The organism is Streptomyces sp. NPDC026062, assembly GCF_055568375.1.
The window spans coordinates 1-229856 of record NZ_JBVHOQ010000010.1 but is presented as its reverse complement, the minus strand read 5'-3'; the positions used below and the strand labels follow the sequence as shown (position 1 = coordinate 229856).

The 229856-nt window shown below is 70.9% G+C and carries 195 protein-coding genes, 1 tRNA gene and 4 pseudogenes; 114 read left to right on the top strand and 86 right to left on the bottom strand.

The genetic code is table 11. The features are described from left to right. Both ACZ4LX_RS12255 and ACZ4LX_RS12250 read right to left on the bottom strand, forming a co-directional pair. On the bottom strand, positions 1-433 hold a 433-nt coding region (locus ACZ4LX_RS12255), incomplete at its 3' end, for a helix-turn-helix domain-containing protein (protein ID WP_467721159.1). A gap of 47 nt (positions 434-480) precedes the next feature. Next, positions 481-729 (bottom strand): hypothetical protein, encoded by a 249-nt coding sequence (locus ACZ4LX_RS12250; RefSeq protein ID WP_467642600.1) that lies wholly within the window; start codon positions 727-729, stop codon positions 481-483. A 324-nt stretch (positions 730-1053) separates the two neighbouring features. Here ACZ4LX_RS12250 and ACZ4LX_RS12245 point away from each other — a divergent pair. The 3 genes and pseudogenes from ACZ4LX_RS12245 to ACZ4LX_RS12235 all read left to right on the top strand — a co-directional run. Beyond that, positions 1054-1335, top strand: a pseudogene (locus ACZ4LX_RS12245) (SAM-dependent methyltransferase); the annotation flags it as partial. A gap of 462 nt (positions 1336-1797) precedes the next feature. After that, on the top strand, positions 1798-2286 hold the full coding sequence (locus tag ACZ4LX_RS12240) for a SigE family RNA polymerase sigma factor (RefSeq protein WP_467643009.1): 489 nt from the start codon (positions 1798-1800) through the stop codon (positions 2284-2286). Next, positions 2283-3053, top strand: coding sequence for a hypothetical protein (locus ACZ4LX_RS12235; RefSeq protein ID WP_467642602.1), 771 nt, complete (start codon positions 2283-2285; stop codon positions 3051-3053). Before ACZ4LX_RS12240 ends, ACZ4LX_RS12235 begins: the two co-directional genes overlap by 4 nt. 72 nt (positions 3054-3125) lie before the next feature. Here ACZ4LX_RS12235 and ACZ4LX_RS12230 read toward each other — a convergent pair whose 3' ends face one another. From ACZ4LX_RS12230 to ACZ4LX_RS12220, 3 genes are read right to left on the bottom strand one after another with little or no spacing between them, the layout of a single operon-like run. After that, a complete protein-coding gene (locus ACZ4LX_RS12230; RefSeq protein ID WP_467642604.1) occupies positions 3126-3887 on the bottom strand; it encodes an amino acid ABC transporter ATP-binding protein in 762 nt (253 codons plus the stop codon). Continuing rightward, positions 3884-4834: an amino acid ABC transporter permease gene (locus ACZ4LX_RS12225; RefSeq protein WP_467642606.1), complete on the bottom strand. Its 951-nt coding sequence runs from the start codon at positions 4832-4834 to the stop codon at positions 3884-3886. The genes ACZ4LX_RS12230 and ACZ4LX_RS12225 overlap by 4 nt, the downstream gene beginning before the upstream one ends. 28 nt (positions 4835-4862) lie before the next feature. Beyond that, on the bottom strand, positions 4863-5822 hold the full coding sequence (locus ACZ4LX_RS12220) for an ABC transporter substrate-binding protein (protein WP_467642608.1): 960 nt from the start codon (positions 5820-5822) through the stop codon (positions 4863-4865). Between the two features lie 522 nt (positions 5823-6344). On the opposite strand from ACZ4LX_RS12220, the gene ACZ4LX_RS12215 reads away from it, so the two are divergent. The 4 genes from ACZ4LX_RS12215 to ACZ4LX_RS12200 all read left to right on the top strand — a co-directional run bounded on the left by ACZ4LX_RS12215 (position 6345) and on the right by ACZ4LX_RS12200 (position 9528). Further along, positions 6345-7568 (top strand): NAD(P)-dependent malic enzyme, encoded by a 1224-nt coding sequence (locus ACZ4LX_RS12215; protein WP_467642610.1) that lies wholly within the window; start codon positions 6345-6347, stop codon positions 7566-7568. 169 nt (positions 7569-7737) lie between these two features. Continuing rightward, complete coding sequence (locus ACZ4LX_RS12210; RefSeq protein ID WP_467642612.1) at positions 7738-8706, top strand: zinc-binding dehydrogenase; 969 nt, start codon at positions 7738-7740, stop codon at positions 8704-8706. 37 nt (positions 8707-8743) lie between these two features. Beyond that, the gene (locus ACZ4LX_RS12205) at positions 8744-8953 is read left to right on the top strand and encodes a sigma factor-like helix-turn-helix DNA-binding protein (protein ID WP_467642614.1); all 210 of its coding nucleotides are present in this window, start codon (positions 8744-8746) and stop codon (positions 8951-8953) included. Next, positions 8953-9528: a Clp protease N-terminal domain-containing protein gene (locus ACZ4LX_RS12200; protein ID WP_467642616.1), complete on the top strand. Its 576-nt coding sequence runs from the start codon at positions 8953-8955 to the stop codon at positions 9526-9528. Before ACZ4LX_RS12205 ends, ACZ4LX_RS12200 begins: the two co-directional genes overlap by 1 nt. Before the next feature lie 106 nt (positions 9529-9634). Here the strand turns inward: ACZ4LX_RS12200 and ACZ4LX_RS12195 are convergent, their stop codons facing one another. Both ACZ4LX_RS12195 and ACZ4LX_RS12190 read right to left on the bottom strand, forming a co-directional pair. Then, positions 9635-10687, bottom strand: a complete 1053-nt coding sequence (locus tag ACZ4LX_RS12195; RefSeq protein ID WP_467642618.1) for a helix-turn-helix transcriptional regulator — start codon at positions 10685-10687, stop codon at positions 9635-9637. Position 10688: 1 nt separating this feature from the next. Beyond that, positions 10689-11546: a DUF4097 family beta strand repeat-containing protein gene (locus ACZ4LX_RS12190; RefSeq protein WP_467642620.1), complete on the bottom strand. Its 858-nt coding sequence runs from the start codon at positions 11544-11546 to the stop codon at positions 10689-10691. A 195-nt stretch (positions 11547-11741) separates the two neighbouring features. Between ACZ4LX_RS12190 and ACZ4LX_RS12185 the strand changes: the two genes are divergently transcribed. Further along, positions 11742-12632, top strand: coding sequence for a hypothetical protein (locus ACZ4LX_RS12185; protein WP_467642622.1), 891 nt, complete (start codon positions 11742-11744; stop codon positions 12630-12632). Positions 12633-12715: 83 nt separating this feature from the next. Here ACZ4LX_RS12185 and ACZ4LX_RS12180 read toward each other — a convergent pair whose 3' ends face one another. Continuing rightward, the gene (locus tag ACZ4LX_RS12180) at positions 12716-12901 is read right to left on the bottom strand and encodes a DUF6104 family protein (RefSeq protein ID WP_046907272.1); all 186 of its coding nucleotides are present in this window, start codon (positions 12899-12901) and stop codon (positions 12716-12718) included. A 239-nt stretch (positions 12902-13140) separates the two neighbouring features. Here ACZ4LX_RS12180 and ACZ4LX_RS12175 point away from each other — a divergent pair, with 239 nt between their 5' ends. The 8 genes from ACZ4LX_RS12175 to fxsT all read left to right on the top strand — a co-directional run bounded on the left by ACZ4LX_RS12175 (position 13141) and on the right by fxsT (position 26667). Continuing rightward, entirely contained in the window at positions 13141-13701 is a 561-nt protein-coding gene (locus ACZ4LX_RS12175; protein WP_467642624.1) for a CU044_2847 family protein, read from the top strand. A 56-nt stretch (positions 13702-13757) separates the two neighbouring features. Beyond that, positions 13758-15758 (top strand): VMAP-C domain-containing protein, encoded by a 2001-nt coding sequence (locus ACZ4LX_RS12170; RefSeq protein WP_467642626.1) that lies wholly within the window; start codon positions 13758-13760, stop codon positions 15756-15758. A 126-nt stretch (positions 15759-15884) separates the two neighbouring features. Beyond that, positions 15885-16907, top strand: a complete 1023-nt coding sequence (locus ACZ4LX_RS12165; protein ID WP_467642628.1) for an AAA family ATPase — start codon at positions 15885-15887, stop codon at positions 16905-16907. Between the two features lie 7 nt (positions 16908-16914). Beyond that, positions 16915-20373 carry an SAV_2336 N-terminal domain-related protein gene (locus tag ACZ4LX_RS12160; protein ID WP_467642630.1) on the top strand — a complete coding sequence of 1153 codons (3459 nt, stop codon included), beginning with the start codon at positions 16915-16917 and terminating at the stop codon, positions 20371-20373. Positions 20374-20559: 186 nt separating this feature from the next. Then, complete coding sequence (fxsA, locus tag ACZ4LX_RS12155; protein ID WP_467642632.1) at positions 20560-20775, top strand: FxSxx-COOH cyclophane-containing RiPP peptide; 216 nt, start codon at positions 20560-20562, stop codon at positions 20773-20775. A 276-nt stretch (positions 20776-21051) separates the two neighbouring features. Next, the gene (locus ACZ4LX_RS12150) at positions 21052-22209 is read left to right on the top strand and encodes an FxsB family cyclophane-forming radical SAM/SPASM peptide maturase (RefSeq protein WP_467642634.1); all 1158 of its coding nucleotides are present in this window, start codon (positions 21052-21054) and stop codon (positions 22207-22209) included. Continuing rightward, on the top strand, positions 22206-23591 hold the full coding sequence (locus ACZ4LX_RS12145; protein ID WP_467642636.1) for an aKG-HExxH-type peptide beta-hydroxylase: 1386 nt from the start codon (positions 22206-22208) through the stop codon (positions 23589-23591). The genes ACZ4LX_RS12150 and ACZ4LX_RS12145 overlap by 4 nt, the downstream gene beginning before the upstream one ends. Before the next feature lie 82 nt (positions 23592-23673). After that, on the top strand, positions 23674-26667 hold the full coding sequence (gene fxsT, locus ACZ4LX_RS12140) for an FxSxx-COOH system tetratricopeptide repeat protein (RefSeq protein WP_467642638.1): 2994 nt from the start codon (positions 23674-23676) through the stop codon (positions 26665-26667). Positions 26668-26789: 122 nt separating this feature from the next. Here the strand turns inward: fxsT and ACZ4LX_RS12135 are convergent, their stop codons facing one another. The 10 genes from ACZ4LX_RS12135 to ACZ4LX_RS12090 all read right to left on the bottom strand — a co-directional run bounded on the left by ACZ4LX_RS12135 (position 26790) and on the right by ACZ4LX_RS12090 (position 38797). Next, positions 26790-30608 carry a multifunctional oxoglutarate decarboxylase/oxoglutarate dehydrogenase thiamine pyrophosphate-binding subunit/dihydrolipoyllysine-residue succinyltransferase subunit gene (locus ACZ4LX_RS12135; RefSeq protein WP_467642640.1) on the bottom strand — a complete coding sequence of 1273 codons (3819 nt, stop codon included), beginning with the start codon at positions 30606-30608 and terminating at the stop codon, positions 26790-26792. Positions 30609-30865: 257 nt separating this feature from the next. Further along, a complete protein-coding gene (locus ACZ4LX_RS12130; protein WP_467642642.1) occupies positions 30866-31942 on the bottom strand; it encodes a HAMP domain-containing sensor histidine kinase in 1077 nt (358 codons plus the stop codon). Continuing rightward, a complete protein-coding gene (locus ACZ4LX_RS12125; RefSeq protein WP_024491908.1) occupies positions 31939-32676 on the bottom strand; it encodes a response regulator transcription factor in 738 nt (245 codons plus the stop codon). Before ACZ4LX_RS12125 ends, ACZ4LX_RS12130 begins: the two co-directional genes overlap by 4 nt. Before the next feature lie 235 nt (positions 32677-32911). After that, entirely contained in the window at positions 32912-33604 is a 693-nt protein-coding gene (locus tag ACZ4LX_RS12120; protein ID WP_467642644.1) for a spermidine synthase family protein, read from the bottom strand. Positions 33605-33780: 176 nt separating this feature from the next. Continuing rightward, positions 33781-34356 carry a hypothetical protein gene (locus ACZ4LX_RS12115; RefSeq protein WP_467643012.1) on the bottom strand — a complete coding sequence of 192 codons (576 nt, stop codon included), beginning with the start codon at positions 34354-34356 and terminating at the stop codon, positions 33781-33783. A gap of 53 nt (positions 34357-34409) precedes the next feature. Further along, a complete protein-coding gene (locus tag ACZ4LX_RS12110) occupies positions 34410-35819 on the bottom strand; it encodes a hypothetical protein (protein ID WP_467642646.1) in 1410 nt (469 codons plus the stop codon). Then, positions 35816-36592, bottom strand: a complete 777-nt coding sequence (locus ACZ4LX_RS12105) for an ATP-binding cassette domain-containing protein (RefSeq protein WP_467642648.1) — start codon at positions 36590-36592, stop codon at positions 35816-35818. The genes ACZ4LX_RS12110 and ACZ4LX_RS12105 overlap by 4 nt, the downstream gene beginning before the upstream one ends. Positions 36593-36602: 10 nt before the next feature. Continuing rightward, complete coding sequence (locus tag ACZ4LX_RS12100) at positions 36603-37562, bottom strand: hypothetical protein (RefSeq protein ID WP_467642650.1); 960 nt, start codon at positions 37560-37562, stop codon at positions 36603-36605. Next, positions 37559-38161 (bottom strand): RNA polymerase sigma factor, encoded by a 603-nt coding sequence (locus ACZ4LX_RS12095; RefSeq protein WP_467642652.1) that lies wholly within the window; start codon positions 38159-38161, stop codon positions 37559-37561. Before ACZ4LX_RS12095 ends, ACZ4LX_RS12100 begins: the two co-directional genes overlap by 4 nt. A 57-nt stretch (positions 38162-38218) precedes the next feature. Then, on the bottom strand, positions 38219-38797 hold the full coding sequence (locus ACZ4LX_RS12090) for an isochorismatase family protein (RefSeq protein WP_467642654.1): 579 nt from the start codon (positions 38795-38797) through the stop codon (positions 38219-38221). Between the two features lie 324 nt (positions 38798-39121). On the opposite strand from ACZ4LX_RS12090, the gene lon reads away from it, so the two are divergent. Then, entirely contained in the window at positions 39122-41542 is a 2421-nt protein-coding gene (gene lon / locus ACZ4LX_RS12085; protein WP_467642656.1) for an endopeptidase La, read from the top strand. Positions 41543-41686: 144 nt separating this feature from the next. On the opposite strand, the gene ACZ4LX_RS12080 is transcribed toward lon, so the two are convergent. Together ACZ4LX_RS12080 and ACZ4LX_RS12075 are read right to left on the bottom strand one after the other, a co-directional pair. Continuing rightward, positions 41687-42367, bottom strand: a complete 681-nt coding sequence (locus ACZ4LX_RS12080) for a polysaccharide deacetylase family protein (protein ID WP_467643015.1) — start codon at positions 42365-42367, stop codon at positions 41687-41689. Between the two features lie 278 nt (positions 42368-42645). Further along, complete coding sequence (locus tag ACZ4LX_RS12075) at positions 42646-43491, bottom strand: lysozyme (protein WP_467642658.1); 846 nt, start codon at positions 43489-43491, stop codon at positions 42646-42648. Positions 43492-43715: 224 nt separating this feature from the next. Between ACZ4LX_RS12075 and ACZ4LX_RS12070 the strand changes: the two genes are divergently transcribed. After that, positions 43716-44213 (top strand): MarR family winged helix-turn-helix transcriptional regulator, encoded by a 498-nt coding sequence (locus tag ACZ4LX_RS12070; protein ID WP_467642660.1) that lies wholly within the window; start codon positions 43716-43718, stop codon positions 44211-44213. 163 nt (positions 44214-44376) lie between these two features. Here the strand turns inward: ACZ4LX_RS12070 and ACZ4LX_RS12065 are convergent, their stop codons facing one another. Continuing rightward, positions 44377-45162 carry a hypothetical protein gene (locus tag ACZ4LX_RS12065; protein ID WP_467642662.1) on the bottom strand — a complete coding sequence of 262 codons (786 nt, stop codon included), beginning with the start codon at positions 45160-45162 and terminating at the stop codon, positions 44377-44379. Between the two features lie 365 nt (positions 45163-45527). On the opposite strand from ACZ4LX_RS12065, the gene ACZ4LX_RS12060 reads away from it, so the two are divergent. From ACZ4LX_RS12060 to ACZ4LX_RS12040, 5 genes are read left to right on the top strand one after another with little or no spacing between them, the layout of a single operon-like run. After that, positions 45528-48581 (top strand): sensor histidine kinase, encoded by a 3054-nt coding sequence (locus ACZ4LX_RS12060; RefSeq protein WP_467642664.1) that lies wholly within the window; start codon positions 45528-45530, stop codon positions 48579-48581. After that, on the top strand, positions 48578-49057 hold the full coding sequence (locus ACZ4LX_RS12055) for a roadblock/LC7 domain-containing protein (protein WP_467642666.1): 480 nt from the start codon (positions 48578-48580) through the stop codon (positions 49055-49057). The genes ACZ4LX_RS12060 and ACZ4LX_RS12055 overlap by 4 nt, the downstream gene beginning before the upstream one ends. Continuing rightward, positions 49054-49470 (top strand): DUF742 domain-containing protein, encoded by a 417-nt coding sequence (locus ACZ4LX_RS12050; protein WP_467642668.1) that lies wholly within the window; start codon positions 49054-49056, stop codon positions 49468-49470. Before ACZ4LX_RS12055 ends, ACZ4LX_RS12050 begins: the two co-directional genes overlap by 4 nt. Continuing rightward, a complete protein-coding gene (locus ACZ4LX_RS12045) occupies positions 49451-50101 on the top strand; it encodes a GTP-binding protein (protein WP_467642670.1) in 651 nt (216 codons plus the stop codon). The genes ACZ4LX_RS12050 and ACZ4LX_RS12045 overlap by 20 nt, the downstream gene beginning before the upstream one ends. 22 nt (positions 50102-50123) lie before the next feature. Further along, positions 50124-51365: a styrene monooxygenase/indole monooxygenase family protein gene (locus ACZ4LX_RS12040; RefSeq protein WP_467642672.1), complete on the top strand. Its 1242-nt coding sequence runs from the start codon at positions 50124-50126 to the stop codon at positions 51363-51365. Between the two features lie 190 nt (positions 51366-51555). On the opposite strand, the gene ACZ4LX_RS12035 is transcribed toward ACZ4LX_RS12040, so the two are convergent. The 6 genes from ACZ4LX_RS12035 to ACZ4LX_RS12010 all read right to left on the bottom strand — a co-directional run bounded on the left by ACZ4LX_RS12035 (position 51556) and on the right by ACZ4LX_RS12010 (position 58358). Beyond that, positions 51556-52794: a C40 family peptidase gene (locus tag ACZ4LX_RS12035; RefSeq protein WP_467642674.1), complete on the bottom strand. Its 1239-nt coding sequence runs from the start codon at positions 52792-52794 to the stop codon at positions 51556-51558. A gap of 160 nt (positions 52795-52954) precedes the next feature. Further along, a complete protein-coding gene (locus ACZ4LX_RS12030) occupies positions 52955-55552 on the bottom strand; it encodes an outer membrane protein assembly factor BamB family protein (protein ID WP_467642676.1) in 2598 nt (865 codons plus the stop codon). A 121-nt stretch (positions 55553-55673) separates the two neighbouring features. Next, on the bottom strand, positions 55674-55940 hold the full coding sequence (locus ACZ4LX_RS12025; RefSeq protein WP_467642678.1) for a hypothetical protein: 267 nt from the start codon (positions 55938-55940) through the stop codon (positions 55674-55676). Next, complete coding sequence (locus ACZ4LX_RS12020; protein WP_467642680.1) at positions 55937-56710, bottom strand: TetR/AcrR family transcriptional regulator; 774 nt, start codon at positions 56708-56710, stop codon at positions 55937-55939. The genes ACZ4LX_RS12025 and ACZ4LX_RS12020 overlap by 4 nt, the downstream gene beginning before the upstream one ends. 25 nt (positions 56711-56735) lie before the next feature. Continuing rightward, positions 56736-57671: an AurF N-oxygenase family protein gene (locus ACZ4LX_RS12015; RefSeq protein WP_467642682.1), complete on the bottom strand. Its 936-nt coding sequence runs from the start codon at positions 57669-57671 to the stop codon at positions 56736-56738. Positions 57672-57839: 168 nt separating this feature from the next. Continuing rightward, on the bottom strand, positions 57840-58358 hold the full coding sequence (locus ACZ4LX_RS12010) for a GNAT family N-acetyltransferase (RefSeq protein ID WP_467642684.1): 519 nt from the start codon (positions 58356-58358) through the stop codon (positions 57840-57842). A 224-nt stretch (positions 58359-58582) separates the two neighbouring features. On the opposite strand from ACZ4LX_RS12010, the gene ACZ4LX_RS12005 reads away from it, so the two are divergent. Beyond that, positions 58583-59452 (top strand): hypothetical protein, encoded by an 870-nt coding sequence (locus ACZ4LX_RS12005; protein WP_467642686.1) that lies wholly within the window; start codon positions 58583-58585, stop codon positions 59450-59452. 86 nt (positions 59453-59538) lie between these two features. Here ACZ4LX_RS12005 and ACZ4LX_RS12000 read toward each other — a convergent pair whose 3' ends face one another. The 7 genes from ACZ4LX_RS12000 to ligD all read right to left on the bottom strand — a co-directional run bounded on the left by ACZ4LX_RS12000 (position 59539) and on the right by ligD (position 68124). After that, complete coding sequence (locus ACZ4LX_RS12000) at positions 59539-60501, bottom strand: amidase family protein (protein ID WP_467643017.1); 963 nt, start codon at positions 60499-60501, stop codon at positions 59539-59541. 110 nt (positions 60502-60611) lie between these two features. Further along, a complete protein-coding gene (locus ACZ4LX_RS11995) occupies positions 60612-62069 on the bottom strand; it encodes a peptidoglycan D,D-transpeptidase FtsI family protein (protein ID WP_467642688.1) in 1458 nt (485 codons plus the stop codon). A 34-nt stretch (positions 62070-62103) separates the two neighbouring features. Next, positions 62104-63483, bottom strand: coding sequence for an FtsW/RodA/SpoVE family cell cycle protein (locus ACZ4LX_RS11990; protein ID WP_467642690.1), 1380 nt, complete (start codon positions 63481-63483; stop codon positions 62104-62106). A 137-nt stretch (positions 63484-63620) separates the two neighbouring features. Then, positions 63621-64412, bottom strand: a complete 792-nt coding sequence (locus ACZ4LX_RS11985; RefSeq protein WP_467642692.1) for a hypothetical protein — start codon at positions 64410-64412, stop codon at positions 63621-63623. A 96-nt stretch (positions 64413-64508) separates the two neighbouring features. Continuing rightward, complete coding sequence (locus ACZ4LX_RS11980; protein ID WP_467642694.1) at positions 64509-64835, bottom strand: zinc ribbon domain-containing protein; 327 nt, start codon at positions 64833-64835, stop codon at positions 64509-64511. Next, on the bottom strand, positions 64832-67081 hold the full coding sequence (locus tag ACZ4LX_RS11975) for a PBS lyase (RefSeq protein WP_467642696.1): 2250 nt from the start codon (positions 67079-67081) through the stop codon (positions 64832-64834). The genes ACZ4LX_RS11980 and ACZ4LX_RS11975 overlap by 4 nt, the downstream gene beginning before the upstream one ends. Positions 67082-67227: 146 nt before the next feature. Further along, positions 67228-68124, bottom strand: coding sequence for a non-homologous end-joining DNA ligase (gene ligD / locus ACZ4LX_RS11970; RefSeq protein ID WP_467642698.1), 897 nt, complete (start codon positions 68122-68124; stop codon positions 67228-67230). A gap of 60 nt (positions 68125-68184) precedes the next feature. Here ligD and ku point away from each other — a divergent pair, with 60 nt between their 5' ends. Next, positions 68185-69375, top strand: coding sequence for a non-homologous end joining protein Ku (gene ku, locus ACZ4LX_RS11965; protein ID WP_467642700.1), 1191 nt, complete (start codon positions 68185-68187; stop codon positions 69373-69375). A 175-nt stretch (positions 69376-69550) separates the two neighbouring features. Here ku and ACZ4LX_RS11960 read toward each other — a convergent pair whose 3' ends face one another. After that, a complete protein-coding gene (locus ACZ4LX_RS11960; protein ID WP_467642702.1) occupies positions 69551-70030 on the bottom strand; it encodes an ArsI/CadI family heavy metal resistance metalloenzyme in 480 nt (159 codons plus the stop codon). Between the two features lie 80 nt (positions 70031-70110). Between ACZ4LX_RS11960 and ACZ4LX_RS11955 the strand changes: the two genes are divergently transcribed. The 3 genes from ACZ4LX_RS11955 to ACZ4LX_RS11945 are packed head-to-tail and all read left to right on the top strand — an operon-like array spanning position 70111 to position 72081. Further along, a complete protein-coding gene (locus ACZ4LX_RS11955; protein WP_467642704.1) occupies positions 70111-70512 on the top strand; it encodes an ArsR/SmtB family transcription factor in 402 nt (133 codons plus the stop codon). Then, the gene (gene arsB / locus ACZ4LX_RS11950; RefSeq protein WP_467642706.1) at positions 70509-71627 is read left to right on the top strand and encodes an ACR3 family arsenite efflux transporter; all 1119 of its coding nucleotides are present in this window, start codon (positions 70509-70511) and stop codon (positions 71625-71627) included. Before ACZ4LX_RS11955 ends, arsB begins: the two co-directional genes overlap by 4 nt. Then, positions 71620-72081 carry an arsenate reductase ArsC gene (locus ACZ4LX_RS11945; protein ID WP_467642708.1) on the top strand — a complete coding sequence of 154 codons (462 nt, stop codon included), beginning with the start codon at positions 71620-71622 and terminating at the stop codon, positions 72079-72081. The genes arsB and ACZ4LX_RS11945 overlap by 8 nt, the downstream gene beginning before the upstream one ends. A 153-nt stretch (positions 72082-72234) precedes the next feature. Here ACZ4LX_RS11945 and ACZ4LX_RS11940 read toward each other — a convergent pair whose 3' ends face one another. Continuing rightward, positions 72235-74145, bottom strand: a complete 1911-nt coding sequence (locus ACZ4LX_RS11940; RefSeq protein WP_467643020.1) for a S53 family peptidase — start codon at positions 74143-74145, stop codon at positions 72235-72237. A gap of 331 nt (positions 74146-74476) precedes the next feature. Here ACZ4LX_RS11940 and ACZ4LX_RS11935 point away from each other — a divergent pair, with 331 nt between their 5' ends. Together ACZ4LX_RS11935 and ACZ4LX_RS11930 are read left to right on the top strand one after the other, a co-directional pair. After that, positions 74477-75055: a hypothetical protein gene (locus ACZ4LX_RS11935; RefSeq protein ID WP_467642710.1), complete on the top strand. Its 579-nt coding sequence runs from the start codon at positions 74477-74479 to the stop codon at positions 75053-75055. Positions 75056-75283: 228 nt separating this feature from the next. Further along, positions 75284-75463, top strand: a pseudogene (locus ACZ4LX_RS11930) (GNAT family N-acetyltransferase); the annotation flags it as partial. Here ACZ4LX_RS11930 and ACZ4LX_RS11925 read toward each other — a convergent pair. Further along, positions 75442-75581, bottom strand: a pseudogene (locus ACZ4LX_RS11925) (IS110 family transposase); the annotation flags it as partial. The pseudogenes ACZ4LX_RS11930 and ACZ4LX_RS11925 overlap by 22 nt on opposite strands. Before the next feature lie 135 nt (positions 75582-75716). Between ACZ4LX_RS11925 and ACZ4LX_RS11920 the strand changes: the two are divergent. The 3 genes from ACZ4LX_RS11920 to ACZ4LX_RS11910 all read left to right on the top strand — a co-directional run bounded on the left by ACZ4LX_RS11920 (position 75717) and on the right by ACZ4LX_RS11910 (position 79027). After that, a complete protein-coding gene (locus tag ACZ4LX_RS11920) occupies positions 75717-76625 on the top strand; it encodes a hypothetical protein (protein ID WP_467642712.1) in 909 nt (302 codons plus the stop codon). A gap of 113 nt (positions 76626-76738) precedes the next feature. Beyond that, complete coding sequence (dapF, locus tag ACZ4LX_RS11915) at positions 76739-77749, top strand: diaminopimelate epimerase (protein ID WP_467642714.1); 1011 nt, start codon at positions 76739-76741, stop codon at positions 77747-77749. 66 nt (positions 77750-77815) lie between these two features. Continuing rightward, complete coding sequence (locus ACZ4LX_RS11910) at positions 77816-79027, top strand: fatty acid desaturase (RefSeq protein ID WP_467721156.1); 1212 nt, start codon at positions 77816-77818, stop codon at positions 79025-79027. A gap of 240 nt (positions 79028-79267) precedes the next feature. Here the strand turns inward: ACZ4LX_RS11910 and ACZ4LX_RS11905 are convergent, their stop codons facing one another. Both ACZ4LX_RS11905 and ACZ4LX_RS11900 read right to left on the bottom strand, forming a co-directional pair. Continuing rightward, a complete protein-coding gene (locus ACZ4LX_RS11905) occupies positions 79268-79471 on the bottom strand; it encodes a DUF397 domain-containing protein (protein WP_467642718.1) in 204 nt (67 codons plus the stop codon). Further along, entirely contained in the window at positions 79468-80340 is an 873-nt protein-coding gene (locus ACZ4LX_RS11900) for a helix-turn-helix domain-containing protein (protein ID WP_467642720.1), read from the bottom strand. The genes ACZ4LX_RS11905 and ACZ4LX_RS11900 overlap by 4 nt, the downstream gene beginning before the upstream one ends. Positions 80341-80527: 187 nt before the next feature. Here ACZ4LX_RS11900 and ACZ4LX_RS11895 point away from each other — a divergent pair, with 187 nt between their 5' ends. The 3 genes from ACZ4LX_RS11895 to ACZ4LX_RS11885 are packed head-to-tail and all read left to right on the top strand — an operon-like array spanning position 80528 to position 81806. Continuing rightward, a complete protein-coding gene (locus ACZ4LX_RS11895) occupies positions 80528-81178 on the top strand; it encodes an ATP-binding protein (protein ID WP_467642722.1) in 651 nt (216 codons plus the stop codon). Beyond that, positions 81175-81432, top strand: coding sequence for a prevent-host-death protein (locus ACZ4LX_RS11890; RefSeq protein ID WP_467642724.1), 258 nt, complete (start codon positions 81175-81177; stop codon positions 81430-81432). The genes ACZ4LX_RS11895 and ACZ4LX_RS11890 overlap by 4 nt, the downstream gene beginning before the upstream one ends. After that, positions 81432-81806: a type II toxin-antitoxin system VapC family toxin gene (locus ACZ4LX_RS11885; protein ID WP_467642726.1), complete on the top strand. Its 375-nt coding sequence runs from the start codon at positions 81432-81434 to the stop codon at positions 81804-81806. Before ACZ4LX_RS11890 ends, ACZ4LX_RS11885 begins: the two co-directional genes overlap by 1 nt. 116 nt (positions 81807-81922) lie before the next feature. On the opposite strand, the gene ACZ4LX_RS11880 is transcribed toward ACZ4LX_RS11885, so the two are convergent. The 3 genes from ACZ4LX_RS11880 to ACZ4LX_RS11870 form a co-directional block, all read right to left on the bottom strand. Beyond that, a complete protein-coding gene (locus tag ACZ4LX_RS11880; RefSeq protein ID WP_467642728.1) occupies positions 81923-82303 on the bottom strand; it encodes a hypothetical protein in 381 nt (126 codons plus the stop codon). An 804-nt stretch (positions 82304-83107) separates the two neighbouring features. Then, on the bottom strand, positions 83108-83677 hold the full coding sequence (locus ACZ4LX_RS11875; RefSeq protein ID WP_467642730.1) for a GNAT family N-acetyltransferase: 570 nt from the start codon (positions 83675-83677) through the stop codon (positions 83108-83110). Between the two features lie 233 nt (positions 83678-83910). After that, positions 83911-83982 (bottom strand) — tRNA-Arg (locus ACZ4LX_RS11870). Between the two features lie 205 nt (positions 83983-84187). Here ACZ4LX_RS11870 and ACZ4LX_RS11865 point away from each other — a divergent pair. From ACZ4LX_RS11865 to ACZ4LX_RS11745, 25 genes are all read left to right on the top strand, one after another. After that, entirely contained in the window at positions 84188-84622 is a 435-nt protein-coding gene (locus tag ACZ4LX_RS11865; protein WP_467642732.1) for a response regulator, read from the top strand. A gap of 55 nt (positions 84623-84677) precedes the next feature. After that, entirely contained in the window at positions 84678-85799 is a 1122-nt protein-coding gene (gene nrtL / locus ACZ4LX_RS11860) for an ArgS-related anticodon-binding protein NrtL (protein WP_467642734.1), read from the top strand. Between the two features lie 26 nt (positions 85800-85825). Further along, positions 85826-87217, top strand: coding sequence for a diaminopimelate decarboxylase (gene lysA / locus ACZ4LX_RS11855; protein WP_467642736.1), 1392 nt, complete (start codon positions 85826-85828; stop codon positions 87215-87217). 123 nt (positions 87218-87340) lie between these two features. Beyond that, on the top strand, positions 87341-88672 hold the full coding sequence (locus ACZ4LX_RS11850; RefSeq protein ID WP_467642738.1) for a homoserine dehydrogenase: 1332 nt from the start codon (positions 87341-87343) through the stop codon (positions 88670-88672). Positions 88673-88678: 6 nt separating this feature from the next. After that, positions 88679-89749 carry a threonine synthase gene (gene thrC / locus ACZ4LX_RS11845; protein WP_467642740.1) on the top strand — a complete coding sequence of 357 codons (1071 nt, stop codon included), beginning with the start codon at positions 88679-88681 and terminating at the stop codon, positions 89747-89749. Positions 89750-90202: 453 nt separating this feature from the next. Continuing rightward, positions 90203-91120 carry a homoserine kinase gene (thrB, locus tag ACZ4LX_RS11840; protein ID WP_467642742.1) on the top strand — a complete coding sequence of 306 codons (918 nt, stop codon included), beginning with the start codon at positions 90203-90205 and terminating at the stop codon, positions 91118-91120. A gap of 374 nt (positions 91121-91494) precedes the next feature. Continuing rightward, a complete protein-coding gene (rho, locus tag ACZ4LX_RS11835) occupies positions 91495-93531 on the top strand; it encodes a transcription termination factor Rho (protein WP_467642744.1) in 2037 nt (678 codons plus the stop codon). Positions 93532-93914: 383 nt separating this feature from the next. After that, complete coding sequence (locus ACZ4LX_RS11830) at positions 93915-95015, top strand: LCP family protein (RefSeq protein WP_467642746.1); 1101 nt, start codon at positions 93915-93917, stop codon at positions 95013-95015. A 162-nt stretch (positions 95016-95177) separates the two neighbouring features. Further along, positions 95178-95402, top strand: a complete 225-nt coding sequence (rpmE, locus tag ACZ4LX_RS11825) for a 50S ribosomal protein L31 (protein WP_356318854.1) — start codon at positions 95178-95180, stop codon at positions 95400-95402. Between the two features lie 150 nt (positions 95403-95552). Then, a complete protein-coding gene (gene prfA / locus ACZ4LX_RS11820; RefSeq protein ID WP_467642748.1) occupies positions 95553-96629 on the top strand; it encodes a peptide chain release factor 1 in 1077 nt (358 codons plus the stop codon). A 50-nt stretch (positions 96630-96679) separates the two neighbouring features. After that, positions 96680-97525, top strand: coding sequence for a peptide chain release factor N(5)-glutamine methyltransferase (gene prmC, locus ACZ4LX_RS11815; RefSeq protein ID WP_326738782.1), 846 nt, complete (start codon positions 96680-96682; stop codon positions 97523-97525). Positions 97526-97580: 55 nt separating this feature from the next. Further along, on the top strand, positions 97581-98228 hold the full coding sequence (locus ACZ4LX_RS11810) for an L-threonylcarbamoyladenylate synthase (RefSeq protein WP_467642750.1): 648 nt from the start codon (positions 97581-97583) through the stop codon (positions 98226-98228). Then, the gene (locus ACZ4LX_RS11805; protein WP_467642752.1) at positions 98225-98866 is read left to right on the top strand and encodes an arsenate reductase/protein-tyrosine-phosphatase family protein; all 642 of its coding nucleotides are present in this window, start codon (positions 98225-98227) and stop codon (positions 98864-98866) included. Before ACZ4LX_RS11810 ends, ACZ4LX_RS11805 begins: the two co-directional genes overlap by 4 nt. A 239-nt stretch (positions 98867-99105) precedes the next feature. Next, the gene (locus tag ACZ4LX_RS11800) at positions 99106-100368 is read left to right on the top strand and encodes a serine hydroxymethyltransferase (RefSeq protein WP_467642754.1); all 1263 of its coding nucleotides are present in this window, start codon (positions 99106-99108) and stop codon (positions 100366-100368) included. Between the two features lie 115 nt (positions 100369-100483). Further along, entirely contained in the window at positions 100484-101875 is a 1392-nt protein-coding gene (locus ACZ4LX_RS11795; protein ID WP_467642756.1) for an MraY family glycosyltransferase, read from the top strand. A 259-nt stretch (positions 101876-102134) separates the two neighbouring features. Next, positions 102135-102572 carry a hypothetical protein gene (locus ACZ4LX_RS11790; RefSeq protein ID WP_467642757.1) on the top strand — a complete coding sequence of 146 codons (438 nt, stop codon included), beginning with the start codon at positions 102135-102137 and terminating at the stop codon, positions 102570-102572. A gap of 226 nt (positions 102573-102798) precedes the next feature. Next, a complete protein-coding gene (gene atpB, locus ACZ4LX_RS11785; protein ID WP_467642759.1) occupies positions 102799-103620 on the top strand; it encodes a F0F1 ATP synthase subunit A in 822 nt (273 codons plus the stop codon). A gap of 67 nt (positions 103621-103687) precedes the next feature. Next, complete coding sequence (atpE, locus tag ACZ4LX_RS11780) at positions 103688-103936, top strand: ATP synthase F0 subunit C (RefSeq protein ID WP_018102636.1); 249 nt, start codon at positions 103688-103690, stop codon at positions 103934-103936. A gap of 37 nt (positions 103937-103973) precedes the next feature. Further along, positions 103974-104519: a F0F1 ATP synthase subunit B gene (locus tag ACZ4LX_RS11775; protein ID WP_136328757.1), complete on the top strand. Its 546-nt coding sequence runs from the start codon at positions 103974-103976 to the stop codon at positions 104517-104519. After that, on the top strand, positions 104516-105331 hold the full coding sequence (locus ACZ4LX_RS11770) for a F0F1 ATP synthase subunit delta (protein ID WP_467642761.1): 816 nt from the start codon (positions 104516-104518) through the stop codon (positions 105329-105331). Before ACZ4LX_RS11775 ends, ACZ4LX_RS11770 begins: the two co-directional genes overlap by 4 nt. 140 nt (positions 105332-105471) lie before the next feature. Next, positions 105472-107043 (top strand): F0F1 ATP synthase subunit alpha, encoded by a 1572-nt coding sequence (gene atpA / locus ACZ4LX_RS11765; RefSeq protein ID WP_467642763.1) that lies wholly within the window; start codon positions 105472-105474, stop codon positions 107041-107043. Positions 107044-107046: 3 nt separating this feature from the next. Next, a complete protein-coding gene (locus ACZ4LX_RS11760) occupies positions 107047-107964 on the top strand; it encodes a F0F1 ATP synthase subunit gamma (RefSeq protein WP_467642765.1) in 918 nt (305 codons plus the stop codon). Beyond that, positions 107964-109406 carry a F0F1 ATP synthase subunit beta gene (atpD, locus tag ACZ4LX_RS11755; protein ID WP_136328753.1) on the top strand — a complete coding sequence of 481 codons (1443 nt, stop codon included), beginning with the start codon at positions 107964-107966 and terminating at the stop codon, positions 109404-109406. The genes ACZ4LX_RS11760 and atpD overlap by 1 nt, the downstream gene beginning before the upstream one ends. A gap of 109 nt (positions 109407-109515) precedes the next feature. Beyond that, the gene (locus ACZ4LX_RS11750) at positions 109516-109890 is read left to right on the top strand and encodes a F0F1 ATP synthase subunit epsilon (protein ID WP_467642767.1); all 375 of its coding nucleotides are present in this window, start codon (positions 109516-109518) and stop codon (positions 109888-109890) included. A 140-nt stretch (positions 109891-110030) separates the two neighbouring features. Next, entirely contained in the window at positions 110031-110477 is a 447-nt protein-coding gene (locus ACZ4LX_RS11745) for a DUF2550 domain-containing protein (protein ID WP_467643022.1), read from the top strand. A gap of 243 nt (positions 110478-110720) precedes the next feature. Here the strand turns inward: ACZ4LX_RS11745 and ACZ4LX_RS11740 are convergent, their stop codons facing one another. The 3 genes from ACZ4LX_RS11740 to ACZ4LX_RS11730 all read right to left on the bottom strand — a co-directional run bounded on the left by ACZ4LX_RS11740 (position 110721) and on the right by ACZ4LX_RS11730 (position 114674). Beyond that, positions 110721-112595, bottom strand: a complete 1875-nt coding sequence (locus tag ACZ4LX_RS11740) for a glycosyl hydrolase family 18 protein (protein WP_467642769.1) — start codon at positions 112593-112595, stop codon at positions 110721-110723. A 178-nt stretch (positions 112596-112773) separates the two neighbouring features. Further along, a complete protein-coding gene (locus ACZ4LX_RS11735) occupies positions 112774-113427 on the bottom strand; it encodes a response regulator (protein WP_467642771.1) in 654 nt (217 codons plus the stop codon). After that, positions 113424-114674 carry a sensor histidine kinase gene (locus ACZ4LX_RS11730; protein WP_467643024.1) on the bottom strand — a complete coding sequence of 417 codons (1251 nt, stop codon included), beginning with the start codon at positions 114672-114674 and terminating at the stop codon, positions 113424-113426. The genes ACZ4LX_RS11735 and ACZ4LX_RS11730 overlap by 4 nt, the downstream gene beginning before the upstream one ends. 151 nt (positions 114675-114825) lie before the next feature. Between ACZ4LX_RS11730 and ACZ4LX_RS11725 the strand changes: the two genes are divergently transcribed. Next, the gene (locus ACZ4LX_RS11725; RefSeq protein ID WP_467642773.1) at positions 114826-115404 is read left to right on the top strand and encodes a hypothetical protein; all 579 of its coding nucleotides are present in this window, start codon (positions 114826-114828) and stop codon (positions 115402-115404) included. A gap of 53 nt (positions 115405-115457) precedes the next feature. On the opposite strand, the gene ACZ4LX_RS11720 is transcribed toward ACZ4LX_RS11725, so the two are convergent. The 3 genes from ACZ4LX_RS11720 to ACZ4LX_RS11710 are packed head-to-tail and all read right to left on the bottom strand — an operon-like array spanning position 115458 to position 117597. Further along, the gene (locus ACZ4LX_RS11720; protein WP_467642775.1) at positions 115458-116030 is read right to left on the bottom strand and encodes a cob(I)yrinic acid a,c-diamide adenosyltransferase; all 573 of its coding nucleotides are present in this window, start codon (positions 116028-116030) and stop codon (positions 115458-115460) included. 4 nt (positions 116031-116034) lie between these two features. Then, positions 116035-116793 carry an ABC transporter permease gene (locus tag ACZ4LX_RS11715; RefSeq protein WP_467642777.1) on the bottom strand — a complete coding sequence of 253 codons (759 nt, stop codon included), beginning with the start codon at positions 116791-116793 and terminating at the stop codon, positions 116035-116037. 24 nt (positions 116794-116817) lie between these two features. Next, positions 116818-117597 (bottom strand): ABC transporter ATP-binding protein, encoded by a 780-nt coding sequence (locus tag ACZ4LX_RS11710; protein WP_467642779.1) that lies wholly within the window; start codon positions 117595-117597, stop codon positions 116818-116820. A gap of 81 nt (positions 117598-117678) precedes the next feature. On the opposite strand from ACZ4LX_RS11710, the gene ACZ4LX_RS11705 reads away from it, so the two are divergent. From ACZ4LX_RS11705 to ACZ4LX_RS11690, 4 genes are all read left to right on the top strand, one after another. Beyond that, positions 117679-118320 (top strand): TetR/AcrR family transcriptional regulator, encoded by a 642-nt coding sequence (locus ACZ4LX_RS11705; RefSeq protein WP_467642781.1) that lies wholly within the window; start codon positions 117679-117681, stop codon positions 118318-118320. A 132-nt stretch (positions 118321-118452) separates the two neighbouring features. Then, a complete protein-coding gene (locus ACZ4LX_RS11700) occupies positions 118453-119301 on the top strand; it encodes a 3-hydroxyacyl-CoA dehydrogenase family protein (protein WP_467642783.1) in 849 nt (282 codons plus the stop codon). 238 nt (positions 119302-119539) lie between these two features. Continuing rightward, the gene (locus tag ACZ4LX_RS11695; RefSeq protein WP_136328742.1) at positions 119540-119863 is read left to right on the top strand and encodes an STAS domain-containing protein; all 324 of its coding nucleotides are present in this window, start codon (positions 119540-119542) and stop codon (positions 119861-119863) included. 240 nt (positions 119864-120103) lie between these two features. After that, positions 120104-122593 carry an ATP-binding protein gene (locus ACZ4LX_RS11690; RefSeq protein ID WP_467642787.1) on the top strand — a complete coding sequence of 830 codons (2490 nt, stop codon included), beginning with the start codon at positions 120104-120106 and terminating at the stop codon, positions 122591-122593. A gap of 177 nt (positions 122594-122770) precedes the next feature. Here ACZ4LX_RS11690 and nucS read toward each other — a convergent pair whose 3' ends face one another. Next, the gene (nucS, locus tag ACZ4LX_RS11685; RefSeq protein WP_467642790.1) at positions 122771-123442 is read right to left on the bottom strand and encodes an endonuclease NucS; all 672 of its coding nucleotides are present in this window, start codon (positions 123440-123442) and stop codon (positions 122771-122773) included. Positions 123443-123705: 263 nt separating this feature from the next. Between nucS and ACZ4LX_RS11680 the strand changes: the two genes are divergently transcribed. Next, positions 123706-124098 (top strand): SCO5389 family protein, encoded by a 393-nt coding sequence (locus ACZ4LX_RS11680; protein WP_219574248.1) that lies wholly within the window; start codon positions 123706-123708, stop codon positions 124096-124098. A gap of 90 nt (positions 124099-124188) precedes the next feature. Here the strand turns inward: ACZ4LX_RS11680 and ACZ4LX_RS11675 are convergent, their stop codons facing one another. Continuing rightward, positions 124189-125232: an LLM class flavin-dependent oxidoreductase gene (locus ACZ4LX_RS11675; protein WP_467642793.1), complete on the bottom strand. Its 1044-nt coding sequence runs from the start codon at positions 125230-125232 to the stop codon at positions 124189-124191. 199 nt (positions 125233-125431) lie between these two features. Here ACZ4LX_RS11675 and ACZ4LX_RS11670 point away from each other — a divergent pair, with 199 nt between their 5' ends. After that, a complete protein-coding gene (locus ACZ4LX_RS11670; protein WP_467642796.1) occupies positions 125432-125761 on the top strand; it encodes an ATP/GTP-binding protein in 330 nt (109 codons plus the stop codon). A gap of 27 nt (positions 125762-125788) precedes the next feature. On the opposite strand, the gene ACZ4LX_RS11665 is transcribed toward ACZ4LX_RS11670, so the two are convergent. The 7 genes from ACZ4LX_RS11665 to mce all read right to left on the bottom strand — a co-directional run bounded on the left by ACZ4LX_RS11665 (position 125789) and on the right by mce (position 135763). Then, the gene (locus ACZ4LX_RS11665; protein WP_467642799.1) at positions 125789-126712 is read right to left on the bottom strand and encodes an ABC transporter permease; all 924 of its coding nucleotides are present in this window, start codon (positions 126710-126712) and stop codon (positions 125789-125791) included. Further along, positions 126709-127908, bottom strand: a complete 1200-nt coding sequence (locus tag ACZ4LX_RS11660; protein WP_467642801.1) for an ATP-binding cassette domain-containing protein — start codon at positions 127906-127908, stop codon at positions 126709-126711. The genes ACZ4LX_RS11665 and ACZ4LX_RS11660 overlap by 4 nt, the downstream gene beginning before the upstream one ends. Before the next feature lie 355 nt (positions 127909-128263). Further along, positions 128264-129043: an ABC transporter permease gene (locus ACZ4LX_RS11655; protein ID WP_467642804.1), complete on the bottom strand. Its 780-nt coding sequence runs from the start codon at positions 129041-129043 to the stop codon at positions 128264-128266. A 5-nt stretch (positions 129044-129048) separates the two neighbouring features. Then, positions 129049-130062 carry an ABC transporter ATP-binding protein gene (locus tag ACZ4LX_RS11650; RefSeq protein ID WP_467642807.1) on the bottom strand — a complete coding sequence of 338 codons (1014 nt, stop codon included), beginning with the start codon at positions 130060-130062 and terminating at the stop codon, positions 129049-129051. A 107-nt stretch (positions 130063-130169) separates the two neighbouring features. Beyond that, positions 130170-131108: a cellulose-binding protein gene (locus tag ACZ4LX_RS11645; RefSeq protein ID WP_467642810.1), complete on the bottom strand. Its 939-nt coding sequence runs from the start codon at positions 131106-131108 to the stop codon at positions 130170-130172. 185 nt (positions 131109-131293) lie between these two features. Continuing rightward, a complete protein-coding gene (scy, locus tag ACZ4LX_RS11640) occupies positions 131294-135091 on the bottom strand; it encodes a polarized growth protein Scy (RefSeq protein ID WP_467642812.1) in 3798 nt (1265 codons plus the stop codon). Positions 135092-135334: 243 nt separating this feature from the next. Then, entirely contained in the window at positions 135335-135763 is a 429-nt protein-coding gene (mce, locus tag ACZ4LX_RS11635) for a methylmalonyl-CoA epimerase (RefSeq protein WP_467642815.1), read from the bottom strand. Positions 135764-135897: 134 nt separating this feature from the next. Here mce and ACZ4LX_RS11630 point away from each other — a divergent pair, with 134 nt between their 5' ends. The 4 genes from ACZ4LX_RS11630 to ACZ4LX_RS11615 all read left to right on the top strand — a co-directional run bounded on the left by ACZ4LX_RS11630 (position 135898) and on the right by ACZ4LX_RS11615 (position 142786). Further along, positions 135898-137100, top strand: coding sequence for an acetyl-CoA C-acetyltransferase (locus tag ACZ4LX_RS11630; protein WP_467642817.1), 1203 nt, complete (start codon positions 135898-135900; stop codon positions 137098-137100). Positions 137101-137128: 28 nt separating this feature from the next. Then, positions 137129-138091 (top strand): methylmalonyl Co-A mutase-associated GTPase MeaB, encoded by a 963-nt coding sequence (gene meaB, locus ACZ4LX_RS11625; protein ID WP_467642820.1) that lies wholly within the window; start codon positions 137129-137131, stop codon positions 138089-138091. A 157-nt stretch (positions 138092-138248) separates the two neighbouring features. Beyond that, positions 138249-140558, top strand: coding sequence for a serine/threonine-protein kinase (locus ACZ4LX_RS11620; protein WP_467642823.1), 2310 nt, complete (start codon positions 138249-138251; stop codon positions 140556-140558). Further along, a complete protein-coding gene (locus ACZ4LX_RS11615; protein ID WP_467642826.1) occupies positions 140555-142786 on the top strand; it encodes a protein kinase domain-containing protein in 2232 nt (743 codons plus the stop codon). Before ACZ4LX_RS11620 ends, ACZ4LX_RS11615 begins: the two co-directional genes overlap by 4 nt. Before the next feature lie 47 nt (positions 142787-142833). Here ACZ4LX_RS11615 and ACZ4LX_RS11610 read toward each other — a convergent pair whose 3' ends face one another. Further along, entirely contained in the window at positions 142834-143463 is a 630-nt protein-coding gene (locus ACZ4LX_RS11610) for a PepSY domain-containing protein (RefSeq protein ID WP_467642829.1), read from the bottom strand. A 117-nt stretch (positions 143464-143580) separates the two neighbouring features. On the opposite strand from ACZ4LX_RS11610, the gene ACZ4LX_RS11605 reads away from it, so the two are divergent. After that, on the top strand, positions 143581-144240 hold the full coding sequence (locus ACZ4LX_RS11605) for a response regulator transcription factor (RefSeq protein WP_467642832.1): 660 nt from the start codon (positions 143581-143583) through the stop codon (positions 144238-144240). After that, positions 144237-145736, top strand: a complete 1500-nt coding sequence (locus ACZ4LX_RS11600; protein ID WP_467642835.1) for a sensor histidine kinase — start codon at positions 144237-144239, stop codon at positions 145734-145736. The genes ACZ4LX_RS11605 and ACZ4LX_RS11600 overlap by 4 nt, the downstream gene beginning before the upstream one ends. Here the strand turns inward: ACZ4LX_RS11600 and ACZ4LX_RS11595 are convergent. From ACZ4LX_RS11595 to ACZ4LX_RS11580, 4 genes are all read right to left on the bottom strand, one after another. Further along, entirely contained in the window at positions 145690-146166 is a 477-nt protein-coding gene (locus tag ACZ4LX_RS11595; RefSeq protein ID WP_467642838.1) for a MarR family winged helix-turn-helix transcriptional regulator, read from the bottom strand. The genes ACZ4LX_RS11600 and ACZ4LX_RS11595 overlap by 47 nt on opposite strands. 113 nt (positions 146167-146279) lie before the next feature. Continuing rightward, a complete protein-coding gene (locus ACZ4LX_RS11590; RefSeq protein WP_467642841.1) occupies positions 146280-147041 on the bottom strand; it encodes an AIM24 family protein in 762 nt (253 codons plus the stop codon). Beyond that, positions 147038-147688 carry an AIM24 family protein gene (locus tag ACZ4LX_RS11585; protein ID WP_467642844.1) on the bottom strand — a complete coding sequence of 217 codons (651 nt, stop codon included), beginning with the start codon at positions 147686-147688 and terminating at the stop codon, positions 147038-147040. The genes ACZ4LX_RS11590 and ACZ4LX_RS11585 overlap by 4 nt, the downstream gene beginning before the upstream one ends. Continuing rightward, positions 147688-148320 (bottom strand): AIM24 family protein, encoded by a 633-nt coding sequence (locus ACZ4LX_RS11580; RefSeq protein WP_467643026.1) that lies wholly within the window; start codon positions 148318-148320, stop codon positions 147688-147690. Before ACZ4LX_RS11580 ends, ACZ4LX_RS11585 begins: the two co-directional genes overlap by 1 nt. Positions 148321-148566: 246 nt before the next feature. Between ACZ4LX_RS11580 and ACZ4LX_RS11575 the strand changes: the two genes are divergently transcribed. Together ACZ4LX_RS11575 and ACZ4LX_RS11570 are read left to right on the top strand one after the other, a co-directional pair. After that, on the top strand, positions 148567-148917 hold the full coding sequence (locus ACZ4LX_RS11575; RefSeq protein ID WP_467642846.1) for a DUF3817 domain-containing protein: 351 nt from the start codon (positions 148567-148569) through the stop codon (positions 148915-148917). Beyond that, complete coding sequence (locus ACZ4LX_RS11570; RefSeq protein ID WP_467642849.1) at positions 148914-149207, top strand: MTH1187 family thiamine-binding protein; 294 nt, start codon at positions 148914-148916, stop codon at positions 149205-149207. Before ACZ4LX_RS11575 ends, ACZ4LX_RS11570 begins: the two co-directional genes overlap by 4 nt. Before the next feature lie 58 nt (positions 149208-149265). On the opposite strand, the gene ACZ4LX_RS11565 is transcribed toward ACZ4LX_RS11570, so the two are convergent. Beyond that, positions 149266-150249 (bottom strand): ArsR/SmtB family transcription factor, encoded by a 984-nt coding sequence (locus ACZ4LX_RS11565; protein ID WP_467642852.1) that lies wholly within the window; start codon positions 150247-150249, stop codon positions 149266-149268. 74 nt (positions 150250-150323) lie between these two features. Here ACZ4LX_RS11565 and ACZ4LX_RS11560 point away from each other — a divergent pair, with 74 nt between their 5' ends. The 4 genes from ACZ4LX_RS11560 to ACZ4LX_RS11545 all read left to right on the top strand — a co-directional run bounded on the left by ACZ4LX_RS11560 (position 150324) and on the right by ACZ4LX_RS11545 (position 154552). Continuing rightward, positions 150324-151844, top strand: a complete 1521-nt coding sequence (locus ACZ4LX_RS11560; protein ID WP_467642854.1) for an MFS transporter — start codon at positions 150324-150326, stop codon at positions 151842-151844. Positions 151845-151854: 10 nt separating this feature from the next. After that, positions 151855-152364: a MarR family winged helix-turn-helix transcriptional regulator gene (locus ACZ4LX_RS11555; RefSeq protein ID WP_467642857.1), complete on the top strand. Its 510-nt coding sequence runs from the start codon at positions 151855-151857 to the stop codon at positions 152362-152364. A 76-nt stretch (positions 152365-152440) separates the two neighbouring features. Then, entirely contained in the window at positions 152441-152776 is a 336-nt protein-coding gene (locus ACZ4LX_RS11550; protein ID WP_467642860.1) for a DUF3817 domain-containing protein, read from the top strand. Between the two features lie 75 nt (positions 152777-152851). Next, a complete protein-coding gene (locus ACZ4LX_RS11545; RefSeq protein WP_467642862.1) occupies positions 152852-154552 on the top strand; it encodes an acyl-CoA mutase large subunit family protein in 1701 nt (566 codons plus the stop codon). 103 nt (positions 154553-154655) lie between these two features. On the opposite strand, the gene ACZ4LX_RS11540 is transcribed toward ACZ4LX_RS11545, so the two are convergent. Next, on the bottom strand, positions 154656-155279 hold the full coding sequence (locus ACZ4LX_RS11540) for a TetR/AcrR family transcriptional regulator (RefSeq protein WP_467642865.1): 624 nt from the start codon (positions 155277-155279) through the stop codon (positions 154656-154658). 318 nt (positions 155280-155597) lie between these two features. Here ACZ4LX_RS11540 and ACZ4LX_RS11535 point away from each other — a divergent pair, with 318 nt between their 5' ends. The 4 genes from ACZ4LX_RS11535 to ACZ4LX_RS11520 all read left to right on the top strand — a co-directional run bounded on the left by ACZ4LX_RS11535 (position 155598) and on the right by ACZ4LX_RS11520 (position 159855). Next, positions 155598-156575, top strand: a complete 978-nt coding sequence (locus ACZ4LX_RS11535; RefSeq protein ID WP_467721152.1) for a tetratricopeptide repeat protein — start codon at positions 155598-155600, stop codon at positions 156573-156575. Positions 156576-157186: 611 nt separating this feature from the next. Beyond that, entirely contained in the window at positions 157187-157843 is a 657-nt protein-coding gene (locus tag ACZ4LX_RS11530) for a DUF6230 family protein (protein WP_467642868.1), read from the top strand. Positions 157844-157937: 94 nt separating this feature from the next. Continuing rightward, entirely contained in the window at positions 157938-158534 is a 597-nt protein-coding gene (locus tag ACZ4LX_RS11525; protein WP_467642870.1) for a DUF6114 domain-containing protein, read from the top strand. Continuing rightward, on the top strand, positions 158524-159855 hold the full coding sequence (locus ACZ4LX_RS11520) for a hypothetical protein (RefSeq protein ID WP_467643030.1): 1332 nt from the start codon (positions 158524-158526) through the stop codon (positions 159853-159855). The genes ACZ4LX_RS11525 and ACZ4LX_RS11520 overlap by 11 nt, the downstream gene beginning before the upstream one ends. 130 nt (positions 159856-159985) lie before the next feature. Here the strand turns inward: ACZ4LX_RS11520 and pyk are convergent, their stop codons facing one another. The 3 genes from pyk to pta all read right to left on the bottom strand — a co-directional run bounded on the left by pyk (position 159986) and on the right by pta (position 164834). Further along, positions 159986-161416: a pyruvate kinase gene (gene pyk, locus ACZ4LX_RS11515; protein WP_467642873.1), complete on the bottom strand. Its 1431-nt coding sequence runs from the start codon at positions 161414-161416 to the stop codon at positions 159986-159988. Positions 161417-161490: 74 nt separating this feature from the next. Next, a complete protein-coding gene (locus ACZ4LX_RS11510) occupies positions 161491-162726 on the bottom strand; it encodes an acetate kinase (protein WP_467642876.1) in 1236 nt (411 codons plus the stop codon). After that, positions 162723-164834, bottom strand: a complete 2112-nt coding sequence (gene pta, locus ACZ4LX_RS11505; RefSeq protein WP_467642879.1) for a phosphate acetyltransferase — start codon at positions 164832-164834, stop codon at positions 162723-162725. Before pta ends, ACZ4LX_RS11510 begins: the two co-directional genes overlap by 4 nt. Before the next feature lie 291 nt (positions 164835-165125). On the opposite strand from pta, the gene ACZ4LX_RS11500 reads away from it, so the two are divergent. Both ACZ4LX_RS11500 and ACZ4LX_RS11495 read left to right on the top strand, forming a co-directional pair. Next, the gene (locus ACZ4LX_RS11500; RefSeq protein ID WP_467642882.1) at positions 165126-166151 is read left to right on the top strand and encodes an ATP-dependent 6-phosphofructokinase; all 1026 of its coding nucleotides are present in this window, start codon (positions 165126-165128) and stop codon (positions 166149-166151) included. 146 nt (positions 166152-166297) lie between these two features. Further along, on the top strand, positions 166298-167008 hold the full coding sequence (locus ACZ4LX_RS11495; protein ID WP_467642885.1) for a DUF6193 family natural product biosynthesis protein: 711 nt from the start codon (positions 166298-166300) through the stop codon (positions 167006-167008). A gap of 76 nt (positions 167009-167084) precedes the next feature. Here the strand turns inward: ACZ4LX_RS11495 and ACZ4LX_RS11490 are convergent, their stop codons facing one another. From ACZ4LX_RS11490 to ACZ4LX_RS11480, 3 genes are all read right to left on the bottom strand, one after another. Further along, entirely contained in the window at positions 167085-167708 is a 624-nt protein-coding gene (locus ACZ4LX_RS11490) for a helix-turn-helix domain-containing protein (RefSeq protein ID WP_467643032.1), read from the bottom strand. A 178-nt stretch (positions 167709-167886) separates the two neighbouring features. Then, positions 167887-168570 carry a response regulator gene (locus ACZ4LX_RS11485; RefSeq protein WP_467642888.1) on the bottom strand — a complete coding sequence of 228 codons (684 nt, stop codon included), beginning with the start codon at positions 168568-168570 and terminating at the stop codon, positions 167887-167889. After that, the gene (locus ACZ4LX_RS11480) at positions 168567-170369 is read right to left on the bottom strand and encodes a sensor histidine kinase (RefSeq protein WP_467642890.1); all 1803 of its coding nucleotides are present in this window, start codon (positions 170367-170369) and stop codon (positions 168567-168569) included. Before ACZ4LX_RS11480 ends, ACZ4LX_RS11485 begins: the two co-directional genes overlap by 4 nt. A gap of 189 nt (positions 170370-170558) precedes the next feature. Here ACZ4LX_RS11480 and ACZ4LX_RS11475 point away from each other — a divergent pair, with 189 nt between their 5' ends. From ACZ4LX_RS11475 to trxA, 3 genes are all read left to right on the top strand, one after another. Beyond that, positions 170559-171920 (top strand): cation:dicarboxylate symporter family transporter, encoded by a 1362-nt coding sequence (locus tag ACZ4LX_RS11475; RefSeq protein WP_467642893.1) that lies wholly within the window; start codon positions 170559-170561, stop codon positions 171918-171920. A 107-nt stretch (positions 171921-172027) separates the two neighbouring features. After that, positions 172028-172444: a MerR family transcriptional regulator gene (locus ACZ4LX_RS11470; RefSeq protein WP_467642896.1), complete on the top strand. Its 417-nt coding sequence runs from the start codon at positions 172028-172030 to the stop codon at positions 172442-172444. Beyond that, positions 172441-172785: a thioredoxin gene (gene trxA, locus ACZ4LX_RS11465; RefSeq protein WP_467642899.1), complete on the top strand. Its 345-nt coding sequence runs from the start codon at positions 172441-172443 to the stop codon at positions 172783-172785. The genes ACZ4LX_RS11470 and trxA overlap by 4 nt, the downstream gene beginning before the upstream one ends. Positions 172786-172925: 140 nt before the next feature. On the opposite strand, the gene glgB is transcribed toward trxA, so the two are convergent. From glgB to ACZ4LX_RS11445, 4 genes are all read right to left on the bottom strand, one after another. Then, positions 172926-175415 carry a 1,4-alpha-glucan branching enzyme gene (glgB, locus tag ACZ4LX_RS11460; RefSeq protein WP_467642902.1) on the bottom strand — a complete coding sequence of 830 codons (2490 nt, stop codon included), beginning with the start codon at positions 175413-175415 and terminating at the stop codon, positions 172926-172928. 84 nt (positions 175416-175499) lie between these two features. Next, positions 175500-176888 carry a maltokinase N-terminal cap-like domain-containing protein gene (locus ACZ4LX_RS11455; RefSeq protein ID WP_467642904.1) on the bottom strand — a complete coding sequence of 463 codons (1389 nt, stop codon included), beginning with the start codon at positions 176886-176888 and terminating at the stop codon, positions 175500-175502. A 229-nt stretch (positions 176889-177117) separates the two neighbouring features. After that, positions 177118-178824 (bottom strand): maltose alpha-D-glucosyltransferase, encoded by a 1707-nt coding sequence (gene treS, locus ACZ4LX_RS11450; protein WP_467642907.1) that lies wholly within the window; start codon positions 178822-178824, stop codon positions 177118-177120. Then, positions 178821-180854 carry an alpha-1,4-glucan--maltose-1-phosphate maltosyltransferase gene (locus ACZ4LX_RS11445; protein WP_467642910.1) on the bottom strand — a complete coding sequence of 678 codons (2034 nt, stop codon included), beginning with the start codon at positions 180852-180854 and terminating at the stop codon, positions 178821-178823. Before ACZ4LX_RS11445 ends, treS begins: the two co-directional genes overlap by 4 nt. A 775-nt stretch (positions 180855-181629) precedes the next feature. Here ACZ4LX_RS11445 and glgP point away from each other — a divergent pair. Beyond that, on the top strand, positions 181630-184233 hold the full coding sequence (gene glgP, locus ACZ4LX_RS11440) for an alpha-glucan family phosphorylase (protein ID WP_467642912.1): 2604 nt from the start codon (positions 181630-181632) through the stop codon (positions 184231-184233). A gap of 270 nt (positions 184234-184503) precedes the next feature. Then, positions 184504-185715, top strand: coding sequence for an alginate lyase family protein (locus ACZ4LX_RS11435; protein ID WP_467642915.1), 1212 nt, complete (start codon positions 184504-184506; stop codon positions 185713-185715). 82 nt (positions 185716-185797) lie between these two features. Here ACZ4LX_RS11435 and ACZ4LX_RS11430 read toward each other — a convergent pair whose 3' ends face one another. From ACZ4LX_RS11430 to ACZ4LX_RS11420, 3 genes are all read right to left on the bottom strand, one after another. Next, positions 185798-187831: a M4 family metallopeptidase gene (locus ACZ4LX_RS11430; RefSeq protein ID WP_467642918.1), complete on the bottom strand. Its 2034-nt coding sequence runs from the start codon at positions 187829-187831 to the stop codon at positions 185798-185800. Between the two features lie 701 nt (positions 187832-188532). Further along, on the bottom strand, positions 188533-190431 hold the full coding sequence (locus ACZ4LX_RS11425; protein WP_467642921.1) for an ABC transporter ATP-binding protein: 1899 nt from the start codon (positions 190429-190431) through the stop codon (positions 188533-188535). Beyond that, the gene (locus ACZ4LX_RS11420; protein ID WP_467642924.1) at positions 190428-192404 is read right to left on the bottom strand and encodes an ABC transporter ATP-binding protein; all 1977 of its coding nucleotides are present in this window, start codon (positions 192402-192404) and stop codon (positions 190428-190430) included. Before ACZ4LX_RS11420 ends, ACZ4LX_RS11425 begins: the two co-directional genes overlap by 4 nt. Before the next feature lie 166 nt (positions 192405-192570). On the opposite strand from ACZ4LX_RS11420, the gene ACZ4LX_RS11415 reads away from it, so the two are divergent. From ACZ4LX_RS11415 to ACZ4LX_RS11390, 6 genes are all read left to right on the top strand, one after another. Further along, positions 192571-193239 (top strand): hypothetical protein, encoded by a 669-nt coding sequence (locus tag ACZ4LX_RS11415; RefSeq protein WP_467642926.1) that lies wholly within the window; start codon positions 192571-192573, stop codon positions 193237-193239. Between the two features lie 62 nt (positions 193240-193301). Further along, complete coding sequence (locus ACZ4LX_RS11410) at positions 193302-193478, top strand: hypothetical protein (protein WP_467642929.1); 177 nt, start codon at positions 193302-193304, stop codon at positions 193476-193478. A gap of 200 nt (positions 193479-193678) precedes the next feature. After that, complete coding sequence (locus tag ACZ4LX_RS11405; RefSeq protein WP_467642932.1) at positions 193679-194617, top strand: ABC transporter ATP-binding protein; 939 nt, start codon at positions 193679-193681, stop codon at positions 194615-194617. 1 nt (position 194618) lies between these two features. Continuing rightward, positions 194619-195407 (top strand): ABC transporter permease, encoded by a 789-nt coding sequence (locus ACZ4LX_RS11400; RefSeq protein WP_467642935.1) that lies wholly within the window; start codon positions 194619-194621, stop codon positions 195405-195407. Between the two features lie 21 nt (positions 195408-195428). Continuing rightward, a complete protein-coding gene (locus ACZ4LX_RS11395; RefSeq protein ID WP_467642938.1) occupies positions 195429-196706 on the top strand; it encodes a sensor histidine kinase in 1278 nt (425 codons plus the stop codon). Between the two features lie 61 nt (positions 196707-196767). Beyond that, entirely contained in the window at positions 196768-197418 is a 651-nt protein-coding gene (locus ACZ4LX_RS11390; protein ID WP_467642941.1) for a response regulator, read from the top strand. Between the two features lie 12 nt (positions 197419-197430). On the opposite strand, the gene glgX is transcribed toward ACZ4LX_RS11390, so the two are convergent. Beyond that, on the bottom strand, positions 197431-199695 hold the full coding sequence (glgX, locus tag ACZ4LX_RS11385) for a glycogen debranching protein GlgX (protein WP_467642944.1): 2265 nt from the start codon (positions 199693-199695) through the stop codon (positions 197431-197433). A 152-nt stretch (positions 199696-199847) separates the two neighbouring features. On the opposite strand from glgX, the gene ACZ4LX_RS11380 reads away from it, so the two are divergent. The 6 genes from ACZ4LX_RS11380 (at position 199848) to ACZ4LX_RS11355 (ending at position 206642) form a co-directional block, all read left to right on the top strand. Continuing rightward, positions 199848-201080 carry a L,D-transpeptidase gene (locus ACZ4LX_RS11380; protein ID WP_467642947.1) on the top strand — a complete coding sequence of 411 codons (1233 nt, stop codon included), beginning with the start codon at positions 199848-199850 and terminating at the stop codon, positions 201078-201080. Between the two features lie 269 nt (positions 201081-201349). Continuing rightward, complete coding sequence (locus tag ACZ4LX_RS11375; RefSeq protein ID WP_467642949.1) at positions 201350-202603, top strand: L,D-transpeptidase; 1254 nt, start codon at positions 201350-201352, stop codon at positions 202601-202603. Between the two features lie 88 nt (positions 202604-202691). Continuing rightward, positions 202692-203459, top strand: a complete 768-nt coding sequence (locus ACZ4LX_RS11370; RefSeq protein ID WP_467642952.1) for an enoyl-CoA hydratase/isomerase family protein — start codon at positions 202692-202694, stop codon at positions 203457-203459. Positions 203460-203710: 251 nt separating this feature from the next. Further along, positions 203711-204226: an ATP-binding protein gene (locus ACZ4LX_RS11365; RefSeq protein ID WP_467642955.1), complete on the top strand. Its 516-nt coding sequence runs from the start codon at positions 203711-203713 to the stop codon at positions 204224-204226. Between the two features lie 392 nt (positions 204227-204618). Next, positions 204619-205449, top strand: coding sequence for a polysaccharide deacetylase family protein (locus ACZ4LX_RS11360; protein WP_467642958.1), 831 nt, complete (start codon positions 204619-204621; stop codon positions 205447-205449). Then, on the top strand, positions 205449-206642 hold the full coding sequence (locus ACZ4LX_RS11355; RefSeq protein WP_467642961.1) for a YVTN family beta-propeller repeat protein: 1194 nt from the start codon (positions 205449-205451) through the stop codon (positions 206640-206642). Before ACZ4LX_RS11360 ends, ACZ4LX_RS11355 begins: the two co-directional genes overlap by 1 nt. 21 nt (positions 206643-206663) lie before the next feature. Here ACZ4LX_RS11355 and ACZ4LX_RS11350 read toward each other — a convergent pair whose 3' ends face one another. Next, positions 206664-207305, bottom strand: a complete 642-nt coding sequence (locus ACZ4LX_RS11350; RefSeq protein ID WP_467642964.1) for a GNAT family N-acetyltransferase — start codon at positions 207303-207305, stop codon at positions 206664-206666. 143 nt (positions 207306-207448) lie between these two features. Here ACZ4LX_RS11350 and ACZ4LX_RS11345 point away from each other — a divergent pair, with 143 nt between their 5' ends. Then, a complete protein-coding gene (locus tag ACZ4LX_RS11345; RefSeq protein WP_467642967.1) occupies positions 207449-207664 on the top strand; it encodes an EF-hand domain-containing protein in 216 nt (71 codons plus the stop codon). 71 nt (positions 207665-207735) lie between these two features. On the opposite strand, the gene ACZ4LX_RS11340 is transcribed toward ACZ4LX_RS11345, so the two are convergent. Further along, complete coding sequence (locus tag ACZ4LX_RS11340; RefSeq protein ID WP_467642970.1) at positions 207736-208146, bottom strand: STAS domain-containing protein; 411 nt, start codon at positions 208144-208146, stop codon at positions 207736-207738. Positions 208147-208480: 334 nt separating this feature from the next. Further along, positions 208481-209467, bottom strand: coding sequence for an alpha/beta fold hydrolase (locus tag ACZ4LX_RS11335; RefSeq protein ID WP_467642972.1), 987 nt, complete (start codon positions 209465-209467; stop codon positions 208481-208483). A gap of 837 nt (positions 209468-210304) precedes the next feature. On the opposite strand from ACZ4LX_RS11335, the pseudogene ACZ4LX_RS11330 reads away from it, so the two are divergent. Beyond that, positions 210305-210973, top strand: a pseudogene (locus ACZ4LX_RS11330) (SAM-dependent methyltransferase); the annotation flags it as partial. 163 nt (positions 210974-211136) lie between these two features. Next, positions 211137-212075 carry a beta-ketoacyl-ACP synthase III gene (locus tag ACZ4LX_RS11325; protein WP_467642975.1) on the top strand — a complete coding sequence of 313 codons (939 nt, stop codon included), beginning with the start codon at positions 211137-211139 and terminating at the stop codon, positions 212073-212075. A 394-nt stretch (positions 212076-212469) separates the two neighbouring features. Here the strand turns inward: ACZ4LX_RS11325 and ACZ4LX_RS11320 are convergent, their stop codons facing one another. The 4 genes from ACZ4LX_RS11320 to dpgD all read right to left on the bottom strand — a co-directional run bounded on the left by ACZ4LX_RS11320 (position 212470) and on the right by dpgD (position 216239). Beyond that, the gene (locus ACZ4LX_RS11320; protein ID WP_467642978.1) at positions 212470-213510 is read right to left on the bottom strand and encodes a MupA/Atu3671 family FMN-dependent luciferase-like monooxygenase; all 1041 of its coding nucleotides are present in this window, start codon (positions 213508-213510) and stop codon (positions 212470-212472) included. 32 nt (positions 213511-213542) lie between these two features. Continuing rightward, the gene (locus tag ACZ4LX_RS11315) at positions 213543-214787 is read right to left on the bottom strand and encodes a beta-ketoacyl-[acyl-carrier-protein] synthase family protein (protein ID WP_467642981.1); all 1245 of its coding nucleotides are present in this window, start codon (positions 214785-214787) and stop codon (positions 213543-213545) included. Continuing rightward, positions 214784-215020 (bottom strand): acyl carrier protein, encoded by a 237-nt coding sequence (locus tag ACZ4LX_RS11310; RefSeq protein WP_467642984.1) that lies wholly within the window; start codon positions 215018-215020, stop codon positions 214784-214786. The genes ACZ4LX_RS11315 and ACZ4LX_RS11310 overlap by 4 nt, the downstream gene beginning before the upstream one ends. A 412-nt stretch (positions 215021-215432) precedes the next feature. Next, complete coding sequence (gene dpgD, locus ACZ4LX_RS11305; protein WP_467642986.1) at positions 215433-216239, bottom strand: enoyl-CoA-hydratase DpgD; 807 nt, start codon at positions 216237-216239, stop codon at positions 215433-215435. A gap of 39 nt (positions 216240-216278) precedes the next feature. On the opposite strand from dpgD, the gene ACZ4LX_RS11300 reads away from it, so the two are divergent. From ACZ4LX_RS11300 to dpgC, 6 genes are all read left to right on the top strand, one after another. Next, positions 216279-216443: a hypothetical protein gene (locus tag ACZ4LX_RS11300; RefSeq protein WP_217467524.1), complete on the top strand. Its 165-nt coding sequence runs from the start codon at positions 216279-216281 to the stop codon at positions 216441-216443. A 188-nt stretch (positions 216444-216631) separates the two neighbouring features. Continuing rightward, entirely contained in the window at positions 216632-218218 is a 1587-nt protein-coding gene (locus ACZ4LX_RS11295) for an MBL fold metallo-hydrolase (protein ID WP_467642989.1), read from the top strand. Positions 218219-218294: 76 nt separating this feature from the next. Further along, the gene (locus tag ACZ4LX_RS11290) at positions 218295-219602 is read left to right on the top strand and encodes an aminotransferase-like domain-containing protein (RefSeq protein ID WP_467642992.1); all 1308 of its coding nucleotides are present in this window, start codon (positions 218295-218297) and stop codon (positions 219600-219602) included. A gap of 112 nt (positions 219603-219714) precedes the next feature. Further along, complete coding sequence (gene dpgA, locus ACZ4LX_RS11285) at positions 219715-220866, top strand: 3,5-dihydroxyphenylacetyl-CoA synthase DpgA (RefSeq protein ID WP_467642995.1); 1152 nt, start codon at positions 219715-219717, stop codon at positions 220864-220866. Positions 220867-220889: 23 nt separating this feature from the next. Beyond that, a complete protein-coding gene (dpgB, locus tag ACZ4LX_RS11280; protein WP_467642998.1) occupies positions 220890-221588 on the top strand; it encodes an enoyl-CoA-hydratase DpgB in 699 nt (232 codons plus the stop codon). Beyond that, the gene (dpgC, locus tag ACZ4LX_RS11275) at positions 221585-222931 is read left to right on the top strand and encodes a (3,5-dihydroxyphenyl)acetyl-CoA 1,2-dioxygenase DpgC (RefSeq protein ID WP_467643001.1); all 1347 of its coding nucleotides are present in this window, start codon (positions 221585-221587) and stop codon (positions 222929-222931) included. Before dpgB ends, dpgC begins: the two co-directional genes overlap by 4 nt. Before the next feature lie 93 nt (positions 222932-223024). Here dpgC and ACZ4LX_RS11270 read toward each other — a convergent pair whose 3' ends face one another. After that, the gene (locus ACZ4LX_RS11270; RefSeq protein ID WP_467643004.1) at positions 223025-224224 is read right to left on the bottom strand and encodes a cytochrome P450; all 1200 of its coding nucleotides are present in this window, start codon (positions 224222-224224) and stop codon (positions 223025-223027) included. Between the two features lie 479 nt (positions 224225-224703). On the opposite strand from ACZ4LX_RS11270, the gene ACZ4LX_RS11265 reads away from it, so the two are divergent. Then, the gene (locus ACZ4LX_RS11265) at positions 224704-224916 is read left to right on the top strand and encodes an MbtH family protein (RefSeq protein ID WP_030872517.1); all 213 of its coding nucleotides are present in this window, start codon (positions 224704-224706) and stop codon (positions 224914-224916) included. Between the two features lie 274 nt (positions 224917-225190). Continuing rightward, a partial coding sequence (locus tag ACZ4LX_RS11260; RefSeq protein WP_467721149.1) for an amino acid adenylation domain-containing protein occupies positions 225191-229856 on the top strand: 4666 nt, incomplete at its 3' end.

The following is a 229856-nucleotide window of genomic DNA, read 5'->3' as shown; positions in this document are numbered from 1 at the left end:
CGGCCCGTTTGTCTGGACGTTGGAAGGTCAGGCCCCAGCGTTTGAGGTACTTGCCCACGCCGGGCTCGGTGAAGCGGACTCGGTACAGCTTGAAGATCAGCTCGCCTATCTGCCCGCGTGTCCACAGCTGACCGGAAAGCCCCAGGTCGCAAGGGGTGTGATCGAGCACGGCCTGCCGGACGGCGGCCTGCTCGGCCTCGGACAGGACCTGGTGTTCCCCCACGCGACGACCTCGGGTGCGGGACAACAGTGCGTCCCGTCCACCGGCCTGCCACTTGGCCCACCAGTTGTCCACTGCCCTGGCCGACACCTTGAACAGAGCGGCGACCTCTACACGGTCCCGGCCCTCCACCAGCGCGGACACCGCAAGCAACCGCACAGCCTCCTGCGCGTCCGGCGACCAGGTCCGCGCATCCCCCACCAGATCACTCACACACCGTCAACGAGCCTGAACCCAAAGCGTTTCGGATCAATAGCACCTCATCGAAGTCGAACACCGGCCCGCTCTGCTTCATCGCACGCCTTCCTGATAGCGGCCACCATGCGCAGGGGCAGCCGAACCACTGCTTCGCTGTCGGGGATGGGGCCAGTCAGCAAGCACTCGGCCAACCTCACCTCATCAGGCTTCCACCCCTGGAACAGCATCTCTTCCGCTTCCACGTCCACCCACACGGTCGGGCAGTTCCGCTCGTCCGTATCGGGGTCCTTCGCGATGAACACTGGGGCCATGACTACCTCCCACAGCGAGGGTGTTACACCTGATTGCACGACCATCACCCTGTCGGCTGGTCGCGTCAAGAGCGCAACCAGTCAAGGCAGTTCGGCGGTGGAGTGACGCAGAAAGCCCCCGCACACGCCCCCGTTGAAGGAAGGCGAGCACGGGGGCTCGGTGGTGCGGTCGCGGTCTGTCACAGTCCCATGGTGCGGGTCATCCATCGGGTTGGCTTCCGGCCATGAATTACCGCGCGAATTCACCTCCACCAAAACACCCGAATGAGCCATGCAAGTTTTTTTGCCTCCCTGCCGCTCTGGAAATGGATGAGCGAGACGGGGACTCCCCGGATCAACGCCGCCGAACGCGCCCACCGGCACGCCGGTATGGACCGGGCCAGGGCCGGCGGGGCCCTGGACTGGGCGCAGTGGCGGGCGCTGGTCGCCGAGGACCCGGTACTCGCCGGGCCGACCGCCGAACGGTTCGCGATCTACGGCGAGCACGCCGACGGCGACATGCCGTCCCCCGCGTGGCACGCGGACATGCTGCGCGCCGCGGGGTTCACCGAGGCGCGGCCCGTCTGGTCCTCGCCCTCGGACAGTCTGGTGCTCGCGGTGAAGTAGCGGCCGCTCGCGGGGTGTTGTGGGGCGGGGTTTGGTGGGGGTGGGGCGGGGGTGTACGGCAGTACGGGCGGCAGTCCCGTGCCCCGCCCGTACTGCCGCACCCCGCCCTGCCCTTCACCCCGTACTGCCGTACCCCGCCCCTCACCCCGTACTGCCGCACCCGCCCCGCCCCGCCCCGCCCCGCCCCGCCACCTCGGACAGGCCCGGCTCGCCTGCCTGTCTGCCTGTCGGCCTGTCCGTCCGTCCGCCTGCCGCACCGCGGTCATCGACACCGCCGGCCTGGTCGACGAGGCCATCCACCCGACCTCCCCCTGCCGGCTCGCCGGCGGTGTCCATCGCCGTCCGGGCGCCGGTGACCACCACGGGAACTTTTCCGGTTGACTGCTGCAACCCGCCCCGCGCCCCACCGCACTGGAAGGGTGAGACGGTCCGCGCCCGCGGGCCGGGGGAGGGACGGTGACGATGCGGAGCGATGGCGACGCCGCGCTGCACGCCTTCGTCGAGAGCAGGCGCACCGCGCTGTTCCGCAGCGCGTATCTGCTCTGCGGCGACCGGCACGAGGCCGAGGACCTGGTCCAGACGACGCTGGTCAAGGTGGTGCTCGGCGGACGGCGGCACGGTCGGCTCGACAACATCGAGGCGTACGCGCGCAAGACCCTGGTCAACACCTTCATCGCGGCCCGCCGCCGGTTCTGGCGGCGTGAGTACTCGTACGGCGAACTGCCCGAACGGGCGGTCCACGCACCCGATCCGGACACCGGCCTCGCGGTACGGGCGGCACTCGCCCGGCTCACACCCAGGCAACGGGCCGTACTGGTGCTGCGCTACTGGGAGGACCTGAGCGTCGAGGCCACGGCCGACATGCTCGGGATGCGGGAGAACACGGTCAAGAGCCACGCGGCTCGGGGGTTGGCGGCGCTGCGCGCCGAGATGGTGGAGGAGTTGGTATGAGCGACGTGCGTGAGCTGCTGGGGCGGGCCGCCGAGGACGCGGGGCAGCCGGTCATCAGTACCGAGGTGGTCTACGCGAGGGCGGCCCGGGTGCGCAGGCGCCGGGTGGCCGCCGTGTCGGTCGCGGCGGTGTGCGCGGTCGCGGCGGGTGCCTTCGTGGTGCCCGGACTCGCCGCTGAGCGGGGGCGGAGCCCGCAGACGTCCTCGGTCGCGGCCCCGGCCGAGCCCGCCGGGAACAGCTCCCGGGCCGCGAAGCTGGTCGAACTGCTGCCCGCCGGCGTCGGTTCGGTCGAACAGGTCTCGCTGGCCGCCATCATCAAGCAGGTGAAGCCGGAGCAGGCCAAGGAGCATCCGTTCGGGCCCTTGGACGGCCAGTACTCGGTCCGCAGGGACGGCGGGGTCGGCTACCTCGTCATCGGTCTCATGGACGCGAAGACGCTGGAGAAGAAGCTCGGGGGCGGTCCCGGTGACACCGACCCGTGCAAGAGCCTTCCCGGGGAGCCGCACCGCACGGACTGTGTCAGCGAGAAACTCCCGGACGGCGGTGAACTGACGATCTGGAGCGACTCGATGGACTACGGGGACGGCACGCCCCAGTGGGGTGAGGAGCTCGTGGCCCGGCTCTCGCTCAAGGACGGCAGCCGGCTGGTCATGCGGGACAGCACGGGCTTCGAGGCCGACACCGCGCAGGGGCCGCTGCTCGGGACCCCGCCGCTCACGCGTGCGCAGCTGCGCACGCTGATGCTCCGTCCGGAGCTGCTGAAGTAGCGGATACGCACGCGAGGGCGGTACGGACCGGCAGGGTCCGTACCGCCCTCGTGCGCGTCAGCCGAACCGGCCCTAAAGGACCTTGGAGAGGAACGACTTCGTCCGGTCGTGCTGCGGGTTGGTCAGGACATCGCGCGGGTGGCCCGACTCGACCACCACGCCGTCGTCCATGAAGACCAGCGCGTCGCCGACCTCACGGGCGAAGCCCATCTCATGGGTGACGACGATCATCGTCATGCCGTCCTCGGCGAGACCGCGCATGACGTCGAGCACATCACCCACCAGCTCCGGGTCGAGCGCCGACGTGGGCTCGTCGAAGAGCATCAGCTTCGGCTCCATGGCCAGCGCCCGGGCGATGGCCACCCGCTGCTGCTGTCCGCCGGAGAGCTGCGAGGGGTAGTTCTTCGCCTTGTCGGAGAGACCGACCCGGTCCAGGAGCCGTTCCGCGCGGGCTCGGGCGACCGCCTTGGACTCGCCCTTGACCTGGACGGGGGCCTCCATGACGTTCTCGACCGCCGTCATGTGGGGGAACAGGTTGAAGCGCTGGAAGACCATGCCGATGTCCCGGCGCTTCAGGGCGACTTCGCTGTCCTTGAGCTCGTAGAGCTTGTCTCCCTTCTGGCGGTAGCCCACCAGTTCGCCGTCGACGTACAGCCGCCCGGCGCTGACCTGCTCCAGGTGGTTGATGCACCGCAGGAACGTCGACTTGCCGGAACCGGACGGGCCGATCAGACAGAAGACCTCGCGCGGGGCGACCTCCAGGTCGATGCCTTTGAGGATGTGCGCGGCGCCGAAGGACTTGTGGACGCCCTCGGCCTTGACCATGGCGGTCATGCCATGCCTCCCTTCGGGCGGCCCAGCGACAGCAGGTTGGCCTTGACCTTCTGCATCGGGGTGGGCGGCAGGCTCCGGCTGGAGCCGCGGGCGTAGTACCGCTCCAGGTAGTACTGCCCGACGCTCAGTACCGAGGTCATGATCAGGTACCAGGCCGCGGCGAGGAAATACATCTCCACCGGGGCTCCGGAGGCCTGCCCGATGTCCTGGGCGTATTTGAACAGTTCGTAGAACTGCACGGCAGCTACCAGCGACGTGGTCTTGAGCATGTTGATGACTTCGTTGCCCGTCGGCGGCACGATCACCCGCATGGCCTGCGGGAGAACGACGCGGCGGAGCGTCTTGCCGTGGCTCATGCCCAGCGCCTGGGACGCCTCCGTCTGGCCCTCGTCGACCGAGAGCAGACCGGCCCGGCAGATCTCGGCCATGTACGCGGCCTCGTTGAGGCCCAGCCCGAGCAGCGCCGTCAGCAGCGGCGTCATGAAGCTCGACCAGTAGTCCTTGTAGATCGGCCCGAGGTTGATGTACTCGAAGACCAGACCCAGGTTGAACCAGACGAACAGCTGCACCAGGACCGGTGTACCGCGGAAGAACCAGATGTACGACCAGGCGATCGACGAGGTCACCGGGTTCTTCGACAGGCGCATGACGGCCAGCAGGATGCCGCCGACCACGCCGATCACCATCGAGAGGGAGGTCAGCAGCAGGGTCTGGCCGACGCCCTTGAGGATGCGGTCGTCGAAGAAGTAGTCCGGGACGGCGCCCCAGTTGATCCTGCCCTGGCTGAAGGCGTAGACGATGGCGACGAGCGCGGCGATGGCGATGACCGCCGAGACGTACCGGCCGTAGTGCCGGACCGGGATGGCCTTGATCACTTCAGGTCCGGCCGGTGGGCTGGGGGGTGCGGGCGACCGGTCGGCCGGGCCCGTTTTCTCGAGTTCAGTCACGGCTTGACCCTTTCAGTGCCGGATCCGGTCAGGTTCCGCCGTTCACCTTGGCCTCGGTGACCGCGCCGGCCTCCACGCCCCACTTCGCGATGATCTTCTCGTATTCGCCGTTCTTGATGATCGCGTCCAGGGCGGCCTTGACGGCCGCGGTGAGCTTGTCGTTGCCCTTGGCGACGGCGATGCCGTACGGGGCCGCCGCGACCTGGTCGCCGACGATCTCGAAGTCCTTGCCACCGCCCGAGGTCTTCACGGCGTACGCGGCCACCGGGAAGTCGGACGAAGCGGCGTCCGCGCCGCCGGAGCGCAGCCGGGTCTGCGACTCCAGGTCGTTGTCGAACGCCTCGATGGCGACCTGCTTGCCGCCGGTGCACTTCCTTGACTCGGCCTTGGCCAGGTCGTGCGAGACGGTGTTGCGCTGGACGGCGATCTTCTTGCCGCAGAGGTCGGCCCAGGTGCTGATCCCCTGGTCGTCGCCCTTCCTGGTGTAGATCGAGACCCCGGCGGTGAAGTAGTCGACGAAGTCGACCCCTTCGCCGACCTTCTTCTTCGTCTCGGGGTCGATGCCCTCCTGGCGCTCCTTGCTGTCGGTCATGGACGACATCGCGAGGTCGTAGCGCTTGGCGCGCAGACCGGTGACCAGAGTGTCGAAGGTGCCGTTCTCGAACCGGAACTCCACCCCCAGCTCCTTGCCGAGCGCGGCCCCCAGGTCGGGGTCGATGCCGACCGTCCTGCCGGACTCGTCCTTGAACTCGACCGGCGGGTAAGCGATGTCCGAACCGACCCTTATGACGCCCTTGGCCTTGATCTCCGGGGGGAGGAGGTCGGCGGGGGAGGTGGCACCGGCCGTGGGCCGGGCCGGTGCCGAGCCGCTGTCGTTCTTCGTCTGGTCGCCGCAGGCGGTCAGCAGCATGGTGCCGGCGACCGCGAGGGTGCTGACCGCGGCGATACGGGACTGCGCGATCGTGCGACGCGTGATACCTGCGGTCATATCGGGGCTCCTCCGGCAGATGAGGGTGGTGTCACCAGGCGTTATCACATACGGCGTTGGGTGTTGCCGCAATGTGTGATTACGGCATCTTGCCATTTGGATTAGCCCAAACAGGGGGCGCCGCATGTCAAAATCGGGTAACGGGACACCCCCGAACCCAGCGGGCCGGCACATCAAGGCCGGACCTTTCCCTGGAATGGCTCCCTCCTGCCGGAAGATCCCCCGTCTTGGCCCTGTTCTGGGCGGGTTTCAAGTCGTCCGGCCGAGTTGTCCGTATGCCCCGCTATGAGACGCGTCACCGTGGGGATACCGACTCGTCGGCGGTACGGCCTGTCCGGTAAGAAGGACGTTTACACCCCTCATCCGGGGCTCAGGGCGCGTGTGCGGCGCGCCCGCGCGTATGAATCTCTCCCTGCCGGGGCGGACCAATCGCCCAGCGCGGGAACGTACGCGGTGCCCACCCACCCCTCCTCAACCAGGAGTGGCCACCCTCGAACGATGAAGACTTAAGGGGTCAACACCATGGCAGCGGAGATCGTCAATCCTCGCAGCGACAGCAGTACGGAAAGCACCACCGGCAGCGCCACCGACGAGCCGTTCGATCCGGCCTTCGCGCTCCACCGGGGCGGGAAGATGGCCGTGCAGGCCACCGTCCCGGTCCGGGACAAGGACGACCTGTCCCTCGCGTACACGCCCGGCGTGGCGAAGGTGTGCAGCGCGATCGCCGAGAACCCGGAGCTCGTCCACGACTACACCTGGAAGTCGCAGGTCGTCGCGGTCGTGACGGACGGCACCGCGGTTCTCGGTCTCGGCGACATCGGACCCGAGGCCTCCCTCCCCGTGATGGAGGGCAAGGCGATCCTGTTCAAGCAGTTCGGCGGTGTGGACGCGGTGCCGATCGCGCTCGCGACCACCGACGCGGACGAGATCGTGGAGACCGTCGTCCGGCTCGCCCCGTCCTTCGGCGGCGTGAACCTGGAGGACATCTCGGCGCCGCGCTGCTTCGAGATCGAGCGCAAGCTCCAGGAGCGGCTCGACATCCCCGTCTTCCACGACGACCAGCACGGCACGGCCGTGGTCACCCTCGCCGCCCTGCGTAACGCCGCGAAGCTGTCCGGCCGCGGCCTGGGCGAGCTGCGCGGCGTCATCTCGGGCGCCGGCGCGGCCGGTGTGGCCATCGCCAAGTTCCTGCTGGAGGCGGGGCTCGGAGACGTCGCGGTCGCCGACCGCAAGGGCATCGTCAGCCGGGACCGCGAGGACCTGACCGACGTCAAGCGGGAGCTGGCCGAACTCACCAACAAGGCCGGGATCTCCGGGTCCCTGGCGGACGCGCTCGCCGGCGCGGACCTCTTCATCGGCGTCTCCGGCGGTACGGTCCCGGAGCCGGCCGTCGCCTCGATGGCACCCGGCGCCTTCGTCTTCGCCATGGCGAACCCGAACCCCGAGGTGCACCCCGACATCGCGCACAAGTACGCGGCAGTCGTGGCCACCGGCCGTTCGGACTACCCGAACCAGATCAACAACGTGCTGGCGTTCCCCGGCATCTTCGCGGGCGCGCTCCAGGTGCGGGCGGCGCGGATCACCGAGGGCATGAAGATCGCCGCGGCGAACGCGCTGGCGGACGTGGTGGGCGACGAACTGGCCGCCGACTACGTGATTCCGTCGCCGTTCGACGAGCGGGTCGCCCCGGCGGTCACGGCGGCCGTCGCGGCTGCGGCGCGGGCGGAGGGTGTCGCCCGCCGCTGAGGTGAGTGAGCCGGGGGTCCGGGTGGTGTCTCCTCGGGGGCGCCGCCCGGACCCCCGCTCCTTGACCGCGGCAGGGGCCGGGTCCCCGCCCGGGGGCTTTCGCGCGCGCGGCGCGTGTCACACCCGCAGCCGGTTACGCCCGGCCACGGCCCCGCCTATCGTCGGCCCCATGTTCGCCGCCTACGCATCCCGCCTCGACCGCGACCACCCCCTCAACGGCCTTGAGCTGGGCGAGCGCCCGGCTCCCGGGGCACGTCCCGGGTGGACCACCGTCAACGTCTGGGCCGCCTCCCTCAACCACCACGACCTCTGGTCGCTCCGCGGTGTCGGCATCACCGAGGACAAGCTGCCGATGATCCTCGGCTGCGACGCCGCCGGGACCGACCAGGACGGCAACGAGGTCGTCCTGCACTCCGTCATCGGCCAGACCGGACACGGAGTCGGCCCCGACGAGCCCCGCTCCATCCTCACCGAGCGCTACCAGGGCACGTTCGCCGAGCAGGTCACCGTCCCCAGCTGGAACGTGCTGCCCAAGCCGAAGGAGCTCACCTTCGAGCAGGCCGCCTGCCTCCCCACCGCCTGGCTGACCGCGTACCGCATGCTCTTCACCAACGCCGGTGTGCGCCCGGGTGACTCCGTACTGGTCCAGGGAGCCGGCGGCGGTGTCGCGACCGCGGCGATCGTGCTCGGCCGGGCCGCCGGGCTGCGGGTCTACGCCACCAGCCGTGACGAGGCCAAGCGCAGGCGGGCCGTCGAACTCGGCGCTGTCGAGGCGTACGAGCCGGGCACCCGGCTGCCCCACCGGGTCGACGCCGTCATCGAGACCGTCGGCGCCGCCACCTGGTCGCACTCCGTCAAGTCCCTGCGCCCCGGCGGCACGCTGGTCATCTCCGGCGCCACCAGCGGCGACCGCCCCACGCACGCCGAGCTGACCCGCATCTTCTTCCTGGAGCTGAAGGTCGTCGGTTCGACGATGGGCTCGAAGGGCGAGCTGGAGGACCTGCTGGCGTTCTGTGCGACCACGGGGGTGCGTCCGGTCATCGACGAGGTACTGCCGCTGGACCGCGCCCGTGAGGGGTTCGAACGGCTCGCCTCGGGTGACCAGTTCGGGAAGATCGTGCTGACCGCTGTCAACTAGAGTTGACGCATGCCGTGTGTCAACGTAAGTTGACTGCATGACTGAAGCGACGGATCTCGCCGAGCGCGTCGGCGACCGCGACCCCAGGGTGGGGCTGCGGTCGGTCGCCGCGCTGCGGCGGCTGCTGGAGCAGCTCGAAGCCGTACAAGTGAGAAGCGCCCGGGTGCAGGGCTGGTCGTGGCAGGAGATCGCGGCCGAATTGGGCGTCAGCCGGCAGGCCGTGCACAAGAAGTACGGGAGGCGTTGATGTTCGAGCGATTCACCAAGGGGGCCCGCGCCGCGGTGACCGGTGCCGTGACGCATGCCGAACGGGCGGAGGCCGGTTCGGTCACCGAGGAGCATCTGCTGCTCGCCCTGCTGGAACAGGAGGGCAGCCGGGCCTCGTTCGCCGTTGCCGCGCTGGGGCTGACGGACCGCAGGGCCTCGGTGGAGGCGGCCCTGGCCGACGCGCGCAGACGGGGCGGAATGACGAAGGCCGATGCCGACGCCCTCGCGGGCATCGGCATCGACCTCACCGCGATCGTCTCCCGCGTCGAGGAGGCGCACGGGGAGGGCGCCCTGACGGGTGGCCGCAAGGACCACCGCCGGTGGGCGGGTGATCGCGCGTTCAGCAAGGAGGCGAAGAAGATCCTCGCGAAGGCGCTGCGGATCGCACTCGGCCGGGGCGACCGGTTCATCGGCGAGGAGCATCTGCTGCTGGCCCTCACCGCGTCCCCCGGAATCGTCGCCGATGTGCTCGCCGACCACGGTGCGACGTACGAGACGGTCAGCCGTGCGCTGTACGGGGACGGCGGCGCGGGCCAGGGGCGCAAGGCGGGCTGAAACGATCAGGGCGGCCCGGGGAGCCTTCCCCCGGCCGCCCGTGTGCCTCGCTCCGCCCGATCCTTCTCCTCCCGATCCTTCTCCTCCCGCTCCCGCGCCCCCGCTTCTACTTCGCGTCGCCGTCGGTGTCCTCGCGCAGCAGCGCGCCGATACGGGCGGCCGCCGTCGACAGATGCCGGCGGGCCTGTCCGAGCTGGTCCTCCGTCACCCCCCGGTCTCTGGCGGCGTCCCGGATGTCGTCGCGGAACCGGTCGAGCAGGCGGTCCAGGTCGCGGGCCGGGTCGCCGGTGCCGCCGACGTCCTGGCCCCAGCCGGAGTCGGAGTGAGGGCCCGGGGCGGAGTCGGAGCGGGGGCCCGGGGCGGGGGTGTCCGGCTTCCCGTACGGCGGCCGGTTGCCGGTGCGGGCGAAGCCGCCCAGCTGGCCGGTGATCTCGGCAAGGCCCTCCCGTACGCCCGCCGGCCAGTCGCCCCGGGCGAAGTGGTCCTGGACCTGACGGGCGGCGTTCTGCATCTGCTCGCGCGCCCGGTCCTGGGCCTCCTTGGCCTGGCGGCGGGCCTGCTGGGCCTCCTCGCGGGCACGGCGGGACTCGTCCTTCGCCCGGCGCGCCTGCTCCTTCCACTCCTGCTTCGCCTTGCGCAGCTCCTCCTTCGCGGTGCGCCAGGACTCCTTGTCCCCGAAGTCACCGAAGTTGCCCAGGTCGCCGAGATCGCCGAAACCACCGAAGGGGGACTCCTTGCCCGGCCGGCCGGGCGGACGCGAGGAGCTGGTGTGCCGCGACTCGTCGGCCGCGGCGCGCATCTCGCTGCGCAGCTTGCCCGCCGCGCCCCGGACGTCGTCGCGCATCTCGGCGGCCAGCTCGGAGACCGACTCCCTGATCTCCAGTTCCAGATCGGCGAGCTCGCCGGTGCGGCCCGCCAGCTCGGCGCGGCCGGCGTCGGTGATCGAGTAGACCTTGCGCCCGCCCTCGGTGGCATGCGTGACCAGGCCCTCGGCCTCCAGCTTGGCCAGGCGCGGGTAGACGGTGCCCGCCGAAGGCGCGTACAGGCCCTGGAAGCGCTCTTCGAGAAGCCTGATCACCTCGTAGCCATGGCGGGGGGCTTCGTCGAGCAGCTTGAGCAGGTAGAGGCGCAGGCGGCCGTGGGCGAATACGGGGGGCATGTCAGAGCACCTTTCCGGTCGGCTCGGCGTCGTGCGGATCGTCCTCGGCCGGTGGGCGGCGCAGCAGGGCGATCGATCCCGAGACCGTCGTCGCCTTCAGTGTCCCGGTTCCGGTGCCCAGCGTGCCGGTGATCTTCTTGGCGCCCCACTGGCCGCTGACCCGGAGGTCATCGAAGCCGTTCGAGACGGAGCCGCTCGCGGTGTTCGCCTCGACCCGTGCGTCGGCCGGGTGCGGCAGGCGGATGGCGAGCTCGCCGGAGACCGTGCTCAGCCGGATGTCGGTGGGCTTGCCCGTCGGGTCCAGGTCGAGTGCCATGTTCCCGCTGACGGACTCCGCCTTCACGCAGGCCCCGGCGCCCTCGACGACGGTCAGATCGCCGGAGACCGAGTGGAAGCGCAGTGCGCCGGTGACGGCCTGTGCCTCCACGTTGCCGGACACGGTCTCGGCGCCGACCGGTCCCGAGAGCCCGATGAGCGTGGTGTCGCCGGTGACGCCGCGTACGTCCGTACGGCCGCGCACCCCGGAGACGAAGGTGCCCGCGCCGACCACGCCGACCGCCACCGCCGAACCGGCGGGGACGGTGAGGGAGACCTCCGCGCGGCGCTGCCAGCCCTTGCGGTCGAACCACTTGCGCATGCCCTGCCAGGCCGGGTTTTCGTACGAGACGGTCACGACGCCGTCGTGCTGCGTGACGACCAGTGGTGGCCCCTCGATGCCGGAGACCTCCAGCCTGGCGGTCGGCTCGTCGGTGCCGACGACGTTGACCGTTCCGTTGACGATCCGCACGTTGAGCGAGGTCACGGGTTCGTCGAAGGTGAGCTTGCGCGGCTCGGCGATGGCCCACGTCGACACAGGCATGGATCAGGCCTCCTGGGGAGCGCGGATGACGCAACATATCGCGTCTCTTGTGGAACACGATATATCGCGGATTGGGGAAGTCAAGGCGGTCGCGAGGGGCCGCGAACGGGGGTGGTGGCCCGCTGAGGGAGGAGGTGGCGCGACTATCGGGTCATAAGGCGTCAGAGCGGTGCAATGTGTCCTACGGTGTGGGGCATGGACGCGACATCACCCGTGGGAGCACTGCTGCTGTGCCGGGCCGAACCGGACGCGGTGCGGCCGGTCGCCCACCTGCTGCGTGAGCGGATGCTGCTCGCGCCCGCCGGAGAGGGCTGGAGCGTCCTCGTGCCGGAGGGAACGCCCTGGCAGGACGGACGGGACGGGCAGGACGGACGGGGCCCGGGAGACGGGCCGAGCGGGCGGCCGGCCGGCACGGGGGAGGCGGCCGAGCCGGTCGACCGGGTCGTCGGCGGCTGGGCCACCGCGCTCGCGGTCGGCTCCACCTGGCCGGTTCTGGCGCTGTGGTGGGACGGCGACCGGGCCGGGTACACGCTCGCTGCGGGGTTCCGCCGCCCCGTCGGCTATGTCTGGCTCGCCGACGGGACCCCGGCCGGCGAGGACGAGGCGATGCGTACGTTCGGCGAGCGGCTCGGCCTGGATCCCGTGCTGGATGTCCAGGCGCTGGAGGCCCTGACCCGTCCTGATCCGGAGACCGACGCCCGTGCCCGGCTCCGCGGCCTGCTCGCCGTGCTCACCCGCATCGGGCTGGGGCTCCCGCCGGGCGTGGAACCGGGCGAGCCCTCCGGCCGGCTGACCGAGGGGGCCGGCGGGTGGCCGGAGGCCGAGCGGATCACCTGGACCGGCTGGCGCGACGCGGTCAAGGTCGAACTCGAAGCGGTCGAGAACAGTCGCATGGGCCCATGGATGCGCGGTCCCCGAGCCCGCGCACTGGCGGGCGCCCAGCTGGCGGCGGGATTCCCGATCGCCCTCTGGGGAGCGGGCCGGCGCAGCGGCGGGTGGGTCTTCGCCGGGGTGCTGCTGATGGCGCACGGCGCGCTGGGCATCGCGTACGACCGGATCAGGGACGAGGGGCCGCACGTGCCCTGAGGTGGATCAGGGGCGAGGGGCCGCACGCACCCTGACGTGGATCAGGGGCGGGGGACCGGAGACGCCCTGGCGTCCGGGGACTGTCAGTCCTCGTCGTCGTCCTCGTCGTCCAGCCGGGCCAGCCAGGTGGCGAGGCGCTCGACCGGCACCTCGAAGTCGGGGTTGAGGTCGACGAACGTACGGAGCTGCTCGGCGAGCCACTCGAAGGTGACCTCTTCCTCGCCTCGCCGCTTCTCCAGCTCCTCGATACCGCGGTCGGTGAAGTACATGGCGCAAGTTTAAGCCCTGGTGACAGCCCTGCCGCTGCCGGGAGACGGTCCGGTGGGGGCCGGGACACGGCCCGGCGGCAGCGGGGATCACGGTGCGGCGGCGGCCGGGAGACGGTCCGGCGGCGGCAGGGCGGGGCGGACGAGAACCGGCCCGCCGTTCTCCCGCGTCCTGGTGCATGTACCTCGCATCGGCCACCTGCGGCCGTTAATCTGCGGGGAGTTGGGGAACGGGGGGTGTCATGGGTGACAGTGGGGCCCGCATCACACGCATCGAGATGCCGGACGGCACGCCGGTCTGGGCACGGATCTCGGGAGCGGAGGAGCTGGACCGTCCGGAGTCCGGTGGCCTGACGTTCACGGACACCGGATTCGGGGACCTCACCGACCGGGTGCAGGCCCGGGTCGAGAGCCTGCACTCGGTGGTGACGAGTGTCGCGCGCTCACTCGCGGTGCCGCTGCGCGCCGTGCGGCCGGACGAGGTCAGCGTCGAGTTCGGGATCGAGCTCACCGCCAAGTCGGGCAAGGTGGTCGGGCTGCTCGCGGACGGCGAGGCCAAGGGGGCGATCAAGGTCACGCTCACCTGGAACGGCGGCGGTCCACCGGTCGATCCGCCCGCGCCCGTGCCGGCTCAGGCCCCCGCCCCCGCGCCCCCCGCTCCCGTGGGGCCGCCGCTGCCCCCGGTTCCGTTCGCGCCACCGGTCGCCCCGGCGCCCGCGCCCCTCACGCCGTCCGCCGGAGCACCCCCCGGCGCCCCGGCGCACCCCGACGGTGCGGACGACACCGACGGCGGCGGAGAGTGACCTCGGAGGGCGACGGGGGCGCGGCGGGGGGCCTGGGAGGACCACAGGCCGCACTCATGGACCTCGTGCGTGACTCCACGGTGCGCATCCATCGCCCGGGGGCCGGGTATGCCCATGAAGGGCCGGGCGGGGGCTTTCTGGGAAGCGGATTCTTCATCGCTCCCAACTGGATCCTCACGTGTGCGCACGTGGCAATGCGAGGGGAGGGGGGCATGGTGAACGTGTTGTTCAAGGAAGGCAGTTACAGCACGGACCTGAGCGAGGTGCCGGGCGAGGTCGTCGCCGCGATGCCCGGCGCGCGGCCGCCCGGGGCCGCAGGCTGGCCGGCCCCCGACCTCGCGCTCATCAAGCTCCAGCGCCCCGCCGAGCACACCTGTGTGTATGTCACCGAGCGCTCGGAGGCCATGCTGCGCAGCCGGGAGATCCACTGCGTGGGATGGGCGCCCTCGCAGGACGGGGGGCTGCTGAAGCGCAGCGGCGTCTGTGTGGTGAAGGGTGCCTACGGCGCGTCGGACGACGCCGAACAGGTCGTCAGGCTCGACGGGGACTGGCTGGAGCCCGGCATGTCCGGCGGCCCCGTGGTGGATCTCGTCCGAGGGGAGGTGGTCGGGGTGATCAAGTCGCGGCTCGACAACCACCAGGGCGGAACGGCCGTGGGGACCGAGCGGTTACGCACCCTGAAGGTGCCGTCCGGGCCGGTCGGGACCGAGGCCGACGACATCTACCAGTCCGTCTTCCACGCCCACGACCGCTACCACGCGGACCGGCACAACAGCTCGGTCGACACCGGGCGGACCTGGGCCGATGTGCAGAGCGAGCTGCCGTTGCCGCCCGGCGGGATCCTCGGTCCCAAACAGCGGGTGGACCTGCTGGGGCGGCTCGCCGCGCTTCCGCCCCCGGTCAGCACCCGCAGTCTGCTCGTCCTTCTCGACGCGCTGCCCGGAGTTCACTCCCGGGAGCACCGCCCGGCACCGCGCGGCTGGCGCGACGGGCTGGGGGCGCTGTACGACACCCGGGCCCGCGAGCGGGCGGCCCAGTTCGAACTGGTCCTGCGCTACTGCATGGGGGTCCTCGCGGCCGGCCGTTCCAGCGGCGTCCTGTCCGCCGAGAACGCCGCATCACTGTGGGACTGGGTGCGGCAGACGGCGAAGGCCGAACTGCCCAGGGATCTGCGCCGCCAGTTCGACATGGACTGGGCCGATGTCCACCTGTACCTGGAGCGGAGCCGTCAGCAGGCCCGTCCGCCGCTGAGCGAACCCGTTGTTCCGGCGGAACGCGACTGTGTCGTCCTGGAGGTGGAGCGCCAGGGCTGGGCCCCCGGCCAGTACGACTGGCGGGTCGCCGTCGCCCGGCACGCGGGGGAGATGTCGCGGATCCGGGACGGTCAGGGCGGACCGCTCGGCTCCGTGCCCGACCAGCTCGCCGCCGCGCTGACCGAGGCCTTCCGGGAGTGCGACGAGCCGGGCAGTCCCGCCGTGCTCCAAGTGGTGGTCGTGCCCGCGCTGTTCGGCCTGGAGGTCGACCGATGGGAGCTCCCTTCCGACGGCCGTCCCCTCGGCGTCGTACGCCCCGTGGTCCTGCGCAGTTCGGAACACGGTCCCACCGACGAGCGAATGGCACGCTGGGACATGACGTCGAACGCCGGGATGCAGGCCGAAGTCATCGACTGCGAGAACGAGTTACGGGTAAGCGTGCCGGAGACGGACCGGCTGGGCAGCCTTGCGCGCGAGACGGTTCCGGTCCTCTGCCGCTACGGCAACCGGCCGGACCCCGGCATCACGACCGGGGTGGGGAGGGTGCTCGACGCCGGATTCACCGTGGCGCTGCTCCAGCGACGGCCGGCGGAGGGCGACACGGTCTGCAAGGAGTTCCACCGGCGCGTGGCCGAGGGCGTCTCGGACATCCGGGCCCGTGACCGGCTGCCGCGATGGCTCCATGAGCTGAGACGAGGGGTGAGTTCGGCTCGTACCGAGACGTACTGGTCCGACGGCGTGGCCCTCTACTACGACAATCCGCACCAGCCCCTGCCCAGTTCCGAGTTCCTGGAAGCACCGTGACGGGACGTGCCGGCCGCGACCGGAAGGACCGTGCCGGCTCGCCTCTTTCGGGCGGTGCGCCGGATCGATACGGTGATGCCCGTTCGACGGCCGCCCTCTGGCGAACGAATGACAACGAGGAACGTTATGAGTGAACCCAGCGAGTGGCTCATCTACCGAGGGATCGGCGAACCCCACGACGGCGTACCGCAGTTGCCGCCTCCACCGCCGTGGCGGGACTTCGCGGGAGGGCGCCTCGACCCGGCGGACGGGGAGGAGCGGGCCGACCGCAGGCTCGGTATCCCCGGGCGCATCGCCGAGGAGCACCGGCCGGGCGCCGAGGAACTCGAAATGATCAATGCCGCGCTGTATCTGCGGCGTCCGCTGCTGGTCACCGGCGACCCGGGCGCGGGGAAGAGCACCCTGGCCCACTCCGTCGCCCGTGAGCTGGAATTCGGCAAGGTCCTGCGGTGGCCCATCGTCAGCCGCTCCACCCTGCTGGGCGGGCTGTATCACTACGATGCGATTGCCCGGCTCCAGGATGTCCAGATCGCCTCGCACGCCTCCGAAGGCACGGACGCGGCCACCGATCCGGCCCAGAATGTGGGGAGTTACATCCGTCTCGGACCGCTGGGGACCGCTCTGCTCCCCTCGGACCGGCCCAGGGTGCTGCTCATCGACGAGCTCGACAAGAGCGACATCGACCTGCCGAACGACCTCCTCAACGTGCTGGAGGAGGGCGAGTTCGCCATTCCCGAACTGGAGCGGATCGTCGACCGGCTGCCCGACGGCGAGGCGGACGTGCTGGACCACGACGGCAACAAGGTGCGGATCAAGGGCGGCCGGGTCCAGTGCCGGGCGTTCCCGTTCGTGGTGCTCACCAGTAACGGCGAGCGGGATTTCCCGGCTCCCCTGATGCGCCGTTGTATCCACCTGGAGCTCGGCCGCCCCGACCACCAGCGGCTGGCCGCCTTTGTGAAGGCCCATCTGGGCGAGGAGGCCGCCCGTTCCAGCGATGACCTCATCGCGCACTTCCTGGAGCGCTCCCGCAGTGAACTTCTCGCTACGGACCAGTTGTTGAACGCCATCTACCTCACGCACGCCGCGGCACCGGCCGGCCGGGACCGGCTGGCCGACCTGCTCATCCAGCGACTCGACCGGCCGAGGTGAGGGCCTGATGCCAGGGGTGGACGGGGCGCCGGGTGCGCTCGGAGCGGGCGGGCCGCCCGATGAGCCGGCGGCGGCCGGACCCCGTGGTGCCCCGGTGGCGGCCGGCGCCGCCGGGCCGCGCGCCGGTGAGCTGCTGCCGGAACTGATAGCCAGGCTGCGCGAGGCCGGCGTCGACCCCGACGTCGAGCAGCTCCGCGACGCGCTCTGGCTGGCCGGTGTGACCCGCACCGCCGACGAGCCCGTGGGCGAAGGGGTGGCGGCCGGTCCCGCGCCTTCGCGGGCCCCGGACCCCACAGGGCCCGCCCCGGCCGCCGGGGGCGCGGCACCGGCGCGGGACGGCGGCGTCCCGGAGACCCGTGAGGGCGGCCGGACGCCGGAGGCGCGGGAGCCGGGACGTGACCGGCGGATATCCCTGTACCCCGTCCCCCGTGCCGCACGGGACGGCGGCGGGCGGGACGAGGACGGCGAGGCCCCGGCCGGAAGACGGCCGGGCGGGCGTGAGCGTGCGGCCTCGGTCGCACTCGGGGTACCGGCCGCCCCCGTGCTGCCGGCCCCCCTCGAACTCGCGCGCGCCCTGCGCCCGTTGCAGCGCTACCGTCCCGTCTCCGCCCCGCTGCGCCAGGTCCTGGACGAGCAGGCGACCGCGGAACGCAGCGCCCGTGCGGGCGGCATGATCATGCCGGTCTTCCGTGGCGTCCGGCGGGCCGACGCCATTCTTCAGTGCGTCATGGACGCCTCCTCCTCGATGCTGGTGTGGGACCGGATGTTCGGAGAACTCCAGCAGATCTTCGGTCAGTTGGGGGCATTCAGGGACGTCCAGGTGCGCTATCTGCACCAAGGCCCGGACGGCGGCTGCGCGGTCAGCCGCAGTGCCGACCCGGCCGCTGCCCCGCTGCACTCCGCGGACCGGCTCAGCGATCCGACCGGACGCCGGGTCACCGTGGTGATCAGCGACTGCGCCGGGCCGCTCTGGCACAGCGGACGCGCCCACCGGCTGCTGCACCAACTGGCCCGGCAGGCCCCGGTCGCCGTGCTGCAACCACTGCCGCAACGGATGTGGAACCGCACCAGGCTGCCGGTCACCTTCGGTTCGCTGGCACGGGGCGACGGCCTTGCCGGAGCCACCCTGCTGAAGGTCACCGAGGAAGGCGGAACGGGCCCCGCGGTGCACCCCGGGGCGCTGGCCGTTCCGGTCCTCCCGCCCCTGCCGGACGCGCTGTCCGCCTGGGCCAGACTGCTCTCCGGCACCGGTGCCGCGCAGATCCCCGGAGCGGTCGGCTGGGTGCGCGGCGACCAGGCTCCCGCCGCCGCCCAGCGCTCCGGCCGTACGCTCTCCTCGCTCCAACTGGTCAGCCGCTTCCGCTCGGTGGCCTCCCCGGTCGCCGGGCAGCTGGCCGTCTACCTCGCGGCGGCGCCTCTCTACCTGCCGGTGATGCAGCTCGTGCAGCGCACGATGCTGCCGCATTCTGGTCCGTCCGAACTCGCCGAGGTGCTGCTGAGCGGACTGCTCTCCCGCGTCGACGGCGGCGGCCGGGGACAGTGGTACGCGTTCGAGCCCGGCGTCCAGGACGCTCTGCTCGGCCCGCTGGGCAGGGACGAGGCGCTGCTCGTACTCAAGCACTGCTCGCAGTACATAGAGCAGCGGTTCGGCAAGGGCGGGCCCAACTTCCCGGCCCTCGCCTTCGCCCAGCTCGGCGACGGCGCGGCGCACGGATCGACATACCCCGCCCGCTACGGCACGGCGCACCCCGATCCCGGGGCCGAGGCCGCCGAGGAAGCCGAGGACGGCGAGGAGAACGGAGGGACCGGGAGCCGTGCGCCCCACGCCTTCGCCGAGGTCGCAGCCCGTGTACTGGAGCGGTTCATGCCCCTTCCCCCCGTATCCGACGAGGCGCCCGCCGGACCTTCGGCGCCCGACACCCGCCCCACGGTGGAGCGGGCCCGCGCACTCGTGCGCCAATTCGAGGCGGACAGGATGGTGCAGCGCCTGATCGACGCCGTCCAGTTGCTCCGGGGGGCCGTGGAGAACAGCCCGTATCCCGTCGCCGACCCCGGACTCTGGGCGCAGTACGCCCTCTGCGTACTGCGGCTGTGGGAGGTGCAGGGCGGAGCCGGGCTGCTTCGCGAGGCCGAGCGCGCCGCCGGACAGGCCTCCGCACATCCCGGCGGGGTACGCGAACGGGCCGTACTGGCCAAGGTGCTGCACGCGGCCGCCGACGACCGCAGGCTCCACGGCGACCGGCGGGGCGCCCTGGAACTGCTCCGGCGCGCCGACCGTGAGTACACCGCGGCCTGCGCCGCCCCCGGCCTGGAGCCCGCCGAGGCGCTCCGGCTCACCCTGGAGCGGGTGCGGGCCCTGGAGGCGCAGTGGCGGCTCGACGGCGACAGCGCCCTGCTGCAGAGTGCCTGCGGGATGCTGGAGGCCTTCGCGGACGCCTGGCCGGATCAGGAGAACCGGCCGGCCACCCTGCCGCTCCAGCACGGGCGGACCCTTCTGAAGCTGGCCGGTGTCACCGAGGACGGTGAACAGTCCAGGGCGTACGCGGCGCAGGCGGCCCGTTCGCTGCGGACGGCCTTCACCCAGGGCGGCCGGCAGACCATGGGCACCGAGGTCCGCATCGTGCTGGACCTGGTGGACGCGCTGCTGGCCTCCGGCGCGGAACCGGACGAGGCCGCGGTGCTGACCGGCCAGGCGCTGGAGACCGTACGGGAGCAGCGGCAGCGCGCCCAGTTGCAGACCCGGGCCGGCCGGATCCGGGCGGCCCGGTACGAGCACACCGGTGATCCGGACGAACTCGTGGCCGCGGGTGAATGGTTCGCCCGCGCGGCCCGGAACATACCCCGCGACTCCCGGGCGCACACGGAGGTGCTTGCCGAATGGGGTGCCACGCTGCTGCGCCGTGCCGAACTGCCCGACGGCGGCCCGCACATCGGCGCGGCGGTACGGGTGCTGCGGGACTGCCGGACCGAGACGCCGGAGGCGGGCGCGCACCAGTCCGAGCGGCTGCTGATGCTCGGCCGGGCACTGATGCTCCGCCACCGTGCCACCACCGACCGGGTCGACCTGCGGGAGGCCGAGTACCTCTTCGGGCTGGCCGCGCAGGAGGCGGCGGACCCGCTGACCGCGGCGCGCTGCTGGCTGGAACTGGGCCGGGCACGTCTGGAGGCCGCCGAGGTCCTGGACCGGCCTGCCCGGCGGGACGAGGCCGCCGAGGACTTCCGCTCGGCCGCCGAGTCGGCGGGAGAGGCGGAAGCGGAGCTGGAGACTCCACAACAGCTCCGGTCCGCAGTGGAGTTGGGTGCTACAGCCAACCACTGGCGGGGTATGACGTATGAGAAGGCGGGGCGCCCCCGGGCCGCGCGTGTCGCGTACCGGGCCGCGCTCCAGGAATGGCGCAAGCTACCGGACGGGGGCGGCGCGGCGGCGGAGTCGACCGCCACGCGGCTGGCCGAGCTGGAGCGCTGAGCGCTCGACGTGGAGCGTTCGGCAGCCCGCGCGCGACGGTGGGCCGGACCGGGGACGGCCGGGATGTGACCGCCACCGGCACCGCGGGGCAGCAGGACTGAGCAGGTCAGGGATGTGGGACCGCGGGAGTGCGCTCAACGGCGAGCGTGGCGCGGCGGCCCCGGTGCTGCGGTACGGGGAGGCGTGATGAGCGAGACGACACACCACGACGGCTTCGGTGCGTCCGGTGGCGGGGACAGCGGCCCACCGGCCACCGTTGGCGCGCTGCCGGATCTGCTGGGGCTCGATCTGGAGACCCTGCGGACCCTGGACCACCCGGTGCTGGCCGAGGTGGTCACGGATCTGCGCGGCCGGGCCGAACATCCGCGAGAAATGCTCTGGGGGTTCCAGAGCGCCTTCTGACGCGGTGCCCCGCGACGCGGCCCGGACCCGGCACGCACCCGGTGCCGGACAGCGGCGCGATCGATCAGGGAGGCCATCGACCGGGGCGGCCCCTTCCTCACCGCGCGCCCGGGGCACTCGCCCCGGGCCGGTACGGGGGCCGTTCCGGCAGACGTACAGCACGGGGGTGCCGGAGTGTCTCGTCGGGCGACGCCACGAGGGGAGCAGTACACGGAAGGAACGCCGAGGCCTGGGGCGCGCGGGGCCCCGGTGCGCGACGCCGGCACGTCGTCACCCGTGCCGTTCGGGCAGTTCATCGTCAAGGTGCACGGCCGCTGCAACCTGGCCTGCCGGTACTGCTACCTGTACGAGGGACCCGACCGGACCTGGCGGAGCAGGCCGGCCGCCGCGGCGCCGGCGGTGCTGGAGCGCACCGCGGACCGGATCGCCGAGCACGCGGCCGCCCACCGGCTCCGGCACGTCGCCCTCGTACTCCACGGCGGCGAACCCCTGCTCGCGGGCCCCGGCCGGCTCGGCGCGCTCGCCGACCGGGTGCGGGAGGAGGTCCCCGGCGGCTGCACCGTCCACACCACCGTGCAGACCAACGCCACCCTGCTCACCGACGCCGCCGTCACCACGCTCGCCCGGCACGGCATACGCATCGGCATCAGCCTGGACGGCGGCCTGGCCGCCCACAACACCCTGCGTGTCGACCACGCGGGCCGGCCCTCCTGGCCCGCGGCCTCGCGCGGTGCCCGGCTGCTGGCCGAGCGCCACCCCGGGGCGTACGCGGGCATTCTCACCGTCGTGGACCCGAGGACCGACCCCCTGGAGATGTACGAGTCGCTGCTGGCCCTGCGCCCGCCGGCCCTGGACCTGCTGCTGCCCCACGGCAACTGGACCAGCCCGCCGCCCGGACTGCCGCACCGGACAGGTACGCCGACGGGTCCCGGGTCGGGCCGTCCCACCCCGTACGGCGACTGGCTGTGCACCGTCTTCGACCGCTGGTGGCCGGCGGCCGGGCGGGAGACCAGGATCAGGCTCTTCGAGGAGTGCGTCGCGCTCCTCCTCGGCCTGCCCGCCGCCACGGAGGCCCTCGGCCTCGATCCCCTCAACGCGATCGTGGTCGAGACCGACGGATCGATCGAACAGGTCGATTCCCTCAAGTCCGCCTACGACTCGGCGGCGGCCACCGGACTCGACATCTTCCGCCACACCTTCGACGACGCCCTGCGCCACCCCGGCGTCGCAGCCCGCCAGGCAGGGGCCGGCGCGCTCGCGGCCGTCTGCCGTGCCTGCCCCCTGCTCACCGTCTGCGGCGGCGGCCACTACGCCCACCGCTACCGCGCGGAGAACGGATTCATCAACCCCTCCGTCTACTGCGCGGACCTCGAACGGCTGGTCCGTCACGTGGCGGACCGGCTCGCCGAAGCAACCGCGGGAGACCCCCCATGACCCCCACAGTCCCCGACCGCGTCCTGCGCGAACTCGGCCGTACCGGGGGCGGCGCGGACTCCCTCGGCCTGCTCGTACGCGATCAGGACACCCGCCGCCTCATCCTCCTCAGGGCCGTACTCGACGCGGCGGCGGCCGCCCCCACGACCGTCTGCCCACCCCGGCTGCTCGACCGGCTGCGCGAGGACTGGGCGCTGCTCGAAGCGGCCGAGCGCGCCGACCGGGCCGCCGTACGCACCGTGCTGTTCCACCCCATGGCCGGCCCCTGGGCGCAGCGGCTGCTGACCGGCCTCACCTCGGCGACCGCCGACGGCCCCGGCCCGACGGCCGACCTGGCCCACCTGACCGGGCTCGCCGCAGCGGCCGCGATACGGGCGGGGGTGCGCTGCACCGCACGGCTCGCACCCCGTGACGGACTCGTCTCCCTGCCCACGCTCGGCGCTCTGCGCACGGACGTCGGACCGGTCGAAATCACCCACGACGCGGGCGAGATGGTGATCCGTCCGAAGAACGACCCGTCGCTCACCGCACGGACCCAGCCCGACGGCACCATGACCTCGGCCGACCCCCGCTGGCTGCCCGTGCTCGCCCTCCCCGCCCTGCTGCCCGGCAGCCGCCCCGTACCGCTGGACGACGTCGACCCCTACGGCACGGAAGGAGGCGGACTCCCGCGCCACGGGCTGAGCACGGCCGTCCGCGTGGACGACCACGAACGCAAGGCCTGGGCCGCGTGCTGGTCCGGAGTGGAACCGCTGCTGCGCACCGGGGGTGAACACCGCCTCACCGAAGTGGCCGTCCTGCTGCGCTGCGTGGTGCCGCTCGGCCATCCGCCCGGCTCCGGGGCCGATGGCGCGGCGCACTGCAGCGGTACGAGACGAGAGGCGTTCGGCGCGGTCCTCAGCAGCCGGCCGGCCACCTCCGTCCACTTCGCCTCGACCCTCGTCCACGAACTCCAGCACACCAAACTGGCCGCGCTCGGCGCCCTCGTACCACTGCACCACGAGGACGCGACGCCACGGCACTTCGCACCCTGGCGCCCGGACCCCAGACCCTTCGACGGGCTCCTCCAGGGCGCCTACTCACACCTCGCGCTGGCCGACCACTGGCAGCGGAACGCGCTCGGCGCGCGGCGCGTCGCCTCCCGCGACCTGGCCTGGGCCGAGCACGCCCGCTGCCGGGAACAGGTCGGGGCGGTGCTCCCCGCACTGGCCGGCTCGGTGGGGCTGACCCGCGAAGGCCGGTTGCTGGTCAACGAGATGATCACGCTCTACCACCGTATGGACGACAGTCCGCCTCCCCCGGGTCATCTCGCACGCGCGAAGGCGTACGTGGGCACCGTGAAGGTGATATGGCAGCAGAGGAACGGCTCACGAAGGCAGTGAGCGGCTCCTGAGGAATCCGGCCGGAGCGACTATGCCCCGGTGTATGTTGACCAAGCTGGTATCGAGGCAGGGAGACGGCTGAATGCCCGTAACGGCCAGGCAAGTTGGAGCAACCGGGGCGAGAACCGTCACCATCAGTTTCGCCGGTTACAACCGCGCCTGGGCGGCGTGGATCACTGACCGGCTGGAGCGCCGCGGTGTGACGGTCTACCAGCAGCGGTGGGATCCGCCGGTGGAGATCCCGCTGGAGGAGTCCATGCGGGACCTGACGCTCTCACGCGGCCTCGTCCTGGTGATCCTCAGCGACTGGTACTTCCAGCTCGGCCCCCGCAGCCATGACGAATGGAACAGGGCGCTGCGCGCGGAGGTCGCCCCGGACCCCGAGCGGTTCGCCGCGGTCTCGGTCACCACGTCCGCGCTGCCCGGCGCCACATCGGTCTTCGGCGCGGCGGACCTGACCAACGTCGGTGCCGACGAGGCGGAGCGACGCCTCCTCGTACGGCTGGGGCTGCCCTCGGACCCGCTGCCCGAGGCGGTCGAGGCCCGCCCCGGCCCGCGCTATCCGGCCGACACCCCGCAGGTGTGGGGAGGGGTACCCCGGCGCAACATCCGGTTCACCGGGCGCGAGGAGCTGCTCAGTCAGGCCTACAGCGCCCTCCAGGAGTCCGGCAGGGGCGCCGGCGTCGTGACGCTGCACGGCATGTCCGGCGTCGGCAAGACCCAGCTGGCCGCCGAATACGTCTACCGCTTCGGTTCCGAGTACGACGTCGTCTGGTGGGTGCCCGCCGACCGCCGTGCGCTCTACCGTCAGAAGCTCGCCGAACTCGCCCCGGAACTGGGCCTGTCCACCGGCGCCGAGTACGGCGAACGGCTGCGTGCGGTACGCGACTCGCTGCGCCGGGGCGACCCGCACGCCCATTGGCTGCTGGTCCTGGACGGGGCGGACGAGCCGGACCAGATCTGGGACTTGGTGCCGACCGGCCCCGGACACGTCCTCATCACCTCCCGCAACCCGGAGTGGAGCGAGCACAACAGCCATCTCGTCGAGGTGCCCGTCTACACCCGTGAGGAGTCGGTGGCCTTCATCCGCCGCCGCGCCGCGCGCCTGACCCTTGCCGAGGCCGACCAGCTCGCCGACGCCCTCGAAGACCTGCCGCTGCTCCTGGACCAGACCGCCGGCTGGCTGAACGACTCCGACATGTCGGTCGAGGAGTACATCGAGCTCCTCGAAGGCGGGATCGACCAGGACGTCGTCAAGGTCTCCGCCGACTTCCCCCTCGCCTTCCAGACAGCCTGGTCGATACTGCTCAACAAGCTCAAGGACACGGTCCCCGAGTCCGTCGACCTGCTGCGGCTGTGCAGCTTCTTCGCACCCGGATCCATCCCCGTACGGCTGTTGAAGGACATGCCCTCCGGAGAGCTGCCGGAGCAGGTGTCCGGGCTGATGAACGATCCGCTGCTCTGGAACAAGGCGATCGGCCAGCTGCGTCAGTACTCCGTCGTCCGGCTGGAGTCCCACGAGGCGGCGGATGACGTGGCGTCGTCCGGCGAGTCGCTCTACATGCACCGCATGGTCCACCAGATCGTCGGTCACGACATGACGGAACGGGACCGTCAGGAGTTCATCGGAGTCGTCCGCCGGGCGCTCGCGGCCGCCGACCCGGGCCGCCCCGCCGAACCCAGTCAGTGGCCCACGTACGCCGAGCTCACCCCGCACCTGAAATGGGCGGACGTGCTCAGGAGCACCGAACCGACGGTCCAGAACCTGGTGCTCAACTGCCTGCGTTACATGTACGTCTCCGGGGAGTACCGGGCCGGCATCAAGCTGGGCGAACGTGCTCTCAAGGCCTGGCAGGAACTCCTCGGTGAGGACCACCCCAGGATCTGGGACGTCAGCTACCACTACGGCAACCTGTTGAGGGCCGTCGGCGACTACGCCGGCACGGAGGTCTTCGAGCGCGCGGCCGTGGCCCATCTGCGCGCGGAGCGCGGTGCTCTGGACCTGGAGCACCTGCGTGCCGCCGCCGGTCTCGCCGCCGACCTGCGGGGCCTCGGCCGCTACGACGAGGCGTGGGAGATGTCCGGCGAGGTGCTCGCCGGCTACCGCGAGCTGCTGGGGGACCAGGACGCGCGCACCCTCGCCGCGCAGAACAACCTGGCCGTCACCCTGCGGCTGCTGGGCCGGTACGCGGAGGCCCTTGACCTCGACGGGCACACGCTGGAGTCCCGGCGGACGCTCCTGTCGGTGAACCACTCCTGGAGGCTGGACTCCGAGACCCACTACTCCACCGACCTGCGGTTGCTCGGCCGTTACGACGAGGCGATGTCGCTCCAGAGGCAGAGCGTCACGGTGCACCGTAAGGTCATGGGGCGGGACCACCCGCAGACCCTGCGGGCCGAGTTCAACCTCGCGCTGTGCCACTACCGTTCGGGGGAGCGGACCCAGGCCGCCACCCTGTTCACCCGGGTTCTGGAACGAGCCGAACGGGTCCTCGGCGAGGGCGCCCCGTTCACCATGATGTTCGCGGCCGGCCAGAGCTGCTTCGCCCGGGAGCACGCCAACATCGACCAGGCCAGGGCCATAAGCGAGAAGGCCGTCGCCGCGTACGTCGACATGCTCGGCGAGGAGCACCCCTTCGCGGCGGGGACCCGGGGCAACCACGCCCTGATCCTGCGCAACGTGGGGGAGCGGGAGCACGCCCACGCGCTCGTGGAGGAGTCACTGGCCGCCATGACCCGGGCCGTCGGCGAGAACCATCCCTGGACCCTGGGCTGCGCGATCAACGCTTCGGCGCTGCGCAATCTGGTGGGGGACACGGAGGCCGCCGCCGCTCTGACGGACTCGGTCGTCACCCGGGCCATCGAGATCCTCGGCCGCACTCATCCGCTGACGCTCTCCGCCCGTATCGCCCACGCCGCGGACCTGCGCGGCCTGCGGGAAAGGCAGAGGGCCGAGAAGACCGAGGGCGAGGCGCTCGAAGACCTGGCCTCGACGCTCGGCGCCCAGCACGTCCACACGGTCTCGGCCCGTTCCCGCAACCGTCCGTACTGGGACTTCGAGCCGCTGGTCATCTGAGGGGCGGCGGTCCGCGGTCATCCGAGGGACGGCCCAGGCGCACCGCGCCGCGACGGAAACGGAAGGGGCCCGGCCCGCGAGCGAATCGCGGGCCGGGCCCCTTCCGTGTGTACAGCGACCGGTCAGGCCTCGAAGACCTCGGCGACCAGCTGTGCCTGCTCGGCCTGGTGGCGCTTGGCCGAGCCGACCGCCGGGGAAGAGCCGTGCGCGCGCGAGATGCGGCGCAGGCGCTCACCGTGCGGGACGTCGGCGCCGACGGCCAGGTCCAGGTGGTCGATCAGGTTCAGGGCGATGAACGGCCAGGCACCCTGGTTGGCCGGCTCCTCCTGGGCCCACAGGTACTTCGCCGCGTTCGGGTACTTGGCGATCTCGGCCTGGATCTCCGCACCCGGCAGCGGGTACAGGCGCTCCAGGCGGATGATCGCGGTGTCCGTGACGCCACGCTTCTGACGCTCGGCGTCCAGGTCGTAGTAGACCTTGCCGGAGCAGAAGACGACCTTGCGGACGGCGCTCGGGTCGACCGACTCGTCGCCGATCACCGGGCGGAAACCGCCGGTGGTGAACTCCTCCGCCTTCGACGCCGCCGCCTTGAGGCGGAGCATCGACTTCGGGGTGAAGACGATCAGCGGCTTGTGGTGCGGGTTGTGCACCTGCCACCGCAGAAGGTGGAAGTAGTTCGACGGCAGGGTCGGCATCGCGACCGTCATGTTGTCCTGCGCGCACATCTGGAGGAAGCGCTCCGGGCGGGCGGACGAGTGGTCCGGGCCCTGGCCCTCGTAGCCGTGCGGCAGGAGCAGCGTGACGCCGGAGGTCTGGCCCCACTTCTGCTCGGCCGAGGAGATGAACTCGTCGACGACGGTCTGCGCGCCGTTGACGAAGTCACCGAACTGGGCCTCCCAGATGACCAGCGACTCCGGGCGGGCCAGCGAGTAGCCGTACTCGAAGCCCATCGCCGCGTACTCGCTGAGCAGCGAGTCGTAGACGTTGTAGCGGGCCTGCTCGTCGGTGAGGTAGAGCAGCGGGGTGTAGTCCTCGCCGGTCACCTGGTCGACCAGCACCGCGTGGCGCTGGCCGAACGTGCCGCGGCGGGTGTCCTGGCCGGCGAGCCGGACCGGGGTGCCCTCCATCAGCAGCGAACCGATGGCCAGGGTCTCGCCCATGCCCCAGTCGATCGTGCCGTCCTCCACGGAGGCCGCACGACGCTGCATCTGCGGCATCAGGCGCGGGTGGACGGTGATGTGGTCCGGGATGTTGACCTGGGACTCGGCGATCCGCTTCACGACCTCCTGGGAGACCGCGGTGGTCACGGCCACCGGGAACTCGGCCTGGGGGTCCGAGACATGCGGCTGCGTCGGCTGCGAGGTGGCCTCGCGGACCTCCGCGAACACCTTCTCCAGCTGGCCCTGGAAGTCCTGGAGCGCCTGCTCCGCCTCTTCCAGCGTGATGTCGCCGCGACCGATCAGGGACTCGGTGTACAGCTTGCGCACCGAGCGCTTCTTGTCGATCAGGGTGTACATCTGCGGGTTGGTGAACTGCGGGTTGTCGCCCTCGTTGTGACCGCGGCGGCGGTAGCAGATGAGGTCGATCACGACGTCCTTGTTGAACGCCTGACGGAACTCGAAGGCGAGCCGCGCGACGCGGACGACGGCCTCGGGGTCGTCACCGTTGACGTGGATGATCGGCGCCTCGATCATGCGCGCCACGTCGGTGGCGTACATCGAGGAGCGCGAGGACTCCGGGGCGGCGGTGAAGCCGACCTGGTTGTTGATCACCACGTGCACGGTGCCGCCGGTGCGGTAGCCGCGCAGCTGCGACATGTTGAGCGTCTCGGCGACGACGCCCTGGCCCGCGAAGGCCGCGTCGCCGTGGAGTGCGACGGGCAGGACGGTGAAGTCCGTGCCGCCCTTGTTGATGATGTCCTGCTTGGCGCGGGCGATGCCCTCCAGGACCGGGTCGACCGCCTCCAGGTGCGAGGGGTTGGCGGCCAGCGAGACCTTGATCTGCTCGCCGTCCAGACCGGTGAAGGTGCCCTCGGCGCCCAGGTGGTACTTGACGTCGCCGGAGCCGTGCATCGACTTCGGGTCGAGGTTGCCCTCGAACTCCCGGAAGATCTGCGCGTACGACTTGCCGACGATGTTCGCCAGCACGTTCAGCCGGCCGCGGTGGGCCATGCCGATGACGACCTCGTCGAGGCGGGCCTCGGCGGCGGAGTCGATGACCGCGTCGAGCAGCGGGATGACGGACTCGCCGCCCTCCAGCGAGAACCGCTTCTGGCCGACGTACTTCGTCTGCAGGAAGGTCTCGAACGCCTCCGCGGCGTTCAGCCGGCGCAGGATGCGCAGCTGCTCCTCGCGCTCGGGCTTGGGGCGCGGACGCTCCACCCGGTCCTGGAGCCACTTGCGCTGCTTCGGGTCCTGGATGTGCATGAACTCGATGCCGGTGGTGCGGCAGTACGACTCACGCAGCACACCGAGGATGTCGCGGAGCTTCATCATCGTCTTGCCGGCGAAACCGCCGACCGCGAAGTCCCGCTCCAGGTCCCACAGGGTGAGGCCGTGCTCGGTGATGTCCAGGTCGGGGTGCTTGCGCTGGTGGTACTCCAGCGGGTCGGTGTCGGCCATGACGTGGCCGCGGACCCGGTAGGAGTGGATCAGCTCGAAGACCCGCGCGGCCTTGGTGACGTCGTCGTCGTGCGAGGCGTCGATGTCCTTGAGCCAGCGGACCGGCTCGTAGGGGATGCGCAGCGCCTTGAAGATCTCGTCGTAGAACTCGTTCTCGCCGAGCAGCAGCTGGGCGAGGATCCGCAGGAACTCGCCGGAGGCGGCGCCCTGGATGACCCGGTGGTCGTACGTCGAGGTCAGTGTCATGACCTTGGAGATGCCCAGCTTGTTCAGGGTGTCCTGCGACGTGCCCTGGAACTCCGCGGGGTAGTCCATCGCGCCGACGCCCATGATGAGGCCCTGTCCGGGCATCAGGCGCGGCACCGAGTGGACGGTGCCGATGCCGCCGGGGTTGGTCAGCGAGGCGGTGACGCCGGTGAAGTCATCCATGCCGAGCTTGCCGTTGCGGGCCCGGCGGACGATGTCCTCGTAGGCCTGCCAGAACTCGAAGAAGTTGAGCGTCTCGGCCTTCTTGATGGCCGCGACGACCAGCTGGCGGTCGCCGTTCGGCTTCACCAGGTCGATGGCGAGGCCGAGGTTGACGTGCTCCGGCTTCACCAGGGTCGGCTTGCCGTCCTTCTGCGCGAAGGAGTAGTTCATCGCCGGCATGGCCTTGAGGGCCTGCACCATCGCGTACCCGATGAGGTGCGTGAAGGAGATCTTCCCGCCCCGGGCGCGCTTGAGGTGGTTGTTGATGACGATGCGGTTGTCGAAGAGCAGCTTCACCGGAACGGCGCGGACGGACGTGGCCGTCGGCAGCTCCAGCGAGGCGTTCATGTTCTTCGCGACCGCGGCCGACGGGCCGCGCAGCGTCACGTACTCCGGACCGGCCGGAGCCTCGGTCGCCGGAGCGGCCGGGGCCTTCGCGGCCGGAGCCGGTGCCGCCTTCGCGGGCGCGGCCTTCACCGGTGCCGCCGGGGCGGCAGGCGCGGGAGCGGCCGGAGCGGGCGCCGGTGCGGCGGGAGCCTTCACCGCGGGCTGCGCGGGTGCGGCAGGCGCGGTGGCGGCGGGCGGTGCGGTGGTGGCGGCCGGAGCCGCGGGCACCGCAGCCCCCGCGGCTGCGGCGCCGGGAACGGGCTTGTCCGCCGTGCCGGACGTACCCGGCTTGTAGTCGGCGAAGAAGTCCCACCAGGCGCGATCGACCGAATTGGGATCCTGGAGGTACTGCTGGTAGATCTCGTCGACGAGCCACTCATTGGGGCCAAAGGCAGCAGCCGGGTTCGTACCCGGGCTGGCTTGGTCGGTCGAGATGCTCGAGTTACTGGGGGACTGAGACGACACGGCGGCAACCGCCCTCTTCCGCTTCACAAGGTGATGGACAGCGGAAATCAAGGCTACGCCTCCCCGGCCGTTCCATGCAGGCCGGGCCGGTCTTCGTCGTGCAAGTCACATCGAAAGTCGGGTTTCGGGGCAGGAAATGGCGGGAAACAAGCCTGGTTCCGCTTCGCTCCGGGTACGCGAGACCGCAGTTACGGCCCCTTGGACCGTACCCCTTGAACAGAACACGTAGAACGTGCCCTTCCGGTTCGAACCCTATGTCAACCTCGCGGCTGATGGGTCCCCGGAAGAGTGACACGTATGCGGCAGCCGCGCGCTGATTCGGCCACACCGATCCGGCCGCCGTGCAGATCCACCGCCCAGCGGGCGATCGCCAGGCCCAGTCCCGTGCCGCCGTCGCTGCCGGGGCCGTGCGGGGAGGGCACCTCGCCCCGGTTGAAACGCTCGAAGACCCGGTGCCGCTCGGACTCCGGGATGCCGGGGCCCTCGTCCAGGACCTCCAGATGGAGCGACTCCGGCTGCGGACCGCGCCGGGCGAGCACCGTGACCCGGCCGTGCGGCGGGCTGTGCTTCACCGCGTTGTCGATCAGGTTGGCGACCACCTGGTGCAGCCGTTCGGCGTCGGCGTGCGCGGTCAGCTCCGGCGGGGACACGTCCAGATGCAGATGGACGTCCTTGCGGGCGTGGTTGCCGGAGCCCGAGGACAGCCGGCGGTGTGCGGCGGCGAGGTTCGCCTCCTTGAGGACCCCCGACAGATAGGGCCAGACCTCGAAGCGGCCCGCCTTCAGGGCCACCACGCCGTTGTCCAGCCGGGAGAGGTCCAGCAGGGTCTCCACCAGCCGGCCGAGCCGCTCCGTCTGTTTCAGCGCCGTGCGCATCGTCTCCGGATCGGCGGAGGACACCCCGTCCACGACGTTCTCCAGCACGGCTCTCAGCGCCGCGATGGGCGTGCGCAGCTCGTGTGAGACATTCGCCACCAGCTCCTTGCGGTGCCGGTCCACAGCGGCCAGATCGTCCGCCATCAGGTTGATCGTCCGCGCCAGGTCGCCGAGCTCGTCGCGCCGGTCGGCACCGCTCACCCGTCTGGTGTAGTCGCCGTGCGAGATCGACCGCGCAACGGCTCTCATCTCGTCCAGCGGCGCGGTCATGCCGTGCGCCACGAACTGGGTGATCAGCAGGGTCGCGATCACCGAGAACACCGTGATGAACCGCAGCTCGGTGCGCGTACGCAGGGCCACCATGAGCAGCCCGGTCGTGATGAACACCGAGACCACGACGAGCGTGCCCAGCTTGGCCTTGATGGAGAACGGCCGCAGCCCCGGTCCGGGCGAGGTCATGGCGCCGGGGTCTCCAACGCGTAACCCACGCCGTGCACGGTACGGATCCGCTCCGCGCCGATCTTCCGGCGCAGTGCCTTGATGTGGCTGTCGACGGTACGGGTGCCCGAGGCGTCCGCCCAGTCCCAGACCTCCGCCAGCAGCTGCTCACGGGAGAGCACCGCGCGCGGGGTGTTGGCCAGGCAGACCAGCAGGTCGAACTCGGTCGGCGTCAGATGGACATCGTCGGCGCGCACCCGCACCCGGCGCTGCGCGTGGTCGATCTCCAGCTCTCCGAGACGGAGTATTCCGCTGCGCGGCGTCACAGCGGCCAGCGCGGCCCGCTCCACCCGGCGCAGCAGCACATGGACCCGCGCCGCAAGCTCGCGCATGGAGAACGGCTTGGTCATGTAGTCGTCGGCACCGACGCCGAGGCCGACGAGCATGTCGGTCTCGTCGTCCCGGGCGGTCAGCATCAGCACCGGTACCGGCCGCTGGGCCTGCACGCGCCGGCAGACCTCCAGGCCGTCGAAGCCGGGAAGCATGATGTCGAGCACCATCAGATCCGGCTGCCAGGCCTCGGCCGCGTCCACGGCCGCCGGGCCGTCGAGTGCGGTCTGCACCAGGAAGCCCTCGGCCCGCAGCCGGGCGGAAATGGCATCGACGATCGTCGCGTCGTCCTCGACCACCAGCACGCGGCGCTGCGCGCCCGGGGTGGCCGCGACACCGGTGTGGGTGGTGTGTGTCTGTTCCATCGCCCTGCCCCTGCCCGTTCTCACGGGGGCCATTCCCCCGGATGTACGGTCTTCGTTCGTGAATTTCGTGGGTGATCCCGCTATCGGTCAGCAGCGTAAAGGCAGCAGAGGGTTCCCGGCTACGCAGGGTGCAAGGCGGGAAGGGCCATTCGTGGGAACGGGGGAGGCGGAGTGTCGCGCTTGTGGCGCTTGGCCCCCGGGCGTCCCAGGGGCAAAGATACCCGGAGGGGGGTTCTCAGCTCGCTCGAATTGCGAGATGGACTACGTCGGGAACACCTCGGGCAACACCCACTTCTTCCGTCCTTACGCCATGGAATCCGGCATTCCGCAAGGCCTGTTCGAACTCGGCGGACGGTTGTGCGGACCACACCGCGAGTACGCCGCCCGGCGTGAGCCGCGCGTGGCAGTCGGCGAGCCCGGCGGGTGAGTAGAGACTTCCGTTGTCCTCGGTGACGGTCCAGTCCGGTCCGTTGTCGATGTCGAGACACAGGGCGTCGTAACGGTCCGTAGTCGTACGGAGGTGTGCGACGAGGTCCGTCGTAAGGATCATGGTCCGCGGATCGGCGAGTGCCGGCCCCGAGATCGCGGCCAGCGGTCCGTCCAGGTGCCAGTCGACGACGGCCCGCTCCCGCTCGGCGACCACGATCCGCCCCCAGCGGGGCTCGGCGGCGGCCCGGACGAGCGAGAACCCGACACCGAGTCCGCCGATGAGCACCGCCGGCCCGGTCCGCCCGGCGGGCAGCGCGGCGAGTGCGGCATCGATCAGCAGCCGCTCCGAGCGCCCGTCCGAGGTGTCCATCAGGAAGCACCCGTTGGCGATGATCTCGAAGTCGTCGCCCCGCCTGCGCAGGACGACCTCCCCGTACGGTCCTTCGCGGCGGTCCAGGGTGACGGGGGCGAGGATGTCGGGGCCGAAGGTGTGGGGCATGGTGCAGCTCTCCTGGCGGTCGGTGTCCCCGCCATCCTGGCCCGCCCGGCAACGGCCTGGCCAGCGGATTGTCCGGACGCGGGCCGGGCGGGGGCGCGGCCGGCGGTTGGTCCGGGCCTCGGCGGGGCGGGGCGCGGCCGGAGGTTCGACCGTACGCCAGGCCGAGCGGGGCGCGGTCAGCGGCGTTCGGGGCGGGCGCCCCGGACCGCGAGCAGCGCGGTCCCCGCCACGTACGCCGTCAGCGCCACCGCCCACGCCCAGGGCTGCGGCCCCGGCTGCATCAGCCACGCCCAGACGGAGGCGGCACCGCCCGGGGTGCGCGGTGCGGCCAGGTACACCGCGCCGCCGTAGACCGTCATCGGCAGCCAGCTCAGCCGGGCGCCGATCAGGGCAGCGGAGGCGGCCGCCACCCCGGTCGCCCCGAGCACGTTGCGGATCATGCCGGGGGCGCCGAACTCCCCGGGATGCCCCGGGACGGCCAGCGCGAGAGCCGCCGCGGCCGGGACGGTGAGCGCGAGCAGATGCAGCAGCCGCCGGGGCCACCAGCGGCGTACGGCCGTCCGGTCGAGCTCGTCGGCGGCGGCGTACAGGCTGGTGCCGATGGCCGAGGACACCAGCAGCGGCGCCAGCACGAGGACCGGGACACGGGCACCCGGGGCGAAGTGGTGCTCCAGCCGGTCGGCGGCCCAGGTGGCGACGAGAACGACGCAGGCCAGCGCGGCGGCGGTACGGGGAAGACCGCGGGAGCGCATATAGAGGAGGGGGAGAAGCGGTGGGCGCGTCGTGGTGGTGCCCTCGGCCGTGTTCACAGGACAGGCACCTCGTCCGGGGAACAGCTCGTGCGCGTGGCCAGGAAGCCGCCGAGCCAGGCCCGGCGCCCGGGGGCCGGCATGGCTTCGAGCCGGCGCAGCTGCGGGGTGGGCTCCGCTTCGGGGGTCTGCGAGGCGCCGGCGAGCCAGTCCCTGACGGCTTCGTCGGTCGCCCACAGCCGCTTGCCGGCGGCGGACGTGTCGGTGCCGGGGGATTCCGGGCAGTCCCGGCTCACCAGCTGGTACGTCACCTGCCGGACGTAGTCGTCCGCGTGCTGGAGCCGCCCTCGGAGGAGGTACCAGTTGGTGTCGGGCCTCGGTACCCGGACCTCGCCGGGACCGTGGGCCGGGTCCCGGTTCACATAGCGGACCGGTGCCCCCGGTACCCCCTCCAGCCGCCCGAACAGTCCGGACAGTGCCCGGGAGACCTGCGGCAGCAGTGACTCGTCGTACGCGGTCAGGCAGAGCCGAGTGGGTCCGTCCGTGCAGACGAACCGTGTCGTGGCCGGGTCCTCCCGCAGCAGTCCGGGACCGGCGTGCACGATCAGCGGGGCGACCGCGGCCGCGACGGCGAGCGGTACGACGGCGAGGAGGCGTCGCCGCGCCGCATGGGCGACCAGCGCGGTCAGGGCGAGGCCCCCGGTCCACGCCGCCATCGCCGGGGCGAACCACCACACGGGCAGCGCCCCGTCGAGCGCGTACTGCACGGCCGGGTCGAGGAACTGGGCCGAGGAGTCGGAGTAGCTGGGCACGCCCAGCACGAGGTACAGCAGCGCGGCGAGAACGGGCGGGGCCAGCCGCCACGGGCAGCGCTGCCCGACGACGAATCCGACCAGACCGACGGAGACCAGGAAGGCACTGTCCGCGACGGCGAAGGACGGGAACGGGCTTCCGCCTCCGGCGTACGGCCAGGTGGCCAGCAGCGAGGCGGCCAGCGTGACGAGATACCCGGCGACCGCCCAGAGCGCGAGCGGCAGTGCGGCCACCAGGGCCCGCGCGGACCTCGCACGCGGCGTGGAGAGCCAGAGTCCGGTGGTCGAGCGCCGGTGCTCGCGGGCGCCCTGCCAGCAGGAGGCCGCCGCCACCAGCGGACCGACGAGCAGGGTGGCGGCGGAGTGCAGCAGCCCCTGGGTCTCGCCCCAGCTCCCCTGCCAGGTGTCGGCCTTGGCCGCCATGGTGACGGCGACGACGACCGTCGTACCGGCACCGGTCCACGGCGCGATGCCCCGGCGCAGCTCGGTCCGCAGGGCGAGGAACGTCGGCCGGTGCACGGCGGGGAACGTCGGCCGGTGTGCGGCGGCGGGGGAGCGGGCGGGCCCGGAGGCGTCCTGCCGCGGGCCGGGCCCGGAGGTGCCCGGCTCCTGCGTCTCCGCTGTCCGGGCAGCGGGGGTTCCGGTCGTCGTCATCGGACGGCCGCCGTCGCACGGTGGGTGTGCAGCGCGGCGGTGTAGCCGCGCTCGATGGGGCTGCCGTCGAGCCGGTCCCCCGTGCCGCCGAGGGCCGTCAGCTCGGCCGTCGTCCCCCGGTACGCGATCCGGCCCGCCTCGACCAGCGTCACATCGGCGCAGGCCGTGACCACATCCTCGACGAGGTGCGTGGAGAGAATGACCGTGGCCTGTTCGCCGAGCTCCCGCATCAGCGCGCGGAACTCCACCCGCTGCTCGGGGTCGAGGCCGGCGGTCGGCTCGTCGAGCAGCAGCAGCTCCGGCTCGTTGACGATCGCCTGCGCGATGCCCACGCGCCGGACCATGCCGCCCGACAGGGTCTTCATCCGGGCATCGATCCGGTCCGTCAGACCCACCCGGTCCACCGCGCGCTCCACGGCTCCCGCGATCAGCGCGCCGTCCATTTCCTTGAGCCACGCCACATAGGCGACGAACTCGCGGACGGTGAAGCCCGGGTAGTAGCCGAACTCCTGCGGCAGATAGCCCAGCCTGCGGCGGACCGCCGCGCGGCTGCGATGGTCCGAGGCCGCCCCCACGTCGCTGCCCAGCAGCTCGACCCGCCCGGAGGCCGGTGCGGTGGCCGTGGACACCACTCTGATCAGCGACGTCTTACCGGCTCCGTTCGGCCCGAGGAGACCGTGCACACCGGGCGCGAAGTCGAGATCGACGGCGTCCAGGGCGGTCGTACGGCGATGCCGGACCGTCAGGCCCGTCACTCTTACGGTGCTGTTCACGCGATCACGCTCACGAGTTCTCCAGATGGTCGAAGGATCTGCGGCGCAGCGCCAGCAGACCGGCGCAGAGCACGGCCGCGGCAGCCCAGGCGCCCTGGGCGGCGGGCCCCGCGAAGTAGCGGGCGGCCGTTCCCGGCGCGGCGAGATCCGATGGCAGGGTGGTGAAGACCGGTACGACGACGGCGACGGCCCAGCACACGGCGACCGACGAGGCACCGGTGCGGCAGCCGACGTACGAGCCGAGCGCCAGTGCGGCCAGCGTCATGGCGAGGCCCGGCAGCAGCCACGCCACGACGCCCGGGCCGGCAGCCGAGGCGGGCAGTACCGCCCAGGCGAGGGCAAGCACCGGGACGGTCACCGCGAGCACCGCGGCGGTCCTGATCAGCAGCAGCCGGAGCCCGCCGACCGGAGTCGTCGCGGTGATCTCGTGCATCGGGTCGGCGGAGCGCCCGTACGAGACACCGACCCCGGCCAGCGGCAGCACCGGCGCGACGACAAGGAGCAGCGGCCGAACCGAGCCGCCGAGCCCGCCCGCGTACGCCAGTGCGACGGCCCCGAGCGCGACCAGCGCCAGCGCAGCGGCCCACGCCCCGCGCAGGGCGGGCCCGGCAGCCCACAGCAGCCGCCCGGTCCGGGTGCCGGGCCCCGGTCCCGGCACCCCCGGACGCCCTCGCCCCCGGGCAAGGCCCCACGCCCGCCCCCGCACCCGGGTCCGCCGCCAGGCGCGCCTCCCGGCCGGCCGCCACGCCCGCCCCCGCACCGGCTGTGCCGCCGCGGCTTCGAGCACGGCCGCGCGCACCCCCTCCAGCAGCGGTGCCGCAGCCCCCCGGCTGCGTACCGCCGCGGACACCCGGTCCGCGCAGAGCGCACACGCCTCGACGTGCTTCTCCAGGGACCAGGCGTCGGTCTCGGCGGCGGTCCCCGCCGCGTACCGCCGGGCCAGTTCGTCTCCCACATGCCAGGCCGTCATGCCGTGCCTCCCAACGGACCGTTCTCCACAACCAGCCGGTCCAGTGCCGTCCGCAGCTCGCGCCGGGCCCGCAGGGCACGGGTCTTGACCGTCCCCTCGGGTATGCCGAGCAGCCGGGCCGCCTCCCGGGTCGTCAGGCCGTCGATGACCGTCGCCCGAAGGACCTCCCGGAGCTCGGGCGAGATCCGGCCGAGCGCGGCGCCCACGTCCCCGTACTCCAGACCGGCCAGGACCCGGTCCTCGGCGGACGGCACGGCGTCCGCCCGCTCCGCGCCGCCGGCGTACTCGGCCTGCGTCGCGCGCTCCGTCCTGGCGCGGGTCCGCTGCGCGTCGACCAGCCGGCGGGCAGCGATCACCCAGAGCCAGCCGCCGGCCTCGGCGCCCCGGTGCGTACCGGCGGAGCGCCAGGCGGTGACGAAGGTGTCCTGGAGCACCTCCCGTACGGTCTCGGGGTCCGGGCACCGCCGGTTCAGCCGGGCCAGCAGCCAGCCGGCGTGCCGGTCGTAGAGCGCGGCCAGCGCGCTCGTGTCCCCCCGCGCGACGGCACGCAGCAGCGCCTCGTCGTTCCGGTCGTCCCCCGAGGGGTGCAAGTGGCTCACACCTCTTCTATCGGCGGCCGGGCGCGGATCGGTTCACGCGCTGACGAGTGGCTGCGGCTACACGTTCGGCGGCGCCGCGAACGTCACGTCGGCGGCGGCCGTCGTGACGTCCGCGTCCGCGCTGATGGCCCACGCGGCGACCCGGGACACCACGGCGGCCGGGACCGCCTCGCTGATCCCGGGAGCTGCCGGGATGTCCTGCGTCGCATGGGCGTCGTACGGGAGGACGACCCGGTAGCCCAGGGCCAGGGCGGTACGGGCCGTCGCCTGCACGCACATCTCCGACATCACGCCGCACACGGCGACCGCCTCCACGCCCGCCCCGCTCAGCAAGGGGCCCAGCGATGTCCCCGCGAAGCCGTCGTCCCGGGTCTTGCGGATCACGGACTCCGTGCGCCCCGCCGCGACCGGCAGATGGAGCGCCCAGCCCGGTGTGTGGGGCTCGTCGCCCGCGCCGGGTGCGCCGTCGTTCTGGAGGTGGACGACGAGCGCGCCGCTCCGCCGTGCCCGCGCGATGAGCTCCGAGGTCCGCTCCAGCAGCACGGCCGCGCCGGGAACCGCCCTGTCCCCGGTCACCCCGGCCTTCTGTACGTCCACGACGAGCAGGGCATGCGAGGGCGGCGGGGAAGCGTTCATGGCGCCATCCTGTCCGGCGCCGCCGCGGGCCTCCACGGGTTTTCCCGCAAAGGGTGCAGGCGCAGAGGCGGGAGGCAGTGCGGTCGCTCGCGGGGACTACGACGGCCGTGCCCGGCGTTGCACACAGACGTGGCCCCAGGCAGGACACCCGAGGCAGACACCCAGGGCGGACACCCGGGGCAGACACCCAGGGCAGCGGCCCGGGGCACGGCACGCGGCGACAGCCGTCCCGTGATCGCTCACAGCGAACACACCCCGGGGAACATTAAGCGGCTCACAAGCATTGAGTCTTCATAGCTCAACTTGAATGCCGAAGGGGAGATCATGGCTACTGAGTCCAACGCCGTCACACCGCTGACCCTGCCTGTGCTGCCGCTCGACGACGAGGTCGTGCTGCCCGGAATGGTCGTTCCGCTGGATCTGTCCGACACCGAGGTGCGCGCGGCCGTCGAGGCGGCCCAGGCCGCGGCCGGTGAGAGCGGTGGCAAGCCCGAGGTGCTGCTCGTCCCGCGCATCGACGGTTCGTACACCGGCATCGGTGTCATCGGCACCGTCGAGCAGGTCGGACGGCTCTCCGACGGCGATCCCGGCGCACTCATCCGCGGTCGTGGGCGGGTGCGGATCGGAGCCGGGACCAGCGGCCCCGGTGCCGCGCTCTGGGTGGAAGGGACCCGGGTCGACGTGTCCGTCCCCGAGCCCCTCCCTGGAGCCGCCGCCGAGCTGGTCAAGGAGTACAAGGCGCTCGCCACCAGCTGGCTGAAGAAGCGCGGTGCCTGGCAGGTCGTGGACCGCGTCCAGCAGATCGAGGACGTCTCCGCGCTCGCCGACAACTCCGGCTACTCCCCCTTCCTCACCACGGCCCAGAAGGTGCGGCTGCTGGAGACGTCCGACCCGGTCGTCCGGCTGAAGCTCGCCATCCAGTGGCTCGGCGAGCACCTCGCCGAGCAGGACGTCGCCGAGTCCATCGCCAAGGACGTCCAGGAGGGCGTCGACAAGCAGCAGCGTGAGTTCCTGCTGAGGCGCCAGCTCGACGCCGTGCGCAAGGAGCTCTCCGAGCTCAACGGCGACCCGGAGGACGAGTCCGACGACTACCGGGCCCGTGTCGAGGCCGCCGACCTTCCCGGCCACGTCCGCGAGGCCGCGCTCAAGGAGGTCGACAAGCTGGAGCGTTCCTCCGACCAGAGCCCGGAGGGCTCCTGGATCAGGACCTGGCTCGACACCGTCCTCGAACTGCCGTGGACCGAGCGGACCGAGGACGCGTACGACATCAAGGGCGCCCGGGAGATCCTCGACGCCGAGCACGCGGGCCTCCAGGACGTGAAGGAACGCATCACCGAGTACCTCGCGGTGCGCAAGCGGCGCGCCGACCGGGGGCTGGGCGTAGTCGGCGGACGGCGCGGCGGCGCGGTGCTGGCCCTGGTCGGGCCGCCCGGGGTCGGCAAGACCTCGCTCGGCGAATCCGTGGCGCACGCCATGGGGCGCAAGTTCGTCCGGGTCGCGCTCGGTGGTGTCCGGGACGAGGCGGAGATCCGGGGCCACCGGCGTACGTACGTCGGCGCGCTCCCGGGCCGTATCGTCCGGGCGATCAAGGAGGCCGGTTCGATGAACCCGGTCGTCCTGCTCGACGAGATCGACAAGGTCGGCTCCGACTTCCGCGGCGACCCCGCCGCGGCCCTCCTCGAAGTGCTCGACCCGGCGCAGAACCACACCTTCCGCGACCACTACCTGGAGGTCGAACTCGACCTCAGCGACGTCGTCTTCCTCGCCACCGCCAACGTCCTGGACGCCATCCCGGAGGCCCTGCTCGACCGGATGGAGCTGGTCAGGCTCGACGGCTACACCGAGGACGAGAAGGTCGTCATCGCCCGCGACCACCTGCTCCCGCGTCAGCTGGAGCGGGCCGGTCTGGAGCCGGCCGAGGTGACCCTCGACGAGTCCGCGCTGCGCAAGCTGGCCGGCGAGTACACGAGGGAGGCCGGTGTCCGGAACCTGGAGCGTTCCGTCGCCCGGCTGCTGCGCAAGGTCGCGGCCCAGCACGAACTGGGGGACCGCGAACTGCCGTTCACGGTCACCGACGCGGACCTGCGCGGTCTCATCGGCCGGCCGCACCACGTCCCCGAGTCCGCCCAGGACCCGGCGGAGCGCCGCACGGCGGTGCCGGGCGTGGCCACCGGGCTCGCGGTGACCGGGGCGGGCGGTGACGTGCTCTTCGTGGAGGCGTCGCTCGCCGACCCGGAGACCGGGGCGTCCGGACTGACCCTCACGGGCCAGCTCGGCGACGTCATGAAGGAGTCCGCGCAGATCGCGCTGAGCTTCCTGCGTTCGCACGGCGCGGAGCTGGAACTGCCGGTCGCCGATCTCAAGGACCGGGGCGTGCACATCCACTTCCCGGCGGGCGCGGTCCCCAAGGACGGCCCGAGTGCGGGCATCACCCTGACGACCGCACTGGCCTCGCTGCTCTCCGGACGGCTGGTCCGTACGGACGTGGCGATGACCGGTGAGGTGTCGCTGACCGGACGGGTGCTGCCGATCGGTGGCCTGAAGCAGAAGCTGCTGGCCGCCCACCGCGCGGGCATCACCACCGTGGTGATCCCCCAGCGCAACGAGGCCGACCTGGACGACGTCCCCGCCGAGGTGCTGGACACGCTGGAGGTCCACCCGGTCACGGACGTCCGCCAGGTCCTGGAGATCGCCCTCGCCCCGGCTTCGGCCCCGGCGGAGCGGAGGATCCCGGCCGCGGCGTAGGTGTCACGCAGTGACGGGCGCGGCGCCACGGACACGGCCGGTACGGACGGCCCGTCTCCCCCTCGTGGGGAGGCGGGCCGTTCCGCGTGAGCGGCGGGCGGCGGGCCAGGTCTCCGGGTGAGCGGTGGCTACCGGATCGGCCGGTCAGGGGCGGTAGATGGTCCCCGGCACCGGCTCGGCGGGTGCCATCAGCTGGGGCACCGTCACGAAGGTGTAGCCGCGCTTCTTCAGCTCCTTGATGATGCCGGGCACCGCGGGCACCGATCCCTTGTAGATGTCGTGCAGCAGGATGATGCCGTCCTTGCTCGCCTGGTCGAGTATCCGCTTCTTGATCAGCGCGGAGTCGGTCGTCGAGTAGTCCTTGGCGGTGGCGCTCCACAGGATCTGCGACAGGCCCAGGTCCTTGCTGATCCCGGAGACCGTGTCGTCGGTGCGGCCCTGCGGCGGGCGCATCAGCCGGGGCTTCTTGCCGGTGATCGCCTCGATCGCGTCCTGTGTCTTCTCCAGCTCGGCGCGTATCTCGTCGGGCTTCTTGTCCGTCAGGATCTCGTGCGACCAGGTGTGGTTGGCCACCTCGTGCCCCTCCGCCGCGATGCGGCGGACGGTCTCGGGGTGCTTCTTGACGTGGTTCTTGCCCAGCAGGAAGAAGGTCGCGTGGACCTTCTCCTTCTTGAGGATGTCCAGCAGATGGGGGGTGTCCTCGGCCGGGCCCGCGTCGAACGTGAGGGCTATGCACTTCGCCTCGCGGCAGTCCACCGGTCCGAACGCCCCCTTGGCGTCCGAGCCGGCGTCGCCGCGGGCGGATCCGGGGGCCGTGGTCTCCATCGAGCAGCCGCTCAGTGTCAGCGTGAGCGCTGTCACAAGAGCGACGGCGAACCCGGAACCGATCGACTTCGTCCTACTGGGCACGGCAGGTAACTCCCTAGTCGCTTACACCGCACTTATGTGCGACTGCGAGGACTATACATAGCGCGTATACATGCCGTGTATATGGGGGTGGGTGGAGCCGATGAGGGGCTTCGTTCCTGGTCAGAGCCCTGAGCGCGGCGAAGCCCGGCGACGGGGTGCGTCACCGGGCTCTGCGCGGAAGGGGCTGCGGGTGGCTAGCCGTTGGCCAGCGCCTGTACGCGGTCGAGGGCGCCGTTGAAGTGGTTGTGGTCGCCGACCGTGGGGCCGGACGAGGTGTACTGCCAGATCGTGTAGAAGCCCCAGCCGGCCGGAAGGGTGCCGACCGTGGTGTTGTAGCGGGCCACCCAGAGGGGGTTGGTGGTGCCGAAACTCGCGTTGTTGCCGGTGCAGGCCTGCCACCAGCTGGTCGCGGTGTATATGACCGCGTCGCGCCCGGTGCGCGCCTTGTAGGTGTTCACGAAGTCGCGTATCCAGGAGACCATTCCGGCCGCGGTCTTGCCGTAGCACTGCGCACCGTACGGGTTCCACTCGATGTCGAGCACGCCCGGCAGCGTCTTGCCGTCCTTGGACCAGCCGCCGCCGTGGTCCACGAAGTAGTTGGCCTGGGTGGCGCCGCTGGTCGTGTCCGGGGTGGCGAAGTGGTACGAGCCCCGGATCATCCCGACGTTGTACGAGCCGTTGTACTGCTGCGCGAAGTAGGGGTTCGTGTAGTACGTGCCCTCGGTGGCCTTGGTGTAGGCCCACTTCACGCCACTGCTCCAGAGCGTCGACCATGCGACGTTGCCCTGGTGGCTGCTGACGTCCACGCCTTCGGTCTGGACCGCGCGGGTGGTGGGCAGTCCGCCCTGGCCGTCGTGGGCGACGACCCCCATGCCCATCGTGGCCGTGCCCCGGGCGGGCTTGGTGGGGTCTCCGGCAGTGGTGGCCGCCCCGGCGGCACCGGGCAGGGCGACAAGGAGGGAGAGTGCTGCGAGCAGGGTTCCCGCCGCCGCGAAGCGTGAGCGGCGGGATTTCTTGGAGCCGGATCTGTGCACGGGCATTGCGTGCCTCCGAGGCCTCGGTGGGGGGAACTGCTGAACCGGGGCACGCCAGAGGCACCCCTGGTGACATGTCATGGTGTGAACATGCCATGCATGACGCTACGCACGTAGACCCTGGTGGCGGAAGAGGGCCTGGGCGGTGCCGTTGGTCTAATCCTGCGAAATACTGGTGGAGCTGCGGCGATGACCAGCGGTGAAAGAAACTTTCAGTGGCGGGAAAGCTCATGAGGGGTGTTGACGTGCACGGGAGCGAAAGTGGGAGTGAACCCGGCGCAACCGCAGAAAATGGTGTGGACCACGAATTCCTCTCATTGGAGCTGGAGTTGGCCGTCTTCCTGCGCCGGGCACGGGCCAACTCCGGTGAGATGGCCCGTGAGGTGCATCCTGAGCTGGAGGCGGCGGCCTACGGACTCTTCGTGCGCCTGGAATCGGCAGGCCGTCAACGGGCCACCGATCTCGCCTCCTACTTCGGCGTGGGCAAGGCCACCATGAGCCGTCAACTGCGCGCTCTGGAGTCACTCGGACTGGTGGCGCGGGAGCCCGACCCGGCGGACGGGCGCGCTTTCCTGGTCCACCTCACGGAGGAGGGGCTGGCCCGCTTCCGCAGTGTCAGGGACGCGCGCCGCGACCGCTATGTGCGCAAGCTCGCCGACTGGGACCGTGCCGAAGTGGCGGAACTGGCCCGGCTGCTGCACCAGCTGAACGCCCGCGCCGAGGGCTGAGCGGGCCGCGAGGGCTGAGCGGGCCGGGAGGGCTGATTGGGCCGGGAGGGCTGATCGGCCGAGGAGGCCGGGAGGACCGGGGAGGGCCGCCGCGCCCGGACCGGCGGCCGTCTCGGGCGCGGCCGGGCCTTCCCGTCTCGGGCGCAGACGGAACATGGCCGGTTCACAGCTGCACGTAGACCGCCGTCGCGTCGTCGTGCCGCTTGCTCCGTCGCACGTGGGCACGGTCCGTGTCCGCGTCCTCCAGGGCCCGGACCCGGTCGATCAGCCCCTGGGGGCCCTCCTTGTGGAGCACCCCGAGACAGGCCGCCCAGTCGCCCTCGCCGAACATCTCCGTCCAGCGGCTCGCCCCGTCCGTCATCGCGGCGAGCGCGCGCACCCCGGCACGCGGCGTGCGCCCGGTGACGGCGCGGTCCGTCACGGCCGGGTCGGCGGCGGCGGTGAAGAAGCCGCCCTCCTTGTTCCGCACCCGGGCGTCGGCGATCGCCTCGGAGGCGAGCGAGCCGGGCGGCAGCCGGTCGAGGCGGTCGTCCAGCACGGCGCGGACGGTGCCGTCGGGTGATTCGAACAGCAGGACCGAGTCGGACAGCACCAGGTGCTCGATCTCCGCCCCGTCCCAACGCGCGAGGACGACGGTTGCCTGTGGCGTACGTACGTGAGAAAGGTCACACAGGGGGCGGTGGGCGTCGGCGGTGCGCCGGATGGACTCCGCGAGGATCTCCCGCAGGGTCAGATCCCGCCGCGAACCCGACAGTTCGACCAGTGCGCCGCCCAGTCGCGCGGTGAACCAGGGGACGGAATGCACACAACCGTCGTCACCCTGCGGCGGGGTCACCCCGTCGAGCAGAACGAGCCCCCCACCATGGCCGGAGGCAGGAAGGACGGTGGCTGCCCAGTCCTCGTTCGGATGTTCGGCGAGGCCGGCGGCGGTGGCGAGTTCCATACGCATTCAGTCAGTCTGCACGATGCCTTCACGGGGCCTGCACGGAGCGGGGATTGGCCCGTACCAGCAGGTCAGAAGGGCGCATGGTGCGGAAGGAATCACTCCGGGGCGGGTGCGGGCGGGCATCCTGCCAAAGCCTGCCCCGAAGATCCAGCCGGACGTCCGGGTGTGCTGCCGGGGGCTCGCGGGGAGACTTGTTCGTCAACTCGGGAGTGATGTTCACTCGTTCGAGTGGCGGAGCGGTTGATGCGCGCCCCCCTCTCAAAAGCACTGGAATGGTCAGAAGCCGTACCAGAGGTCGGGGCGCTCGTTCACGTGAGCGAGCGTCACCTCTGCTTCAAGGGCGGACGAGTACAAGATTGCGAGCACCGGTGCAGAAGAAGCGGCCTCGGAGCAAGGGCAGCGAGCACAGCGGTTCCGAGGTGGCGTCTTCGGCGCCGGCTGAGAACGGGCGCACCGTGCGCGTCCGCAGCCGGCTCGTCGCAGGCGTCGCGGTCGTCGGGATCACCGTCGTGGCCGCGGGCGCGCCCGCGGTACTGAGCGCCTCCTCCGACCTGACCGAGTCGCAGCGGCTGGTCACCCTCGCGGAGCTGAACCAGCAGGCCATCGCGCTTGCGCACTCCCTGGCCGACGAGCGCGACGAGGTCACCGCCTTCATCGCGGGCGGCCGCGAGGGCAAGCTGGGATCGACGAGCGGCACGGCGGGAAGCCGCAGCGCCCGCGTCGACCAGCAGGTGGACGAGATCCGGGACGCGGCCTCCGCCGTCCTGCGCCGCGACCTCTCCACCATCCCCTCCCTGCGCCGCGACGCCATCGGCGGCAAGGGCACGGCGCTGGAGGCCCACCAGGCGTACACCGAGGTCATCTCCAAGCTCCACGACCTCGCCGAGGAGCTCGCGGAGAGGACCCCGCCGCGCGCCGCCGAGTCCGTCCGCGCCCCGCTCGCGCTCGGCCGCGCCACCGAGCAGGCCTCCGCCACCCGGGGGCTGCTGCTCGCCGCGCTCGCCGTCCCCCGCGAGGAGCCGGCCGCCCCGCAGATCGACCCGTTCACCGGCCTGCCCGTCCAGACCCAGGACGAGGGCGAGACCAAGGAGGACCGCACCCGTGACGAGCTGAGCGGCGCCGCTCAGCGCTACCGGGTCGGCGAGCTCTCCGCCCTCTCCGACTTCGACCAGGCCGCCGGTGCCACCGCCCGCGACAAGCTGGCCACCACCGTCACCGGCCCCGAGGTCAACAGCGCGGAGAAGTACCTCGCCGGGCTGACCGACCGCCCCGAGCTCTCCGAGGCCGACCGGAAGGTCAGCGGCAAGAAGCTCCAGGCGGCTCTCTCCGCCCGGATCGACCGGATGCGCGGCGTCGAGTCGGCCCTTGGCACCGCCCAGGTGCGGCGGCTGGAGCAGCTGCGCGACGACGACGTCACCGCGCTCGAACTGCGGATCGCCCTGCTCGGCGGCTGTCTGATCATCGCGGTCGGCGTCTCCACCGCCGTGGCCCGCACCCTCACCCAGCCGCTCGCCGTTCTGCGGATCGGCGCCGGCCGCCTCGCCGCGGAGCCCGAGACCGCCGAACCGGTCCGCTACACGGGCCGCAACGACGAGTTCGCCCAGGTCGTCCGGTCCATCAACGCTCTGCACGGCCGGCTGCACGGACTGCTCCACGAGTTCAACGGACGGTTCGAGAAGCTGGAGAGCGAGCGCGGCGAACTGATCGCCGGCCGCGAGGCCCTCACCCTCCAGCGCGCCGAACTCCAGGTCCACACCGCGGATCTGGCGGCCCAGCTGGAGAAGCTGAAGAACACCGTCCACCACACCTTCGTCAACCTCTCGCTGCGCACCCTCGGGCTCGTCGAACGCCAGCTCGGCGTCATCGAGTCACTGGAGGAGCGCGAGCAGGACCCGGAGCGGCTCGGCACGCTGTTCAAGCTCGACCACATGGCCACCGTCATGCGCCGCCACAGCGAGAACATGCTGGTGCTCGCGGGCGCCGAGCACGGACACGGGCACCCGGGACCGATCCCGCTGGTCGATGTGTTGCGCGCGGCGGTCAGCGAGATCGAGCGGTACGAGCGGGTCACCATCCAGTCCCTGCCGCCGCACGCCCAGATCGCCGGGTTCGCCGCCGACGACCTCAGCCACCTCATCGCCGAACTCCTGGAGAACGCCACCGCGTTCTCCCCGCCGGACTCCCAGGTCCAGCTCTCCGGCTGGCTGCTGGAGACCGGTGAGGTGATGCTCTCCGTGCAGGACCAGGGCATCGGCATGTCGTCCGTACGCATGGGCGAGCTCAACACCCGTCTCGGTGACCCGTCGCTCTTCGAGGCGGGGGAGCAGAGCGCGGACGGGGCCGGTCTCGGCCTCCAGGTGACCTCGCTGCTGGCCGCGCGCCACGGCGTACGGGTCCAGCTGCGCGAGCAGAAGGGCAACGGGGTGACCGCGGTCGTCGTGCTGCCGCAGCCCCTGCTCCCGAAGGCGCCCCCGGCCGCGACCCCGCCCCCGGTCACGGCCCCCGGCAACGCGCCCACGATGAACCTCCCCGGATCGGTTGCCGAGGCCAACTCCAACGCCCTGCCGCACCGCACCCTGGCACTGCCCGGCGACCCGCTGATCGCCGCCGCCGAGCAGACGATCGCCGAGGCCGGCCCGGCAGTCGTCCCCGCTTCCGGCACGGCACCCGCTCCCGAGCCCGGCCCGGCGGCAGCCCCCGCGCCCGGCCCGGAGGCCGGGGCCCTCGCCGCCCCCGACCACGCACCCCCGCCCGCGCCCGAGCCCGGCCCGGCGGCGCAGCCCGCGCCGGACGCCGAGCCCGTGCTGCCGGTGGAGAGCGAGGCCGAGACCACGATGCAGGTCCGGCTCCCGCGGGTACCCGGGTTCGACGACCTACCCGAGTTCACGCCCGCCCCCGACGCCGGGGGCGGCCCGGAGCCCACGACCGCCGCCGGTCCTTACGCCATCGGCCCCGACCGGCACGAGCGCGCCGCCGACGAGGGCAGCCGCCCGCAGCCCGGCCAGGCAGCGCAGCCGGCCCAGGCCCCGGCCGAGCCCGCCCCGGCGGCCCCCGCTCCCGTCCCGGCCCCCGTGGCCGACGCGCTGCCCCGGCCGCGCCTCCCGGAGCCCGAGCCGCAGCCTCAGCCGCAGCCCGAGCGGCTCACCGACAAGGGGCTGCCCAAGCGCACCCCCAAGGTGGTCAAGTCCGCGACGGCTCCCGCGCCCGAGCGCACGGGCAGCGTGGACAAGGAGGCCCTGCGCCGCCGGCTCGGCGGATTCCACCAGGGCGCGAAGAACGGCCGCCGGGACGTCGAGGCGGAGATCGCCGAAGCCACCGCCCCGGCCGCGGGCACCACACGTACCGAGCACACTGAGCCGGCAGGCCGTACCGACGGCCGGACCGGAGAGACGGGGGACACAGTCGAGGAGGCACGCAGTTGACTGCGCCCAGCACATTCGGGCTGAGCACCGAGGCCCGGAACCTTCACTGGTTGCTGAGCAATCTGGTGGAGGAGGTGCCAGGGGTCCACTCGGTCACCGTCGTCTCGTCCGACGGACTCATGCTGCTCTCCTCCGACCCCGGCCACCAGATCGCCCCGGGGACAGGCCGGCAGGACGGCCCGCGGGGCTCCAGCGCCGATCTGGCGACCATCGTCTCCGGCATCGGCAGCCTCACCATCGGCGCCGCGAAGCTGATGGACGGCGGCGGCGTCAAGCAGACCATGGTCGCCATGGAGGAGGGCAGCGTCTTCGTCATGTCGATCAGTGACGGTTCGCTGCTCGGTGTGCACGCCACACCCGACTGCGACATGAGCGTCATCGCGTACCACATGGCGCTCTTCGTCGGCCGTGCCGGACACGTACTCACCCCCGAACTCCGCAGTGAACTGCGCAAATCGATGGAGAGCGCCCAGTGACCCCCGCTGCTGCTGAACCCGCCCGCAGGCTCCCCGTGCGCGGGGCCGACAAACGGCCCGCGCGGGTACGCCCGTACTCGCTCACCGGCGGCCGTACCCGCTTCGGCCACGTCCTGCTCGTCGAGACCTTCGTCGCCGCGCTCGAAGCCCCCGAGGAGCGCCGCGAACTGACCAACGGCAACCTGGCCTCGCGCGTCATGCCGGAACTCCAGGCCATTGTCGAGATCTGCCGCCGGATGCGTACCGTCGCGGAGATCTCGGCCCTGCTGAAGATGCCCCTCGGTGTCGTCAGGGTGCTGCTCAGCGACTTGGCCGACCAGGGAAAGATCCGCGTGTACGGAACCGGTCACGGCACCGGCCAGCCCGACCGCGCACTGCTCGAAAGGGTGCTCAATGGACTCCGTCGTCTCTGAGTCGCCGCTGTTCGCCCCGCGCCAGCCGGGGCCGAAGGACCAGGCCGACGAAGCGCTGCAGGCCTGGCAGCTCGACCGCACCAGGGCCCCGATCGCCACGAAGATAGTGGTCGCGGGCGGATTCGGGGTCGGCAAGACCACCTTCGTGGGTTCGGTCTCCGAGATCACCCCGCTGAAGACCGAAGCGATGATGACCCAGGCCAGTGAGGAGACCGACGACCTCAGCGCGACGCCCGACAAGGTCACCACCACCGTCGCCATGGACTTCGGCCGGCTCACGCTCGACGACGACCTCGTGCTGTACGTCTTCGGCACCCCGGGCCAGCAGCGCTTCTGGTTCATGTGGGACGACCTCGTACGCGGTGCGATCGGCGCGGTCGTGATGGCCGACACCCGCCGGCTCGCCGACTGCTTCCCCGCCCTCGACTACTTCGAGAGCTGCGGGCTGCCGTACATCGTCGCCGTCAACCACTTCGAGGGAACGCCGGGATTCGAGGCCGAAGACGTGCGCGAGGCCCTGACCGTCCCTCCGCACGTGCCTGTTGTGATCATGGACGCGCGTAACAGGATCACCGTCGTCGAGTCGCTTCTGGCCCTGGTGGGCCACGCCCTCGACGCCACACCGGCATAGCCACACACAACGGAGAACCGCGATGCGGAAGATACTCATAGTCGGAGCCGGCCAGTCCGGGCTCCAGCTCGCCCTCGGACTGCAGTCCAAGGGTTACGAAGTCACCCTCATGTCCAACCGCACCGCCGACGAGATCCGCTCCGGCCGGGTCATGTCGACGCAGTGCATGTTCCACACCGCGCTCCAGCACGAGCGGGACTACCAGCTCAACTTCTGGGAGTCCCAGGCCCCGCGCATCGAGGGCCTGGGCGTCTCGGTCGCCGCGCCCGACTCCTCGCGCGCCGTCGACTGGGTCGGCAAGCTGGACGGCTACGCCCAGTCCGTGGACCAGCGCGTGAAGATGGCCGGCTGGATGGAGACCTTCGCCCAGCGCGGCGGGCAGCTCGTCATCCACGGCGCGGCCGTCTCGGACCTCGACTACTTCTCCCGCACCTACGACCTGGTGATGGTCTCGGCGGGCAAGGGCGAGCTGGTCTCCATGTTCGGCCGGGACGCGTCCCGTTCGCCGTTCGACGCCCCGCAGCGCGCCCTCGCCGTCGCGTACGTCCACGGCATGGGCCCGCGCCCCGAGCACCCCGAGTTCGACGCGGTCCGCTGCAACCTGGTCCCGGGCGTCGGCGAGCTCTTCGTGATGCCGACCCTGACCACGTCCGGCCGCGCCGACATCCTGTTCTGGGAGGGCATCCCGGGCGGACCGCTCGACGTCTTCCAGGGCATCAAGGACCCCTCCGAGCACCTGGCCAAGACGCTGGAGCTCATGGAGCGGTTCACCCCGTGGGAGTACGCGCGCGCCACCAAGGTCGAACTGACCGATGCCAACGGCACCCTGGCGGGCCGTTACGCCCCGACCGTCCGCAAGCCGATCGGCCGGCTCCCCGGCGGCGGCCTGGTGCTCGGTGTCGCCGACGTGGTCGTCGCCAACGACCCGATCACCGGCCAGGGCTCCAACTCGGCCTCCAAGTGCGCCAACGCCTACCTGGACTCGATCATCGAGCACGGCGACCGCGCGTTCGACGCGGAGTGGATGCAGTCCACGTTCGACCGCTACTGGGACACCGCCCAGCACGTCACGAAGTGGACGAACGCGATGCTCGGCGTCCCGCCGGAGCACGTGCTGAACCTGATCGGCGCCGCCGGCCAGCTCCAGCCGGTCGCCGACCGCTTCGCCAACGGCTTCAACAACCCGGCGGACTTCGAGAACTTCTTCTACGACCCGGAGAAGACGAACGCCTACCTCGCCTCGGTCGCCACCCCGGCCGTCTGAGCGCACCGCGAACGCGGAGACGCACGACAGAGCGGGTACGCACCGCGAACGCGGAAATGCCCCGCAGAGACGCACCGGCCGGGCCGGGCACCGTCGGATCCCGGCGGGCCCGGCCCGGCCGGTGCGTCTGCGGAGAGACGTGTGTCCGGAAGGTGCGTGTCCGGAAAGGTACGTGTCCGGGACGGGCGCGCTACTCGGAGGGCGCCGAGCTCTCGCCGTACCCTTCGTCGGAGCCCTTGGTGGCACCCTCGGGGAGCTCGGGCGGGCTGTACGTGGCCAGCGGTGCGCTCTCCGGGTCGGGGCGGACCGCGCCCAGCAGCGGATTCGACGCCACCGGGGAGACCTTGACCAGGGAACCGGGTCGGGGCGCCTGCACCACCAGGCCGTTGCCGATGTACAGCGCCACATGCGTCGCCTTCGGGAAGTAGACCACCAGATCGCCCGGCCGCAGGGCGTCCAGCGGTACCTTGCGCAGCTGCTGCCACTGCTCCTGCGAGGTCCGGGGAATGGTGCGCCCCGCGTCGGCCCAGGCCTGTGAGGTAAGCCCCGAGCAGTCGAACGAGTCCGGCCCCTCCGCGCCCCACACATACGGTTTGCCGACCTGCTCGATCGCGTACCGGACCGCCTCGCCGCCCTCCGCGGTCGCCGGCCGGACGGAGGACAGGGCGCCGGAGGAGACCAGCGCGTCCTGGGCCCTGGCCGTGTTCTTCTCCTCCAGGCGGGAGAGTTCGGCGAGCTGGTCCTGGGACAGGGTGGCGAGCAGACCCTCGACCTGGTTCAGCCGCGACCGGACCGTGTCGCGCTGCTTCTTCCGCTGTGCCGCCAGGACCTGCTGCTTGTCCAGCAGCGCGCGGGACCGCTTCGACAGTTCGGCCGCACGCCTCTCGGCGTCCCCGAGCCGCTTCATGGTCGCCACCCGGCCGGCGGCCAGCCGCTGGAGGAGCTGGCCCTGGTCCAGCGCGTACTCGGGATCGCGCATCAGCAGCAGCCGCAGATACGCGGAGAGGTCGGAACGGCCCTGGTACTGCTCACGGGCCAGCCGGCCGGCGGCGTCGCGGCTGCGGGAGAGCGAGAGCCGGGCGGTGACGAGCGCGGAGTCCAGTTTCTTCGCCTCCGCGGCCCGCTTCCTCAGCTCGGCAGCCGTCCCGTTGTAGGTCTCGGTGGCCTCCTCGGTCTGCTGGTACAGCCGCTGTAGTTCCGTCAGGAGCCCGGTGACACCGCCCGCCACCGCCTCGGGTCCGGCGGCCGGGGTCGCGGGATCCTCGGGCCCGGGCGAGGGGGCCGGCGAGAGGCCGGGTGAGCGGTCCGGCGAGGCGGTGGGGGAGGGCGAGGGGTCCGGCAAGGGGGCCGCGAGGGCCGCGGCCGGTGAGGTCACGACCGCGGCGGCCAGCGCCGCCGTGCCGAGGGAGCGCAGGAGTTGGCCCGGCACGACATCACCTCCGGAAACGGGGTGAATCGTGTGACTACCCCATGAGCGAGCGCAATTCCTCCATACGCTCACCCGCCGTCGGGTGATGCAAGAACCTCGGGGCGTGGCGGCCGGCCGGTTCCCCCGGACGGCGGTGGGGCGGCCCGGGACCGCCGGGCCGTCAGTCGACCGGGAACGCGTAGATCACGCGGCCGCGCCGGACGACCGCGGTCTTCGCGAAGGCCAGCACCTGGTAGGAGGCGGTGACCTTCTCCCCCTTCGGGTCCTGGGCCCCGATGTCCTGGAACTTCCAGAGCCGCCGCCCGTCGGCCGCCGCGAACGCGGTGACCTGTCCGGGGCCCGCCGCGAGGAGCGTGCCGCCCGAGCCGCTGACCGTGACCGAGGGTGCCGATCCGCCCGCCGCCGCCTCGGTCGACCGCCGCCAGCGCAGCTTCCCGGTCTCCCGGTCGACCACGCCCACTTCCTGGTCACGGCTGGTGGTGTGCAGCAGGGCGCCTGCCTCGACCGAGGTCCCGAAGGCGGAATCCGGTGTGCCGTCCAGCGTCCACTTCGGCTTGCCGTCGGGCGTCTCGAAGGCGCGGAGGCCGTCGCCGACCGCCGCGTACAGCACCCCGTCCGCGTCTCCCATCGCCGCCGCGTCGGGGGCGACCGTGCCGAAGGCCTTGGTCCACTGGAGCTTTCCGGTCTTCCGGTCGAAGCTGCGGAAGCGGGCCCTGCCCTTGGCGGCCTTCACCTCGGCCGGGGTGAGCGTCAGCGGGTCCTGACGTACGACGACGGCGTCCGGCCGGACAGCCATCAGCCGGTACACGGGCGCGGCCGGGCCGCGACCGGTGGTGACGGGCGTCCGCCACAGCTCCTTGCGCTGCTCTATGTCGTACCCGAACAGATACGACGTGACGACCTTCTTGTCCTTGCCGCGCTTCTTGCCCTTCTTGGGCTTGGGGGCCTTGACGGTCACCTCGTGCGAGCCGGTGAACCAGAGGTCAGGACCCGACGATCCGACGAGCCGTTGCACCGACAGCTGCGGAGCGTCCTCGAACCCGTCGGCGAACGCCACCCGGTGGGCCACCCGGCCGTCCTTCGCGGACAGCCACAGGAATTCGGAAGGACCGGCGACGAAGACGAACTCCTTGCCGGCCGGCAGGGCGGCCTGGCCCTTCGCCGCGTCCGCGCTCTCCCAGATCCGGCGCCCGGTGCGCAGATCGACGGCGGACGCGTGCGTCTCGTCGGTCAGGACCAGCAGCCGTTCGTTCCAGAGGGCGGCGGTGAGCGGGGCCGGTTCGGCCGCCGGGTGGGTGTAGATCCAGCGCGGCTGCGGAGGCAGCCCGGCGACGACCGGCCGGCTGGGACTCGGCGCGGGCTTGGCGTCGACCGTGGTCCCGTCGTCGTCACCGGACGTCAGCGCGAGCGTCCCGCCGCCCCCGATCAGCAGGCCGGCGACCCCGGCGGCGGCGCCGGTCAGCAGGGTCCGCCGGTCGACGGCGGCGGACTTCGTGGCGGCCGGGGGAGCGGCTGCGGGAGGCACGGCGGCGGGGAAGGGGGCGGCGACAGGTCCCGGCGCGGGCAGCGTCTGCGGGGCCAGGGGCGCGGCGGGGACACCGGTCGGCAGGCCAGGCTGCCCCGGCTGTTCGAGCTGCCCCGGCGGCAGGGAGAGCTGGGTGGTGGCCCGGTCGGGCCGGAGGGCCTGGTGGTCGATGACCCCGAGCTGCGCGGTCCGGGTGTCGGGGGCGGGAGCGGGGGCCGGGACGGGGGTGTGCGGTGTGGGTGCGGCCTGCGGTGTGTCCTCGGGGGCGGGGACGGCGTCCTGTATGTCGGGCACGTCCGCCACCGCTGCCTCGGCGGCCGGCGGTGCGGCTTCCAGCGTCCGTACCCGGGCGCTCTGATCGGCCACGGCGGCCGCCAGCGGCTCGGGCAGCCAGCCGCCCTTCGCCAGTCCGGCCGCGCCCTCCAGCGCCAGCTCCGCCGCCACCGCGCCCGCCGTCGGCCGGTCGGCCGGGTCCTTCGCCAGGCAGGCGGCGACCAGCTCCCGCAGCTCGGCGGGCACCCCGTCCAGCCGGGGCTCGCCGTGCGCGATCCGGTCGGCGGCCTCGGCGGCCGGGCCGTCCGCCAGCGGGGTGCTGCCCGTCGCCGCGTACGCGAGCAGCAGGCCCAGCACGAAGAGATCGGATTCCGGCCCGGCCTCCTGGCCCGCGACCTGCTCCGGCGTCAGATACCCGAGCCGTACGGAGAGCTGGCCGCCCGGCCGTGCCTCGGCGTCGGCCGCCGCGCCCAAGGGCCCGAAAGCGGTGAGCCGGGGCCCGTCGGCCGCCAGCAGTACGGTCCGGGGAGCGAGCCCCTGCAGCACGGCCCCCGTGGCGTGGACCCGGGAGAGCGTTTCCGCGATGCCCGCGCCCAGTATCCGCACCACACGCTCGGGAAGCGGTCCGGCGATGTCGACCGCCTCGGCGAGGGTCAGCGCCGGCACGTACGCCGAGGCCGTCCACAGCAGGCCGTCGTCCTCGGCCTCCTCGGCAGGTGTGTCCAGCCGTGTCACCACCCAGCCGCCCGCCAGCCGGTCGGCGGTACGCGACTCCGCCTGGAAGCGCCGCCGGAACGCGGGCAGCGAGGCCAGCGCGGGCCGGGCCGCTGTGATCACGACGAGGTCGTCCGGAACCGATCCGTGCCCGAGGTACTGGACCGCGGCGGCCGTCTCACGGAACCGCGCCAGCACGGTGTACGGGCCGAAGCGGCGTGGATCGTCCTGACGCAGCGCCTCCATGGCGCACCCCCTTGTGACCGTCCTTCGGACCAGACCGTCGATCTTAGGGGGTCCGCCGGCCGGGGCACGTCCGGCACCGGGCAGTGCCCGGCGCCCGGGGTGCCGCCCTGCCCGGAACGCGTCACCCCGCTTTGGACCAGGGCCACTTGGGGCGGTGGCGTTCGCGTCCGCCGGGGGCGTACTCGTACACCCAGCCCCGCTGGATGCCCAGCCTTCTGGTGTATCCGGCCGGGACCCTGCGGTACGCGTACACGGTGGCCGGTCCGCCGTCGGCGGCCGGGACCGGGACCTCGTACCACTTGGGCGGGTGGCCCGTCGCGCCGACGAGGACGGGCAGGACCCGCCCGTCCAGCGGGCCGCCGGTGAAGGGGGTGTTCTCGCTTCTCACCGCTCCAGTCTGACCGATCGGCCCGGCGGCAGCAGATGCTCCGCCGCGCCGAGCAGCGGCGCCAGCCGGTCCGCGAGCCGGCCGGCCGGGCCTGCCGCTGTCTCCAGCGGCAGCAGTCCGGCCACCGCCGACGCGGTCTCGGGGTCGGTGGCGGCCGTGACGGCGAGGAGTCCGATGAACTGGTCGACGAGCCAGTCGCGCAGTTCGGACGCGGCCGGCTGCTTCCCCTCGTCCAGCCAGATCAGCGAGGCCGCCTCGACCGCGGCGATCCAGGTGCGCACCATCATTCGCAGCCTCGGCGCGGGTTCGCTGTCCGCGCCCCGGCCCAGATGCAGCAGGATCTGCTCGGCCGCCGCCCGCCGTACCTCGTCGACGATCGTGCCCGTCCGGGAGGTCTCGGCGACGCTGCCGCCGCGCAGCAGCGCGCTGAAGCCCGCGTCGTGTTCGTCGACGAAGGCGAGATAACGGGTGAGGACCCGCGTCACCCGCTCGGTGGGCGCGCCCACGGCCGGTTCGGCGAAGCACAGGATCAGCGTCTCCGCGGCGGACCTGAGCGCGGCCTCGTACAACTGCTGCCGCCCGCCGGGGAAGTAGCGGTAGACCAGCGGGCGCGACACCCCGGCCACCGTCGCGACCTCGTCGAGGGAGACCTCGTCCGGGGCCCGGTGGGCGAACAGGGTGAGCGCCGCGCCGAGGAGCTGGGCGCGCCGCTCCTCGACGCTGAGCCTTCGGTACGCACGGGTCGGCGGCGCGGCTGCGGCAGAGGTCATACGAGCAGCCTAAGCGCCGTCGCCGTCAGGCCAGCAGGCCCGAGCGCTTCCACAGCCTGCGTCCCGGGCCGTTGAGGACACCGATGTCGTCGAAGAAGTCCGTCAGCCGCTTGGCCCCCGACTGCATGACCTCCGCCCGGTGCCCGCTCGCCCGGACCTGGGCCACGGCTTCCTGCCGGTCCAGGCCGACACTCTCGTACACCTGCGGATTGACGAAGCAGATGGAGAAGACGCGGGCCGCCTGCCCGCAGCTCACCCGGGTGAGTTCGCGCTCCCAGCGCGGGGCGGTCACCATCTGGCGGCGCAACTCCTCGCGGGCGTAGCGGACATGCCGTGCCTCCTCGACGACATGGATACGGGTCACCCCGCGCACCAGGGGCTGGACGCGCTCGTCGGGGAAGGTCAGTCGCTGCATCCAGTCGAGGATCTCCTCGCCGAGCAGTGTCGCCGCGAACGAACCGGGCGTCGTGGAGATGGTCTTCATCATCCGGGCCAGATTGTGGTAGCGGCGCGGCACGGGGTAGCTGGGCGACCCGCCCCAGGTGATCATGCGGCCGAACATCAGCGAGTGACGGCACTCGTCGGCTATCTCCGTGAGCGCGTAGCGGACGTGGTTGCTGACCACGGGCTTGTCGTAGATGTGGCGGATCAGCAGCTGCATGAGGATGATCTCGAACCAGATGCCGAGGGAGGCCAGCGAGGCGGATTCGTGCCGGGCCAGGTCCTGCCGCTGCTCCTGCGACATCCTCTTCCACATCGGGGTGTCGTAGAGGGAGAGCAGCTCGGGCGGCCAGAACCACTTGCCGTCCTCGGGCGCCACGTCCCAGTCGAGCTCCTTGTCGGGGTCGAAGGAGTGCTTGGCGGAGGCTTCCAGGAGGCGTTCGGCGATCTGCTCGCGGTCGCGGAGCGGGCCGAGTGCGTCGCGGAGCACCTGCACATCGCGTTCGGTCACGGTCGTCATGGCTGGGCGCACCCTCCCAAGGGTTACCGACGGTCACCCGCTATGAGACTACCTGTCAGCAAGCTGGTCAATCCCTTGGGCAGGACTTGTTGACCCGGTGTCTACCAACGGGTGGGCCGGCCAACCGGGCCGGAAGCCGGGTGACTTGCCCGAGCCGTGGCGCCTCCGTCAGGAGCCGGTGCGATTCTCCGTCGGCCGTTCCATGCAGACCAGCTCCTCGCGCTCGTCCCACGACGTGGTGACGGAGAAGCCGAACCGCTGGTAGAGCGCGATGGCCCCCGTGCGCCACCGCCACACCGAAAGCCGCACGGTGCGGACCCGGCTCCGTGCGGCATGGTCGAGCGCGGCCCCGAGCAGCGCGGAGGCGACCCCCCGGCCGCGGTGACCGGGGGCCGTCCACAGACGCTTGACCTCCACCCGGCCGTCCACGGGCGCGGTCACCACGAGGCAGCCCACGGCGGTGTCCCCGTCCAGCGCGACGAGGACGACGGCGTCGGCGAACGCGGTGTCCGGATCCTCGGTCTCCAGCCGGTACCGGTCCGGCAGCGCGGCGGCGTCCGCCAGGGGCCCGTACTTCTCCGACTCGGTCCGCAGGTGGTAGTCGGTGAGCAGCGCGGACAGACCGTCCACGGTCGAGAGGGAGCCCGCCCCGGGGCGTACGACGGTCAGCTCGTGGCGATCGTTCATGGCCCAACAGTCGCACGGGGCGGGGCGGTGGCCGGGCCGGCCGCTGAGCCGGCCGGGGACGATCGGCTCCGTGGATCGCCGGGCTGCGACAGTGGTGAGGTGACGATCCCCCAGGAGCTCGCCGACCGGCCTGCACTGGCGTATTCGGTGTACGGGTCCGCGCGGGCGGCCATGGACCCCAGGGCTCGAATTGATGTTCGCGTGCATGGCGTAGTTTGGGCGTCATGACCACGCCACCGCCCCAGCCGCCGCAGGGCCCGTACGGGGCGCCGCAGGGCCCGTACGGCCCGCCGCCCCAGCAGGGGCCGAACCCCTACGCCCAGCAGCCGGTTCCCGGGCAGCAGCAGCCGTACGGGTATCCCCAGCCGCCCCAGCCCTGGGGCGGGCCCGGACCCGGCGGGCCGGGGTTCCCCGGGATGCCGCCGCCGAAGCGGAACCGCACCGGGCTGATCGTCGGGATCACCGTCGGCGCCCTGGTGGTGGCCGGCGGTCTCGCGTTCGGTCTCGCACGTCTGGTGGACAAGGCGGACGTGGGCAAGGATCTTCCGACGGCCGGTGACTTCCCGGCGGCCGAATACCGGCTGACCGTGCCGAAGAAGCTGCTGGACGGCGAGTACACGCTCCTCAAGGACTCCTCCTCGACCGACGGGAAGGAGATCGAGGAGACCTACGACCCGACCATCCGGGACGCGAAGGCCGTCGTCACCCAGTACACCTCCGAGAGCGGCGGCACCCTGATCGTCTCCGGGATGTGGGGCCGCATCAAGGGGCCCGAGTTCACCCGGGACAAGATCCTTGAGGGGGCGACGCAGAACGAGGGCATGACCATTGCCGTGCCCGCCAAGGAGTTCACCCCCGAGGGATACGGGATCACGGTCTCCTGCCAGGTCGTGCGGTCGAAGGACGGGGCCGTCAGCAGCACCCTTCCCATGTGTGCGTGGGGTGACGACAACACCGCGTCCTTCGTCGCCGTCGTCACCGCCGAGACCGCGCTCCAGGCCCCGGAGAAGGTCGACCTCGAAAAGGCCGCGCTGGAGACCGCGAAGGTCAGGGCCGAGTCGCGCAAGCCGATAGCCGCGGCCAAGGCGAGCTGACGGCCGCCGGGGCCCGGCGTCGGGCTCGGCGTCAGGTCCCGGCCGGCCGGGTCGGCCGAGCCGGCCGTCCCGCCCGACCCGCCCCCTCACCCCCGAAGGGGCCCCAGCACGTCCTCCACCGCGCAGGCCATGGCGAGCAGCGAGGCGTCCGCGCCGCGTCGCGCCACCAGGTGGAGCCCGACCGGGCAGCCGTCGGAGGTGAATCCGGCGGGCACGCTCGCCGCCGGATGTCCGCTCAGGTTGAACGCCCAGGTGAGCGAGGTGGAGACGAGCTCTCCCGGACCCTCGTGGCCGTGCGGGCGGTTGGGGGTCACTGGGGTCAGGAGCAGAGGCACGCGGGCGAAGAGGGCATCCGTCCTGCGGTCGTTCTCGCGCCGGAGCTCGTCCAGGGGCGGCGTCGTCGCGCCGCCGCGTACGGCCTGCCAGGCGTCCGCCGGGTCCAGCAGTTCGCAGCCGCCCTCCACCAGCCGTACCACCCCCGCCCCGGTCAGCCGGTCCACCGCGCCCCGCACCACCGCCGCCACCTCCGGGTCGACGTCCGCGAATCCCAGGTCCGGACTGAAGACGGCGCGCAGGGGCGGTTCGGCGACGGCCGGTTCGTATCCGTCCAGCACACCGGCCAGATAGGCGTGTGCCTGCGCGGCCGTCCCGGTCAGGACGCCCGCGGACGCGAGGCCGGAACGGTCGGGGGAGGGCAGCAGCCCGTTGGTGGTCTTCAGTCCGAACACCCCGCACCAGGCAGCGGGGATGCGCACCGACCCGGCCCCGTCGCTGCCGGTGGCCAGGGGCACCAGATCCGCCGCGACCGCCACAGCCGAGCCCGCCGACGAGCCGCCCGGCGTCCGGTCCGGGCGCCATGGGTTGAGGGTGCGTCCGTGGGCGCCCAGGCCCCAGGTCTTCCAGTACGTGCCGGGGCCGGGCACGGACGTCGAGCCGACGGGGACGCCACCGGCCGCGACCAGCCGCCGGGCGGCGTACGAACGGATACCGGTGTGCCCCTTCACCGCGAACGGGAGCCCTCCCAGCGGAAGCCGGGCGGCCTCGGGCATCCGGGCCGACGCCTCCTCGCGCCAGACCGCGAGGAAGGCGCGGAGCCGGGGATCCGCCCGCTCGATCGCCGCCACCGCGCCCGCGGCATCCCTGTGATCCGTCACCGTCCTCAGTCTTCCAGGGCCGCCTCCATCACGGAACGCGCGATCGGCGCGGCGCTTCCGCCGCCGCTGATGTCGGCCCGGTCGGCGGACGCGTCCTCGACGACCACGGCGACGGCGACGGCGGGCCTTGCCGATCCCTCCGCCTGCGCCCAGGAGATGAACCAGGCGTACGGCGTACCGGAGTTGCCGACCCCGTGCTGGGCCGTGCCGGTCTTGCCGCCGACCGTCGCCCCGTCGATGGCCGCGTTGGTGCCGGTGCCGTCCCGCACCACGTCGATCATCATCTGCCGCAACCGCGTCGCCGTCAGCGGATTCATCGCCCGGTGGTACGAACGCGACCCGGTGGTGCGGACGGTGGAGCCGCTGTGCGTGGTCGTCCGGTCCACCAGGTGCGGACGCATGAGGTCGCCGCCGTTGGCCACGGCCGAGGCCACCATCGCCATCTGGAGCGGGGTCGCCGTCGTGTCGAACTGGCCGATCGAGGACAGGGCCAGCTGGTCGTCGCTCATCTCCGTGTCGAAGTTGCTCTTCGCCACCCCGGACGGGATCTTGAGCCCCGGGTCGTTGAAGCCGAACCTGCCGACCGCCTCCACCATGCCGTCCAGCCCGACCTCCACCCCGAGGTGCGCCATCACGGTGTTGCAGGAGACCCGGATCGCCTCGGCCAGCGACGCCTGCTCGCAGCCTCTCGCCTCGTTGGGCAGGGTGGTCGTGGTGCCCGGCAGGACGTAGGGGAAGGGGGTGTCGGTCCCGGCGTCCGGATCGGTGACGACCCCGGCGTCCAGTGCCGCCGCGGCCGTCACGATCTTGAACGTGGAGCCAGGCGGATACGTCTGCCGGATCGCCCGGTTGAGCATCGGCCGGCTCGTGGACGCGTTGAGCTCGCGCCAGGCGTCGGTGACGGACGAGCCGGTGCCGGAGAGCCGCCCGGGGTCGTACGACGGGGTCGAGACCAGCGCCAGGATCTTGCCGGTCGTCGGCTCCACGGCCGCGACCGCGCCCCGGCGGCCGTCGAGCCCCTGGTAGGCGGCGCGTTGCAGGGAGTCCTTGATCGTGGTGGCGACATCGCCGCCCGGCTGCCGGCCGCGGGTGATCTCGTTCCAGAACGGGAGCGGGGCGAGCAGGGGGTCGGTGCCGGAGAGGATCGCGTCCTCGGCGTTCTCGATCAGGGTGGTGCCGTACGTCTGCGAGGCGTACCCCGTCACCGGCGCGTACAGCGGTCCTTCGCGGTAGGTGCGTTCGTAGGCGAGCTGCTCGCCGGTGTTCTCCGAGCCGGTGACGGGGCGGCCGGCGACCAGGATGTTGCCGCGCGGCTGGTCGTAACGGTCGATGCTGATACGGCGGTTGGCGGGGTTGTCGTCGAGTTCGTCGGCCTCGAAGACCTGGACACGGGCGGCGTTCACCAGAAGCGCCACGAGCAGCAGCAGACAGAAGGCGGCGGCGCGCCGGATGTAGCGGATCACGGCCGGGCCTCCCGTGCGGTCGACGGGTACGGGATCACAGCTCGGCCTCCGGGACCGGTGCGACGACTCCGGCCTCCACCTCGTCGGGATGGGGTCTGCGGGCCACGTCGCTGACCCGGATCAGCAGCGCCACGATGATCCAGTTGGTGACCACCGACGAACCGCCCTGGGCGAGGAACGGCATCGCCATGCCCGTCAGCGGGATCAGCCCCATCACCCCGCCCGCGATCACGAACACCTGGAGCGCCAGGATCGAGGCGAGGCCGATCGCGAGCAGCCGCCCGAACGCGTCGCGCAGGGCGAGCCCCGCCCGGTAACCGCGGGCCACCAGCAGGGCGTAGAGCATGAAGAGCGCGGTCAGCCCGGTCAGGCCGAGCTCCTCGCCGGCCGTCGCCAGGATGAAGTCGGACTTGGCGGCGAAGCCGATGAGGATGGAGTGGCCGAGCCCCAGACCGGTGCCGAGCATCCCGCCCGCGGCGAACGCGAACAGCGACTGGGCGAGCTGGCCGGGCCCTTGGCCCGCGTCGATGGAGGCGAACGGGTCGAGCCAGTCCTGCACCCGGCTGTGCACATGTGGTTCGAAGGACCCGACGACGAACGCGCCGACGGCGGCCAGCATGAGCCCGACGGCGATCCACCCGGTCCGGCCGGTCGCCACGTACAGCAGGATCACGAACAGGCCGAAGAACAGCAGCGAGGTGCCCAGGTCACGCTCCAGGACCAGCACGCCGACGCTGATCAGCCAGATCGCCACGATCGGGCCGAGCACCCGGCCGGTGGGGAGCTGGAGTCTCCAGATCCTGCGGCCGGTGTACGCGAGGGCGTTGTGGTTGGCGGCGAGGTACGCGGCGAAGAACACCGCGAGCAGGATCTTGGCGAACTCGCCGGGCTGGAAGGAGAATCCGCCGACCCGGATCCAGATCTTGGCACCGTTCACCGCGGGGAAGAAGATCGGCACGATCATCAGGACGAGGGCGGCGGCGACGGAGAGATAGGCGTAGCGCTGGAGGACCCGGTGGTCGCGCAGGAACACCACCACCCCGATGAAGAAGGCGACGCCGAGGGTGGACCAGACCAGCTGCGTGGGTGCCGCCCGGTCCCTCGGCGTCTCCAGGTCGAGCCGGTAGATCAGGACCAGCCCCACGCCGTTGAGCAGGACGGCGATGGGCAGCAGCAGCGGATCGGCGTACGGGGCGCGGAAGCGGACGGCGAGATGGGCGAGGAGGGCGAGCAGCCCGAGTCCGCCGCCGTATCCGGCGACATCGGGCGGGACCGCGTTGTCGTGGGCCAGCCCGACGGCGGCGTAGCCGTAGACGGAGATGAGGACGGCCCCGATGAGGAGCGAGAGTTCCACGCCGCGCCGCCTGGGCAGGCGCAGCTCGGGCGGGGGTGCGTCCGCCGTCGTTGCGGTCATGCCAGGCAACGTAGCAAGAGGTGGGTGTTATTTCCCTTATGTCATGATGTGGGAGTTCATGGGTCCGGGTGCCGGCGAGCTGTCAGACGCCGGTGGGGGAGTGCGGTTCCTCCGGGTCGCGCCGGTCCGGGCGGACTTCACCGGCGCTCCGCGGTGACGGCCGCCGAGGGAGCCGCGGTGCCGGGCGCCGGGGTCGCTCCGGTCGTCGGCGGGGCGGACGGCCGGGCGCTTCCCATGGGGCGGTGGCCGGGGTCGGCCCGCGGGGCCGTCCGCAGGATCTCCTCCTGGGTGGGCAGCGTGGCCCGCTGCCGGTCGTCCCAGGACCAGGCCGTGCGGTACTCGTACCCCGTGATCGCCGACGGTGCCCGCATGATCAGGTCCCGGCCGGCCGGCTCCACGCTCAGCACGGCGTCGGAGGCCGGCATGATCCGGGTGAGGCCGCCGGGTTCCGGCATGTAGACGCGTACGGAGAGCTGGCGGTCGGCCAGCCGCATGCCGAGGACCATCTCGTCCCGGCCGTCGCCCGTCAGATCGCGGTAGTACGGCTTCAGTACCGGGCAGGACGCGGGCGTGGTCCGGCAGGCGTGGATCCGGCGTACCGCCTCGGCCGGGAGCGCGGCCGTGCCGCTGGACCGGTCCGGGCGGGCGTTCAGCCCGGCCGGCACCACTTCCACCGGGTCCAGCCGGTGCGCATCGCCGCCCGGGACGGTGATCCCGGGGATATGGGCGGTCTCGCCCTCGCCGTAGTCGTAGGGGGCGACGGAGGCGGGCGGCAGCTCCGGCCGGAGGCGGGCGGGGCCGATGGCGGCCGGGGCCTGCCCGGCGCTCTTCAGCTCGCCGCCGGTACCGCAGCCGGCCGGCAGCGTGGTGCCGAGGAGAGCCGCGACGACGGCGGGCGCGCGGCGTCCCGTCCGGTGCTGCGGACGCATGTCTTCCTCCCGTTCCGACGGCCGGCCGGACCGCGCGTGCGTGCGCACGACTCCGGCTCCGTAGACCTTATTCGGAAGGAAGTGCCTTATGCGTATTTACTGCTGATACGGGTTCTGGCCCGGCCCCTGCGCGCCCGGAGCGTATCCCGGCTGCTGGGACCGGCCGAGGTGGTTCTCGCCCTGGGCGAGCGTGTGCTGGGCCAGCAGCTGATCGGCCTGCTCCTTGGGGATCTTCTGCTCACCGCCGCAGAACGTGCACTGAGTGGCGTACTTCGTCGAGAAGGGGAACAGCGGCACGAAGAACAGGGTGAACTTGGTCACCCGCTTGCGCAGGGTGTGCGCGGCCGGGTTCCCGCACCAGCCGCAGACCAGCGTCAGGATCGCCAGCTGGTGGAGATAGCCTCGCGTACCGAAAATGATCATGTCGTGGGTCCCTTCCCCGTATGTCCCCGCAGCGCCCGGCGGCAGAGCGCCAGCAGCTTTTCGTCCTCGTACGTGTCGTGGCTGCCGTATCCGCCGTCCATCGCGTTGTGACGGCGTACGGAGGCGAGCTCGGCGTGCAGCACGAGTACCGCGTCCGGCCCGGCGCAGGCAGCTCCCGTCCGTGCCAGGCGTTCGGCCACCCGGACCCTGACATGACGGTTCTTCTCCCAGGCCGCGAGGAGTACCGGAACGGACTCCTCGGCCCGTCCGGAAACCTCCCACAGCGCGATCGCCGCGTCCACCCGCAGCCACAGTTCCTCGTGCTGGAGCAGCGCCCGCAGCCGGGGCGCCGTCACCGCCGCGTGCGCGCCGAGCCTGCCGAGCGCGCTCGCCGCCAGCCGCCGTTCGCGCACGTGCTCGGCCAGCAGCCCCTCGGTCAGTACCGGCAGGACCGCCCCGGCGTCCTCGTCGACGGCCCACAGCGCCCCCGCCGCCTCCGTGGCCCCGGCCGTCCCGGGGCGGCTCATCAGCGCCCGCAGCTCCGGGACCGCGCAGCGCGCCTCGGGCCCGAACGAGCCGAGGGCCCGCAGTGCCGCCGTCCGCAGCCACTCGCCCCGGTAATCCGGCGCCCCGCGCAGGATCCGCAGCACCTCCGGCGCCGCCTCTCCGGCCCGCAGCGCGGTCAGCCCGGCGAGCAGCGGACTCGCCCGGTCGTAGGCCTCGTCGTCCAGCGCGATCTCGTCCAGCCTGCGCCGCAGCAGGCCGGTCAGCGGCCGGGCGGCCGCCCCCAGATGCCCGAGCGCGTACCCCACGTCCTGCGGCACCTCGGGCCGCTCCAGCGCCGCCTCCAGCGCGGGCACCGCGCGGGCGTCGCCGAGGCGGGCCAGGGCCTTCACCGCGCTGCCGAGCCCCGCCGGACCGCTCGCCCACTCCCGCACCCAGGTGCCCGGATCGGCCGCGACCCTGGCCGCCAGCGCGTCCGCCGCGGGTGCGGCCAGACCGAACAGCTCCTCCAGGGCGTGCGAGGAGGCCTCGGCCAGTTTCGGCTCCTCCGAGGCGAGCTGTTCGCCCACGAGCCGGACGAGCTCCTCGTAGGAACCGCGCCAGGCCCGGATCAGTCCGCTGCTCATCCGGACGGCGTCGATGCGCTGCCCCGGTTCGGGGCTGCGCAGCTGGTCGGCCAGCAGCGCCGTCCGGTCGGCGACCCGGTCGTCGAGGCCTGTGTGCAGGGTGCGCAGCAGATCGGCCGTCCAGGGCGCGGTACGCCCGGTCCGCTCCTCGGCCGACAGCGCCCGAAGCTGCCCCACCAGGGTCACCGGTGCGCCGTCCGGAGCGCCAGGATCGAGATCGCCGCGCGCCCCGGCCGTCCGGACCCCCGGCTCAGGGGAATCGGGGGCACCAGGGGCGTCCGGGGCGTCCACGGCACCCAGGACACCCAGGACACCCAGCACATCCGGCGCCCCGGCCGTCTGCGGGCCCTCCGTACCGCGCACGGGTCCCGCACCGGCCGCGCCCCCGGGGTCCGTGCGCAGTTGCCGTAACAGGCCCGCCACCACGCTCACCACATCGTCCGGCAGCCCCTCGGGCGCGCACCGCGCCAGCTGGGCCAGGGCCGCGAGCCGCAGCCCCGGCGGATTGGCCTCGGCGGCCAGCCGGCTCAGCCAGTCGGCGATCCGGCCGGTCAGCGGAGCGTGCCGCAGCGCCACCCGTCCCGCCGCCTCGACCAGCGCGAGCCGCACCTCGTCGTCCGGTTCCACCGTCAGCCGCTCCCGCAACAGGGCCAGCACGCGGTCCGGACTGCCGTGCAGGGTGGCAAGCGCCAGCGGGGCGGAGACCCGCACCCCCGGGTCGTCGTCGGCCATCAGCGCGAAGAACACCCCGGCACCCGCGCTGACGGCCGCCGCGGCCATCGCGTAGTTCGCCACGCCCTCGGCCTCGTCCTCGGCCCCGCAGATGTCCTCCTCGTCGATGTCGATGCCGCCGATGCTGGTCAGCAGCTCGACGATGCCCCCTCGGTCCGGGACCGCGGGATCGACGACCAGCTCGAAGAGGAAGGGGATGCAGGCGAGCGTGCAGGCGTACACGTCACCCTGGTGGTGGACCGCCCCGTACATGCCGTCCAGCGCGGCCTCGCGCGTCGACGGATCGGCGGACGCCAGGCCCTGAAGCAGCTCCGGCACATCATCGGCAGGCCCGTAGGCATGCTCCATCGAGGCCCAGTCGACCTCGTCGATCCCCGCGAACACGCCATCGCCTCCCCACGGTTTCCCCCGAAGCAGTGTCTGCGCAGAGTGTGCACCACCGCTCGGACAATCCGCCCACCCCACCCCGCCTTTTGCCATTGAGCATGACAATGTCTGCCGCGATACGGTATGTCCCGGCCATGGGAGCCCTAAGCGGTGTCCGGAACCGGCCGTCCCCGGCCCGGTTCGTTGAGCGGCGCGAGCAGATCGCCGTACCGCTCCAGGCGTTGCGTCATGTCACCGGCCAGGAAGACCAGTTCCCCGGGTCCGCGGCACTTCTCGATCTCCGCCCAGGTGACCGGCGCGGACACGGACGGCTCGGACCGCGCCCGCAGTGTGTAGGGCGTGGCGGTCGTCTTCGCCGCCGCGTTCTGGCTGAAGTCGACGAACACCTTGCCCGGCCGCAGCGCCCGCCTCATCCGGTGCACCACCAGATCCGGAAGCTCCCGCTCGGCCCGGACGGCCAGCTCCTTCGCGTACGCGGACACGCGCTCGGAGGCGGTGGGCTCCACCGGTACGAGCAGATGCAGTCCCTTCGAGCCGGACGTCTTCCCGTACGCCTCCAGCCCGTCGGCGGCCAGCCGCTCCCGCAGCCAGAGGGCGACCGCACAGCACTCCACGGCCGTCGCGGGCGCTCCCGGGTCCAGGTCGAAAACCATCCGGTCGGCCAGCCCCGGCGTCTCGGCCCGCCACTGCGGGGTGTGGAACTCCACCACCAGGTTGGCCGCCCACATCAGCGAGGCGAGGTCCTGTACGACGACCTGTCTGGCCTGTTCCTTCTCGTGGTGGGGCACCGGGGCGGTGTGTACCCAGGACGGCGTACCGGGCGGCGGGTTCTTGGTGAAGAACAGCTGCCCGTCCGGCCCGTCCGGATAGCGCAGGAAGGACAGGGGGCGGTCCCGCAGATGTGCCAGCAGGACCTCGGCCGCCGTGGCCGCGTAGTAGTGCAGCACCTCGCCCTTGGTGGTGCCGGTGGCCGGATACAGCACCTTGTCCAGGTTGCTGAGCGACAGCCGCCGCCCCTCCACCACTGTGATCGGCGTCATACCATAAGAATCACACGAAAAACGGATCGGTAAGGGCATAACGGATGTAAGGGGTGACCGGTGAGGTCCATATGGAACGGCGCCATCTCCTTCGGGCTGGTCAGCATCCCGATCAAGCTGGTCAACGCCACCGAGAACCACTCGATCTCCTTCCGTCAGGTCCACGTCACCGACGGTGGCCGCATCCGCTACCGCAAGGTGTGCGAACTCGACGGCGAGGAGGTGACCGCCGCCGACATCGGCAAGGCCTACGAGGACGCCGACGGCTCGATGATCCCGATCACCGACGAGGACCTCGGCTCCCTGCCGCTGCCCACCGCCAGGACGATCGAGATCGTCGCCTTCGTGCCGGCCGACTCCATCGACCCGCTCCAGATGGACGCCGCGTACTACCTCTCCGCCAACGGGGTGCCTGCGGCCAAGCCGTACACCCTGCTGCGCGAGGCCCTGAAACGCAGCCGGAAGGTCGCCCTCGCCAAGTACGCGCTGCGCGGGCGGGAGCGCCTGGGGATGCTGCGCGTGGTCGACGACGTGATCGCGATGCACGGGCTGCTCTGGCCGGACGAGATCCGTTCCCCCGAGGGGGTCGCCCCCGAGAGCGACGTGTCGGTCCGCGACGCCGAACTCGACCTGGCGGACGCCCTGATGGACACGCTGGGTGAGGTCGACATGGACTCGCTGCACGACGACTACCGCGAGGCGGTCGAGGAACTCATCGCGGCCAAGGCCTCCGGGGAGGTCCTGGCGGCGCCCGAGCCCGGTGGCTCCGGCGGGGGCAAGGTCATCGACCTGCTGGCGGCCCTGGAGAACAGCGTCCGGGCGGCGAAGGAGGCCCGCGGCGAGGACGGGAGCGAGGACCGGAGGGAGAAGGGCGAGAGCGAGGGCGAGGGGAGCGGGGCGGACGGGGAGAAGGCCTCGGTCACCTCGATCGCCGGCCGCAAACCGTCGGGCTCCGCCACCCGCAGGACCCCCACGGGCAAGTCGGTCTCACGCACCGGCGGGTCCGGCGGTGCCCGGAAGACAGCCTCCTCCTCGCCCAAGTCGTCGGGAGCGAAGAAGTCCACGGCGAGTACGGGCAAGCCGGCGGAGAAGAAGAGCGCGTCGGGCGGCCGGTCCGGCGCGAAGAAGACCGCGGCCGAGGCCGGCGCGTCCAGCGCCACCGCGTCCAAGAGCGCCACATCGAAGAAGACGGCGGCGGCGAAGAAGGGGAGCGGCACGAAGACCGCCCCACGCAAACGGGCCTCCGCCTGACGAGCGGGCCGCCCCGGCCGTACGCGCGGCCGTGTTGCCTGAGGCACGGGGCCGCGCGGCGACCCCCACGGCGAGCCGCACCGTCTTCATCGACGCCGACGGCTGCTTCGTATGCGGCCCCTCACCCGGAGACTGCGTCGTGGACGAGTGCCGGGGCGGATGTCGGCAGGGCGGCTCAGCTGCCGCAGGCGCAGTCCGCCGCCGGTTCGGGCGTCGAGGTCTCGACGGTCTCGCTCCGGCTGGTGCAGCAGGCGTCGCCACCGAGAGCGGGGCTCTTGCCCAGCTGGTCGGTGTCGGCCTTGACGACGTAGACCTCCCACGGCTCCTTGCCGGGGCCGTGGACCCACACCTTGTCCTGGAGGGCGTAGCAGCAGGAGGTGTCGTTCTCCTCGAAGGTCGCGAGCCCGGCGTCCTTGAGGCGGGTGGTGGCGGCGGTGACCTCGTCGGTGTTCTCCACCTCGACGCCCAGGTGGTCCAGGCGGGTCTCCTGTCCCGGCTGGCCCTCGATGAGGACGAGCTTGAGCGGTGGGGCGGTGATCGCGAAGTTCGCGTAGCCGGGGCGTCGCTTGGCGGGCTCGACACCGAAGAGCTTGGAGTAGAAGGTGACCGACGCTTCGAGGTCGGCGACGTTGAGCGCGAGCTGGGCACGGGACATGACGGTCTCCCCGATCAGGTTGCATTGATCTCTGTCGATTCAACCTTGCGCCTTGGATCGAGAAACGTCAACATAGAAGCATGTCGAAACAAGAACGTGTGGTGCTTGGCCAGGACGGCGTCGGGGGATGCTGCCCGGCGCTGCTGACCGCCCCGCTGGACGAGGACCAGGCAGCCGATCTGGCCAAGGTCTTCAAGGCACTGGGTGACCCGGTGCGCCTGCGGCTGCTGTCGATGATCGCGTCACGAGCGGGCGGGGAGGTCTGCGTCTGCGACCTCACCCCGGCCTTCGACCTGTCGCAGCCGACGATCTCCCACCACCTGAAGCTGCTGAAGCAGGCCGGGCTCATCGACTCCGAGCGGCGCGGGACCTGGGTGTACTACCGCCTGCTGCCGCAGATGACCGACCGGCTCGCCTCGATCCTCACCCGGCCCGCCGGACAGCCGTCGCCCGCGAAGACGTCAGCCGGGGCCGCCTCGTGACCGTCCGGTCCGCCCCTGCGGCGGAGCCGACGGCGCCGGTCACAGGACGGCTGTCCTTCCTCGACCGGTATCTCGCCGCATGGATCCTTCTCGCGATGGCGGCCGGCCTCGGCCTCGGCCGTCTCGTGCCCGGCCTTGGCGACGAGCTGGCCGGAGTGACCGTCACCGGGGTCTCCCTGCCGATCGCGCTGGGCCTGCTCGTGATGATGTTCCCCGTGCTGGCCAAGGTCCGATACGACCGCCTCGACGCCGTCACCCGCGACCGCCGTCTGCTGGGGACGTCCCTGGTCCTGAACTGGGTGCTCGGCCCGGCCCTGATGTTCGCGCTGGCCTGGATCTTCCTGCCGGACCTGCCCGAGTACCGCACCGGCCTGATCATCGTCGGCCTCGCCCGCTGCATCGCCATGGTCATCATCTGGAACGACCTCGCTTGCGGCGACCGGGAGGCCGCCGCTGTGCTGGTCGCCCTGAACTCGCTCTTCCAGGTGGTCGCCTTCGCCGCGCTCGGCTGGTTCTACCTCTCCGTCCTGCCCGGCTGGCTCGGCCTGGAGCGGACCGCCCTGGACGTGTCCGTATGGGAGATCGCCCGCTCGGTCCTGATCTTCCTCGGCATCCCGCTGCTGGCCGGGTTCCTCACCCGCCGCATCGGCGAGAAGACGAGGGGCCGCACCTGGTACGAGACGAAGCTGATCCCCCGGATCGGGCCGTTCGCCCTGTACGGGCTGCTGTTCACCATCGTCGTGCTCTTCGCCCTCCAGGGCGACGCCATCACTTCCAAGCCGTTCGACGTCGCCCGCATCGCGCTGCCCCTGCTGGCCTACTTCGCGCTCATGTGGGCCGGGTCCATGGCGGTGGGCCGCGCCGTCGGGCTGGGCTACCCCAAGGCGACGACCCTGGCGTTCACCGCGGCCGGCAACAACTTCGAACTCGCCATCGCCGTCGCCATCGCCACCTTCGGCGCCACCTCCGGCCAGGCCCTCGCCGGAGTGGTCGGCCCCCTCATCGAGGTCCCCGTCCTGATCGGCCTCGTCCACGTCGCCCTGGCCGCCCGCCGCTACTTCCCCCAGCCCGCGGCCGACCCGGCCGCCGCCCCGGAAGGTTCCGCCCGTGTCTGAGGCCTCGAAGCCGTCCGTGCTGTTCGTGTGCGTCCACAACGCCGGACGCTCGCAGATGGCCGCCGCCTTCCTCGCCCACCTCTCCGAGGGCCAGGTCGAGGTCCGCTCCGCCGGGTCCGCACCGGCCGACGCCGTGAATCCGGCCGCTGTGCAGGCGATGGCGGAGATCGGCATCGACATGTCCACCGGGACACCGAAGGTGCTGACTGCCGACGCCGTGCAGACGTCCGACGTAGTGATCACCATGGGCTGCGGCGACACCTGCCCCGTCTTCCCCGGCAGGACCTACTTCGACTGGAAGCTCGACGACCCGGCCGGGCGCGGTGTCGACGCGGTCCGCCCGATCCGCGACGAGATCGCACAGCGCGTCCGCGGCCTGCTCGCCGAACTCGGGGCCCGAGTAGGAACGGACCAGGAATCAGGTGTCGCCGTCAGAAGTTTCGACAGGCCGTGATCCGGGCCGCTCAAGGCCGACGCGCAGCACACCCACAGCCATAACCACAGATTCACGCCGACACCGCTACCTTTCACGACGCCACGGCGCGGACCGGCCGCCGCGAGGCCCATGCCCCGCGACGGCCGGTCCGCCACGTCCCGTACCGCGGGCTCAGCGCCTGCGGAACGAGCTCACATAGCCGGAGGCCGGCGTGCCGACACCCGTCACGTCGTCGTATCCCCGCACCGCCGACAGCGAAGCGTCCTTGCCCAGGCTGCGCACCGAGGTCCGCAGACCGTCCGCCGCGTCGTAGCCGTTGACGAAGTCCACCCGGGCGACCGCGAGATCACGGCCGGCACCCAGCGGGTGGTCCGTCACGTCGTGGTACGCCTTCGTGTGGTAGCGGGCGTAGATCGCCGGGTTGGCGAAACCGATCGGGCGCCCGCGCCGCGCCTGCTGCGCCAGGGCCTGGACACCGGCGATGACCGGCGCCGCCAGCGACGTGCCGCCGATGCGGTACTCGTCGTAGCGCAGCGATCCGTCCGGCAGCGTCTGGGTCTGGCCCACCAGGAAACCGGTGTTGGGGTCCGCGACGGCCGCGATGTCCGGGGCCGTGCGCATCCGGGTCTTCCCGTTGGCCCTGGCCAGCGAGTCCGGTACGACACCGCGCTGGTAGAACGGCTGCTTCACGGTGGCGCTGGTGCCGCCGCCCGCGCCCGAGGTGTAGGCGCCGGGGAAGCCGGTCCAGCTCCTGCCGTCCGCCGCCAGGAGCGCGTTCGTCGTGCCCCAGCCGGTCTCCCACTGGTACGTGTTCTGCTTGCCGACGGCCAGTGACGTACCGCCGACCGAGGTCACCCAGGCGGAGTTGGACGGGACGTCGATCTGCTTGGTGCCGGTCGACGCGACGTTGTCGCCGTTGTCGCCCGAGGAGAAGTAGAAGCCGATGCCCTCGACCGCGCCCATCTTGAACACCTGGTCGTAGGCGAGCGCCAGGTCGGGGGTCTGGTTGGCCTCGATGTCGCCCCACGAGTTGGAGACGATGTCGGCGAGCCGGTGGTCGACGACCTTGTTCAGCGAGTCCAGCAGATCGTTGTCGTAGCAGGACGCACCGCCCACGTACACGATGTCCGCGGCGGGCGCGACCGCGTGCACGGCCTCGACGTCCAGGGTCTCCTCGCCGTACCAGCCGGAGGCCCCGCACTCCTCGGTCTTCGTGTAGTCGTCCGGCAGCACCTGGCTGAGCTGGCCACGCCGGTAGGGCGCGTCGCCGTTGCGCTTCGCGTACTCGGCGGCGTCCTTCGCGATGGTGGGGGAGGCGTACGCGTCGGTGATCGCGACGGTCACCCCTTCGCCGGTGTAACTCCCGGCCCCGTACGCGGCGCGCAGCTGCTTGCCGGTGTACCCCTTGACCGCGTACGGCACCTTCGCCCCGTACGCGGTCGGCAGGGTGGAGGCGGTCTTCGACCCGAAGTACGAGGAGAACGGTCCCGAGTTGCGGAACACCGCGTCCGGCGGCGGCAGCACCTCGTCGTGGCTCGACCGGTGCGGCGCGTTGTCCAGGCCCGAGACGGCGAGCACGGCATCGCCCAGCGCGGCGGGCACGGAGGCGGTGGTGGCCGGGGCGCGGTAGGTACGGGCGTCCTTACGGTAGTTGTGCAGCCGTGTGCTGAACGCCTTCTCGGTCCCGGACACTTCACCGGTGGCCGAGACGTAGTGCTGGTTGGTGCCGGTGACGGTCAGCCCGTTGGACTCCAGCCACCGGCTCACCCGGTCGATCTGGTCCGGGGTGGCCCCGAACCGCGCCTGCGCCTGTGCGGCGCTCAGGTACTTCCCGTACGAGGGCGACCGCGGGTCGGACACGGCGGCGGCATAGGCGGCCAGCCCCTTCGCGTCCCGGCCGGCGAGGTGGACCCGGACGGCGACCTTTCCGCTGCCGGCCGCCGCTCCCCGGTCGGCCGCGGTGGTGGCCCAGGCAGGTTTGGTGCCCCGCAGCGCGTCCCGGCCGCCGGGCGCGGAGTCCGCGCTGGCGTCGGGTATCCCGAGGGCGAGCGCACCGGCGAGCAGCGGCAGTGTCGCCGCCATGCTCAGCCCGGCGCGTCGTCGGGCGCGGCTGATTCTCAAAGTAACCCCCTGCGATGTGGGTCTCGCGTGTGGCGCATGTGCCGAATGAAGTGCACATGTAATGCGCCACTCTGGCGAGGAACGCCTCATGTAGGGGGCATGCAATGACCAAGAGTCCACCAAGCGGCGTCCGATGTAGGGGATTTGGTGACCAAAGGGCCGGGAATCGACCAGGGCGACCTCCCGCGCCTCTCGGCAGAGATCACTCGATGGGGCGCACTTCCTCAGATTGGCCCCGACGCATCCGATAACTCATGAAAGACACCTCATCATCCTGAACGGAGACTTACCGATGAAGCACCGGATCAGCGTCGCCCTGGCCGCCCTGGCAGCTGCCGTTCTCCTGCCCGCCCCCGCAGGTGCGGTCGACTCCGCCCGGTCGGGAGCCGCCCCAGCCGCTGACGACCCGGCCTTCTCCGTCCGTTGCTACAGCCTGCTCGGCGGTGTGCAGCAGACCGAGAGCTGGCTGTTCACTCCGGCGCCCTCCACGGACGGCCGTACGGTCTCGGCGGTTCACCGCACCAGCTACCGCGGCTGCTCGGGCAGTGCGGAGAGCACTCTGAACGAGAACACCCCGGTGGAGTGGAAGGCGACCTGCGCGGAGCCCTTCCCAGTCCTGAGCAGCGAGACCGTCACCTACGCCTGGGACACCGGTGCCACCACCACCGTCCGCTTCGACCGGGTGGTGAGGAGCCACAGGGTCAACGGCAGCGTGATCCGCTACCGGATGGAGAGCACGGGCACCGTCACCGCGGGCAGCGGCCTCGGTAAAACCGTTAGCCGTACCACTCTCTTCGACCCGGTCGGCAGCGCCTGTGGCAAGGACAAGGCGGAAGTCTTCGGCACAGCCTCCTCGTTCAGCATCGGCTGAATACCCTTCGCACGGGTGGGAGAAGCGCTGCCCGCAGGGGCCCTTCCCGCAGGGGTGCCGCCGACCGTGACGGCGCCCCTGCGGTTCTCCCGGACGCACCCGGGCCAACCCGGAGGGTGTTCGCCTGATTGTTCCGCCCAGCCCTACGGATCCATCTCTTCGACGGTGACCTGCACCTGTGGGCGGAACGTCTGCGGTCAGCCGGCCCGCTCATCCCGGTAGGGCCCTGCCCATGGTCGCGGTGCCGGTGGGGCGCTGGCCGACGCCCTGATCGCTGACGCCCGGGAGGCGGGTATCGAGGTCCTCACCCTGGACGCCCGTGGCGACAACACCAACGCCCTGCGTCTCTACCGGTCGCTGGGCTTCACCGAATACGGCCGTCTGCCCGGCTTCGCCGTCGGTTCCAGGGAGGGGGGGAGCTGGGTGGGCAAGCCGCGTATCCGGTTGCTGGTGCGGGTGGCCTCGGCGGCGAGTCGTGGTCGAAGCCGGTCAGCACGGTCTGCTCGGCGGTGATCTCATCGGTCAAGCCGGTCTACCAGAGTCTTGGGCAAGCCCTCGGAGCACGGCCGAGCGTCCCAGGCGCCCTTGTTCAGCACGTCGAAGCTCCGGAATCATGCGCGGAGAGTGTGCCGACAATCCCAGGGAAGAGGGGCTTGCAAGGATGACGACAGTACCGCGCCAGGACATGGGGAACCGCGTGGCCTCAGTGCTCTCGTCCCAGGTTCTCAATGCCGTGATAGGCATCATCGGCCTCGTCATCCCCGTTGTGGCTTGGGCGATGCAGCAGAGGAATCTGACCAATGTCGTCCTGGCAGCCGAGACCGTTCTTCTGCTGCTCATGATCGCGAACTACATGTGGCTGCGAAGCATGTACATTCAGTTACGCCGCGCGAACGACCGGGATATGGCGGACGCCGCCTACTTCGCCGCGATCCGTGCACGGCTGGAGCGTGACCTGATCGCAGATTTCGGCGAGATCGCCGATGGCCACCTGCAGGTGTACGCGTCCGAGGTGCCGCGCCTGTCGGTGATGCTCTTCACGGTCCTCGTCGAGTCCGGAGTGCAGCCGCAGCGGGTGCTGGCCGCGGATCTGACCACCAACCCGAATCTGCTCACGGTGCGCCGGGAGTACCTCGCGGCGAATCGGCGGTTGATCGAGGCCGGCGGCAGTGTGCAGCGCCTGTTCATCTGCTGGGCGAACGATCTGGCGAGAGCCGAGTTCGGCCGTTCGCTGCTGCAGCTCGTGGATCACCACCGCTCATTGGGTGTGCAATGCGGGCTGGCCGTCCGTGACCGGCTCCGGGCCGATCAGGCGATCGACTTCGTCGTCGTCGCCAAGGCCGCCGTGCTGGTCGAGGAGGAACAAGGCGATGCGGAGTACCTGCGAGGTCGCTCCTCCGTCTACTTCAAGAGCGTCGAGCGCTGGGCCGGCCGGTTCGAGTCGATCTGGGGGCATGGTTCGAGTTCCGCTCCGTCCGCTCTGACCACCTACGAAACCCAGGTGCGACCCATGACCACGGGCCTCGACTGGGACGACGATGCCGTCGGGGCGGTCATCGCGCAGCTCTGAGAGCGGGGGAGCGCAGCGGATCGCGCGGCCGGAACGAGGTCTGTGGACACCGCATAGAATGGCACGATCACGCCGGTCCCGGTCGGGAGGGCCGGTACGACGGACGGAACGCGATGGGTCTCTCGATCGTCAAGACGCACGGCAGCCTCAATGACATCTTCGTCATCGACGGTGCGCCCGGCGACCACTTCGCGGAGGCGGACCTTCCCCGCGCTGTCGAGCTGCTGTGCGATCGGCGTCGGGGTCTCGGCGGCGACGGCGTGTACTTCATCGCCGACAAGGGTGATGGAACCGCGCAGGCGTTCTTCTTCAACCCCGACGGCTCCCCCTCGCTCCTGTGCGGCAACGGCATGCGTGGCGCGGGACGGCTTCTTCTGGACCGTTACCAGGCGGAAGACGTCGTCCTGCGCACCGGCCCGTACTCCTTCACCGTCCATGCCGCCGACACCACCCCGCACGGCGTTCGGCAGGTCTCCGTCGAACTCCCCCCGGTCGACTTCAGCCAGGCCGACTCGATCGTCGCCGCAGCCGAAGGTGCTTTCGTCGACCAGCCGCTGCCCGCCTATCACGCCACCCGGCACGTCTCCGCGCTGGCTGTGCCGAACTCGCATCTGATCACCGTGCTCGACGACGCCTACAACGAGGCCGAGCTCGTGGCGACCGGCACACGCGTGGCCAACAACCCGGATGTCTTCCCGATCGGAGCCAACGTCTCCTTCGTGCGCCCACTCGCCGAGGCAGAGGTGTTCATCCGCACCTTCGAGCGTGGCGCTGGTCTGACTCCGTCGTGCGGCTCGGGTGTCGCCGCCTCGCGTGCGGTGCTCTCGCGCCTGGGAAGAGTGGATCCCGCGCAGCCCGTGGTGGTCCGCAACCCGGGCGGGATCGCCCGGAGCTGGATGCGGACGAGCGGCGAGAAGTGGCAGCCGATCCTGGAGGGCAACGCCACCAAGGTGTACGCGGCAGAGCTCGATCCGGCCGTGCTGCTCGGTTCCGGACCTGTCGAGTACAGCGGCGAGGCCTTCCCTGACGAAGTCAGTGCCTTTGCCGCTCTGAACAGCGACAATCTCAAGGTACTGACGGAATCCGGGATCGAGATGACCATGAAGGGCCCTGCCGCGACGTGAGTCCCGGTGTCCGCTGTGGCCTGACCGTGGCCTCGGTCTGCCGGACGAGGACCCTGGGGGCAACGCGTGGTCATCTGTCTCATCTTCCTGGCGGTGGGTGTGGCGTTACCGCAAGCGGATCGTTGGTGGTTCAGCCCATGCCGTGGCAAGCGCAGGCCGGCAACTCTGCGGGACATCAGAACGCTGCAACGCGAGCGAGCCAACAACATCACGCCGGCACTGCTGCTGCTCGGACACTGGCTGGGACTGGTCGGCTGGTGGCTGGCAGCCGACCAGTTCGGCCCCCTGGGCTGGGCTGCCGCAGCCGTGGCCGGGGCGGTGACATTTCGATACCTCCAGGAGATCAGCCACTTCGCCGTCCACGGAGTCCTGACCCGAAGCGGCCGAGCGGGAGCCGTGCTCTGCGAAGTGGCCGTCCATGTCCCCCTGGGCTTCGTGCCGGTCCCGGTCCGCCGGCAGCGACATGTGCGTGAGCACCACCCCAACGCGACTGTCGCCGGAGCCGACCCCAATCTCCGGGAACTGCACGCCGCAGGTCTGCGTCCCGGAGTCGTGCGGGCGCGCTTCCTCCGGGCTCTCGTCTTCCCGCTGACCCCGGCGGGTGCCGCCGTCACGGTGCGGGGCATCGCCGACAACATCTTCGCCAGTACGCGCCGTTGGTGGCGACTGGCCGGATTAGTAGCTGTCCCCGTGGCAATCGGCGCAGCTCTGGGCTGGCAAGCGGCGCTGTTCGGATGGATGGTGCCGCGCCTGTTCCTGTACCCTCAGCTCGCCTGGATGTCGTTGCTGGTCGAGCACCGTTGGTGGGACGCCGAGCCCGTCGCAGGACCACCCGCTGTGGTGGAGGCGGCGCGATGCATGCGGCTGTATCCGAACAGCCCGGCCGCAGCCCTGCTGGCACGCGGAACATGGCTGCCGTACGGAGATCTCTACCATTACGCGCACTCAGCACACCCCGCCGTGCGCTGGAACTATCTGCCGCTTCTGGAGAAGAACACCCTCGGTACCCCCGAGTACACTCCTGACGCGTTTCTGCTGAGCGAAGGAGCGGTCGTACGTCATCACTTCCGGGCACTGACGCGAACCGGCGGGGCCGGTGGGGCGACATCGGTGAAGGTGCCTGAAGGGCGGTCATATGGCCGGAGCGGACGAGCGCCGTCGGCCGTCCCCCGGTCAGCCGTACGGCCCTGCGCGGACCGCGTCGCGGGAGAGGCCGCGCACGGTGCGGGGAGATCCGGGGAACCTCCCACGTGGAACGAACCTTCACTGCTGCCATAGCGCCGGAACCTGCCCGCCTACCTCGGGTGCCTGCCCCGCAGCTCGCGAACGACTGTCCACCTGGACAGCGCCCGTGTCCCCTGGAGCGGCTACGGAGATCGCGCTGGGTGGTCTCTCTGGCTGAGCGCTCGTGGGGGCCACGGTACGCGGGGCGGGATGGGTCTGGTGTCATGGCGGGGCCGGGCCCCAGGGCGTGGGCGGGGTGCCCCCTCGGGGGCTCCGGTTTGCCGGCCCGGCCGGTCAGCCCAGCTCGGCGACGAACGAGCGCCAGGCGTCGGCGCCGAAGGCGATCACGGGGCCGGCGGGGCGCTTGCTGTCGCGGACCGGGACGAGGTGGGGCACGTTGTGCCCCACCTCGACGCATTCGCCCTGCCCTCCGCTGTAGCTGCTGACGCGCCAAGCTGTTCCCGCGAGGTCGGGCTGCGAGGGGCGGTCGTGAGTCATGGTCTGTGCTCCTTGGCGATGCGACGGATCACGCTGAGAGAATCCGTCGGTGGCAACGCCGAGGTTCGAGCGTCATCGAAAAGGTCGCGGTATCGAGCGACATCGGACTCCCGCTCCATCCAGATGTTGCCGGTTGGAGTCTCTGTCAGTACGAGATCGAGCGCTGACACCCTCGGAAAGCTCAGCAGCAGGTACGGACCGAACATACCTGGGTGCGCTCCGCGAGAGAACGGCAGCACCTGCACGGTGATGTTGGGCTGCTCGGCCAGTTCGGCCAAGTGCTCAAGCTGGTCGCTCATGACTGCCGGCCCTCCGACCTGCTGGTGGAGAACACCCTCCGCGAGCACCGCCCAGAACTCCAAGGGGCTGTCGCCCGCCAGACGTTCCTGTCGGGCCAGTCGCACCTGGACGAACTGATCGATCTCCTCCGCAGTCTGCCAGGCGCGGGAAGCGACGGTCACCGCCCTTCCGTACTCCGGCGTCTGGAGGAGGCCCGGGACCAGCTGGACCTGGAACGTTTTGATGCCGTCACAGATCGTCTCCATCTCGATGTAGTCGCGATAGGTGTCACCGAGCACAGACCCGTACTGATGCCACCAGCCCTCACGGCGCCGACGGTTCGCTGTGCGTGCCAGCGATGCGAGGCGGTCACGAGCCTCCTGGTCCGACACGTCGTACGCGTGTATCAGCGCGACCAGATCGGGTGTGCGGACCGGGACATGCCCGTTCTCGATCCGGCTGATCTTGCCCTTGGTGCAGTCGAGAACCTCGGCCGCCTGGGTTGTGGAGAGCCCGGCGCTCTCACGGAATCGTCGGAGTTCGTCGCCGAGTTGGCGGCCCAGGACGGTCGATGGTTTCACGGATGTCATGCGTCACTCCCTACCAGCCACGGGGGGCCGTCGTGTTCAGGATGCACGAACGAGTGAAATGAGCACCGAAGAACCATTCAACGTTGCGCGAGTACGAAGTGTACGGGCACTCTGAGGGCAGTGAGCCGCCCAACATTTAGTGCGCGGTGGCCAGTTGCTTCAGCACCGTCGATCTTCAGGGAGCGCCATGGCAGACCATTCCGACCTCCGCGAAGCCGGCTTCAGGCTCTCCCGCTGCCGTAGCAGCGTTCCCAGGGCGAGAGCCGCCCTCCGCGCCAGGCTGGGAGAATGGCGGTCCGATCAATCGGTCGCTGAAGACGGGGAGTTGGTGCTCTCCGAGCTGGTCACCAATGCGGTACGGGTGCCCGTCCCCGGCGACCGGATGGTGGGCGTACGCATCGAGTGCCGGGGGAGGGGCGAGTTCCTGCGGCTGGAGGTCAGCGACGCGGGAGCGGGATGGCCGGAGGTGCAAGGGCCGGACGAGCTGGACGACAAGGGGCGCGGGCTCCTGCTCGTGGAGGCCCTGGCCCACCGCTGGGGCGTGGACGAGCGCCGGGCCGGGATCGGCAAGACGGTCTGGGCGGAACTGCTGGCGCCCTGGGCCGTTCCCGGGCCCGCCGAGACGCGGATCGCGGCGGTGTCCGTCAGGCCGGGCCAGTGCGTACGCGTGTGGGGCGCCTGGCACACGGTCCGCGCGGTCCGGAGCGAACGGTACGCATCGGGAGGGCCGGCGGTCGTCCTCGTACTCGACGACGGAGGTCCGGCGCTGCGTCTGCACGCGGCCGAGCAGCTGACCGTACGCACGGCGGCCCCGGCAGGTCGGGTGGGAGCGACATGAGGGCGCTGTGGCGAAGGCTGATGCGGCGTCAGGAGCGCGACCGCGCACCGCGATTCACCGGCACGCTGATGCGGGTGCTCGGTGGCGGCGGGCTGGTCGTGATCGGGGAGGCGGGCCGGCCGGTGGAGCGGGTGCTGCCGCCGCGCCCGCAGGTGCGGCGGCCGGGCCGGGGCTCACTCCGGGGGCGTGTCCGTATCCCGGCCGGTTTCGACCACGCGCACGCCTCGGTCGCTGACGCGCTGGGGATGCGCTGATGCGGCTGCTGCTCGACACGTCCGTGGTGATGTGGTGGATCGCCGACTCGCCGCAGCTGTCGGCCCCGGTCAAGGAACTCCTGGAGACCGAACCCGCCGTGTACGTCAGCGCGGTATCCCCCTGGGAGATCACCGTCAGGCAGTTCCTCGGCGGCTTCGAAGGCCCGGGGGACCTGGCCGAGCAGGTGCGGGACCTCCGGTTCGGGACTCTGCCCGTCACGGCCGCGCACGGTGTGCGGGCAGGCCGGCTGCCGATGGTGCACACCGACCCCTTCGACCGGCTGCTGATCGCGCAGGCGCAGGCCGAGGGGCTGGCGCTGGTCACCCGGAACCGTTGGATGACGCAGTACGACGTGCGGACCGTGCCGGTCTGACCCGCATGACCGCCGTGCGGCGCCCGCCCGGCCACTGCTCGGAGGCACCGGGGCCGGGCGGCGCCGCGGCGGGTGGGCGGCGCCCGGCCGGAACGGTGGCCTCCGGCCGTCGGGTCCTACTCGGATACCGACTTCACGACGCCTGCGGGGTCGGCGTTCCACCAGAGGATCATCCGGTACGTGTGGCCGGTCAGGATGTTGTACGGGAAGGTGTCGCAGCCGGCGTCGCCGCCGTCGTCCTCGTGGCCCCTCTCGACCCACTTCCCGCCGGTGTACTCCTCAAGGATGCCCCTCATGCCGTATCCGTCGGCGAGGGTGTCGCAGATCTTGAAGGTGTCGCCGTCGTCTATGTGCTGCATGTATCCGCGAGCGGCGTCGTCCGGGATGCTCCACCAGAGATAGGAGTCCGCGGCGCTGGCGGTACCGGACATACCCAGCACCAGGGTGGCCGCCCCGGCTCCCGCCAGCAGTGTGCGGGTGAACGTCTTCTTGAACATTTCCAGCCTTTCGGACCTGATGAGGCGGGATGGGCGCAGGTGTATTCCTGCTCCCTGCCGCCAGTACCTTTCGGGCAGCCGGACAGCTTCACCACGGGATGCCGAGAAAGGGAGTCGAGAAATGGAATATCTTCCGAATCGGCGCAATATCCATGCATGCATGCATGCATGCATGCGATCACGCCATCGCGGACTCAATCATCGGGTCGATCGAAAGTAAAGGGGTCCAGGTGAAGTGGTGCTATTACGTCAGAGATGGTCCGGATGCCAGATCGGTGCATGAGGCAGGAATAAGTTGTTCCGGATAACCGAATGGGCTGCGAGGTCCTTGGTAACCCTTGCGGTGGGGCGTCTCTGGGCCCCGGGACCGGTTGGACCAGGTGTGCAGCCCCTGCTGGCATCCCCTTTCGGGCACCTGAACGGCTGCGCAATTGTGTGCTGCGGGCGCCATGGAGGAGAAAGGGGAGGGCGGGGCCGTCTCGGAATGTGCGGAATGAGTGCGTGTGGATTGATTTACTCGCGAGACATCACGGACTCGTCGGCCCGGCCGGTCGCAAGTGAAGAGGTTCGGATGAAGTGACGCTGTTGCGCCAGGTTTTCCCGGGATGTCGGGCCAGGCAAGAACGGGAACAGTTCATTCCGTAGGGCTCGTAACAGGATCTGGCCGATGTGCCCTGCTCGGGTGTGGCCGATGTGCTGATTCGGCCGTTCGCGCAGCGGGATAATGCGGCCTTGGATCGTGTGCGACGCCTTGTGGCTCTCGCCGGCCCGCCCGGCCGACCGGGCCCCGGGAGTGGGGCCCGCTCAGCGGTCCGCCTCGTCGTCACGCCAGTGCTGGGGCTTGTTGAGCTCGTCGCAGCAGCGGACCTTCCCCCGGCCGATCCCGAACCCCCGGTCGCTGACAGGCTGGACCATCCAGCAGTCGGCAACGTCGTCCGGAAGGGGATACGGAGCCGGATAGCCCTGCGCACCGGCATCGGGGCGGAAGCCGTGCCTCGGGTAGTACTCCTTGTGTCCGAGGACGAAGACCAGGTGCGAACCCCGCTCCTTCAGCTCCCGGATTCCTGCGGCGATCAACTGCCCGCCCACACCCCGGCGCTGGTACTCCGGCGTGACGGCCAACGGCGCCAGGACATGGGTCATCGGCTGGTCGTCGAGTCCGTCGAGACGCGCCCGCGTGAACAGGATGTGCCCGACCGGCTCCTCCCCGTCGAAGGCCAGAAGGGACACCACCGGGGAAGCGGTCGGGTCGGCCAGGAGGTCTGCCACCAGCCTGGCCTCCTTGTCGTAGCCGAAGGAGCGGGTCTCCACGTCCATGATGGTTTCGAAATCCCCGGACGTGCTCTCGCGAATCCGGAACACAGGTCTCGTCATGCCCGCAGTTAACCAGCACTCCTTACCGGCTCCGGCACGGCCACCGCCTCCACATGCCGCGCCGTGGGGAACCGGGAGGACCGGACGGATGTCACGCGTGCGCGGGTCGCGGCGGCGCGCCCCCGGCCGCTGACCGCCCGGCCGCCGGCCGCGTAACCTCCGGAGGGCATGAAAAAGACCTCCTGCTCAGTGTCTCCACTGGTCAGAAGGTCTTTTCGGCACTTCCTGTGAAGTGCCCCCGGCAGGATTCGAACCTGCGCACCCGGCTCCGGAGGCCGATGCTCTATCCCCTGAGCTACGGGGGCGTGTCGCTGTGTTGCTCTGCGACGGGTGAAACACTACCAGCTTCCACCGGGTGCCCGTGAACAGGTATTTCCGCGCCTCGCCGGGGTGGCGACAGCCCCGCCCCGAGCCCCGCACGCACTTCCGGCCACCCCTCGTGCCACCCGTCCGGGGACGGAAGTGGGCAAAACCCGGACGCAGCTCCTCCGCCCCGCCTACTCTCAAAGGGTGTCTGGCGCGTGCGGCCGCGTGCTTGTTGTCGACGACAACAAGGTCATCCGGCATTTGATCAGGGTCAATCTCGAGCTGGAGGGCTTCGAGGTCGTGACCGCGGCCGATGGTGTCGAGTGTCTGGATCTGGTGCATCGGGTCAGCCCCGACGTGATCACACTCGATGTCGTGATGCCCCGGCTGGACGGTCTGCAGACGGCCACCAGACTGCGTGCCGATCCGCGCACCCGGCATCTGCCCGTGGCGATCATCAGCGCCTGCACGCCGTACGAGGTGGACAACGGTGTCGCGGCAGGCGTCGACGCCTTTCTCGCCAAGCCCTTCGAGCCGAGCGAGCTGGTGCGAGTCGTACGGCAGTTGATGGAACGCGGCCGGCCGCCGGTGCTCGACGGCAGGCAGGGGGCCGGGCGGGCGGAGAGTGCCACCGGCTGACCGGATGGCGAAACACGGTCGCGAAAGGCCCCCCTTCCTCCCCTACGCTTGTCCCGTGACCCCCGCCGATCTCTCCGCGACCGTGCTGCACGCCGTGCGCCGCGCCGTGGACGAGCACGTCCTGCGCGCGCCCGTGCCCGCGCGCGTGCGGGTGGAGCGGACGCGGCCCGGCGGACGCGGCGACTACGCCAGCGCCGTCGCCCTCCAGCTGGCCGGACCCGCCGCGCTGACCGCGCGGGAAGTGGCCGAGATCTTGCGGGCGCGGATGGCCGGTGCGCCCGGAATCGGACGGGTCGAGATCACCGGGCCCGGATTCCTGAACTTCACGCTCGACGCCACCGCCGACGCGCACGGCGCACTTGTGGGCCAGGTACGGGAGCAAGGGCCGCGCTACGGGCACGGGGACGCCCTCGCCGGGACACCGCTGCAATTCGGCCACCCCCGTGAGGTCCGGGCCGCCGTCACCGCCGACGCGGTGGGCAGGCTGGCGCGCTCGCAGGGTGCGCCCGTCCGCATCAGCTGCGACGCGGTACCCGACCCGGACTGGGCGCTGCTGGGCGTACCGTCCGATGTACAAGGGCCGGCCGGTGTACAAGGGCCGACCGGTGTCCAAGGGCTGTCCGGTGCACCGGGGCCGGCCGGCACGCCCTCGACGGAGATACGCCCCGTCCCCGCAGGTGCCACAGTCGGCGAACTGCTCGACCGGCTCGGGCCCGACGCCACCCGCTGGGGGCTGCTGCGGCCCGCCGGCCACGACCGTGCCCCCCTCGGCGCCGATCTCCTCGTCCAGGGCGAGGGCAACGCGCTCTTCCTGGTCCGCCACGCCCACGCCCGCGTCCACGCACTGACCCGCGGTGCCGCGCTCCTCGGCTTCACCGGCGCCCCCGGTCCGGACACCGAGGGCCCCGAGGCGCTCGCGCTCCTCGCACTCCTCGCCGACCACCCCGCCGTGCTCGCCGCCGCCGCGCGCCACCGCGCCCCCGACCGGCTCGCCCGGCACCTCGAAGCGGTCGCGCACGCCTTCCTCGACTTCCACGACGCCGCCTCACCCCTTCCTGTCGGGGACGAGAAACCCTCGGCCGCCCACCGCTCCCGGCTGGCCCTCGCCGAGGCCGCCGGGACGGTGCTGGCCGGTGGCCTGTCCCTGCTCGGCATCAGCGCACCCACGTACCTCTGAGAGACCCGAGAGAGCAGAGCAACACGATGAGCCGATCCGCACACCCCGCCGGGCCCCGTCACGCCGACGTCATGACGGAGGGCCACTACTCCGCCCCCGCCGAGGACCTCAACGTTCTCGACGAGAAGGTCTGGGCCCGCACCGTCACCCGTGACGAGCACGGTGCCCTGACCGTCGGCGGGATCGGAGTCGCCCGGCTGGCCGAGGAGTTCGGCACCCCGGCCTACTTCCTCGACGAGTCCGACTTCCGGGCCCGCTGCCGTGCCTGGTCCGAGGCGTTCGGCCCCGGCGCCGACGTCTTCTACGCCGGCAAGGCCTTCCTCTCCCGCGCGGTCGTGCGCTGGCTGAAGGAGGAAGGGCTCAACCTGGACGTCTGCTCCGGCGGCGAACTGACCACCGCCCTGGACGCCGGGATGCCCGCCGAGCGCATCGCCTTCCACGGCAACAACAAGACCGTCGACGAGATCGAGCGGGCCGTCTCGGCGGGTGTCGGCCGCATCGTGCTCGACTCCTTCCCGGAGATCGTCCGCGTCGCCCACGTCGCGCAGCGGCTCGGCAAGCGCCAGCCCGTACAGATTCGGGTGACCGTCGGCGTCGAAGCGCACACCCACGAGTTCATCGCCACCGCGCACGAGGACCAGAAGTTCGGCATCGCGCTGGCCGACGGGCAGGCCGCCGAGGCCGTCCGCCGGGCGCTCACCCTCGACGGGCTCGAACTCATCGGCATCCACTCCCACATCGGCTCGCAGATCTTCGACATGGCCGGCTTCGAGGTCTCCGCCCGGCGCGTGGTGCAGCTGCTGGCCGAGGTGCGCGACGAGCACGGCGTCGAACTGCCCGAGATCGACCTCGGCGGCGGCCTCGGCATCGCGTACACCTCCGAGGACGACCCGCGCGAACCCCACGAGATCGCAAAGGCGCTCGGCGACATCGTGACCCGTGAGTGCGAGGCCAACGGTCTCGCCACCCCCCGGATCTCCGTCGAGCCCGGCCGCGCCATCGTCGGACCCACGGCCTTCACGCTGTACGAGGTCGGCACCATCAAGCCCCTTGAGGGGCTGCGTACGTACGTCAGCGTCGACGGCGGCATGTCGGACAACATCCGCACCGCGCTGTACGACGCCGAGTACAGCGTCGCGCTCGTCTCGCGCACCTCCGACGCCGACCCCATGCTCGTCCGCGTCGTCGGCAAGCACTGCGAGAGCGGCGACATCGTGGTCAAGGACGCGTTCCTGCCGTCCGACCTGGCCCCCGGCGACCTGATCGCCGTGCCGGCCACCGGCGCCTACTGCCGCTCCATGGCGAGCAACTACAACCACGCGCTGCGCCCGCCCGTCGTCGCCGTGCGCGACGGTCGGGCCCGCGTCATCGTCCGGCGTGAAACGGAGGAAGATCTTCTGCGTCTCGACGTCGGCTGACGCTTTATTCCCGGGCGACGCCCGGGAACCTGCCAAACATCTCAGGATCCGGACGGGTGGCGGAAACCCCCGTCCGGTGAGTGAGACTGGTTCACACATCAGATGTAAAGGAAACGAGGTCGGATGATGCGTACGCGTCCGCTGAAGGTGGCGCTGCTGGGCTGTGGAGTGGTCGGCTCAGAGGTGGCGCGCATCATGACGACGCACGCCGACGACCTCGCCGCGCGCATCGGCGCACCGGTGGAGCTCGCCGGTGTCGCCGTGCGCCGGCCCTCCAAGGTGCGCGAGGGCATCGACCCCGCACTGATCACCACCGACGCGACCGCCCTCGTCAAACGGGGCGACATCGACGTCGTGATCGAGGTCATCGGGGGCATCGAGCCCGCCCGCACGCTCATCACCACCGCCTTCGAGCACGGCGCGAGCGTCGTCTCCGCCAACAAGGCGCTGCTCGCCGAGGACGGCGCGGCCCTGCACGCCACCGCCGAGCAGCACGGCCGGGACCTCTACTACGAGGCCGCCGTGGCCGGTGCCATCCCGCTCGTCCGGCCGCTGCGCGAGTCCCTGGCCGGTGACAAGGTCAACCGGGTCCTCGGCATCGTCAACGGCACCACGAACTTCATCCTCGACAAGATGGACACCAGCGGCGCCGGATACTCCGAGGCGCTCGACGAGGCCACCGCCCTCGGATACGCCGAGGCCGACCCCACCGCCGACGTCGAGGGCTTCGACGCCGCCGCGAAGGCCGCGATCCTCGCCGGGATCGCCTTCCACACCCGGGTGCGGATCGGCGACGTGCACCGCGAGGGCATCACCGAGGTCACCGCCGCCGACATCGCCTCGGCCCGCCGCATGGGCTGCACCGTCAAACTCCTCGCCATCTGCGAGCGCGCCGCCGACGGGCAGTCCGTCACCGCCCGCGTGCACCCCGCGATGATCCCGCTCACCCACCCGCTCGCCTCCGTCCGCGAGGCGTACAACGCGGTGTTCATCGAGGCCGAGGCCGCCGGGCAGCTGATGTTCTACGGCCCCGGCGCAGGTGGCGCACCGACCGCCTCCGCGGTCCTCGGCGACCTCGTCGCGGTCTGCCGCAACAAGCTCAACGAGGCCCCCGGGCCCGGGGAGTCCGCGTACACGCGTCTGCCGGTGAGCCCCATGGGCGACGTCGTCACGCGGTACCACATCAGTCTCGACGTGGCCGACAAGCCGGGCGTGCTCGCCCAGGTGGCGACGGTCTTCGCCGAGCAGGGCGTATCGATCGACACGGTCCGCCAGCAGAGCCGGAATTCGAGCAGCGGCGACGAAGCCGGCCTCGAACCGGGCGGCGGCGAGGCCTCCCTCGTCGTCGTCACCCACCGCGCGCCCGACGCCGCCCTCTCCGGGACCGTCGAGGCGCTGCGCAAGCTCGACACCGTGCGCGGTGTCGCCAGCATCATGCGTGTTGAAGGGGAGTAAGGACCCATGACCACCAAGGGCACCCACCAGTGGCGCGGCATCATCGAGGAGTACCGGGACCGCCTTCCGGTCACGAGCACGACACCCGTCGTCACGCTCCGTGAGGGCGGCACGCCGCTCGTTCCCGCTCAGGTCCTCTCCGAGCGCACGGGCTGCGAGGTGCACCTCAAGGTCGAGGGCGCCAACCCGACCGGTTCCTTCAAGGACCGGGGCATGACCATGGCCATCACCCGGGCCAAGGAGGAGGGCGCGCAGGCCGTCATCTGCGCCTCCACCGGCAACACCTCTGCCTCCGCCGCCGCGTACGCGGTCCGCGCGGGCATGGTCTGCGCCGTCCTCGTACCGCAGGGCAAGATCGCGCTCGGCAAGATGGGCCAGGCCCTCGTGCACGGCGCCAAGATCCTCCAGGTCGACGGAAACTTCGACGACTGCCTGACGCTGGCCCGTTCACTTTCGGACAACTATCCCGTCGCGCTGGTCAATTCGGTCAACCCGGTGCGTATCGAGGGCCAGAAGACCGCCGCCTTCGAGATCGTCGACGCGCTCGGCGACGCCCCGGACATCCACGTCCTGCCGGTCGGCAACGCGGGCAACATCACCGCGTACTGGAAGGGGTACACGGAGTACGCCGGGGACGGCGTGTCCACGCACAAGCCGCGGATGTGGGGCTTCCAGGCCTCCGGTTCCGCGCCCATCGTGCGCGGCGAGATCGTCAAGGACCCGTCGACCATCGCCACCGCCATCCGGATCGGCAACCCGGCCTCCTGGCAGTACGCGCTGGCCGCACGGGACGAGTCGGGCGGCTTCATTGACGAGGTGACGGACCGCCAGATCCTGTCGGCCTACCGCCTGTTGGCCTCGCAGGAGGGCGTCTTCGTGGAGCCGGCGTCGGCCGCTTCCGTCGCCGGTCTGCTCAAGGCCGCCGAGGAGGGCAAGGTCGACCCCGGCCAGAAGATCGTCTGCACGGTCACCGGCAACGGCCTCAAGGACCCGGACTGGGCCGTCGCCGGCGCCCCCCAGCCGGTCACCGTCCCGGTCGACGCGGCCGCCGCCGCCGAGAAGCTGGGCCTCGCGTAGCGACACCCGCCGCGGTGCGGCCGCGCCCCGGCGCCGGACCACCGGCCCCGGGTGCGGCCGCGGCGGCGGCGGCCCGGTGCGACGCTTCGTCAGAAAGCCAGCGCAAACGCCCCTTTTCGGGGCGGAGAGCGCATCGGAGACGGGCGACACGCATCGTGCGCCTCCTGTGCGCCCTATGTCGCGACAGAACCTTCCTTCGATAAGGTGTACCCAACGCGCCCCGCCGCATAAGCCGGGGTGCCCGGGCCGTTGCGGCCGTCGGTTCATTTACGGGTCAGGCCACACCCGCCGCCGCATTCGCTCCGAAGAATCCCCACAGAACCGCATAACCCGAGAATCCCCGCAGAACCCGAAGAGCCGTACAGAGCAGAACCGAAGAGCCGCGAAGAGTCCTGAAATGGCCCGCAGCTCCTCGCATTTCCCCGCCGCCTCACAAGGAGAGTCGTCAGAGCGATGGCCGGTCCCGCCTTCCGAGCCGCCGCCGTCCGGGTGCGCGTCCCCGCGACCAGCGCCAACCTGGGCCCGGGTTTCGACGCCCTCGGCCTGTCGCTGGGCCTTTACGACGACGTGGTCGTCCGGGTCGCCGACTCCGGGCTGCACATCGACATCGCGGGTGAGGGCGCCGACACGCTGCCCCGCGACGAGAAGCACCTGCTCGTACGCTCCCTGCGCACGGCCTTCGACCTGCTCGGCGGACAGCCCCGCGGGCTGGAGATCGTCTGTGCCAACCGCATCCCGCACGGCCGGGGCCTCGGCTCCTCGTCCGCCGCCATCTGCGCCGGAATCGTCGCCGCCCGAGCCGTGACGACCGGCGGTGACGCCCGCCTCGACGACGCGGCCCTGCTGGAACTCGCCACCGAGATCGAGGGACATCCGGACAACGTCGCGGCCTGTCTGCTGGGTGGCTTCACGCTCGCGTGGATGGATGGGGGATCGGCGCGCGCCATCAGGATGGATCCCGCTGATTCCATCGTTCCGGTGGTTTTCGTTCCCGGCAAGCCGGTGCTCACCGAGACCGCCCGCGGACTGCTTCCCCGGACCGTCCCGCACGTCGACGCCGCCTTCAACGCCGGCCGTGCCGCGCTGCTCGTCGAGGCCCTGACCAGGCGCCCCGAGCTGCTGCTGACGGCCACCGAGGACCGGCTCCACCAGGAGTACCGCGCACCGGCGATGCCCGAGAGCGTGGAACTCGTCAACCGGCTGCGGGCCGACGGTGTGCCCGCGGTGATCTCCGGTGCCGGGCCGACCGTACTGGCACTGGCGGAGGACGGTGCGGCCGACAAGGTCGCACGGCTGGCGGGCGAGGGATGGGCGGCCAACCGGCTCGCTCTCGACGCCCAGGGCGCGAGCGTGCTTCCGCTCGCTCCTTAGCCGAGAAGTGATTGCCGGTGAGTGAGAGGGGGAATGTTTGTTGGAGCCGGTAGTGTTAACCTCAAGTCTGCAATCGACGTCTATGTGGCGCGTTGCTTCGTGTCCCTTTCCGGGACCACCTTTTCTTCCGGGAGCCTCCCCAACTGCCTGAGCAGTTTCGAGCACGCTCCGGAACCGGCACGACACCCCTCGCTGGTCCAGGAGTGGGCCGAGCAGGGGGATGCTCGCGCCGGACCCATGCACACATTCATTTCTCCGCCGTACCTACCCGGCGGACCACCGCCCCGGCACGGTCCGCACCGAAGACCGCAGTCGGACAGCACAACCGGTCGCCGAGCCAGAAGGCCGACGTCCGCTCCAGGGAAGGACCCTTCGTGAGCGACACCACCGATCTGATGGGCGTGACTGCCGACAAGAACGTCGACAGCGCCGCGCCTGCCGAAGGTGCTGCCACTGGCACCACCGCACGGCGCCGCCGCTCCGGCACCGGCCTTGACGGCATGGTCCTGGCCGAGCTGCAGCAGGTCGCGTCCGGCCTCGGTATCAAGGGCACTGCGCGGATGCGCAAGAGCCAGCTGATCGAGGTCATCAAGGAGACCCAGGCCGGCGGCTCCTCCGCGCCCAAGGCCAAGGCCGCCTCGGCCCCCGCCGCGGAGGCGGAGGCCAAGCCGAAGCGCCGGGCCACCTCCAAGGCGCGCACCGGCGCCGGGGACGAGACCCCGGCCGCCGCGCCCGCCGAGAAGGCCGCGGCCCAGCAGCAGATCGACATCCCCGGCCAGCCGGCCAGCGACGACCAGCCCACGGGCGAGCGTCGCCGGCGCCGTGCGACCGCGCAGGCGGGCAGCCCGGACAGCAAGCCGGACACCAAGACGCAGGCCAAGGAACGCACGCAGGACGAGCCGAAGCACGAGGCTCCTGCCGAGGACCGTTCGGAGTCCAAGGCCGAAGCCGCCGCGGACAACGCCGAGGGCCGTCGGGGCGACCGCCAGGACCGGGGCCAGCGCGGCGACCGGGGTGAGCGCCGTGAGCGTCAGCGCGACCGTCGCGGCAAGGGCGACGAGCAGGGCGGTGGCCAGGGCGGCCAGCGTCAGCGTCAGGGCGGCGGCGGCCAGGGCGGCCAGGGGCAGAACCAGGGCCAGCAGGGCGGCGGACCGCAGGACGACTTCGACGACGAGGGCGGCCGTCGTGGCCGCCGGGGCCGCTACCGCGACCGCCGCGGCCGTCGTGGCCGCGACGACTTCGCGAGCGACGCGCCGCCGGTCACCGACGACGACGTCCTCATCCCCGTCGCGGGCATCCTGGACATCCTCGACAACTACGCGTTCATCCGGACCTCCGGCTACCTGCCGGGCCCGAACGACGTGTATGTCTCGCTCGCCCAGGTCCGCAAGAACGGCCTGCGCAAGGGCGACCACGTCACCGGCGCCGTGCGCCAGCCCAAGGACGGCGAGCGCCGAGAGAAGTTCAACGCGCTCGTCCGTCTCGACTCGGTCAACGGCATGGCGCCCGAAACCGGCCGCGGCCGACCGGAGTTCCAGAAGCTGACGCCGCTCTACCCGCAGGACCGGCTCCGTCTGGAGACCGACTCCAACGTCCTGACGACGCGGATCATCGACCTGGTCGCCCCCATCGGCAAGGGCCAGCGAGGCCTGATCGTGGCCCCGCCGAAGACCGGTAAGACCATGATCCTCCAGGCGATCGCCAACGCGATCACGGTCAACAGCCCCGAGTGCCACCTGATGGTCGTCCTGGTCGACGAGCGTCCGGAAGAGGTCACCGACATGCAGCGGTCGGTGAAGGGCGAGGTCATCTCCTCGACCTTCGACCGTCCCGCCGAGGACCACACCACCGTCGCCGAGCTGGCCATCGAGCGCGCCAAGCGTCTCGTCGAGCTGGGTCACGACGTGGTCGTCCTGCTGGACTCGATCACCCGTCTGGGACGCGCGTACAACCTCGCGGCCCCGGCCTCCGGACGCATCCTGTCCGGTGGTGTCGACTCGACCGCGCTCTACCCGCCGAAGCGCTTCTTCGGTGCGGCGCGCAACATCGAGGACGGCGGTTCGCTGACCATCCTGGCCACCGCGCTCGTCGAGACCGGCTCGCGCATGGACGAGGTGATCTTCGAGGAGTTCAAGGGCACCGGCAACATGGAGCTCAAGCTCGACCGCAAGCTCTCCGACAAGCGCATCTTCCCGGCGGTGGACGTCGACGCGTCCAGCACCCGCAAGGAAGAAATCCTGCTCGGCAGCGACGAGTTGGCGATCACCTGGAAGCTGCGCCGGGTGCTCCACGCCCTCGACCAGCAGCAGGCGATCGAGCTCCTCCTGGACCGGATGAAGAAGACCCAGTCCAACGCGGAGTTCCTGCTCCAGATCCAGAAGACGACGCCGGCCCCGGGCAACAACGACTAGGCCGCGCCCCTTTTGGCAGTAACACAGGGCCGCCCCCGGCACTTCGGTGCCGGGGGCGGCCCTGCGCCGTTGCCCGGCCGCCGTGCTCCTTCGCGCCCCCCGAGACCTTCGCCACACGGCCTCCGGCCGGGGCAGGGGCGCGGCATTGCCTGTAGTGGGCAAGAAACCGCAGGTGAGCGCCGGATCACCGGTTGTTCCCGCCCTCCACGGACCGCCACCGGGCCCACCCGGAGGCCACAGGACCCTGTGCAACCCTTCTTGTCGCCGCCGCGTCGTGACCAGGAGCGACACCGTGAGTGCCGCCATGGGCGACAAAGCGGCATACAGACCCGCACACCGTTGCAGGGGGTAGCCGGGACGGGCCGAGGAGCACGAGGAGACGGATGAGTGACCGGAGCGGGAGCAGTAGCCGAATACGGGCCACCGGCAAGCGCCGGAGGAAGCCGTCCCGCCGCCGCAGGGTGACCGTCGTGGCCGCGTGGAGCCTGGCCGGTCTCGTCGTCCTCGGCGGATCGGGGCTCGGCTACGCGTACTTCCACCTCAACGGCAATCTCAAGGCCGTCGACATCAACAACGCGCTGGGCAAGGACCGCCCCGAGAACGTCGACAACGGCTCCGAGGACATCCTCGTGCTCGGCTCCGACTCACGTTCCGGTGCGAACGCCCAGTACGGCGAGGACCAGGGCGGCGCCCGCTCGGACACCGCGATGGTCGTGCACGTCAACAAGGGCCACAGGACGGCGAGCGTCGTCTCCATCCCGCGCGACACCCTCGTCACCCGCCCCGAATGCACCGGTGACGAGAGCGGACAGCCCGTCGTGGGGCAGGAGCGCGCGATGTTCAACACGGCGTACGAGGTCGGCGGACCGGCCTGCGCGGTCAAGACCGTCGAGTCGATGTCCGGGATCCGCATGGACCACTACATCGAGGTCGACTTCACCGGGTTCAAGAAACTGGTCGACAAGCTCGGCGGGGTCGAGATCACCACCACGCAGGCGATCAACGACTCCAAGAGCCATCTGAACCTCGGACCCGGCACCCACACCCTGAACGGCGAGCAGTCCCTCGGCCTCGTCCGTACCCGCAAGAGCGTCGGCGACGGCAGCGACCTCGGCCGCATCCAGCTCCAGCAGGCCTTCATCAAGGCGCTGATGAAGCAGGCCGGGAGCGTGGGCGTCCTCGACGGCACCAAGCTGTACGGCATCGCGGACACCGCGACCAAGGCCATCACCACCGACTCCGACCTCGGCTCGGTCACCGCACTCGCGAGCTTCGCGAGCGGACTCAAGGGGCTCGGCTCGGACGACGTCCACATGGTGACCCTGCCCGTCGAGTACGACCCGGCCGACCCGAACCGCGTGATCCCGCAGGAGGAGGCCGGCCGCCAGGTGTGGACGGCGCTCCTCCACGACCGGCTGATCCCCGCCTCCGCCACCGAGAAGTCGGCGGGCGACAAGGGCGACGCCGGGCAGATCGTGCGGTGAAGGACTTTCCGCGGCCGTGATCCGGGCCGCCGGGAATAGTGGGGGGCCGACCCCCGTTTTGGGAGATACGGCCGGTCCTGGCAGACTGGTACGTCGGCCCCGGTTCACGGACGCGCAATCCGCGCGTACGACCCGGCGCCCTCCCGAACCTAGGAGAAACCCTTGAAGCGCGACATTCACCCCGAGTACGTCGAGACGCAGGTCAGCTGCACCTGTGGCGCGTCGTTCACCACCCGGTCCACCCTGGACAGCGGCACCATCCGTGCCGACGTCTGCTCCGAGTGCCACCCGTTCTACACGGGCAAGCAGAAGATCCTCGACACCGGTGGCCGCGTGGCCCGCTTCGAGGCCCGCTTCGGCAAGGCCGCCGGCTCCGCCAGCAAGTAGCGAGCCACTGCGCCGGTCCTTGGCGCCCTCTTCCGGGGGCGCCGGGACCGGCGTTTTTTTCCGGCCGGGACGACGGCAACCCCGTATCCCGCCCGGCAGGCATCCGCCGGCCGGCAGGCATGAATGAGCGTAGAAACCAGGAGCCCGAAGATGTTCGAGGCGGTCGAGGAACTGATCGGCGAGCAGTCCGATCTAGAGAAGAAGCTCGCGGACCCGTCGGTCCACGCCGACCAGGCCAACGCGCGCAAGCTCAACAAGCGCTACGCCGAGCTGACCCCGATCGTCGCCACGTACCGCTCCTGGAAGCAGACCGGCGACGACATCGAGACCGCCCGCGAGCTCGCCGCCGACGACCCCGACTTCGCCGCCGAGGTCAAGGACCTGGAGAAGGAGCGCGAGGAGCTCACCGAGAAGCTCCGCCTCCTGCTCGTGCCCCGTGACCCCAGTGACGACAAGGACGTGCTCCTGGAGATCAAGGCGGGCGCGGGCGGCGACGAGTCCGCCCTGTTCGCCGGCGATCTGCTCCGCATGTACCTCCGCTACGCCGAGCGCGTCGGCTGGAAGACCGAGATCATCGACTCCACCGAGTCCGAGCTCGGCGGCTACAAGGACGTCCAGGTCGCCGTGAAGACCAAGGGCGGCAACGGGGCCACCGAGCCCGGCCAGGGTGTCTGGGCCCGGATGAAGTACGAGGGCGGCGTGCACCGTGTGCAGCGCGTGCCCTCCACCGAGTCCCAGGGCCGCATCCACACCTCGGCCGCCGGTGTGCTCGTCACGCCCGAGGCCGAGGAGGTCGACGTCGAGATCCACGCCAACGATCTCCGTATCGACGTCTACCGCTCCTCCGGCCCCGGCGGCCAGTCCGTCAACACCACCGACTCCGCGGTCCGCATCACGCATCTGCCCACCGGTGTCGTCGCCTCCTGCCAGAACGAGAAGAGCCAGCTCCAGAACAAGGAGCAGGCCATGCGTATCCTGCGGTCGAGGCTTCTCGCCGCGGCCCAGGAAGCCGCCGAGCAGGAAGCGTCCGACGTACGCCGCAGCCAGGTGCGAACGGTTGACCGATCCGAGAAGATCCGTACGTACAACTTCCCGGAAAACCGGATCTCGGACCACCGCGTCGGCTTCAAGGCGTACAACTTGGACCAGGTGCTCGACGGGGATCTGGACGCTGTCATCCAGGCCTGCGTCGACGCCGACTCCGCGGCCAAGCTCGCTGCCGCGTAGGCCCGATCCCCACCGCCCCGCCCCGCTCGTAACCCGTACGGAGAACCGCGATGAACCTGCTGCTCGCCGAGGTGGCCCAGGCCACCCAGCGGCTGGCCGACGCCGGTGTCCCTTCACCGCGATTCGACGCGGAGGAACTCGCCGCGTTCGTGCACGGCGTCAAGCGGGGCGAGCTGCACAACGTGCCGGACACCGACTTCGACGCCCGCTACTGGGAGACCATCGCCCGGCGCGAGGCCCGCGAACCGCTCCAGCACATCACCGGCCGCGCCTTCTTCCGCTATCTGGAACTCCAGGTCGGACCCGGCGTCTTCGTGCCCCGGCCGGAGACCGAATCGGTCGTCGGCTGGGCGATAGACGCGGTCCGCGCGATGGATGTCGTCGAGCCGCTGATCGTCGATCTCTGCACGGGATCGGGCGCCATCGCCCTCGCCATGGCCCAGGAGGTGCCGCGCTCGCGCGTGCACGCCGTGGAGCTGTCCGAGGACGCCCTCAAATGGACCCGGAAGAACGCCGAGGAGTCCAGGGTCACCGTGCACCGCGGCGACGCCCTGACGGCCCTTCCCGAGCTCGACGGCCAGGTCGACCTGGTCATCTCCAACCCGCCGTACATCCCGCTCACCGAATGGGAGTACGTCGCTCCCGAGGCCCGTGACCACGACCCGGAGATGGCACTCTTCTCCGGCGAGGACGGCCTCGACACCATCCGGGGCATCGAGCGCACCGCCCACCGTCTGCTGCGCCCCGGCGGCCTCGTCGTCATCGAGCACGCGGACACCCAGGGCGGCCAGGTGCCGTGGATCTTCACCGAGGAGCGGGGCTGGGCCGACGCGGCCGACCACCCCGACCTCAACAGGCGTCCCCGGTTCGCCACGGCCCGCAAGGCCATGCCGTGACCGGCGGGAACGACCCGTACCAGCCCTACCCGTACACGCTTGAGGAGGCCGGCTGATGGCACGGCGATACGACTGCAACGACGCGACGGACCGCACGACGGGGCTGCGCGAGGCCGCGTCCGCCGTCCGCCGCGGCGAACTGGTCGTGCTGCCCACCGACACCGTGTACGGGATCGGTGCGGACGCCTTCAGTTCCGAGAGCGTCGGCGACCTCCTGGAAGCCAAGGGCCGCGGCCGCAACATGCCCTCCCCGGTCCTCATCGGCTCGCCGAACACCCTGCACGGCCTGGTCACCGACTTCTCCGAGCAGGCCTGGGAACTCGTCGACGCCTTCTGGCCCGGCGCGCTGACGATCATCGCCAAGCACCAGCCGTCGCTCCAGTGGGACCTCGGCGACACCCGCGGCACGGTCGCCATCCGGATGCCGCTGCACCCGGTCGCCATCGAGCTGCTCACGGAGGTCGGCCCGATGGCCGTCTCCAGCGCCAACCTCACCGGACACCCCTCGCCCGAGGACTGCGACGCCGCCCAGGAGATGCTCGGGGACTCCGTCTCCGTCTACCTCGACGGCGGCCCGACCCCGGGCATCGTCCCGTCCTCGATCGTCGACGTCACCGGCAAGGTGCCGGTCCTGCTGCGCGCCGGCGCGCTCTCCGCGGAGGAGCTGCGCAAGGTGGTACCCGACCTCGAGGTGGCCAATTGACCGCCCCTGAGGGGCGTGGCATAGCGGGGCAGACCGACACCTTCCGCATCCTCCACGTCAGCACCGGCAACGTCTGCCGCTCACCGATCACCGAGCGGCTGACGCGGCATGCCCTCGTGGACCGCCTGGGCGACCCGTTCCTGGGCGGGCTGATCGTGGAGAGCGCGGGCACCTGGGGACACGAGGGCGCCCCGATGGAGGCCAACGCCGAGGTGGTCCTCGCCGACTTCGGCGCCGACGCGACCGGATTCGTGGGCCGCGAACTGCTCGACGAGCATGTGATCCGGGCCGACCTGGTGCTCACCGCCACCCGCGACCACCGGGCCCAGGTGATCTCGATGGGTCACTCGGCCGGACTGCGCACCTTCACGCTCAAGGAGTTCACCCGGCTGGTCCGGGCGATAGACCCCGCCACGCTGCCCGACGCGAGTGACGAGGGCGTGGTCGAGCGCGCCCGCGCCCTGGTCCGCGCCGCCGCGGCACTGCGCGGCTGGCTGCTGGCCCCGACCGCCGACGCCGACGAGGTCTACGACCCGTACGGCGCTCCCATCACGTTCTTCCGGTCCATCGGCGACGAGATCAACCAGGCCCTGGACCCGGTCGTGACCGCACTGACAGGCGTATCGGCCCCGCACTGACCGGCTGACGCCCCGGCCCGCCGACACCCGGGCCTCCCTCGCCCCACGGCTGACGCCCCAGGGGCTGTGCACGCCGCGCTGAGGGCCGTACGAGAGGGCCGGGCCCTTGCCCCCGGACGGGTGCGCCACGGCCCACGACAGCGCGCAGCGGACCCGCCACGGGCCTACATTGGAGCTGACGCCCCCTCCCCAGGCGCCTTCACCTCCCAGGCGCTCTCTCCTCAGGCCCGGAGTCCCCGATGCCGGTCACCACCGCTGCCGCCCCCTCCGCCGTCGCCGCCCTGCCGCAGGACTTCGGCGCCCTGCTCCGGGAGGACCCGGAGATCGCCGATGTGCTGGTGGGGGAGGTCCGCCGGCAGTCCGAGACCCTTCAGCTGACCGCGGCGGAGAACTTCACCTCGCCCGCGGTCCTGGCCGCCCTCGGCTCGCCGCTCGCCAACAAGTACGCCGAGGGGTACCCCGGCGCCCGTCACCACGGCGGCTGCGAGCAGGCGGACGCGGCCGAACGCATCGCGATCCGCCGGGCCACCGCGCTCTTCGGCGCCGAACACGCCAATGTGCAGCCCCACTCCGGATCCTCGGCCGTCCTCGCGGCGTACGCGGCGCTGCTGCGGCCCGGCGACACGGTGCTCGCGATGGGACTCCCGTACGGCGGCCACCTCACCCACGGCTCGCCCGCCAACTTCTCCGGCCGCTGGTTCGAGTTCATCGGCTACGGGGTGGACTCCGAGAGCGGGCTGATCGACTACGACCAGGTCCGCACACTGGCCCGTACGCACCGGCCCAAGGCGATCGTCAGCGGCTCGATCTCCTACCCCCGTCACCCGGACCACGAGCTGTTCCGGGAGATCTGCGACGACGTGGGCGCGTATCTCGTCGCCGACTCCGCGCACCCGATGGGCCTGATCGCCGGGGGAGCGGCGCCGAGCCCCGTACCGTACGCGGACGTGGTCTGCGCCACCACGCACAAGGTGCTGCGGGGGCCGCGCGGCGGCATGATCCTGTGCGGCGCGGAACTGGCCGAGCGGATCGACCGGGCCGTGTTCCCCTTCACGCAGGGCGGCGCCCAGATGCACACGGTGGCGGCGAAGGCCGTCGCGTTCGGCGAGGCGGCGGCGCCGGCCTTCGCCGCGTACGCCCACCAGGTGGTGGCCCACGCCCGGGTGCTGGCGGCCGGTCTGGAGGCGGAGGGCTTCGACGTCGCGACCGGCGGCACGGACACCCACCTGATCGTCGCGGACCCGTCGCCGCTCGGCGTCGACGGACCCACCGCCCGCGCCCGGCTGGCCGCCGCCGGAATGGTGCTGGACACCTGCGCGCTGCCGTACGGGGACGCCCGGGGCATCAGGCTCGGCACCGCGGCCGTCACCACCCAGGGCATGGACGAGTCCGACATGGCGCGCCTCGCGGTGCTGTTCGGGTCCGCGGTGCGCGGGGAGGGCGGCGATGTCCTCGCGGAGGTCCGGGAGATGGCGGCGCAGCACCCGCCGTATCCGGGGTGAAATGGGGCGTATGACGGTGATGGCGGCTGTCCGCGCAACCATCGCCGGAGCCACTGTGTCCTCGACCATGAGGCCGACGTAGCTAAAGTGTGGGCTGAGATGGCCGGCGACATTTGTGGGGCAGCCCGTGCGTGATTACTTGCTGACGCTCTGTGTCACGGCTGCGGTGACGTATCTGCTCACCGGCCCGGTGCGTAAGTTCGCCATCGCGGTCGGGGCGATGCCCGCGATCCGTGCGCGTGACGTCCACCGCGAACCGACACCGAGGCTCGGTGGCATCGCCATGTTCGGCGGGCTCTGTGCCGGGCTGATCGTCGCCGATCACCTGTCCAACCTCGACGGCGTCTTCGAGCTCTCCAACGAGCCGAGGGCGCTGCTCTCCGGGGCGGCCCTGATCTGGCTGATCGGCGTCCTGGACGACAAGTTCGAGATCGACGCCCTGATCAAGCTGGGCGGACAGATGATCGCCGCGGCGGTCATGGTGCTCCAGGGCCTCACGATCCTGTGGCTGCCGATCCCGGGCGTCGGCACGGTCCCGCTCACCCAGTGGCAGGGCACGCTGCTGACCGTCGCGCTCGTCGTCATCACCATCAACGCGGTCAACTTCGTCGACGGCCTGGACGGCCTGGCGGCCGGCATGGTCTGCATCGCCGCGGCCGCGCTCTTCCTCTACACCTACCGGCTCTGGTACGGCTACGGGATCGAGGCGGCGGCCCCCGCGACGCTCTTCACGGCGATCCTGATGGGCATGTGCCTGGGCTTCCTGCCGCACAACATGCATCCCGCGCGGATCTTCATGGGGGACTCCGGATCGATGCTGATCGGCCTGGTGCTCGCCGCCGGCGCGATCTCCGTCACCGGACAGGTCGACCCGGACGCCATGAAGCTCTTCGCGGGAAGCGAGCGGCAGGCGACCCACGCGATGCTGCCGGTCTTCATCCCGCTGCTCCTGCCGCTGACGATCATCGCGATCCCGGCCGCGGACCTGGTGCTGGCGATCGTGCGGCGCACCTGGAACGGCCAGTCGCCGTTCGCGGCGGACCGAGGACATCTGCACCACCGGCTGCTGGAGATCGGCCATTCGCACAGCCGGTCGGTGCTGATCATGTACTTCTGGTCGGCCCTGATCGCCTTCGGCGCGGTCGGCTATTCGGTGCATTCGACGTCGATGTGGATCGTGCTCCTGATCGTGGGGCTGAGCGCGCTCGGACTGATCCTGCTGCTGATGCCGCGATTCACTCCGCGCGCCCCCCGCTGGGCGGAACGCGTCGTACCGCCCAGGTACCGCCGTCGTCGGCGCCGCCGCGAGGCAGAGCCCGGGGCGGAGCCTTCGCAGGGGCCGGCGAGCCAACAGGCGCCCCTGGGCGATCAGATGGGGCAGAATGGGCACGAGCCCGCACCGCAGGCCCCGATTGCCGCAGGAGTGTCCGGCGTCAACGGAGCGACCGCGATCGGCCCCCGCTCGCGCTTCGCGGACCGGCGGAAAGCCGATTCAACGCGCCGGTGATTCGGGCACCAAGGGGCAATACCAGACAAGTTATTGAGTTGTCTTGCTCACACGCGCGAATTAGCTCTTACGTGTGACAGCAAGCACACTTTCTAGGTAAAGACCTCATCAAATAGTTTGTGATACCGTTCACGAAGCCCGGTGACAGAGCCGAAGGACCTGAGTAGCACGGTCCATTGGCCCGAGGCATCGACTCGGACCGGGCCTACGCTCGTCCATGACGACACACTGCCCACCCCCAGCAAGCGGAGCTGCCGCCATGCCGTCCAACGACGTCCGGACTCTCCTCCAGGTCGCCGTACCCACCGCTGTCGCCGGCGCTGTCGCCGCCGCGGTCAGCGCTGGCGTCGCCGGTGGCAAGGGAGCCCTGGGCGCGATCGTTGCGACGATCGTGGTCATTCTCTTCATGGGGATCGGACTGATGGTCCTGCAGAGGACCGCCCGGTCCATGCCCCACCTCTTCCAGGCGATGGGGCTCGCGCTGTACACGGCGCAGCTCCTGCTCCTGTTCATCTTCGTCGCCGCATTCAAGAACACCTCGCTGTTCAACCCGAAGGCCTTCGCGATCACTCTGGTCGTGACGACACTCGTGTGGATCGGCGCACAGGCGCGTGCGCACATGAAGGCCAAGATCCTTTACGTGGAACCCGAGTCCGACAAGGACGAAAAGCCCAAGAAGCCGGGGTCCGCAGCGTGAAGGGTAGGGGCGGAATAAGTGTGGGATCACGACCCTGCTATCGTCCGGTTCCAACTGCGGCACTGCGGGCGCGGGCATGTGAGCTGACGCCTGCACAATCGCGAGGCTCACATGCCTGACTGCCGCTCACACATCCGAAACACCAGTCCAGTGCCGAACCGCGGCTGCGCGCCGCGCCGACACAACGAGGTTGCCGTACCTATGCGCCACGCTGAAGGAGCCCGCGGTGAGTGCTGACCCGACACAGGTGCTCGCCTTCGAGACCGACTGCCACCTCTTCGACGGTTGTGGCTTTCCGGCACCCGGCCTGCACTCGTTCCTGTTCGAGCCCCTCTGGGGCGACGCGGACAGCAACTTGTACTTCAACAAGACGATGCTGCTGGCCCTGCTCGGCTCGGTGATCATCGTTGGCTTCTTCTGGGCCGCCTTCCGCAAGCCGAAGTTGGTGCCCGGCAAGCTTCAGATGACCGCCGAGGCCGGTTACGACTTCATCCGCCGCGGCATCGTCTACGAGACGATCGGCAAGCGCGACGGCGAGAAGTACGTCCCGCTGATGGTCTCCCTGTTCTTCGTCATCTGGATGATGAACCTCTGGTCCATCATCCCGATCGCGCAGTTCCCCGTGACGGCGATCATTTCGTACCCGGCGGTCCTCGCCGGCATCGTCTACGTGATCTGGGTCGCCCTGACCTTCAAGAAGCACGGCTTCGTCGGAGCCTTCAAGAACTTCACGGGCTACGACAAGAGCCTCGGCGGGGTCCTGCCGCTCTCGATGACCATCGAGTTGTTCTCGAACCTGCTGGTCCGGCCGTTCACGCACGCGGTCCGACTCTTCGCCAACATGTTCGCGGGCCACACGCTCCTGCTGCTCTTCACGATCGCCAGCTGGTACATGCTCAACGGCATCGGTATCGCCTACGCGGGCGTGTCGTTCGTGATGGTCCTCGTGATGACGGCCTTCGAGCTCTTCATCCAGGCTGTCCAGGCCTATGTGTTCGTGCTGCTGGCCTGCAGCTACATCCAGGGCGCTCTCGCCAAGGGCCACTGAGCACCCACCTCCTGAAGCACCCGGTGGCCAACCCCCACCGGACATTGAAAGAGAAGGAAGAACCGGCATGTCCGCTCTCCAGACCCTCGCCGCCGGCGTCGAAATCAAGGGCAACCTCGGCTCGATCGGTTACGGCCTCGCCGCGATCGGCCCCGGCGTCGGCATCGGCATCATCTTCGGTAACGGCACCCAGGCGCTCGCCCGTCAGCCCGAGGCTGCCGGTCTCATCCGCGCCAACCAGATCCTCGGCTTCGCCTTCTGTGAGGCGCTCGCCCTGATCGGTCTGGTCATGCCGTTCGTCTACCCGACCTCCTGACCGGTCGCGAACAGCCCATTCGACGGAAGGCACTGACGTGAACCCCCTGGTTCAGCTCGCGGCGGAGGAAGCGGAAAACCCGCTCATCCCGCCGATCCCTGAGCTCGTCATTGGCCTCATCGCTTTCGTCATCGTTTTCGGCTTCCTCGCCAAGAAGCTCCTCCCGAACATCAACAAGGTTCTGGAAGAGCGCCGCGAGGCCATCGAAGGCGGTATCGAAAAGGCCGATGCGGCCCAGACCGAGGCCCAGAGCGTTCTTGAGCAGTACAAGGCTCAGCTCGCCGAGGCCCGCCACGAAGCCGCTCGTCTGCGCCAGGAGGCGCAGGAGCAGGGCGCCGTGATCCTGCAGGAGATGAGGGCGGAAGGCCAGCGGCAGCGCGAGGAGATCGTCGCCGCCGGTCACGCCCAGATCGAGGCCGACCGCAAGGCCGCGGCGTCCGCGCTGCGTCAGGACGTGGGCAAGCTCGCCACCGACCTGGCCGGCAAGCTCGTCGGCGAGTCCCTCGAGGACCACGCCCGGCAGAGCGGCACCGTCGACCGGTTCCTCGACGAGCTCGAGGCGAAGGCCGAGGCCGTCCGATGAACAGCGCGAGCCGCGAGGCACTGGCTGCCGCACGCGAGCGTCTCGACGCGCTGACCGACAACACGTCGGTCGACGCGGCGAAGCTCGCCGAGGACCTGGCCGGCGTCACGGCGCTGCTGCACCGCGAGGTGTCGCTGCGCCGGGTCCTGACCGACCCGGCGCAGGCCGGCGAGGCCAGGGCCGAGCTGGCCGGACGGCTGCTGAGCGGCCAGGTGGGCGGCGAAGCCGTCGACCTGGTCTCCGGCATGGTCCGTTCGCGCTGGTCGCAGTCGCGTGACCTGGTCGACTCGATCGAGGAACTGGCCAACACCGCGGACCTCACCGCCGCCCAGCGCGGCGGGGACCTCGACGACGTCGAGGACGAGCTCTTCCGGTTCGGCCGGATCGTGGCCTCGGACCCCGAGCTGCGTTCCGCGCTCACCAGCCGGACCGCGACCCCCGCCGCCAAGGGCGAGCTGCTGCGCAGCCTGCTCGGCGGCAAGGCGCGGCCCACCACCGAGCGCATCGTCGTGCGGCTTGTCACCCAGCCCCGGGGACGTAGCCTGGAAGCGGGACTCGACTCCCTCTCCAAGCTCGCCGCGGACCGCCGGGACCGCGTGGTGGCGGTCGTCACCTCGGCCGTGCCGCTCAGTGACCGGCAGAAGCAGCGTCTCGGCGCCGCCCTGGCGAAGATCTACGGCCGGCAGATGCACCTGAGCCTCGACGTGGACCCCGAGGTCCTCGGCGGGATCGTGGTGCGGGTCGGTGACGAGGTCATCAACGGAAGCGTCGCGGAGCGCCTCGACGAGGCGACCCGCCGCATGGCCGGCTGACACTGCGCCGCGTACCAAACAGAACAGAGCAAGACCAGCGGCCCGGTTGGGCCGTGCAGAAATTGCAGAAGATTCCTGGGGGTCGGCCCCCAGACCCCCTTAAGAAACTTCGGGCCCAACAAGGAGAGCAGGGAACCCAGATGGCGGAGCTCACGATCCGGCCGGAGGAGATCCGGGACGCACTGGAGAACTTTGTCCAGTCGTACCAGCCGGACGCGGCCTCGCGCGAGGAGGTCGGAACGGTCAGCGTTGCCGGCGACGGCATCGCGAAGGTGGAGGGTCTGCCCTCCGCCATGGCGAACGAACTGCTGAAGTTCGAGGACGGAACCCTCGGTCTCGCCCTCAACCTCGAAGAGCGCGAGATCGGTGCGATCGTCCTCGGCGAGTTCAGCGGAATCGAGGAGGGCCAGCCGGTGCAGCGCACCGGTGAGGTGCTCTCCGTCGGCGTCGGCGAGGGTTACCTCGGCCGCGTCGTCGACCCGCTCGGCAACCCGATCGACGGTCTCGGCGAGATCGCGACCGAAGGCCGTCGCGCCCTCGAACTGCAGGCCCCTGGCGTCATGGTCCGCAAGTCGGTGCACGAGCCGATGCAGACCGGCTACAAGGCCGTCGACGCCATGGTGCCGATCGGCCGAGGCCAGCGTCAGCTGATCATCGGCGACCGTCAGACGGGTAAGACCGCGCTGGCCGTCGACACGATCATCAACCAGCGCGACAACTGGCGCTCGGGCGACGTGAACAAGCAGGTCCGCTGCATCTACGTCGCCATCGGTCAGAAGGGCTCCACCATCGCCTCCGTGCGAGGTGCCCTGGAAGAGGCCGGCGCCCTTGAGTACACGACCATCGTCGCCGCCCCGGCGTCCGACCCGGCCGGCTTCAAGTACCTGGCGCCGTACACCGGTTCGGCCATCGGCCAGCACTGGATGTACGACGGCAAGCACGTTCTGATCATCTTCGACGACCTCTCGAAGCAGGCCGACGCCTACCGCGCCGTGTCGCTTCTGCTGCGCCGCCCGCCGGGCCGTGAGGCCTACCCGGGCGACGTCTTCTACCTGCACTCGCGTCTGCTGGAGCGCTGCGCCAAGCTCTCCGACGACATGGGCGCCGGTTCGATGACGGGCCTCCCGATCGTCGAGACCAAGGCGAACGACGTGTCGGCGTTCATCCCGACCAACGTCATCTCCATCACCGACGGCCAGTGCTTCCTGGAGTCCGACCTGTTCAACGCGGGTCAGCGTCCGGCGCTCAACGTCGGTATCTCGGTCTCCCGAGTCGGTGGCTCCGCCCAGCACAAGGCCATGAAGCAGGTTTCCGGCCGACTGCGCGTGGACCTCGCCCAGTTCCGTGAGCTGGAGGCGTTCGCCGCCTTCGGTTCCGACCTGGACGCGGCCTCCAAGGCGTCGCTGGAGCGCGGCAAGCGCATGGTCGAGCTGCTGAAGCAGCCGCAGTACGCCCCGTTCCCGATGGAGGAGCAGGTCGTCTCCGTCTGGGCCGGTACCACGGGCAAGATGGACGACGTCCCGGTCGAGGACATCCGCCGCTTCGAGACCGAGCTGCTGGAGTACCTGCGCCGTGAGCGCAAGGACCTCCTGACCAGCATCGCCGAGGGCGGCAAGATGTCCGACGACACGCTGCAGTCGGTCGCCGACGCGATCGCCGCCTTCAAGCAGCAGTTCGAGACCTCGGACGGCAAGCTCCTGGGCGAGGGCTGATCGATGGGCGCTCAGCTTCGCGTTTACAAGCGCCGCATCCAAGCCGTCACCGCGACCAAGAAGATCACCAAGGCGATGGAGATGATCGCCGCCTCGCGCATCGTCAAGGCGCAGCGCAAGGTGACGGCGTCGATGCCGTACGCGACCGAGCTCACCCGTGCGGTGACCGCGGTGGCGACCGGCTCCAACACCAAGCACCCGCTCACCACCGAGGCCGACGCCCCGGTGCGGGCCGCGGTCCTGCTTCTCACGAGCGACCGGGGTCTGGCCGGCGGCTACTCCTCCAACGCCATCAAGGCCGCGGAGAAGCTGCGGGAGCGGCTGGCGGCCGAGGGCAAGGAGGTCGACACCTACATCGTCGGCCGCAAGGGTGTCGCCTACTACGGCTTCCGCGAGCGCAAGGTCGTGGAGTCGTGGACCGGCTTCACCGACAGCCCGGAGTACGCGGACGCCAAGAAGATCGCGGCGCCCCTGATCGAGTCCATCCAGAAGGACACGGCCGAGGGCGGCGTCGACGAGCTGCACATCGTCTTCACCGAGTTCGTGTCGATGATGACGCAGAACGCGGTCGACGGCCGGATGCTGCCGCTCTCGATCGACCAGGTCGCGGAGGAGAGCGGGACGAAGGACGAGATCCTTCCCCTGTTCGACTTCGAGCCGTCGGCGGAGGACGTCCTCGACGCCCTTCTGCCGCGCTACGTCGAGAGCCGCATCTACAACGCACTGCTGCAGGCCGCCGCTTCCGAGCACGCCGCCCGCCGCCGCGCGATGAAGTCGGCGACCGACAATGCCGGGGATCTGATCAAGAGCCTCTCCCGGCTTGCCAACGCGGCCCGCCAGGCCGAAATCACCCAGGAAATCAGCGAGATCGTCGGCGGTGCAGGTGCGCTGGCCGACGCGTCCGCGGGGAGTGACAAGTAATGACGACGACAGTTGAGACGGCCGCTGCCACGGGCCGCGTCGCCCGGGTCATCGGCCCGGTCGTCGACGTGGAGTTCCCCGTCGACGCGATGCCGGAGATCTACAACGCCCTGCACGTCGAGGTCGACGACCCGGCCGAGGCCGGCGCTCGTAAGACGCTGACCCTCGAAGTCGCCCAGCACCTGGGTGACGGCGTGGTCCGCGCGATCTCGATGCAGCCCACCGACGGTCTGGTCCGCCAGGCCCCGGTGACCGACACGGGCGCGGGCATCACCGTTCCCGTCGGTGACATCACCAAGGGCAAGGTGTTCAACACCCTCGGTCAGATCCTGAACGAGCCGGAGGCCGAAGCTCAGATCACCGAGCGCTGGCCGATCCACCGCAAGGCCCCGGCCTTCGACCAGCTCGAGTCCAAGACCGAGATGTTCGAGACCGGCCTGAAGGTCGTCGACCTGCTGACCCCGTACGTCAAGGGCGGCAAGATCGGTCTGTTCGGTGGTGCGGGCGTCGGCAAGACGGTCCTCATCCAGGAAATGATCATGCGTGTGGCGAAGCTGCACGACGGTGTGTCGGTGTTCGCCGGCGTCGGTGAGCGTACCCGTGAGGGCAACGACCTCATCGACGAGATGACGGACTCGGGCGTTCTGGAGAAGACCGCGCTCGTCTTCGGCCAGATGGACGAGCCGCCGGGGACGCGTCTGCGCGTGGCGCTGTCCGCCCTGACCATGGCGGAGTACTTCCGCGATGTGCAGAAGCAGGACGTGCTGCTCTTCATCGACAACATCTTCCGCTTCACGCAGGCCGGTTCCGAGGTCTCCACGCTGCTCGGCCGTATGCCGTCCGCAGTGGGTTACCAGCCGACCCTGGCCGACGAGATGGGTGTGCTCCAGGAGCGCATCACCTCGACGCGTGGTCACTCGATCACCTCGATGCAGGCGATCTACGTCCCCGCGGACGACCTGACCGACCCGGCCCCGGCCACCACGTTCGCCCACCTCGACGCGACGACGGTTCTCTCCCGTCCGATCTCCGAGAAGGGCATCTACCCGGCCGTGGACCCGCTGGACTCCACGTCCCGCATCCTGGACCCGCGTTACATCGCGCAGGACCACTACGACACGGCCAGCCGTGTCAAGGGGATCCTGCAGAAGTACAAGGACCTCCAGGACATCATCGCGATCCTCGGTATCGACGAGCTGGGCGAGGAGGACAAGCTCGTTGTCCACCGTGCCCGTCGTGTCGAGCGCTTCCTGTCGCAGAACACCCACGCCGCCAAGCAGTTCACCGGCCTGGACGGTTCGGACGTTCCGCTCGACGAGTCGATCGCCGCGTTCAACGCGATCTGTGACGGGGAGTACGACCACTTCCCCGAGCAGGCGTTCTTCATGTGCGGTGGCATCGAGGACCTGAAGGCCAACGCCAAGGAGCTCGGCGTCTCCTGAGCCTCCGGCTCACCGAGGGGGGTGGGTGTGTCCCGCCCCCCTCACCACGCCCCGTAGAATTGACCCAACACCCGGCACGACCGCCGGGTGGTGACCCGAGGAGCCACCCTTGGCTGCTGAGCTGCATGTCGAGCTGGTCGCCGCGGACCGCAGTGTCTGGTCCGGCGAGGCCACCCTCGTTGTCGCACGTACCACGTCCGGCGACATCGGCGTCATGCCCGGTCACCAGCCGCTCCTGGGTGTGCTGGAATCGGGCCCGGTGACGATCCGTACGAGCGAGGGCGGCACTGTCGTCGCCGCTGTGCACGGCGGTTTCATCTCCTTCGCCGACGACAAGCTCTCGCTGCTGGCGGAGATCGCCGAGCTGGCCGACGAGATCGATGTCGAGCGCGCGGAGCGTGCGCTCGAGCGTGCGAAGTCGGACACGGACAGCGCCGCCGAGCGCCGCGCCGATGTACGACTGCGTGCGGTGGCGGTGCACTAGTCACCCCACGCAATGGCTTTACCCTCAGCCGCGGCCCGTGCTGGAGACCCCTCCAGACCGTGTCGCGGCTGAGGCGATGCAGGTGCAGGTGAAGTTCGGGCGGTATCCGTTTACTCGATGACGCGAGGAGGTCGGTGAAGATGGTCCTCGCGCTGTGGGTGGGCGGTCTCGTCGTCGCACTGGTTCTGATGGGGCTCTTCGTCTTCGGTCTGCGCCGGCGGCTGATTCAGCGCTCCGGCGGGACCTTCGACTGCAGTCTGCGCTGGAATGTGCCGGCGGAGCCCGATCTCTCGGGCAAGGGCTGGGTGTACGGGGTCGCCCGTTATCACGGCGACAAGGTCGACTGGTTCCGGGTCTTCAGCTACTCCCCGCGCCCGCGCCGGGTGCTGGAGCGTTCCTCGATCGAGGTGGTCGCCCGCCGGCTGCCCGAGGGCGAGGAGGAGCTCGCACTGCTTTCCGACGCCGTCGTGCTCGGCTGTCTCCACCGGGATACCCGCCTGGAGCTGGCGATGAGCGAGGACGCCCTGACCGGATTCCTCGCCTGGCTGGAGGCGGCACCGCCCGGCCAGCGAGTCAATGTGGCCTAGCTCCTGAAGGACCGCCCCTTTCCGGACGGAGTCCGGGGGAGAGGGCGCGCCTGGCCCGAGGCGGCAGGCACACGTACGCACATACGCGCAGGCACACGTACACGTACGCACATACGCAGGCACACGTACACGTAAGCACCTGCGCGCATCCACGCATCCACGCATGCGAAAACCGGGGAGACAGGGGGCGGACCTGTCTCCCCGGTGCTTTTCGGAGTTATGCGACGAGCGTTGTGGTGGGGATTACTTGAGACCGCTGTTCATCGCGCTCACGAGCTCACCGTTGCTGGTGTCACCGCTGAACTCCCAGAAGAACGCGCCTCCCAGGCCCTGGTTCTTCGCCCAGGTCATCTTGGACGTGATGGTGGCGGGGGTGTCGTAGCTCCACCAGTTCGTGCCGCAGTGCGCGTACGCGGTGCCGGCGATGGTGCCGGTGGACGGGCAGCTGGTCTTGAGGACCTTGTAGTCCTCGATGCCCGCCTCGTACGTGCCGGGCGCGGCGCCGGTGGCGGTGCCGCCGGGTGCGTCCTGGGTGACACCGGTCCAGCCCCGGCCGTAGAAGCCGATGCCGAGCAGCAGCTTCGAGGCGGGGACGCCCTGCGCCTTCAGCTTGTTGATGGCCTCGGTGGCGGTGAAGCCGGCCTTCGGGATGCCGCTGTACGACGTGAGCGGGGAGTGCGGAGCCGTCGGGCCCTTCGCGTCCCAGGCGCCGAAGAAGTCGTACGTCATCACGTTGTACCAGTTCAGCGACTGCGCGGCGCCCGCGTAGTCGGCCAGGTCGATCTTGCCGCCCTGCGAGCCGTCGGCCGTGATCGCGGCGGTCACCAGGTTGCTGCTGCCGAACTTGGTGCGCAGCGCGGAGGTGAGGGCCTTGAGCGAGGCCGGGCCGCTGGTGTCACAGGTCAGACCGCAGGCGTTGGGGTACTCCCAGTCGATGTCGATGCCGTCGAAGACATCGGCCCAGCGCGGGTCCTCGACCAGGTCGTAGCAGGACTGGGCGAACGCGGCCGGGTTCTGCGCGGCCTGGCCGAAGCCGCCGGACCAGGTCCAGCCGCCGAAGGACCAGAGGACCTTGATGTGGGGGTACTTGGCCTTGAGCTTGCGCAGCTGGTTGAAGCTGCCGCGCAGGGGCTGGTCCCAGGTGTCGGCGACGCCGTCGACGGACTGGTCGGCGGTGTACGCCTTGTCGTAGTCGGCGTAGGAGTCACCGATGGTGCACTTGCCGCCCTGGACGTTGCCGAAGGCGTAGTTGATGTGCGTGATCTTCGCGGCCGAACCCGAGGTGTCCAGGTTCTTGACGTGGTAGTTCCGGCCGTAGACGCCCCATTCGGCGAAGTAGCCGAGGTTGACCTTGTCCCCGGTGCCGGGGCCGGGGCCGGTGCCGCCGCCGGTGGTGTGCACCTTGACGGCGCCGCTGGCCGGACCGGTCTGGTCGGCGGTGTCCCGGGCCTGCACGGTGTACGAGTAGTCGGTGCCCGCGGTGAGGCCGGTGTTCGTGTACGTGGTGCCGGTGACCGTGGCGACGACGGCGCCGTCCCGCAGGACGTCGTAGTTCTTGATGCCGTTGTCGTCGGTGGCCGCGGTCCAGCTCAGCTTCGCCGAGGTGTCCGTGATGGCGCTCGCGGTGGGGGTGCCCGGTGCCGAGGGGGCGTTGTCGCCGGGGACGCTGCCGCCGTCGCAGGAGGCGCCGTTCAGCTTGCATCCGGTGGGGGAGCCGGAGCCGGTGCCGTTGAAGCCGAAGGAGACGCTGGCGCCCGGTGCGACCGAGCCGTTCCAGCCGAGGTTCTTGGCGGTCCAGTGGGTGCCCGAGCTGGTGACGGTGGCGTCCCAGGCGGAGCCGGCGGCGGTGCCGGCGGGGAAGTCCCACTCGATGGTCCAGGAGCTGAGGGCGGTGGTGCCGGTGTTCTTCACCGTCCACTGGCCCTCGAAGCCGCTGCCCCAGTCGGACTTCTTGAGGTAGGTGGCGGTCGCCGAGGTCGCGGCTTCGGCCGGGGAGGCCATGCCGACCATCGCGGCAAGCGGAAGCAGCAGTGCGGTGAGGCCCGCGACTGCTCTGGATCTGGTGGCTCTTCCGGCCCCGAATCTGAATCGGGTCCGGCGGGGGGTATCAGTGCTCAACGGTGCTCCTCGGGTGAGGTCCGGACAAACGGGGTGGTCCGTGGACTGCAAACCCTGCGCCGCCCTGAGCCCGCCTTGTCATGTCGGGCTCACCGCAGTGTGTCCGGTGAGATTAGGAAGGTCTGGACCAATCGTCAAGAGGTCCAGACCAAAGTTCGGAATCGGGTGCGGATAAACCTCAGACACCCAACTCCTGTGCCAGCACCGCCGCCTGGACCCGGCTGCGCAGCTCCAGCTTCCCCAGCAACCGGCTGACGTGCGTCTTCACCGTCGCCTCGGCCATCGAGAGCCGCGCCGCGATCTCCGCGTTCGACAGCCCCTCCCCGAGACAGCCGAGCACCTCGCGCTCGCGCCGGGTGAGTGCGTCGAGAACCGCCGCCCCGTCAGGACCCCTTTGAGGTGCGGACGGCTGGGTTCCCGCGAACTCCGCGATCAGCCGGCGCGTCACCGAAGGGGCGATCAGCCCCTCGCCGCCCGCCACCGTGCGCACCGCGTCGAGCAGCCCGCGCGCCTCGGTGTCCTTCAGCAGAAAGCCCGATGCCCCGGCCCGCAGCGCGCCGAACACGTACGCGTCCAGGTCGAACGTGGTCAGCACCAGTACGTCCGCCAGCCGCTCCGCGACCACCTGCTTCGTCGCGGACACCCCGTCCAGGCGGGGCATCTGAATATCCATCAGCACCAGGTCCGGGCGGAGTTCGCGTGCCATCCGAACGGCCTCCTCGCCGTCACCGGCCTCCCCGACGACCTCGATGTCCGGTGCGCTGCCCAGAATGAGTACGAGCCCCGCCCGTACGGCCGACTGGTCCTCGGCGACCAGAACCCGGATGGTCATGGCTTCATCGTCCCCTCTCCGACGGGCAGTTCGGCCCGTACACGCCAGATCCTCATCCCGTCCCCGCCCTTGTTCCCGTCCTTGTCGCCGCTCCCGTTCCCGTCCTTCTCGTCGCTCCCGCCGGGTGCGGGCCCCGCCTCGAACTCCCCGCCCAGCAGCGCCACCCGCTCCCGCATCCCGGTCAGGCCGGCCCCCGAACCCGGGGCGCGCGGCCCCGGCCGGTCCCCGAGGACGCTGTCCACCTCCACCGTCAGCCGCTCCTTCGTCTGCCCCAGCCGTACCGTGACCGGGCCGGGCGCGGCGTGCTTGAGCGCGTTCGTCAGGGACTCCTGGACGATGCGGTACGCGGCGAGCTCGACCGGGGCCGGCAGCTGGGCGGGGTCGGTGCGGGCGTCGAACAGGGTGCAGGTCAGCCCGCTGGAGGTGGCGTTCGTCCGGTGCTGCTCGATGAGGGCGTCCAGTGAGCCGAGGGTGGGTGAGCTGCTCGGCTCCAGGTCCGCCGACCCGGTCCGCAACAGCCCGATCAGACGGCGCATTTCGGCCAGACCGTCGACGCTGTTCTCGCGGATCACCCCGAGGGCGTTCCTGGAGGTCTCGGGGTCGTCGATGGAGAGGGCGGCGGTGGAGTGGATGGCGATGGCGGAGAGGTGGTTGGCGACCATGTCGTGCAGTTCGCGTGCCATCCGGGCGCGTTCGGCGGTCACCGCCTGGACGCGGTCCATCTCCGCCAGCAGAGCGGTCTGGTCGGCGCGCAGCCTGGCGGTCTCCGCGGCGTCGCGGTGGTTGCGGACGCTGACCGCGGTCAGCGCCGGCCCGAAGGAGATGAGCCCCACGACGATGCCGACGAGCAGGGCCTCGGCGTCGCGGAACCAGGCCAGGAATCCGATCGTGACGCCGACCGTGATCAGGAAGGTGGCGACCGGGATCCGGCGGGCGGCCGCCGGGGTCCCGTACAGCACGGCCGCGTACATCACGTCGGTGAACATCAGCACCGTCACCAGATTCCCGCGCGTGAACTGGTCGGCGACCAGGGCGAGCGTGCCGACGACCAGCGCCGTCTGCGGGGCGCCCCGGCGCAGCAGCTCCGCCCCCGACATCACGGTGAGCGGGATGAGCGCGAGCCAGGGCGCGTCGAGGAGGCGGCCGGTCTGCATGCGCAGCCCGACCAGCGAGAGGATCGTTCCGCCGAGCAGTCCGACGACCGCGATGAGGACATCGGCGCGGTGGGGGCGGGGAAGAGGGAACACCCTCCCATCCAACACGGCGGGACGCCGCCGGACGTCGGTACGCGGAGTGAGCCGCGAGTACATCGAAGGATGCAGCGCCGGTTCGTCACTCAGGCCGATGATCCGGAGCGCCGCGGCGGGGACGCTGGAGGGGAGGAAAAGGAGCCGGACCATGATTGTCACACTGGTCGTTCTCTGCGAGATCGCCTTCTGGGTGCTGCTGGCCGCGGGGCTCACGCTGCGCTACGCGGCGAGGAAGCCGCGGCTCGGCGCCGCCGTGCTGCTGTGCGAGCCGCTGCTGGAGGTCGTCCTGCTGGTGGTGACGGCCGTGGACCTGAAGAACGGCGCCGCCCCGGACTGGAAGCACGGGCTGGCCGCGGTCTACATCGGCTTCACGGTCGGGCTCGGGCACTCCACGATCAAGTGGGCCGACGCCCGGGTCGCGCACCGCTTCGCGGGAGGTCCGCCGCCGGTGAAACCGCCGAAGTACGGGAGGGCGAGGGCCGCGCACGAGTGGCGGGTCGCCGGGCGGTGGCTGGTGGCCGCAGGGACCGCGCTGGCCCTGCTCCAGGCGGCCGTCTGGTACGTCGGCGGAGACGGGGCCACGGAGTCCCTGCGGTCGTGGCAGCAGACGATGCTCTTCGTGATGGGCCTCAACCTGGTGATCGCGGCGAGCTACACGCTCTTCCCGAAGCAGGACCCGCGGGCCGACGCGAAGCATGTGCCGGGCCCGCCCGCGGGGCGACGCTGAGCATGCGCCGGGCTCCGCCCGCGGGCTGCGGACACCGCGGGCGGGGCCGGTGGTCAGCGTTCGCCGCCCGGCACCCACAGCACGTCGCCGACCTCCTTGTTCGCCACCCGGGCGAGGATGAACAGCAGGTCCGAGAGGCGGTTGAGATAGGTCGCCGTCAGGGGGTTCATGACCTCGCCGTGCACCTCCAGCGCCGCCCAGGTGGACCGCTCCGCCCGGCGGACCACCGTGCAGGCCTGGTGCAGCAGCGCGGCGCCCGGGGTGCCGCCGGGCAGGATGAAGCTGCGGAGCTTCTCCACCTGTTCCAGGAAGTGGTCGCAGTCCGCCTCCAGCTTGTCGACGTAGAACTGCTCGACCCGCAACGGCGGGTACTTCGGCTCTTCGACGACCGGCGTCGACAGGTCCGCGCCCACGTCGAACAGGTCGTTCTGCACGCGGACGAGGACCTTCACGACGTCGTCGGTCAGCTGCCCGAGCGCGATCGCCGTGCCGATGACCGCGTTGGCCTCGTTGCTGTCGGCGTAGGCGGAGATCCGCAGATCGGTCTTGGCGGTCCGGCTCATGTCGCCGAGGGCGGTGGTTCCGGTGTCGCCGGTGCGGGTGTAGATACGTGTCAGATTGACCATGCGGTCAGCCTAGTGAGGCCCCCGCCCTTCTGAAGACACGTGTGCCCACTGTCACCGCGAGCGCGGTGAATCCGAGGGCGACCAGCACGCCGTACAGCATGTGCGCGGTGGCGTACGAGCCCACGTACGCGTCCCGCACCGCGTCCACGAGGTAGCGCAGCGGCGTGAAGCGCGAGAGCACGTCCAGCCACCGGGGGCCCAGGGTCATCGGCAGCATCAGGCCGGAGAGCAGCATGGCCGGCATGGTGAGCGAGTTGATGACCGGCCCGAACTCCTGCGGCGTGGAGACCTTCATGGCCAGCGTGTACGAGAGCGAGGCCAGCGAGAGCGTCAGCAGTCCGACGAAGGCGAAGCCGATCAGCACGCCGGGCAGCGGGGCGCGCAGGCCCATGAGTACGGCGACGAGCACCAGCAGCACCGCCTGGAACATGAACAGCAGCGCATCGCGCAGGGCCCGGCCCAGGAGCAGCGCCGTCCGGCTGACCGGGGTGACCCGCATCCGCTCCATGACCCCGGTCGACTTGTCGATGATGACGGCGAATCCGGCGAACGAGGCGCCGAACAGGCCGAGCTGGAGCAGCAGTCCGGGGACCAGCACCTGCCAGGAGTCACCGTCCGGACCGAGTGGCAGGCCGGTGAGCAGCGGGCCGAAGAAGAGCAGGTAGAGCAGTGGCATGAGGACGCCGAAGAGGATCTGGAACCGGGAGCGCAGGGTCTGCCGGGCGTACCGCCCGAAGACGAGCGCGGTGTCGTGGAGAAGCATGGGACTCGATTCTGGAGACCGTCCTCAGACGGCGACGGGTGCGGCATCGGCGGCGGGGGAGCGGCCCGTGATCGCCAGGAACGCGTCCTGGAGCGAGGCGGTGGCCGAGCCCGCCCAGCGGGTCTTCAGCTCCGCCGGTGTCCCCTCGGCCACGACCAGACCGCCGTCGACGACGACGAGCCGGTCCGCGAGCGCGTCCGCCTCGTCGAGGTAATGGGTGGTCAGCACGACAGTGGTGCCGTAGGTGTCGCGCAGCCCGCGCACCAGCTCCCACAGGTCGGCGCGGCTGCCCGGGTCCAGCCCCGTGGTCGGCTCGTCGAGGAAGAGGACGGCCGGGCGGTGGGTGAGCCCCATCGCGATGTCGAGCCGTCGCCGCTGGCCCCCGGAGAGGGTGAGCGTCTTCCGGTCCAGCAGCCCGGTCAGGCCCAGTTCGGCGGCGAGCTCCGAGGCCCGGGTCACGGCCCCGGCCTTGCCGAGCCGGTAGAGCCTCCCCTGGGTGACCAGCTCTTCCCGGACGCTGATGTGCGGGTCGACACCGCCCGCCTGGGCCACGTACCCGCACTTCTTCCGTACGCCCGCCGGGTCGGCGAGCAGGTCGCGGCCGGCGACGGTGGCCGCGCCGCCGGTGGGGGCGAGGAGCGTGGTGAGCATCCGCAGGGTGGTGGTCTTGCCGGCTCCGTTGGGGCCGAGGAGGCCGACGATCTCGCCGGTCCTGACCGTCATGTCGATGGAGCGGACGGCTTCCACGGGGCCGGTCTTCGTCGCGAAGGTCCGGGCGAGCCCGGCCGTGCTGATGATTGGCATAGCGACCACAAAAACAGAGTCACTTAAAAATTGCAATGACACCAAATATTCAGGAACCCCAGGGCGTCCTACGATGGGCCCATGGCTGAGGGACTCAGGGAGCGCAAGAAGCGCCGGACCAGACAGGACCTCTCGGACGTGGCCACCGGTCTCTTCCTGGAGCGGGGATTCGACGCGGTCACGATCGCCGAGATCGCCCGCGCGGCCGACGTCTCCGTCAACACGGTCTACAACTACTTCCCGACCAAGGAAGACCTCTTCCTCGACCGCAGCCAGGGCATCGTCGACCGCCTCTCGCGGTACGTCCGGGGCCGGGACAAGGGGGAATCCGCGGCCGACGCCGTCCTGCGCGAACTGCGCGTCCAGGTCGAGGGTGTGTCCCCCGCCGTCGGGCTGATGGAGGGGTACGCCCGGTTCATGCGGGTCATCGAGGGCGCGGACAGCCTCAAGGCGCGCCTCTGGCACGTACAGCAGGAAGCCCTCCGGCATCTGGAGCAGACGCTTCAGGAGGAGTGCGGCAACGGGCCGGGAGACCGGACCGCGAGTCTGGTGGCCGGTCAGCTCGCCTGGGTGCACGGGACGCTCATGGCGTACATCGGCGGCGAGATGGTGGCGGGCCGCAAGGCCGCCGAGGTGTCCCGCGACGCCCTCGTCCTGCTCGACGACATCGAGGAGCTGCTGGGCGAAAGGGTGCTCAACTACGCCCGGCGCGCCGCCGAATGACACATCGCGGTGTGATGTCCGTCATTTGAGACGTGACGCGCATCTCTTCACCGCCTCAGCGCCCCTCACGGGTACTAACCTCCGCCGGAGAGCACGGAACAACAAACGCCGAGAAAGCATAGGGGTGCCAACGTGGCCAGGAAGCTCGCCGTCATCGGCGCCGGACTCATGGGGTCCGGTATCGCGCAGGTCTCCGCCCAGGCGGGCTGGGACGTCGTGCTGCGTGATGTCACCGATGCGGCCCTGACGCGTGGCCGTGACGGCATCAAGGCCTCCTACGACAAGTTCGTCTCCAAGGGCAAGCTCGCGGAGTCCGACGCCGAGGCCGCGCTCGCCCGCATCACCACGACCACCGACCTCGACGCCGTCGCCGACGCGGACATCGTCGTCGAGGCGGTCTTCGAGAAGCTGGAGGTGAAGCACGAGATCTTCCGGGCCCTCGACAAGATCGTCCGAGACGACGCCGTGCTGGCCTCCAACACCTCCGCCATCCCGATCACCAAGATCGCGGCCGTCACCGAGCGCCCGGAACGCGTGGTCGGTGTGCACTTCTTCTCGCCGGTCCCGATGATGCAGCTCTGCGAACTCGTACGCGGCTACAAGACCAGCGACGAAACCCTCGCCGCCGCGCGGGAGTTCGCCGAGTCGGTCGGCAAGACCTGCATCGTGGTCAACCGCGACGTGGCCGGCTTCGTCACCACCCGGCTGATCTCGGCGCTCGTCGTCGAGGCCGCCAAGCTCTACGAGTCGGGCGTCGCCTCGGCCGAGGACATCGACATCGCCTGCAAGCTCGGTTTCGGCCACGCCATGGGGCCCCTCGCCACCGCGGACCTGACCGGCGTCGACATCCTGCTGCACGCCACCGGCAACATCTACACCGAGTCCCAGGACGAGAAGTTCGCCGCTCCGGAGCTGATGCGCCGGATGGTCGATGCAGGTGACATCGGCCGCAAGAGCGGGCAAGGCTTCTACACATACTGATCGTTTTCGGTCCCCGGCCGCCTGATGCGCCGTCCATCAGACCCGGGGCTTCGGGGGCCCGCCTTCCGGAACCAGGGAATCCACAAGGGGTTCACGGTGGGCCCCGGTCACTCCACGGAGTGAATTCGGTATCGGTTCGCTTACAGACGGCAACCTCCCTGTCATTGCCGCAGTCAGTTTGGGCAGAGACAGTTTCAGACAGACCGATCACGCCACGGAGCATTCCAGGGGAGCGCATATGCACATCAGGGGCGACCACGCCGAGCTGGTCGTCGGGGGCCGCCTCGATGTCCGAAGCGCGGCGGACGCCCGTACGGTCCTGCACTCGGCGCTCGACGACGGAGCCGGCGATCTGGTGCTCGACCTGACCGAGCTGGATTCATGGGACGCGACCGGGCTGGGCGTCATCATGGGTGCGCACCGCAGGGCCGGACGCGCCGGGCGGCGGCTGGTGCTCCGCGGCGTACCGCCGCAGATGCAACGCCTGCTGGTGGCCACCCGGCTGCACCGCATCCTCGCCATCGAAGGCGGAATCGCCGCGGAATCCCTGCCGCGCGTCTGACGACGCCCGGCGGCGGACGCCCGTCCCCGACTACTGGGGCGAAGCCGTGCAATCCTCACGAGACCGTGATCTGTGGGGCGGCGCGGCACCCCGGATGTTCGTAGATACTGTGCGAAGGTTTAGGGTTCGGCCGTCTGCCGATTGACGGACCCACCTGGCGGACACCGGACCGTGGGCGACAGCTGGACGTGCGAGGCCGGGAGGGACAACCGCGCTCGACGCGTCTTGGGGGCTTTGGCGATGGACCCGATACACCGGGGGCCGGAAGAGTTCGGCCACGACGGCAACGGCTTCGCCGAGGAAGCCGGCCGACGCCGTCCTCCCCGCGATCCGCTGACGCCCGATTTCGGTCAGCAAACACCGCAACAGGTCCGCATCGTCCCGCTCATCGCCGGCGACCTCCTCCTCACCGTCAACCCCGTCGACGGCAGCGAGGTCGAACCGTGCCCGCCCGGGGAGCAGCCCGCCGCACCCGTCCGGCGCACCCCCGCGGAGCGGGCCGACCGTGAGCGGGCCGCGGCGCCCCCGGTGCCGGCCGGACCTCCCGTCCTCCGGCTCCCGCTGCTGCGGCGCGAGGACGAACGTCAGCGGCTGACGCGTCTGCTGGCCCGAGGCCGCTCCGTACGGCTCACCGGACCGGCAGGTTCCGGCCGAACCTCGCTGCTGAACGTCGTCGCCGCGGACTGCGCGGACATGGCACCCGACGGAGTCGTCCGGCTCAACGGCCACAAGCGCACCGTCACCGACCTCCTCCACACCCTCTTCGAGGCCGTCCACGACGCGCCGCTGCACCGCCCGGACCGGGAGCTGCTGCTGGAGAAGCTGCGGTCGACCGGCGCCGTCGTCATCCTCGACGACCTGGAGTTCGGCGGCGCCGCGCTGGACGAGCTGTTCGACGCGACACCCGAATGCGCCTTCCTGCTGGCCGCCACGCCCGAGGTGGCCGCGCCCGGCCCCGGCTCCCACCTCGAAGAGGTCTTCCTCACCGGCCTCGACCGCGCTGCCTCGGCCGACCTGATGGAGCGGGTGGTCGAGCGGAAGCTCACCGAGGAGGAGGCCAACTGGGCGGGCGACCTCTGGTTCGAGTCCGAGGGCCTGCCGCTGCGTTTCGTCCAGGCGGGCGCCCTGCTGCGCCAGCTCGACCTCCTGAACACCGACCCCCACGCGTACGACGAGTACGGCTACCTGGAGAACCCTCCCGTCACGGAGCCGCAGGCGGCCGAGGGCTCCGGCCGCACGGCGGAGGAGGTGGCGCTGCCCAGCCTCGGCGAGGGCGCCGCACCCGCCGCGCTGCTCGCCTCACGGCTGAGCGAAGCCGCGCGCGACACCCTGCGCTTCGCCGTCGCCCTCGGCGGCGAGGTGCCGCACCAGGCGCATCTGCCGGCGCTCGTGGGGGACACCCACGCCGACGCGGCGCTCGGCGAACTGGCGGGCTGCGGGCTGCTCTCCCCGGCCGGTTCCCGCTACCGGCTGGCCGCGGGTGTCCTCGCCCAGCTGGAGGCCGCCGGATACGGCGAGGACGCCACCGGCCGGGCCCGGACGGTGGCTCAGCACTACGCCTGGTGGTCCGGGCACCCCTCCGTCACCCCCGCACGGGTCGTGGCGGAGGCCGATGCGATCGTCGCGGCGATGGCGCAGCTGGTGCCGGGGGACGGGGCCGGCCGGACGAGCGTCGCGGTGCTGCTGGCCCGCAGCGCCTCGCCCGCCTTCGCCGCCGGGCTGCACTGGAGCGCCTGGGAGAGGTCCCTGCGGATCGGCCAGGAGGCCGGCCGGATCGCCGGTGAGGTGGCCGAAGAGGCTTACTTCCACCATGAGTTGGGCGTGCTCGCCCTCTGTACGGGCCACCTCGACCGGGCCAGGGCCGAGCTGGAGACGTCCGTCAGCATGCGCGGGGCGCTCGCCGACAAGTCCGGTGCGGTCGCCGGGCGGCGCGCGCTCGCCCTGGTCGAGGACCGCTCCGGCGGACCGGTCGCGGGCGGTGTCACGGCGACCGCGGAGATACCGGCCAACCCCCTTCTGGCCTCGCCGCCGCGCGGTACGCCGGCCGCCATACCTGTCTCGGTCCCGAAGCCGTACCCGGACGACACCATCGTCGTATCCGCGCAGAGCGCTCCGGCGCCGGCCGGTGAGGGGACGGGCGGCCGTTTCGCGATGCTGCGCGGGGCCCGGCGCAATGTGGTCGCCGCCGGCGCGGGTGTGCTGCTGGCGGGAGTGCTCGGCACCGTGGTGACCCTCGGGCTCACCTCGAACAGCGATCCCCAGGGCGACCCCGGAGCCTCGACCGAGCAGTCGGTGACCGAGGGCGGTGACACGGAGGAGGAGCTGCCGGCCGAGGAGTCCACGGACGGTACGACTCCGTCCGCCGGGCCTTCGGGTTCCGCGTCCGCCTCGTCGTCGACGACGCCGGACCCGTCGGGAAGCGAGTCCGCACCGACGGACGGAAGCGGGGCGTCGTCCCCGGGCGCCACGGCTTCGGAGACGGCCCCGTCGTCGCCCGGTGAATCGTCGCCGGGCAGGCCCACCCCGACGCGTACGACGCCGAAGGACCCGAAGCCGACGCCGACGAAGTCGGATTCGTCCTCGGCCAGCCCGTCGACGACACCGCCCGAGCCGACCGACTCGCCGAGCCCGACGGACCCGGACCCCGAGCCGACGGAGCCGACCGAGCCCGATATGTCGGACTCGGCGAGCGGACCGTCCGGGGCGGACGCGAGCCCGTCGGTCGTCTGAGCCGGTGCGCCCCCGCGGTGGGCGCCGTGCCGTCGGTCGTCGGCGGGCCCGGGGTGCGTATGCCCGTCCGGCGGGTGTGTGCCGGACCCTGCGCGGAGGGTTCCGTTCTCCACCGCCGGACGGGCTCGAGGGTGCCGGACGGGCTTGAGGCGTCGGTCCGCCTCGGGGGCCGGCCGGTCAGAAGAGCCTGAGCTTGTCGTCCTCGATGCCGCGCATCGCGTCGTAGTCGAGGACCACGCAGCCGATGCCCCGGTCCGTCGCCAGGACGCGGGCCTGGGGCTTGATCTCCTGGGCGGCGAAGATGCCCTTCACCGGTGCCAGGTGGGGATCGCGGTTGAGCAGCTCCAGATAGCGGGTCAGCTGCTCCACGCCGTCGATGTCGCCGCGCCGCTTGAGCTCGACCGCCACGGTCCGGCCGTCGGCGTCCCGGCACAGGATGTCGACGGGGCCGATGGCGGTGAAGTACTCGCGGCGGATGAGGGTGTAGCCCTCGCCGAGCGTCTCGATCCGGTCGGCGAGCAGTTCCTGGAGGTGCGCTTCCACGCCGTCCTTGATCAGGCCGGGGTCGACACCCAGCTCGTGGGACGAGTCGTGGAGGACTTCCTCCATCGTGATGATCAATTTTTCGCCCGCCTTGTTCACGACGGTCCAGACGCCCGCGGTGTCGTCGGCGCCCTCCTTCAGGGTGCAGGGCGGCGACATCCAGTTGAGCGGTTTGTACGCCCTGTCGTCGGCGTGAATCGACACGCTCCCGTCCGCCTTCACTAGGATCAGACGGGGAGCGGAGGGCAGGTGGGCCGTGAGCCGGCCCGCGTAGTCCACGGAGCAGCGGGCGATGACGAGACGCATGGTCGGCAACGCTACTCGACGACAGGTGCTCGACGCGATTCACCCACCCGTCACTCCCTCCCCGCCCGGGAGTGACCCTTTCTGGCTTGCCCCTCTTTGAACCCCTTCGTTGTTGGCCGGTTGTGTTCCCAATCTCCTGGTGCGGCCCGGACTGCGCCCTTAACGTGGATGCAGGAGGTCGCCGCGCGTGCACGCTGCGTCGCCGTCCTTCTTCCCTGCCCGTAAGGCCCCGGCCCTCCGTCGGGGTCGCGAGAGGAGAACCCATGTCGCTCGACGTCTCACCGGCGCTGTTGGAACAGGCCGAGCGAGGCGAGGTCGACGAAGCCGACTTCGTCGACTGCGTCCGGACCTCCCTGCCCTACGCATGGGAGATGATCAGCTCGTTGGTGGCTCAGCTGAAGGTCGACGGCGGTCAGTTCGCCGACAACCAGACGCCGCCGCCCAACGAGCAGGCACGAGGTCAGCTGCTGCGTGCGCTCGCGAGTGATGCGATTCGCGGTGCGCTTCAGCGGCACTTCGGAGTGCGCCTGGCATTCCAGAACTGCCACCGCGTCGCGGTGTTCCCGCTGGACGCATCGGTCGATGACCGGCTGGCCAAGTTCACCTCGGTGAGGGGCCAGTTGCTCAACCAGTCGCCCGGACTGCGGGACTGCTGACGTCTTCTGCTGCCGTTCCGGGCCGCGGGAGGTGCGACTGGTCCGGGGCGGCAGCTCCCGTACGTACACCGTGAAAACCGTCTGTGTGGGCTATTCGAGGAGCGGCAGCACCTCGTTGCCCAGCCGCGTTACGTTCTCCTCCGTGGTCACGAGATCTCCGGAACCCTCCACCAGGAGCGCGAAGCGGGTGATGCCCGTGCGCTCCGCCGTGGCCGCGAGGCGGTCGGCCGCGAGCCGGGGAGGCCCCACCGGATGAAGCCCGCACAGCAGCTCCGTGTAGTCGACCGGGTCACGCATCACCCGGTGCCGGCCGTCGACCGTCACATGGGCGCCCAGCCCCTGCCGCAGCCAGCCGGGCATCGCCTTCACCAGCGCCTCCCGGGCGTCGTCCGCGTGATCCATGATCTGGGCCACGCCCGCGGACACGTGCCCCGCCTCCCGTACGCTCTGTGGCGAACGGCCCGCGGCGAGGGCGCAGGAGCGCCAGAACGCGACCATCCCGGCCTTCTCCTCGTCACCGCAGTGCATGCCGAGCAGCATCGGCAGGCCGTTTTCGGCGGCGAGTTTCACGCTCTTCGGCGAGGTGCACGCGACGATCACCTCGGGGCCGCCGGGGCCCTCGCCGCCCGCCTCGTCGAGCAGCTCGTCGGCCCGGGGGACCACCGCCACCTCACGGAAGCCGTAGCGCTCCCCGCGGCCGGCCACCCGGGCCTCGCGCAGCCAGTCGAGCAGCAGCCCCAGAGAGTCCGGGAAGCCGTTCTCGTACGCGTCGAGGCCGCCGCCGAACACCTCCAGGTCGATCCAGGGCCCGCCCCGGCCCACGCCGAGGCTGAACCGGCCTCCGCTGGTGAGGTGCAGCAGCGCGGCCTGCTCGCCGAGCGCGACCGGGTGCTGGGTCGGCAGCACGCTCACCGCCGTACCGACGCGGATTCTGCGCGTGCGGCCGAGCAGCAGCGCGGCCAGCGTGACGGCGGACGGGCAGACCCCGTACGGCACGAAATGATGTTCGGCCAGCCAGACCGAGTCGAGACCGGACTCCTCCGCGACCTCGGCGGACCGGATCGCGCGATGCAGCGCTTCCCCCGGGCCCTGCCCCGGAAACTGAGCTGCCAGTACGAACGTTCCCACACGCATCGCCAGATACCTCCTTGCGGCCGACGCGGCTCTCCCCTACTGGCAACAACGTCTGACACGTGCCAAAGGCACGGTCACGACGGGAGGTTGTTGCGATTTTCCGCTAACCCGTCCCGTTCCGGGCGGTGCGGAACGTCTGCCCCCGCCGAATGGCCCTACGCTTGAAGGGAACTGCCCAGCCTGCCCCGTGAGGTGTCACGTGTCCCCGCGCCGAAACCGTCCCCGAGGCGGCGAGAGCCCCACCGACAGCGCGAGCGCGGCGGGGGACCGGTACGGGGGCGGAGGACGTGCGGAGGAGTGGCAGGGCGAGGAGTGGTCGGTCCGCCCGGTGAGCGGCGCGAGCGCGGCGGGCAAGCGCTACCGGTGCCCCGGCTGCGACCAGGAGATCCCCTCGGGCATCCCGCACCTGGTGGCCTGGTCCGAGTACGGCGGGATCGACGACCGCAGACACTGGCACAAGGCCTGCTGGAACGCGAAGGACCGCCGCACCACACGGGTGCAGCGGTCCAGGAACGCGCCTCGGTACTGAGAACCGCCCTCGGGGCGGCCTCGGGGCTCAGACGTCGCGGGTGTTCATCGCCAGGTAGGCGCCGCCCAGAGCCACGGCGGTCACGCCGAGCATGATCCACAGCGGGTCCCAGCCGGACGGTCCGCCGGACGAGGTGACCGAGTTGTCGTAGAAGATGCTGAGCTGGTTGGGGATCGAGTACTCCAGGAGCCATTCCTGGAGCGAGGCCAGCGAACTGGCGAACATGAAGATCGCGAGCACGAGCGGCAGCAGCACCACGCCGATCATGATCGTGATCGCTCCGGCCGAGTGCCGGATCAGCGCGCCGACCGCCAGCGAGAGCAGCCCGAGCGTCGCGATGTAGAGGCCCACGCCGACCGTGCTGCGCAGCCACTCGTCACCGCTGGGCGCCGCCGCGTCCAGGACGGACGTCTGGATCAGGGCGACGACCGTGGTCAGCACGGTCGTGAGTACGAAGGTGAGCAGGAAGAAGACGATCGCCTTCGCGCTGAGCACCCGGGCCCGGCTCGGGCAGGCCGTCAGCGTCGTGCGGATCATGCCGGTGCCGTACTCCGACGCGATGGTCATCACGCCGAGCGTGATCACGCAGATCGTCCCCAGAAGGACCCCGAAGAACCCGAGGCTGAGCACCGGGGTGTCGCTGATGTCGGCGTCGGACGCGCTGACCACGACCGCCGAGAGCACCCCGATGCCGAGCAGCAGCACGATCATGACGCCGAGCGTCCACATCGTGGAGCGCACGGAACGGATCTTGGTCCACTCGGAGGCGAGCGCGTCGCCGAGGGTGGCCGGGCGGACCGGGATCGGCGAGGTGTAGTAGCCGGTCTGCGTGGCCTGCCCGTGCTGCTGCTGGGGAGCGGGAGGCTGCTGGTGGGCCTGCTGCTGGTACGGCGGCTGCTGGTGGGGCGGCTGCTGCTGGTAGGGCGCCTGCGGCGTGGACGGCGTTGTCATCGGGAGTCCTCGCTGGTGTCGCTCTTGGTCAGGTCTGCGGGGGGTCCGGCAGGCGCTGCCGGGGCGGGAGCGGGGACGGGGGCGGCGGCGGGGACCGCGGGGGCCACTGCCGGTGCCACAGGTGTTTGGGCGCCCGCGTACGGGTTCTGTCCGGGCGGCGGCGGGGCGTACCAGCCCTGCTGCGGTGCCTCGGGAAGGCTCTGCGGGGGCGGGGCGTACCCCTGCTGCGGCCCGTATCCGCCGGGCTGCTGCGGGGCCTGCAGATGGGCCACCAGGTCGGCCGTCGAGCGGTAGTCCACGGCGCCCTGCGTCATCCGCATGTACGCCTCCTCCAGCGAGGCCTGGTGCGGCGACAGCTCCCACAGCCGGACGTCCGCCCGATGGGCCAGATCGCTGATCCGGGGCAGCCGCAGACCGGTGATCCGCAGGGCCCCGTCCGGCTCGGACATGACCTGGCCGCCCGCCTCGGTGAGGGTGGCGGTGAGCTTCTCCCGCTGCTCGGGCCCGTCGTCCGGCACCCGGACGCGGGCGAAATCGGCCGAGTTGGCCGAGATGAAGTCCGTGACGCTCATATCGGCCATCAGCTGGCCCCGGCCGATCACGATCAGGTGGTCGGCGGTGAGGGCCATCTCGCTCATCAGGTGGCTGGAGACGAAGACCGTACGGCCCTCGGAAGCCAGCATCTTCATCAGATTACGGACCCAGAGGATGCCCTCCGGGTCGAGACCGTTGACCGGCTCGTCGAAGAGCAGCACCTGCGGGTCGCCCAGCAGTGCGGCAGCGATGCCCAGGCGCTGCCCCATGCCCAGCGAGAAGCCCCCGGACCGCCTCCGCGCGACGTCCTGGAGGCCGACGACCCCCAGCACCTCGTCGACCCGGGCGGCCGGGATACCGGCGAGCTGGGCGAGCGAAAGCAGGTGGTTGCGCGCGCTGCGTCCGCCGTGTACGGCCTTGGCGTCGAGCAGGGCGCCCACCTGACGCGGGGCGTTCGGCAGATTGCGGAAGTCGTGGCCGCCGATGGTCACCCGGCCTGCCGTCGGCCGGTCCAGGCCGAGAATCATCCGCATCGTGGTCGACTTGCCCGACCCGTTGGGACCGAGGAACCCGGTGACGGCGCCGGGCCGCACCTGGAAGGAAAGGTTGTACACGGCCGTCTTCGCGCCATAGCGCTTGGTCAGGCCGACTGCCTCGATCATGCTCCAGCCCCATCGACTCTCTGTCGTCGGGGCACAGGCCATCGGCCGTACGCCCCCCGTATGAGTGAGGAGGATATCCAGGCCTTGACGGTTCCGGCCAAGTCGTTACCCGGGCGAGTCCCTCCCGATGACCCTCGCCGCAGCGCGTTCCTCGGCCCTTTCAGCGGCCGGCCCCTGCCACGGAAAGGGATCCGCGGCAGGGGCCGGGCGTCGCGCTTCGTGAGGCGGCGCAAGGGGTCGGGCGTCGCGCTGCTCGCGTACGGCGTCGGGCGTCGCGCTTCGTGAGGCCGCGCAAGGGGTCGGACGTCGCGCTGCTCGCGTACGGCGTCGGACGTCGCGCTGCTCGCGTACGGCGTCAGGCGTCGCGCTTCTTGAGTACGACGAAGCCGCCGATCACCGAGGCCGCCACCCACGCCACCATGATCAGCAGCCCGCCCCACGGTCCGTACGGAGCCGGATCGCTGTTCATCGCGTCGGGCACCACCTGCATGATCTTGGAACCGGCCTGGTCGGGGAAGTACCGGGCGACGCTCTTGGCCCCCGGGACGGCCGACAGGATCTGCGAGACCAGGAAGAAGAACGGCATCAGGATGCCGAGCGACAGCATGGAGCTGCGCAGCATCGCCGCCACGCCCATGGAGAAGACCGCGATCAGACCCATGTAGATACCGGCGCCGAAGACCGCCCGCAGCACGTTGTCCCCGCCGATGCCGATGCTGTGGTCGCCCAGCAGCGCCTGGCCGAGGAAGAACGAGACGAAGCTGGTGACGAGCCCGACCACCAGGGCCAGCACACCGGCCACCAGCATCTTGCTGAAGAGGAAGGTGGCGCGCTGCGGCACCGCCGCCAGGGAGGTATGGATCATGCCGGAGCTGTACTCCGTACCGACCACCAGGACACCGAAGACGACCATCGCCAGCTGGCCGAGAATCATCCCGGAGAAGCTGACGAACGTGGGGTCGAAGGTGGCACGCTCGGCGTCGGAGAGATCGTCGAACTGGGCGTTCATCACCGCACAGAGCGCGGCACTCATAGCGACGGTGACGACGAAGGCGGAGATCAGCGTCCAGGTGGTCGAGGAGACCGTGCGGATCTTGGTCCATTCGGAGGTCAGGACCGCGGGTACCGATGCCATCGCTGTCACACCCCCGTTCCGGTGCCGGATCCACCGGTTCCCGGGGCGTTACCGGGTGGCTGATTCCACTGGTCGCCCCAGTGCGGTCCGACCGGCGGCGGTGCCGCACCGCGCTCCGAATGCGCGTGGTACTCCACCGAGTCCGCCGTCATCTGCATGAACGCCTCCTCCAGCGAGGCCCGCTGGGCACTCAGCTCGTGCAGCACGATCGTGTGCCGGGCGGCGAGCTCGCCCAGCGCCTCGGTGGTGGCGCCGTCGATCTCCAGCGTGCCGTTGCCCGACTCGACCGCCACGATTCCCTCCGCCTGCAGGACGTCCCGCAGCCGCTCCTGCTGCGGGGAGCGCAGCCGCACATAACTGCGGGAGTTCTCGTGGATGAAGTCGGCCATCGAGGTGTCGGCGAGCAGCCTGCCCTGTCCGATCACGATCAGATGGTCAGCGGTCAGCGCCATTTCGCTCATCAGATGCGAGGAGACGAAGATCGTCCGGCCCTCAGCGGCGAGCGCCTTCATCAGATTGCGGATCCAGTGAATTCCCTCGGGATCCAGACCATTGACGGGTTCGTCGAACATCAGGATCTCGGGATCGCCGAGCAGCGCCGAGGCGATTCCCAGGCGCTGGCCCATACCGAGGGAGAACCCCTTGGACTTCTTCTTCGCCACCGCGGTCAGGCCGACGGTGTCGAGCACCTCCGCCACCCGGCTCCGGGGGATCCGATTGCTCTGGGCCAGACAGAGGAGGTTGTTGTAGGCGCTGCGGCCACCGTGCATCGACTTGGCGTCCAGCAGCGCGCCGATGTGCTTCAGCGGCTCCGACAGCTCGCGGTAGTGCTTGCCGTCGATGCGCACCGATCCGCTGGTGGGATTGTCGAGATCGAGCATCATCCGCATCGTGGTGGACTTGCCCGCCCCGTTGGGTCCCAGGAAACCGGTCACCATCCCCGGTCTGATCCGGCACGACAACTGGTCGACGGCAACCTTGCTGCCGAAACGCTTGGTGAGGCCATCGAGCTCGATCATGCGCTCACGCTAGAACGGCCGCGCGCCCGGCGCCACCACAAGGGCGGAACCGGGCGCGGGGAATGGGGACCGGCCGGAGTGTCAGCAGGTCTGCCGGGCCGGGAGGATCAGCGGGTCTGCTGGGCCGGAACACCGCGGGTGGCGGGCTCCTCGTCGGCGGGGGAGCCGGCGGCCGCCACTGCGGCACCCGTCAGCGTCGCCAGCATCTCGCGGACGTTGGTCAGCTGCGCGTTGATCGAGTCGCGGCGGTTGGTGAGCGCCGCCAGCTCGCGCTCCGATTCGCTGCGGATCCGGTCGGCCTTCGCGTTGGCGTCGGCCACGATGTCCTCGGCCTGGCGCTGAGCGGTCTCCACCGTCTGACGGGCGCGGCGCTCGGCGTCCGTGCGGAGCTTCTCGGCCTCCAGCCGGAGCTGCTCGGCGCGGTGCTCGATCTCGGCCAGACGCTTCTCCGCCTTGGCCTGACGGGACGCGAGGTCGCGCTCCGACTGATCGCGGCGCTTGGCCAGATTGGTCTCGAAGTCCGCGGCGGCCTGGGCGGCCTTGGCGCGGGTCTCCTCGAAGAGGGCGTCGGCCTCCTCGCGCTTCTGGGCCGCGTCCTTCTGCGCGTCCGAGCGCAGCGTGGTGGCCTCACCCTTGGCCTTCTCGACGATGCGGACACCGTCGTCCTCGGCCTTGGCCTTGCGCTCGGCGGCGAAGGTCTCGGCGTCGTTGCGCACCTGCTGGGCGGCGGACTCGGCGAGCTCGCGGTGCTGCTCGGCGGCGCGGCGGGCCTCCTCACGCAGGTCCTTGGCCTCCTCCTCGGCAAGGCGGAGAATCTTCTCCACACGCGCGCCGAGACCCGCGTACGACGGTTCCGCGTCGTTCACCTGAGCCTGGGCGTTCTGCGTTTCGAGGTGGAGCTCCTCGATGCGCTTTTCCAGAGACGTGATGCGGGTGAGAGCACTATCACGGTCGGCGACGAGCTTGGTAATGCGGTCGTCCACCTGACCGCGGTCGTAACCACGCCGCACGAGCTCGAAGCCGAATGGGGAGGAAGGGTCACTCATGGGGTTCCTGTCGAAGTGAGACCGGTGAGGTGATAGAGGGAATCCTAGGCGCCAGAGCGGCGTGTCATCGAGCAGATGCCTGTTTGATCTGGAGAATGACACCCCTTTTGAGTGGCGGACCCCCGTAACCCTTGCCACCCGGAGGGTTGAACAGCCCTGACGGATCATGGGAAAGCACCGGATGACTACCCATCCGACTGCTTGCCACCCGTACGAGTGCCCGCCGCAGCCGTGGTCTTGGCACCGCCGGACGGACCGGCACCCGCGCCCTTACCGCCGGCCCCGGGGGTCTCGAAAGACTCCAACGCCTCCAGGACGTCCTGGACACGGGAGATCTCCGTGTTGATGTCCTTGCGCCGGCGCACCAGAACATCGAGCTCGCGCCGTCCCTCGTCCACCGTCTGCTTGGCCTCGGCCTCGGCCTCGGCCCGCAGCTGCTCGGCTTCGCGCACCAGACTGGCCTTCTTCTGCTCGGCCTCCTTGAGCAGCGACTCGGCCCGCTTCACGGCGGCGATCCGGACCTTGCTCGCCTCCGAGTTGGCGTCGGACAGCAGCTCCTTCGCCTTCGCCGCGGCCTCGTCGCGCTGCTCGGTCGCCGCCTTCATCAGATGGTCGACGCGCTCGCCGGCCGTCTTCATCTGCTCCGACGTCTCCCGCCGGGCGCGGTCGTGCAGCTCCTGGATCTCGCTCTCCAGGCGCGTCCTGAGCTCCTCCGCCCGCTCCCGGATCTGAGTGGCGTCCCGGCGGGCACCGACCAGCAGTTCGTCCGCGTCCGTCCGGGCCCGCTCCACCAGGGTGTTGCCCTCGACGGTCGCCTCGGAGGTGATCCGCACGGCCTCCTTGCGGGCCGCCCCCACCATCGTGTCGGCCTGCCCCTCGGCCTCGGTGGCAGCGCGCAGCGCCTCCTCCTGGGCCTTGTTGATGAGCTGGTCCGCCTGCTCGGCGGCGTCGGCACGGCGCTTCGACGCGGACTCGCGCGCCTCGTCCAGCAGCCGGTCCGCCTCCTGACGGGCCTCGGCGCGCATCTGCTCGGCCGCCGCTTCGGCATCGCTCCGCAGCCGCTCCGACTCCTCACGCGTACGGGCGGCGTGCTCCTGCGCGGAACCGACGGTCGCCGACGCCTCCGCCCGCAGCCGCTCGGCCTCGCCCGCCGCTTCATCACCGAGCCGGGCCGCCTGCTGCGCCGCCTCGGTACGGATCCGCTCGGCCTCGGCCGTGGCCTCGGACACCAGTCCGTCGGCCTGCTCGGCGGCCTGGGACCGCATCCGGTTGGCGTCCTCGCGGGCCTCGGCCCGGCTGCGCGCCGCGTCCTGCTCGGCCGAGGCCAGGGCATCGGACGCCTCGGTGCGCATCCGCTGGCTGTACTCCGCCGTGTCGGCCCGCAGCTTCTCCGACTCCGTGATCGCCTCGGACACGGTCCGCTCGGCCATCGCCGTCGCGGCCTCGGACTCCTCCTGCGCCACCCGGCGGACCCGGGCCGCGTCCTCGCCGGCCCGCTCCCGCTCCGCGTAGGCATCGGAACGGACCCGGTCCGCCTCCTCCTGCGCCTCGGACTTCGTCCGCTCCGCGACATGCTCGGCGGCGGAGCGCAGCCCGGCGATCTCCGCCTCGGCCTGTTCCTGGAGCCCGCTGACCGAATCCCGCACCTGCTGAGCGGTCTGCTCGGCGGCGGAGACCATCTCGGCCGCCCGCGCGTCCGCCTCCTCGACCAGGCGCTGGGCCTCGGCCTGCGCCTCCTCGACGCGCTTGCGGGCGGAGGCCAGCAGCTCCTCGCTCCGCTCGCGGGCCCGCTCGCGCTCCTGATTGGCCTCGGTACGGGCCGCGTCCAGGGTCTCCTCGGACTCACGGCGCCGCCGGTTCGCCTCCTCCTGGGCGGCGGCCAGCGCCTCGGCGGCCTCCGTGCCCACGCGTTCGGCGGCGGCGGCGGCCTCCGACCGCACCCGGTCGGCACTCTCCTGCGCCTCGGTCTTCAGCCGCTCGGCCTCGGCGGTCGCCTCGCCACGCAGCCGTACGGCGACGGACTCACCCTCCGCACGGGACTGCGCGGCGTCGGCCGCGGCCTCGTCGCGCAGCCGCTGGGCCTCGGCCTCGGACTGCTCCTGGAGCGTGCGGATCCGCTCGGCGGCCTCGGCGCGCAGCCGCTCGGACTCCTCGTTGGTCTCGCGCCGGACACGCTCCGCGTCGGTACGCGCCTCGCCCAGCGTCTGCTCGGCGGCGGTGACCCGGGTCTCGGCCTCGCCGTGCAGCCGGGTCAGCTCCTCGGCCGCCTCCGCCTGCCGGGCCGCGATCGCACGCTCGGTCTCCTCGCGCAGCTCCGAGGCCGCCTGCTCGGCGGCGGCCGTGGCCGACTGTGCCTGCTCCTCGGATTCGGTACGCAGCCGCTCGGCCTCGGCGCGGGCCCGCTCAAGGGCCTCCTCCGCCTGCTTCTTCAGCGCGGCCGCCCGCTCGGTGGCCTCACCGCGGACCCGCTCGCTCTCGGTGCCCGCGGCGCCGCGCAGCTCCTCCGCGTCGGCCTTGGCCTCGGCCAGCAGCTCCTCAGCGGTCTTCGCGCCCTCCTCGATCTGCTGAAGCGCCTCGCGACGGGCCTCACCGCGGATCCGCTCACCCTCGGCGACCGCTTCGGAACGCAGCTGCTCGGCCTCGCCGCGCAGCCGGCGCGCCTCCTCCTGGAGCTCGACCGTCTTGGCCCGGTACTCCTTGGTGTCGTCCTTGGCCGCGCCCTTGAGCTGGTCGGCCTGTTCGGCGGCCTCGCCGCGCAGCCGGTCCGCCTCGGCCTCCGCCTCACGGCGGATCCGGTCGGCCTCCTCGCTCGCCGCCCTGGTGGCCGACTTCGCGTCGTCGGACGCCTTGGTCAGCACCTCCTCGGCGGCACGGGCCGCCTTGGCGAGCTGGGCAGCGGCGTCCTCGGCGGCGGCGGTGCGCGCGCTGTCGGCCGCCTCGGAACGGAGCCGGTCCGCCTCGGCACGGGCATCGGCGAGCGCCTGCTCGGCCTCCGCCTTGAGCGATTCGGCGTCCTTGGTGGCCTCGCCCACCAGCCGGGCGATCTCGGACTTGGCGGTACGGGTGCGCTGCTCGTTCTGCGACTCGGCGCCGGCCAGCCGCTTGACGGCGGCCTCCTTCGCCTCCGCCAGCACCTTCTCGGCCTCGACGCGCGCCTCGCGCAGCTGGGTCTCGGCCTCCTGCATGCGCTGCTCGGCGGCCCGGTTCAGCTCGGTGGTCTGCTGCCGGGTCTGCTCGGTCTCGGCCGTCGCCGACGTACGCAGCTGCTCGGCGTGTGCGGTGGCCTCCTGGGCCTGGCTGGAGGCGGCGCCCAGCATCCGCTCGGCGTCCTTGCGGGCGCGCAGCAGGATCGACTCGGCCTCGGAACGGGCGGACTCGGCCTCGGAGCCGAGCCGCTGCCGCGTCTCGTCGGCCAGCCGGGAGGTCTCGGCCCGGGCGGCGCTCAGCGCCTGCTCGGCCTCGGCCCGCGACTCGTCCAGCAGCCTGCGGGCCTGGGACTCGGTCCGGGCCCGCAGCTGCTCGGCCCACGCCACGTTCTCGTTGACGTGCGACTCGACGGTCTGGCGGCGCTCCGCCAGCTCCTGGTCGAGCTGCTGGCGGCGCTGCACGGCCTCGTTGTGCAGTTCGGCCTGGAGCCGCGCCTGGTGCTCGGCGTGCTCCTGAAGGATCCGCTGCGTCTGCGCACGGGCGTCGCGCAGCTCGCGCTCGGCGTCGTTGCGCAGCTGGTCGGCCTGGATCTGGGCATTGCGGAGCAACTGCTCCGCCTGGTAACCCATGTCCGCGCTGTCGTAGGCGGGACGGGTCGCCAGACTGCGCCGGGCCTCGTGCAGCTTGGCACGCAAGACCTCGACCTGGTAGCCGAGGTCCTCGGCATGCTGGACGGCCTTCTCCCGGTCGGTTTTCAGCCGGTCCATCTCGGCTTCGAACCGCGAGAGATGGTCGTCTTCAGCTCGGTGGCTCTCCTGGCGTTCGTAGCCCCGCACTGCGCGGTCCCATCCTTCCCCGAGCTCTCAACTTCTCCCCCGAGCTCTCGACTTCGTTCGAGCAGGGGATGCCCCACTGAGCAGGGGAGGCCCCAACCCTGGTCGCAAACTCCGAACGAGGACCGTTCGCCGGCGAACGGTCCCCCGGGGAATGGTGACAGATCAACGGCTGAGGACGCGGCGCGGCCCCGACCCGGCCCCGGCCCGGAAAAGCCCACTCTACCGGGCCGGGTATGCCTCGGGTCAGTGCTCCGTCCGGGACGTGACCAGTTCGGTCAGCACACCGTGGCAGTCCTTGGGGTGCAGGAAGGTGATCCGGGACCCCATCGAGCCGGTCCTGGGCTCGTCGTACAGCACTCTGACCCCCTTCTCCCGGATGTCCGAGGCGTCCGCGTCGACGTCCGCCGTACCGAAGGCGATGTGGTGCACACCCTCGCCATTCTTGGCCAGCCATTTGCCCACGGCGGAGTCCTCGCGGGTCGGTTCCAGCAACTGGAGGTACGAGGCGCCGCCGTCCGACGTCTCGTTGATCTTGAGCATGGCCTCCCGTACGCCCTGCTCCTCGTTGATCTCGGAGTGGAACACCTCGAACCCGTAGGTCGAGCGGTAGAACTCGACGGTCTCGTCGAGGTCGAAACAGGCGATCCCGATGTGGTCGATTCGCGTCAGCATGGGACCAGTGCAGCGCTCGGAGCATGGTTACGCAACGTGCGCGCGATCACACCCGTTGCCGGATGACGGGTGAGGTACCGCTCAGTACATTCGAGTAAACCCTCGTTCACAACCAATCCAAGGGGCTGCGCCTCATGTCAGGAACGACCGGTACCACCTCAGTGATCGTCGCGGGCGCCCGTACGCCCATGGGCCGTCTCCTCGGCTCTCTGAAGAGCTTCTCCGGAGCCGACCTGGGCGGCTTCGCCATCAAGGCGGCGCTGGACCGGGCCGGCATCGGCGGCGACCAGGTCGAGTACGTGATCATGGGCCAGGTGCTGCAGGCCGGGGCGGGGCAGATCCCGGCACGCCAGGCAGCGGTCAGGGCGGGCATCCCGATGAACGTCCCCGCGCTCACCGTCAACAAGGTGTGCCTCTCCGGGCTCGACGCCATCGCCCTGGCCGACCAGCTGATCCGTGCCGGTGAGTTCGACGTCGTCGTCGCCGGCGGCCAGGAGTCCATGACGAACGCCCCGCACCTGCTCCCGAAGTCCCGCGAGGGCCACAAGTACGGCGCCATCGAGATGCTCGACTCGATGGCGTACGACGGTCTGACCGACGCCTACGAGAACATCCCGATGGGCGAGTCCACCGAGAAGCACAACACCCGCCTCGGCCTGGACCGTGCGGCCCAGGACGAGATCGGCGCCCAGTCCCACCAGCGCGCGGCCGCCGCCCAGAAGAACGGCATCTTCGAGGCCGAGATCACCCCGGTCGAGATCCCGCAGCGCAAGGGCGACCCGGTCCTCTTCTCCAAGGACGAGGGCATCCGCGCCGAGACGACCGTCGAATCGCTCGGCAAGCTGCGCCCGGCCTTCGCCAAGGACGGCACGATCACGGCCGGCACCTCCTCGCAGATCTCCGACGGCGCCGCCGCCGTCGTCGTCATGAGCAAGGCCAAGGCCGAGGCGCTGGGCCTGGACTGGATCGCCGAGATCGGTGCCCACGGCAATGTGGCGGGCCCGGACAACTCGCTCCAGTCGCAGCCCTCCAACGCCATCCGCCACGCCCTGAAGAAGGAGGGCATCGGTGTCGAGGACCTCGACCTGATCGAGATCAACGAGGCGTTCGCCGCCGTCGCCGTCCAGTCCATGAAGGACCTCGGCGTCACCTCGGACAAGGTCAACGTCAACGGCGGCGCCATCGCGCTCGGGCACCCCATCGGCATGTCCGGCGCCCGCGTCGTCCTGCACCTGGCGCTGGAGCTGAAGCGGCGCGGCGGCGGCACCGGCGCGGCGGCGCTGTGCGGCGGCGGCGGTCAGGGCGACGCGTTGATCATCCGGGTACCGGGCAAGTAGTCGGTACGGGCGAGCGAGGAGGCCGAGCGTGAAGGTGGACGTCCCCACCCTGGTCGAGCAGGCACGAGAAGGCGGGCCACGTGCGGTGGCCCGGCTCATCTCCCTGGTGGAGGGTGCCTCGCCGCAGCTGCGTGAGGTGATGGCGGCCCTGGCGCCGCTGGCCGGCAACGCCTACGTCGTCGGCCTGACCGGATCGCCGGGTGTCGGCAAGTCCACCTCCACCTCGGCGCTGGTCTCCTCCTACCGCAAGGCCGGCAAACGGGTCGCGGTGCTCGCCGTCGACCCGTCGTCGCCGTTCTCCGGGGGAGCGCTCCTCGGGGACCGGGTCCGGATGTCGGACCACGCGTCCGACCCGGGCGTCTACATCCGCTCCATGGCCACCCGCGGCCATCTCGGCGGTCTGGCCTGGTCGGCGCCGCAGGCGATCCGGGTGCTGGACGCCGCCGGCTTCGACGTGATCCTGGTGGAGACGGTGGGCGTCGGCCAGTCGGAGGTGGAGATCGCCTCCCAGGCCGACACCTCCGTCGTCCTCCTCGCCCCCGGTATGGGCGACGGCATCCAGGCGGCGAAGGCCGGAATCCTGGAGATCGGCGACGTCTACGTCGTGAACAAGGCCGACCGGGACGGCGCCGACGCCACGGCCCGCGAGCTCAACCACATGCTGGGCCTCGGGGAGTCCAGGGGCGCCGGCGACTGGCGGCCGCCGATCGTGAAGACGGTCGCCGCCCGGGGCGAGGGCATCGACGAGGTCGTCGAGGCGCTGGAGAAGCACCGGGCGTGGATGGAGGAGCACGGCGTCCTGGCCGGGCGGCGCACGGCCCGTGCCGCCCGCGAGGTCGAGACGATCGCCGTCACCCGGCTCCGTGAACGCATCGGGGACCTGCACGGCGACCGCCGCCTGGACGCCCTCGCCGAACGCATCGTGGCCGGCCGCCTCGATCCGTACGCGGCGGCGGACGAGCTGGTCGCCGGACTCACCAACGGGAACTGACGGTTCCCGGGCGGCGTGCGGGCCGCCCGGGAACCGCTCCCGGTCCCCGCGTCGCGAGACGCCCGGGTCCGCCCTGTCGGGCCGTCGGGCGCGCGTGGCAGGATGCCACCGGACGCGATGCCGGACGTCCTGTGCTGCGCACACCGGGGGAAAACGCATGCTGGGACCGTTACGCGAGGACTCGCCCGCACACATCGGGCCCTACACCGTGCTGGCCGGGCTCGGCGTCGGCGGCATGGGTGAGGTCTACCTCGGACTGCGCGAAGGCGGTGGAGCCGGGACGGAGCCCGTCGCCGTCAAGACCGTACGCCGTGAGATGGCCCGGGACCCCGGCTTCCGGCAGCGCTTCCGCCGCGAGACGGAGCTCGCCCGCTCGACGCGAGGCCCCCATCTCGCCCCGCTCCTCGATTGCGACGCGGAGGCGGAGGTTCCGTGGCTGGCCACCGCCTATGTCGCGGGGCCGACCCTGTCGTCCGCCGTCCGCCGCTCGGGCGCGCTGGGCGAGGAGGAGGTGCGCATGCTGGGCGCGGGGCTCGCCCGCGCCCTGGAAGCCGTCCACGCCTCCGGAGTCGTGCACCGTGACGTCAAGCCGGGCAATGTGATGCTCGCCGCCGACGGGCCGCGCCTCATCGACTTCGGGATCGCCCGGGACATGGGTGCCTCCGCGCTCACGACCACCAGCCGCATGGTCGGCAGCCCCGCCTTCATGTCCCCCGAGCACGTGGCGGGCAGCGGACGGGTCGTGACCGCGTCCGACGTCTTCTGCCTGGCGTCGGTCCTCTGTTTCGCCGCCACCGGCCGTGACCCCTTCGGCGACGGTCCGGTGGCCGCGGTGCTGTATCGCGTGAAGTACGTCGAGGCGGACCTCGACGGCGTACCCGAGGCCCTGCGCGCGGTGCTCCAGGACTGCCTGGTGGCCGACCCCGCCGCCCGCCCCACCCCCGCGGGGCTCGCCGCGCGCCTCGCCCCGGAGGGCTCCGTGCGGTGGCCCGGCCCGGTCGCGGCCCACATCGGCGAGTACGAGCGGGAGCTGGCCTCCGTACGGGCGCTGGGAGGACCGCTGCTGCCGGGATACACCCCGACCGAGGCGGCGACGGGCAGCCGGACACCGGCGGACCGGCTGCCCACCCGGAGACCGGGGCTCCCGCCGCCCGCCGCCGCTCCCGCCCGTCCCGCCCGCCGCCGTCGTCTCCTCGGGGCGGCGCTGGCCGCCGTCGTTCTGGCGGGGGCGGCCGCGGGCGGTCTGCTGGCGCTGCGGGACGGCGGCGGCGGTGAGGGAGGGGGCGGCAGCGGCCCCACGCCCTCGGGTCCCGCCGGCTGGAAGGCGTGGCACGCGACCTTCTCCGGCACCCCGCTCGGCTGCACGGCCGGTCAGGAAGCGGTGGTCTGCCGTATGGCGGACGGATCGTACGAGGCGCTCTCCACGTCCGACGGCAAGAGCCTCTGGACGTACGCGGCCGTCGAGGAGCAGGGCGGCGGGGACGCCCGGATCAGTCCCACCGGGCAGTTCTTCATGCCGGGAGGCGCCACCCTCCCCGTGGCGGACGCGGACGCGGTGTACTTCGCGACCGGCAACCGCCTGCTCGCGGTCGACGCGAAGACCGGCACGTCCCGCTGGGAGGCCCGGACCGGCGGAGCCCACATGGCGTGGAGCTCACCGCGGGTGGCGGACGGGATGGTCTTCGCGGACATCGGCGACCTGCCCGACGGTTCCGAGATCGCGGCCTTCGACGTGCGGGACGGGACGGAGAAGTGGCGGAAACCGCTCGTCGGGCAGGACCTGGCCCAGGCCGAGCGCGGCGATTTCTGGCCGCTGGGCGCCCAGGACGGGGTGCTGTACGTCAGGAACGAGAAGGGTCTGCAGGCGTTCGGCACCAAGGACGGTGCGAAGCGGGACACCGGCTGCCCCGACGAGACGCCCTCCGACTTCGCCGTCCACTGCCCGGAGACCCAGGACGGCACCGGCGGGGAGGACCCGCCCGCCGCGGTGGGGGCGTACGCGTCGGTGGTGGCGGAGACCGACCGGGTGACGGTCTACCGGACGGGCGCCTCGGAGCCGGCGGGCGAGGACGCGGCAGCGGACACCGAGGAACCGGAGATCGTCCTGGTCGGGCGGGCCGACGGCAGGATCCTGGGCCGCTACGGCCTGGGCAAGGACGCGGAGGCACGCAAGAAGAACCCGCCCTCCGCCCCGGCACTCGTCGACGGCACCCTCCTCTGGGCGGACACCGACGCGCTCCACAGCGTCGCGCTCGGCGACGGGGTCAGCCCGGGGCCCCTGAGGCGGACCCCCATCGAGGACGTACCGGTCCCCGAGATCGAGGACCCGTACGACCCCGCCTACGGCACCGCGCTGGGCAAGGAGAACACGCCCCCCGAGATCTTCCCGGCGGGCCGGGCCGTGCACATCGTCTACCGCCACGGCATCGCCGTCTCCGTCGCGATCCCCGGCCGGGACGCGTCGTGATCGGGCCCCTGCCTCCCGGGAGCCGCACCCGCGTCGGTCCCTACCGACTGCTCGGGCTGCTCGGCGCGGGCGGCATGGGCGAGGTGTACCTGGCGCGCGAGGACGGCGCCGCGCCGGTCCCCGGCGCACCGCTGGCCGGGCTGGTCGCGCTCAAGACCGTGCTCCCCGGACTCGACCTCGACGACGGGTTCCGGATCCGCTTCCGCCGCGAGATCGCGGCGGCCGGTGCCGTGCGCAGCCCTCACTCGGCGGCCCTCGTCGCGGGGGACGCCACCGGTGCGACTCCGTGGCTGGCCACGGAGTACGTCCCGGGCCCTTCGCTCGCCGAGGCGGTCAGGCGCACGGGCCCGCTGCCCGAGGCCGTGGTCCGGGCCGCCGGTTCGCGCCTGGCCCTGGCACTCGCCGACATGCACGCGGTGCGGGTGCTGCACCGGGACCTCAAGCCGGGCAACGTCCTGCTGGGCGCCGAGGGGCCCAAGGTGATCGACTTCGGGATCGCGCAGGCCTTCGAGGCCACCCGGCTCACCCGGACCGGTGTGGTGGTCGGCAGCCCCGGCTACATCTCGCCCGAACACGTCAACGGCTCCCGCGCGCTGGTACCGGCCTCGGACGTGTTCTGCCTCGGAGCGGTGCTGGCCTTCGCCGCGTGCGGACGCGGTCCCTTCGACGACCCGGACATGGCCGCGGTCATCTTCCGGATCGCGCACGGTGAGCCCGAACTCGGCCGCGTACCGGCCGGGTTGCGGACGGTGGTCGAGCGCTGCCTCGCCACCCGGCCCGAGGACCGGCCCACCCCGCACGAACTCGCGGCCCTGCTCCTCCCGGGACTCCCGGGAGATGTGCCCGGCCGCTTTCCGTGGCACGACCCGCTCCGGGAGCAGTTCGCCGCCCACACCGAACAGGCCCTGCGCTGCGCGGCGTCGGTCCGGGCGGCCCCGCCGGTGCCGTCCGCACCGCCGCAGAGCCCGCCCGCGCCACCCGAGGCCGCCCGTCGGCGGGGGCCACTGGTGGCCCTGGCCGCGGTCGCCGTGGTCTGCGCCGTTCTGGGCGCCGTGTACCTGCCCGGCCTGATCGACGGCGACGACGACGCTCCGGCCGCCGGACGGCCCGGTGCGTCGGCCCCGGCGTCCTCGTCCGGGCCCGCGGTCGTGCCCGGGGCGGACGCCGGCCGCACCGACGACTTCGGGTCCCGTGACGGGAAGCTCGCCGCGCGTCCGGCCGGCTGGAAGCCCTGGACGTCCGGGGAGGGCATGGGGGAGTACGGCTGTGCGCTGTCGGCCGGGACCCTCGTCTGCTCCGGTGAGCGCGGTGTCACCGCCTTGGACGCCGCGACCGGCCGTGAGCGCTGGAACCTCCCGGACGAGCGGGGGTCCGACGCCGGTACGGCCGGCCGGGCCGTCGCCGCGGTGGAGGACGGCACGGTCTACGCCTTCGTACGGGACGAACTGGTCGGGCTGCGCCTCACCGACGGCAAGCGGGTGTGGCGGCGGCCCCTGCCGGACGGTTGTCTGGGGACGGGGGCCGTGTACGCGAACGGGGTCGTCTACTACGTCGCCCAGGTGAAGGGCGGATCGGCCGGAACCCTGGTGGCCCAGCAGATCACCGGGGAGAAGAAGGCCCAGAAGTGGGCGGTGGACTACGACGAGTTCGACTTCACGCTCCTCGCCGGCGACGACCGGGTGGTGGCCGTGGGCAGCGACGTCCGGGTCTTCGACGCCGCGACCGGTGAGCGCCTGCCGGGCGGCGGGGAGCAGAAGGCGGGGTGCGGTCATCCCGTGCTCAAGGACGGCGAGCTGATCTGTGTCGCCGGGGACAGCCTCACGGTGACGGACCTGTCCGGCGCCGCCCGCCCTCGCGTCCTGGCCAAGGGCATGGAGGGGGCGATGAAGCCGGCCGTGACGGCGGACGGCACGGTGGTGGTCTCGACGCCCGGCCGGGTGCGGGCCTTCCGGCTGAGCGACGGTGAGGAGCGGTGGCACCACGTCGACACGCTGCTCGACGAGGCGGTCGGGGACGTCTCGATCGTGGGCTCCAGCGCGTTCGTCCACGCGGACGTCACGGTGGACTCCTACGAACTGGACGCCGAGGGAACGAACCCTCCAGGCCCGGGCAAGGTCTTCTCGCTGCTGCCCGTTCGCGGGACCACGCCCGCCCTGATCGCGGTGGACGAGGCCCTGTTCCTCTCCTCGCCGGACGACGGCACGGTCCTCTCCGGGTTCGCGCCCTGAGGCGGTGCCGGACAGGACCGTGGCGACGGCCGCTTCGAGGGGACGGATCAGTCGTCGTCGCTGTGGTCGTCGTCCCGGTCCACGGTGACCCTGCCGTTCGAAGCGTCCACGCGCAGCTCGTGCTCCCTGCCGTCCTTGCCGGTGACGTCGACGTCCCAGCGCGGCGCCCCGTGCCCGGCGTCGTCATCGTCGTCGTCCAGTTCCACCGACGTCACCGTGCCGGGCCGCTGGGCGAGTGCCGCCTTCACGGCCGTGTCCAGGGAGACGTCCGCCGAACGGGGCGCGTGCCGGTCGCGGCCGTCGTGGTCGTCGTCCTCGCGGCCGGACAGCACCGTGCCGTTCGAAGCGTCCACGGTCACGTCGTGCCAGACCCTGTCCGACCCGTACACGTCGAGCTCCCAGACCGTACGGGAGCCGTCGTCATCGTCCAGCTCGGCCTCGGTGACCGTGCCGGGGACGGCCTTCAGTGCGGCGCCGACGGCCTTGTCGACGGCGATCGGGCCTGTCCGCGCGGGGTTTGCGGAGGTCCCGGTGCCGTTCTGGGCCATCCGGTCCGCGATGGCCGCCCGGTCGTCCCTTACCGCGCTGCCGGAGTCCGCCAATGCGGCGGTCGCGACGAGTCCGCCGCCGACGAGTACGGCCGCCGCGAGGGTGGCGGCGGCGATGCTGCGCTTCATGGTGGTCCTCCTCGATGGGATGTGCGGTGCGACGGGAACCACACTGGCCCGGCGATGCTGAACGCAGGCTGAAGGCGGCTGAAGGCTTCTTCAGGTTCGGTTTGGGAAGCTCTCCCCATGCGCCTGCTGATCGTGGAGGACGAGAAACGTCTGGCGACGTCCCTGGCGAGGGGACTCGCCGCCGAGGGCTTCGCCGTCGACGTCGTGCACGACGGCCCGGAGGGGCTGCACCTGGCGGGCCAGGGCGTCCATGACCTCGTGGTCCTCGACATCATGCTCCCCGGGATGAACGGCTACCGGATCTGCGCCGCCCTGCGCGCGGCCGGGCACGAGATGCCGATCCTGATGCTCACCGCGAAGGACGGGGAGTACGACGAGGCGGAGGGCCTCGACACCGGCGCCGACGACTATCTGACCAAGCCGTTCTCGTACGTCGTGCTCGTCGCCAGGGTCCGGGCACTGCTGCGCCGCCGGGGCGGTTCCGCCTCCCCGGTGCTGAGCGCGGGCACGCTGCGGATGGACACCGCCGCCCGCCGGGTGCACCGGGGAGAGGACGAGATCGCGCTCACGGCCAAGGAGTTCGCCGTACTGGAACAGCTGGCGCGGCGCGTGGGCGAGGTGGTGAGCAAGGCGGACATCCTGGAGCACGTCTGGGACTTCGCCTACGACGGCGACCCGAACATCGTCGAGGTGTACGTCAGCACCCTGCGCCGCAAGCTCGGCGCGGCCGCCATCCGCACGGTGCGCGGCGCAGGCTACCGGCTGGAGGCACCATGAGGTCGGTACGGGCCAGAGCGGCCCTCGGGGCCACCGCGGTGGTCGCGTTCGCGCTCGCCGCCGCGGGGCTCGCCGTCCTCCTCGTCCTGCGCGCCAACCTCACCGACCAGGCGGGTCTCCAGGCCGAGGTGGCGGCCCGGGAAGTGGCCGGTCAGCTGGCCCTGGACGTGCCGTACGACGAGCTGAGGACGGGCGACGAGGAGGAGCACCCGGTCCAGGTGACCGACGAGGACGGCCGGGTGGTGGCCGTCTCCGAGGACCTGGAGGCGATCTCGGGCACCGGCACGGACCGGGTCACCCCCGTCCCCTCCGGCCGGACGGGCGAGGACCGCCGCGACGACGACGATGACGACGACGGGGCGGGGAGCGCCGGTCCCGCCCGGGGCGAGGTCTCCACCGACGACCCCGACTTCACCGGCGGCACCGCCACCGTCGACGGCGACCGCGCCGACTACCGGTTCGCCGCCGTCGAGGCCACGAACTCCGCGGGACTGACCCTGACCGTCCACGCGGGCGCCCCGCTCGCCGCCGAGCAGCGGGCCGTCGCCAGCGTGCGCGGTGCGATGCTGGCCGGACTGCCCGTCGTGCTGCTCGTCGTCGCCGGTGTGACCTGGCTGGTGACCCGGCGGGCGCTGCGCCCGGTCGAGGGCATCCGGCGCGAGATGGCCGCGATCACCGCGTCCGAGGATCTGAGCCGACGGGTGCCGGAGCCCGGTTCGCACGACGAGGTCGCGCGGCTGGCCCGTACGACCAACGAGACGCTCACGGCCCTGGAGGCCTCGGTCGAGCGGCAGCGGCGCTTCGTCGCCGACGCCTCGCACGAACTCCGCAGCCCCATCGCCTCGTTGCGCACCCAGCTGGAGGTGGGTGCCGCGCATCCGGAGCTGCTGGACGTGACGGGAGCGGTCGCCGACACCGTACGGCTCCAGGCGCTGGCCGCCGATCTGCTGCTGCTGGCCCGGCTGGACGCGGGGGAGCGGCCGGGCGCCGCCCGGCTGGATCTCGGCGCGCTGGTCCACGAGGAGGTCTCGCAGCGCACCGGAGACCGGATCCCGGTGGCGGTGTCGGTCGCGGCGGCCGGTGGCTTCGAGGTGACCGGTTCACGCGCGCAGCTGGCCCGGGTGATAGGCAATCTGCTGGACAACGCCGAGCGGCACGCGCGGGGTTCGGTCGCGGTCGACGTGCGCGGCGAGCGCGACGGTGTGGTCGTCGAGGTCGCCGACGACGGGGACGGCGTTCCCGAGGCGGAGCGCGAGCGGATCTTCGAGCGCTTCGTACGCCTCGACGACGCCCGTACCCGTGACGAGGGCGGGGCCGGACTCGGCCTGGCCATCGCCCGGGACGTGGCTGCGCGGCACGGGGGCCGGCTGACCGTGGCGGACGCGGCGGAGCGAGGCGCCCGGTTCGCGCTGTGGCTGCCGGACGCCCGCCCGCCGGACACCGGCCGGATCAGAGCTTGCCGCGCCGCCCGTGCAGATGGTCGGCGACCGGGGTGAGGGCCGCGTGCAGCTGCTCCAGGGCCTCGGGCGTCAGCAGGTCCATGAAGTGCTTGCGGACCGACGCCACATGGTGCGGAGCGACCTTGCGCATCGTCTCGGCGCCGGTCTCGGTGAGGACCGCGTACAGCCCCCGGCGGTCGGACTCGCAGTTCTCCCGGCGGACCAGTCCCGCGCTCTCCATGCGGGTGATCTGGTGCGAGAGTCTGCTCTTGGACTGAAGCGTGGCACCGGCGAGGTCGCTCATCCGCATGCGCTGGTCGTCCGACTCCGAGAGGTTGACGAGGATCTCGTAGTCGTTCATCGTCAGGCCGAACGGCTGGAGGTCCTTCTCCAGTTGATGCGTCAGCAGCCTGCCGACGTCCAGGTGGGTGCGCCAGGCGCACTGCTCCGCGTCGCTCAGCCAGCGGGTGGCCGTCTCGGTCTCCATATATGGATTCTACCTAAGAAGTTGAAAGCCGGACGAAGTAAGGGAATGTGACACCGGGCACGCGCTCGCAGACTGGGCGCAGGCGTTCGACGTCACACTCCGCAGACTATCGCTCACGAACCGAAGTGATGGTGGAAGTCCCCCTGCCGGCCGGGCCTGCGGGGTCCGGACCCAGGTTGACCCGCGCCCGGGATCCCCGCCTGCTGCGGCAGGGCCCCCGTCGGCTGCTCGGCCATCAGCGTCTCGCTGGACTGGAGCAGCACCGTACCGGCGCCCACGAACTCGAACTGGTGCTCCTCGCCCGAGGCGCCCCCGAACCCGGTGAACGCCCGGAGCCCGCCCAGTACGCCCGTCATGTAGCCGTGGTCGTAGTGGTGGCACGGTGAGGGGCAGTCCGCCCAGCCGACCAGCGCCTGCGGGTCGACCCGCAGCGGCGGCTCCATGAAGACCACCGGGCCGTTGGACGCGGCGACGAACTTGCCCGTACCGATCAGCGTCAGGAACCCCGGCACGATCGACTGCTTCAGCGCCAGCGTCGGCTGATAGGCGAGGAGGTTGCCCGACCGGATCGTCAGGTTCCCGTCGTCCAGGTCGTAGGAGTTCACGTCGAAGGCCCGGTCCGCGAGCAGCATCTTCCCGCTGCCCTCGGCCACCACCCAGTCGCTCGCGTGCAGCGGGGAGTGGAAGCTCGTACGGATCAGCCGCTCGAAGCGGCCGTGCCCGATTCCGTTGAACTCGATCCGCCCGTAATAGGCGATCATCTTGCCCTTCTGCAGGAACCACTGGCTCTCCTTGAGTTCCACGCAGAAGGTGTACGCGTTGACGTTGTCGTCCGACGGCAGCGTCATCGGGTCGAAGACCACGGGCGTGCTCACAGCTTCTCCTCCGACGCCTGGACGTACACCGCACCACTGCCGCTGAGCTCCAGCTGGAACCCCTCGCCGGAACCGCGCCCCACCATCTCGCGCCAGCCGAGCGCGGTGGAGAGCTTGTTGCGCACATCGCCGTGGTGGGCGACGTACGCCTGCGGGTCCACATGCACGTCGCGGCCCGGCGCGATCGGCAGCTCGATGACCCCGCCGTGCGCCATCACCGCCACCGCGCCGTGCCCCTTGAGTGTCGTGGTGAACAGGCCCTGCCCGCTCACCTGGCCGCGCACCATGCCCATCACGCCGCCCTGCGAGCCCATGAACATGGTGCCCTGCTGAAGTGCCCCGTCGAAGGCGAGCAGCCGGTCGGCCTCCACATAGAGGGTGTCCCCGGCCAGATTGATCACCTGGATGTGGTGGCCGCCGTGGCCGAACATCACGGTGCCGTTCCCCTCGACGGTCATCAGCGGAGTCGCCTCGTTCGCCAGCCGGCGGCCGATCATCGACATCACGCCGCCCTGGCCGCCCTGGATGTTCGGCGTGAACGACACCTCGCCCCGGTAGGCCAGCATCGCGCCGCGCTGGCTGAACATCTTCTGGCCGGGGATCACCGTCGCCTCGACCATCTTCGAGTTGATCTCGCGGAACGGCATCAGACATTGCCCCCGATCGTGTTCCGCTCGCTGGGCTGCACGTAGACGAGGCCCTCGCCCTCGAACCGGATCTGGAAGGACTCTCCCGACCCCTCGCCCATCAGTGTCCGGAAGTTCACCCCGGACTGGAAGTGCTGCTGGAGGCTGCCCTGGTGGGCGATGTAGGCGCCCGGGTCGACGAAGAGCGGGTACTGGGCGGAGACCCGCAGGGCCACGGCCTCCCCGTCCGACATGATCGCCGCCTGGCCGGTTCCCTCGACCGTGGTGGTGAACAGGCCGTTGCCCGAAGCGCTGCCGCGCATCCCGGTGAAGGTGGTGCCGGTGCGCAGCCCGGCGCCGGTGCAGAGCAGATTGCTCGCTTCGACGTACAGCTTGTCGCCGTGCAGCGAGACGAGGCTGATCTCGCTCGCGCGGTCGGCGAAGTAGCAGGTGCCCTGCCCGGTCACCTCCATCACGGCCATCTGCTCGCCGGTCAGCCGGCGGGTCACCATGCCGCGCAGGCCCTCACCCCCGCCGGTCATCTTCTTGAACGTCATCCGGCCGTCGTACGCGACCATCGAGCCGTTCTTCGCCTTGACGGCGTCGCCGGTCAGGTCGACGGCGAGCGTCTTGCTGCCTTGGAGTCGGAACATTGCCACCCGGCGACGGTAGCGGCAGGGGCTGTCGCCGGAACAGGGCCTGCGACACGATCCGGCCCCTGAAACGCATCCGGTACCGGACCCGGACGTAATCGGGACGTATCCCTTACACGGCGGACGGGGCGAATCCGTCCCGGGAGCCGCCCCCGCCGCCGGGTGCCGTGAGCGGCGATGCCACAATGGGGGCCGCTTGTGCCTGCGTTCACAAGCTGTCACCGTCCTCCCACCGAAGGTGCCCCCGTGGACATCAAGACCGCTACCGCCCTGCACCGGCTGCGCCTCATCTCGATTCCCGAGGCGCTCTCCTTCCCGGCGCTGATCCTCTTCGGCTCGGTGCTGAGCCGGGTCTCCGACATCGACTTCCTGATGATGCCGCTCGGCATGCTGCACGGCCTGCTCTTCGTGATCTACGTCGTGCTGCTGCTGGACGTCTGGGGGAAGACCAAGTGGCCGCTCAAGCGCGTCGCGTTCTTCTTCCTGCTCTGCGTACTGCCCTTCGGCGGCCTGTACGGCGACAAGGTGCTGAAGCGCTACGAGGCCGACGGCGTCATCGCCGCCCGCGCCCGCCGGGAAGGCACGGTCAGCGCATGATCGTCGCCTTCTCCGTCAGCCCGCTGGGGGTCGGCGAGGACGTCGGCGAGTACGTCGCCGACGCCGTCCGGGTCGTACGCGAGTCCGGTCTGCCCAACCGCACGGACGCCATGTTCACCTCCGTCGAAGGTGGGTGGGACGAGGTCATGGACGTCGTCAAGCGCGCTGTCGAGGCCGTGGAGGCGCGCGCCGGGCGGGTCTCCCTCGTACTCAAGGCCGACATCCGCCCGGGGGTCACCGACGGTCTGACCTCCAAGGTCGAGACGGTGGAGCGGTACCTGGCGGACTGACGCCACCGCTGCCCGCACCCGAGGAGCCCCCTGCCGCACAGCCGGCCGGGGGCTCGGCTCATTGCGGCGCCGCCAGCGCGATGCCGAGCGGCGTCCGTTCGTAGAGCACCTGATGGCCGTATCTGTGCGATGTCAGCAGTCCCGCCGCCCGCAGCACCGAAAGGTGCTCCGACACGGAGGACGGCGCGAGGCCGAGCCGGTGGGCGAGCGCCGTGGTGCCGGCCGGCTCGTCCAGCGCGCACAGGACGTCGGCCCGCGCCCGTCCGAGCAGCCGCGCCAGCACCTCCGGGGTGCTGTCGCCCGGCTCCGTCCACAGCCCGCCGATGCCGCGTGCCGGGTAGACGACCGCGGGCTGCCAGGGGTCCTCGAAGCCGCCCACGGCATCCGGCCAGGCGAAGACGGACGGCATCAGGACGAGCCCCTGCCCGCCGAGCACCCGGGAGTGGCGGGCCCGCGTGGGGGCGATGGTGAGCGTGGAGTCCGCCCAGCTCAGCTGCGGGCTCAGCTCACCCAGCAGCCGCTCGAAGCCGACGGCGGCCAGCCGGCGCGAGTGGTAGGCCACATCCGCCTCCAGCAGGGCGCGCAACCGGGGCCAGTGCGGCGCGATCAGCACCCGCCAGGCCCGCTCCAGCAGGTCCGCCAGCTCCAGCAGGGTCCGCCCGGGATCGGCCAGCAGCGCCTGCCCGGCGGGGGAGTGCAGCACCTCCGGCCGGTCCGCCAGCGACCAGGCCATGTCCTGACCGGCCAGCCCCGGATCGACGGCCCGCACCCCCGCGATCTCCTCCTCGAACGAGGCGAGGGGCCCGAGCGGCGGTGGGCAGAAGAAGTCCGGGCTGTGGCCGCCCTCCACCATCAGCAGCCACAGCGGCTCCAGGCCGAGTCCGGAGGCCGCTTCCCGGATCCTGCGCAGCCACGGCAGGTGATACCCCTGCCGTTCGGGCCGCCCCAGCACCCGCACGGCGGCCTGCGTCTCCCAGAGCGGGGAGACCGCGAAGCGGCAGCGCAGCAGATCGCTCTCGTCGAAGTGCAGATGGACGGGCATACGGGGGCCTCGCGAAGATTCGGCTGGGGCCGAAAGTCTACGGAAGGCGGGGCGCGCTCCCGCAGGCTGCGTCCATGCCGAGAGACACCTGGCCCCTGACGGGCGGCCCCCGCGACGCGACGGACACCCCTGGCGGACCGCGTGCCCCGCACGAGCCCGCGCCGCCCGCCCCGCGCGCCACGGATCCCGCCCCCGCGGGACCGGCCCCTCTCCCGGCCCCGCACCCGGAGCGCGCCGGTCCCGACGACCCGGGCGGACCGCCCGCGCTCCGGGCGCCGGCCGGGGAGGCGACCGCCGCACCCGCCGAGCTGGGCGCTCCTGCCACGCCGGCCGCACCCGCCGAGCCCCGCGGCTACCGGGCCGTCTTCGCCGTACGGGAGTTCCGCGCGGTCTTCGCCGCACATCTGCTCTCGCTGCTCGGCGTCGTCGTCAGCGAACTCGCGCTCACCGTGCTCGTGTACGACCTCACCGCATCGCCCCTGCTCAGCGCCCTGACCTTCGCGCTCGGCATGCTGCCCTACCTGGTCGGCGGCACGCTCCTCGCCGGGATCGCCGACCGTTACCCGGCGCGCCGGGTGCTGGTCACCTGCGACCTGGTCTGCGCCGCCTGTGTCGCCGTGATGGTGCTGCCGGGCACCCCGGTCGCCGGGCTTCTCGGGCTTCGCTGCCTCGTCGCCGCCGTCTCGCCCGTCTTCACGGGGACCAGGATGGCCGCGCTCACCGACATCCTCGGCGAGGGCGACCTGTTCGTCCTGGGGCGCTCGCTGCTGCGGATCGTCTCGCAGAGCGCTTTGCTCGCCGGCTTCGGCGTAGGCGGACTGCTGCTCGCCGTGGTCTCCCCGCGCGGCGCGATCACGATCACCGTCGTCACCTTCCTCTGCTCGGCCGCGCTGCTCCGGCTGGGCACCCGTGACCGGCCCGCGCGCACCCGCGGCAGGGCGGGCCGCACGTTGCTCAAGGAGTCGCTGTCCGGCGCCCGGCTGGTGCTCGGCCACCGCCGGATCCGGGCGCTGATGCTGCTGTTCTGGCTGCCCCCGGTCTTCGTCGTCGCCCCGGAGGCGCTGGCCGCCCCCTACGCCGACGAGATCGGCGCGTCCAGCACCGCGCTCGGGCTGCTGATGTGCGCGATGCCGGTCGGCTCCATCGTTGCCGAGCTGTACGCGGGCGCGGCCCTCACCCCGAGGTCCCGCTCACTGATCGTGCTGCCGCTCGCCTCGGCCGGACTGCTGCCCCTCGTGCTGTACGGGTTCCGTCCCGGCGTGGCCCTGGCGGCCGTCGCGCTGGTGCTGGCCGGTGCGGGATCGGCGTACGTCATCGGCCTCGACCAGTGGTTCGTCGAGGCGGTCCCCGACGAACTGCGGGGCCGGGCCATGACGCTGCTCACCGCCGGACTGATGACCCTCCAGGGCGTCGGGATGGCCCTGGCCGGACTGGCCGCCGAGTTCTTCCCCGTGCACCGGGTGGTCGCCGGGGCCGGTGTCCTCGGCACGGTGTGCCTGCTGCTCCTTGCCGCCGAGGTCCGGAGAACCGCACCCGGTCACCGCGTTCGGACCGAAGTTCGAGACAGTGAGGACCGGCATGTGGCCAATGGGTAAGGTCGATGCCGTGCCGAAGCCGCTCAGTCTCCCCTTCGATCCCATCGCCCGCGCCGACGAACTCTGGCAGCAGCGCTGGGGCCCGGTGCCCTCCATGGGGGCGATCACCTCGATCATGCGTGCGCAGCAGATCCTGCTCGCCGAGGTCGACGCGGTCGTCAAACCGTACGGACTGACCTTCGCGCGGTACGAGGCGCTGGTGCTGCTCACCTTCTCCAAGGCCGGCGAGCTGCCGATGTCCAAGATCGGCGAGCGGCTGATGGTCCACCCCACCTCCGTGACGAACACGGTCGACCGGCTGGTGCGCTCCGGACTCGTCGACAAACGCCCCAACCCGAACGACGGCCGCGGCACGCTCGCCTCCATCACCGACAAGGGCCGCGAGGTCGTCGAGTCCGCCACCCGTGAGCTGGTCGCCATGGAGTTCGGCCTCGGTGCGTACGACGCCGAGGAGTGCGGGGAGATCTTCGCGCTGCTGCGCCCGCTGCGCATCGCCGCCCAGGACTTCGAGGAGATCTGAGAGGGGGCCGGGGGAGTCCGCTCCCGCCCCGGGCCCGCTGCAAGATCGCCCCGGGCGTCCGGTTACGCTCGATGGCATGAAACGCAGTGTGCTGACCCGCTATCGGGTGATGGCTTACGTCACCGCCGTCATGTTGCTGATCCTCTGCGTCTGCATGATCTTCAAGTACGGCTTCGACAAGGGTGAGGGACTGACCCTGGTCGTCTCCCAGATCCACGGCGTGCTGTACATCATCTACCTGATCTTCGCCTTCGATCTCGGCTCCAAGGCGAAGTGGCCGATGGGCAAGCTGGCCTGGGTGCTGCTCTCCGGCACCATCCCGACGGCCGCGTTCTTCGTGGAGCGCAAGGTCGTCCGCGAGGTCGAGCCGCTGATCGCGGGCACGGCCCCCGCGGCCGCCGCCAACGTCTGACCCCGACCGCCCCGTGCGAAGCACCGGGCGGTTTGTCATCGACATTTACTAGGACGTCCTAGTAAATTGAGAGGTATGGACGCTGACGCGATCGAGGAAGGCCGCCAACGCTGGCAGGCCCGCTACGACAAGGCCCGCAAGCGGGACGCCGACTTCACCACGCTCTCCGGGGACCCGGTGGACCCCGTCTACGGCCCCCGGCCCGGGGACACGTACGAGGGCTTCGAGCGGATCGGCTGGCCCGGCGAGTACCCCTTCACCCGCGGGCTCCACCCGACCGGCTACCGGGGCCGCACCTGGACCATCCGGCAGTTCGCGGGCTTCGGCAACGCCGAGCAGACCAACGAGCGCTACAAGATGATCCTCGCCGCGGGCGGCGGCGGGCTGAGCGTCGCCTTCGACATGCCCACGCTGATGGGCCGGGACTCCGACGACCCCCGTGCGCTCGGCGAGGTCGGCCACTGCGGGGTGGCCATCGACTCCGCAGCCGACATGGAGGTCCTCTTCAAGGACATCCCGCTCGGCGACGTCACCACGTCGATGACGATCAGCGGCCCGGCCGTGCCCGTCTTCTGCATGTACCTGGTCGCGGCCGAACGCCAGGGCGTCGACCCGGCGGTGCTCAACGGCACCCTCCAGACGGACATCTTCAAGGAGTACATCGCGCAGAAGGAGTGGCTCTTCCAGCCCGAGCCCCATCTGCGTCTCATCGGCGATCTGATGGAGCACTGCGCCCGCGGCATCCCCGCCTACAAGCCGCTCTCCGTCTCCGGCTACCACATCCGCGAAGCCGGGGCCACGGCCGCGCAGGAGCTCGCCTACACCCTCGCCGACGGCTTCGGCTACGTGGAGCTCGGCCTCTCCCGCGGCCTCGACGTCGACACCTTCGCCCCCGGGCTCTCCTTCTTCTTCGACGCGCACCTCGACTTCTTCGAGGAGATCGCCAAGTTCCGCGCGGCCCGCCGGATCTGGGCCCGCTGGATGAAGGAGACGTACGGCGCGAAGACCGACAAGGCGCAGTGGCTCCGCTTCCACACCCAGACCGCCGGTGTCTCGCTCACCGCGCAGCAGCCGTACAACAACGTCGTACGCACCGCGGTCGAGGCGCTCTCCGCCGTCCTCGGCGGCACCAACTCCCTGCACACCAACGCCCTCGACGAGACCCTCGCGCTTCCTTCCGCGCAGGCCGCCGAGATCGCGCTGCGCACCCAGCAGGTGCTGATGGAGGAGACGGGCGTCGCCAACGTGGCCGACCCGCTGGGCGGCTCCTGGTACGTGGAGCAGCTCACCGACCGGATCGAGGCGGAGGCCGAGCAGATCTTCGACCGGATCAGGGAGCGCGGCACCCGGGCCCACCCGGACGGACAGCACCCGATCGGGCCGATGACATCGGGCATCCTGCGCGGCATCGAGGACGGCTGGTTCACCGGTGAGATCGCCGAATCGGCCTTCCGGTACCAGCAGTCGCTGGAGAAGGGCGAGAAGCACGTCGTCGGCGTCAACGTCGCCCACGGCTCGGTCACCGGCGACCTGGAGATCCTGCGGGTCAGCCACGAGGTCGAGCGCGAGCAGGTCCGCGAGCTCGCCGGCCGCAAGGCGGACCGCGACGACGCCCGGGTGAAGGCCGCGCTGGACACGATGCTGGCCGCCGCCCGTGACGGCTCCAACATGATCGCGCCCATGCTCGACGCCGTACGCGCGGAGGCGACCCTCGGCGAGATCTGCGGGGTGCTGCGCGAGGAATGGGGCACGTACACGGAGCCGCCGGGCTTCTGAGTCCCTGCGGGAGCCCCGCCTGCCTCCGCCACCGGGGCCGGATCCCGGTGGCAGGCCGGGCGGTTGGCGCCGAGGCGGGTGGTGGTCCACCGCCTCGGAAGGGCTATCCGCCCGCGCCCAGCCCCGCGAGCAGCAGCAGTGCGAAGCGCCGGGCCCAGTCGGCGTCGACGGGCTCGGCGCTGACCAGTACCCGGTGCAGTACCGCGCCGGCGATCACGTCGAAGATGAGGTCGGCGGTCAGCGCCGCCGTGACCTCGTCCTGCTCGACGGGCAGTTCCCCGCGCTCCTGCGCCCGCCGCCGGCCCTGGAGGACGAGGCGCTTCTGACGGTTCACGATCGAGTCGCGGATCCGGGCCCGCAGCGCCTCGTCGCGGGTCGACTCCGCGACGACCGCCATCAGCGCGGTCCGGGTCTCCGGCCGCTCCAGCAGCGCGGCGAACTGCACCACCACCGACTGCACATCGGCGGACAGGCTGCCCAGGTCCGGCAGTTCCAGCTCGTCGAAGAGCACCGCCACGGCGTCCACGACCAGTTCGTTCTTGCCCGCCCAGCGCCGGTACAGCGTCGTCTTGGCGACCCCCGCGCGCGTCGCCACATCCCCCATCGTCAGTTTCGACCAGCCGAGGTCGACCAGCGAGGCTCTGGTGGCCTCAAGGATCGCCTCGTCGGCCGCGGCACTGCGCGGACGTCCCGTTCGTGAGGGTTTGGGGTGGCTGCGGCTCAGCATCCCGCGACCATACCCGCCAGTAGCTAGTTCCGGCGGACCCCGTTCGCAGTGAGACAGATCACCGAACACTCTTGTGCATCGAGGGCGGGGGCCAGTTACGCTACGGGTCGTAGCGTAAGGACGACGGCTCAGCCGTCGTGACGCCACGAATGAGTGATAGCCACAGGCGCCGGGTGGGGACCGGGTGCCGAACCGGGTCTTTCAGGGGCCCTCGGACCGTGTCTGTCCGTCCACCTCGCACACCGGCGGGGGGCTGCGGACGGATGCGGTTCCCGGAACGCTTTCCGGAACAGTGCGCCGAGGGGGGAGGATGTACGTATGCAGCCTAGGAACATGTCCATGAGCGGCGTCGTCGACCTCGCCGCGGTGAAGGCGGCCGGTGAGGCCAAGGCCAAGGCGGAGCAGGCCCGCGCCGAGTCCGCCCGTCAGGGCGGCCCCGCAGCCGTACCCGCTTCCTCCCTCGTCATCGACGTCGACGAGGCGGGCTTCGAGAACGACGTCCTCCAGCGCTCCGCCGAAGTCCCGGTCGTCATCGACTTCTGGGCCGAGTGGTGCGAGCCGTGCAAGCAGCTGGGTCCGCTCCTGGAGCGCCTGGCCCACGAGTACAACGGCCGCTTCCTGTTGGCCAAGGTCGATGTCGACGCCAACCAGATGCTGATGCAGCAGTTCGGCATCCAGGGCATCCCGGCCGTCTTCGCGGTCGTCGCCGGACAGGCGCTGCCCCTCTTCCAGGGCGCGGCCCCCGAGTCCCAGATCCGGCAGACCCTGGACCAGCTGATCCAGGTCGGCGAGGAGCGGTTCGGGCTCACCGGCATCGTGGTCGACCAGGATGCGGTGGCCTCGGACGCGGCCGCGCAGGCCCCCGTGGTGCCCGCGGGCCCGTACGACGCGCTTCTTGAGGCGGCCGCGCGGGCGCTGGACGCCAATGACTTCGCCGGCTCCGTCCAGGCGTACAAGAACGTCCTCTCCGACGACCCGGCCAACAGTGAGGCCAAGCTCGGCCTCGCGCAGGCGGAACTGCTGGGCCGGGTCCAGAAGATGGACCCGCAGCAGGTCCGCAAGGCCGCCGCCGAGAACCCGGCGGACGCGGACGCGCAGATCGCCGCGGCCGACCTCGATCTGGTCGGCGGTCATGTCGAGGACGCGTTCGGACGGCTCGTCGAGACGGTCCGGCGGAATGCCGGCGACGACCGGGACCGGGTCCGGGTCCGCCTGCTGGAGCTCTTCGAGGTGATCGGCCCCGACGATCCGCGCGTCGGTGCCGCGCGCACCGCGCTCGCGCGCGTCTTGTTCTGATCTGACAACACGGCCGTGGCCCCGGGTGGGGGTCACGGCCGTTTTCGCGTTCCGGCGACAAGAGACCGTTCCGTACCCCCTCCGCTTTACCAAATCTTGATAAAAGCACGCCCTGTTACTCGCAGTAAATCGATCTTCGTGATCTGTCCGGCTTCGCTCGCCAATGGTGGCTTTCGTCCGGCGAGTGGGGGCAACCCTGCGTGGCCGCTCGGTGCCGCCCGGTCGTGGCTCGGTTATCGGGTCGTTACTAGCGAGTAACGAACCCCCTTGTGTCCCGGCCGTGAATGGACCACGATCGGCCACGCTCGGTCCAATAACGCCAGTCCGGCTGCCAGTCGGTGCGGCGGCTCTGTTGGGTCCCCACCGAGTGGGTCGGCGGCAGTGGCGCCGATTCCGGACAGGGGGGTTCCTGCTGACCCGCAGGGCCTGTCCGAAACAGGTTGCGCGAACGCGTGGCCAGTGGTTGTCGCTCGGGGGTGATCGCCGGTCATTCGGGCGCGGTTCATGGCTCCGTTTGCGGGCGCTCTCCTTTCCGAGGACGTAGCACTTCTCCCATCCCGGGTCGGGCAGGATGCCAGGCCGGAGATGTACGTCCGAGAAGGAGGAAAAGTATGAGTTCCCAGGTTCGCGGTGGCACGAGATGGAAGCGTTTCGCTGTCGTCATGGTGCCGAGCGTGATAGCCACCGCCGCGGTGGGTGTCGGTCTGGCACAGGGCGCGCTCGCCGCGTCGTTCAGCGTGTCCGGCCAGGAGTTCAAGGTCAGCGCGGATGAGCTGGTCGGCCATGACTTCGTGCAGTACGGCAGTGTGGCGACCGGCAAGAGCCTCAAGGGCGAGAAGCAGGCGGCTCCGGTCGCCGTGTCGGGGTTCCACGACGCGACCATCACGAACATGTGCCAGTCGGTCGTCACCCCTGACCTGCCGTTCGGTCTCGGCAACGTCACGCTGCAGCTCAAGGCGGGCACCGGCAAGGAGAAGGTCTACGCCGAGGGTCTGTACCTCGATGTCTCGTCGCTCGGCGCGGACGCCGAGTTCACGAACATCGACATCGGCGTCGCCGCCGGTTCGCTCACGGAGTTCCCGGACGGCAAGACGAAGAGCACGGGCATTCAGCCCAACACTTCGGCCAACCCCTACGGGTTCTCGCAGCGGGCCGAGGTCGCCAAGCTGACGAACGTCAGGCAGCAGGCGTGGGCCACCACGGCAGGAACGTTCAAGCTGCCGGGTCTGAAGCTGTCGCTGTCCAAGGGCGTCAACGAGTGCTACTAGGCACTCACTCGGGCGGCCGGGGGTACCTCGTGTGCTCCCGGCCGTCCACCCTTCTCTTTCTCACAGCAGTACCGGTTCCAGGGAGCTGTTTTCCATGAGCCCCGAATCCACAGGGCAGAACGAGCACTACCTCACCACCTTCCGGCGGGTATTCCGCACCTGGCGGGGTAACCGGCCGTTCTGGGCGGGTCTGTTCACCATGCTGGGCGGCGTGCCCATCGCGTACTTCCCCTACGCGAACATGCATCTCGGCAACATGACGCTGGCCATGTCCACCACCGCGGGCGCCGGATCGCTCATCATCGGGGTCCTGCTGATCACGCTGGGTCTGACGATGTGGTTCCACCACATCGTCCGGGTGTTCGCCGGTATCGCCTCGATCCTGCTGGCGCTGATCTCCATACCCGTCGCCAACATCGGCGGCTTCCTGATCGGCTTCCTGTTCGCCCTGATCGGTGGCGCGCTCTCCGTGTCCTGGGTCCCGGGCGAGCCGAAGACGGACGAGGAGGGACTGGCGGTCGGTGCTCCCGGTGAGGACGCCCCGGAGGGCATCCCGTTCGCGAAGGACGACGAAGCCGCCCCGGCCCACTCCGAGGCCGCGCTCCACGGGACGGGTTTCCCCGGGCAGCAGGAGCCGGCGTATGACGACACGACAGTTGAGGTCGACGGCGGGAGGCATCGTGCGGGGTGACGACAGGCAGGTGAACGCCTCGGGCGAGGACGGGCTCGACGAGCGAAGAGGGCCGCGCCACGCAGCCCCCAGGAAGTCGCTGCTGACCAAGCTGCACATGCCCGCGGGCAAGAAGGCGTTCGCGCTCGCCGCGATGCCCACGGCGGTCTTCGTCGGGATGGGGCTCACCCCCAAGCTCGCGATGGCCGACGACAGCACGGACATCCCGTTCGCGCCCGGTCCCTGTGTGACCCGCTCCGACGAGCCGAGCGAGTCGGCGGAGCCCACGCCCTCGGCGTCGAAGACGCCGTCCCCGTCGGCCACCGGCAACACCGGGCCCACACCGGACAAGAGCGAGACGACGGCCCCGAAGCCCACGGCCACCCCGTCGGCGAGCGCCACGGACGAGGCGAAGACCGACGCGGACGAGGCGAAGGCCGGCACCGCCGAGAAGAAGGCCGCCGACACCCCGGCGGCGACGGCGAGCCCGTCCCCCACCCCCACGAAGTCGACGAACCCGCTCGACCCGCTGGGCTGGGGCGACAAGATCAAGGACTTCTTCGACGGACCGGACAAGGAGACGGCGAGTCCGTCCCCGAGCGCCACCGCGGACACGCCGGAGCCCTCGAAGTCCGCCACCGCGGAGACCGAGGACACCGCTGCGGACAAGCCCGTCGAGAAGGCCGCGGACACGGCGAAGGACGCGGCGAAGGACACGGCCGACAGGACGAGCGACGCCATCCGTGAGGCGGCGGAGAAGGCCGGCAAGCCGGTCGAGGAGCTCGACGAGGACGTCAAGGGTCTCGACCCGAAGGCGGACGAGGACATCCCGGACGGCGCCAAGCAGCCCTTCCCGTGTCCGACCGCCGACCCGAAGGCGCTGGCCGCGGCCGAGCTGGAGCAGGGCATCCCCCGTCTCCCGAACGAGCCGTGGGTCCTGGAGAGTTCGCTGCTCACCCTGACCGGGCTGGACTACAAGGGCATCGTCGAGGTGGAGAAGGGCGACGGCAGCACGAAGAAGGTGCTGAAGTTCACCGCCTCCTCCATCGACATCAAGGACCTCCACCAGCTGACCGTCGGCCCGCAGCCGGGCGTGACGGGCCATGTGAAGGCGCGGAAGGGCTCCACGTCCACCATCCGCGACGGCGAGGTGACGATGTACACGGACGAGCTGAAGGGCAACCTCTTCGGCCTCATCCCGATCACCTTCAGCCCGGAGACACCGCCGCCGCTGAACGTGCCGTTCGCCTTCTTCACCAAGGTGAAGCTGAAGCAGGCGGGCCAGTTCGGCGGGACGCTGAAGGTGCCGGGTCTGCAGAACTACTTCACCAAGGACAGCTGAGACGCCCTGCCCGTCCGGGAGCCGCACAACGGCTGTGGGCCGCGTCCCCTCGGGAGGGGGCGCGGCCCACAGCCATGTCCGTGGCGGACGTGGCGGGCGGGCTCGTGGCCCAGGCCCGCCGCAGGCGCCGTCAGTCGCGCTCCTGGCCGCCCACGTGGTGCACGCGCACCATGTTGGTCGTGCCGGGGATACCGGGAGGCGAACCGGCCGTGATGACCATCGTGTCGCCGGCGTTGTAGCGGTTGAGCTTCAGCAGCTCCGCGTCGACCAGCTCCACCATCGCGTCCGTGTTGTCCACGTGCGGGACCACATGGGCCTCGACGCCCCAGCTGAGGGCCAGCTGGTTGCGGGTCGACTCGTCCGTGGTGAAGGCCAGGATGGGCTGGGCCGCACGGTAGCGGGAGAGACGGCGGGCGGTGTCGCCGGACTTGGTGAAGGCGACCAGGGCCTCACCGTTCAGGAAGTCCGCGATCTCGCAGGCCGCACGGGCCACCGAACCGCCCTGGGTGCGCGGCTTCTTGCCCGGCACCAGCGGCTGGAGGCCCTTGGAGAGCAGCTCCTCCTCGGCCGCGACGACGATCTTCGCCATCGTCTTGACCGTCTCGATCGGGTACGCGCCCACCGAGGACTCGGCGGACAGCATGACCGCGTCCGCGCCGTCCAGGATCGCGTTGGCGACGTCGGAGGCCTCGGCGCGGGTCGGGCGCGAGTTGGTGATCATCGACTCCATCATCTGGGTCGCCACGATCACCGGCTTGGCGTTGCGCCGGCAGAGTTCCACCAGGCGCTTCTGCACCATCGGGACCTTCTCCAGCGGGTACTCGACGGCGAGGTCGCCGCGGGCGACCATCACACCGTCGAACGCCGCGACGACGCCCTCCATGTTCTCGACGGCCTGCGGCTTCTCGACCTTGGCGATGACGGGGACCCGGCGGCCCTCCTCGTCCATGACCTTGTGGACGTCCTTGACGTCGCTCGCGTCCCGCACGAAGGAGAGCGCGACCAGGTCGCAGCCCATCTTCAGGGCGAAGCGCAGGTCGTCGATGTCCTTCTCGGACAGGGCCGGGACGTTGACCGCCGCACCCGGCAGGTTGATCCCCTTGTGGTCGGAGATCACCCCGCCCTCGATGACGATGGTGTGGACGCGGGGGCCGTCCACGGAGACGACCTTCAGCTCGACGTTTCCGTCGTTGATCAGGATCGGGTCGCCCTTGACGACGTCGCCGGGCAGACCCTTGTAGGTCGTGCCGCAGATCGACTTGTCCCCGGGGACGTCCTCGGCGGTGATGACGAACTCGTCCCCGCGGACCAGCTCGACAGGACCCTCGGCGAACTTCGCGAGGCGGATCTTCGGACCCTGGAGGTCGGCGAGCACGCCGACCGCCCGGCCGGTCTCGGCGGCGGCCTTGCGGACCCGGTCGTAACGACCCTGGTGCTCCGCGTGGGAACCGTGACTGAAGTTGAAGCGGGCCACGCTCATGCCGGCCTCGATCAGAGCGACGAGCTGCTCATGGGAGTCGACGGCGGGACCGAGGGTGCAGACGATTTTGGAACGGCGCATGAGGCGGATCCTATCGGTTTGTTTCGCTGCGGAATATTCCGTCTGGTGGAAGATACAAAGGGGCGCGGGGGTGCTCAGTTGTCGACCAGTGCGAAGGTCTGGCCGGCGATCTCCAGCTCTTCGTCCGTCGGCACCACGGCGACCGCGACCCGTGCGTAGTCCGGGGAGATCAGCCGGGGCGCGCCGGACCGTACGGCGTTGAGATCCGCGTCCACCGCCAGGCCCAGTTCCTCCAGGCCCGCGATGGCGGCCGCGCGTACGGGGGCCGAGTTCTCGCCGACCCCCGCCGTGAACACCACGGCGTCCACCCGGCCGAGGACCGCCGTATAGGCGCCGATGTACTTCTTCAGCCGGTGCACGTAGATGTCGAAGGCGAGCGCCGCCCGCTCGTCGCCCTCGTCGACCCGGCGCCTGATCTCCCGCATGTCGTTGTCGCCGCAGAGGCCGACCAGGCCGCTCCTCTTGTTGAGCAGGACGTCGATCTCGTCCGCCGACATGCCCGCCACCCGCTTGAGGTGGAAGGTGACGGCCGGATCGATGTCCCCGGAACGCGTACCCATGACCAGCCCCTCCAAGGGGGTCAGTCCCATCGAGGTCTCCACGCACCGCCCGCCCGCCACCGCGGAGGCGGAGGCGCCGTTGCCCAGGTGCAGCACGATGACGTTGACCTCCGCGGGCGTCCTGCCCAGCAGCTCGGCCGCCTTCCGGGAGACGTACGCGTGCGAGGTGCCGTGGAACCCGTAGCGGCGGATCCGGTGGGCGTCGGCCGTCTCCACGTCGATCGCGTACCGCGCCGCGTACTCCGGCATCGTCGTGTGGAACGCGGTGTCGAAGACCGCCACCTGCGGCAGGTCGGGGCGCAGCGCCTGGGCGGTGCGGATGCCGGTGATGTTCGCCGGGTTGTGCAGCGGCGCCACCGGTACCAGGCGCTCGATCTCCTTCAGCACCTCGTCGGTGATCACGGTCGGCTCGGTGAACCGCAGCCCGCCGTGCACCACGCGGTGGCCGATCGCGGCCAGTTCGGGGGAGTCGAGACCGAGCCCGTCGGCGGCCAGTTCCCCGGCGGCGGCCCTGAGCGCCACGTCGTGGTCGGCGATCCTGCCGACGCGCTCCCGGGGCTCGGCGTCGCCGGTCAGCGGGGTGTGGACGAGCCGGGAGGTCTCCTCGCCGATGCGCTCGACCAGCCCGGACGCGAGCCGGGAGTGGTCGCTCATGTCGAGGAGCTGGTACTTCACGGAGGAGGAGCCGGAGTTGAGCACGAGCACCCGGCTCGCTCCGGGGGTGGTTCCTGCGGTGTCCGACGCGGTCATGCGGGTCGCTCCTCGCCCTGGGCCTGGATCGCCGTGATGGCCACGGTGTTGACGATGTCCTGGACGAGCGCGCCCCGGGACAGGTCGTTGACGGGTTTGCGCAGCCCCTGGAGGACCGGGCCGACGGCCACGGCGCCCGCCGAGCGCTGCACGGCCTTGTAGGTGTTGTTGCCGGTGTTCAGGTCCGGGAAGATCAGGACCGTCGCCTGGCCCGCCACCTCGGAACCGGGCAGCTTCGTCGCGGCGACGCTCGGCTCCACCGCCGCGTCGTACTGGATCGGGCCCTCGATCATCAGGTCCGGGTGGCTCGCGCGCACCAGGTCCGTCGCCTGACGGACCTTGTCGACGTCCGCGCCCGACCCCGAGGTCCCGGTCGAGTACGAGAGCATCGCGATCCGGGGCTCCACGCCGAAGCGGGCGGCGGTGACCGCGGACTGCACGGCGATGTCCGCGAGCTGCTCGGCGTCCGGGTCCGGGTTGACCGCGCAGTCCCCGTACACGAGCACCTTGTCGGCGAGGCACATGAAGAAGACCGAGGAGACGATCGAGGCTCCCCCGGAGGCATCGCCCCGGGAGGGGTCCCCCTGCTTCGTCTTGATGATCTCGAAGGCCGGCCGGATCGTCGCCGCCGTGGAGTGCACGGCCCCGGAGACCATGCCGTCGGCCAGGCCCTCCTGGACCATCAGGGTGCCGAAGTAGTTGACGTCCGAGACGACGTCGTACGCCAGCTCGACCGTCACCCCGCGGTGCGCGCGCAGCTGCGCGTACCGCTCGGCGAAGGTCTGGCGCAGCTCGGAGGCCTGCGGGTCGATCAGCTGGGTGCCGGCCAGGTCGATGCCGAGGTCCGCGGCCTTCTTGCGGATGACGTCGGGGTCGCCCAGCAGGGTGAGGTCGCAGACATCGCGCCGCATCAGTACGTCGGCCGCGCGCAGCACCCGTTCCTCGGTGCCCTCCGGCAGTACCACCCGGCGCCGGTCCGCGCGGGCCTGCTCCAGCAGCTCGTGCTCGAACATCATCGGGGTGACCCGGCCGCTGCGGGCGACCGAGATCCCGTCGAGGAGCGCGGCCGTGTCGACATAGCGCTCGAAGAGCCCGATTGCGGTCTCCGCCTTGCGGGGCGTCGCCGCGTTCAGCTTGCCCTCCAGGGCGAACAGCTTCTCGGCCGTGGGGAAGGAGCCGTCGGCCACGGCGACGACCGGGGTACCCGGGGCGAGCCGTTCGGCCAGCCTGAGTATTTCCTCGCCCGGCCGCTCGTCCAGCGTCAGCAGCACGCCCGCGATGGGCGGGGTGCCCGCGCTGTGCGCGGCGAGCGAACCGACGACCAGGTCCGAGCGGTCCCCGGGGGTCACCACCATGCAGCCCGGAGTCAGCGCCTTCAGCAGATTCGGCAGCATCGCGCCGCCGAAGACGAAGTCCAGCGCGTCCCTGGCCAGCCCCGCGTCGTCACCGAGCAGCACGGTGCCGCCCAGCGCGGAGGTGATCTGCGCGACCGTCGGCGCCGAAAGCGCCGGGTCGTCGGGCAGCACCGAGCACGGCACCGGAAGCGTCGCCGACAGCCGCTCCGCGATCTCGTCGCGGTCCGCCGCCGCCACCCGGTTCACGATCATCGCGAGCACGTCGCAGCCCAGTCCGGCGTACGCGCGGCAGGCGTTGCGCGTCTCGGCCCGCACCGACTCCGCGTTCTGGTCCTGGCCGCCGACGACCGCGATCACCGAGGCGCCGAACTCGTTGGCGAGCCTGGCGTTCAGCGCCAGCTCGTCGGGGAGCTGGGTGGCGGCGAAGTCGGTGCCGAGGACGAGGACCACCTCGTAGGCGGAGGCCACCCGGTGGAAACGCTCGACGAGCTGGGAGACCAGTTCGTCGGTACCCTGCTCCGCCTGGATCGCGGAGGCCTGGTGGTAGTCGAGTCCGTAGACGGTGCCGGGGTCCTGGGAGAGCCGGTAGCGGGCCCGCAGCAGCTCGAACAGCCGGTCCGGATCGTCGTGGACCAGGGGCCGGAAGACCCCGACCCGGTCCACCTGACGCGTCAGGAGTTCCATGACTCCCAGATCGACGACCTGCCGGCCGTCTCCCCGGTCGATCCCGGTCACGTACACGCTGCGCGTCACGCGTGCTCTCCCGTCAACTCTTGTCCGGCACGCTGTCCGGTTCGAGGGGTATCGCCGGTTTGACGATACCCGCGGGGACCGAGGGGCCGCCCGCCGACGAAAGCCCCAGGCAGCGGCCGCCGCGGCCGTTCCGGCCGCCCCCGGAGCAGCCGGAAGCGCGAGGTACGGACCTGACGTGGGACAATCGTCCCGACTTACGGTACGGGGGAGCATGCCGTAGCCCGTGGCCCGTACGGCATCCGGGCAGGCCCCGGGGCCTGCCCGGCGGTAGCGAACAGGAGATACAGCACGATGCGCATCGGAGTTCTCACCGCAGGCGGCGACTGCCCCGGCCTGAACGCAGTGATCCGTTCGGTGGTGCACCGTGCCGTGGTGGGGCACGGGGACGAGGTCATCGGGTTCGAGGACGGGTTCAAGGGCCTCCTCGACGGCCACTTCCGCCCCCTCGACCTCAACGCGGTCAGCGGCATCCTCGCCCGGGGCGGCACCATCCTCGGCTCCGCCCGTCTGGAGCGCGACCGGCTGCGCGAAGCCGCCGAGAACTGCGCCGAGCTGAGCCGCCGTTACGGCATGGACGCACTGATCCCGATCGGCGGCGAGGGCACCCTCACCGCCGCCCGGATGCTGTCCGACGCGGGCATGCCCGTCGTCGGCGTCCCGAAGACCATCGACAACGACATCTCGGCGACCGACCGCACCTTCGGCTTCGACACCGCGGTGGGCGTCGCCACCGAGGCCATAGACCGTCTGAAGACCACCGCGGAGTCCCACCAGCGCGTCATGGTCGTCGAGGTGATGGGCCGCCACGCCGGCTGGATCGCGCTGGAGTCCGGCATGGCCGGCGGTGCCCACGGCATCTGCCTGCCCGAACGGAAGTTCCAGGTCGAGGACCTGGTCAAGATGGTCGAGGAGCGCTTCGCGCGCGGAAAGAAGTTCGCGGTCATCTGCGTCGCCGAGGGCGCGCACCCGGCCGAGGGCTCCATGCCGTACGCCAAGGGCGAGATCGACCAGTACGGCCACGAGCGCTTCCAGGGCATCGGCAACCGCCTCGCCGTCGAGCTGGAGACCCGCCTCGGCAAGGAGGCCCGCCCGGTCATCCTCGGCCACGTCCAGCGCGGCGGCACGCCCACCGCGTACGACAGGGTGCTCGCCACCCGCTTCGGCTGGCACGCGGTGGAGGCGGCGCACCGGGGCGACTTCGGGAACATGACCGCCCTGCGCGGCAACGACATCGAGATGGTGCCGCTGGCCCACGCGGTCACACAGCTCAAGACCGTCCCCCTGGACCGGATGCACGAGGCCGAATCGGTCTTCTGAGCCGATACCGGCACCTGCGGTGGCCGACGCGGCGCAGCGCTCAACGGTGGTGCGCCGCACGTCGGCCGACGGCACGGCCGAAGCGGCGATCCGGTGATCGCAAAGGGGGGTTACCGGAGCCGGAGCGGTTGGGCGACACTGGTGCGATGGACTTCGGGGTGGGGCTCGGCGAGGGCGGCTGGGGCGATGACGGGGAGCTCCGGGCCGCGCTGCGGCGTACGGCCGAGGGGCTCGGGCTCGGCCTGCCCGAGTCGGACGGGAACTGGGGCCGCCTCGCCGAGTACGTCGACGCGGGGAGCGGTCGGCGTGTGATGGTGTATCCGCCCGGCAAGGAGCATCGTGCCTTCCAGGTGAACCTCCAGCACAACGGCACACGCCTGGCCTGTGGGTGGACCGCCGACCTGGCCGAAGTGGTCAGGGCGACAGCCGCGTGGACGGGCGGCGCGGGCCTTGAGGAGACCGGAGCGGGTGCCCCGTTCATCCGCTTCAGGCCCTGGGCCCTCGCTCACGAGCGGGAGCCGCTCGGCGCGGTCGAGTTGACGTGGTGCACCAAGCTCGACCGCATCCACATGCCGCCGTACGACCGGCACCCTCGCCCCCATGCGGTGCTGGCGGCGGCGTACGCCCAGCCGGCGCTCCGTCGGCTGATGCCGGTCAACAGCCACTTCAGCCTCTGGTTCTCCACCAGCGTCGCTGAGTCCCCGAGGACGCGGGTCGGCCACGCCATCTGCCCGTACGACGAGGGGCTGTACGGGGTGCGGAACCACGGCGAGCTGGTCGCGCGCACCGAGACGGCGGAGGAAGCCGTCGCTCTCGTGGTGGCCGCCCTCCCGGAGGGGCTCGGACCGGCGAGCTGAGGCCGGGGGACGGGGGCGGCGCGCGGGGGCTGTTCCTCGGACTCCGCGCGGCCACAGCCGGCGCCGTCCGACGCCCCTACGCCTCCGCCGTCGCCCAGAACCGCTCCACGATCCCCGCCAGGAACGCCCGGCCCGCGTCCCCGCTCGCGCCCGTCCGTTCCGCTCCCGTGCTGCTCCAGCCGAGCGTGGTCGCCATCAGTGCCTGGTAGTCCGAGTGAAGCCGCTCCAGCATCCCCTGGACCAGCGACCGGTCCACCGGTGCGAGCTTCGACACCGGCTTGACGTACGCCTGCCAGCGGGTCTTCACCGCGCTGCGCAGCAGCTCCGCCAGCTCCTCGTCGCGTCCGCAGACCGTCACGAACGCGGCGGCGTCGAGCCCCAGCGCCGTGCTGAGGGCGGCCGACTGGCGCTCGTTGCCCCGCCACCTGCCCGATTCCTCCAGCCGCAGATACGCGGAAGCCGACATCCCGAGCTGCCCCGCCAGCTCCTCGGCGGTCAGCTCCCGGGCGATCCGGTGCTCGCGCAGCGTCCGGGCGGCGGTGAGGAGTTCGGCCGGGGAGCACCACAACACCCCTGCCAGGGCGGTGAGTTCGTACGAGGTCGGGGAAGCGCGTCCGCGCTCCCAGGCCGCGACCGTCTCGGCGCTGATCCGGAGGCCGTACTGGGCGCCGAGACCGTAGGCCACATGACCGGGGGCCATACCCAGGGCCTCGCGGAGTCTTCGCGCGGCGGGGGCGTTGAAGGGCGGGGTGGGGTGCACGGCCCCATCGTAGGAGGTCAGAGGTGGTGTGACCACGGTGTGTTCACACGGGAACACGGCTCGTAGGAACGTCCGGACGGCCTGCGCGGGGCCTTGCCGCCGACTGTCGCAGGACCGCTCAGCGGCCCTCGGCCAGCCATCTGTAGTGCAGCTCCGGGCGCCCGATCTGTCCATACTGCGGACTGCGTACGGCCCGGCCGGCCGTCACCAGATGCTCCAGATAACGGCGCGCGGTGATACGGGAGATGCCGAGCTCCAGCCCGGCGGCCGCCGCCGTCACACCGTCAGGGGCGGCGCGCAGCACACGGGTCACCGCCTCCAGCGTCGGGCTGCTGAGGCCCTTGGGCAGACGGGCGGGCTCCGGGGTGCGCAGGGTGGCCAGTGTGCGGTCCACCTCGTCCTGGCCGCTCGCCTCACCGGCCGAGGAACGGAAATCGGCGTAGCGGACGAGCCGGTCGCGCAACGTGGCGAAGGTGAAGGGCTTCAGTACGTACTGGACGACGCCGAGCGAGACCCCCTCGCGGACCACGGCCAGATCGCGGGCCGAGGTCACCGCGATCACATCGGCCGCGTGCCCGGCGGCGCGCAGTGAGCGCAGCAGTTGCAGTCCGTGCCCGTCGGGCAGATACAGATCGAGGAGCAGCAGGTCGACGGGGACGCGGTCCAGGGCGCGGACCGCCTCGGCGCGGGTGTGTGCGACGGCCGCCACGGTGAACCCCGGGACGCGGTCCACGTACAGCTGGTGGGCGTCGGCGGCGACGGGGTCGTCCTCGACGACCAGCACCTGGATGGCGGCGTTCACCGGGCCCCCTCCTCACGCGAACGCGAACGCGAACCGCTGCCCTGCTGCGACGGAACCGGCGGCGGAACCGGGGACGGAACCGGCGGCACCGGGGACGGCACCGGCACGGTCACGGGCACCGGCGACGGCAGTGGCAGCCGCACCGTGAACTCGGCACCCCCGTCCGGCCCCCGCTCCAGCACCACCGCCCCGCCGTTGCGGTGCGTGGCCTGCCGGACGAGCGCCAGGCCCAGCCCGCGGCCCGCGCCGTGCGTCGACCAGCCGCGCCGGAACACATCCGCGGTGTCACCCGGCTCGATCCCCGAGCCGCTGTCGGCGACGCGCAGCAGGAGCTCCCCGTCCCCGGCCAGCGCGGTGACCGTGACCCGGGCGCGGGCCGGGCGCGGGCCCGTGCGCCGGGCGGGTACACCGCCGCCGTCGGAGTCGGAGTCGGGGCCGGAGCCGGTGCGGGTGCCGGTGCCGGTCACCGCCTCCGAAGCCGCGTCCATCGCGTTGTCGATCAGATTGCCGAGGATGGTCACCAGATCGCGCTGCGGCAGCGTCGCGGGCAGGGCGCCGTCGTCGATCAGGCTGTCGTCCGCCAGCGTCAGCTCCACCCCCCGCTCGTTCGCCTGCGCGGCCTTGCCCAGCAGCAGCGCCGCCAGAACCGGTTCGGCGACCGCGCCGACGACACGGTCCGTCAGGGTCTGGGCCAGCTCCAGCTCCGCCGTGGCGAAGCCGACCGCCTCCTGCTCCCGGCCGAGCTCGATCAGCGAGACCACCGTGTGCAGCCGGTTCGCCGCCTCGTGGGCCTGCGAGCGCAGCGCCTGGGTGAACCCGCGCTCGGAGTCCAACTCGCCGGAAAGGGCCAACAGTTCCGTGTGGTCGCGCAGGGTGACGACGGTTCCGCGCCGTTCCCCTCCCACCACCGGCCGGGTGTTGACCACGATCACCCGGTCCGCCGTCAGATGCACCTCGTCGACCCGTTCCTCGGAGGCCAGCAGCGCCCCCGTCAGCGGTGCGGGCAGATCGAGTTCGGCGACCCGGCGGCCGACCGTGCCGGGCGCGAGCCCCAGCAGCTCGCGGCCCGCGTCGTTGATCAGGGCGATCCTGCGCTGCCCGTCGAGCATGAGCAGTCCTTCCCGCACCGCGTGCAGCGTTGCCTCGTGGTAGTCGTGCAGCCGGCTCAGCTCGGCGGCGTTCATCCCGTGCGTGTGCCGCCGCAGCCGGGCGTTGATCACGTACGTGCCCAGGCCGCCGAGCGCCAGCGCCGCGCCGGCCGCCAGCCCCAGCGCGCGCAGCTGGGCCCGCACCTGCGAGGAGACCCGCTCGACCGTGATGCCCGCACTGACGAGTCCGACGATCCTGTCGCCGTCCCGGATCGGCGTGACGACCCGTATCGAGGGGCCGAGCGTGCCGGTGTACGTCTCCGAGAAGGTCTCGCCCCGCAGCGCCCGTGCGGTGTGGCCGAGGAAGGTCGCGCCGATCTGACCGGTGTCCGGGTGCGTCCAGCGGACCCGGTGCGGATCCATGATGGTGACGAAGGCGATCCCGGTGTCCTTGCGTACTTGCTCCGCGTACGGCTGGAGCACGGCCGACGGGTCCGGGGTGCGGATCGCCTCCCGCACCGACGGCGAACCGGCGATCGCCAGCGCGGCCGCCCGCACCTGCCGGGCCGCCGTCTCCTTGGCCTGGCCGCTGCCGGAGACGTACGCGAAGAACGCGCACCCCGCCACCACGGCCGCGACCAGCACCACCTGCATGGCGAAGAGCTGGCCCGCCAGGCTGCGCGGACGGGTGCGGGGGAGGGGGAAGCGCATGTCCACAGTCTGCCCTGGGGCCCCTCCGGCCGGTCGGGGCCGGGGGCGCGCCCCCGGGCCGCAGGACCGGCCATGGCCGAAAACATATGAACGAAATGCACGCAAGGGTGACCGGCATCACAGGGAGCGGGATAGTCGCCGGGGCCCCCAGGGACGGGGGAGGGACAAGAACGAGCCGAGGAGACCCCCGTGGGAGTGGCCGCCGCCAAGCGGGACCGTACGAAATATCTGTATCTCGCCGTGATCGCGGCGGTGGGGCTCGGCATCCTGGTCGGGCTCGTCGCACCGGACACGGCCGTCGAGCTCAAGCCGATCGGAACCGGCTTCGTCAACCTCATCAAGATGATGATCTCGCCGATCATCTTCTGCACGATCGTGCTGGGGGTCGGCTCCGTACGCAAGGCCGCCAAGGTCGGGGCCGTCGGCGGTCTGGCCCTGGGCTACTTCCTGGTGATGTCGACCGTCGCCCTGGCCATCGGCCTGGTCGTCGGCAACATCCTGGAGCCCGGATCCAGCCTCCACCTCACCGAGGCGACCCGCGCCGCGGGTGAGGCGCAGGCGGGGGACAGCGAGTCCACCGCGGACTTCCTGCTCGGCATCATCCCCACCACCATCGTGTCGGCCTTCACCGCGGGCGAGGTCCTTCAGACCCTGCTCATCGCCCTGCTCGCGGGCTTCGCGCTCCAGGCCCTGGGCTCGGCCGGCGAGCCGGTCCTGCGCGGCATCGGCCACATCCAGCGCCTGGTCTTCCGCATCCTCGCCATGATCATGTGGGCGGCCCCGGTCGGCGCGTTCGGCGCCATGGCCGCGGTGGTCGGCGAGACCGGAGTGAACGCGCTCAAGTCCCTCGCGGTCATCATGATCGGCTTCTACATCACCTGCGCGCTCTTCGTGTTCGTGATCCTGGGCGCGATCCTGCGTCTGGTGGCCGGGGTGAACATCTTCTCCCTGCTGAAGTACCTGGGCCGGGAGTTCCTGCTCATCCTCTCCACCTCCTCGTCCGAGTCGGCCCTGCCCCGGCTGATCGCGAAGATGGAGCACATGGGCGTCAGCAAGCCCGTCGTCGGCATCACCGTGCCGACCGGCTACTCGTTCAACCTCGACGGCACCGCGATCTACCTCACGATGGCCTCGCTCTTCATCGCCAACGCGACGGGCGACCCGCTGAGCATCGGTGAGCAGATCTCGCTGCTGGCCTTCATGGTGATCGCCTCGAAGGGCGCGGCGGGCGTCACCGGCGCCGGACTGGCCACCCTCGCGGGCGGCCTCCAGTCGCACCGGCCCGAGCTGGTGGACGGGGTCGGCCTGATCGTCGGCATCGACCGCTTCATGAGCGAGGCCCGCGCGCTGACGAACTTCGCCGGCAACGCCGTGGCCACGGTGCTCGTCGGCACCTGGACCAAGGAGATCGACAAGGAGCGGGTGGGCCGGGTCCTCTCCGGATCGCTCCCGTTCGACGAGAAGATGATCACCGACGAGGGGCCCGCCGAGCCGTACGTCCCCGAGGCGAGGGGCGGCGGCGAGGAACAGCCCTCGCTCACGAAGGTGTAGCGCGTTCGCCGATGCGGCCGGTACGGGAATCCCGTGCCGGCCGCATCCGTGTGTGCCCGTCCGGCCGCCCTTGCCTTGACGCCGACGTCAAGGATTACCGTCCAGGCATGCGAATCGGGGAACTGGCCGAACGCGCCGGGACGACCACACGGACGCTGAGGTACTACGAGTCACGGGGCCTGCTGCCCGCACGCCGTGCGGAGAACGGCTATCGCACCTACGACGAGGGCGACCTGCGGCTGATCCAGCAGATCAGGACCCTTCAGGACTTCGGGTTCGACCTGGAGGAGACCCGGCCCTTCGTCGACTGCCTGCGCGCCGGTCATCCGGCGGGTGACGCCTGTCCGGCGTCGCTGGCCGTCTACCGCCGCAAGCTCGCCGAGCTGGACGCGCTCATCGGCCAATTGCGCTCCGTACGGGCGGAGGTGGGAGCCCAGCTGGCCCGCGCCGAACTGGAGGCGTCGGCCGAGCTGTCGGGCGGCCCCGAACCACGATGTGAACTGAACTGGGAGGACGAGGGATGATCCACGCAGAAGGTGTCGCCGAGGTCACCGACACGACGTTCGACGCCGAGGTCCTGGCGGCCGGTCTGCCGGTCCTGGTCGAATTCACCGCCGACTGGTGCGGCCCCTGCCGCCAGCTCGCCCCGGTGCTCGGTGCCCTCGCACGCGAGGAGGCCGGCCGGCTCAAGGTGGTGCAGATCGACGTGGACGAGAACCCGGAGATCGCGAGCCGCTACGCCGTGCTGTCGATGCCGACCCTGATGGTCTTCCGGGACGGCGAACCGGTGCGGGCGATGGTGGGAGCCCGGCCGAAGCGCCGGCTGCTCCAGGAGCTGGAGGGGGTGCTCCCGACGGCGGTCTGACGCGGGGGAGGGGGCGACCGGCCGGGGTTCGCGGGGTTCTTGTCGAACACCGTGGTGGCACCTCTGTCCGCAGCCCCCTCCGGTCCTGTCCCCTCCGGCCCGGCCCGGCGTACGGGCCGGGCCGGGCCGGACCGTGACGGTCAGGCCGGCCGCAGCCACACCGTCGCGAGCGGCGGGAGCGTCAGCGTGATGCTGGTGTCCCTGCCGTGCGCCGCCACCGCCTCCGGTTTCAGCGGCTCCGTGTTGCGTACGTCGCTGCCGCCGTACCGCAGTCCGTCCGTGTTCAGGACCTCCGCCCAGGCCCCCGGCCCGTCCGGCACCCCGATGCGGTAGTCGTGGCGCACCACCGGGGAGAAGTGGGAGACGGCGATCAGCGGTGATCCGGCCGCGTCGTACCGGACGAACGCGAAGGCGTTGTCCTCCGCGGCGCCGCCGTCGATCCAGCCGAAGCCCTCCGGGACGGTGTCGCGCTGCCAGAGTGCCGGTGTCGCCCCGTACACCGTGTTCAGATCGCTCACCAGAGTCCGTACGCCCCGGTGGTCGCTCTCCGCCGCGTACGACGGGTCGAGCAGCCACCAGTCCGGGCCGTGTCCCTCGGACCACTCCGCGCCCTGAGCGAACTCCTGCCCCATGAAGAGGAGTTGCTTGCCGGGGTGGGCCCACATGAAGCCGAGGTAGGCGCGGTGGTTGGCGCGCTGCTGCCACCAGTCCCCGGGCATCTTGCTGACGAGCGACCGCTTGCCGTGCACGACCTCGTCGTGCGAGATCGGCAGTACGTAGTTCTCGCTGTACGCGTACACCATCGAGAAGGTCATCTCGTTGTGGTGGTACTTGCGGTGCACCGGCTCCTTCGACACGTACTCCAGCGAGTCGTGCATCCAGCCCATGTTCCACTTCAGCCCGAAGCCGAGACCCCCGAATCCGCCGGGGCCCACATGGTGGGTCGCGCGGGTGACGCCGTCCCAGGCGGTGGACTCCTCCGCGATGGTGACGACACCGGGGTTGCGCCGGTAGACGGTCGCGTTCATCTCCTGGAGGAAGGCGACCGCGTCCGGGTTCTCCCGGCCGCCGTGCTCGTTCGGTGACCACTCCCCGTCCTCGCGCGAGTAGTCGAGGTAGAGCATCGAGGCGACCGCGTCGACCCGCAGTCCGTCGATGTGGAACTCCTCGCACCAGTAAGTGGCGTTGGAGACGAGGAAGTTGCGTACCTCGGTGCGGCCGTAGTCGAATTCGAGCGTGCCCCAGTCCGGGTGCGCGGCCCGTTGTGGATCCGAGTGCTCGTACAGCGGGCGGCCGTCGAATTCGGCGAGCGCCCAGTCGTCGCGCGGGAAGTGGGCGGGCACCCAGTCGACGATGACGCCGATCCCGGCCCCGTGCAGCGCGTCGACGAGGAAGCGGAAGTCGTCGGGCGAGCCCATCCGGGACGTCGGGGCGTAGAAGCCGGTGACCTGGTAGCCCCACGAGCCGCCGAAGGGGTGCTCGGAGACCGGCATCAGCTCCACATGTGTGAAGCCGAGGTCCCGCACGTAGGCGGGTAGTTGCTCGGCGAGCTGCCGATAGGTGAGGCCGGGGCGCCAGGAGGCCAGGTGCACCTCGTAGACCGAGAAGGGGGCCTCGTGCGCGGGGACGTCCCCGCGGTGGGCCATCCACTCCTGGTCCTGCCAGACGTGGTGCGAGGCCGTCACGACCGAGGCGTTGGAGGGCGGGACCTCGGTGTGGCGGGCCATCGGGTCGGCGCGCAGCGTGTGCGAGCCGTCCGGGCGGCAGACGTCGAACTTGTACAGCGCCCCTTCCCCGATCGCCGGCAGGAACAGCTCCCACACCCCGGTGGAGCCGAGCGAACGCATCGGGAAGCCGGTGCCGTCCCAGTAGTTGAAGTCCCCGGAGACGCGGACCCCTCGGGCGTTGGGCGCCCATACGGTGAACCGGGTCCCTGTGACGCCCTGGTGTTCCATCACCCGGGAGCCGAGAGCGGTCCACAGCTCCTCGTGCCGGCCCTCACCGATCAGATGCAGATCGAGATCGCCGAGCGCGGGCAGGAAGCGGTACGGGTCGTGGATCTCGATCTCGTTGTCGTCGTACGTCACCAGGAGCCGGTACTCCGGGACCGCGGGCATCGGCAGCAGTCCGGAGAAGAACCCGTCGCCGTCGTCCAGCAGTTGGGCGCGCAGCCCCTTGGCGAGGACGGTGACCGAGCGGGCGAAGGGGCGCAGCACCCGGAAGGTGATCCCGCCGCGGATCTGGTGGGCGCCGAGCAGTTCGTGCGGGGCGTGGTGCTCACCCGACAGGAGCCGCGCCCGGTCCGCGTCGCCGAGCGGGTGGGCGGGGCGGACCCCCTGCCCGCCCGCGCGGCGGGGCCGCGGCGGGGCCGCTGTCCGCTTCGCCCGCTTGGCCGGTGCGGGAGCGGCTGTGGCTGTGGCGGGCGGTGCCTCCCCCGGTACCAGGGTCCCGGTGGCCGGGCCGGAGTCGGCGTCCGTGTGCTCGGCGGCGAGGGGGGTGACGGTGGCGGGGGCAGCGGCGACGGGGGCGGTGGGAAGGGGAGCGGCGGCGACGGGAGTGGCGGCCGGGGGGGCTTCGGTGGCGGGCGGGGCGGGGTCGGGCGCGTTGCGGGACGGCTTGCGGGCGGTCACAGGGACAGCCTCCTCGGAGGTGTGGGTACGTGAACGGGCGGGGCTGGGCGGGGCGGGAGCGGGGCCGGGAGAGGGAGCGCCGCGTCAGTCGGCGTCGGCGGCCAGGCGGTGGATCGCGGCCATCGGGACCGGCAGCCAGTCGGGGCGGTGGCGCGCCTCGTACAGCACCTCGTAGACCGCCTTGTCCGTCTCGTGGGCGCGCAGCAGTTCCGGCTCGTCGCGGGGGTCGACGCCCGCGGCCCGCGCGTATCCGTCGCAGTAGGCGCTCCGGCAGCGCGCCGCCCATGCGGCGTTCCAGGGCCGGTGCGAGCGGGCCGCGTAGTCGAAGGAGCGGAGCATGCCCGCGACATCGCGCACCGGTGGCTGCGGGCTGCGGCGCTCCGGGAGCGGGCGGGCCGGTTCGCCCTCGAAGTCGATCAGGGACCAGAAACCGTCGGTGCCGCGAAGCGTCTGGCCGAGGTGGAGATCGCCGTGCACCCGCTGGGCGGTCCAGCCCCGTCCCCGGCGGCCCGGGGCCGTCACGGCGTCGAAGGCGGCGCGCAGTCCGGGGACGTACGGCACCAGTTCCGGCACTGCGTGGGCGGCCGCCTCCAGCCGCCGCACCATGGCGGCGGCCAGCTGATCGGTTTGGGAGCGGTGCAGGGACGGTGTGGGCAGGGCCGAGGCGAGCGCGGTGTGCACCTCGGCGGTGGCCCGGCCCAGGGCGTGGGCCTCATGGGTGAAGTCGTTCTCCGTCGCCAGCGCGCCCAGCGCGAGCTGCCAGCCGTCCTGGGCGCCCCGCAGGTACGGCTGGAGCACGCCGAGCGTGAGACGTTCGGATCCGGCCGCCTCGAACCAGGCGACCGGCGCGGGGACGCGCCGGCAGCCTTCGCGGGCGAGTGCGAGCGGCAGTTCCAGATCGGGATTGGTGCCGGGGAAGACCCGGCGGAAGATCTTGAGGATGTAGGAATCGCCGTACACGAGCGAGGAGTTGGACTGCTCGGTGTCCAGCACCCGGGGGGGCAGGCCGTCGGGGATCGGCTCGGCCCCCCGGCCGAAACGCAGCCCGCCGAGTCCGCCGGGTCTGCGCAGCCGCTCCAGCAGCAGGGCGGCGAGGCGCGGATCGTGCAGGCCGTCGTAGACGGTGCGGCCGGCCAGCGGTCCGTCCGGCACCCGCCCGATGAGGGCCGGCACCAGGAGCGGAGGCAGCGCGGAGCGCACCCCGAGCAGCAACTGGTAGCAGTCCGGAGGCGGCTGGGCCGGCATCGTGGGCTGATGGGCCCGCACCAGGAGGTGGAGGAGGCCCGGACCGGCACCGGCGGATTCCACCGGCAGTATTTCGGTGGCCGAGACGAGTGAGAAGGCGGTGATGGGCCGCCCCTTGCCCGCGAACCACCGCTGCCTGGGCAGCCACTCGTGCAGCAGCGGTCCGAGAGACGGGAGCAGGGCTGTGCTGTTCGCCAGGGTGACCTGAGCGGATGCAGCCTCCGACATGGCATCGCGTCCTTTCCCCGGGCACACCACAGGATGCGAAGAGTGTCCCGGATTGCGGCTTTGGCTGTCCGGCTGTGCGGGACGTGTCGGGTCAGGATGGTCCGTACGGACTCGACTCGGAGTGATCGAAACGCCAGGAAGATCCAGGAAGGCTATGGAAGGGATCGATATGCGGGGAATGGTGCCCCATGCGGGGCGGCGGAAACCGCCCCGCAGGTGCCGGCCGCCCTCAGCTCGGCGGCGCGTCCTTCCGCAGCCGGAACCAGTAGAAGCCGTGTCCCGCGAGCGTCAGCAGGTAGGGCCACTGACCGACGGCGGGGAAGCGCACCCCGCCGATCAGTTCCACCGGATGACGCCCGTTGAAGGACCTCAGATCGAGCTCCGTCGGCTGCGCGAACCGCGAGAAGTTGTGCACGCACAGCACGAGATCGTCCCCGTGCTCACGGGTGAAGGCGAGCACGGCGGGGTTGGAGGAGGGCAGTTCGTTGTACGAGCCGAGCCCGAAGGCGGGGTTCTGCTTGCGGATCTCGATCATCCGCCGCGTCCAGTGCAGCAGCGACGACGGCGAGGCCATCGACGCCTCGACGTTGGTGACCTGGTAGCCGTAGACCGGATCCATGATCGTGGGGAGGTAGAGCCGCCCCGGATCGCTGGAGGAGAAACCGGCGTTGCGGTCGGGCGTCCACTGCATCGGGGTGCGTACGGCATCCCGGTCACCGAGCCAGATGTTGTCGCCCATGCCGATCTCGTCCCCGTAGTAGAGGATCGGGGAGCCGGGCAGGGAGAGCAGCAGGGCGGTGAACAGCTCGATCTGATTGCGGTCGTTGTCCAGCAGCGGCGCGAGCCGGCGGCGGATGCCGATGTTGGCCCGCATCCGCGGATCCTTGGCGTACTCCGCGTACATGTAGTCGCGTTCTTCGTCCGTGACCATTTCGAGGGTCAGCTCGTCGTGGTTGCGCAGGAAGATGCCCCACTGGCAGTTCTTCGGGATCGCCGGTGTCTTGGCCAGGATTTCCGAGACCGGGTACCGGCTCTCGCGCCGTACGGCCATGAAGATCCGGGGCATCACCGGGAAGTGGAACGCCATGTGGCACTCGTCGCCGCCGGCCTGGTAGTCGCCGAAGTAGTCGACGACGTCCTCGGGCCACTGGTTGGCCTCGGCGAGCAGCACGGTGTCCGGGTAGTTGGCGTCGATCTCCTTGCGGACCCGCTTGAGGAAGTCGTGGGTCTCCGGGAGGTTCTCGCAGTTGGTGCCCTCGCGCTGGTAGAGGTAGGGCACGGCGTCGACGCGGAAGCCGTCGATGCCGAGGTCCAGCCAGAAGCGCAGAGCGGAGATGATCTCCTCCTGCACCGCCGGGTTCTCGTAGTTGAGATCGGGCTGGTGCGAGAAGAACCGGTGCCAGTAGTACTGCTTGCGCACCGGGTCGAAGGTCCAGTTGGACGTCTCCGTGTCGACGAAGATGATCCGGGCGTCCTGGAACTGCTTGTCGTCGTCGGCCCAGACGTAGTAGTCGCCGTACGGACCTTCGGGGTCGGTGCGGGACTGCTGGAACCAGTCGTGCTGGTCGCTGGTGTGATTCATGACGAAGTCGATGATCACGCGCATGCCGCGCTGGTGCGCGGCGTCGACGAACTCGACGAAGTCGGCGAGATCACCGAACTCCGGCAGCACGGCGGTGTAGTCGGACACGTCGTAACCGCCGTCGCGCAGCGGCGACTTGAAGAAAGGCGGCAGCCAGAGGCAGTCGACGCCCAGCCACTGGAGATAGTCCAGTTTGGCGGTGATCCCCTTCAGATCTCCGATGCCGTCGCCGTTGGAGTCCTGGAAGGACCTGACGAGGACCTCGTAGAAGACGGCACGCTTGAACCAGTCGGGATCGCGGTCCTTGGCCGGGGTGTCCTCGAACGTGTCGTGGACGGGCTCATTGACGATCATGGTGTGGGTGACCCTCCGGTCGGCGGGGACGGTCGCAGGACCGCGATGTGCGCGGGCGTGACGCCCGGCTTCAGGCGCACATAGAAGGTCCTGCCCCAGTGATAGGAATGGCCGGTGAGCTCGTCGCGCACCGGCACGCTCTCGTGCCGGTCGAGGCCGAGACGCGGCATGTCCAACGAGACGGTCGCCTCCTGGGTGTGGTGCGGGTCGAGGTTGACGACCGTCAGAACGATGTTCGAACCGGAGCGCTTGCTGTACACGATCAGGGCGTCGTTGTCGGACGAGTGGAAGTGCACGTCACGCAGCTGCTGCAGCGCCGGGTGGCGGCGTCTGATCCGGTTGAGTGTGGTGATGAGCGGGGCCAGCGACCGGCCCTCGCGCTCGGCGGCTTCCCAGTCCCTGGGCCGGATCTCGTACTTCTCCGAGTCGAGGTACTCCTCACTGCCGTCGCTGAGCGGGGTGTTCTCGCACAGCTCGTACCCCGCGTACACCCCCCAGGACGGGGAGAGGGTCGCCGCGAGCACCGCCCGTGCCTCGAAGGCCGGCCTGCCGCCCTCCTGAAGATGGCCGGGAAGGATGTCGGGGGTGTTCACGAAGAAATTGGGCCTCATGACAGAGGCTGATTCACCGGCCAGTTCGGTCACGTAATCCGTGATTTCCTGCCGGGTCTCGCGCCAGGTGAAGTAGGTGTACGACTGCTGGAATCCGACGGCGGCCAGGGCGCGCATCATCGCGGGGCGGGTGAATGCCTCGGCCAGGAAGATCACATCGGGATCGGTGCGGTTGATGTCGGCGATCACCTTTTCCCAGAAGATCACCGGCTTGGTGTGCGGATTGTCGACCCGGAAGATGCGTACGCCGTGATCCATCCAGAAACGCAGGATGCGTACGGTCTCCGTGACGATCCCCCGCAGATCCTTGTCGAAGGCGATCGGATAGATGTCCTGGTATTTCTTCGGCGGATTCTCCGCATAGGCGATGGTGCCGTCCGCCCGGTGGTGGAACCACTCGGGGTGCTTCTCCACCCATGGATGGTCGGGCGAGCACTGGAGGGCGAAGTCGAGCGCGATCTCCATGCGCAGGGTGCGGGCCGTCCCGACGAAGTGGTCGAAGTCCTCCAGCGTGCCGAGATCCGGGTGGACCGTGTCATGACCGCCCTCGGCGGAACCGATCGCCCACGGCACACCCACGTCGTGCGCGGCGGGGGAGAGGGAGTTGTTGGGGCCCTTGCGATGGGTGGTGCCGATGGGGTGGATGGGCGGGAGATAGACCACGTCGAACCCCATCGCGGCGACCGCGGGCAGCCGTTCGGCCGCCGTGCGGAAGGTGCCGCTGATGATCCGGGGCTTCGAAGCCCCGGCGGCCTCGGCCGTACGGCCCTTGCGGGCCCTGGCCGGTTCGGTCCTGGCGCCCTCCGAGCGGGGGAACAGCTCGTACCAGGAGCCGAACAGCGCGCGCCGTCGCTCGACGACGAGCGGGTGCGGGCGCGAGGCGGTGACCAGCTCGCGCAGGGGATGACGGCCCAGCGCGGCGGCGGTCTCGGGGGTGAGGGCGGCGGCCAGCCGGGCGGCGGCCGGCCGGGACTCGTCGCGCAGGGCGTCGACCGAGGCCAGCACCGCTTCACGCCCGTCCCGTTTCGGCACACCCCCGGCGGCCCGCTCGTACAGCTCGGCCCCCTCCGCCAGGACGAGTGCGGTGTCGATCCCGGCAGGGATCTTGATCTGCGCCGCGTGGAGCCAGGTGGTGACCGGGTCGCTCCAGGCCTCGACCGTGTACGTCCAGCGGCCCTCCGCGTCCGGCGTCACATCGGCGCCCCAGCGGTCGGTGCCCGGAGCGAGTTCACGCATCGGCGTCCAGGGGCCGGGCCGGCCGCTCGGGTCCCGTAGCACGACGTCGGCCGCGACCGCGTCATGGCCCTCGCGGAAGACGGTCGCGGTGACCTGGAAGGTCTCACCGGCGACCGCCTTCGCGGGCCTTCTGCCGCAGTCGACGAGCGGACGGACGTCGAGGACGGGAATACGACCGATCATGAAATCACCTGGGGGCCGGAGCTCTGAGTCGACAGGGCGCGAAGCGGGCGCGGAGAGCGGAATGCGCGCGCCGCGATGGTGGGGTTCGGTCCTTTCTAGCTGTTCCGTCGACGACTGATGGGGTGTGGGCATGGCCGCTCCTGTCCGCGTTCACTCGAATAGCACTCGAATGGCTGAGGCGTGCGGTGTGGTGCGCGGGTGTGAACCGAATGCGTGTGTCGTCCGACCGATTGCATACGAACCGTGGGCGGACCGCCCGCGGACAGGGGATGAACCATGCGCAGGGCGGTTACGGATCACCGTCGGATCTCATCCGAATGCATTCGTTCCGGGTACCGGAGAAGCCTTCCCACGGATCTCGGTAGGCCAATCCGGTGGTGTGTTAACTACTCGGGCGTATCTGTGACAGTCCGAATACGACGGCCCCACGGAGCGTGCGCCGGATGCCGCGGAACCGGCGTACGCCGGGCGGTAACCGGCGCCACAGGGCAGCTTTCCCTGTGGCGCGAAGGCCCACAAGGCCGCATGAGGGAGGGAATCGGCCATAACGCCTGTGACGGATGTGACGGATGTGTCGTGATCTGCGTGCGGTGGGGGACGGACGCGTGCGGTGGGGGACGAGACGCGTGTGGTGCGGGCGCGGGTGGCCGGACCGTCCGGGGCGGCCGGTGGCAGGGGCGACGGGACGGTCCGCCGCTGACGCCGAGGGTGACGGAGCGGTGCACACAGCGGTGCGTCCCCTCGGATTCGTACGTCCCCTGTAAAGGTGGAGCACGTGAAGGCCATCCGTCGATTCACCGTGCGTCCCGTCCTCCCCGATCCCCTCCAACCGCTCAGCGACCTCGCGCGCAACCTGCGCTGGTCCTGGCACACCGAGACCCGTGAGCTCTTCCAGGCCGTCGATCCGGTGGCCGGCCGGACGGCGGACTGCGACCCCGTGCGCCTGCTCGGTGCCGTGTCGGCCGGACGCCTCGCCGAGCTCGCCCGGGACGAGCAGTTCCTGAACCGGCTCAATGAGGTGTCCGCCGACCTCCGGGAGTACCTGGACGGGCCCAGGTGGTACCAGGAACATGGCGCCCAGGACGACGGGCTTCCCGCCGCCGTCGCCTACTTCTCGCCCGAGTTCGGAGTGACGGCGGCCCTGCCGCAGTACTCCGGCGGGCTCGGCATCCTCGCCGGGGACCACCTCAAGGCCGCCAGCGACCTGGGCGTACCCCTGGTCGGCGTCGGTCTGCTCTACCGCCACGGCTACTTCCGCCAGAGCCTGTCGCGCGACGGATGGCAGCAGGAGCGCTATCCCGTCCTCGATCCGAACGAACTCCCGCTCACGCTCGTGCGGGAGGCCGACGGAACACCCAGCCAGGTCGTCCTGTCCCTGCCCGGCGGCCGCGCGCTGCACGCCCAGATCTGGCAGGCCCAGGTGGGCCGGGTGCCCCTGCTCATGCTCGACTCCGACGTGGAGGACAACGCCCCCGGCGAACGCGAGGTCACCGACCGGCTCTACGGCGGCGGCAGCGAACACCGGCTGCTCCAGGAGATGCTGCTCGGCATCGGCGGGGTGCGCGCGGTGCGGACCTACTGCCGGCTCACCGGCCATCCGGATCCCGAGGTCTTCCACACCAACGAGGGGCACGCCGGATTCCTCGGTCTCGAACGCATCCGGGAACTGTCCGGAACGGGGCTCGACTTCGACTCCGCGATGGAATCCGTCCGCGCGGGCACCGTCTTCACCACCCACACACCGGTCCCGGCCGGCATCGACCGGTTCGACCGCGAACTGGTCGCCCGCCACTTCGGCGACGACGGCGAACTGCCCGGCGTCGCGGTCGACCGCATCCTGCACCTGGGCATGGAGACCTACGCGGGCGGTGACCCGGGCGTCTTCAACATGGCGGTCATGGGGCTCCGTCTCGCTCAGCGCGCCAACGGTGTCTCCACCCTGCACGGTGCCGTCAGCCGGGAGATGTTCGCCGGCCTGTGGCCGGGATTCGACGCCGCGGAGGTGCCGATCACCTCCGTGACCAACGGGGTCCACGCACCCACCTGGGTCGCGCCCGAGGTCTACCGGCTGCGCACCGAGTCCGGCGGCACCCCCGGCCGATGGGACACCGCCGCGCAGATTCCCGACCGGCAGCTCTGGGAACTGCGCCGCACCCTGCGCGAACAACTGGTGACCGAGGTACGGCAGCGGCTGCACGCCTCCTGGACCGACCGAGGCGCGCAGGCCGCCGAACTCGGCTGGATCGACGGCGTGCTGGACCCCGGCGTGCTGACCATCGGCTTCGCCCGCCGGGTGCCCTCGTACAAACGCCTCACGCTGATGCTGCGCGACCGGGACCGGCTGCGGGGGCTGCTCCTGCACCCCGAGCGCCCCCTCCAGATCGTCGTGGCGGGCAAGGCGCACCCGGCCGACGACGGCGGAAAGCGTCTGGTCCAGGAGCTCGTCCGGTTCGCCGACGACCCCCGGGTGCGGCACCGCATCGTCTTCCTGCCCGACTACGGGATGGCGATGGCGCAGAAGCTCTACCCGGGCTGCGACGTCTGGCTGAACAACCCGCTTCGCCCGCTGGAGGCCTGCGGCACGAGCGGGATGAAGGCGGCGCTCAACGGCTGTCTCAACCTGTCGGTCCTCGACGGCTGGTGGGACGAGTGGTTCGAGCCGGACTTCGGCTGGGCCATCCCCACGGCCGACGGCTCCGCGCTGGACGAGGACCGGCGCGACGACCTGGAGGCGGGCGCCCTCTACGAGCTGATCGAGGACCGGGTCGCGCCGCGCTTCTACGACCAGGGGGAGGACGGGCTTCCCGGGCGCTGGATCGAGATGGTCCGCAGCACCCTGGCCACGCTGGGCCCCAGGGTCCTCGCCGACCGGATGGTCCGTGAGTACGTGGAGCGGCTGTACACCCCCGCCGCCCGGGCCCGGCGCGCGCTCGAACCCGCGGCGGCCCGGGAGCTCGCCGGCTGGAAGGCCAGGGTGCGGGCGGCCTGGCCGAGGGTGGCCGTCGACCATGTGGAGGCGGTCACGCCCACCGGGGCGGGCGGCTCGGCCGAACTGGGTGCCACCCTGGCGCTGCGGGTCCGGATCACCCTCGGCTCGCTGGACCCGGACGATGTGGAGGTGCAGGCGGTGGCCGGCCGCGTCGATTCCGCCGACGCGATCTCGGACGCCCAGGTCTTCCCGCTGAAACCGGCGGGCGGCCAGGACCTGGAGGGCCGTTGGCTGTACGACGGACCGCTCGCCCTCGACCGCACCGGCCCGTACGGCTACACCGTCCGGGTGCTGCCGGCCCACCGGCTGCTGGCCACCGGCGCCGAACTCGGCCTGGTCGCACAGCCGACGGGGGCGACGGGCGAGGGCGGAGGCGTGCTGATGCGCTGACGCCCCGCCCTGCCCCGTCCCGTGCCGTTGTGTCCTGCCCTGTGCCGTGCGCCCTGCCTCGTGCCGTGCCGTGCCGTTCGAGGCGCGGCGCGCACGGGGTGGGGCACCGGGTCTTCGCTTCCTGAACGCAGGTCCTTGACGTGTGCAGGTGATGCCTTTAGGTTCCTCACTCATCGCAGCGTTCACAACTCGACCCATCGTTCATGGATGTGAACTCCCGGTGTTCCGGGGCGAGTTGTGGACCTCCTCCGCACCGGAAGGCACCCCCACATGCGCACCGGAACCATCGGCCGCTGCCTCGGCCTCACCGCCGTACTCGCGGCACTGCTCACCGGCGTCCCCGTCGCCCCGGCCTCGGCCGTCCGGACCGGCCCGGACCCGGCACCGGCCGCCGCCCCCGCGGCCTTCACCCATCCCGGCGTGCTCGTAAGCCGCCCCCAGCTCGACTTCGTACGGGCCAAGGTGCAGGCGGGCGCGCAGCCCTGGAAGGGCGCGTACGACCAGATGATGGGGAGCAAGTACGCCTCGCTCACCCGGACGGCCGCGCCGCGCGCCGTCGTGGAGTGCGGGTCCTACTCGAACCCCAACCACGGCTGCACGGACGAGCGCGAGGACGCGATCGCCGCCTACACGCTCTCGCTGGCCTGGTACATCACCCAGGACAGCCGCTATGCCGCCAAGGCCGTCGAGATCATGGACGCCTGGTCCGCCGTGATCAAGGACCACACCAACAGCAACGCCCCCCTCCAGACCGGCTGGGCCGGCTCGTCCTGGCCGAGGGCCGCCGAGATCATCAAGTACACCTACGGCAACTGGCCGAACGCGGACCGCTTCGCCACCATGCTGCGCACCGTGTACCTGCCGAAGGTCATCAACGGATCGAACAGCAACGGGAACTGGGAACTGAGCATGACCGAGGCCGCGATCGGCATCTCGGTCTTCCTGGAGGACCGGGCCTCGTACGACAAGGCCGTCACCAAGTTCCGGGGACGGGTGCCCGCGTACATCTATGTGACCGCGGACGGTTCGCTGCCGAAGGCCGCGCCGGGGAGCGGGCTGGACACCCGCGACAAGATCATCAACTACTGGCAGGGCCAGTCCACGTTCATGGACGGTCTCTCGCAGGAGACCTGCCGCGACCTGACCCACACCGGTTACGGTCTCTCCGCCGTCTCGCACATCGCGGAGACCGGCCGGATCCAGGGCCAGGACCTCTACCCGGAGATCGCCGACCGCCTCCGCCACGCCCTCGGTCTGCACGCCAAGTACCAGCTGGGCACCGCCGTTCCGTCCTCGCTGTGCGGGGGGTCGCTCAAGGACAGCCTCGGTCCGGTCACCGAGGTCGGATTCAACGCGCTGCACAACCGGATGGGGATCGCGATGACCAACACCCAGACCCTCACCGAGCGGCAGCGGCCCGCCGGGTCCAACAACCTGTTCGTCGCCTGGGAGACCCTGACCCACGCCGGCAACCCGAACTGAGCGCGCACAGCCCCGCCCGGGAGGAACTCTCTCCTCCCGGGCGGGGCTGTGCGTCAGAAGCGGGTCGGGCTGCCTGACCGGTTCAGAAGGTCAGCTTGAAGCTGTTGATCTTCCCGGTGTCGCCCGAGTAGACGTCCTGGACCTTCAGCTTCCAGGTGCCGTTCGCGACCTCCGAGGAGGCGTTGACGGTGTACGTCGTCTGGACGTTGTCCGCAGAGTCGCTCGAAGAGGAGTTCTTCAGGCGGTAGGCGCTGCCGTCCGGGGCGACGAGGTCGATGACCAGGTCACCGCGGTAGGTGTGGGTGATGTCCACGCCGACCTTGAGGGTGCTGGGCGCGTTGCCGGTGATACCGGCGACGGTGACCGAGCTGGTGACGGCCGCGCCGCTGTCGGGGATGGAGACCGCCGTGGCGCTCTCGAAGACCGTGCCGGTCGGGTCGGTGCCGCCACCCGGACGGGTACCGACGTTGATGCCGGCCCAGGCGTTGGCGACGGCGGTGTACTCGGCGCTGGTCGTGCCGTACAGCTCACCGGCCGCGGCGAGCGTGCCCGTGCGGGCACCCGCGTAGTTGGTCGTCGAGGTGAACTTGGTGGTGAGCGCCTTGAACCAGATCAGCGCGGCCTTGTCGCGGCCGATGCCGGTCACCGGCAGGCCGTCCGAGGTCGGCGAGTCGTAGTTGACGCCGTTGATGGTCTTGGCGCCGCTGCCCTCCGAGAGGAGGTAGAAGAAGTGGTTGGCCGGACCCGACGAGTAGTGCACGTCGATGTTGCCGATGCCCGAGTACCAGGCGTCCTTGGACGCGCCGTCCTTGCTCGGCTTGTCCTGGTAGCGCAGCGGGGTGCCGTCGCCGTTGATGTCGATCTTCTCGCCGATGAGGTAGTCGCCCTTGTCGGTGGCGTTGTTGGCGTAGAACTCGACGGCGGTGGCGAAGATGTCGCTGGTCGCCTCGTTGAGGCCACCGGACTCACCGCTGTAGTTCAGGTCGGCGGTGTTGGAGGTGACGCCGTGCGTCATCTCGTGCGCCGCGACGTCCAGCGCGGTCAGCGGGGAGGCGTTGCCGCTGCCGTCGCCGTACGTCATGCAGAAGCAGCTGTCGTCCCAGAACGCGTTGACGTAGCTGTTGCCGTAGTGGACGCGGGAGTACGCGCCGACGCCGTCGCCCTTGATGCCGTTGCGGCCGTGGACGTTCTTGTAGTAGTCCCAGGTCTCGGCCGCACCGTAGTGGGCGTCCGCGGCAGCGGTCTCCGCGTTCGCGGCGGTGCCGTCGCCCCAGACGTCGTCGGTGCCGGAGAAGAGGGTGCCCGTGCCGGACGTACCGTGGTTCAGGTTGTACGTCTTGTGGTTGCCGCGGGTGGTGTCGGTCAGGTTGTACGACCCCGAGGTGTTCAGGGTGACCTGGCCGCTGTACTCCGTGTTGCCGACACCGTTCTCGATGGCCTGCCACTCGTAGAGCTTCGCTCCGGAGGTGGCGTCGGTGATGACGTGGAGGGCGTTGGGGGTGCCGTCCTCCTGCAGTCCGCCGACCACGGTCTCGTAGGCGAGCTGCGGGGTGCCCGAGGCCATCCAGACGACCTTGCGGGGCGCCGTGTCGGCCGCGGTCTTCGACGAACCGTCCGCCTTGGCCAGGCCGACGGCCTGCTTCTCGGCGGTCGCCGGGGCCACGTCCGCGGTCAGGTCGACGGCCTTGAGCTGCGCCGAGGTGGTCGTGGACGCCTTGGTGACGCTCTTGGTCACGCCGGCCTTCGACTCCTGGACGATCAGGTCGCCGCCGAGGACGGGAAGCCCGTCGAAGGTGCGCTCGTAACGCGTGTGCGTGGTGCCGTCGTTGTCCTGAATGACGTCCTTGACAACGAGCTTCTCCTGCGAGCCGAGGCCGAGGCCCTTGGCGGTGGCCGCCCTGCTCGCGGTGGCCTCGCGGATCAGCTCGGCGCGCTGCGAGGGTGAGAGCTGCTTGGCCAGCGCGCCGGTACGGGGCTGTGAGGCCGAGGAGGCGGCCTGCGCGGCGCCTTCCGGGCTGGCTGTGGCTGTTCCGGCCTGGACTCCTACGGCGAGGAGTGCTGCTGCGGCTATCAGAGCGCCGGTCGCGGTGGTACGACGGCTGAGCGTGGATCTCACGCGGACTCCTTCTGCGAGGGGGGTACCGGCGGCTGGGAGCCGTCCGGGCAGTGCGAGCAGTGAGCAGAACGGGGTGAAGAGTGTCAGCCGGGAGCGTTGTCTGTCAGGACCGCGTCAACAAGTTGGCCGGAATTCGTCCGTTGCCGGAATGGTCATGTTCGTTAAGCGGACGTTTCGCCGATCATTGCCGCGATGTTGCCGGGGGGTTCGGAAGCCCGAATGTGCAGAGGGCGTTGAGGTTTGGCTCCCCGATGGTGTGTTCGAAAAGAATGTGAAGAACCGGAAAGTGACCATCAGGCGAGACGGCTTGCAACTGTGGCTCGTTCCGCGCTCCGCCGGGCTGCCCGCGGGAGAACGGGGAACCGGTCTGCTGAACCCCGGCCGGTGTTCCGCCCGGGAACCGTGATGCCCGGGGTGCTCGCGGGGTGAGGCCGGGGACCCTCGCGGCGCAGTTCGCGGCGTCGGCGCGGGCCCGCGCGAAGAGCCGCCGGCACAACGGGATCCCAGGTGTGGGCGAAGAGCCCGGTGGCCGTGCGCGGACGGCGGTCGGCGACCAACTCGTAGCAGTGGCCACCGTGATCAGCCATCTCGTCACCGGGTGCTCGCCGTCGCGCCGCGTGAGGGGGCCATGGGCGCGATGCGGTGCTCGCATCACACGGGTCCGGTGCGCACCGAATCGCGGAACCTGCGGCGGGAGAGCCTCAGACCAGGCTCTCCCGCCAGGTGCGGTGCAGACCCGCGAACCGGCCCGTGCCGCCGATGAGTTCGGCAGGGACGCCGTCCTCCACGATGCGGCCGTGCTCCATCACCAGGACCCGGTCCGCGATCTCCACGGTCGACAGCCGGTGGGCGATGACCACCGCGGTGCGGCCGTGCAGCACGGTGTCCATCGCCCGCTGCACCGCCCGCTCGCCCGGGATGTCCAGGGAGCTCGTCGCCTCGTCGAGGATCAGGACCGCCGGGTTGGCGAGCAGAGCGCGGGCGAAGGCCACCAACTGACGCTGACCTGCCGAGATCCGGCCGCCCCGCTTGCGTACGTCCGTGTCGTACCCGTCGGGCAGACCCGCGATGAAGTCATGGGCGCCGATCGCCCTGGCGGCCTCCTCGATCTCCGCACGGGTCGCGTCCGGGCTGCCGATCGCGATGTTCTCCGCGACCGTGCCCGAGAACAGGAAGGCCTCCTGGGTCACCATGACCACCCCGCGCCGGAGTTCGGGAGTGGCGAGGTCCCGCAGATCGGTGCCGTCCAGCAGGACCCGGCCCTCGGTCGGGTCGTAGAAGCGGGCCAGCAGCTTGGCCAGCGTCGACTTGCCCGCGCCCGTCGAACCGACCACGGCGACCGTCTGGCCCGCGGGCACGGTCAGATCGAAGCGGGGCAGTACCTCGCCGCCGGTGCGGTACGCGAAGCGCACCGCGTCGAAGACCACCTCACGGCCCGGGTGGCCGCCCGTGAGCGGAGGCAGCTCCCTCGGCTCCGCGGCCTCCGGGACCGTGGGGGTCTGGGCCAGCAGCCCCGCGATCTTCTCCAGCGAGGCCGCCGCCGACTGGTAGGAGTTGAGGAACATGCTCAGCCGGTCGATCGGGTCGTACAGCCGTCGCAAGTACAGAACCACCGCGGCCAGCACACCGAGGGCGAGGCTTCCGGAGGCGACGCGGTAGGCACCCCACAGTACGATTCCGGCCACGGCGGTGTTGGCGACCAGCCGGGACCCGACGACGTAACGCGCGTTCTCCAGCATCGCGTCGCCGTTCGTGCGGCGGTGCTCGTGGTTCAGCTTCCCGAAGACCTCGTCGTTGACGGGCTCGCGGCGGAAGGCCTGGACGGGGCGGATCCCGTTCATCGTCTCCGCGAACTTCACGATGACCCCGGCGGTCGCCGTCGAGCGCGAGGCGAAGATCACCGCCGCCCGGCGCTGATAGAGCCGCACCAGGAGATACAGCGGCAGGAAGGACAGCACGGCGACGGCGCCCGTGCCGAAGTCCAGCCAGAGCAGCATCAGGGAGATGGAGACGAAGGAGAGAACGACCCCGATCAGCTCCTGCAGGCCCTCGCTCAGCAGCTCCCGCAGCGACTCCACATCGGTGGTCGACCGGGAGATCAGCCGCCCCGAGGTGTACCGCTCGTGGAAGTCCACGCTCAGCGCCTGCGCATGACGGAAGATCCGGCCGCGCAGATCGAGCAGCACGTCCTGGTTGACCCGGGCGGAGGCCCGGATGAACGCGTACTGCATGGCGCCCGCGGCGGCCGAGCAGAGTGCGTAGCCGAGGGCCACCGCGATCAGCGGCCCGTAGTCCTCGTCCCGGAACGCGGGCACTCCGCTGTCGATGGCGTACGCCACGAGCAACGGCCCCGCCTGTACGGCAGCCTGCTGGATCAGCAGGAACAGCGCGGAGAGCGCGACCCGGCCCCGCAACGGCCGCAGCAGCGACACGAGCAGCGCGCGCGTGGCGCCGCGCGGGGTGGGCAGGTCGTCGCGGTCGAAGGGGTCACCGGGCCGGTCGGCGGGCGCGGTGCCCCCTGCTTCCGCGGCCGTCTCCGGAAACGGCTGGTCCTCGCTGTCGCCCGGTCCGGTGGGACGCCCGGTCGTGGTGCTCGTCATCGGGTGCTGCTTTCCTCGGCAGGGGCGTACGTGCCCGGAAGGTCATCGGCCGTCGTGCGGGTGCCGCTCTCCCGGGCCGGGGAGAGCCCGCCCGGAAGGTCATCCGCCGTCGTGTCCGGACGGGGTACGCCGACGGGCTCCCCGCCGCCCGGGACGCCCGCACCGGACATCAGCCAGGCGTACTCGGCGTTGCCGCGCAGCAGTTCCTGGTGGGTACCGACCGCGCTGATGCGGCCGTCCGACAGCAGCGCCACCCGGTCGGCGAGCATCACGGTGGACGGGCGGTGCGCGATCACGATCGCGGTGGTCTCCTCCAGCACGCGCCGCAGCGCCGCCTCGACGAGCGTCTCCGTATGCACGTCCAGCGCGGACAGCGGGTCGTCGAGGACCAGGAAACGCGGACGGCCGACGACGGCCCTGGCCAGTGCGAGACGCTGCCGCTGGCCGCCGGAGAGACTGAGGCCCTGCTCGCCGACCTGGGTGTCGATGCCGTGCGGCAGGTCGTGGACGAAGTCGGCCTGCGCGACGGACAGGGCCCGTCGCAGATCCGCCTCGTCCCCGCCGCCCATCAGTACGTTCTCCCCGACGCTCGCCGAGAAGAGCGTCGGTTCCTCGAACGCCACCGACACCAGCTCGCGCAGTCGCGCGCGCGGCATGGTGGCGATGTCCTCGCCGTCCAGCGTGATCCGGCCCGAAGTGGCCTCGTGCAGCCGGGGTACGAGCGCGGTGAGCGTGGTCTTCCCTGATCCCGTGGCCCCGACCAGGGCCATGGTCTCGCCGGGCCGGATCCGCAGATCGATCCGGTCCAGTACGGGCGCGGAATCCTCCTCCGCGTCCGGGTAGCGGAACCCGACGCCCTCGAAGACCATGCCGCCGGCCCCTGAGCGCTCGTCGGGTTCGGATCCCCGGGACGTGGCCGGGCCCGGGGAAGCGGTGGTGTCCGGGGAGGTGGCGGGGCCCGGGGGCGTGGCGGTGTCCGTCTCCTCCGCCACGTCCATCACCTCGAAGAACCGCTCCGTGGCCGTCGCCGACTCCTGGCTCATCGCCAGCAGGAAGCCGATCGACTCGACGGGCCAGCGCAGCGCAAGCGCCGTGGAGAGGAAGGCGACCAGGGTGCCCGCCGACAGCCCGCCGTCCGCGACCTCGATCGTGCCGAGCACCAGGGCGGCCCCGATCGCGAGTTCGGGAATCGTCGTGATCAGCGCCCAGATGCCCGCGAGCAGCCGCGCCTTGCCGATCTCCGTGGTGCGCAGCCGCTCCGAGAGCGCCCGGAAGGCGAGAGCCTGGCTGCGGTGCCGGCCGAAGCCCTTGACGATGCGGATGCCGAGCACGCTCTCCTCGACCACCGTCGTCAGATCGCCCACCTGGTCCTGGGCCCTGCGCGCCACCACCGAGTACTTCGTCTCGAAGACCGAGCAGATGATCACCAGGGGCACGACCGGGGCCAGCAGCACCAGGCCGAGCGTCCACTCCTGGAGCATCAGGATCACGAAGCCGGCCAGGATCGTGGTGGTGTTGACCAGCAGGAAGGTCAGCGGAAAGACCAGGAACATGCGCAGCAGCATCAGATCCGTGGTCGCGCGAGACAGCAGCTGGCCCGAGGACCACCGGTCGTGGAAGGCGACCGGGAGCCGCTGGAGATGCCGGTAGAGGTCGGCCCGCATCGACGCCTCGACGCCGGCCAGCGGACGCGCCACCATCCACCGCCGCACCCCGAACAGGACCGCCTCGGTGATCCCCAGCAGCAGCAGGAACAGCGCCCCGAGCCAGACCCCGCCCGGATCCTGATGAGCGACCGGCCCGTCGACGATCCACTTCAGCACGAGCGGGATCACCAGGCCGAGGCACGAGGCGACGATCGCGATCAGGGCGGCACCGGCCATACGGTTCCGTACCGGCTTCACGTACGGCCACAGCCGCAGCAGCGACTGCACGGCGGACCGTTCCTTGGGTTCTACATGTTCTTCGGGCATCAGGAGTGAGCCTACGTTTCACGGCTGACATCGCTCATGTGGTTTTCCTCGCCCCGAGCGCGCTTGACGGGCAGCCGGAAGCATCCGATATTTGTCCTCCCCCGGGGGGAGGGGCGGGCGTGCACACGGGTGCGCATCACCGTGTGAGCAACCAGGGGCGGGACGCATGACGACGGTTGACGGCTACAACGAGCGCTGCGAGCAGCTGTTCCTGGCGGGCGGGTTCGGTGCCGTACGGCGTGCCGCGCGGCAGGGGCTCGACGAGGTGGGCCCGCATGCCGATCTCTACTGCTGGCTTGCCGTGGCCCACGCCTCCGAGGACGAGGACGATCACGACACGGAGGCCGAACGCGCCTTCCGCAAGGGGCTCGCACTCGAAGGGGACCACCTCGGCCTGCTGGCCGGGTACGGCGAGCTGTGTCTGCGCAGCGACGGCTTCGAGTACCCCGGGCGGGCCTCCCGCGCCGTGCAGCTGGCCCGGCGCCTCGAAGAGCTCGCACCCGGCTCCGAGGAGAACGCCCGGCTGCGGCAGGCCCACCGCTGGGCGAACCGCAGTTACTGGGACGATCTGCGGATGGCCGCGGCCCGGGGCGCTGTGAAGCGGCAGGCGGTGGAGGCGCAGGCAGCGGATGTGGTGGACGCTCTGCGCACGCAGAACATCGAGGGGGCGAAGGCGCGGGCCTCGGCAGCGGCACAGACCTGGCCCGGGGACCTGCGCACGGCCGTTCTCGCGGCCACGCTCGAAGCCCTGTCCGGACCCGGGAACGCCCCGTTGCGCTGGATGGCCCGCCACCGGGGCTGGGTCTGGGGGCGTCCGTCGCGCTCTCGGCCCTGACCGGGGCGCTGCTCCGGCTGACCGGCGTCGTCAACGGGTTCGGTCCGTGGGGCCTGCTGTGGATGCTGCCGGTGCTCGGGGCCGACGCCCGGCTCTCCTCGATCCGCAAGGAGGGCGAACGGGCGGCCGTGGCACGGCTGGAGGAACGACTGGCGGGGACGGGGACGGCGACGACGGCGGGGACGGGGTCCGGCCAGACCGGTCCCGGTGGCAGTCCGGTGGCCGTCTCCGGCGTCTGAGGGATCCGGGCCCCGCGCCCAGGGGAGCCGGGTCGCGCACCGAGGGGAGCCGGGACCCGCGCCCAGGGTCCGGTGCCGGGGCCCCGGGGGGCCGGGCCGGGCAGCGACAGGTCGTAGCGCGTATCAACCGATCGGCCGATGCCGGTTCGAGCGCGATGGGGGATGCCGCCCGGTGCCCCGCTCCCGCGATGCTCACCGGCATGGCAATCATCGAAGTGAACGGGGTGCGCAAGACGTACGCGGGCCGCCCCGTGGTCGACGGGGTGAGCTTCTCCGTGGACGAGGGGGAGATCTTCGGGATTCTCGGTCCCAACGGCGCGGGCAAGACCACCACCGTCGAATGCGTCGAAGGACTGCGGACCCCCGACGCCGGTACGGTCCGGGTCGCCGGTCTCGACCCCGTCGCCGACCACGACCGCGTGACACTCCTGCTGGGCGCGCAGCTCCAGGAGAGCGACATGCAGCCGAAGATCACCGTGGGCGAGGCACTCGACCTGTACAGCGCCTTCTACCCGAAGCCCGCCGACTGGCGCCCGATCGCCGAACGCCTCGGGCTGCACACCAGGCTCACCACCCGGTTCCACCGGCTCTCGGGCGGCCAGAAGCAACGCCTGTCCATCGCGCTCGCACTCGTCGGCAGCCCCCGGGTCGTGGTCCTCGACGAGCTGACCACCGGACTGGATCCGCGCGCACGGCGCGACACCTGGCAGCTGATCCAGGAGGTACGGAACACCGGGGTCACGGTCCTGCTGGTCACCCACTTCATGGAGGAGGCCCAGCACCTCTGCGACCGAATCGCCGTGATCGACAAGGGCAGGATCGTCGCCCTCGACACCCCGTCCGGACTGATCGCCGGCGCCGGCAGCTCCACCGTCATCTCCTTCACCCCCTCCGAGCCGCTCCCCGAGGCCGAACTGGCCGCGCTGCCCGGTGCGGTCTCGTGCGAGACCAGGAACGGACGGGTCGTCATCAACGGCACCGACGAGACCGTCAACGCCGTCATCTCACTGCTGGCCGGGCGCCGGATCACCGCGCGGCAACTCCGGGTCGCCGAGGCCACACTCGACGACGCCTTCCTCGACCTCACCGAGCACCCCGGCCCCGCGGACGAGCGCGGACTGACAGAAAAGGCAGCCTGAGATGGCCACAGCGCACACCGCCCCGACACCGGCGCCCCGCGCCGCCTCCGCCGGTCCGACGCTCGCGGTCCTGAGGTCCGAGACCCGGCTCTTCCTCCGTGAACCGGGCAGCCTGTTCTGGATCCTCGCCTTTCCGACCGTACTCATGACGATCCTCGGCCTGATCCCGTCCTTCCGGGAGCACGACGAGGGGCTCGGCGGGCGCCGCGTCATCGACCTGTACGTCCCCGTGACCGTGCTGCTCGCCATGATCATGGCCGGTCTCCAGGCGATGCCTCCCGTTCTCACCGGCTACCGCGAACGCGGCATCCTGCGCCGCATGTCCACCACTCCCGTGCGGCCGTCCGCCCTGCTCGGCGCGCAGATCGTGCTGCACGGCGTCGCCGCGCTCGGCTCCGCCCTGCTGGTGATGGCCGTCGGCCGGATCGCCTTCGGAGTGCGGCTGCCCGGACAGCCGTTCGGCTATCTGCTGGGGCTGCTGCTGGCCGTCGCCTGCGTGCTGGCGCTGGGCGCGCTGGTCTGCGCCGTCTCGCGCACCATGAAGATCGCGGCAGCCCTGGGCTCGGTCGTCTTCTTCGTCACCATGTTCACCGCCGGGGTGTGGGTGCCGGTGCAGACCATGCCCGACATGCTCCGCCGCATCGTCCAGATCACCCCGTTCGGCGCGGCGTCCCAGGTGCTGGACCGCGCGGCCACCGGCGCCTGGCCGAGCTGGGCGTTTCTCGGCGTGGTGGCGCTGTGGACCGTACTGGCGGCGGTGGCGGCGATCCGCACGTTCCGCTGGGAGTAGGCGCCGCGGGAGACTTCACCCATGAACGCGGGGGAGAACAAGGAAGCAGTGACCGGGGCGATGACGGCCGATCAGTGGTGGGAGCGGTTCTTCCGGCAGGGACCGTACGGACTGCTCGGCCTCGCCGCCGTGGTCTCGGCCCTGACCAGCGAGCTCATCATGTCCCGCGCGGATGTGTACGGTGCCGCGGCGCTGGTCCCGGCCGCGCTCGCCCTTCAGCTCCGGTGGAGCCGCAACCCGGCTCCGCAGGGGTCGCGGGCGGCCCAGCTCCACTTCGTCGTCCGCACTCTGCTGGCCTTCGGGCTGACCTGGTGCAACCCGTTCTTCTCGATCTACGCGGTGCTCGGCTACTTCGACGCCGGGCGGCTGCTTCCGAGGCGGCGGACCCGGGCCGGGCTGCTGGTCGTCGCCTCCATCATGGCGGGATCGCAGTCCGGCAGCGGCCTGCCGCCCACCTCCCTCATGAACTGGGCCGTCTTCGCCGTCGTGCTGGCCGTGCACGTGACCCTCGTCACGATCTTCGCCAGGATCGGCGACCAGGAGGCCGTGCAGGCGCGCGCCCAGACCGACACCATCGCCGCCCTGGAGTCGGCCAACGCCCGCCTCGAACAGGCTCTGGCGGAGAACGCGGGCCTGCACGCCCAACTCCTCGTGCAGGCCCGCGAGGCGGGGGTGGCCGACGAGCGGAGCCGGCTGGCCGCCGAGATCCACGACACCATCGCCCAGGGACTCGCCGGCATCATCGCCCAGCTCCAGGCCGTCACCTCCACGGCGGGGACCGACCCCGCGCTCGCCGGGGAACACCTCGCCCGCGCCGCCGCGCTCGCCCGCCACAGCCTCGGCGAGGCGCGGCGCTCGGTGCACAATCTGCTGCCGGCCGCGCTGGAGCACGACGATCTGCCCGGTGCCCTGGAGAAGACGGTCACCACCTGGTCGCAACAGACCGGTGTCCGCGCCGAGTTCACGGTCACCGGCACCGCCGAACCCCTGCACGACGAGGTGGGAGCCACCCTGCTGCGCATCGCCGAGGAAGCCCTCGCCAACGCCGCCCGCCACGCCGGGGCCACCCGGGCCGGCGTCACTCTGTCCTACATGGGCGACGAGATCTCGCTGGACGTCCGGGACGACGGCCGGGGCTTCGACCCGGCCGCGCTGCCGCCGTACCGGGGCGCCGGCGGATTCGGCCTCGGCGGCATGCGGGCGCGCGCCGAACGCATCGCCGGCACGGTCGAGGTGGAGACCGGGCCGGACCTCGGCACCGCCGTCTGCGCCCGGGTCCCGATGGTCCAGCAGGGCTGACAGCTCCTCACGGCGGTCCGGCCGGGCCGGCAGCCGGTGGTGCGCAGTACGGTGGACCGCTATGGCCCAGGAACCCGCACGCGTCATCACGCTGATCGTCGTCGACGACCACCCCGTCGTACGGGACGGACTGCGCGGCATGTTCGCCTCGGCGCCCGGGTTCCGGGTGCTCGGTGAGGCGGCCGACGGCGTCGAGGGCGTCGACATGGCAGTCCGGCTCGACCCCGATGTCGTCCTCATGGACCTGCGGATGCCGGGCGGCGGCGGAGTCGCGGCGATCACCGAACTGACCCGGCGCGGCGCCCGTTCCAAGGTCCTGGTCCTCACCACGTACGACACCGACTCCGACACCCTGCCCGCGATCGAGGCGGGCGCCACCGGCTATCTGCTCAAGGACGCACCGCGCGACGAACTCTTCACGGCGGTCCGCGCCGCCGCCGACGGCCGCACGGTCCTGTCACCGGCGGTCGCCTCCCGGCTGATCTCACGTGTGCGTACCCCGGCCGCGCCCGGCGTCGAGGCGCTGTCCGCGCGCGAGCGCGAGGTGCTCCGGCTGGTCGCCCGGGGTACGTCGAACCGCGAGATCGCCGCCGAACTGTTCATCAGCGAGGCGACCGTGAAGACCCATCTCACCCATGTCTTCGCCAAATTGGGCGCCAAGGACCGCGCCGAGGCCGTCGCGGTCGCCTACGAGCGCGGCATCCTCGGCTGACCGGCGGCCCCCTCACCCCGTCACCCGCAGCAGCAGGACCGACCGCGCCGGCACGGTCAGGCCCGCGCCGCCCCGGTGGACCGTGCCCGGTGCGGCCGACTGGTCCTCGCGGGAGGTGTCCAGGACCAGTTCGTACCCCTGGGCCCAGGGCGGCCCCGGCAGCAGGAACTCCACCGGCCGGTCCCCGGTGTGCAGGACCGCCAGGAAACTGTCGTCGGTCACCTGCTCACCCCGGGCGTCCCGGCCCGGGATGTCCCGGCCGGAGAGGTAGAGCCCGACCGTCGCGGCCGGTGCGTACCAGTCGTCCTCCGTCATCTCCGTGCCCTGCCGGGTGAACCACGCCAGGTCCCGAAGCCCGTCCGGGGCCTGCGCCCGGCCGGAGAAGAACGCCCTCCGGCGCAGCACCGGATGGGCGTGGCGCAGCGCCAGCACCCGGGCCGTCAGCTCGGTCAGCTCGCGCCACCGCGGCTGCTCCAGCAGCGACCAGTCCACCCAGCCGGTCTCGTTGTCCTGGCAGTAGGCGTTGTTGTTGCCGCCCTGGGTACGGCCCATCTCGTCGCCCGCGACCAGCATCGGCACCCCGGTCGACAGGAGCAGCGTGGCGAGGAGGTTGCGCAACTGGCGGCGGCGCAGCGCGTTGACACCGGCGTCGTCGGTCTCTCCCTCGGCGCCGCAGTTCCAGGCCCGGTTGTCCGAGGTGCCGTCCCGGTTGCCCTCGCCGTTGGCCTCGTTGTGCTTGTGCTCGTAGCTCACCAGGTCGCGCAGGGTGAAGCCGTCGTGCGCGGTGACGAAGTTGACGGAGGCGTACGGCCGGCGGCCGCCCCACGCGTACAGGTCGCTCGACCCGGCCAGCCGGTAGCCGAGATCGCGTACGTCGGGCAGGGCGCCGCGCCAGAAGTCCCGTACGGCGTCGCGGTACCGGTCGTTCCACTCGGTCCACAGCGGGGGGAAGGCCCCGACCTGGTAGCCGCCGTTGCCCACGTCCCAGGGTTCGGCGATCAGCTTCGCCCGGCGCAGCACCGGGTCCTGGGCGATCACCGCGAGGAAGGGGGACAGCATGTCGACGTCGTGCATCGAGCGGGCGAGCGCCGCCGCCAGATCGAAACGGAAGCCGTCGACGCCCATCTCGGTGACCCAGTACCGCAGGGAGTCGGTGATCAGCCGCAGCACGTGGGGCTGCACCACGTGCAGGGTGTTCCCGCATCCGGTGTAGTCGGCGTATCTGCGGGCGTCGGCCTGGAGCCGGTAGTAGCCGCGGTTGTCGATGCCGCGCAGCGACAGCGTCGGGCCCAGTTCGCCCGCTTCGGCGGTGTGGTTGTAGACGACGTCGAGGATCACCTCGATGCCCGCGTCGTGCAGGGCGCGGACCATCCGCTTGAACTCGCCGACCTGCTCTCCCGCCGTGCCGCTCGCGGAGTACCCGGCGTGCGGGGCGAAGTAGCCGATCGAGTTGTAGCCCCAGTAGTTGCGCAGCCCGCGCCGCAGCAGATGGTCCTCGTGGGCGAACTGGTGCACCGGCAGCAGCTCGACGGCCGTGACCCCGAGGCGCTTCAGATGGCCGACGGCCGCGGGGTGCGCGAGCCCGGCGTAGGTGCCCCGCAGCTCCTCCGGAATGCCGGGATGGCGGGCGGTGAAGCCGCGCACATGCAGCTCGTAGATGACGGAGTCGGCCCAGGGAGTCTTGGGGCGGCGGTCCTCGGCCCAGTCGTCGTCGTCGTGGACGACCACCCCCTTGGGAACGTACGGAGCGGAGTCGCGTTCGTCGCGCACGGTGTCGGCGACCTGCTGCTGGGGCCAGTCCCTCACATGGCCGTACACCTCGGCCGGAAGGGTGAAATCGCCGTCCACCGCCCGTGCGTACGGGTCGAGGAGCAGTTTCGCCGCGTTCCACCGGGCGCCCGTCCATGGGTCCCAGCGGCCGTGCACCCGGTAGCCGTAACGCTGCCCGGGCCGCACACCGGGCACGAAGCCGTGCCAGATCTCGTGGGTCAGCTCGGTGAGGGCCAGGCGGGTCTCGGTGCCGTCCGCGTCGAAGAGGCAGAGTTCGACGGCCTCCGCCCCGCCGGCCCAGAGGGCGAAATTGGTGCCCGCGACCCCGTCGGGGCCCGTCCGGAAGCGGGCTCCCAGGGGCATCGGGGTGCCCGGCCACACGGCGGGCGCCCGACCGTCGCCCGCGGTGGCACGCCCGGATCCGGCGGACGGCGCCCACTGCGCCGGAGGTCCCGGCGGCCCCGTGTCCGTCCCCGGCACTGCCTCCTGCTCGGCTGCGCTCGACACCTGCTCGCCTCCCGCGGCTCGTGGGACCGGCACCGGAAGGGGGCATGCGGCGTCCCGGCCGAGGCTCCCCGAGTGTGGTCGTCCCCTCTGTTCTTCCCACGACGGGGCCCGGACTCACGTTTCCCCGGGGCCGCCCCCGTCGTTGGGGGGACGTGAACCACGTAGCGAAGAAGGCAGGGGCGGGCCCGGCGGCAGTGACGGTCCGGTCGGGACTGCTCGCCGTACTGGCCGTACTGGCAGTTCTGACCGGCTGCTCGGTCACGGACTCGGTCACCGGCGGGAAACCCGGCTCGCCGCAGGAGGCCATCCGGATCACCCCCCAGGACCGGGCCGAAGGCGTCGCGCCGGACACCAGGGTCGAAGTGAAGGTCCCCGACGGGCGGCTGGAGAGCGTCGAGGTGACCCGGATCGAGGACGCGCAGGAGCAGAAGGTGCGGGGCCTGATCGCCGAGGACGGACGCTCCTGGGCCCCGCAGGGGGTGGCCGGCCGGCTCGCGCTCGCCGCCAAGTACAGCGTCGACGCGGTGGCGGTGGACGGGGCGGGGCACCGCTCGGCCCGGCACACCACCTTCACCACCACGGTCCCCGAACACCGCTTCATCGGGTACTTCAAGCCGGAGAACCGGTCGACGGTGGGCACCGGCATGATCGTCTCGTTCGCGTTCAACCGTCCTGTCACCCGCCGCGAGGCCGTGCAGCGGGCCATCAGGGTGACCTCGGATCCGGCGGTCGAGGTGGTGGGGCACTGGTTCGGCGACAAACGCCTGGACTTCCGCCCCGCCGCTTACTGGCGGCCGGGCACCGAGGTGACCGTCGAGGTGGGGCTGCGCGATGTGGAGGGGGCGCCGGGGGTGTACGGCAGCCAGCGCAAGACCGTCAGGTTCACGGTCGGCCGGGAGCAGGTGTCCCGGGTGGACTCGGCCGCGCACACGATGGAGGTGCGCCGGGACGGGCAGCTGGTCTCCACCGTCCCGATCACCGCAGGCTCGCCGACGACCACCACGTACAACGGCAGGATGGTGGTCAGCGAGATGCACGAGGTGACGCGGATGGACGGGCGGACCGTCGGTTTCGGCGGCGAGTACGACATCAAGGACGTCCCGCACGCCATCAGGCTCACCGAGTCCGGCACCTTCCTGCACGGCAACTACTGGTCCGACGAGGACATCTTCGGCTCGGACAACGTCAGCCACGGATGCATCGGACTGCGTGACGTACAGGGCGGCAGCAGCGCCACCCCGGCCGGCTGGTTCTTCGACCGGACGCTGATCGGCGACGTCGTCGAGGTCGTCAACTCCAAGGACAAGAAGGTCGCTCCGGACAACGGCCTGGGCGGCTGGAACATGGACTGGAAGCGGTGGAAGGCGGGTTCCGCGCTCCAGTGACACCCGGGGGTGTCTTCCCCCGTCCCTCATCGACGGCGCGGCCCCGGGGCCGCGCCGTCCGGCGTACCGGTGCCCCGGCGGGCGTACCGCTCGTGACCAGGCGAACTCCTGGGACGAGTTGGGACTGAACGGTGACAATTGCGAGGCGGTCTCCGTACCGCCGGTGTGATTATCTTTCGCTGAGCGCGCATGTGCAGCGTGCGGGGGTGGGGGCCTGCGGGCTCCCGGGGCCTTGGCGGGGCCAGGCCGTGTGAGGGGAGACGACCACATTGAACGGGCAGCCGATATCGGGGACATCGGCCGGGGCGAGAAGCGGGCGGCGGGGGCGTGGCTCCACCGGTCTGCCGGCTCTGGCGCTGGGTGCGTTGCTGTTGCTGGTGACGGCGTGCGGCGGAGGGGACACCGACGGCGGAGGCAAGGGCGGCAAGGCGGACGGGGCGGGAACGGGGGACACCACCGCGTCGCAGGCCGTCGTGAACGTCGTGCCGAAGGACGGGGCCGATTCCGTCGCGACGAGCGGGGCGCTGAAGATCTCGGCCGAGCAGGGGAAGCTGACCACGGTCAAGGTCTCCGACCCCAAGGGGGCGGACGTCGCGGGGAAGATCGCGGCCGACGGCACCAGCTGGGCGCCGGACCGGCATCTGGCCTCGGCGACCAAGTACAAGGTCCACGCGGTCGCCAAGGACGCGAAGGGCCGTGAGTCGGCGAAGGACACCACCTTCACCACGCTGGTCCCGCAGAACACTTTCATCGGGCAGTACACCCCGGAGGACGGTTCCACGGTCGGTGTCGGTATGCCGGTCTCGATCCACTTCACCCGGGGCATCACCGACCCGGAGGCCGTCGAGAAGGCCATCGAGGTGACGGCCGAGCCCGCCGTCGAGATCGAGGGCCACTGGTTCGGCAACGACCGCCTGGACTTCCGCCCCCAGGACTACTGGGCGGCCGGCACCAAGGTGACCGTGAAGCTCGACCTCGATGGTGTCGAGGGACGCCCCGGGGTCTACGGCAAGCAGGCCAAGTCGGTGTCGTTCACCGTCGGACGCCGGCAGGTCAGCACCGTCGACGCGGACTCGCACCGGATGAAGGTCGTCCGCGACGGCAAGCAGATCAAGGACATCCCCATCTCTGCGGGCGCCCCGGCCACCACCACGTACAACGGCCAGATGGTCATCAGCGAGAAGCTCCGGGTGACCCGGATGAACGGCGACACCGTCGGCTTCGGCGGTGAGTACGACATCAAGGACGTGCCGCACGCGATGCGCCTGTCCACGTCGGGCACCTTCATCCACGGCAACTACTGGGGCGGCTCCGGCATCTTCGGCACCACCAACACCAGCCACGGCTGCGTCGGTCTGCGCGATGCCCGGGGCGCCGGTGACCCGAGCACCCCGGCGGCCTGGTTCTTCAACAATTCGCTGATCGGTGACGTCGTGGTCGTCAAGAACTCCCACGACGACACGATCCAGCCGGACAACGGCCTCAACGGCTGGAACATGAGCTGGCCGGAGTGGACCAAGTAGGTCCCCCGGTACGGAACACGGAGCGGGCCCGGTGCTGTGACCAACAGCACCGGGCCCGTCGTGGTTAGCGGCAGTTAACCTGCCTCCCATGACCGTAACCCTCGAAGTAAGCGGCGGCGTCGGCACGATCCGGCTGGACCGTCCGCCGATGAACGCCCTGGACATCGCCACCCAGGACCGGCTGCGTGAGCTCGCCGAGGAAGCCTCCCGGCGTGACGACGTGCGTGCCGTGGTGCTCTACGGCGGTGAGAAGGTGTTCGCGGCCGGCGCGGACATCAAGGAGATGCAGGCGATGGACCACCCGGCGATGGTCGTACGGTCCAAGGCGCTGCAGGACTCCTTCACCGCGGTGGCCCGGATCCCCAAGCCCGTCGTCGCCGCCGTCACCGGATACGCGCTCGGCGGCGGCTGCGAGCTGGCCCTCTGTGCGGACTTCAGGATCGCCGGTGACAACGCCAGGCTGGGGCAGCCCGAGATCATGCTGGGGCTCATCCCCGGCGCGGGCGGCACACAGCGACTCGCCCGTCTGGTGGGTCCCGCCAAGGCGAAGGACCTGATCTTCACCGGTCGCCATGTGAAGGCCGAGGAGGCTCTGACCATGGGGCTGGTCGACCGCGTGGTGCCCGCTGCCGAGGTGTACGAGCAGGCGCACGCCTGGGCCGCCAAGCTGGCGAAGGGGCCGGCGCTCGCGCTGCGCGCCGCCAAGGAGGCGGTGGACGCCGGACTGGAGACGGACATGGACACCGGTCTCACGATCGAGCGGACCTGGTTCGCCGGCCTCTTCGCCACCGAGGACCGGGAGCGCGGAATGCGCAGCTTTGTGGAGGAGGGGCCGGGCAAGGCCAAATTCCTCTGACCGAACGCCAGTTGGGAACGACTGGGCGCCCGTTCATCCGTGTGGGCGGATTAGCTGGGCCTTGAGGCAACCTTGGGGCCCAGCTCCCCGTCGGTCCTGGCAAACCCGTTCGGGTGCGGTATCCGCGCAGGTCGGCCCCGGTATCCGGCAGGGTTTTCTGCCACTGGCATATGCCTGGAGCCTGGTACGGAACGCCTGATTCCGGGCCGGGGATTCCCGGGGAACGGCCACGGAACGTCTCCGGTGCGGCCATGATGGTGTCCATGGCGGGCCTGGAGGGTGTGGAGCAGCCGCGACAGCGCAGCAGCGCGACTGCGGCACGGAGGATTCCGGCCGTCGATGACGAACACGCGTTCAAGGCGCTGGAGTTGTTCGGAAATCCGGCGGATGACGAAGTCCGGCTGCCCTCCCGGCCGGAGTCCGCCGCGACCGCCCGCAGGCTCACCTCCTGTGTGGTGCTGGGTCAGTGGGCGCTCTCCCCGCAGACTGCCGAGCATGCCGTCCTGCTCGTGTCCGAACTCGTCGGAAACGCCGTGCGGCACACCGGGGCCAGGGTGTTCGGGCTGCGGATGATGCGCCGCCGCGGCTGGATCAGGATCGAGGTGCGCGACCCCTCGCGCGGGCTGCCGTGCCTGATGCCGGTCCAGGAGATGGACATCAGTGGGCGCGGGCTCTTCCTGGTCGACAAGCTCTCCGACCGGTGGGGTGTGGATCTGCTCCCGCGCGGCAAGACCACCTGGTTCGAGATGCGGATCTCCGACCGCTGACCGGGCGCCGCCCGCGCATGCACGGAAGCCCCCGGATCGGCCGTGGTGCGGCGCTTCGGGGGCTTCCGTGTGGAGGCCGTGAAATGGGGGGTGTTCTCACGGCCGCTTATGACGACCTGGCCCGGGTCTGAGGAGGTCGTGTCCCCGACTATGGCAGACGGATGACTTCATCGCCAAAGCGGCAATATGCACTTAGCAAGTCAAAGTGGGACATTTCTTCAATGAATCACAGGTGTGCTAGGTCACCAACCTGGAAAATAGTGAATATATATGGGATTCCCTGGGTAATTCATTGATCGTCCGAGTGGTGGACACGTGCATCCGTGTGACCTTCGCCTGCCGTTGTGGGTCAATTATTATTTTCGGGACATAGCGCCCTTACTGTTCTGCGCATGAACGCCCCCGACCGGCCGGTGCACCGCCGCAGCGCCCTGCGCGCAGGAGCCGGGGCCGCCCTCGCGGCCGCCCTCGCCACCGGCTGCGCGGACCCTGACGCCGACGGCACACCGGCGGAGCCCCTCACCCACCCGGCACCGAAGGGGCAGACCGCCACCACCGGTGCGCACGCGCCTGCCACCACCGGTGCGCACGCGCCCGCCCCCGCCCCGCACCGCGTCGCCGGACAGCCCGTGCAGATCGACCACGGCCCCCGCGACCGGGCGCGCGTCGCCCTCACCTTCCACGGCCAGGGCGATCCCTCCCTCGCCCGGACCGTTCTGGAAGAGGCCGAACGCGCCGGCGCCAGGGTCACCGTCCTCGCCGTGGGCAGCTGGCTGGACGAGCACCCCGCGATGGCCCGCCGGATCCTCGACGGCGGCCACGACCTCGGCAACCACACCCAGCACCACACCGACATCTCCTCGATGGACGAGACGCGGGCGTACGCCGAGATCACCGGCTGTGCCCAGCGGCTGCACCGCCTCACCGGATCCATCGGCACCTGGTTCCGTCCCTCGCGCACCCGCTACGCCACCCCGCTCGTCCAGCGGCTCGCCGTCCGGGCCGGGTACCCGCACGTCCTGTCGTACGACGTGGACTCACTCGACTTCACCTCGCCCGGTGCCCCGGCCGTGACACGCAAGGTGGCCGGGGAGATCCGCAACGGATCGGTGGTGAGCATGCACTTCGGCTACGCGGACACGGTTGCCGCACTGCCTCTCCTGCTCACCGAACTCCACCGCCGCCGACTGCGCGCGGTGACGACCACGGAGCTGCTGACCTGATGTCTCCCTCCACCACGCGTACCGCGGCCCTGCTCGGGGGCGTCCTGCTCGCCGTCCTCACGGGCTGCGGCGCCGACCCCGCGGACAAGAGCGTGTCCGACGCCCCCACCGAGGCCGCCGCCCCGCCGGCCCGGCCCGACCACGTCACCCCGCCCGCGCCGCCGGGACTGCCCGGGATGCCGCCCGTGCTCGACGCCGGGAACGTGTACGCGGCCGACGGCCCGGGAAAGCTGTCGGCCGCCGTCAAGGGCTTCCCGTCCCGGGTCTACGTGCCCAACACCAACTCCGACACCGTGTCGGTCATCGACCCCGCCACGTACAAGGTCATCGAGACGATCCCGGTCGGCCGCCAGCCGCAGCACGTCGTCCCGTCCTGGGACCTGAAGACGCTCTGGGTCAACAACGACGTCGGTGACAGCCTCACCGCCATCGACCCCGCGACCGGAAGGGCGGGGAAGACGGTGGACGTCTCCGACCCGTACAACCTCTACTTCACGCCGGACGGCAAGTACGCCGTCGTGATGGCCTCGATGGACCGTGAACTGGTCTTCCGCGACGCACACACCATGAAGACCGCCAAGACCGTCCCGGTGGACTGCGCGGGCGTCAACCACGCCGACTTCTCCCCGGACGGCCGGTACTTCATCGTCTCCTGCGAGTTCTCCGGCGAACTGCTCAAGGTCGACACGGCGAGGATGAAGGTCGTGGGGCAGCGGAAGCTGCCGTTCAAGGGCGCCATGCCGCAGGACGTGAAGCTGTCACCCGACGGCGGCACCTTCTACATCGCGGACATGATGGCCAACGGCATGTGGGTGCTGGACGGCGAGAAGTTCACCGAGCCGAAGCTGCTGCCCACCGGCAAGGGCTGTCACGGGCTCTACGTCAGCCGCGACGCCAAGGAGATGTACATCTCCAACCGGGGCGAGGGATCGGTCTCCGTGTTCGACTTCGCGGACAAGAAGCTGGCGAAGAAGTGGCACCTGCCGAACGGCGGCAGCCCGGACATGGGCGGGGTCTCGGCGGACGGCAAGGTCCTCTGGCTGTCCGGGCGTTACCACGCCGAGGTGTACGCGATCGACACCACCAGCGGCAAGCAGCTGGCCCGCATCCCGGTGGGCAGCGGCCCGCACGGCCTCGCCGTCTACCCGCAGCCGGGCCGCTACTCGCTCGGCCACACCGGAGTCTTCCGCTGAGCCCGGCCCCCGGCCGGCGGCTCAGCCCGCGACCAGCAACGCCTCGGAGCCCACCGGCCTGTAGCCCGCCGCCTGGAACGTCCGCACACTGCGGGCGTTCCCGGGCGACTGCTGCGCCCACACCACCGCGCCGGGCACCAGATGGCGGGCCGCCCGCGCCAGCCGCTCGCCCAGCCGCCGCCCGCGCGCCTGCCCGGCCACCTCGACCGAGGCCTCCCAGCGCCCCGCGACCCCGCGGCCGAGGATCAGCACGCCGCCCTCGGCGCCCCAGACCCTTACCTCGTCACGGAACTTCACCGCCCGCACCACCCGGGGATGCTCGGGATCGCGGATCTCGCGCAGCTCCACCTCGGGGTCCCCGGGCAGCGCGGGGGCGACGGTGAGCAGGTCGACCGTGTTCATGTGCCGGCCGGTCCGGGCCATCAGGGCGCCCAGGAAGTGCGGGTTCATCGTCGCGGCGAGCGCGTCACCGGGGGTGGCGGCGAGCGTGTCGCGCACCCACCGGGGATCCTCGTCGAGGAAGACCACCGAGTGCGCCGTGAGGGCCAGCACCCCCGCGTCCCGGCTGTTGGGCTGCGGCACGACGGTGGTGGTGCCGTCCGGCGAGGGGAACCGGCCGTGTGCCGATGCGTCCAGGATCTCTGCCAGGGTCGTTCTGTTCATCGCGCCGTGTTCTCCCCGCTCCGGCCACCGCCGGCCGGGCGGCGGACGGGCCCACCCATGATCGTCGACCGGCCGCCGCCGAGGCCATCCGTCACGCCCGTTAATCTGACTTCCGTCAGACAGTCATACGAAGGGGCGGAAAAGTGGCGGACATCGAGTCGGCGCGCAAGGCATTCGAGCGGTTCGACCTGAACGGCGACGGGCTGATCTCGGCTGTCGAGTACAAGAGCGTCATGGCTCAGCTGGGTGACCCCTACGTCACCGAGACGGTCGCGCAGGCCGTGATCAACTCCCACGACGCGAACGGGGACGGGCTCCTCACGTTCGACGAGTTCTGGGCCGCGCAGAACAAGGGCTGATGTCCGGAGGTCCCCCGGCCGGCGGGCCGGGGGCCGCGGGGCGCCGCCCGAGGGCTGGCTCCCCGCCCGGCTCAGGGGCCGGCAGGGGTCACGGGTTCCGGTGCGCGGAAGGCCTCGTCGGGGGTGGCCACCGGACAGAACAGATCGTGCAGCCGGCCGGCCCGCAGCAGGCGCAGGATCCGCGGGCAGCCGCAGACGAGCCAGAACCGCCCGTCGCGGTCCAGCACCCGCCGGCGGGCCCGGCACAGGAGCGTCAGCCCGGAGCAGTCGAGGAAACTCACCTCCGTCAGGTCGACCACCACCTGAGGTGAGCCGTCCGACGTCGCCCCGTCCAGGGCCGGTGCGATGAGCGCGGCGGAGGCGAGGTCGATCTCGTCGCGCAGCGCCACCACCGTGCGGCCGTCCCTGCGGTACACCCGGCCGCACGGCTCGGGCAGCGGGGCCGTCACGGGGGACACCGTGGGGGCGGAGGTCTCGGTCATGGGCTGTGCCTCTCCTCGCGGCGCCGGGCCCCGCAGGACGTGCCTGGAGGCCGCACGACAGCCGGTGGGGGACGGTCGGTGAGGTGACAGTCGGTGAACCTAACCCGAGAGTCCACCGGGTGGCGGCGCAGAAACGTTCGCGCTTTCCCCAATGCCCTCTTCCGGGTGAACGTCGGCTGTTCGTATGGACAGGCGCGGCCGGACTGGTCGTCCGGTCGGGTCGTTCCGGCCGACCGGACCGGTCGGGTCGGCCAGGTCGGCCGGGCCAGGCCGGTCGGGACGGTCCGGACGGCCGGGCTGCTCCGGTCGCAGCGGCCGCTTCATGGCGGACGGTTCAGCGCGGCAGCGAGCCGAGCCAGTCCGTCAGGATCCGGTTGACCTCGTCCGGCCGCTCCTGCTGGATCCAGTGGCCGCAGCCGTCCAGGATGTGCGAGGCGACCAGGCCCGGCAGCGTCGTCGGGTACGCGGCGATGGCGTCGGCCAGCCAGGTGGTGGAGGCGTCCAGGGAGCCGCCGACGAAGAGCGAAGGCTGTGTGACGGGCGCGCCGTCGAAATCGGCGAGATCCTCCCAGTCACGGTCCATGTTCCGGTAGCGGTTGAGCGCGCCGCTCAGGCCCGTACGCTCGAACTCGCCTGCGTAGAAGTCGAGTTCGGCCTCTCCGAGCCAGCCGGGGCGGCCGGCGGGAAACCGCTCGCGGAGCGTTCCGCCCCGGGCGGCGAAGTGCGGGTCGGGGGCGCCGGGTGCGGGCATGGTGTCGGCGGAGAGCGCGGCGTAGAAGCCGGCGAGCCAGCCCCGGACGTCCGGCTCGATCTCCGCCTCCGCCCGGCCGGGCTCCTGGAAGCGCGAGACGTAGAACTCCTCTTCCCCGCCCATCTCCGCGAAGACCTCACTGGGCCGCGGGCCGCCGCGCGGGGTGTACGGCACGCTGAGCAGTCCGGCCGCCCGGAAGACGTCCGGCCTGACGAGGGCGGAGTTCGCCGCCACCGTCGCACCCCAGTCGTGGCCGACCACCACCGCGCTCCGCTCGCCGAGCGCGTGCACCACCGCGACGTTGTCCTCGACCAGTTCGAGCATCCGGTACGCGGCGACGTCCCCGGGCCGGGAGGAACGGCCGTAGCCGCGCACGTCCACGGCGGCCGCCCGGTATCCGGCGGCTGCCAGCGCCGGCAGCTGACGGCGCCAGGAGTACCAGGATTCGGGGAACCCGTGCACCAGCAGCACCAAGGGGCCCGTGCCCTGTTCCGCCAGATGGATCCGGCCGGCCGGGGAGGGCACCAGGCGGTGCGTGAGGTCGGTGGTCGGGCCTGGTCGCTGCGGCATGCTTCCTCCGTGGCTGTCGGCCGGTGCCGGTCCGTTGCGGATGTCCGGCGTGGGTCACGATCATGATGGGCCCGCGGAGCCGGCCGCGAGTTCTGTTGCCGCATCGGCAAACGGGCGACCCACGCATCCGGCACGGACGCGCGGTGCGCCCTTGCTCGCCGGCCGGTTGCAGTCGAAGCCTCCAGGGAGCGGGGACGGCCGGAACAGGCTGAGGGGCCGCGCCCGCCCGCCAGGGACCGGTAGTGCCCTGGATGGCGACGGAGGTGGTCGCCTGCGTCCGCGATACGTGGAGCTCACGAAGGGCCCAGGGGACCACGGACGGTCCGGTCCGATAGGAACAGCCGGCCCGCACCGCTCCGGGCACATCACTGCTCCGACCGGCTTGCGAGCGAGCTGTTGGATGGCCAACCTCCCTCTCCAGTAATCTACTTGGCATTCTGCGGCCTCGCCCCGACTCGTTCACGGTCCTCGGCCGGCACGTGGAGACATGGGGGGCGGACACCGGTGCCGCGCCCGGCCCCGGGGCCTGCGGGCCGACGAGCTCACCTCGCGCGAGGAGGCGCCACGCGTGGCGGTCTGCCCGGTGGACTGCATCCGCCCGCTGCCCGGGTCTCCGGAGTTCCTCAGCGCGAAGCGGCTCCGCATCAACCCCGGGGAACGCGTCGACTGCCAGTCCTGCGCCGTGGCCTGTCCGGCCGATGCCTGCTACCCCGAGGACGAACTCCCCGAGGAATCCCGCACGTTCCTTGAGCTGAATTCAGCCTATTTCACTCAGGCCGGCCCTTCCGGCCTCCCGAGGAGTCAGCCAGGACCGTCAGCCCTTCCTGGGTCACCGAAGAGGTCGACACGGACCGGCCGAGTAGCGCGCGTCTCCACGACTGCCCGCTGGGCGGCACCCACTACCCGGAGTCCGACCGCAAGGTCGCGCGGGCGGCCATGCGCGCGGCACCCGGCCCGCTCACGCCGGTCCGGGAGAACTGCGGCTTCCTGCGCCGCGCCGTGCGGCACGCGGCCGGCGCGGGGATCGGCCAGTTCCTCGACCTGGGCTCCGGCATCCCCACCCGGGGCAGCGTCCACCAGACGGTTCAGGCCATCGACCCCGAGGCCAGGGGCGTGTACGCGGACATCGACCCGGTCGCGGTGGGCCACGGCCGCGAGATCCTTGCCGCCGACCCGGACGCGACCAGCGTGCGGGGCAGCCCCCTCGAACCCCGGAGCGGTCTTCGGCTCGCCCGAGGTCAACGCCTCATCAACTTCGACCTCCCCGACACGGAGACCGCCCCGGCGCACCACAACTGCTTCGTCGGCGAGGGCCGGAAGCCGGAGCGGACCGTGAACCGTGACGACGAGCGGCTTCTGCACACCCTCGACAGCGCGGTCGTCAAGGAACTGGAACAGCCACCACAGCACCGCGCGGGAAGGCCGCCCGGCAGCCGGCTGTCGAGGGCGTCCACAACGTGCGGATCCACCACGACGACGTGCTGCTGCCGGTCCTGCGGAAGCTGAACGTCTTCCAACTCACCCGCCTCGGACCGGAAGGCGCCGGGGCACAGGACGGACTGGGCCGTCTTCTGTCCGAAATGGCGGGCAGGGCAGCGCGGTTCGATGAGGACAGTGCAACGATGCGGGCGAAGAAGAGGTCTCTCGCGGATTCGAAGGAGCGGCAACAGTGAAAGGGTCACGCGTGGTCAGCATGGGCCACTACCAACCCCCGAACGTCGTGACGAACGACGATCTGGCGCAGCGGATCGAGACCAGCGACGAATGGATCCGCAGCCGGGTGGGCATCGAGACGCGCCACCTGGCCGGACCCGACGAGACCGTTGACTTCATGGCCGCCCAGGCGGGCAAGCACGCGCTGAACCGGGGCGGCATCTCGCCCGACGGCATCGACCTGGTCCTCGTGGCGACCTGCACGGCGATCGACCGCTCGCCCAACATCGCGGCCCGCGTCGCCGCCCAGCTCGGCATCCTCGGCGCGGCCACCCTGGACATCAGCGTCGCCTGCTCCGGCTTCTCCCACGCGCTGGCCGCCGCCGACCACGCCATCCGGGCGGGCTCGGCGGCCCGGGCCCTGGTGATCGGTTCCGAGAAGCTGAGCGCCTTCACCGACTGGGAGGACCGCACCACCTGTGTGCTCGTCGGTGACGGGGCGGGCGCGGCCGTGGTCGAGGCGAGCTCCGAGGCGGAGATCAGCCCCGTCGTCTGGGGAGCCGTGCCTGAACTGAGCAACGTGGTGCGCATCGAGGGGGCGAACGGCACCTTGCAGCAGGAGGGCCAGTCGGTCTACCGCTGGGCCACCACCCAGCTTCCGGCCATCGCCCGCAGCGTCTGTGAGAAGGCCGGGGTGGCGCCGGAGGATCTGGGCGCGGTGGTTCTGCACCAGGCGAACCTGCGGATCATCGAATCGTTCGTGAAGCGGCTCGGAGCCGGCAACGCGTTCATCGCCCGCGATGTCGTCGAGTCCGGCAACACCTCGGCGGCCAGCATCCCGCTGGCCCTGTCCAAGGCACTGGAGCGGGGCGACATCCCCTCCGGCGCACCGGCCCTGCTGTTCGGCTTCGGCGGTGGTCTGTCCTACGCGGGCCAGGTCATCCGCTGCCCCTGAGGGACGAGGCGGACGTGACGCGGGACCAGGCCGTCACCGTACGCGGCTCGTGGTGGGCGGTGCTCCGCAGGCCGGAGCCCGCCCCGGGGCGCTGCGCAGAGGCTCGTGGTGCTGCCGATGTCCCGGTGAGCGGCGTGGACGAGTGCGTCGTGCGAGCTGTTCCCGCTGGAGGGGCCGCACTTCGCGCTCCTGGCGCCGGAGAACCGGCCGGTCGTGCCGCCCGGGTAACTCGCCCGCGCGATCTGCGCAGTCAGAGACGGGACCTGCTTACCGGAACGTGGACGTAGGGACAACGGGCACCTCGACAACTGCATCGGTCATCGGAACTGCCCCACCCTGCCCGTTGACCATGCTGCCGCACCGCGAAACTCCAAGATCCCCGGCAGGGCCAAGCTCAACTCAAAGGCGTATTCGCACTTCCGGCAAGGTTACGCCTCACCTGGTCGAGATACGGAAGTGCGGCGAGTACCTCTGTGCCATCGACGCCGAAATCTACCAGTGAGGCAATTTCGTCCACGCCGGCAGCCTCAAGGCGCTTGGCGAACGCGGTGCACTTGTCGACCGAACCGAACAGAGCCGAAGTGAGGAAGTAGCGCTGGAAAGCCAGCATGGCCAGGCGCTTCGGATCTCCGTCCTGGAGTTCCGGCCATTGTCCCTTCCACAGGTTGATGGAAGAGAGCAGGTAGTTGATGAACGGTTCGCGTACGATCTTTCTCACCGCGCTGTCGCTGTCTCCAGCGAAGGTGTGCAGCATCAGCGTTACGATCCCTGAGGCGGGATCATGGCCGTGCTCTCGACGGGCAGCTCTGTAGTGCCCGATGTTCTCGGCCAGTTCCTCCGGGGTCTGGAAGAGCAGAGCCGTGAGGACGTTCAGGCCGCGCGCGCCCGCCTGGGTGAAGGACTGCCTGCTGGAGGTACAGGTGAACCACAGATCCAGTTGCGGCTGGACGGGGCGGGGATAGGACAGCGTCTCGGTGGGAGTGCCCTCCCCGTTCTCCCGCAGCACCGTCTTGCCGGCCCACAGGTCCTTGACCGTCTCGATCGCGTCGAACGTGTATTCCCTGCGGTTCGCGTACCGGTCCGGAGCCAGGACGAAGTCGTTCGGATTCCATCCCGAGGCGAAGGCCAGATCGACTCGGCCGTAGGAGAGGTTGTCGACGAAGGACCAGTCCTCGACCACCGTCAGCGGATCGTGCAGCGGCAGGACCACACTGCCTGCTCGCAGCCTGACGTTGCGAGTTCTGCTCGCGAGCGCGGCGGCGGCAAGCGCCGGGTTCGGGTACGCCCCGCCGAAGGGGTGGAAATGCCTTTCCGGAATCCAGAGCGCCGCGAAATCGTTCGCGTCGGCGAATTCAGCGGTCTTGATCAGTAGTTCGTACTCCTGGGGTGGATCATTTGCTTCACGGTTCGCAAAGTACAGCAGGCTGAATTCCACGACGAATCCAATCCGGATCTATTGGCGATGCTTTATGTGTCGACACTCCCCAGAACGATGACTGCATTGTGTCCTCCGAAGCCGAAGGAGTTGCTGACGGCGACAGAAACAGGCGTATGCCTGGAAGCGCCGTGGACAATGTCGATCTCGGGGGTGCCGGCACCCGCGGCCTGGAAATTGGCGGTGGGTGGCACGACACCGTGCTTGATGGACAGAGCAGTGAACGCTGCCTCGACCGCCCCGGCCGCGCCGAGCATATGGCCCGTCACGCCCTTGGTGGAGGTGACCGCCGCTCGCTGCCCGAAGAGGCGCTCGATGACACGGGCCTCGATGGCGTCGCCCTGGGGCGTGCTGGTCGCGTGAGCGTTGACGAGCGTGACGTCCGAAGGACGCACCGCGGCGTCGTCGAGAGCCTTCTCCAGAGCGAGCTGAGCGCCCTGGCCATCGGGTCGGGGCGCGGTGAGGTGGTGGGCGTCCGAGGATTCACCGTAGCCCAGCACCTCTGCGTAGGCGCTTCGCCCTCGCGCCCCGGCATGTGCCGCGCGTTCCAGGACGAGGACGGCGGCGCCCTCTCCGAGCACGAAACCGTCGCGATCCTGGTCGAACGGCCGGGAGGCCAGCTCCGGGGCGTCATGGCGTCGGGAGAGCGCCTTCAGCTGGTCGAACGCGATGGACACGAGGGGCGAGATGGCGGCCTCGGTGCCGCCGGCCAGGACTACATCGCAACGTCCCGCCCGGAGTTGGTCGAGGGCGAGCCCCAAGGCCGAGGTACCGGTGGCACAGGCGGTGGCCAGGCTGAATGAGGGGCCGTGCAGGCCGAACTCCATGGACACGGTGGCGGCGGCGATGTTGCCGATGGCCTTCGGGATGGTGAGGGGGTTGACCGCGCGTGGCCCCCTGGTGTGCAGCCGCTCGCCCTGTTCCTGCCAGGTGCCGAGGCCGGCGACGCCGGTGCCCAGCAGAACCCCGATTCTGGCGGGGTCCGCCTGGCTGCCGTCCAGTTGGGCGTCTGCGTATGCCTCGCGGGCCGCGGTGAGGGCGTACTGCGTGAAGGGATCCATGCGGCGGGCCTCGACACCGATCAGCCCGTCCGAGTCGAATCCGGTGACAGGGCAGCTGAAGTCCACGGGGGCGCCCTTGAGCCTTGGATCGGTGGCGCCTGTCGGCTGCCCCTCGCAGGTCGTCTTCCAGGAGGTGGCCGTGCCGACGCCTGCGGGTGTGACCATGCCGATACCGGTGATCACCACAGCCGGAGGTCTGGATCGGTCGGATCTCATGCCGGTATGACCGCGCCGTGAGCTTTCAGGAGCGCGGCCAGTTCGGCCACGGTGGTCGCGGCGCTGAGCTGTTCCTCGTCGACGGGCACGTCGAGTTCGTCCTCCAGGTGTGCGCTGAGCTCGGCCAGAGAGAGCGAGTCCACCTCGAGCTCCAGGAACGACTTCTCCGGATCGATCGGCCCGGGAACCTTGTAGACGGTGTTGAGGAGGGTCGTGAGGTATTCGACGTACATGGGTGTGTTCCTCTCACTCAGTTATATGAATTCACGGCTGTCCGCTGTTGCCGGATCGGTGCGGTCCATACCCGGGTGAGTTCGGCGCACTGAAGCCGGCAAGCGCGGGGCGGTTGCCGGGTTTCAGTCCGTCGGCGGCCGGCGCGTCGGAAAATATGAATCAGGACCGCGCCGTCGTCGAACAGCACAGTCCGCATTGCTCCTTGGGGTAGGCCGCGCGCTGGTGGATCTGTGCCGCGACGACGAGGAAAGTATCCGTAACGCCGACGGCGATCAAGCTTGCGGTGTCCCGGACTCCACTGCGGACGGCGGGGATGTCAAATCCCCACGGGACAGGGAGGCCAACTGCCGCGGTCACGCAGTTGAACGCCGAGACACGGGGCCGGCGGGAGCGGCGGCTGTTCGCCCCTGCTCATCGCCCGCTCCAGACGGGTTCACGGCGCTCCGCGAACGCCCGCGGGCCTTCGACGGCGTCCGCGCTGTGCCTGCGGCGCTGTTCCCAGGCGAACGGTGTGGTGAAGGCTTCGGGCAGCGGCATGTCCACGGAGCGCATCACGGCTTCCTTGATGGCACGCAAGGCCAGGGGAGCGCTGCGTTGCAGGGCGTCGGTCCATGCCCCGACGGCGGCGTCGAGATCTTCCTCGGGCACCACCTCGTTCACCAGACCGAGGCGCAGGGCCTCGGACGCACTCATCCGGCGGCCGGTCAGCAGGTAGCCCATCGCGGTCTTGAGCGGGATCTGCCGTGCCAGCCGGAACGCCCCTCCGGCGCCCGGCACGAGGCCGAGGGTCACCTCGGGGAGGGCGAAGACCGAGTGGTCGGAGGCGATGATGAGATCGCAGGCCAGGGCGAGTTCGAAGCCCCCGCCGAGTGCGTAGCCGTTCACGCGGGCGACGACCGGTTTGGACAGGGTGAACCGCTCGGTCAGACGGGGCCAGCCCGGCTGACCACGGCTGCCGAACGTCGACGCGGGCACCCCCTGCCGGTCCAGCTCGGCCCGCTCCCGCAGGTCCTGCCCGACGGAGAAGGACCTGTCGCCCGCACCCGTCAGCACGGTGAGCCGCACCTCGTCATCGGCCTCGACGTCGTCCCAGACATCGGCCAGCCGCTCATGGGTCCGCAGATTCATCGCGTTGAGCACCGCCGGCCGGTTGAGCGTCACGTAGGCGACATGACCCTTCTTCTCATACAGAACCTCCGGCCCTTCTGCGTCGGCCACCGAGCCGACACCCCCTTTTTCCCGTGTACGAATGAAGCATTGGAGAGCCAGATCGATGTGCGCGTCACTTTGTGCAAGAAGGAGAAAGTGCAGGTCATCATTACCGCCTTCGCTTCGCAAAGGGCAACAACGGCTGTGTTCAACTGGCGCGTTGCCGCACTTGAACCCTGTCGGACACTGTTCAAGCACTTCCTGGCGTATTGATCATCTCCGGTGCTCGCGCCATAGTGCTGCTTGTAGCGCTCGGGTGGTCTGCGGGACGCGGCGTGCCGACAAGTCCGGCTTCCGTGCTTCCTCTGTGGTTTCCGCGGCCCAGCGTTCCGCCGGCAGGGGCTGGCATTTCGCACTGCCCGGGGCGAACCATCCCGTGGAATCTCGAGGAGAGTGGGCAGATGTCGGACGAACCGCTGTTTCTGCGTTCCAAGGCCATAGTGGAGCCGCTGGTCGACAGATTCTTCGCCTGGCCGCACACACTGGCGCCCATTCAGGCAGCGATGAATCTGGCCTTCCTGCAAGTGCCGCTGCTTGAATCGTATTTGCAGTCTCCCAAGGTTCACGTTGCCGCGAGCAACAACCCGGAGCTCCGTGGCGGTTATTTCATCAATATCCCGGAGGAGCGCGCCGACGAGGTGCGTGACCTGCTGGCCGTCATCAAGCGGGACCGGGCCGAGATGCTGGCCTTCGCCCAGGCGATCTCCGCGGGGCAGGAGATACTCCGGACCAATGCGACCGGGTTCGACCTGACGCCGCTGTACTCGAAGCTTCCGACCGAGCTCAACGGCCTGGTGGAGCTGGCGTACGACACGGACAACCAGGCGCAGATGCGCTTCATGGAGCCGCTGGTCTACAAGAACGCGGGCCTCTACAGCGAGGCGCGCCAGTCGGTGCAGCTGTCCCTCGAGCCCGGCTACGAGCGTCCCTTCATTCTGAGCACCCCGCGGCTGCCGTCGCCGGACGTGCTCGAACTGCCGCTGCCGTTCCGGCACGAGGGCCTCGAGCAGTTGTTCAAGGCACGCGTGAATCCGACGACCCTGGCGCAGCTGCGAGAGGCGCTGGAGCTCGACGACGCGCAGGCGAAGCAGCTGTCGGGTCTGCTGTCCGACCGGCCGAGCCTGTCGCCGGACCGGCACATCGAGTCGGGTGGCCGCATCCGCTACTTCGGGCACGCCTGCCTGGTGCTCCAGACGCCCCAGGCCGCGATCGTGACCGACCCGTTCATCAGCGCCGACAGCACGGCCGGCGACCGGTACACCCTGGACGACCTGCCGGACTTCATCGACCTGGTGCTGATCACGCACGGGCACCAGGACCACATCGTTCTCGAGACGATGCTCCAGCTGCGTGGGCGTGTGGGCGCCATCGTGGTGCCGCGTTCCTCTCGCGGCAACCTCTGTGACCCGTCCATGGCGCTGATGCTCAGGAACCAGGGCTTCCCGGTCATCGAGGTCGACGATTTCGACGAGGTCGAATTCCCGGGCGGCAAGGTCACGGCCACGCCGTTCCTGGGCGAGCACTGCGACCTCGACATCCGTGCCAAGTCGACGTACTGGGCGGAACTTGCCGGCAAGAAGGTCTACATCGGCGCCGACTCCTCCGGGATCGACCCGACGCTGTACCGCTACATCAAGGAGCACCTGGGAACGGCCGACATCGCGTTCCTCGGCATGGAGTGCGACGGAGCGCCGCTGACGTGGCTGTACAAGGCGCTGCTGACCATTCCGATCTCCAGGAAGATGAGTTCGTCCCGGAAGCTGTCGGGCTCGAACGCGGAGCAGGCCGCCGCCATCATGACGGAGCTCGGTGCCCGTGAGGCGTATGTGTACGCCATGGGTGAGGAGCCGTGGCTCGGCCACGTCATGGCGACGACGTACAACGAGGACACGTACCAGATCAAGCAGATCGAAGAGTTCATGACCTGGTGCAAGGAGCGCGACATCAAGGCCGGTCACCTGTACGGCCAGCAGGAATGGCGCTGGTAGCCGGACGCCGTTCCACCCGTCCCTACGACCGAGGAGGGCGACCGGTCCGGTCGCCCTCCTCCTGGGAGGCACTCCCATGGCCGCGACCCGGCTGAAGAAGGAGGAGCTGCACACCAGCGTCTCCGACCCGGTGCTCGACACCATGAACTTTCTGAACGAGATCACTCACCGCTATCCCGAGACGATCTCGTTCGCTCCGGGACGCCCGTACGACGGCTTCTTCGACGTTGAGCAGATCTTCACCCACATCCGCCGGTACCTGCGGCATCTGCACGAGCAGGGGGCCTCGCCCGCCGAGGTCCGGGACGCCCTCTTCCAGTACGGCCCGACCAGCGGCCGCATCCGCGGACTGATCGCCGACTCGTTGGGCAAGGACGAGAACATCCACGTGCCGCCCGAGGCGGTCGTAGTCACGGTGGGTTGCCAGGAAGCGATGTTCCTCGCTGTGCGGGCACTCGTCCCGACGCCCGCGGACGTACTGCTGGTGTCCAGCCCCTGCTATCCCGGAATCACCGGTGCGGCCCGCGTGCTCGGTGTCGAGCCGACCCCCGTCCCGGAGCGGGCCGACGGTTTCCACTGCGAGGACCTGGAGGCGGCGCTCACGGCGGAACGCGCTCGTGGCCGGCGTCCTCGCGTGCTCTATGTGATGCCCGACCACGCCAATCCGTCGGGCAGCACCATGCCGCTGCAAGAACGGCACGCGCTGCTGGAACTGGCCGCCCGCGAGGACATTCTCCTGCTGGAGGACAGCCCCTACCGGCTCGTCAGCCCCGGACGGCAGCTCCCGACTCTCAAGTCCCTCGACCGTGATCGGCGCGTCGTCCACCTCGGCTCGTATTCCAAGACCCTCTTCCCCGGTGCCCGGGTGGGATTCGTGGTCGCCGACCAGCCCGTCGTCGACCGCCACGGGAACGAGGGCGTGCTGGCCGACGAGCTCACCAGACTGAAGAGCATGGTCACGGTGAACACCTCCCCACTGGCCCAGGCCGCCGTGGGCGGCATGCTGCTCGCCGCTGACGGAAGGCCGTCAGAACTCAACGTGGAGACCTCCGCCCACTACGGCGCCGCCATGAAGGCCGTACTCAGGGAGCTCGGCGCACACTTCCCCGAGCGGGACCGGGCGGCACTGGGCGTGCGCTGGAACGAGCCCGGCGGCGGATTCTTCCTCGGCCTCGACGTTCCCTTCCCCGCCGACAACGCGGCACTGGTGCGCTCCGCGGAGGAGCACGGTGTCATCTGGACACCCATGTCCTACTTCCATCCTCGGAACGGCGGAGAGCACAGTCTCCGGCTTTCGATCAGCTATCTGACCCACGACGACATCGTCGAGGGCATCGCCCGGCTCGCGCGCTTCATCAGGGCCGAGGTCTCGGGGCGCGGCTGACCGCGCCCCACCGTCCGTGTCCACCGTCCACCGTCCTCCGGAAAGGGATCAGGGTGTTGACAGCGCAGTCCCGCAACCGCAGTAAGCCCCGTATGTGGGGGTGGAAGTATCGATGACCATCGACCTGACCAGCCCCGGCACCGGCGTCCTGGACGCCGTGGACCCCGGTCGTGGCAAGTCCCTCGGCGCCGCCCGGATCGCCGGCGTCGCCACCGCCACCACCGAGCACTCCTACACACAGCGTGAGGTGCTCGATCTCTTCGCCATCACGGACCCCAAGGTCCGCTCGGTGTTCCTCAACAGCGCGATCGAACGCCGCTTCCTCACTCTTCCGCCACGGGACGCCGAAGGCGCCCTGAGCAGCGAGGTCCAGGGAGAGCTCCTCGCCAAGCACAAAGCTCTCGCCCTCGACATGGGCGGCCGCGCCGTACGCGCCGCGCTGGACAACGTCGGGCTCGACGTCACCGACGTCGACTACCTCTGCTGCACCACCACCACCGGCTTCCTCACTCCCGGCCTGAGCGCCCACCTCATCCGCGAGCTGGGCATCCCGACGAGGACCAGCCGGGTCGACGTCGTCGGCATGGGCTGCAACGCCGGGCTCAACGCTCTCAACGCGACGGCGAGCTGGGCCATGAGCAACCCCGGCAAGGCAGCCGTCATGCTGTGCACGGAAGCCTGCTCGGCCGCCTACGTCATCGACGACACCCTGCGCACCGCCGTCGTGAACAGTCTCTTCGGCGACGGTGCCGCCGCCATCGTCCTGATGGCCGACGCCCCCGACACCTCCTACGCCCCGGCCGACGTGCCCGCCGGCCCTGGCGGGCCCCGGATCCTGGGTTTCGCCAGCCACCTGATCCCCGACGCCATCGGCGCCATGCGGTACGACTGGGACGACGAGCAGGGGAAGTTCAGCTTCTATCTGGACCCCCATGTCCCCTACGTGGTCGGCGCCAACGCGGAACAGGTCGTCGACCGCCTCCTGAACGGTGCCGGACTGCGCCGCAGCGAGATCAGTCACTGGCTGGTCCACTCCGGCGGCAAGAAGGTCATCGACGCGGTCCGCGTCAATCTCGGCCTCACCCGCCACGACGTACGGCACACCACCGGGGTGCTGCGCGACTACGGAAACCTGTCGAGCGGATCATTCCTGTTCTCCTACGAACGGCTGCTCCAGGAAGGGGCTGCCCAGTCCGGCGACTACGGCGTTCTGATGACCATGGGCCCCGGCTCGACGATCGAGACAGCGCTGGTGCAGTGGTGAACAACGAGCAGATGAACGGTGTCATGAACACTATCTCCGAGAACGACGCGCGGCCCGAGTCCGACGACCTGGTCCTGCGGATCGATGGAACCAAGCCCCTGTCGGACGACATCCTCGCGGCTGTCACCGCCATCTGCGACCGGACGGAGGACGGCGGCGGACGGGGTCATGTGACCGTCCACGTCTCCGGCGCCCCGGCCGCACCATGGACCGACGCACTGACGCTGGCCCGGGTCAACAAGTGGGAGCGCGCGCTGCGGAGGCTGGAGCGCCTGCCCGCCGCCACCCTCGCGGTCGCCGACGGTGAGTGCGGCGGTCTCGCCCTCGACGCGCTGCTTGCCACCGACTACCGCATCGCTACCGGATCCGTCCGGCTGACGATGCCCACGGCCGACGGCACCCTGTGGCCGGGCATGGCCCTGTACCGGCTCGCCAACCACTCGGCGAGCACCGCGGCGATCCGCCGGGCCCTGCTCTTCGGCGTCCCCATCGAGGCCACCGAAGCGCTGGGTCTGCATCTGATCGACGAGGTCAGCGACGACATCGCGGCCAGCCTGGCCAGAATCACCGGGCGCACCACCGGCCTTGCCGGCAGCGACCTCGCGATCCGCCGCCAGCTGATGTTCGACGCCACCAACACGGGATTCGAAGAGGCTCTCGGCAGCCATCTGGCGGCCTGCGACCTCACCCTGCGGCGGGCCGCCGAGGAGGTGGCGGCATGACGTCCGCGGACGACCTGCGCGCCGTACGGGCAGGGCTGGACCACGCCCGTACGGTCATCGCCCGGGCGGCGCGGCACACTGACGACGTGCTGCGTGCGCTGCCCGCACCGGAGCACCGTTCACCGGAGCAGCATGCCGACGCCCGAGCGGTTGTCGACGCCACCCGCACGCTGCGCGCCACGTTCCTCACGGCCCACGTGGACGCCGTCTACGACGAACTGACCTCGGGCCGCACCCGGCACCTGCGGGTGACGGAACTCGCACACGCCGCCGCGGCGGCCTTCCCCGGCCTCGTGCCCACCGACGAACAGCTGGCCGACGAGCGGGCCCGCCCGCAGGCCCACAAGGAAGGTCTCGAGGTCGACCAGGGCATCTTCCTGCAGCACGTCCTGCGCTCCCCGCAGGCAGGGCCTCACCTGCTCGACGCGATGCTGCGCCCCACCCATCGAGCCCTGGAGCTGCTCCCCGAGTTCAGCCGCACCGGCAAAGCCGAACTCGCCTCCGTACGTGTGGAACGCACCGGGACCGTGGCCCGCCTCACCCTGTGCCGCGAGGACTCGCTGAACGCGGAGGACAACCAGCAGGTCGACGACATGGAGACCGCCGTCGACCTCGCCCTCCTGGACCCGGCCGTGGAAGTCGGCCTGGTCCGCGGAGGCGGGATGACCCACCCCCGCTACCGGGGGCGACGCGTCTTCAGCGCGGGCATCAACCTGAAGACGCTGCACCGCGGCGGCATCTCCCTGACCGACTTCCTGCTGCGCCGCGAGCTCGGCTACATACACAAGCTGGTACGCGGCGTCCTCACCGACGACGGCTCGGCCTGGCGGTCCCGCACCATCGAGAAGCCATGGATCGGAGTGGTCGACGCCTTTGCGATCGGCGGCGGCTGCCAGCTGCTGTTCGCCTTCGACCATGTGATCGCCGCCGCGGACGCCTACCTCTCCCTGCCTGCCGCGCAGGAGGGGATCATCCCCGGAGTCGCCAACTACCGCCTGACGCGGGCGGTCGGCCCCCGTCTCTCCCGCCAGATCATCCTGGAGGGCAGGCGGATCTACGCTCGCGAACCCGAGGCCCGGCTGCTGATCGACGAGGTCCATGACCACGGCGACCTGGATGCGGCCGTGGAGCGCGCCGTCGAACGCTTCCAGGGGTCCGCGGTCCTCGCCAACCGGCGGATGCTCAACTTCGCCGAGGAGCCGCTCGAGGCGTTCCGCCAGTACATGGCCGAATTCGCCCTTCAGCAGTCGCTGCGCCTGTACAGCGCCGACGTGATCGACAAGGTCGGACGTTTCTCCGCGGCCTCGACGACCGGTTCGCACACGCCCGTCCAGGAGAAGTGACCACACTGATGACAGCCGTGACCGCCCCGGTTCCCGACAGGGAACCGGGGCGGTCACTTGAGCGGAGGGCGGCCGGCCGTGGGAGGGAGACGCTCACGCCGCGGTCAGCTTGACGGGCATCCGGTCCGGCCCGTTCACCACGATGGAATCCAGCAGCTTCGGCTCGCCGTCGAGTTCCACCCGGATCGAACGGTTCAGCAACTCGGCGTACAGCAGGCGCAGTTCGACCTTGGCCAGCATGCTGCCGAGACAGAAGTGCTCACCGAAGCCCAGTGCGAGGTGCCGGTTGGGCTTCCGCGTGATGTCGAACCGGTCCGCGTCCTCGAAGACCCGCTCGTCGCGGTTGGCCGAGGGCAGCCAGAAGGTGACCCGGTCGCCGACCTCGACCTGGCGTCCGTGTATCTCCACCGGCCGCCTCGCCGTACGCATGATGTGTGTGGCGGTGGAGGTCCAGCGGAGGATCTCCTCGACGGCCGGCTGCAGCAGCGCCGGGTCCTCCGAGAGACGTTGCCACTGCTCAGGGTGGTCCAGCAGCGCCAGCATGCCCCCGGCGGCGGCGATGCGCGTGTTCTCGGTGCCGCCGACGAGCAGGTTGTTGCAGTTGAGGATGATGTCCTCGGCGTCGAGGGGTTCCCCGTCGATGCTGCCTGTGGCCAGCACGCTCACCAGGTCGTCGGCCGGATCGGCCGCCTTCTCCGCCTGTAGTTCCTCGAAGTAGCCCAGGATCTCCAGGTGGGCGAATCTGCGGGCGGCCGGGTCCCCGGCGCCGAAAGCCCGGCTCGTCAGGGTGTGGAGATGCTCCCAGTCGGACTCCGGAACCCCCATCATCTTGCAGATCACGTACAGCGGGACGCGCGCGGCGATGTCTGCCACGAAGTCGCAGTCGCCGCGCTCCAGGGCGGCGTCGACCACGGTGCGCGCCACGTCGTTCATCTCGGCCTCGAGCTCGCGCACCGACCGCACCGCGAACCACGAGTCGACCAGAGCGCGCAGCCGGCGGTGCCGGGGCGCATCGGTGAGGGCAAGGGTGCGCCCGCCGCCGGGATCGGCACCGTGGTCGGTCGGCCGCAGCAGGATTCCCTGCGCCGAGCTGAAGGTCTCGGAGTCCCGATAGGCCGTGCGCACGTCTTCGTACCGTGTCAGTGCCCAGAAGCCTGGGAGCTCTGTGGGCGGATGCCAGTACATGGGCTCGTTGTCGCGCAGCCATCGCCACTGCACGAACGGGTCGCCATGCGAATAGAGTTCGGGGTCCACCAGGTTGATTTCCGGCTGCTCGGCCGGCTCACTGCGCATGCGGGCGCCTCACAGGTCTTCTTGATCCTCGGAACGGAAATGAATGTGCGATCGAGGAGTCGGGAATGCGCCGGGAAGTGGTGAGCGTGTGTGTTTTCTCGACAGCGGCGCGGATGATATTCCTTCAGGCGGATGCCACGCTGTCACGAGCTTTCGCAAGTCGTCAAGATCGTCGGCCCTCGGCTGTTCAACTGCCGCAAGACCACGGTTGAACTGCCCGTCCAAGCCACGCAGCCGAAGGTCGCAGGGTGTGTCTGCCCTGAATGTTCGAGGCGTTGAGCAACGGCATGGCTCTGAGCCATAGTGGATCACCACCGTGAGTCGTGATGTCCCGTGAGTGGCGTGGCGGCAGGTGGATTCCGGGACCGCGCCCTTCGGCGCGGCAAGCAGCCGCCCTATAAGCGTCGGCCGGCCGGAAATGTGGTTGGTGAAAACCCGCCGACCATGCGTCCATGTCATTGCCCAGAGAGGACAACGTGATGACGAATCCGTTCGACGATCCCGATGCCAACTACCTGGTCCTTGTGAACGAAGAGGGCCAGCACTCGCTCTGGCCGGTGTTCGTCGACGTACCCGACGGCTGGGAGAAGGTATTCGGCGAGGCTCCGCGCCAGGAGTGCCTCGACTACGTCGAGAAGTCCTGGACCGACATGCGCCCCAAGAGCCTGATCGCGGCCATGGAAGGCAAGTAGTCCCTCACGGGCTACGGCCCCCGGGACCGGCGCCCAGCCGGTCCCGGGCGTGAGCCGTCGGCAGTTCGACCGGAGCACCACGCTCCGTCTTTCGCTTCCGGCGAGGTCGTGACGGTCCCGTCGGCCCCCCAAGCGCCTGGCCAGGACGCAGATCCAGCGGTAACCGCCAGGCTCGAGCCTTGACCCAGAGGGCTGGGCGGTAATGCGGTACGCCCTGAGGGAGGCGGGCCCTGCTGCTCCAGTCGATGACGCGAACCGATTGGAGTATGCGGGAATGGCTGCATCCGAGGCTGAGCTCCGGGAACTGATGGCTGGTCAGCTGGCGGTGTGGTACGCGCAGCAGGTCGCTCCCGACAACCGCGGCTTCCACACCGCGGAATACCTGGAGATCCGCGGCACGGCGAAGCCGGAACTCCTGGTGGAAGCCGCACGGCGCCGGCTCCAGGAGGCCGAGAGTCTCCGCCTGCGCATCCGCGTCATCGACGGAACCCCTCGGCAGTACGTGCACGACGAGCGGGACTACCCCGTCCAGGTCGTCGACCTGAGCGGCGAGCCGGACCCGCGCGCGGCGGCTGAGCAGTGGATGCACGCCGACCTGCGCGGGCCGATGGATCTCGTCGGTGGCCCGCTGTCCTCCCAGGCCGTCATCAAGCTGGACGAGAACCTGCACTTCTGGTATGCCCGAGTTCACCAGCTCGCCATGGACGGCATGGGCGCCGCGGTGCTCGCCGCCCGAGGCGCCGAGATCTACACGGCTCTCCTCCAGGACCGGGACCTCACCGAAGGCGCCCTCGACCCGCTCTCCGTACTCCTCGACGGCGAACGCGCCTATCGCTCGTCCCCCGAGATCGAGCAGGACCGGCAGTACTGGAACGACGCTCTCGGCGGCCTGTCCGACGACACCCTCGCCGGCACCGCTCGCGCAGGCCGACGCGCCCAGCATGCCCCCGTCCGCGCCGCGGACGGCCTCGGTGGGCACGAGGCCGCAGCCCTGAAGGCGGCCGCGCGCGGACTGAAGACCAACCTCGCCGGCCTGCTGATCTCCGCTGCGGCCGTCTACGAACACCGGGTCACCGGAGCCCGCGACGTGGTCATCGGCGTCTTCGTCCGAGGACGGTCGGGCCACCGCGAGGCGGGCATCCCCGGCATGACCTCCAACGTCCTTCCGATCCGCGTCACCTTCGACCCCTGGACCACGGTGGCCGACGTGGTCCGGCAGATCTCCCGCGCGGTCCGCGAAGGCCTGCGCCACGGGCGCTACCGCCACGAGGAGATCCTCCGCGACCTGAAGATGGTCGACCGTGTCCTGTGCGGTCTGCACATCAACGTCATGGCGTTCGACTACGACCTGCACTTCGGTGATCTTCCCGTCACCGCGCACAACCTCGCGACGGGCCCCGTCGACGGCGTCCGGATCGACGTCTACGACCGCTCCGGCCTTCAGGTCGACGTCGACGCGAACCCGAACCTCCACGACGCGGCGTCCACCGCCGACGTACTGCGACGCTTCCTGCACGTCGTGCGCGGGCTCATCGCCGTACCCGCCACGGAACCTGTCGGGCGGGCCGGCCTGATGGACGAGGCCGAGCGGCGGCGGGTGCTCGTGGACTGGAACGACACGGCGGTTGACGGGCCGGTGTCTTCGCTTCCCGAGCTGTTCGAGGCGCAGGTGGCGCGCACGCCGGATGCGATCGCGGTGGTGTGCGAGGGATCCGAGGTGTCGTACGCGGAACTGGATGCGCGTGCGAACCGCCTGGCGCGGCTGCTGGCCGGCCGAGGCGTAGGCCCGGAGTCCGTGGTCTCGGTGTGTCTCGACCGCGGTGTCGATCTCGTGGTGGCGCTCCTCGGCGTGTGGAAGGCGGGGGCCGCGTATCTGCCGGTCGACCCGGAGTACCCCGCCGACCGCATCGCGTTCACCCTGACCGACGCGGGCGTGGCGGCTGTCCTCACGGCCACGGGGCTGACCGGCCGCCTGGAGGACTTCCAGAACACGGCCGGCGCCGTGCCGGTGGTCGCGCTGGACGATCCGGCGGTCATCGCCGATATGGCAGGACTCGGCAACGGGCCCTTGGCCGTGGCCGGGCGGCCGGCCCCGGCACACCCGGCGTACGTGATCTACACCTCGGGGTCCACCGGCCGCCCCAAGGGCGTGGTGGTCGAGCACCGGTCCCTGGTGAACTTCCTGGACTCCATGCAGCGGCGCTTCGCGCTGGCCGAGGACGACCGGCTGCTCGCCGTCACCACGATCGGCTTCGACATCGCCGGACTGGAGCTCTACCTGCCGCTGCTGAACGGCGCACGCGTCATCCTCGCGACGTCGAACGCCGTACGCGACCCGCGGGAGCTGCGCGCGCTGATGCGGTCGTCCGGGGCGACGGTGGTCCAGGCCACGCCGAGTCTGTGGCACGCCCTGCTGTCCGAGTCCGGTGACACGGACGTTCTGGCCGGGGTGCGCGCGCTGGTCGGCGGCGAGGCGCTGCCGGGCGACCTGGCGCGCCGTCTGATGGCGTGCACGGCGTCGGTGACCAATCTGTACGGCCCGACCGAAACCACCATCTGGTCCACCGCCGCGGAGGTCGGAACGGCCTCCGGCGGGGTGTCGTCGATCGGTGCCCCGATCGGGAACACGCAGGTCTACGTCCTGGACGGGACGCTGGCTCCGGTACCCGCCGGAGTGCCGGGCGAGCTGTTCATCGCCGGCGCGGGCCTGGCCCGTGGCTACCTGGGCCGGGCGGGGCTGACGGCGGAGCGCTTCGTGGCCTGCCCGTTCGGCGGGCCGGGCGAGCGGATGTACCGCACCGGAGACCTGGTCCGCTGGACGGCGGAGGGCGCCCTCGAGTTCATCGGGCGCGCGGACGACCAGGTGAAGGTGCGCGGCTTCCGGATCGAGCTGGGAGAGATCGAGGCCGTTGCCGCCGCGCACGCGGCAGTCGACCGGGCCGCGGTCGTCGTACGCGAAGACGTTCCCGGTGACAAGCGCCTGGTGGCGTACGTCGTGCCCACCGACCAGGAGTCCGACCACGCTGCCCTCGCCGACGCGGTACGGGACACCGCCGTCGAGTCCCTGCCCCACTACATGGTTCCGTCGGCGGTGGTGATCCTCGAGGCGCTGCCGCTGACCCCGAACGGGAAGCTGGACCGCAAGGCCCTGCCGGCTCCCGAGTACGCGACCGGTTCCGGCCGTGGTCCCGCCACGGTCCGCGAAGAGATCCTGTGCGCCGCGTTCGCCGAGGTCCTCGGCGTGGACGGAGTCGGTGTCGACGACAACTTCTTCGCCCTGGGCGGCCACTCCCTCCTGGCGATCCGGCTCGTGGAGCTCCTGCGCGCCCAGGGCGTCTCGATCTCGGTGCCGGCCCTCTTCGAGTCGCCCACCGTGGCGAGTGTCGCCGCGGTGGCGGGCAGCGAGCAGATCGAGGTCCCGCCGAACCTGATCCCTGAGGGCGCGCGGGCGATCACGCCGGAGATGCTGCCACTGGTGGAGCTGACCGCCGAGGAGATCGAGCGGGTCGTCGCCACCGTCGAGGGAGGTGCGGCGAACGTCGCCGACATCTACCCCCTCACCCCGCTCCAGGAGGGTCTGCTCTTCCACCACCTCCTCGCCGACGGCGGCGAGGACGCCTACGTGACGTCGACGGCGATGCGGTTCGACTCACGTGAGCGTCTGGACGCATTCGTGCGCGCGCTGCGGACAGTGGTCGAACGGCACGACGTCTTCCGCACCTCAGTGGTGTGGGAGGGCCTTCGAGTACCCGTGCAGGTGGTCCAGCGGCAGGTCCAACTGCCAGTCGAGGAAGTCGGGTTGGACGCACGGGCAGCGGACCCCGTGCAGGAGCTCCTGGCCAGGAGCGGTCGGTCCATGGACCTGAGGCAGGCCCCTCTGGTCCGGGTCCACGTCGCCGCGGAACCCGGTGGCGACCGGTGGCTGGCACTGATGCGCCTGCACCACATCATCGAGGACCACACCGCGCTGGAGATCCTCATCGGCGAGGTGGAGGCCCTTCTCACCGGGCGCGGCGCGGAACTTCCGGAGCCCCTGCCGTTCCGCGGACTGGCCGTACGAGCACGTGCCGAGACAGAGAGCGGGAAGCACGAGCGCTTCTTCGCCGACCTGCTCGGTGACGTCGACGAGCCCACCGCGCCGTACGGCCTGATGGACGCGCGCAAGGACGGCATGGACTCGGCCGAGGAACTTGTCGGCCTGCCACCGGAGCTGACCGAGCGGATCCGTGGGGTGGCCCGTCGCCTGGGAGCGACGGCCGCGACCGTCTTCCACGTGGCGTGGGCACGTGTGCTGGCGACGGTGAGCGGCCGGGACGACGTGGTGTTCGGAACCGTCCTGTCCGGGCGCATGAACTCCGGTGCCGGCGCGGACCGGGTGGCGGGCCCGTTCATCAACACCCTTCCGGTGCGGATGCGGATGGAGGAGACCACCGCTCTTTCGGCGGTCGCGGCCATGCGCGACCAGCTGGTGGGTCTGCTGGAGCACGAGCACGCGCCGCTGGCGCTGGCGCAGCAGGCCAGTGGCGTGCCGGGGGACACCCCCCTGTTCACCTCGATGCTCAACTACCGCCCGAACAACGGCCTCAACCGTGAGACCACTGATCTCTTCGACGGGGTCGAGCTGGCGTTCTTCCGGGAGCGGACCAACTACCCGCTGTCCGTCGCCGTCGACGACGACGGCACCAAGATCACCCTGGTCGTCGACGCGGTTGCTCCGGTTGATCCGGAGGCGGTGGCGGTGTTGGTGGTCACGGCTGTGGAGAGCCTGGTGACGGCGTTGGAGGGGGCTTTGGACGGTGGTCCGGATGTCCCGTTGAGCGGTGTTGCCGTGCTCGATGACGCGGGGCGTCGTCGGGTGCTTGTCGAGTGGAATGACACGTCGGTGGGGGTGCCGGCGGGGTCGGTGGTGGGGTTGTTCGAGGAGTGGGTGGCTCGGGCGC

Excerpts from the sequence above, each read along its gene's own strand:
- atpE (WP_018102636.1), top strand. The coding sequence starts at position 103,688 with ATGTCCGCTCTCCAGACCCTCGCCGCCGGCGTCGAAATCAAGGGCAAC.
- ACZ4LX_RS11415 (WP_467642926.1), top strand. The coding sequence starts at position 192,571 with ATGACGACGGTTGACGGCTACAACGAGCGCTGCGAGCAGCTGTTCCTG.
- ACZ4LX_RS12180 (WP_046907272.1), bottom strand. The coding sequence starts at position 12,901 with ATGTACTTCACCGACCGCGGTATCGAGGAGCTGGAGAAGCGGCGAGGC.
- ACZ4LX_RS11710 (WP_467642779.1), bottom strand. The coding sequence starts at position 117,597 with ATGCCAATCATCAGCACGGCCGGGCTCGCCCGGACCTTCGCGACGAAG.
- ACZ4LX_RS11525 (WP_467642870.1), top strand. The coding sequence starts at position 157,938 with ATGAGCCCCGAATCCACAGGGCAGAACGAGCACTACCTCACCACCTTC.
- ACZ4LX_RS12000 (WP_467643017.1), bottom strand. The coding sequence starts at position 60,501 with ATGCCCGAGGCCGCCCGGCTTCCGCTGGGAGGGCTCCCGTTCGCGGTG.
- ACZ4LX_RS11600 (WP_467642835.1), top strand. The coding sequence starts at position 144,237 with ATGAGGTCGGTACGGGCCAGAGCGGCCCTCGGGGCCACCGCGGTGGTC.
- ACZ4LX_RS12100 (WP_467642650.1), bottom strand. The coding sequence starts at position 37,562 with ATGACGGCCTGGCATGTGGGAGACGAACTGGCCCGGCGGTACGCGGCG.
- ACZ4LX_RS11425 (WP_467642921.1), bottom strand. The coding sequence starts at position 190,431 with ATGACGAGCACCACGACCGGGCGTCCCACCGGACCGGGCGACAGCGAG.
- ACZ4LX_RS12130 (WP_467642642.1), bottom strand. The coding sequence starts at position 31,942 with ATGACCTCGCCCGGACCGGGGCTGCGGCCGTTCTCCATCAAGGCCAAG.
- ACZ4LX_RS11470 (WP_467642896.1), top strand. The coding sequence starts at position 172,028 with ATGCGAATCGGGGAACTGGCCGAACGCGCCGGGACGACCACACGGACG.
- ACZ4LX_RS11905 (WP_467642718.1), bottom strand. The coding sequence starts at position 79,471 with ATGACTCACGACCGCCCCTCGCAGCCCGACCTCGCGGGAACAGCTTGG.
- ACZ4LX_RS11690 (WP_467642787.1), top strand. The coding sequence starts at position 120,104 with ATGGACCCGATACACCGGGGGCCGGAAGAGTTCGGCCACGACGGCAAC.
- ACZ4LX_RS11890 (WP_467642724.1), top strand. The coding sequence starts at position 81,175 with ATGAGGGCGCTGTGGCGAAGGCTGATGCGGCGTCAGGAGCGCGACCGC.
- ACZ4LX_RS11565 (WP_467642852.1), bottom strand. The coding sequence starts at position 150,249 with ATGCCCGTCCATCTGCACTTCGACGAGAGCGATCTGCTGCGCTGCCGC.
- ACZ4LX_RS12065 (WP_467642662.1), bottom strand. The coding sequence starts at position 45,162 with ATGCGTATGGAACTCGCCACCGCCGCCGGCCTCGCCGAACATCCGAAC.
- ACZ4LX_RS11550 (WP_467642860.1), top strand. The coding sequence starts at position 152,441 with ATGAAACGCAGTGTGCTGACCCGCTATCGGGTGATGGCTTACGTCACC.
- ACZ4LX_RS12115 (WP_467643012.1), bottom strand. The coding sequence starts at position 34,356 with ATGCGCTCCCGCGGTCTTCCCCGTACCGCCGCCGCGCTGGCCTGCGTC.
- ACZ4LX_RS11895 (WP_467642722.1), top strand. The coding sequence starts at position 80,528 with ATGGCAGACCATTCCGACCTCCGCGAAGCCGGCTTCAGGCTCTCCCGC.
- ACZ4LX_RS11335 (WP_467642972.1), bottom strand. The coding sequence starts at position 209,467 with ATGCCGCAGCGACCAGGCCCGACCACCGACCTCACGCACCGCCTGGTG.
- ligD (WP_467642698.1), bottom strand. The coding sequence starts at position 68,124 with ATGACGCCGATCACAGTGGTGGAGGGGCGGCGGCTGTCGCTCAGCAAC.
- ACZ4LX_RS11940 (WP_467643020.1), bottom strand. The coding sequence starts at position 74,145 with ATGGCGGCGACACTGCCGCTGCTCGCCGGTGCGCTCGCCCTCGGGATA.
- ACZ4LX_RS11480 (WP_467642890.1), bottom strand. The coding sequence starts at position 170,369 with ATGCGCTTCCCCCTCCCCCGCACCCGTCCGCGCAGCCTGGCGGGCCAG.
- ACZ4LX_RS11695 (WP_136328742.1), top strand. The coding sequence starts at position 119,540 with ATGCACATCAGGGGCGACCACGCCGAGCTGGTCGTCGGGGGCCGCCTC.
- ACZ4LX_RS11395 (WP_467642938.1), top strand. The coding sequence starts at position 195,429 with ATGAACGCGGGGGAGAACAAGGAAGCAGTGACCGGGGCGATGACGGCC.
- ACZ4LX_RS11535 (WP_467721152.1), top strand. The coding sequence starts at position 155,598 with ATGCAGCCTAGGAACATGTCCATGAGCGGCGTCGTCGACCTCGCCGCG.
- ACZ4LX_RS11350 (WP_467642964.1), bottom strand. The coding sequence starts at position 207,305 with ATGAACAGAACGACCCTGGCAGAGATCCTGGACGCATCGGCACACGGC.
- ACZ4LX_RS12165 (WP_467642628.1), top strand. The coding sequence starts at position 15,885 with ATGAGTGAACCCAGCGAGTGGCTCATCTACCGAGGGATCGGCGAACCC.
- ACZ4LX_RS11530 (WP_467642868.1), top strand. The coding sequence starts at position 157,187 with ATGAGTTCCCAGGTTCGCGGTGGCACGAGATGGAAGCGTTTCGCTGTC.
- ACZ4LX_RS11420 (WP_467642924.1), bottom strand. The coding sequence starts at position 192,404 with ATGCCCGAAGAACATGTAGAACCCAAGGAACGGTCCGCCGTGCAGTCG.
- ACZ4LX_RS12090 (WP_467642654.1), bottom strand. The coding sequence starts at position 38,797 with ATGAACGCTTCCCCGCCGCCCTCGCATGCCCTGCTCGTCGTGGACGTA.
- ACZ4LX_RS11745 (WP_467643022.1), top strand. The coding sequence starts at position 110,031 with ATGGTCCTCGCGCTGTGGGTGGGCGGTCTCGTCGTCGCACTGGTTCTG.
- ACZ4LX_RS12125 (WP_024491908.1), bottom strand. The coding sequence starts at position 32,676 with ATGGAACAGACACACACCACCCACACCGGTGTCGCGGCCACCCCGGGC.
- ACZ4LX_RS11570 (WP_467642849.1), top strand. The coding sequence starts at position 148,914 with ATGATCGTCGCCTTCTCCGTCAGCCCGCTGGGGGTCGGCGAGGACGTC.
- fxsT (WP_467642638.1), top strand. The coding sequence starts at position 23,674 with ATGCCCGTAACGGCCAGGCAAGTTGGAGCAACCGGGGCGAGAACCGTC.
- thrC (WP_467642740.1), top strand. The coding sequence starts at position 88,679 with ATGACCACCAAGGGCACCCACCAGTGGCGCGGCATCATCGAGGAGTAC.
- ACZ4LX_RS11655 (WP_467642804.1), bottom strand. The coding sequence starts at position 129,043 with ATGGCATCGGTACCCGCGGTCCTGACCTCCGAATGGACCAAGATCCGC.
- ACZ4LX_RS11315 (WP_467642981.1), bottom strand. The coding sequence starts at position 214,787 with ATGAGATCCGACCGATCCAGACCTCCGGCTGTGGTGATCACCGGTATC.
- ACZ4LX_RS11545 (WP_467642862.1), top strand. The coding sequence starts at position 152,852 with ATGGACGCTGACGCGATCGAGGAAGGCCGCCAACGCTGGCAGGCCCGC.
- ACZ4LX_RS11660 (WP_467642801.1), bottom strand. The coding sequence starts at position 127,908 with ATGATCGAGGCAGTCGGCCTGACCAAGCGCTATGGCGCGAAGACGGCC.
- fxsA (WP_467642632.1), top strand. The coding sequence starts at position 20,560 with ATGAGCGAGACGACACACCACGACGGCTTCGGTGCGTCCGGTGGCGGG.
- ACZ4LX_RS11885 (WP_467642726.1), top strand. The coding sequence starts at position 81,432 with ATGCGGCTGCTGCTCGACACGTCCGTGGTGATGTGGTGGATCGCCGAC.
- ACZ4LX_RS12230 (WP_467642604.1), bottom strand. The coding sequence starts at position 3,887 with ATGACCGCCATGGTCAAGGCCGAGGGCGTCCACAAGTCCTTCGGCGCC.
- ACZ4LX_RS12250 (WP_467642600.1), bottom strand. The coding sequence starts at position 729 with ATGGCCCCAGTGTTCATCGCGAAGGACCCCGATACGGACGAGCGGAAC.
- lysA (WP_467642736.1), top strand. The coding sequence starts at position 85,826 with ATGAGCCGATCCGCACACCCCGCCGGGCCCCGTCACGCCGACGTCATG.
- mce (WP_467642815.1), bottom strand. The coding sequence starts at position 135,763 with ATGCTGACGCGAATCGACCACATCGGGATCGCCTGTTTCGACCTCGAC.
- ACZ4LX_RS12195 (WP_467642618.1), bottom strand. The coding sequence starts at position 10,687 with ATGCCCCCCGTATTCGCCCACGGCCGCCTGCGCCTCTACCTGCTCAAG.
- ACZ4LX_RS11495 (WP_467642885.1), top strand. The coding sequence starts at position 166,298 with ATGGACTTCGGGGTGGGGCTCGGCGAGGGCGGCTGGGGCGATGACGGG.
- ACZ4LX_RS11980 (WP_467642694.1), bottom strand. The coding sequence starts at position 64,835 with ATGATCATTTTCGGTACGCGAGGCTATCTCCACCAGCTGGCGATCCTG.
- ACZ4LX_RS11880 (WP_467642728.1), bottom strand. The coding sequence starts at position 82,303 with ATGTTCAAGAAGACGTTCACCCGCACACTGCTGGCGGGAGCCGGGGCG.
- ACZ4LX_RS12145 (WP_467642636.1), top strand. The coding sequence starts at position 22,206 with ATGACCCCCACAGTCCCCGACCGCGTCCTGCGCGAACTCGGCCGTACC.
- ACZ4LX_RS12005 (WP_467642686.1), top strand. The coding sequence starts at position 58,583 with ATGACCACGCCACCGCCCCAGCCGCCGCAGGGCCCGTACGGGGCGCCG.
- ACZ4LX_RS11760 (WP_467642765.1), top strand. The coding sequence starts at position 107,047 with ATGGGCGCTCAGCTTCGCGTTTACAAGCGCCGCATCCAAGCCGTCACC.
- ACZ4LX_RS11990 (WP_467642690.1), bottom strand. The coding sequence starts at position 63,483 with ATGACCGCAACGACGGCGGACGCACCCCCGCCCGAGCTGCGCCTGCCC.
- ACZ4LX_RS11405 (WP_467642932.1), top strand. The coding sequence starts at position 193,679 with ATGGCAATCATCGAAGTGAACGGGGTGCGCAAGACGTACGCGGGCCGC.
- ACZ4LX_RS11355 (WP_467642961.1), top strand. The coding sequence starts at position 205,449 with ATGTCTCCCTCCACCACGCGTACCGCGGCCCTGCTCGGGGGCGTCCTG.
- ACZ4LX_RS11290 (WP_467642992.1), top strand. The coding sequence starts at position 218,295 with ATGGCCGCGACCCGGCTGAAGAAGGAGGAGCTGCACACCAGCGTCTCC.
- ACZ4LX_RS12015 (WP_467642682.1), bottom strand. The coding sequence starts at position 57,671 with ATGACGACCGTGACCGAACGCGATGTGCAGGTGCTCCGCGACGCACTC.
- ACZ4LX_RS12210 (WP_467642612.1), top strand. The coding sequence starts at position 7,738 with ATGTTCGCCGCCTACGCATCCCGCCTCGACCGCGACCACCCCCTCAAC.
- ACZ4LX_RS12070 (WP_467642660.1), top strand. The coding sequence starts at position 43,716 with ATGAGGGGTGTTGACGTGCACGGGAGCGAAAGTGGGAGTGAACCCGGC.
- ACZ4LX_RS11340 (WP_467642970.1), bottom strand. The coding sequence starts at position 208,146 with ATGACCGAGACCTCCGCCCCCACGGTGTCCCCCGTGACGGCCCCGCTG.
- ACZ4LX_RS12215 (WP_467642610.1), top strand. The coding sequence starts at position 6,345 with ATGGCAGCGGAGATCGTCAATCCTCGCAGCGACAGCAGTACGGAAAGC.
- ACZ4LX_RS11265 (WP_030872517.1), top strand. The coding sequence starts at position 224,704 with ATGACGAATCCGTTCGACGATCCCGATGCCAACTACCTGGTCCTTGTG.
- ACZ4LX_RS11620 (WP_467642823.1), top strand. The coding sequence starts at position 138,249 with ATGCTGGGACCGTTACGCGAGGACTCGCCCGCACACATCGGGCCCTAC.
- ACZ4LX_RS11720 (WP_467642775.1), bottom strand. The coding sequence starts at position 116,030 with ATGGTCAATCTGACACGTATCTACACCCGCACCGGCGACACCGGAACC.
- ACZ4LX_RS11630 (WP_467642817.1), top strand. The coding sequence starts at position 135,898 with ATGTCAGGAACGACCGGTACCACCTCAGTGATCGTCGCGGGCGCCCGT.
- ACZ4LX_RS11580 (WP_467643026.1), bottom strand. The coding sequence starts at position 148,320 with ATGTTCCGACTCCAAGGCAGCAAGACGCTCGCCGTCGACCTGACCGGC.
- ACZ4LX_RS12120 (WP_467642644.1), bottom strand. The coding sequence starts at position 33,604 with ATGCCCCACACCTTCGGCCCCGACATCCTCGCCCCCGTCACCCTGGAC.
- ACZ4LX_RS11650 (WP_467642807.1), bottom strand. The coding sequence starts at position 130,062 with ATGATCGAGCTCGATGGCCTCACCAAGCGTTTCGGCAGCAAGGTTGCC.
- ACZ4LX_RS11810 (WP_467642750.1), top strand. The coding sequence starts at position 97,581 with ATGGCACGGCGATACGACTGCAACGACGCGACGGACCGCACGACGGGG.
- ACZ4LX_RS12080 (WP_467643015.1), bottom strand. The coding sequence starts at position 42,367 with ATGGAGACCACGGCCCCCGGATCCGCCCGCGGCGACGCCGGCTCGGAC.
- ACZ4LX_RS11585 (WP_467642844.1), bottom strand. The coding sequence starts at position 147,688 with ATGCCGTTCCGCGAGATCAACTCGAAGATGGTCGAGGCGACGGTGATC.
- ACZ4LX_RS11400 (WP_467642935.1), top strand. The coding sequence starts at position 194,619 with ATGGCCACAGCGCACACCGCCCCGACACCGGCGCCCCGCGCCGCCTCC.
- ACZ4LX_RS11455 (WP_467642904.1), bottom strand. The coding sequence starts at position 176,888 with ATGTCGGAGGCTGCATCCGCTCAGGTCACCCTGGCGAACAGCACAGCC.
- ACZ4LX_RS11560 (WP_467642854.1), top strand. The coding sequence starts at position 150,324 with ATGCCGAGAGACACCTGGCCCCTGACGGGCGGCCCCCGCGACGCGACG.
- ACZ4LX_RS11605 (WP_467642832.1), top strand. The coding sequence starts at position 143,581 with ATGCGCCTGCTGATCGTGGAGGACGAGAAACGTCTGGCGACGTCCCTG.
- ACZ4LX_RS11875 (WP_467642730.1), bottom strand. The coding sequence starts at position 83,677 with ATGACGAGACCTGTGTTCCGGATTCGCGAGAGCACGTCCGGGGATTTC.
- ACZ4LX_RS11675 (WP_467642793.1), bottom strand. The coding sequence starts at position 125,232 with ATGCGTGTGGGAACGTTCGTACTGGCAGCTCAGTTTCCGGGGCAGGGC.
- ACZ4LX_RS11705 (WP_467642781.1), top strand. The coding sequence starts at position 117,679 with ATGGCTGAGGGACTCAGGGAGCGCAAGAAGCGCCGGACCAGACAGGAC.
- ACZ4LX_RS11665 (WP_467642799.1), bottom strand. The coding sequence starts at position 126,712 with ATGACAACGCCGTCCACGCCGCAGGCGCCCTACCAGCAGCAGCCGCCC.
- dpgC (WP_467643001.1), top strand. The coding sequence starts at position 221,585 with ATGACGTCCGCGGACGACCTGCGCGCCGTACGGGCAGGGCTGGACCAC.
- ACZ4LX_RS11365 (WP_467642955.1), top strand. The coding sequence starts at position 203,711 with ATGATGGTGTCCATGGCGGGCCTGGAGGGTGTGGAGCAGCCGCGACAG.
- ACZ4LX_RS12200 (WP_467642616.1), top strand. The coding sequence starts at position 8,953 with ATGTTCGAGCGATTCACCAAGGGGGCCCGCGCCGCGGTGACCGGTGCC.
- prfA (WP_467642748.1), top strand. The coding sequence starts at position 95,553 with ATGTTCGAGGCGGTCGAGGAACTGATCGGCGAGCAGTCCGATCTAGAG.
- ACZ4LX_RS11960 (WP_467642702.1), bottom strand. The coding sequence starts at position 70,030 with ATGTCCCGTGCCCAGCTCGCGCTCAACGTCGCCGACCTCGAAGCGTCG.
- ACZ4LX_RS11500 (WP_467642882.1), top strand. The coding sequence starts at position 165,126 with ATGCGCATCGGAGTTCTCACCGCAGGCGGCGACTGCCCCGGCCTGAAC.
- ACZ4LX_RS12040 (WP_467642672.1), top strand. The coding sequence starts at position 50,124 with ATGCGGAAGATACTCATAGTCGGAGCCGGCCAGTCCGGGCTCCAGCTC.
- ACZ4LX_RS11435 (WP_467642915.1), top strand. The coding sequence starts at position 184,504 with ATGCGCACCGGAACCATCGGCCGCTGCCTCGGCCTCACCGCCGTACTC.
- ACZ4LX_RS11370 (WP_467642952.1), top strand. The coding sequence starts at position 202,692 with ATGACCGTAACCCTCGAAGTAAGCGGCGGCGTCGGCACGATCCGGCTG.
- ACZ4LX_RS11540 (WP_467642865.1), bottom strand. The coding sequence starts at position 155,279 with ATGCTGAGCCGCAGCCACCCCAAACCCTCACGAACGGGACGTCCGCGC.
- ACZ4LX_RS11610 (WP_467642829.1), bottom strand. The coding sequence starts at position 143,463 with ATGAAGCGCAGCATCGCCGCCGCCACCCTCGCGGCGGCCGTACTCGTC.
- ACZ4LX_RS11445 (WP_467642910.1), bottom strand. The coding sequence starts at position 180,854 with ATGATCGGTCGTATTCCCGTCCTCGACGTCCGTCCGCTCGTCGACTGC.
- ACZ4LX_RS11595 (WP_467642838.1), bottom strand. The coding sequence starts at position 146,166 with ATGGAGACCGAGACGGCCACCCGCTGGCTGAGCGACGCGGAGCAGTGC.
- ACZ4LX_RS11800 (WP_467642754.1), top strand. The coding sequence starts at position 99,106 with ATGCCGGTCACCACCGCTGCCGCCCCCTCCGCCGTCGCCGCCCTGCCG.
- ACZ4LX_RS11850 (WP_467642738.1), top strand. The coding sequence starts at position 87,341 with ATGATGCGTACGCGTCCGCTGAAGGTGGCGCTGCTGGGCTGTGGAGTG.
- ACZ4LX_RS12185 (WP_467642622.1), top strand. The coding sequence starts at position 11,742 with ATGGACGCGACATCACCCGTGGGAGCACTGCTGCTGTGCCGGGCCGAA.
- ACZ4LX_RS11390 (WP_467642941.1), top strand. The coding sequence starts at position 196,768 with ATGGCCCAGGAACCCGCACGCGTCATCACGCTGATCGTCGTCGACGAC.
- ACZ4LX_RS11715 (WP_467642777.1), bottom strand. The coding sequence starts at position 116,793 with ATGCTTCTCCACGACACCGCGCTCGTCTTCGGGCGGTACGCCCGGCAG.
- ACZ4LX_RS11770 (WP_467642761.1), top strand. The coding sequence starts at position 104,516 with ATGAACAGCGCGAGCCGCGAGGCACTGGCTGCCGCACGCGAGCGTCTC.
- ACZ4LX_RS12020 (WP_467642680.1), bottom strand. The coding sequence starts at position 56,710 with ATGACCTCTGCCGCAGCCGCGCCGCCGACCCGTGCGTACCGAAGGCTC.
- ACZ4LX_RS11920 (WP_467642712.1), top strand. The coding sequence starts at position 75,717 with ATGACGACAGTACCGCGCCAGGACATGGGGAACCGCGTGGCCTCAGTG.
- ACZ4LX_RS11900 (WP_467642720.1), bottom strand. The coding sequence starts at position 80,340 with ATGACATCCGTGAAACCATCGACCGTCCTGGGCCGCCAACTCGGCGAC.
- ACZ4LX_RS12170 (WP_467642626.1), top strand. The coding sequence starts at position 13,758 with ATGGACCTCGTGCGTGACTCCACGGTGCGCATCCATCGCCCGGGGGCC.
- ACZ4LX_RS11295 (WP_467642989.1), top strand. The coding sequence starts at position 216,632 with ATGTCGGACGAACCGCTGTTTCTGCGTTCCAAGGCCATAGTGGAGCCG.
- pyk (WP_467642873.1), bottom strand. The coding sequence starts at position 161,416 with ATGCGCCGTTCCAAAATCGTCTGCACCCTCGGTCCCGCCGTCGACTCC.
- dpgA (WP_467642995.1), top strand. The coding sequence starts at position 219,715 with ATGACCATCGACCTGACCAGCCCCGGCACCGGCGTCCTGGACGCCGTG.
- ACZ4LX_RS12240 (WP_467643009.1), top strand. The coding sequence starts at position 1,798 with ATGCGGAGCGATGGCGACGCCGCGCTGCACGCCTTCGTCGAGAGCAGG.
- ACZ4LX_RS11935 (WP_467642710.1), top strand. The coding sequence starts at position 74,477 with ATGAAGCACCGGATCAGCGTCGCCCTGGCCGCCCTGGCAGCTGCCGTT.
- ACZ4LX_RS11955 (WP_467642704.1), top strand. The coding sequence starts at position 70,111 with ATGTCGAAACAAGAACGTGTGGTGCTTGGCCAGGACGGCGTCGGGGGA.
- atpD (WP_136328753.1), top strand. The coding sequence starts at position 107,964 with ATGACGACGACAGTTGAGACGGCCGCTGCCACGGGCCGCGTCGCCCGG.
- ACZ4LX_RS11725 (WP_467642773.1), top strand. The coding sequence starts at position 114,826 with ATGATTGTCACACTGGTCGTTCTCTGCGAGATCGCCTTCTGGGTGCTG.
- dpgB (WP_467642998.1), top strand. The coding sequence starts at position 220,890 with ATGAACACTATCTCCGAGAACGACGCGCGGCCCGAGTCCGACGACCTG.
- ACZ4LX_RS12010 (WP_467642684.1), bottom strand. The coding sequence starts at position 58,358 with ATGAACGATCGCCACGAGCTGACCGTCGTACGCCCCGGGGCGGGCTCC.
- prmC (WP_326738782.1), top strand. The coding sequence starts at position 96,680 with ATGAACCTGCTGCTCGCCGAGGTGGCCCAGGCCACCCAGCGGCTGGCC.
- lon (WP_467642656.1), top strand. The coding sequence starts at position 39,122 with ATGGCTACTGAGTCCAACGCCGTCACACCGCTGACCCTGCCTGTGCTG.
- ACZ4LX_RS12075 (WP_467642658.1), bottom strand. The coding sequence starts at position 43,491 with ATGCCCGTGCACAGATCCGGCTCCAAGAAATCCCGCCGCTCACGCTTC.
- ACZ4LX_RS11360 (WP_467642958.1), top strand. The coding sequence starts at position 204,619 with ATGAACGCCCCCGACCGGCCGGTGCACCGCCGCAGCGCCCTGCGCGCA.
- thrB (WP_467642742.1), top strand. The coding sequence starts at position 90,203 with ATGGCCGGTCCCGCCTTCCGAGCCGCCGCCGTCCGGGTGCGCGTCCCC.
- trxA (WP_467642899.1), top strand. The coding sequence starts at position 172,441 with ATGATCCACGCAGAAGGTGTCGCCGAGGTCACCGACACGACGTTCGAC.
- ACZ4LX_RS12220 (WP_467642608.1), bottom strand. The coding sequence starts at position 5,822 with ATGACCGCAGGTATCACGCGTCGCACGATCGCGCAGTCCCGTATCGCC.
- ACZ4LX_RS11410 (WP_467642929.1), top strand. The coding sequence starts at position 193,302 with ATGCTGCCGGTGCTCGGGGCCGACGCCCGGCTCTCCTCGATCCGCAAG.
- ACZ4LX_RS12175 (WP_467642624.1), top strand. The coding sequence starts at position 13,141 with ATGGGTGACAGTGGGGCCCGCATCACACGCATCGAGATGCCGGACGGC.
- ACZ4LX_RS11735 (WP_467642771.1), bottom strand. The coding sequence starts at position 113,427 with ATGACCATCCGGGTTCTGGTCGCCGAGGACCAGTCGGCCGTACGGGCG.
- ACZ4LX_RS12235 (WP_467642602.1), top strand. The coding sequence starts at position 2,283 with ATGAGCGACGTGCGTGAGCTGCTGGGGCGGGCCGCCGAGGACGCGGGG.
- ACZ4LX_RS11510 (WP_467642876.1), bottom strand. The coding sequence starts at position 162,726 with ATGACCGCGTCGGACACCGCAGGAACCACCCCCGGAGCGAGCCGGGTG.
- ACZ4LX_RS12110 (WP_467642646.1), bottom strand. The coding sequence starts at position 35,819 with ATGACGACGACCGGAACCCCCGCTGCCCGGACAGCGGAGACGCAGGAG.
- ACZ4LX_RS12205 (WP_467642614.1), top strand. The coding sequence starts at position 8,744 with ATGACTGAAGCGACGGATCTCGCCGAGCGCGTCGGCGACCGCGACCCC.
- ACZ4LX_RS12190 (WP_467642620.1), bottom strand. The coding sequence starts at position 11,546 with ATGCCTGTGTCGACGTGGGCCATCGCCGAGCCGCGCAAGCTCACCTTC.
- ACZ4LX_RS11985 (WP_467642692.1), bottom strand. The coding sequence starts at position 64,412 with ATGCGTCCGCAGCACCGGACGGGACGCCGCGCGCCCGCCGTCGTCGCG.
- ACZ4LX_RS11490 (WP_467643032.1), bottom strand. The coding sequence starts at position 167,708 with ATGGCCCCCGGTCATGTGGCCTACGGTCTCGGCGCCCAGTACGGCCTC.
- ACZ4LX_RS11645 (WP_467642810.1), bottom strand. The coding sequence starts at position 131,108 with ATGAGTGACCCTTCCTCCCCATTCGGCTTCGAGCTCGTGCGGCGTGGT.
- ACZ4LX_RS11680 (WP_219574248.1), top strand. The coding sequence starts at position 123,706 with ATGTCGCTCGACGTCTCACCGGCGCTGTTGGAACAGGCCGAGCGAGGC.
- ACZ4LX_RS12030 (WP_467642676.1), bottom strand. The coding sequence starts at position 55,552 with ATGGAGGCGCTGCGTCAGGACGATCCACGCCGCTTCGGCCCGTACACC.
- atpA (WP_467642763.1), top strand. The coding sequence starts at position 105,472 with ATGGCGGAGCTCACGATCCGGCCGGAGGAGATCCGGGACGCACTGGAG.
- ACZ4LX_RS11270 (WP_467643004.1), bottom strand. The coding sequence starts at position 224,224 with ATGCGCAGTGAGCCGGCCGAGCAGCCGGAAATCAACCTGGTGGACCCC.
- ACZ4LX_RS11790 (WP_467642757.1), top strand. The coding sequence starts at position 102,135 with ATGCCGTCCAACGACGTCCGGACTCTCCTCCAGGTCGCCGTACCCACC.
- nucS (WP_467642790.1), bottom strand. The coding sequence starts at position 123,442 with ATGCGTCTCGTCATCGCCCGCTGCTCCGTGGACTACGCGGGCCGGCTC.
- ACZ4LX_RS12160 (WP_467642630.1), top strand. The coding sequence starts at position 16,915 with ATGCCAGGGGTGGACGGGGCGCCGGGTGCGCTCGGAGCGGGCGGGCCG.
- ACZ4LX_RS11830 (WP_467642746.1), top strand. The coding sequence starts at position 93,915 with ATGAGTGACCGGAGCGGGAGCAGTAGCCGAATACGGGCCACCGGCAAG.
- ACZ4LX_RS12045 (WP_467642670.1), top strand. The coding sequence starts at position 49,451 with ATGGACTCCGTCGTCTCTGAGTCGCCGCTGTTCGCCCCGCGCCAGCCG.
- ACZ4LX_RS11310 (WP_467642984.1), bottom strand. The coding sequence starts at position 215,020 with ATGTACGTCGAATACCTCACGACCCTCCTCAACACCGTCTACAAGGTT.
- dapF (WP_467642714.1), top strand. The coding sequence starts at position 76,739 with ATGGGTCTCTCGATCGTCAAGACGCACGGCAGCCTCAATGACATCTTC.
- treS (WP_467642907.1), bottom strand. The coding sequence starts at position 178,824 with ATGATCGTCAATGAGCCCGTCCACGACACGTTCGAGGACACCCCGGCC.